Source organism: Flavobacterium sp. LC2016-01, from assembly GCF_009711135.1.
Classification (GTDB): domain Bacteria; phylum Bacteroidota; class Bacteroidia; order Flavobacteriales; family Flavobacteriaceae; genus Flavobacterium.
Genome location: NZ_WMIC01000005.1, coordinates 115,344 through 346,029 on the forward strand (window position 1 = coordinate 115,344; position 230,686 = coordinate 346,029).

The 230,686-nt window shown below is 33.6% G+C and carries 182 protein-coding genes and 6 tRNA genes; 96 read left to right on the forward strand and 92 right to left on the reverse strand.

What is annotated here, in order from left to right; translation table 11 throughout:
* Positions 1-50: 50 nt before the first annotated feature.
* On the reverse strand, positions 51-1,241 hold the full coding sequence (locus tag GKZ88_RS11765; protein ID WP_155102574.1) for a pyridoxal phosphate-dependent aminotransferase: 1,191 nt from the start codon (positions 1,239-1,241) through the stop codon (positions 51-53).
* Positions 1,242-1,313: 72 nt separating this feature from the next.
* Positions 1,314-2,411, reverse strand: coding sequence for an acyl-CoA desaturase (locus tag GKZ88_RS11770; protein ID WP_155102575.1), 1,098 nt, complete (start codon positions 2,409-2,411; stop codon positions 1,314-1,316).
* Between the two features lie 106 nt (positions 2,412-2,517).
* Here GKZ88_RS11770 and rsmG point away from each other — a divergent pair, with 106 nt between their 5' ends.
* Entirely contained in the window at positions 2,518-3,147 is a 630-nt protein-coding gene (gene rsmG, locus GKZ88_RS11775) for a 16S rRNA (guanine(527)-N(7))-methyltransferase RsmG (protein ID WP_155102576.1), read from the forward strand.
* An 80-nt stretch (positions 3,148-3,227) separates the two neighbouring features.
* On the opposite strand, the gene GKZ88_RS11780 is transcribed toward rsmG, so the two are convergent.
* Positions 3,228-3,959 carry a hypothetical protein gene (locus GKZ88_RS11780; RefSeq protein ID WP_155102577.1) on the reverse strand — a complete coding sequence of 244 codons (732 nt, stop codon included), beginning with the start codon at positions 3,957-3,959 and terminating at the stop codon, positions 3,228-3,230.
* Between the two features lie 336 nt (positions 3,960-4,295).
* Between GKZ88_RS11780 and GKZ88_RS11785 the strand changes: the two genes are divergently transcribed.
* The 3 genes from GKZ88_RS11785 (at position 4,296) to GKZ88_RS11795 (ending at position 7,969) form a co-directional block, all read left to right on the forward strand.
* On the forward strand, positions 4,296-5,357 hold the full coding sequence (locus GKZ88_RS11785; RefSeq protein ID WP_155102578.1) for a histidine kinase: 1,062 nt from the start codon (positions 4,296-4,298) through the stop codon (positions 5,355-5,357).
* Positions 5,354-6,067, forward strand: a complete 714-nt coding sequence (locus GKZ88_RS11790; protein ID WP_155102579.1) for a LytTR family DNA-binding domain-containing protein — start codon at positions 5,354-5,356, stop codon at positions 6,065-6,067. Before GKZ88_RS11785 ends, GKZ88_RS11790 begins: the two co-directional genes overlap by 4 nt.
* A gap of 162 nt (positions 6,068-6,229) precedes the next feature.
* Positions 6,230-7,969, forward strand: coding sequence for a CocE/NonD family hydrolase (locus GKZ88_RS11795; protein WP_230392513.1), 1,740 nt, complete (start codon positions 6,230-6,232; stop codon positions 7,967-7,969).
* Between the two features lie 104 nt (positions 7,970-8,073).
* Here the strand turns inward: GKZ88_RS11795 and pruA are convergent, their stop codons facing one another.
* The 6 genes from pruA to map form a co-directional block, all read right to left on the reverse strand.
* Positions 8,074-9,699: an L-glutamate gamma-semialdehyde dehydrogenase gene (gene pruA, locus GKZ88_RS11800; protein WP_155102581.1), complete on the reverse strand. Its 1,626-nt coding sequence runs from the start codon at positions 9,697-9,699 to the stop codon at positions 8,074-8,076.
* A 153-nt stretch (positions 9,700-9,852) separates the two neighbouring features.
* Positions 9,853-10,239, reverse strand: a complete 387-nt coding sequence (gene apaG / locus GKZ88_RS11805) for a Co2+/Mg2+ efflux protein ApaG (RefSeq protein ID WP_012023834.1) — start codon at positions 10,237-10,239, stop codon at positions 9,853-9,855.
* Between the two features lie 79 nt (positions 10,240-10,318).
* Entirely contained in the window at positions 10,319-11,578 is a 1,260-nt protein-coding gene (locus tag GKZ88_RS11810; protein WP_155102582.1) for a DUF5103 domain-containing protein, read from the reverse strand.
* 243 nt (positions 11,579-11,821) lie between these two features.
* Entirely contained in the window at positions 11,822-14,722 is a 2,901-nt protein-coding gene (locus GKZ88_RS11815) for a DEAD/DEAH box helicase (RefSeq protein ID WP_155102583.1), read from the reverse strand.
* A gap of 120 nt (positions 14,723-14,842) precedes the next feature.
* On the reverse strand, positions 14,843-15,616 hold the full coding sequence (locus GKZ88_RS11820) for a methyltransferase domain-containing protein (protein WP_347343873.1): 774 nt from the start codon (positions 15,614-15,616) through the stop codon (positions 14,843-14,845).
* 22 nt (positions 15,617-15,638) lie between these two features.
* Positions 15,639-16,457 carry a type I methionyl aminopeptidase gene (gene map, locus GKZ88_RS11825; RefSeq protein WP_155102584.1) on the reverse strand — a complete coding sequence of 273 codons (819 nt, stop codon included), beginning with the start codon at positions 16,455-16,457 and terminating at the stop codon, positions 15,639-15,641.
* A gap of 206 nt (positions 16,458-16,663) precedes the next feature.
* Here map and GKZ88_RS11830 point away from each other — a divergent pair, with 206 nt between their 5' ends.
* On the forward strand, positions 16,664-17,926 hold the full coding sequence (locus GKZ88_RS11830) for a DUF445 domain-containing protein (RefSeq protein WP_230392514.1): 1,263 nt from the start codon (positions 16,664-16,666) through the stop codon (positions 17,924-17,926).
* A 235-nt stretch (positions 17,927-18,161) separates the two neighbouring features.
* On the opposite strand, the gene gpmI is transcribed toward GKZ88_RS11830, so the two are convergent.
* Both gpmI and GKZ88_RS11840 read right to left on the reverse strand, forming a co-directional pair.
* Positions 18,162-19,679, reverse strand: coding sequence for a 2,3-bisphosphoglycerate-independent phosphoglycerate mutase (gene gpmI, locus GKZ88_RS11835; protein WP_155102585.1), 1,518 nt, complete (start codon positions 19,677-19,679; stop codon positions 18,162-18,164).
* Positions 19,680-19,818: 139 nt separating this feature from the next.
* Positions 19,819-22,248: a DUF5916 domain-containing protein gene (locus GKZ88_RS11840; protein WP_155102586.1), complete on the reverse strand. Its 2,430-nt coding sequence runs from the start codon at positions 22,246-22,248 to the stop codon at positions 19,819-19,821.
* Between the two features lie 322 nt (positions 22,249-22,570).
* Between GKZ88_RS11840 and GKZ88_RS11845 the strand changes: the two genes are divergently transcribed.
* Positions 22,571-23,293: a murein L,D-transpeptidase catalytic domain family protein gene (locus GKZ88_RS11845; RefSeq protein WP_155102587.1), complete on the forward strand. Its 723-nt coding sequence runs from the start codon at positions 22,571-22,573 to the stop codon at positions 23,291-23,293.
* On the opposite strand, the gene GKZ88_RS11850 is transcribed toward GKZ88_RS11845, so the two are convergent.
* Together GKZ88_RS11850 and GKZ88_RS11855 are read right to left on the reverse strand one after the other, a co-directional pair.
* Positions 23,282-24,874 carry a L,D-transpeptidase family protein gene (locus GKZ88_RS11850; RefSeq protein WP_155102588.1) on the reverse strand — a complete coding sequence of 531 codons (1,593 nt, stop codon included), beginning with the start codon at positions 24,872-24,874 and terminating at the stop codon, positions 23,282-23,284. The genes GKZ88_RS11845 and GKZ88_RS11850 overlap by 12 nt on opposite strands.
* 1 nt (position 24,875) lies before the next feature.
* Entirely contained in the window at positions 24,876-25,313 is a 438-nt protein-coding gene (locus GKZ88_RS11855) for a GNAT family N-acetyltransferase (protein ID WP_155102589.1), read from the reverse strand.
* A 134-nt stretch (positions 25,314-25,447) separates the two neighbouring features.
* Here GKZ88_RS11855 and GKZ88_RS11860 point away from each other — a divergent pair.
* A tRNA-Gly gene (locus tag GKZ88_RS11860) sits at positions 25,448-25,520 on the forward strand.
* A gap of 70 nt (positions 25,521-25,590) precedes the next feature.
* Positions 25,591-25,663 (forward strand) — tRNA-Gly (locus GKZ88_RS11865).
* A gap of 135 nt (positions 25,664-25,798) precedes the next feature.
* Here the strand turns inward: GKZ88_RS11865 and pepE are convergent.
* Positions 25,799-26,506, reverse strand: coding sequence for a dipeptidase PepE (gene pepE / locus GKZ88_RS11870; protein WP_155102590.1), 708 nt, complete (start codon positions 26,504-26,506; stop codon positions 25,799-25,801).
* A 165-nt stretch (positions 26,507-26,671) separates the two neighbouring features.
* Here pepE and GKZ88_RS11875 point away from each other — a divergent pair, with 165 nt between their 5' ends.
* The 7 genes from GKZ88_RS11875 to GKZ88_RS11905 all read left to right on the forward strand — a co-directional run bounded on the left by GKZ88_RS11875 (position 26,672) and on the right by GKZ88_RS11905 (position 32,737).
* Entirely contained in the window at positions 26,672-27,442 is a 771-nt protein-coding gene (locus tag GKZ88_RS11875; RefSeq protein ID WP_155102591.1) for a carboxypeptidase-like regulatory domain-containing protein, read from the forward strand.
* A 55-nt stretch (positions 27,443-27,497) separates the two neighbouring features.
* Positions 27,498-28,157: a carboxypeptidase-like regulatory domain-containing protein gene (locus GKZ88_RS11880; protein ID WP_230392515.1), complete on the forward strand. Its 660-nt coding sequence runs from the start codon at positions 27,498-27,500 to the stop codon at positions 28,155-28,157.
* Positions 28,147-28,902: a hypothetical protein gene (locus tag GKZ88_RS11885; RefSeq protein ID WP_155102592.1), complete on the forward strand. Its 756-nt coding sequence runs from the start codon at positions 28,147-28,149 to the stop codon at positions 28,900-28,902. The genes GKZ88_RS11880 and GKZ88_RS11885 overlap by 11 nt, the downstream gene beginning before the upstream one ends.
* Positions 28,899-29,405 (forward strand): DUF6702 family protein, encoded by a 507-nt coding sequence (locus GKZ88_RS11890; RefSeq protein ID WP_155102593.1) that lies wholly within the window; start codon positions 28,899-28,901, stop codon positions 29,403-29,405. Before GKZ88_RS11885 ends, GKZ88_RS11890 begins: the two co-directional genes overlap by 4 nt.
* Positions 29,406-29,471: 66 nt before the next feature.
* Positions 29,472-31,718 (forward strand): M1 family metallopeptidase, encoded by a 2,247-nt coding sequence (locus tag GKZ88_RS11895; RefSeq protein WP_155102594.1) that lies wholly within the window; start codon positions 29,472-29,474, stop codon positions 31,716-31,718.
* Between the two features lie 106 nt (positions 31,719-31,824).
* The gene (locus tag GKZ88_RS11900) at positions 31,825-32,172 is read left to right on the forward strand and encodes a twin-arginine translocase TatA/TatE family subunit (protein ID WP_155102595.1); all 348 of its coding nucleotides are present in this window, start codon (positions 31,825-31,827) and stop codon (positions 32,170-32,172) included.
* Position 32,173: 1 nt separating this feature from the next.
* On the forward strand, positions 32,174-32,737 hold the full coding sequence (locus GKZ88_RS11905) for a phosphatase PAP2 family protein (protein WP_155102596.1): 564 nt from the start codon (positions 32,174-32,176) through the stop codon (positions 32,735-32,737).
* Between the two features lie 199 nt (positions 32,738-32,936).
* On the opposite strand, the gene GKZ88_RS11910 is transcribed toward GKZ88_RS11905, so the two are convergent.
* The 8 genes from GKZ88_RS11910 to GKZ88_RS11945 all read right to left on the reverse strand — a co-directional run bounded on the left by GKZ88_RS11910 (position 32,937) and on the right by GKZ88_RS11945 (position 38,884).
* Positions 32,937-33,404 carry a hypothetical protein gene (locus tag GKZ88_RS11910; protein ID WP_155102597.1) on the reverse strand — a complete coding sequence of 156 codons (468 nt, stop codon included), beginning with the start codon at positions 33,402-33,404 and terminating at the stop codon, positions 32,937-32,939.
* A gap of 31 nt (positions 33,405-33,435) precedes the next feature.
* Positions 33,436-34,161, reverse strand: coding sequence for a phytanoyl-CoA dioxygenase family protein (locus GKZ88_RS11915; RefSeq protein WP_155102598.1), 726 nt, complete (start codon positions 34,159-34,161; stop codon positions 33,436-33,438).
* Positions 34,162-34,228: 67 nt separating this feature from the next.
* The gene (locus tag GKZ88_RS11920) at positions 34,229-34,870 is read right to left on the reverse strand and encodes an O-methyltransferase (protein ID WP_155102599.1); all 642 of its coding nucleotides are present in this window, start codon (positions 34,868-34,870) and stop codon (positions 34,229-34,231) included.
* 113 nt (positions 34,871-34,983) lie between these two features.
* Complete coding sequence (locus tag GKZ88_RS11925; RefSeq protein WP_155102600.1) at positions 34,984-35,316, reverse strand: hypothetical protein; 333 nt, start codon at positions 35,314-35,316, stop codon at positions 34,984-34,986.
* Positions 35,317-35,549: 233 nt separating this feature from the next.
* Positions 35,550-36,143 (reverse strand): YceI family protein, encoded by a 594-nt coding sequence (locus GKZ88_RS11930; RefSeq protein WP_155102601.1) that lies wholly within the window; start codon positions 36,141-36,143, stop codon positions 35,550-35,552.
* Between the two features lie 217 nt (positions 36,144-36,360).
* Positions 36,361-36,912: a hypothetical protein gene (locus GKZ88_RS11935; RefSeq protein WP_155102602.1), complete on the reverse strand. Its 552-nt coding sequence runs from the start codon at positions 36,910-36,912 to the stop codon at positions 36,361-36,363.
* A 5-nt stretch (positions 36,913-36,917) separates the two neighbouring features.
* Positions 36,918-38,309, reverse strand: a complete 1,392-nt coding sequence (locus GKZ88_RS11940; protein ID WP_155102603.1) for a hypothetical protein — start codon at positions 38,307-38,309, stop codon at positions 36,918-36,920.
* Positions 38,310-38,314: 5 nt separating this feature from the next.
* The gene (locus tag GKZ88_RS11945; RefSeq protein ID WP_155102604.1) at positions 38,315-38,884 is read right to left on the reverse strand and encodes a YceI family protein; all 570 of its coding nucleotides are present in this window, start codon (positions 38,882-38,884) and stop codon (positions 38,315-38,317) included.
* 287 nt (positions 38,885-39,171) lie between these two features.
* Between GKZ88_RS11945 and rlmN the strand changes: the two genes are divergently transcribed.
* On the forward strand, positions 39,172-40,221 hold the full coding sequence (rlmN, locus tag GKZ88_RS11950) for a 23S rRNA (adenine(2503)-C(2))-methyltransferase RlmN (protein ID WP_155102605.1): 1,050 nt from the start codon (positions 39,172-39,174) through the stop codon (positions 40,219-40,221).
* Positions 40,222-40,434: 213 nt separating this feature from the next.
* On the opposite strand, the gene GKZ88_RS11955 is transcribed toward rlmN, so the two are convergent.
* Positions 40,435-41,295: a hypothetical protein gene (locus tag GKZ88_RS11955; RefSeq protein ID WP_155102606.1), complete on the reverse strand. Its 861-nt coding sequence runs from the start codon at positions 41,293-41,295 to the stop codon at positions 40,435-40,437.
* A gap of 157 nt (positions 41,296-41,452) precedes the next feature.
* Between GKZ88_RS11955 and GKZ88_RS11960 the strand changes: the two genes are divergently transcribed.
* Complete coding sequence (locus tag GKZ88_RS11960; RefSeq protein WP_155102607.1) at positions 41,453-42,430, forward strand: polyprenyl synthetase family protein; 978 nt, start codon at positions 41,453-41,455, stop codon at positions 42,428-42,430.
* A 2-nt stretch (positions 42,431-42,432) separates the two neighbouring features.
* Here GKZ88_RS11960 and GKZ88_RS11965 read toward each other — a convergent pair whose 3' ends face one another.
* Entirely contained in the window at positions 42,433-43,236 is an 804-nt protein-coding gene (locus GKZ88_RS11965) for a hypothetical protein (RefSeq protein ID WP_155102608.1), read from the reverse strand.
* Positions 43,237-43,369: 133 nt separating this feature from the next.
* Positions 43,370-43,873 carry a hypothetical protein gene (locus GKZ88_RS11970; RefSeq protein WP_155102609.1) on the reverse strand — a complete coding sequence of 168 codons (504 nt, stop codon included), beginning with the start codon at positions 43,871-43,873 and terminating at the stop codon, positions 43,370-43,372.
* Between the two features lie 277 nt (positions 43,874-44,150).
* Between GKZ88_RS11970 and GKZ88_RS11975 the strand changes: the two genes are divergently transcribed.
* The 4 genes from GKZ88_RS11975 (at position 44,151) to dnaG (ending at position 48,773) form a co-directional block, all read left to right on the forward strand.
* Positions 44,151-44,711: an RNA polymerase sigma factor gene (locus GKZ88_RS11975; protein WP_155102610.1), complete on the forward strand. Its 561-nt coding sequence runs from the start codon at positions 44,151-44,153 to the stop codon at positions 44,709-44,711.
* The gene (locus GKZ88_RS11980) at positions 44,698-45,426 is read left to right on the forward strand and encodes a hypothetical protein (protein WP_155102611.1); all 729 of its coding nucleotides are present in this window, start codon (positions 44,698-44,700) and stop codon (positions 45,424-45,426) included. Before GKZ88_RS11975 ends, GKZ88_RS11980 begins: the two co-directional genes overlap by 14 nt.
* Positions 45,427-45,524: 98 nt before the next feature.
* On the forward strand, positions 45,525-46,574 hold the full coding sequence (locus GKZ88_RS11985; RefSeq protein ID WP_155102612.1) for a hypothetical protein: 1,050 nt from the start codon (positions 45,525-45,527) through the stop codon (positions 46,572-46,574).
* A 129-nt stretch (positions 46,575-46,703) separates the two neighbouring features.
* Positions 46,704-48,773 carry a DNA primase gene (dnaG, locus tag GKZ88_RS11990; RefSeq protein WP_155102613.1) on the forward strand — a complete coding sequence of 690 codons (2,070 nt, stop codon included), beginning with the start codon at positions 46,704-46,706 and terminating at the stop codon, positions 48,771-48,773.
* An 84-nt stretch (positions 48,774-48,857) separates the two neighbouring features.
* On the opposite strand, the gene GKZ88_RS11995 is transcribed toward dnaG, so the two are convergent.
* Together GKZ88_RS11995 and nadE are read right to left on the reverse strand one after the other, a co-directional pair.
* The gene (locus GKZ88_RS11995) at positions 48,858-49,487 is read right to left on the reverse strand and encodes a response regulator transcription factor (RefSeq protein ID WP_026730588.1); all 630 of its coding nucleotides are present in this window, start codon (positions 49,485-49,487) and stop codon (positions 48,858-48,860) included.
* Positions 49,488-49,581: 94 nt separating this feature from the next.
* Positions 49,582-50,388, reverse strand: a complete 807-nt coding sequence (gene nadE / locus GKZ88_RS12000) for an NAD(+) synthase (RefSeq protein WP_155102614.1) — start codon at positions 50,386-50,388, stop codon at positions 49,582-49,584.
* A 99-nt stretch (positions 50,389-50,487) separates the two neighbouring features.
* Between nadE and gldB the strand changes: the two genes are divergently transcribed.
* Together gldB and gldC are read left to right on the forward strand one after the other, a co-directional pair.
* The gene (gene gldB / locus GKZ88_RS12005) at positions 50,488-51,444 is read left to right on the forward strand and encodes a gliding motility lipoprotein GldB (RefSeq protein ID WP_155102615.1); all 957 of its coding nucleotides are present in this window, start codon (positions 50,488-50,490) and stop codon (positions 51,442-51,444) included.
* Complete coding sequence (gene gldC, locus GKZ88_RS12010) at positions 51,444-51,779, forward strand: gliding motility protein GldC (protein WP_155102616.1); 336 nt, start codon at positions 51,444-51,446, stop codon at positions 51,777-51,779. Before gldB ends, gldC begins: the two co-directional genes overlap by 1 nt.
* Before the next feature lie 100 nt (positions 51,780-51,879).
* Here gldC and yihA read toward each other — a convergent pair whose 3' ends face one another.
* Together yihA and GKZ88_RS12020 are read right to left on the reverse strand one after the other, a co-directional pair.
* Positions 51,880-52,500 (reverse strand): ribosome biogenesis GTP-binding protein YihA/YsxC, encoded by a 621-nt coding sequence (gene yihA / locus GKZ88_RS12015; protein ID WP_155102617.1) that lies wholly within the window; start codon positions 52,498-52,500, stop codon positions 51,880-51,882.
* Positions 52,501-52,543: 43 nt separating this feature from the next.
* Positions 52,544-53,308, reverse strand: coding sequence for an alpha/beta hydrolase (locus GKZ88_RS12020; RefSeq protein ID WP_035651753.1), 765 nt, complete (start codon positions 53,306-53,308; stop codon positions 52,544-52,546).
* A gap of 377 nt (positions 53,309-53,685) precedes the next feature.
* Here GKZ88_RS12020 and GKZ88_RS12025 point away from each other — a divergent pair, with 377 nt between their 5' ends.
* The 15 genes from GKZ88_RS12025 (at position 53,686) to GKZ88_RS12095 (ending at position 70,587) form a co-directional block, all read left to right on the forward strand.
* Positions 53,686-54,159 carry a division/cell wall cluster transcriptional repressor MraZ gene (locus GKZ88_RS12025; RefSeq protein WP_155102618.1) on the forward strand — a complete coding sequence of 158 codons (474 nt, stop codon included), beginning with the start codon at positions 53,686-53,688 and terminating at the stop codon, positions 54,157-54,159.
* Positions 54,134-55,042: a 16S rRNA (cytosine(1402)-N(4))-methyltransferase RsmH gene (rsmH, locus tag GKZ88_RS12030; protein ID WP_196216475.1), complete on the forward strand. Its 909-nt coding sequence runs from the start codon at positions 54,134-54,136 to the stop codon at positions 55,040-55,042. Before GKZ88_RS12025 ends, rsmH begins: the two co-directional genes overlap by 26 nt.
* Before the next feature lie 15 nt (positions 55,043-55,057).
* Entirely contained in the window at positions 55,058-55,405 is a 348-nt protein-coding gene (locus GKZ88_RS12035; RefSeq protein WP_155102620.1) for an FtsL-like putative cell division protein, read from the forward strand.
* The gene (locus tag GKZ88_RS12040) at positions 55,396-57,408 is read left to right on the forward strand and encodes a penicillin-binding protein (protein ID WP_155102621.1); all 2,013 of its coding nucleotides are present in this window, start codon (positions 55,396-55,398) and stop codon (positions 57,406-57,408) included. Before GKZ88_RS12035 ends, GKZ88_RS12040 begins: the two co-directional genes overlap by 10 nt.
* The gene (locus GKZ88_RS12045; RefSeq protein WP_347343874.1) at positions 57,405-58,868 is read left to right on the forward strand and encodes a UDP-N-acetylmuramoyl-L-alanyl-D-glutamate--2,6-diaminopimelate ligase; all 1,464 of its coding nucleotides are present in this window, start codon (positions 57,405-57,407) and stop codon (positions 58,866-58,868) included. The genes GKZ88_RS12040 and GKZ88_RS12045 overlap by 4 nt, the downstream gene beginning before the upstream one ends.
* 101 nt (positions 58,869-58,969) lie before the next feature.
* Positions 58,970-60,202, forward strand: coding sequence for a phospho-N-acetylmuramoyl-pentapeptide-transferase (gene mraY, locus GKZ88_RS12050; protein WP_155102622.1), 1,233 nt, complete (start codon positions 58,970-58,972; stop codon positions 60,200-60,202).
* Entirely contained in the window at positions 60,203-61,534 is a 1,332-nt protein-coding gene (murD, locus tag GKZ88_RS12055) for a UDP-N-acetylmuramoyl-L-alanine--D-glutamate ligase (RefSeq protein ID WP_155102623.1), read from the forward strand. It abuts the gene before it with no gap.
* 77 nt (positions 61,535-61,611) lie between these two features.
* A complete protein-coding gene (locus GKZ88_RS12060; RefSeq protein ID WP_155102624.1) occupies positions 61,612-62,922 on the forward strand; it encodes an FtsW/RodA/SpoVE family cell cycle protein in 1,311 nt (436 codons plus the stop codon).
* 16 nt (positions 62,923-62,938) lie between these two features.
* Positions 62,939-64,027, forward strand: a complete 1,089-nt coding sequence (gene murG / locus GKZ88_RS12065; protein WP_155102625.1) for an undecaprenyldiphospho-muramoylpentapeptide beta-N-acetylglucosaminyltransferase — start codon at positions 62,939-62,941, stop codon at positions 64,025-64,027.
* Positions 64,028-64,221: 194 nt separating this feature from the next.
* Complete coding sequence (gene murC, locus GKZ88_RS12070; protein WP_155102626.1) at positions 64,222-65,571, forward strand: UDP-N-acetylmuramate--L-alanine ligase; 1,350 nt, start codon at positions 64,222-64,224, stop codon at positions 65,569-65,571.
* Positions 65,558-66,280 carry a cell division protein FtsQ gene (locus GKZ88_RS12075; RefSeq protein WP_155102627.1) on the forward strand — a complete coding sequence of 241 codons (723 nt, stop codon included), beginning with the start codon at positions 65,558-65,560 and terminating at the stop codon, positions 66,278-66,280. The genes murC and GKZ88_RS12075 overlap by 14 nt, the downstream gene beginning before the upstream one ends.
* A gap of 6 nt (positions 66,281-66,286) precedes the next feature.
* Entirely contained in the window at positions 66,287-67,705 is a 1,419-nt protein-coding gene (ftsA, locus tag GKZ88_RS12080; protein ID WP_155102628.1) for a cell division protein FtsA, read from the forward strand.
* A 97-nt stretch (positions 67,706-67,802) separates the two neighbouring features.
* Positions 67,803-69,785 (forward strand): cell division protein FtsZ, encoded by a 1,983-nt coding sequence (ftsZ, locus tag GKZ88_RS12085; protein ID WP_155102629.1) that lies wholly within the window; start codon positions 67,803-67,805, stop codon positions 69,783-69,785.
* 204 nt (positions 69,786-69,989) lie between these two features.
* Positions 69,990-70,439, forward strand: a complete 450-nt coding sequence (locus tag GKZ88_RS12090) for a GatB/YqeY domain-containing protein (protein ID WP_155102630.1) — start codon at positions 69,990-69,992, stop codon at positions 70,437-70,439.
* A gap of 74 nt (positions 70,440-70,513) precedes the next feature.
* Positions 70,514-70,587 (forward strand) — tRNA-Arg (locus GKZ88_RS12095).
* Positions 70,588-70,804: 217 nt separating this feature from the next.
* Here GKZ88_RS12095 and GKZ88_RS12100 read toward each other — a convergent pair.
* Positions 70,805-71,470, reverse strand: coding sequence for a hypothetical protein (locus GKZ88_RS12100; RefSeq protein ID WP_155102631.1), 666 nt, complete (start codon positions 71,468-71,470; stop codon positions 70,805-70,807).
* A gap of 438 nt (positions 71,471-71,908) precedes the next feature.
* Between GKZ88_RS12100 and GKZ88_RS12105 the strand changes: the two genes are divergently transcribed.
* Positions 71,909-72,109, forward strand: a complete 201-nt coding sequence (locus GKZ88_RS12105; RefSeq protein WP_230392516.1) for a YqaE/Pmp3 family membrane protein — start codon at positions 71,909-71,911, stop codon at positions 72,107-72,109.
* 56 nt (positions 72,110-72,165) lie between these two features.
* On the opposite strand, the gene GKZ88_RS12110 is transcribed toward GKZ88_RS12105, so the two are convergent.
* The 13 genes from GKZ88_RS12110 to GKZ88_RS12170 all read right to left on the reverse strand — a co-directional run bounded on the left by GKZ88_RS12110 (position 72,166) and on the right by GKZ88_RS12170 (position 90,913).
* Positions 72,166-72,357: a hypothetical protein gene (locus tag GKZ88_RS12110; protein ID WP_155102632.1), complete on the reverse strand. Its 192-nt coding sequence runs from the start codon at positions 72,355-72,357 to the stop codon at positions 72,166-72,168.
* A 201-nt stretch (positions 72,358-72,558) separates the two neighbouring features.
* On the reverse strand, positions 72,559-73,410 hold the full coding sequence (locus GKZ88_RS12115; protein ID WP_155102633.1) for an alpha/beta hydrolase: 852 nt from the start codon (positions 73,408-73,410) through the stop codon (positions 72,559-72,561).
* Positions 73,411-73,605: 195 nt separating this feature from the next.
* The gene (locus GKZ88_RS12120; RefSeq protein ID WP_155102634.1) at positions 73,606-74,286 is read right to left on the reverse strand and encodes a metal-dependent hydrolase; all 681 of its coding nucleotides are present in this window, start codon (positions 74,284-74,286) and stop codon (positions 73,606-73,608) included.
* A 114-nt stretch (positions 74,287-74,400) separates the two neighbouring features.
* Positions 74,401-76,242 (reverse strand): redoxin domain-containing protein, encoded by a 1,842-nt coding sequence (locus GKZ88_RS12125; RefSeq protein ID WP_155102635.1) that lies wholly within the window; start codon positions 76,240-76,242, stop codon positions 74,401-74,403.
* A gap of 184 nt (positions 76,243-76,426) precedes the next feature.
* Positions 76,427-77,173: a DUF998 domain-containing protein gene (locus GKZ88_RS12130; protein ID WP_155102636.1), complete on the reverse strand. Its 747-nt coding sequence runs from the start codon at positions 77,171-77,173 to the stop codon at positions 76,427-76,429.
* Between the two features lie 132 nt (positions 77,174-77,305).
* Positions 77,306-77,770 carry an Mpo1-like protein gene (locus tag GKZ88_RS12135; protein ID WP_155102637.1) on the reverse strand — a complete coding sequence of 155 codons (465 nt, stop codon included), beginning with the start codon at positions 77,768-77,770 and terminating at the stop codon, positions 77,306-77,308.
* Between the two features lie 76 nt (positions 77,771-77,846).
* Positions 77,847-78,560 carry a tetratricopeptide repeat protein gene (locus GKZ88_RS12140; protein WP_155102638.1) on the reverse strand — a complete coding sequence of 238 codons (714 nt, stop codon included), beginning with the start codon at positions 78,558-78,560 and terminating at the stop codon, positions 77,847-77,849.
* 59 nt (positions 78,561-78,619) lie between these two features.
* Complete coding sequence (locus tag GKZ88_RS12145) at positions 78,620-79,849, reverse strand: TMEM143 family protein (RefSeq protein ID WP_155102639.1); 1,230 nt, start codon at positions 79,847-79,849, stop codon at positions 78,620-78,622.
* 331 nt (positions 79,850-80,180) lie between these two features.
* Positions 80,181-80,672, reverse strand: coding sequence for a hypothetical protein (locus GKZ88_RS12150; protein WP_155102640.1), 492 nt, complete (start codon positions 80,670-80,672; stop codon positions 80,181-80,183).
* 28 nt (positions 80,673-80,700) lie between these two features.
* The gene (locus tag GKZ88_RS12155; protein ID WP_155102641.1) at positions 80,701-81,213 is read right to left on the reverse strand and encodes a hypothetical protein; all 513 of its coding nucleotides are present in this window, start codon (positions 81,211-81,213) and stop codon (positions 80,701-80,703) included.
* 130 nt (positions 81,214-81,343) lie between these two features.
* Positions 81,344-83,446, reverse strand: coding sequence for a hypothetical protein (locus tag GKZ88_RS12160; protein WP_155102642.1), 2,103 nt, complete (start codon positions 83,444-83,446; stop codon positions 81,344-81,346).
* 423 nt (positions 83,447-83,869) lie between these two features.
* Positions 83,870-88,297, reverse strand: coding sequence for a collagen-like protein (locus GKZ88_RS22640; RefSeq protein ID WP_155102643.1), 4,428 nt, complete (start codon positions 88,295-88,297; stop codon positions 83,870-83,872).
* 459 nt (positions 88,298-88,756) lie between these two features.
* A complete protein-coding gene (locus GKZ88_RS12170; RefSeq protein ID WP_155102644.1) occupies positions 88,757-90,913 on the reverse strand; it encodes a hypothetical protein in 2,157 nt (718 codons plus the stop codon).
* A 782-nt stretch (positions 90,914-91,695) separates the two neighbouring features.
* Between GKZ88_RS12170 and GKZ88_RS12175 the strand changes: the two genes are divergently transcribed.
* Positions 91,696-91,908 (forward strand): hypothetical protein, encoded by a 213-nt coding sequence (locus tag GKZ88_RS12175; protein ID WP_155102645.1) that lies wholly within the window; start codon positions 91,696-91,698, stop codon positions 91,906-91,908.
* A gap of 63 nt (positions 91,909-91,971) precedes the next feature.
* Complete coding sequence (locus GKZ88_RS12180; RefSeq protein ID WP_155102646.1) at positions 91,972-93,501, forward strand: SulP family inorganic anion transporter; 1,530 nt, start codon at positions 91,972-91,974, stop codon at positions 93,499-93,501.
* Positions 93,502-93,747: 246 nt separating this feature from the next.
* On the opposite strand, the gene GKZ88_RS12185 is transcribed toward GKZ88_RS12180, so the two are convergent.
* From GKZ88_RS12185 to miaB, 9 genes are all read right to left on the reverse strand, one after another.
* Complete coding sequence (locus GKZ88_RS12185; RefSeq protein ID WP_155102647.1) at positions 93,748-94,950, reverse strand: ectonucleotide pyrophosphatase/phosphodiesterase; 1,203 nt, start codon at positions 94,948-94,950, stop codon at positions 93,748-93,750.
* Positions 94,951-95,367: 417 nt separating this feature from the next.
* Entirely contained in the window at positions 95,368-96,996 is a 1,629-nt protein-coding gene (groL, locus tag GKZ88_RS12190) for a chaperonin GroEL (RefSeq protein ID WP_155102648.1), read from the reverse strand.
* 86 nt (positions 96,997-97,082) lie between these two features.
* Entirely contained in the window at positions 97,083-97,358 is a 276-nt protein-coding gene (locus tag GKZ88_RS12195) for a co-chaperone GroES (protein WP_012023920.1), read from the reverse strand.
* Between the two features lie 143 nt (positions 97,359-97,501).
* On the reverse strand, positions 97,502-97,837 hold the full coding sequence (gene secG, locus GKZ88_RS12200; protein WP_155102649.1) for a preprotein translocase subunit SecG: 336 nt from the start codon (positions 97,835-97,837) through the stop codon (positions 97,502-97,504).
* 3 nt (positions 97,838-97,840) lie between these two features.
* Entirely contained in the window at positions 97,841-99,250 is a 1,410-nt protein-coding gene (locus GKZ88_RS12205; protein WP_155102650.1) for a tetratricopeptide repeat protein, read from the reverse strand.
* 101 nt (positions 99,251-99,351) lie between these two features.
* Positions 99,352-99,873 carry an LptE family protein gene (locus GKZ88_RS12210; RefSeq protein ID WP_155102651.1) on the reverse strand — a complete coding sequence of 174 codons (522 nt, stop codon included), beginning with the start codon at positions 99,871-99,873 and terminating at the stop codon, positions 99,352-99,354.
* Between the two features lie 172 nt (positions 99,874-100,045).
* Complete coding sequence (locus tag GKZ88_RS12215) at positions 100,046-101,302, reverse strand: sigma-54 dependent transcriptional regulator (RefSeq protein ID WP_155102652.1); 1,257 nt, start codon at positions 101,300-101,302, stop codon at positions 100,046-100,048.
* 57 nt (positions 101,303-101,359) lie between these two features.
* On the reverse strand, positions 101,360-101,881 hold the full coding sequence (locus GKZ88_RS12220) for a YcxB family protein (protein WP_155102653.1): 522 nt from the start codon (positions 101,879-101,881) through the stop codon (positions 101,360-101,362).
* Between the two features lie 91 nt (positions 101,882-101,972).
* Entirely contained in the window at positions 101,973-103,418 is a 1,446-nt protein-coding gene (gene miaB / locus GKZ88_RS12225; protein ID WP_155102654.1) for a tRNA (N6-isopentenyl adenosine(37)-C2)-methylthiotransferase MiaB, read from the reverse strand.
* A 561-nt stretch (positions 103,419-103,979) separates the two neighbouring features.
* On the opposite strand from miaB, the gene topA reads away from it, so the two are divergent.
* The 8 genes from topA to GKZ88_RS12265 all read left to right on the forward strand — a co-directional run bounded on the left by topA (position 103,980) and on the right by GKZ88_RS12265 (position 114,979).
* A complete protein-coding gene (topA, locus tag GKZ88_RS12230; RefSeq protein WP_155102655.1) occupies positions 103,980-106,496 on the forward strand; it encodes a type I DNA topoisomerase in 2,517 nt (838 codons plus the stop codon).
* A 14-nt stretch (positions 106,497-106,510) separates the two neighbouring features.
* Positions 106,511-107,662 carry a formimidoylglutamase gene (locus GKZ88_RS12235; RefSeq protein WP_155102656.1) on the forward strand — a complete coding sequence of 384 codons (1,152 nt, stop codon included), beginning with the start codon at positions 106,511-106,513 and terminating at the stop codon, positions 107,660-107,662.
* A 262-nt stretch (positions 107,663-107,924) separates the two neighbouring features.
* Positions 107,925-109,325 carry a gliding motility lipoprotein GldK gene (gene gldK, locus GKZ88_RS12240; protein WP_155102657.1) on the forward strand — a complete coding sequence of 467 codons (1,401 nt, stop codon included), beginning with the start codon at positions 107,925-107,927 and terminating at the stop codon, positions 109,323-109,325.
* 57 nt (positions 109,326-109,382) lie between these two features.
* Complete coding sequence (gldL, locus tag GKZ88_RS12245; RefSeq protein WP_155102658.1) at positions 109,383-110,030, forward strand: gliding motility protein GldL; 648 nt, start codon at positions 109,383-109,385, stop codon at positions 110,028-110,030.
* 52 nt (positions 110,031-110,082) lie between these two features.
* Positions 110,083-111,621, forward strand: a complete 1,539-nt coding sequence (gene gldM / locus GKZ88_RS12250; RefSeq protein WP_155102659.1) for a gliding motility protein GldM — start codon at positions 110,083-110,085, stop codon at positions 111,619-111,621.
* A gap of 45 nt (positions 111,622-111,666) precedes the next feature.
* On the forward strand, positions 111,667-112,656 hold the full coding sequence (gene gldN, locus GKZ88_RS12255; RefSeq protein ID WP_155102830.1) for a gliding motility protein GldN: 990 nt from the start codon (positions 111,667-111,669) through the stop codon (positions 112,654-112,656).
* A 167-nt stretch (positions 112,657-112,823) separates the two neighbouring features.
* Positions 112,824-113,816: a gliding motility protein GldN gene (gene gldN, locus GKZ88_RS12260; RefSeq protein ID WP_155102660.1), complete on the forward strand. Its 993-nt coding sequence runs from the start codon at positions 112,824-112,826 to the stop codon at positions 113,814-113,816.
* Between the two features lie 74 nt (positions 113,817-113,890).
* On the forward strand, positions 113,891-114,979 hold the full coding sequence (locus tag GKZ88_RS12265) for an FAD-dependent oxidoreductase (protein WP_155102661.1): 1,089 nt from the start codon (positions 113,891-113,893) through the stop codon (positions 114,977-114,979).
* Here the strand turns inward: GKZ88_RS12265 and GKZ88_RS12270 are convergent.
* A complete protein-coding gene (locus tag GKZ88_RS12270) occupies positions 114,945-115,328 on the reverse strand; it encodes a DUF983 domain-containing protein (protein WP_155102662.1) in 384 nt (127 codons plus the stop codon). The two genes, GKZ88_RS12265 and GKZ88_RS12270, sit on opposite strands and share 35 nt — an antisense overlap.
* 317 nt (positions 115,329-115,645) lie before the next feature.
* On the opposite strand from GKZ88_RS12270, the gene GKZ88_RS12275 reads away from it, so the two are divergent.
* Positions 115,646-117,559 carry an ABC-F family ATP-binding cassette domain-containing protein gene (locus tag GKZ88_RS12275; RefSeq protein WP_155102663.1) on the forward strand — a complete coding sequence of 638 codons (1,914 nt, stop codon included), beginning with the start codon at positions 115,646-115,648 and terminating at the stop codon, positions 117,557-117,559.
* Positions 117,560-118,098: 539 nt separating this feature from the next.
* Here the strand turns inward: GKZ88_RS12275 and GKZ88_RS12280 are convergent.
* Positions 118,099-119,058 carry an App1 family protein gene (locus GKZ88_RS12280; protein ID WP_155102664.1) on the reverse strand — a complete coding sequence of 320 codons (960 nt, stop codon included), beginning with the start codon at positions 119,056-119,058 and terminating at the stop codon, positions 118,099-118,101.
* A 61-nt stretch (positions 119,059-119,119) separates the two neighbouring features.
* Here GKZ88_RS12280 and GKZ88_RS12285 point away from each other — a divergent pair, with 61 nt between their 5' ends.
* Positions 119,120-119,989, forward strand: coding sequence for a diacylglycerol kinase family protein (locus GKZ88_RS12285; protein WP_155102665.1), 870 nt, complete (start codon positions 119,120-119,122; stop codon positions 119,987-119,989).
* Between the two features lie 11 nt (positions 119,990-120,000).
* On the opposite strand, the gene GKZ88_RS12290 is transcribed toward GKZ88_RS12285, so the two are convergent.
* The gene (locus GKZ88_RS12290) at positions 120,001-121,146 is read right to left on the reverse strand and encodes a GNAT family N-acetyltransferase (protein ID WP_155102666.1); all 1,146 of its coding nucleotides are present in this window, start codon (positions 121,144-121,146) and stop codon (positions 120,001-120,003) included.
* A gap of 118 nt (positions 121,147-121,264) precedes the next feature.
* Entirely contained in the window at positions 121,265-121,753 is a 489-nt protein-coding gene (locus GKZ88_RS12295; RefSeq protein ID WP_155102667.1) for a DUF1761 domain-containing protein, read from the reverse strand.
* Between the two features lie 179 nt (positions 121,754-121,932).
* Here GKZ88_RS12295 and GKZ88_RS12300 point away from each other — a divergent pair, with 179 nt between their 5' ends.
* Positions 121,933-122,787 carry a Two component regulator three Y domain protein gene (locus tag GKZ88_RS12300; protein ID WP_155102668.1) on the forward strand — a complete coding sequence of 285 codons (855 nt, stop codon included), beginning with the start codon at positions 121,933-121,935 and terminating at the stop codon, positions 122,785-122,787.
* Positions 122,788-123,020: 233 nt separating this feature from the next.
* The gene (locus tag GKZ88_RS12305; RefSeq protein WP_155102669.1) at positions 123,021-123,326 is read left to right on the forward strand and encodes a hypothetical protein; all 306 of its coding nucleotides are present in this window, start codon (positions 123,021-123,023) and stop codon (positions 123,324-123,326) included.
* Positions 123,327-123,417: 91 nt separating this feature from the next.
* On the opposite strand, the gene GKZ88_RS12310 is transcribed toward GKZ88_RS12305, so the two are convergent.
* Both GKZ88_RS12310 and GKZ88_RS12315 read right to left on the reverse strand, forming a co-directional pair.
* Entirely contained in the window at positions 123,418-123,951 is a 534-nt protein-coding gene (locus tag GKZ88_RS12310; RefSeq protein WP_155102670.1) for a hypothetical protein, read from the reverse strand.
* A gap of 26 nt (positions 123,952-123,977) precedes the next feature.
* A complete protein-coding gene (locus tag GKZ88_RS12315; RefSeq protein WP_155102671.1) occupies positions 123,978-124,742 on the reverse strand; it encodes a ThuA domain-containing protein in 765 nt (254 codons plus the stop codon).
* 279 nt (positions 124,743-125,021) lie between these two features.
* Here GKZ88_RS12315 and GKZ88_RS12320 point away from each other — a divergent pair, with 279 nt between their 5' ends.
* Positions 125,022-126,638: a T9SS type A sorting domain-containing protein gene (locus GKZ88_RS12320; protein ID WP_155102672.1), complete on the forward strand. Its 1,617-nt coding sequence runs from the start codon at positions 125,022-125,024 to the stop codon at positions 126,636-126,638.
* Positions 126,639-126,640: 2 nt separating this feature from the next.
* Positions 126,641-127,237, forward strand: coding sequence for a hypothetical protein (locus GKZ88_RS12325; protein WP_155102673.1), 597 nt, complete (start codon positions 126,641-126,643; stop codon positions 127,235-127,237).
* A gap of 88 nt (positions 127,238-127,325) precedes the next feature.
* On the opposite strand, the gene GKZ88_RS12330 is transcribed toward GKZ88_RS12325, so the two are convergent.
* Positions 127,326-128,678: a TlpA disulfide reductase family protein gene (locus GKZ88_RS12330; protein ID WP_155102674.1), complete on the reverse strand. Its 1,353-nt coding sequence runs from the start codon at positions 128,676-128,678 to the stop codon at positions 127,326-127,328.
* A 488-nt stretch (positions 128,679-129,166) separates the two neighbouring features.
* Here GKZ88_RS12330 and GKZ88_RS12335 point away from each other — a divergent pair, with 488 nt between their 5' ends.
* Positions 129,167-129,691 (forward strand): hypothetical protein, encoded by a 525-nt coding sequence (locus GKZ88_RS12335; RefSeq protein WP_155102675.1) that lies wholly within the window; start codon positions 129,167-129,169, stop codon positions 129,689-129,691.
* Between the two features lie 14 nt (positions 129,692-129,705).
* Entirely contained in the window at positions 129,706-130,191 is a 486-nt protein-coding gene (locus GKZ88_RS12340; RefSeq protein WP_155102676.1) for a hypothetical protein, read from the forward strand.
* A gap of 313 nt (positions 130,192-130,504) precedes the next feature.
* Here the strand turns inward: GKZ88_RS12340 and GKZ88_RS12345 are convergent, their stop codons facing one another.
* The 5 genes from GKZ88_RS12345 to GKZ88_RS12365 form a co-directional block, all read right to left on the reverse strand.
* A complete protein-coding gene (locus GKZ88_RS12345) occupies positions 130,505-131,473 on the reverse strand; it encodes a hypothetical protein (RefSeq protein WP_155102677.1) in 969 nt (322 codons plus the stop codon).
* A gap of 6 nt (positions 131,474-131,479) precedes the next feature.
* The gene (locus GKZ88_RS22330) at positions 131,480-133,237 is read right to left on the reverse strand and encodes a hypothetical protein (protein WP_196216476.1); all 1,758 of its coding nucleotides are present in this window, start codon (positions 133,235-133,237) and stop codon (positions 131,480-131,482) included.
* A gap of 616 nt (positions 133,238-133,853) precedes the next feature.
* Positions 133,854-133,926, reverse strand: a tRNA-Met gene (locus tag GKZ88_RS12355).
* Between the two features lie 126 nt (positions 133,927-134,052).
* Entirely contained in the window at positions 134,053-134,577 is a 525-nt protein-coding gene (locus GKZ88_RS12360) for a DUF4269 domain-containing protein (protein WP_155102678.1), read from the reverse strand.
* A 3-nt stretch (positions 134,578-134,580) separates the two neighbouring features.
* Positions 134,581-136,107, reverse strand: a complete 1,527-nt coding sequence (locus GKZ88_RS12365; RefSeq protein ID WP_155102679.1) for a glycosyltransferase family 39 protein — start codon at positions 136,105-136,107, stop codon at positions 134,581-134,583.
* A gap of 429 nt (positions 136,108-136,536) precedes the next feature.
* On the opposite strand from GKZ88_RS12365, the gene GKZ88_RS12370 reads away from it, so the two are divergent.
* Positions 136,537-136,956 (forward strand): hypothetical protein, encoded by a 420-nt coding sequence (locus tag GKZ88_RS12370; protein ID WP_155102680.1) that lies wholly within the window; start codon positions 136,537-136,539, stop codon positions 136,954-136,956.
* 80 nt (positions 136,957-137,036) lie between these two features.
* Here GKZ88_RS12370 and GKZ88_RS12375 read toward each other — a convergent pair whose 3' ends face one another.
* Positions 137,037-137,588 (reverse strand): DUF4494 domain-containing protein, encoded by a 552-nt coding sequence (locus tag GKZ88_RS12375; RefSeq protein WP_155102681.1) that lies wholly within the window; start codon positions 137,586-137,588, stop codon positions 137,037-137,039.
* Positions 137,589-137,932: 344 nt separating this feature from the next.
* Here GKZ88_RS12375 and GKZ88_RS12380 point away from each other — a divergent pair, with 344 nt between their 5' ends.
* Entirely contained in the window at positions 137,933-139,195 is a 1,263-nt protein-coding gene (locus tag GKZ88_RS12380) for a hypothetical protein (protein WP_155102682.1), read from the forward strand.
* A gap of 77 nt (positions 139,196-139,272) precedes the next feature.
* On the opposite strand, the gene GKZ88_RS12385 is transcribed toward GKZ88_RS12380, so the two are convergent.
* The 8 genes from GKZ88_RS12385 to GKZ88_RS12420 form a co-directional block, all read right to left on the reverse strand.
* A complete protein-coding gene (locus tag GKZ88_RS12385) occupies positions 139,273-139,917 on the reverse strand; it encodes a hypothetical protein (RefSeq protein WP_155102683.1) in 645 nt (214 codons plus the stop codon).
* Positions 139,918-140,224: 307 nt separating this feature from the next.
* A complete protein-coding gene (locus GKZ88_RS12390; RefSeq protein ID WP_155102684.1) occupies positions 140,225-141,496 on the reverse strand; it encodes a DUF5009 domain-containing protein in 1,272 nt (423 codons plus the stop codon).
* Positions 141,497-141,572: 76 nt separating this feature from the next.
* Entirely contained in the window at positions 141,573-144,566 is a 2,994-nt protein-coding gene (locus GKZ88_RS12395; protein ID WP_155102685.1) for a glycoside hydrolase family 3 N-terminal domain-containing protein, read from the reverse strand.
* 78 nt (positions 144,567-144,644) lie between these two features.
* On the reverse strand, positions 144,645-146,150 hold the full coding sequence (locus GKZ88_RS12400; protein WP_155102686.1) for a sodium:solute symporter: 1,506 nt from the start codon (positions 146,148-146,150) through the stop codon (positions 144,645-144,647).
* 173 nt (positions 146,151-146,323) lie between these two features.
* Positions 146,324-147,151, reverse strand: a complete 828-nt coding sequence (gene murQ / locus GKZ88_RS12405; protein WP_155102687.1) for an N-acetylmuramic acid 6-phosphate etherase — start codon at positions 147,149-147,151, stop codon at positions 146,324-146,326.
* Positions 147,152-147,276: 125 nt separating this feature from the next.
* The gene (locus GKZ88_RS12410; RefSeq protein WP_155102688.1) at positions 147,277-148,476 is read right to left on the reverse strand and encodes a DUF1343 domain-containing protein; all 1,200 of its coding nucleotides are present in this window, start codon (positions 148,474-148,476) and stop codon (positions 147,277-147,279) included.
* A 252-nt stretch (positions 148,477-148,728) separates the two neighbouring features.
* A complete protein-coding gene (locus GKZ88_RS12415; RefSeq protein ID WP_155102689.1) occupies positions 148,729-150,462 on the reverse strand; it encodes a RagB/SusD family nutrient uptake outer membrane protein in 1,734 nt (577 codons plus the stop codon).
* Positions 150,463-150,494: 32 nt separating this feature from the next.
* Positions 150,495-153,767 carry a TonB-dependent receptor gene (locus GKZ88_RS12420; RefSeq protein WP_155102690.1) on the reverse strand — a complete coding sequence of 1,091 codons (3,273 nt, stop codon included), beginning with the start codon at positions 153,765-153,767 and terminating at the stop codon, positions 150,495-150,497.
* Positions 153,768-154,010: 243 nt separating this feature from the next.
* On the opposite strand from GKZ88_RS12420, the gene GKZ88_RS12425 reads away from it, so the two are divergent.
* The 8 genes from GKZ88_RS12425 to nagA all read left to right on the forward strand — a co-directional run bounded on the left by GKZ88_RS12425 (position 154,011) and on the right by nagA (position 168,795).
* A complete protein-coding gene (locus tag GKZ88_RS12425; protein WP_155102691.1) occupies positions 154,011-154,760 on the forward strand; it encodes a DeoR/GlpR family DNA-binding transcription regulator in 750 nt (249 codons plus the stop codon).
* 141 nt (positions 154,761-154,901) lie between these two features.
* A complete protein-coding gene (gene nagB / locus GKZ88_RS12430) occupies positions 154,902-156,830 on the forward strand; it encodes a glucosamine-6-phosphate deaminase (RefSeq protein ID WP_155102692.1) in 1,929 nt (642 codons plus the stop codon).
* A gap of 115 nt (positions 156,831-156,945) precedes the next feature.
* A complete protein-coding gene (locus GKZ88_RS12435; protein WP_155102693.1) occupies positions 156,946-159,858 on the forward strand; it encodes an FAD-binding and (Fe-S)-binding domain-containing protein in 2,913 nt (970 codons plus the stop codon).
* 295 nt (positions 159,859-160,153) lie between these two features.
* On the forward strand, positions 160,154-161,989 hold the full coding sequence (locus tag GKZ88_RS12440) for a PQQ-binding-like beta-propeller repeat protein (RefSeq protein WP_155102694.1): 1,836 nt from the start codon (positions 160,154-160,156) through the stop codon (positions 161,987-161,989).
* Between the two features lie 232 nt (positions 161,990-162,221).
* Entirely contained in the window at positions 162,222-163,703 is a 1,482-nt protein-coding gene (locus GKZ88_RS12445; protein WP_155102695.1) for a family 10 glycosylhydrolase, read from the forward strand.
* 10 nt (positions 163,704-163,713) lie between these two features.
* The gene (locus GKZ88_RS12450) at positions 163,714-166,218 is read left to right on the forward strand and encodes a family 20 glycosylhydrolase (protein ID WP_155102696.1); all 2,505 of its coding nucleotides are present in this window, start codon (positions 163,714-163,716) and stop codon (positions 166,216-166,218) included.
* A 4-nt stretch (positions 166,219-166,222) separates the two neighbouring features.
* Entirely contained in the window at positions 166,223-167,527 is a 1,305-nt protein-coding gene (locus GKZ88_RS12455; RefSeq protein ID WP_155102697.1) for a serine hydrolase, read from the forward strand.
* 149 nt (positions 167,528-167,676) lie between these two features.
* Positions 167,677-168,795 (forward strand): N-acetylglucosamine-6-phosphate deacetylase, encoded by a 1,119-nt coding sequence (gene nagA / locus GKZ88_RS12460; RefSeq protein WP_155102698.1) that lies wholly within the window; start codon positions 167,677-167,679, stop codon positions 168,793-168,795.
* A 79-nt stretch (positions 168,796-168,874) separates the two neighbouring features.
* On the opposite strand, the gene GKZ88_RS12465 is transcribed toward nagA, so the two are convergent.
* Entirely contained in the window at positions 168,875-169,969 is a 1,095-nt protein-coding gene (locus tag GKZ88_RS12465) for an exopolyphosphatase (protein WP_155102699.1), read from the reverse strand.
* A gap of 402 nt (positions 169,970-170,371) precedes the next feature.
* Positions 170,372-170,443, reverse strand: a tRNA-Glu gene (locus tag GKZ88_RS12470).
* A gap of 400 nt (positions 170,444-170,843) precedes the next feature.
* On the opposite strand from GKZ88_RS12470, the gene GKZ88_RS12475 reads away from it, so the two are divergent.
* From GKZ88_RS12475 to GKZ88_RS12515, 9 genes are all read left to right on the forward strand, one after another.
* Positions 170,844-171,443 (forward strand): hypothetical protein, encoded by a 600-nt coding sequence (locus GKZ88_RS12475; RefSeq protein WP_155102700.1) that lies wholly within the window; start codon positions 170,844-170,846, stop codon positions 171,441-171,443.
* Positions 171,444-171,450: 7 nt separating this feature from the next.
* The gene (locus tag GKZ88_RS12480; RefSeq protein WP_155102701.1) at positions 171,451-171,942 is read left to right on the forward strand and encodes a hypothetical protein; all 492 of its coding nucleotides are present in this window, start codon (positions 171,451-171,453) and stop codon (positions 171,940-171,942) included.
* An 88-nt stretch (positions 171,943-172,030) separates the two neighbouring features.
* Complete coding sequence (locus GKZ88_RS12485; RefSeq protein WP_155102702.1) at positions 172,031-172,489, forward strand: SRPBCC domain-containing protein; 459 nt, start codon at positions 172,031-172,033, stop codon at positions 172,487-172,489.
* A 38-nt stretch (positions 172,490-172,527) separates the two neighbouring features.
* Positions 172,528-173,175 (forward strand): hypothetical protein, encoded by a 648-nt coding sequence (locus GKZ88_RS12490; RefSeq protein WP_155102703.1) that lies wholly within the window; start codon positions 172,528-172,530, stop codon positions 173,173-173,175.
* A gap of 85 nt (positions 173,176-173,260) precedes the next feature.
* Entirely contained in the window at positions 173,261-173,875 is a 615-nt protein-coding gene (locus tag GKZ88_RS12495) for a hypothetical protein (protein ID WP_155102704.1), read from the forward strand.
* A gap of 209 nt (positions 173,876-174,084) precedes the next feature.
* Positions 174,085-176,097, forward strand: a complete 2,013-nt coding sequence (locus GKZ88_RS12500; RefSeq protein WP_155102705.1) for a M13 family metallopeptidase — start codon at positions 174,085-174,087, stop codon at positions 176,095-176,097.
* Between the two features lie 306 nt (positions 176,098-176,403).
* A complete protein-coding gene (locus tag GKZ88_RS12505; RefSeq protein WP_155102706.1) occupies positions 176,404-177,216 on the forward strand; it encodes an AraC family transcriptional regulator in 813 nt (270 codons plus the stop codon).
* A 12-nt stretch (positions 177,217-177,228) separates the two neighbouring features.
* Complete coding sequence (locus tag GKZ88_RS12510) at positions 177,229-178,026, forward strand: SDR family NAD(P)-dependent oxidoreductase (RefSeq protein WP_155102707.1); 798 nt, start codon at positions 177,229-177,231, stop codon at positions 178,024-178,026.
* Positions 178,027-178,424: 398 nt separating this feature from the next.
* On the forward strand, positions 178,425-179,240 hold the full coding sequence (locus tag GKZ88_RS12515; RefSeq protein ID WP_155102708.1) for a DUF5694 domain-containing protein: 816 nt from the start codon (positions 178,425-178,427) through the stop codon (positions 179,238-179,240).
* A gap of 525 nt (positions 179,241-179,765) precedes the next feature.
* Here the strand turns inward: GKZ88_RS12515 and GKZ88_RS12520 are convergent.
* From GKZ88_RS12520 to GKZ88_RS12530, 3 genes are read right to left on the reverse strand one after another with little or no spacing between them, the layout of a single operon-like run.
* Positions 179,766-180,335, reverse strand: coding sequence for a hypothetical protein (locus tag GKZ88_RS12520; protein ID WP_155102709.1), 570 nt, complete (start codon positions 180,333-180,335; stop codon positions 179,766-179,768).
* A complete protein-coding gene (locus tag GKZ88_RS12525; protein WP_347343875.1) occupies positions 180,322-180,816 on the reverse strand; it encodes an RNA polymerase sigma factor in 495 nt (164 codons plus the stop codon). Before GKZ88_RS12525 ends, GKZ88_RS12520 begins: the two co-directional genes overlap by 14 nt.
* A 1-nt stretch (position 180,817) precedes the next feature.
* Positions 180,818-181,654 carry an alpha/beta hydrolase gene (locus GKZ88_RS12530; protein WP_155102710.1) on the reverse strand — a complete coding sequence of 279 codons (837 nt, stop codon included), beginning with the start codon at positions 181,652-181,654 and terminating at the stop codon, positions 180,818-180,820.
* A gap of 339 nt (positions 181,655-181,993) precedes the next feature.
* Between GKZ88_RS12530 and GKZ88_RS12535 the strand changes: the two genes are divergently transcribed.
* From GKZ88_RS12535 to GKZ88_RS12565, 7 genes are all read left to right on the forward strand, one after another.
* On the forward strand, positions 181,994-182,563 hold the full coding sequence (locus tag GKZ88_RS12535; protein ID WP_155102711.1) for a hypothetical protein: 570 nt from the start codon (positions 181,994-181,996) through the stop codon (positions 182,561-182,563).
* A gap of 58 nt (positions 182,564-182,621) precedes the next feature.
* The gene (locus GKZ88_RS12540) at positions 182,622-183,065 is read left to right on the forward strand and encodes a hypothetical protein (RefSeq protein WP_155102712.1); all 444 of its coding nucleotides are present in this window, start codon (positions 182,622-182,624) and stop codon (positions 183,063-183,065) included.
* A gap of 124 nt (positions 183,066-183,189) precedes the next feature.
* Complete coding sequence (locus GKZ88_RS12545) at positions 183,190-183,465, forward strand: hypothetical protein (protein WP_155102713.1); 276 nt, start codon at positions 183,190-183,192, stop codon at positions 183,463-183,465.
* Between the two features lie 484 nt (positions 183,466-183,949).
* Complete coding sequence (locus GKZ88_RS12550; RefSeq protein ID WP_155102714.1) at positions 183,950-184,804, forward strand: hypothetical protein; 855 nt, start codon at positions 183,950-183,952, stop codon at positions 184,802-184,804.
* 366 nt (positions 184,805-185,170) lie between these two features.
* On the forward strand, positions 185,171-185,767 hold the full coding sequence (locus tag GKZ88_RS12555) for a hypothetical protein (protein WP_155102715.1): 597 nt from the start codon (positions 185,171-185,173) through the stop codon (positions 185,765-185,767).
* A gap of 61 nt (positions 185,768-185,828) precedes the next feature.
* Positions 185,829-186,188 (forward strand): hypothetical protein, encoded by a 360-nt coding sequence (locus tag GKZ88_RS12560; protein ID WP_155102716.1) that lies wholly within the window; start codon positions 185,829-185,831, stop codon positions 186,186-186,188.
* 516 nt (positions 186,189-186,704) lie between these two features.
* A complete protein-coding gene (locus GKZ88_RS12565) occupies positions 186,705-187,340 on the forward strand; it encodes a hypothetical protein (protein WP_155102717.1) in 636 nt (211 codons plus the stop codon).
* A gap of 1,140 nt (positions 187,341-188,480) precedes the next feature.
* Here GKZ88_RS12565 and GKZ88_RS12570 read toward each other — a convergent pair.
* The 5 genes from GKZ88_RS12570 to GKZ88_RS12590 all read right to left on the reverse strand — a co-directional run bounded on the left by GKZ88_RS12570 (position 188,481) and on the right by GKZ88_RS12590 (position 197,762).
* Positions 188,481-189,155 carry a hypothetical protein gene (locus GKZ88_RS12570; protein ID WP_155102718.1) on the reverse strand — a complete coding sequence of 225 codons (675 nt, stop codon included), beginning with the start codon at positions 189,153-189,155 and terminating at the stop codon, positions 188,481-188,483.
* A 299-nt stretch (positions 189,156-189,454) separates the two neighbouring features.
* The gene (locus GKZ88_RS12575) at positions 189,455-190,069 is read right to left on the reverse strand and encodes a hypothetical protein (protein ID WP_155102719.1); all 615 of its coding nucleotides are present in this window, start codon (positions 190,067-190,069) and stop codon (positions 189,455-189,457) included.
* Position 190,070: 1 nt separating this feature from the next.
* Positions 190,071-196,769, reverse strand: coding sequence for an FG-GAP-like repeat-containing protein (locus GKZ88_RS12580; protein WP_155102720.1), 6,699 nt, complete (start codon positions 196,767-196,769; stop codon positions 190,071-190,073).
* A gap of 3 nt (positions 196,770-196,772) precedes the next feature.
* Positions 196,773-197,225: a T9SS type A sorting domain-containing protein gene (locus GKZ88_RS12585; RefSeq protein WP_155102721.1), complete on the reverse strand. Its 453-nt coding sequence runs from the start codon at positions 197,223-197,225 to the stop codon at positions 196,773-196,775.
* Between the two features lie 464 nt (positions 197,226-197,689).
* Positions 197,690-197,762, reverse strand: a tRNA-Met gene (locus GKZ88_RS12590).
* Between the two features lie 116 nt (positions 197,763-197,878).
* Between GKZ88_RS12590 and era the strand changes: the two genes are divergently transcribed.
* The 4 genes from era to GKZ88_RS12610 all read left to right on the forward strand — a co-directional run bounded on the left by era (position 197,879) and on the right by GKZ88_RS12610 (position 203,968).
* Positions 197,879-198,760 carry a GTPase Era gene (gene era, locus GKZ88_RS12595; RefSeq protein WP_133526670.1) on the forward strand — a complete coding sequence of 294 codons (882 nt, stop codon included), beginning with the start codon at positions 197,879-197,881 and terminating at the stop codon, positions 198,758-198,760.
* A gap of 133 nt (positions 198,761-198,893) precedes the next feature.
* Entirely contained in the window at positions 198,894-199,487 is a 594-nt protein-coding gene (locus GKZ88_RS12600) for a CHAP domain-containing protein (protein ID WP_155102722.1), read from the forward strand.
* Positions 199,488-199,777: 290 nt separating this feature from the next.
* The gene (gene der, locus GKZ88_RS12605) at positions 199,778-201,088 is read left to right on the forward strand and encodes a ribosome biogenesis GTPase Der (protein ID WP_155102723.1); all 1,311 of its coding nucleotides are present in this window, start codon (positions 199,778-199,780) and stop codon (positions 201,086-201,088) included.
* Between the two features lie 123 nt (positions 201,089-201,211).
* A complete protein-coding gene (locus GKZ88_RS12610; protein WP_155102724.1) occupies positions 201,212-203,968 on the forward strand; it encodes an outer membrane beta-barrel protein in 2,757 nt (918 codons plus the stop codon).
* Positions 203,969-204,210: 242 nt separating this feature from the next.
* Here GKZ88_RS12610 and GKZ88_RS12615 read toward each other — a convergent pair whose 3' ends face one another.
* The 7 genes from GKZ88_RS12615 to GKZ88_RS12645 form a co-directional block, all read right to left on the reverse strand.
* Entirely contained in the window at positions 204,211-206,757 is a 2,547-nt protein-coding gene (locus tag GKZ88_RS12615; protein WP_155102725.1) for a TonB-dependent receptor, read from the reverse strand.
* Between the two features lie 251 nt (positions 206,758-207,008).
* Positions 207,009-207,422, reverse strand: coding sequence for an Rrf2 family transcriptional regulator (locus GKZ88_RS12620; RefSeq protein ID WP_053470541.1), 414 nt, complete (start codon positions 207,420-207,422; stop codon positions 207,009-207,011).
* A 91-nt stretch (positions 207,423-207,513) separates the two neighbouring features.
* Positions 207,514-208,350 carry a TPM domain-containing protein gene (locus GKZ88_RS12625; RefSeq protein WP_155102726.1) on the reverse strand — a complete coding sequence of 279 codons (837 nt, stop codon included), beginning with the start codon at positions 208,348-208,350 and terminating at the stop codon, positions 207,514-207,516.
* A 3-nt stretch (positions 208,351-208,353) separates the two neighbouring features.
* Positions 208,354-208,791: a TPM domain-containing protein gene (locus GKZ88_RS12630; RefSeq protein WP_155102727.1), complete on the reverse strand. Its 438-nt coding sequence runs from the start codon at positions 208,789-208,791 to the stop codon at positions 208,354-208,356.
* An 86-nt stretch (positions 208,792-208,877) separates the two neighbouring features.
* A complete protein-coding gene (locus GKZ88_RS12635) occupies positions 208,878-209,462 on the reverse strand; it encodes a LemA family protein (RefSeq protein WP_155102728.1) in 585 nt (194 codons plus the stop codon).
* Between the two features lie 34 nt (positions 209,463-209,496).
* Positions 209,497-209,829: a MerR family transcriptional regulator gene (locus tag GKZ88_RS12640; protein WP_053470537.1), complete on the reverse strand. Its 333-nt coding sequence runs from the start codon at positions 209,827-209,829 to the stop codon at positions 209,497-209,499.
* A gap of 46 nt (positions 209,830-209,875) precedes the next feature.
* Positions 209,876-210,853 carry a peptidoglycan DD-metalloendopeptidase family protein gene (locus GKZ88_RS12645; protein ID WP_155102729.1) on the reverse strand — a complete coding sequence of 326 codons (978 nt, stop codon included), beginning with the start codon at positions 210,851-210,853 and terminating at the stop codon, positions 209,876-209,878.
* A 278-nt stretch (positions 210,854-211,131) separates the two neighbouring features.
* Here GKZ88_RS12645 and alaS point away from each other — a divergent pair, with 278 nt between their 5' ends.
* Together alaS and GKZ88_RS12655 are read left to right on the forward strand one after the other, a co-directional pair.
* On the forward strand, positions 211,132-213,762 hold the full coding sequence (gene alaS, locus GKZ88_RS12650) for an alanine--tRNA ligase (RefSeq protein WP_155102730.1): 2,631 nt from the start codon (positions 211,132-211,134) through the stop codon (positions 213,760-213,762).
* A gap of 49 nt (positions 213,763-213,811) precedes the next feature.
* Entirely contained in the window at positions 213,812-214,390 is a 579-nt protein-coding gene (locus tag GKZ88_RS12655; RefSeq protein ID WP_155102731.1) for a hypothetical protein, read from the forward strand.
* A 319-nt stretch (positions 214,391-214,709) separates the two neighbouring features.
* On the opposite strand, the gene GKZ88_RS12660 is transcribed toward GKZ88_RS12655, so the two are convergent.
* Positions 214,710-216,455 (reverse strand): ABC transporter ATP-binding protein, encoded by a 1,746-nt coding sequence (locus GKZ88_RS12660; protein ID WP_155102732.1) that lies wholly within the window; start codon positions 216,453-216,455, stop codon positions 214,710-214,712.
* Between the two features lie 377 nt (positions 216,456-216,832).
* Between GKZ88_RS12660 and GKZ88_RS12665 the strand changes: the two genes are divergently transcribed.
* Entirely contained in the window at positions 216,833-217,567 is a 735-nt protein-coding gene (locus tag GKZ88_RS12665; protein WP_155102733.1) for a hypothetical protein, read from the forward strand.
* A gap of 420 nt (positions 217,568-217,987) precedes the next feature.
* Positions 217,988-218,734 (forward strand): membrane lipoprotein lipid attachment site-containing protein, encoded by a 747-nt coding sequence (locus GKZ88_RS12670; protein WP_155102734.1) that lies wholly within the window; start codon positions 217,988-217,990, stop codon positions 218,732-218,734.
* A 55-nt stretch (positions 218,735-218,789) separates the two neighbouring features.
* On the opposite strand, the gene GKZ88_RS12675 is transcribed toward GKZ88_RS12670, so the two are convergent.
* The gene (locus GKZ88_RS12675; protein ID WP_196216477.1) at positions 218,790-219,947 is read right to left on the reverse strand and encodes a matrixin family metalloprotease; all 1,158 of its coding nucleotides are present in this window, start codon (positions 219,945-219,947) and stop codon (positions 218,790-218,792) included.
* Positions 219,948-220,324: 377 nt separating this feature from the next.
* Between GKZ88_RS12675 and GKZ88_RS12680 the strand changes: the two genes are divergently transcribed.
* From GKZ88_RS12680 to GKZ88_RS12700, 5 genes are all read left to right on the forward strand, one after another.
* Positions 220,325-221,095 (forward strand): hypothetical protein, encoded by a 771-nt coding sequence (locus tag GKZ88_RS12680; RefSeq protein ID WP_155102736.1) that lies wholly within the window; start codon positions 220,325-220,327, stop codon positions 221,093-221,095.
* A gap of 108 nt (positions 221,096-221,203) precedes the next feature.
* Positions 221,204-222,154: a GSCFA domain-containing protein gene (locus GKZ88_RS12685; RefSeq protein ID WP_155102737.1), complete on the forward strand. Its 951-nt coding sequence runs from the start codon at positions 221,204-221,206 to the stop codon at positions 222,152-222,154.
* 174 nt (positions 222,155-222,328) lie between these two features.
* Positions 222,329-227,428 (forward strand): translocation/assembly module TamB, encoded by a 5,100-nt coding sequence (locus GKZ88_RS12690; RefSeq protein ID WP_155102738.1) that lies wholly within the window; start codon positions 222,329-222,331, stop codon positions 227,426-227,428.
* Positions 227,429-227,432: 4 nt separating this feature from the next.
* On the forward strand, positions 227,433-229,727 hold the full coding sequence (locus tag GKZ88_RS12695; protein ID WP_155102739.1) for a BamA/TamA family outer membrane protein: 2,295 nt from the start codon (positions 227,433-227,435) through the stop codon (positions 229,725-229,727).
* 205 nt (positions 229,728-229,932) lie between these two features.
* Positions 229,933-230,568, forward strand: a complete 636-nt coding sequence (locus GKZ88_RS12700) for a DUF4230 domain-containing protein (RefSeq protein WP_155102740.1) — start codon at positions 229,933-229,935, stop codon at positions 230,566-230,568.
* The last annotated feature ends 118 nt before the right edge of the window (positions 230,569-230,686 follow it).

Genomic DNA, 230,686 nt, shown 5'->3' on the forward strand with positions numbered 1-230,686 from the left:
GTGATGAAACTTTTGAACCTTAAGCCGTTTTAATAAAACTTGTGATATTGTTATGCAGTCAAAGCTTCTTTGATTCTGCGTAATGCTTCTGTTAAGATATCGTTGCTTGTTGCGTAAGAGAAACGAATACAATTTGGATTTCCGAAAGCGTCTCCAGTTACTGTTGCAACATTTGCCTCAGCTAAAAGATACATTGAAACATCGTTTGCATCTTTAATTTCAGTTCCTCTTAAAGTTTTTCCGAAGAAAGAAGAAACGTCTGGGAAAACATAAAATGCACCTTCTGGAACGTTGATTTTTACTCCTGGGATTTCTTTTAATAATCCAACCACTAAATCTCTACGTCCGTGGAAAGCCTGAACCATTTCGTTTAATACGCTTGGATCAGCATCTACAGCGGTAATTGTAGCTCTTTGAGCAACTGAATTTGCTCCAGATGTTACTTGTCCTTGAATTTTTGTACACGCTTTTGCGATGAATTCTGGTGCTCCAATATAACCAATTCTGTATCCTGTCATTGCAAATGCTTTTGCAACTCCGTTAACTGTGATTGTTTTTTCGAACATTCCTGGGATAGAACCGATGCTGCAGAAAGTTCCTGAGAAATTAATGTGCTCATAAATTTCGTCAGCAACTACGTAAATATTTGGGTGTTTTTCTAACACTTTTGCAAGTGCTGTTAATTCTTCTCTGCTGTACACAGATCCTGATGGATTACATGGAGAAGAAAACCACATCATTTTTGTTTTTGGTGTGATTGCAGCTTCTAATTGTTCTGGAGTGATTTTGAAATCTGTTTCAACAGAAGTTGGAACTTCAACTGGAACTCCGCCAGAAAGTTTTACGATTTCAAAATAAGAAACCCAATATGGTGCTGGTAAAATTACTTCGTCACCGTCGTTTAACATTACTTGTGCAATGTTGTATAATGATTGTTTTGCTCCTGTAGAAACTACAATTTGAGATGGTTTGTACTCTAAATTATTGTCTCTTTTGAATTTTCTGCAGATTGCTTCTCTCAATTCAAGGTAACCTTCTACTGGAGAATAAGTGCTATAATTTTCGTTTACTGCTTTTATTACTGCTTCTTTAATGAAGTCTGGCGTATTGAAATCAGGTTCGCCTAAACTTAAACTGATAATGTCTTTTCCTTGTGCTTTTAATTCGCGTGCCAATGCAGCCATTGCTAATGTCTGTGAAGTAGCAAGATTGTTGATTCTGTCCGAAAGAATATGATTCATTATAAAAATTTTGATGTCCTTAATTTGATGCGCTTATTAAGGAAGGTTAATTATTAATAGATTTTTTTTAGTTTAAACGGATAATTCTGGCTTCATACCCAAATCACGTAAATGTTTGAAGTGAGCAATAATAGCACTTCCCATTGTTTTGTATTCGTAATATGGCAAGTTGCACTCTTTTGCAGTTTCTTTTACGATTTTTGCAATTTTGCCATAATGGATGTGACTGATATTTGGGAAAATATGATGTTCGATTTGGTGATTCAATCCGCCTGTGTACCAATTTACAATTGCATTTTTTGGTGCAAAGTTAGTTGTCGTGTACAATTGGTGAACTGCCCATGTATTGTCCATTTCGCCTAATTCATTTGGTTCTGGATTAGTCGTATGATCGACAACGTGTGCTAATTGAAATACAATACTTAAAATTAATCCTGTAGTATAATGCATAACAAAAAATCCAAGAAGCACTTTCCACCATGTAATTCCAATTACCATTGGTAAAACAATCCAGATTGATACGTAAATGATTTTTGTGATGATTAAAGTAGTCCAAAGAATTTTAGGACTTTTTGGTTCGCCGTAAGACAATTTTCTTCTCAAATAATTACGCATTTGCTTGAAATCGGTTGTAATTGCCCAATTGAAAGTCAGTAATCCGTATAAGAAAACAGAGTAATAATGTTGAAAACGGTGAAAACTATGCCATTCTGCATGTTCTGTAAAACGGATAATTCGTCCTGCATCCAAATCCTCATCGTGTCCTGGAATATTGGTGTAAGTATGGTGCAATACATTGTGCTGTACTTGCCAGTTGTATACATTTCCGGCCAAAACATAAATTGTTCCGCCCATTAATTTATTAATCCAGCTTTTATTTGAGTAAGAGCCATGGTTTCCGTCGTGCATTACGTTCATACCAACGCCGGCCATACCTATACCCATTACTATTGATAACAATAACATTACCCAAAAAGGCATATTAAGCGTAAGGATTAAAAAGTAAGGTGTTAAAAACACAGCGAAAAGAATAACGGCTTTTAAATGCAGTTTCCAATTTCCAGTTTTCTGGATGTTATTTTCCTTGAAGTAATTGTTTACGCGAGAGTTAAGCGTTCTGAAAAACTTCAGACTGTCTTGTCTTGCAAATGTAGGCGCAGGGTTATTCATAATTATTTTAAATAGTTTTCAAAGGTAATTATTATAAATTCTCAATTTGCAAAATTGAGTTAAATATTTCAATCGTAAAGTAGTACTTTTGTTAAAAATTTGAGCAATGGATGAGATATTGAAATATTTTCCTGATTTGACCGATATTCAAATCAAACAATTTCAACAATTAGACTTTTTATACCACGATTGGAATGAAAAAATCAATGTTATTTCGCGTAAAGACATTGATTCCTTATATACAAAACACATTTTGCATTCGTTAGGAATTGCCAGAATCATGAAATTTGAACCTGGAACAACGGTTTTAGATGTTGGAACCGGAGGTGGTTTTCCTGGAATTCCCTTAGCGATTCTTTTTCCTGAAACCCGATTTTATTTAATTGATGTTATTGCCAAAAAAATAAAAGTGGTGCAGGGCGTTGCCGATGCATTAGAATTAAAAAATGTAAAAGCAGAACAGAAACGTGCCGAACTGGTTAAAGGTGATTTTGATTTTATTGTAAGCCGTGCCGTAACTAATATGCCTGATTTTGTTTCATGGGTGCATGATAAAATTAAGAAACAGCACAAGCATACTTTGAAAAATGGAATTCTATATTTGAAAGGCGGTGATTTGAGCGAAGAATTGAAAGATTTTCCAAGTGCCACTTTATATGATTTGGCTGATCATTTTGATGATGAATTTTTTGAAACTAAAAAAGTGGTGCATCTGCCATTAAAGTTTAAACCATAAATCAAAAATTTAAAATATATAACCCGGATAGAATTGATAAAATTCGTCCGGGTTATTTTTTGAATTAATAGTAAGTAAAATCAAGATGCTTTTTTTGATACATGCAAAAACGGATTCGCTTTATGATCTAAATTGTTGATGAAATTATGCAGTGCTATTTCGCAGGCTGCAGGCGTGTAATGAAATTTTGAATCAAAGAAAAATTCTCGGCATATAACAATTTCGGAAGATGAATTATAAACACTTTCGTCGCTTTGGTCAGCATCATGATAATTATAAGAGCAACGGTATGAATTGAGTAAAGCAGCAATTGTTTCATTAAACCATTTGTCAAAAAACTTTTTCTTTGGAGTAATATAACGTGCAAGCAAAACTAATCCTATGAGTTCACTTTGAAGGAAATAAGAACCTTTTCTATATCTTACATCTATCATTCTCACATTCATAAGCGCAACCCATAGAGGTCCGTTTATCGAGCCAGTATCTGAAATATTCAAATCAGTATCAAAAACTAAAGGATCTGTTTCATGCAAATTATGAATGGAACACCAAAGTGCTTCTATACGTTTTTGAATGTCATTTGTTGCTGTTGAATATCCAGTAAAACGCCATGAAACCCATTCTAATAAAGACGCTGTAAGTCCCATGCACGCCTTATGGCTAATTTGTGACAATACGTTTTCTAATTCTTCATTTCCTTCTAATGGATCTAAAAACAGTTCCATTTTTTTATTATTCCATTTAAAATCGATAGGGTATCCAACACTTTTTGATTTTAAGATTACTTCAGGTACATTGTTTAAGTTTCTCATAATGTTGTTGTTTATGTTTTTGATAATGCTATTTTTTTTGAGCAAATTTATAAGGGGATCATTTTTTAAAATGGAATAAGAAGTTTTAAAAATGATAGAATAGGCTTTTTTGGTTTCTTTAACCAGCTGATTTTTAATTAAATAAGAAAAGGATTACAAATAATGTTTCGGTAAAATATAAGTCCCATTTTGCTGTTTTCGCCCAATTAGATTCGCATCATTTATTTCAATTAAGAATAAATTGCATTCATCACCTTTTATTTTTCTTTCATGTACTTTTATTTGTTCAGTCTGTATTAGAGAAATACTTTTACTACAATACAAATAGCATTTACTTTGAAAATAACTAAGACATTATCGGCTTACTGGAAAATTCAGCTCATAGGATGGATTACAGCTTCTTTGTATTGGGGGTTTCAGGCTTTTTTTACTGGAATTTTTATCTGGAAAATTGGTTTAGCTGATTTACTATTTGATGTATCTATTGGTATTGCATTAACACATCTATACAGAAATTTTGCTTTAAAAAAGGAATGGATAAAATTAAATTTAAAACAATTGGTGCCCAAAATAGTTCTGGCTGTTTTAATACTTTCCATGCTTTATATGGTTTTGATTGTTGCTAAACTTTATATAATTCGCTTGGTTGTCTTGCAAAACGATTCAGTTTCATTTATAATTTTCTTTAAATCTTCTTATTTAAACATTTTTATTACAGGCACCAGATTAATGTCAATTTGGATTTTGGCGTATCATCTTTATCATTATTCAAGACTAGAATTGCAAACCGTAAAGGAAAATGCCCGATTGTCGCTTATAATAAAAGAAGCGCAGCTTAACAATCTGAGTGCACAGCTTAATCCGCATTTCTTTTTTAATTCCTTAAATAATATAAAATTTCTGGTATTAGAAAATCCGAATGTAGCTAGAAGAGCAATTGACCTTTTGTCTGAGTTATTAAGGAGTTCCCTAAACAGCAATATTGAAAAAGTTATTCCTTTAAGTGACGAAATTAATTTGGTAAAGGATTATCTCGAATTAGAAAAAATACGTTTTGAAGAACGCCTGCAAATCAAAATTGAAACAAATGAAGAAGAATTAGCCTATTTAATTCTGCCTTTTAGTATTCAGACTTTGGTTGAAAATGGCATAAAGCACGGAATTGAAAAAAGAAAAAACGGTGGATTTATTACTGTAAAAGTGGAGGCCGAAAACAATTTCATGAAAATTACGGTTCAAAATTCAGGTAAACTCACGGAAGCGGTAAAAGATTCAGGTATTGGATTAAAAAATCTGAAAGAGCGATTGCTGTTGCAATACAACGGAAATGCCTCTTTTGAAATCAAGGAAATGGCTAATGAAACAGTTTTGGCAACGATTTTAATACCATCGAAATGAAAAAGATAAAAGTTATAATAATAGATGACGAACGTTTATCTAGAGAAGAGATCAAACAAGCTTTAAAGTCCTATGAAGATTTTATTCTTATTGGTGAGGCTGAAAATGCAGATGACGCCAAGGTTTTAATTGAAGAAAAAGAGCCTGATTTGATTTTTTTAGATATTTCGATGCCTGAGAAATCCGGATTCGATTTATTAGAATCCTTAGAGAATGTTCCGGAAGTATTGTTTATTACCGCCCACAACCAATTTGCTGTACAAGCGTTTGAAGTAAATGCTTTAGATTATTTAATGAAACCTATTAGAGAAGAGCGTTTTTTTAAAGCAATTGAAAAAATAAGAAATACAATAAAATCTAAATCGACTCTGAATGTATCAGGAGACAGAAAAATTTTTATTAAAGATGGAGAAAAAAGATTCTTTATTCAATTAGATGAAATTTATTTGATTGAATCTCTGGAAAATTATACCCGACTATTTTTTCAAGACAAAAAAGCGATGCAAAGACGATCTCTTCGTCAGTGGGAAGAAATGCTGGATGAGAATGTCTTTTTTAGAATTAACAGAACCGAAATTGTAAATATTAAATATATTCAGGATTTAAACAAAACAATAGATGGCGGACTGGAAATAAAGTTAAAAACCGGAGAAATACTAAAGGTTTCAAAACGTCAATCCGTAAAATTTAAAAACAGCAACGGGATTTAATTTTTTTAAAATACTTACAGCCAAAATATTTTCGCTGATTACTGCAATCTAAATTACTAAAACAAATGGAATTGAATAAAATCAAAAGGCAGCGCTTGCATGTCCTTAGTTGATTGTTTTCTGCTATTCAAAAATTTAAATAAACTCCTTAATATGACAACTATGAAATCAATTTTAAATTTTGTGTTTTTTATCGTGACGGTCTCCTATACATTTTCACAGCAGAAAAGCACAACAAAATCAGAAGATCTAAAAAGTGCTTACGATATTCAGGACAGTGTAATGATCAAAACCCGAGATGGTGCTTTTATATCGGCAATAGTGGTACGAAAAAAAGGAATTGCCGCTCCCAAACCCGTCATACTTCAATTTACTATTTATGTTTCAGAAGGAAGAGATTTAAAATCTTTAAAAGCAGCAGCCGACAATGATTATGTTGGTGTAATTGCGTACACAAGGGGAAAACGCTTTAGTCCTGGCGAAATATTTCCATATGAAAATGATGGTAATGATGCCTATGATGTTATCGACTGGATCAGTAAACAAAAATGGTGTGATGGCAGGGTGGGTATGTATGGCGGGAGCTATAATGGATTAACACAATGGGCAGCATGCAAAAAAATGCATCCCGCTCTTAAAACTATAGTTCCTTATGTAGCCAACCGAGCAGGAATGGGTTTGCCAATGGAAAACAATGTTTTTATAAATCCCAATTATGAATGGTCGTTTTATGTTGGAAATAACAAATACCTGGATACAGTTGCGGGAAATGACAGGCAGCGTTTTAGAAAAATGCAGTTTAAATGGTGGGAAACAGGAGTGGCTTATAAAAGAATGGACAGCATCGACGGTACACCAAACAGACTTTTTCAAAGATGGATAAAACATCCCTCATTCGACGAATATTGGCAAAAAATGTCCCCATACAAAAAAGATTTTGCTCAAATAAATATTCCAATTTTAGTTATTGACGGCTATTACAACGATTCTCAAAATTCGAGTTTGTATTATGTAAGAGAACTTCAAAAGTACAATCCTAAAAACAATTTATATTTAATAATTGGTCCATACAGCCATTTTGGGGCTCAAAAAGGAGGTACGACGGAATTGAATGGTTATAAAGTTGATGCGGATGCTTTAATTAATACAAACAAAATAACCTATCAATGGTTTGACTATATTTTTAAAAATAAACCCAAACCGGAAATTTTAAAAGATAAAATTAATTATCAAGTAATGGGAGCTAATGAATGGAGAAGCGTTGCGTCTATTGATAAAATGCACAACGGTTTTCTAACATTTTATCTGACCAATACTAAATCGGGCGATTTTTATTCATTGAATAACAAGAAACTAAGTAAAAAAGGGTATTTGCCACAAGAAGTTGATTTTGCTGATAGAGTGAATAGTAACAACTTTTATTACCCAGATCCAATTATTAACGAACAAATTGATACCACAAACGGATATGTTTTTATAAGCGATCCAATAAAAGAACCTCTGCTGGTTAATGGTTCATTTTTAGGAGAAATTAAAGCCAGCATCAATAAAAAAGATATGGATATTGGAGTGACTTTGTACGAAGTAAGGCCTGACGGAACTTATTTTCATTTGGCTTATTTTATCGGACGTGCCAGTTATGCTAAAGATATTACCCAAAGAAATTTGTTGAAACCAGATACAATAGAATCAATTCCTTTTTCGAACACGCATTTAGTAAGCAAACAATTAAGCAAAGGAAGCAGGCTATTAATTACATTGAATGTAAATAAAAATCCGTTTTCAGAATTAAATTACGGAACCGGAAAAATAGTCACCGAAGAAAGTATCAAAGATGCCAAAGAACCATTAAAAATAAAATGGTACAATGACAGTTTTGTGAAAATTCCAATTTGGAAATAAAGACTGCCATAAAACAAAAGCCGAATCTTGTTAAGGATTCGGCTTTTTTATAGATTAAGTTTCTAACTTGAAACTTGAAACATTTCTAAACTTGAAACTAAAAATTAACCCAAAAACGGATATCTGTAATCTTCTGGAGTTACAAAAGTTTCTTTAATTGTTCTTGGAGAAGCCCAACGCAATAAGTTCAAGGCAGAACCTGCTTTATCGTTAGTTCCAGAAGCTCTTGCTCCACCAAAAGGCTGCATTCCAACAACTGCTCCAGTTGGTTTGTCATTAATGTAGAAGTTACCAGCAGCGTTTTGTAATTTAGTAGTTGCTACTTCAATAGCGTAACGATCTTGGCTGAAAACTGCTCCAGTTAAAGCATATTCAGAAGTAGTATCAACTAATTCTAAAGCCTCTTCCCATTTAGCATCTTCGTAAACATAAATCGTGATAACTGGTCCAAATAACTCAGTTTCCATTGTAGTATATTTTGGGTTTGTAGTTACAATAACCGTTGGCTCAATAAAGTATCCAACAGATTTATCGTAGTTACCACCAACAATAATTTCAGCATCAGCATCTTTTTTAGCTTGGTCGATATAACTCGCTAATTTATCAAAAGAACCTTCGTGAATAACTGCAGTGATAAAGTTTCCAAAATCTTCTGGAGAACCCATTTTCATTGATTTTACATCAGCAATCAATTGTTCTTTTACAGCTGGCCATAAACTTTGCGGAATATAAGCTCTAGATGCAGCAGAACATTTTTGACCTTGGAATTCAAAAGCACCACGCGTAATTCCTGTAACCACTTGTTTTACATTTGCGCTTGGGTGAGCAATGATAAAATCTTTACCTCCAGTTTCACCAACAATTCTTGGGTATGTTTTATAATTGTGGATGTTTGCTCCAATTTTAGCCCAGATATCTTTAAATACGTGAGTTGAACCTGTAAAGTGAACACCAGCAAAATCACGGCTTGCTAAAATAGTATCCGTAATCATTAAAGCGTCTCCAAAAACTACGTTGATAACGCCATCAGGAACTCCAGCTTCTTTGAAAACATCAAGAATGATTTTTGTAGAAAATACTTGGCTGTCACTTGGTTTCCAAACCACAACATTCCCCATCATTGCAGCACTTGCAGGCAAGTTTGCAGCGATAGCAGTAAAGTTGAAAGGTGTAATTGCGTAAACAAAACCTTCAAGAGGTCTATATTCTAAACGGTTCCAAACAGAAGAATCTGATTTTGGCTGATCGTTATAAATTTGAGTCATGAATTCTACGTTGTAACGTAAAAAGTCAATTAATTCACAAGAAGCATCGATTTCTGCTTGGTGAATATTTTTAGATTGACCAATCATAGTTGCAGCATTAATACGAGCTCTGTAAGGACCAGCGATTAATTCAGCAGCTTTTAAGAAAATAGCAGCACGCTGTTCCCATGCCATATTTGCCCATGCTTTTCTTGATTCAAGAGCATTTGCAATTGCTTTTTCGATATGTTGTTTTTCAGCTAAATGATATTTTCCAACAATATGTTTATGATCATGTGGTGCTGTAATGTTTCTTGTGTTTCCAGTTCTGATTTCTTCGTTTCCAATATATAAAGGAACGTCAATTTGAGAATTCCACAACGTAGTATAAGCTGCCTGAACAGCTGCTCTTTCTGGTGAGTTCGGTGCGTATCCTTTTACAGGCTCGTTTACCGCTTTTGGTACATGAAAAAATCCTTTAAGCATGTTATTTAAAATTAGATTATTAGATAATTTAAAGTTAGAAAATTTGATTTGTTACGAATAATCTAACGTTGCACAAAAGTACAAAGGATAAATTAATAAATTGACAATTTTATGATTAAGATAACGATAAAAAAGACCGTTGTAAACGATGTCTTAATTTAAAGCAAAAGGAGCACACATTCTAAAAGTAGGAACAATTACTTTGAATGTTTTAGTTGTTGTGAAATTGATCATATTAAAATGACCTTTCATAGCACCATAAGGAGATGATAATAAACAGCCAGAGCTATAAGTGTGGTTTTCGCCCGGTTTTAAAACTGGTTTTTTGCCAATCACGCCTTCACCGTCAACAATATCTAAGTCGTTAAGCGAGTCAAAAATTTCCCAGTGACGAGAAGTTAACTGAACTGAATCTTTACTGTGATTTTCAATCGTAACTACGTAACTAAAAGCAAAGTGAATCTTGTAGTTCTTGAAGTAAGTACCTTCAAAACTAGTCAAAACCGATATTTTTATGCCTCTTGTAATCTGAGAAACCATACTAAAGTAGTATATACGTGTGCGTTATAGTTGCAAATCTACGAAAAAAAATGATTGAAGTGAAAACGTTAACATTGTTTTAATTAACGATGTTTATTGAGTTTCCGTTTCCTTTTCCGATGACTCTTTGATAGCGGTCAGAACTTTCTTTGTAATAAACTAAGATGGTATATTCATTTTCAGTTTGATAGAAATTTCCATCAACTGCATTTTCATAATCAATTACTCCTTTTTTGTCAGCAACTCTGTATTGAAAATTGGTAAAACCTTGCTTGATCATAACGGCTTTTTCAAACAATCCTTTGTCGGAGTTATAATCCATTTTATATTCTGGCGAAAGGCTGTAATTGTTGAACATTCCAACAATGTAAATGTCTTTATTTAATTGAAAAGCAGGTGCCGAAAGACTAAAATAAACCCACGCGTAATCGGCCTCAATTTCTTGGTTAGAGCCATTGATGTTTTTAACTACAAAATTGCCATTTACATCTTCATACAAAGTGTAAATTTGATTTCCTCTTGCATGATTGGTATATAAAAAAGAGCTGTAAACATCATTGTTGGTTCCAATTCTTGCTACATTATTGCTCGCCGCTCGAATGTCTTTATTCTCAAAATACAAAAATTCATTGCCGCCCCAAAACTGCGTTTCTTTATCGTATTTATAAACCATTTGATTTCCAATGGTATATTGCGGTTTAATGTTTTTAATACTTGTATTGAAATCGCCGTTTTGCATTAAAAGTACCTTTATATTTTCAAGAGGTGTCTGAAAAACAATGTCATTGGAAAGTATTGTAAATTCCAAATTTTGCTTAAAATCAATATTGCTGAGGTTTCGGCTTCGTTTTACCAGACATGCAACTGTTGAATGATTTTCGTACAGAACAAATTTTCTTGAAAAAACAACTTCTCTGTCTTCATTCAAAATTTTCAGCATGTAATTGCCTGAAATTCGGAGCTGAGTAGTAAATTGATTTGGGAAAGAAAGTTTATAATGTGAATATCCTTGAAGCGTATTAAATGAATTCGAGTAATCTGTAATTCTTTGATTGTCAAAACCACGAATATAATCCGTTTTCGGAATATCGGTTGGAATCCAGTTGTAATCGCAATGAACAACTTCAAAATAATAATTAGCTTCATTGCCAAATAAATCATCAAATTGAAATGAAAATACGGATCCTAATTCAAAAATAGGAACTACATTATTGTCATTTTGAACAAAAGAAACAGTTTTAATATTATAAGGAGGAGCTATTTCAGTTTGAACTTCTTGGGCTTTCGCCGAAGTAAAAATTAAAAAGAAAAGAAAGCTTTGAAATAAAAATTTTGGCATCTTATTACGTTGTAAGATTGTAAATATAACAATTTATACAACGAAAAAAAGACAGTTTTATTGGATTAAAATAATTTAGTATATGACTATTTATTAATTGTGCTAATTTTGAAAATAGCACGCGGATGACACAGATTTAAACCGATAAAAACGGATTTTTAAATTAAATCATTGAAAATCCGTTTAATCCGCGTTATCTGTGTGCTTTTTTTAGTGGTACGCTAAGCGGACAGTCATAATTTATTAAGAACCCAAAATATATTCCAGATTGGTTTCGATTTCATCGTTTACAAAACTTTCTTCTAAAAGGGAATCAGACAACAGTTTTTTATTTTCCTGCAGTTTGATGATTTTTTCTTCGACCGTATTTTTAGAAATAAACCGAATCACGTTTACTTTATTCAACTGCCCAATTCGGTGCGCTCGTCCAACGCCTTGTTTTTCTGCGAAAGGATTCCACCACGGATCTAAAAACAAAACATAAGAAGCTTTGGTAATGTTCAAACCAACTCCCCCCGCTTTTAGCGAAATAAAAAACAATAATGGTTCTTCTTTTTCCTGAAACAATTTTACCTGCTGTTCTCTTTTACTTGCCGGAGTTTCGCCGGTAATTTCGCAAAATGTTATTTTATTTTCTTTACACCAATCCGTATAAAAACTCAAATTGGTAACAAACGAACTGAAAATGATTACTTTTTGTTTCGCTTTGACTAAGTTTTCAAGATAATGGGTAACGGCAATATATTTTCCTGAATCAATTTCAGATTCCTGATCCACCATTTTTGGGTGGTTACTCAATTGTCTCAACTTCATTAAAGTATTGATAATACTGATTTTATCGGGATTTGATCCGTCAGTTTTCAATAAAAAGTTACGGGCTTTCGACTTTTCTTTTTCGTATAATTTCTCCTGTTCAGGATCCATGTCGCAATAGAAAATCTGCTCTGATAATTCAGGCAAATCTTTTAAAACCTGTTCTTTGGTTCGTCGCAAAATATAAGGCTGAACCATATTTTTTAATTCGGCTAAACTATTTTCATCCTGCTTTTTCTCAATCGGAATTTTAAAATTTTCTGCGAAAAAATTATAAGTACCCAAAATATCCGGATTGATAAATTGCATTTGCGACCATAAATCGTCAAGCGAATTTTCAATCGGCGTACCGCTCAATGCAATTTTGTGACTCGTACTTATTTTGTTGATAGCTTTAAAAATCTTAGAATTTTTGTTTTTGATGTATTGACTTTCGTCCAAAATCAAATAACGAAAATCGTATTTCTCTAAAATTGAAATATCGCGATGAATGACACTGTAACTCGTAAAAATCAAATCCGTTGAAGCTAATCGGCTTGCTAATTGCTTTCTGTCGTTGCCCACATATTGCATTCTTGAAAAATGCGGAGTAAACTTTCCAGATTCATTAAACCAGTTAAAAACCAATGAAGAAGGCAACACAATCAAAGCTTTAAGCGGTTCTCTTTCAATTGTGGTTTCGTTGGCAAACAAATCAAAATTGGTGGTTTTCTTCGTAAAACCTAATTGTTCTTGAACGGCAACCAAAACAGCCAAAGTTTGCAATGTTTTTCCAAGTCCCATATCATCAGCCAGACACGCGCCTAAATTGGAATTAAAATGTCCCAAAAGCCATTTTACGCCATCAATTTGATACGGTCTTAAAGTAGCTTTCAATAAATCAGAAGCCACATATTCTGCCTTATACGTTACGTCATCCTTAATTTCCGGAATGGCATCCAAAGCAGTAAAATTACTTTTGCGTAAAAGTAGATTTCCGGTTTCTGTTTTGGCTAATTTTGCTAAAGAACCATATTTACTGAACCATTCCAGCGGAATCAGGAAATAGTTTCCGTCTGGCAAAGGAAAAAGTCTTTCTTTACTTTTTATATTCGGAATAATTTCGCTGAAGTTGATTGTATAATTTCCAATTGTAATGATGATTTTAATATCAAACCAATCTCCATTTGTATCTTTTGATGTAGAAACAGTATGGTTTTGGGTGATGATCTCTTTGCTTTCCAGTTTTAGATTCTGAATCGTAAATCCAAGTTTTTCCAGCTCTTCTTTATGATCAATAACGAATTGAATATTGACAAAAGGGTCCGGATTTTCAACTTCCGAATGCAATCCGTAGAATTCATTTTTGATTATGGTTAAACCAAGTTCGGATAATTTGTCTGTAAATAAAGTCTCGTCTGAATTTCTTTTAAACTGAATAATTTTAGGCTGATTGGCAATGCTAAAATCAACAAACGAATGCGTTTTTTTTGTTTTGGAAGCATCAAATGCATAACCATCATAATCAAAATAAAGATTGAGATAATAACAGTTTTTGAAAAAATCATGAACAGGCTGAATCGTGCATGAAATAATTTTATCGCGAAGCTCAATTTCAAAACCAGTTGCTTCAATATCAATTTTTTTAGCGATTTCAGGAATAAAGCTCTTGAAATAATCGTCAACCAATTTTGAAGGAATTTCAATGGAATTTTTCTTTAAAAAAGGCATTAATTTTTTAGCATTAAGCGCTGTTAATTGTCCTAATTTTTTATTGATAATTAACCAGCCCGGTTCATCTAAAAGAATATCAACGTTGCTGTTCATTGGTAAAAATGAAGCTTCGTTTTCTTTTAAAGAAAGGGTATACGTAATGCCTTCAGCGTGTTTGTCAAATTGAATTTGAGGCTCAAAATAAAGCGGATTGACATCAACTCGCGAACGATAAAAATCTTTTTCAGGACCAAGATTAATGGACAACGGAAATTGTTCCTGAACAATTAAACTATAAAATGAACTCAGATGAAATTTTAAATGCTGACGAATGGCAAAATCAATTTTAGAATCTTTTTGAAGATCCATAATCGTTTTTGCCGATTTGATTTTGGCACTGAATTTCTTGAAAATAAAGTCAGGTTTTAAAGATTCGCAGGCGTTGAGTATTTTTTTGGTATTGGAATCTAAATTTTCTAAAGCAATACCAAAACTTTCCAGTACGCCGTGAGTTGCTTTTTTGTCCAGATATTTGATTTCGGTAGTATTCTCAACAATATAAGCAGTTGGGATAAAGGCATTCAGATTTTTTTCAAAACTGATGTCAAAACAAAATTGAAATGGTTTCGTAGGTTGCAAGATTGTAGGGATTTGGTTAGGCTTGTAATTTAGGAATTGGGCTAAAAAAAAGAGTTTTCAAAATATCAATAATTTGAAAACTCTTTGTAAATGAACTTATATCGCTTATATGGTGAAAAACTAATTTTCTGGTTTAAAGCAAAGCGGAATAATTTCGCCTTTTGCTAAACAATATTTTTCTACCAATTCTGGTGTGATTTTATTCGTATAATCTTCTTCGATTACAATAAAACCGATGCTTCTTAATTTGTCGAAATAATCGCGCCCGTAAATACGAACGTGATCGTATTGTCCGAATATTTTAGCACGTTCTTTTTGATCTGTAATAGAATCATCTGCGAAAGTAACTTCACGATTTAAATCCTGTGGAATTTGCAAAATCGCCATTCCGCCCGGTTTTAAAACTCTGAATAACTCCTGCATCGCTTTTGTATCGTCTGGAATATGTTCTAAAACGTGATTACATAAAATCACATCGTATTCGTTGTCTTTAAAAGGTAAATTACAGATATCTGCTTTTACATCTGCCAAAGGCGAAAATAAATCGGTTGTCGTGTAATCCAGGTTTTTTTGCTTGCGAAAAAGTTTGTAAAAAGCTTGTTCCGGAGCAAAGTGTAATACTTTTTTTGGAGCTGTAAAAAAATCAGTCTGATCGTTTAAATACAACCAAAGCAAACGGTGTCTTTCTAACGAAAGCGTACTTGGCGAAAGGACATTATTTCTTTGTTTCCCGTATCCGTAAGGAAGAAAAGAGCGAAAACTTTTTCCGTCAATCGGATCAGTAAATCGGCTTCCTCTTAAAGATAAAGCTAAAATTGGTCGCGCCACATAACTCAAACGAATTAATAATGGTCTTGGAATAGTATTTAAAACTAATTTGAAAAGTTTTTTCACAGGTTTAGATTCGGGATTGTATTTATAGTACTAAAGGCACTTGTCTGAATTCGTCTTCTTCATTGCTTTCGATTCCTAAAGCTTTGTAGATGTATTGGAAAGTTGATAATAATTCTGGTTTTCCATCAATTAGGGCAACATCATGTTCGAAATGCGCACTTGGTTTTCCGTCAGCAGTCAAAATTGTCCAGCCGTCTTTTAATTGTTTGATGTTTTTTGTTCCCATGTTGATCATTGGCTCAATCGCAACGACCATTCCTTCAACAAAAAGTTTTCCGCGTCCACGTTTTCCGTAGTTTGGCATTTCAGGTTCTTCGTGCATTTTTTGCCCAACACCGTGTCCAACCAATTCACGAACAACTCCGTAACCGTGAGCTTCTGTATATTTCTGAATCGCATTTCCAACATCTTCCACGCGATTTCCAGCTTTAAATTCTCTGATTCCAACGTACAATGATTCCTTAGTAACTCTCAAAAGTTTTTTAACTTCCGGAGCAACTTCACCAATTTCGAAACTGTAAGCGTGATCACCGTGATATCCATTTTTGAACGCACCGCAATCAACCGAAATAACATCTCCGCTTTTTAAAGGCGTATTATTCGGAATTCCATGCACAACTTGCGCATTCGGACTCATACAAAGTGAATTCGGGAAATCATACAAACCTAAAAAGCTTGGAACTGCTCCATGATCACGGATAAATTCTTCGGCTAATTTGTCAAGATATAATGTAGTAACTCCTTCTTTAATTTCAGAAGCAATCATTCCTAATGTTTTAGATACGATCAAAGCACTTTCGCGCATCAATTCGATTTCCTCTCTAGTTTTTTGGATAATCATATTTTTCAGATTTTCAGTTTGCAAAAGTACAATTTTTAATTAAAATTTTTCGCCACGAATTCACGAATTATCTCAAAACTAAATTTAAAAAAAACATATTGCACGAATCAATTAATTAATTTTTAAAAGAAATTCGTGAATTCGTGGCTATTTAAAGAGCAAGAACGAGCAATTGTCTCAGAAAAAAGCCATAAATTAGTAGTAAAATGTCAACAATTATGGAAATTTCGACTGATCAGGATATAGCTAAAGTAAAGGCATTAAAGAAAATGAAAGCAACGGCTCTGTCGCTTTTGGGTTTTGCAGTACTTCTTTTTATAATTGCGATTTACTTTAAAATTCCAATGTTGCAGGCTTTTAGCGAAGCTGCGATGGTGGGTGGAATTGCCGATTGGTTTGCGGTTGTGGCTTTGTTTCGTCATCCTCTCGGCATTCCCATTTGGCATACAGCTATTATTCCAACCAAGAAAAATGAAATTGGAGAAAACCTTGGAAATTTTGTTTCGGAGGAATTTCTAGATAGGGAAAAATTAGAAATAAAACTGGATGAATTCAATTTTGCGACTAAAGCTTCAGATTGGCTTTCGCAGAAAGAAAGCGCCGATAAAATTGCCAATGTAGTTTCATTAAATATCATTCCGGGAATTTTAAAAGCGATTAAAGATGAAGATATAAAACGATTTATTCAGGTTCAGTTTAAAGAAAAATTAGAAGGAATAAATTTTGGAGATTGGGTGGCATTGGCATTAGAACCTTTACAGAAAGGAAATGTAAAAAATGAATTGTTGACGAATCTTTTAGAGGTTATGAGTTCAGAATTGACGAATAACAAAGATTTGATTCGGAAAAAAGTAAAAGCTTCGACGCCGCTTTTGAGTTTTGGTCTAGCCGATAAAAGTATTACAGAAGGCGTTTTTAATGGTTTGCAGGATTTTCTGAACGAAGCCAAAAATCCAGAAAGTGCTGTAAGAGTTAAAATTGATCAATACGTTTATGATTTTCTGGAAAAAATAAAAAACTCGGAAGAAATGCGAATTAAAATCAACAACATGATTTTAAGTTTTGCCGGAAAAAAAGAAGTTCAAGATTATATCAACGGAATTTGGGACGAAATAAAATTATCCATTACAAATGATTTAGAAAAAGGAGATGACTCATCAATTAAAAACAGTATTTCGAACTTAATTCAAACTTTCGGAAACGGAATCAAAGAAGATGCTGTAATGATTGACAAAATCAATAATTTCATTAAAAACGATGCGCTTTCGGTTCTTTTAAATAATAAAAAAGTAATTGGAGATTTAATTTCGTCAACCGTAAAAAGCTGGGATGGAAAAGAGGTTTCTGAAAAATTAGAATTGGAAATAGGAAAAGATCTTCAATACATCAGAATCAATGGAACCTTAGTCGGGGGACTTATCGGGCTTGTGATTTATGGTGTTGAACAGCTTTATCATTTTGTTTTTTAAACCATATAAGTGATATAAGTAAATATAAATTTGTGCTGTTTTCTTTGAAAAAAGAAAGACCATATAAGAAAAACAAGTTAAATTAAGTTTTTTCAAGCTTTACACTCTGGTATGAAAAAGTTCTCGCAAAGACGGAGAAACGCAAAGTTTATTATCCTTTGCGGCTTAGCGTCTTTGCGAGATTTTTTTAAGTTCAATTTAAATGAACTTATATCACTTATATGGTTTTAAAAAACTACAAAAGCGAATGACAAGTCATTGCATTTGGCTGAGGCACTCCCATTAATTCTAAAATTGTTGGGGCAATGTCACCTAAAACACCATTTTGAATATTTTTTAATTCTTTGTCCACTAAAATAATCGGCACTGGATTTGTTGTGTGGGCTGTATTTGGGCTTCCGTCAGGATTGATCATTGTTTCGCAGTTTCCGTGATCAGCAATTACAATCGTAGTGTAATTGTTGGCAAGAGCAGCGTCAATTACTTTTTTGGCGCAAGCATCAACAGCTTCACAAGCTTTAATTGCTGCTTCCATAATTCCGGTATGTCCAACCATGTCTCCGTTTGCAAAATTCAAGCAAACGAAATCAACTTCACTTTTATTTAATTCAGGAACAAGAGCATCAGCAAGTTCGTAAGCACTCATTTCTGGCTGTAAATCATAAGTAGCCACTTTTGGAGAGTTTCTTAAAATTCTTGATTCTCCTTCAAAAGGAGTTTCTCTTCCGCCAGAAAAGAAAAATGTCACGTGCGGATATTTCTCAGTTTCAGCAATTCTGATTTGTTTTTTGCCTGCTTTTTCTAAAACTTCACCAAGTGTTTCAGTGATATTATCTTTATTGTAAACTACTTTTACGTTTTGGTACGTTTCGTCGTAGTTTGTCAATGTTACATAATATAGGTTTAGTTTGTGCATATTTTGTTCGTGGAAATCTTGCTGAGAAAGTGCCTCAGTAAGTTCACGGCCTCTGTCTGTTCTAAAATTGAAGAAGATAACAACATCGTCTTCAACAATAGTTGCTAATGGTTTTTCGTTTTCACCAACTATAACAACAGGCTCGATAAATTCATCTGTAACGTCTTTTTCATAACTGGCAAGAACACTTGCAACAGCATTTTTTGATGGCGTTCCAACTCCGTTAACCAATAAATCGTAAGCTAATTTTACACGTTCCCAGCGTTTGTCACGATCCATTGCATAATAACGGCCAACAATTGAAGCGATTTTTACAGGAGTATCTTTAATATATTCGTCTAAATCGTGAATGTATTTTGCTCCAGATTTAGGATCAACGTCACGTCCGTCTGTAAAAGCGTGAACATAAACCTGATCTAGACCATATTCCTGTGAAGCATCAATTAAACCGCGAAGGTGAGAAGTATGAGAGTGAACACCTCCGTCAGAAACTAATCCTAAAAAGTGTACTTTTTTATTGTTTTCTTTTGCGTAAGTAAAAGCATCAATCAAAACTTGTTCTTTTGCAAGTGTTTTGTGTGCTACAGCCAAGTTTATTTTGGCTAAATCCTGATATACAATTCTTCCGGCACCCAGATTCATGTGACCAACTTCGCTGTTTCCCATTTGTCCTTCAGGTAAACCAACATTTAATCCGTCGGTTCTAAGCTGTGCGCTTGGGTAATTTTTGTAAAGACTGTTTATAAAAGGAACATTTGCATTGTCTATTGCAGATACTTTAGGGTCAGGAGATTTTCCCCAACCATCTAAAATCATAAGGATAACTTTCTTGTTCATTACTTTTTGTTTTCTACAAAGATAAATCATTTCTATACTTTGCAAGAAGACCGCGATACATTTATGTTTAATAAAATGAAGCGTATTAAAAAATAATAATTTAATTGAAGAAGGACTTATTTTTTAAAATTAATTCACGCTAAGCTCTCTTTCTGAGTTTATTTTTGACAGCATTATAGTCAATAAAATATTTAACACTGATTGAAAAAACATGTTTTAATGCATCATTGTTAAGCAAAGCCGTTACGTTATCTTTAAATTGTTTGTCAATAACGCGTTCAAAATTGTCGGCACTATTTCGGTATAATATAGAAACCTGGCTTCCGGGCGCGAACCACCAAGAGTAGGATAAATCAGCATTCCAGGAATAAAAACTTGAATTTTTATTATCTGTATATTCTGGATAAGGAGTTAGTGTGCCGTCTTGCTCCAATTGCAAAATATCTAAATTTTCGGCATACGACCAATATTGTCTAATCGATAAATTAAAAGTCATCGTACTGTTTAAGGCATATTTTCCGCCAAGCGTATTGGAGTAAGTAACTACATTTCGATTAGCAAAAACAATGTTATCTGGCGTACTTTCATTATCATCACCATCTACATGGTCGATATAACCTTTGTTGTTGTTTTTTCTGAAAAAGCTGAAATAATAAGTCAAAAGTAATTTATCATTAAAACGATATCTTGGTCCAACATCAACTCCATAAGCCATTCTTCCCGGTTCGTCTGCAAATGCGATTGAAGGATTAAGATCTAGCGCAAATTTATGATTGTAATTGGTTGAAACACTTCCCCAAGCTTCAAATCTTCTTGGGACAGTAACATACCTGTTTTCTGCTCTAGGTTCATAATAGTCATGAGATTCAAGAGGATAAACGGTAAAACCTGCTCCGTAATAATTATTTTTTACGGTAGAGAGATTTACATTTGCATTAATGCTGTTGTCTTGAATTAGTCCAGATTCTTTATTGAATTCGGCATACATATTATAGTTGACTCTAAAACTATTGAAAAGCTTCGTCGGATTTAGAATTCTATAATTTGCATTTCCATAAAAGTTGTAATAGTTGGTGTAAAAGTTGATACCAAGATCATTTGGATCATAACCTTTAGTCACAAAATCAGAACCAACGCTGTAACGATATTTTCCACTAGTTTCGGCAAAACCAACCGTGGTAAAAACACCATTTTTATCTTCTTCTTGATTAATATGACTGTATTTTGCATTTCCGTATAAGCTGTAAGTGTTCGCTTTTGTGTTTAAATCCCAAGCCAGGCCTGTTACGTTTGCATCTCTATAATGAGTGTTTCTGGTGACATTGGTATTAATAAAAGTTACTGAAGAGTTTTTGCGAAAACGCTGATCCAGTACTAAAACATTATAATTAGTTAAAGGTTCAACAATTACACTTCTTGTTTCGTTAGAAATAGTATCTTTTATTGTAGCATATGTTTTTTCGGTAACGGCATTTAAAACTCCAATTCCTAATCCTCCTTTAGTTCTTCCTGAAACTTTTAAAGCATTAATAAGATTAACGTTTTGAACATTTTCAATGATTTTTTCATTATCATTTAAGTCAGGATCAATTGACGGACTTCCTCCAATTCGTCTTGAATAAAAGATATTTCCTTTTTTAAACAAGTCGGTTCCTTCTGTAAAAAAAGCACGATTTTCATTAAACTGCTGTTCAAACGGACTAAGATTTAAAATTCGATCGTCATATTTTGTCTGCCCAAAATCTGGAATCAAAATAGCATCAAGCGTAAAAGCATCATTGATTCCGTATTTAATATCCATACCGCCTTTCATTTGACCATATGTTTTTTGGCCATCAGCAGCATTTAAATAATAAGAAGCATACGGCAAAAAGAATAATCGAGTAGGAGGTTTGATATTTTCGATCCCGGCTAGTTCACCATTTTGCTGTGTAAAAGTTCCTATTTTAGTATCAATTAAGTTCCAAGTGTATTTTTTGCGTTCGCGTTTTACTTCTCTGAAAAAATTAATTCCCCAAGTTTGTTTGTTTTCTGCCGAAAAACGTAATGCAGCATAAGGAAGTTTAATTTCTACCATCCAGCCTTTGTCTGTAATTCTGGCTTTGCTGATCCAAACGGCATCCCACGAATAGTCTTCTCCAATGGCATCGGTCATGATACAATCTCCCTGAACATCCGCAGCAGAAACAAAAAACTCAAAATTTTGCTGACCATCGTTAAAACCATTTACAAAAACGCCAAAAATATCGGCAGTACCAAAATTATCGCGCTGTGATATTTCTTTTAAAATTTTATTTGGTTCATCGTCATACATTATTGCGCCAATATAAATGGCGTCATTATTATATAGAACCTTGATTTCTGTTTTTTTTCCGTCAGGAATTGCCTTGCCGTTATCAGGTTCAAACATGACAAAATTAGAAGCAATCGGTGCGTTTTCCCAAGCCGCTTCGTCTAGCTTTCCGTCGATCGAAATAGTTTCCACAGTGGATTGTGCCTGAAGGATTTTCTTCTGGCTATACGTCCAAAAAGTAGATAAAAGAAGGCTTAAGAAAACTAATTTTTTCATGAAATTTTAAAAGAAAATGGCGAATTAAAATGATATTACTGCATTAATAGACTTCGATTTGTTCTAATTGTTACAGTTTTGAGGAGCAAAAATAATGTTTAATTGTATTTTCTTTAAGAAAATGCGTAAAAACGTTTAGATTTTAACCATAGGTAAATATCTTACAAAAAGAATGATTTTTTCTTCAAAATGCAAATTTTTTACTGTTATTCTGTTAAAGTTTAAACAAAAACGCACTGATTCAGTGCGCTGAGTTTCAATCGCTATAAAATTTTTATATTTTTGCCTTACCCAAATTTTATTTTTAACCTAAAGAAATTCAATGATTTACAAAACTTTCCCCTTGCTGGTGTTTTTCCTATTATCTTTTGGTAAAGATTCAAAAAACACTCCCGTTATTAAAAATGAGAATGTAAAAAGTATCGCTAAAGTTGAGAAACTTACAGTTGATGCAAAAATTGAAAGTGTTTACAGCTCTTTAAATTCGAACCATTTTCAGTTGCCGGAACTTAAAACCTTTACTGAAGCTTTAAAAGGTTTTTATATTTTAAAAGAAAGAGGAGTTGTTCAAAAAGACATTTTAACGCTTATTGACTTCAGTTTGTCTTCAAACAGCAAACGTCTGTGGGTGATTGATTTAGCAACTAATACTGTTTTGTATCAGTCGCTAGTGGCGCACGGCAGAAATACAGGTGAAGAATTTGCTTCATCATTTTCAAATAACAATTCATCTTTTAAAAGTAGTCTTGGTTTTTATGCCACAGGCGAAATTTATCAAGGAAAACACGGAGCTTCACTTCGTTTAGATGGCTTAGAAAGAGGATTCAACAGCAATGCCCGCGAAAGAGGTGTGGTAATGCATGGCGCTGATTACGTGTCAGAATCTTTTATAAGAGATCACAAAAGATTAGGCAGAAGCCAAGGTTGTCCTGCAATTCCTTTTGAATTGAGAGATGAAATAATTGAAACAATAAAAGGTAAATCGTGTTTGTTTATTTATCATCCATCAAGAAGTTTTTCGATGGAAGAAAAGCTAATCTCTTAATTTAGCATACAAATCCGAATCCAGATTATAAATATCAGCTCTAAAAATGAGCTGATTTTTTTTGCTCCAAGCGGTCCAATACCATTGATATAAAGCGTATTTTTTTGTGATTTTGAAACTCATTGTTTTTTTAGAAGCAATTATTGTATCAATTTTCACTTTTGAAAATCGTACTGTATCGTTTAAAATATGTTCAGCCAGTTCCAAAGGATTTTCGATACGAACACAGCCAGAACTTAAAGAACGGTTGCTTCTGCCAAAATAGTTTCGGTGATTCGTATCATGCAAATAAACACTATGATGGTTTGGAAATAAAATTTTCATAACACCAAGCGAATTCGTGTACCCTGGACTCTGTACATATCTATAATTGTTAGGTTTATTTTCGTTCCATGCAGTTGGTTCAACAACATGCCCGGCAGTATCATATATAGTGATGCTTTTATTAGCTAAATAATTTCTGTTTTTTTTCATTGCCGGAACAACATCTTCCTTTAAAATAGTAGGAGGAACGGTCCAAGTTGGGTTAAAAACAACCGTTTTTAAAGTTGAGGTTATAATTGGCGTTTTTCTTTTGCTGGTTCCTACTACAATATTTCTAACTAAAGTCGTGTCTTGTTCTTCAACAACATTCAAGCTGTAATCTGGAATGTTTATGATGAAATAATTTTCGGCAAAATCGGCAGTAAACCATCTCCAGCGTTCTAAGTTGGCTATAATTTGCTGTTTTCTTTTTTCTTTAGAATAATTGAGTTCTCTGATGGTTCCTTGACCAATAACTCCGTCAGCAGCCAAGCCGTGTCGTTCTTGGAATTTCTTGATTGACTCAAATGTTTTTCCGTTGTAAGTTGTAGATAAGCTGTCTTTTCCAGTCATGTCTCCCCAAAACAGCAGTCTTTTTTTGATGTTGATTAGCGCAGCATTACTCTCGTTTAAACTTATTTTTTTTGTCAAAGAATCAGTAGTTATCTTTTCGATATTTTCATCGGGAAAAGTATCAATAATTTCTAGTGCTTTAAGCAATTCTTTATAAGTTTCTGATTTTGGCTGAATGTTATAGACAATACTATCTAATTTATTTTTATTGAAAGCTTTAATAAGAACATCATTCACGTCAAGAGTTTTTTCGTCCAAATCCCAATCCGTGTATAATTTTTTAGGATCTAACTTTCCTTTAAAAAGGTGACTTAAATATTTTTCGAAATTATAAGTCAGTAAAATATCATAAGCTGCTAATTCAGTATCACTAAGCGAGCTGATTCTTTTTTCGAATTTCTGCAGCTGCGAAACTTTGTAATCTTCCGGTTCTAAGCCTAGTTTGTCTGAATTTTGTAATTGTGATAAAACGTAAGTTCTTTTCTTTAGATTTCCCCAAACGGTTTTGTTTTCAGATGAATTATAAAACTGTTTAAGCGTTTCACTTTTATAAGCACCTATTGCTGCGGTGTCAATTTCGACTGATCTTTCATTTGTAAGGATAATTGCCGGTGCCTTTTTTTTGACAACAGGAATGATTTTCGGCTCGTCTTTTTTACAGCCGATAAAGATGCATATTGCCAAAAAAAAGTAAAGTTTTCTCATGTTATAATTTTTTATACATCAAATAATGTTCGCCGACATCTTTAATATCAAATGCTTCACCTAGAGTCTGGTAGTTCATTTTTTTATAAAATCCTACGGCAGCAGTTCGTGCATTAAACCAAATTAATTCGACCTTGTTTTCATCGCAGTAGGTTTCGCAATGTTTAACTAAAGCTTCGCCAAATCCTTTTTTCTGATGTGTAAGCAAAACCGCCATTCCGCGGATCTGCGCTTGATTTTTTTCGGCAAATATAGGGTTGATTTGAGAAAATAATGAAATAATTCCTGTTAAATTATTATTTTCAAATAAACCAAAATGATGTGTTGTCTCTAAATCATCTCCTTCAAAGATGCAGCTTTCTATAGGTTTTCCTTCTCTTAGAACAGGCTGCCGAACGATATAAGTTTCTTTTGAAGGGATTTCTTTGATAATATTCATAAATTTTAAAAAATAATTGATTTTATAACTTTTTAATTTTAAATGGGTTATAATTTTTTGTTGATTTTTATTGATTTTTTTTGCCCAAAAGCTTGTTTTGAACTTAACTTTCTTTTTATATTTGCACCACCAATGCGAAAGTAGCTCAGTTGGTAGAGCTCCAGCCTTCCAAGCTGGTTGTCGCGAGTTCGAGCCTCGTCTTTCGCTCTAAAATAAATATTTTTTAATTTTTATTTTGTTAAAAGTTTAAAATTATTTATATTTGCACCCTGTTAATGCGAAAGTAGCTCAGTTGGTAGAGCTCCAGCCTTCCAAGCTGGTTGTCGCGAGTTCGAGCCTCGTCTTTCGCTCTTCAAAAGCCTCAAACATTGTTTGAGGCTTTTTTGTTTTTGTTCTAATGCAAAGCCTAATATTTCAAATTCCAAATCCCAAAATTAAAACAGATTAAGGCAAAATTGGAATTTGGAATTTAAAACATTGGAATTTTATTTTAAATTGCTCAAATCGCTTTCTGTTTCTAATTCTGTCGGAGTTTCATTTTGCTTGAACAAGCGTGCCGTCAAATCTCCTTTCAGAGTGATTTTGTCTCCTTTTACTTCCAGCCAGCTTCCTTCTCTTAAACCTAAAACCGGAATAGAATTGAAAGCATGAAATTCTTTAATTCTAGTCTCACGGGTTTCTCCCATGTGTTTTGACTGTAAATCTGGATCTAAATAATGCGGATTTAAGTTGAACGGAATTAAACCTAAAGTCTGAAAACTTGGAGGGTAAATTATAGGCATATCGTTTGTAGTCTGCATCGATAGTCCACAAATGTTGCTTCCGGCACTAGTTCCTAAATATGGCGTTCCGTTTTTTACAGTTTCGGCAAGAAGCTGCATGATGTTGTGTCTGTATAATTGTGTTACCAGTAAAAAAGTATTTCCTCCGCCTGTAAAAATTCCTTCTGCATTTTTAATGGCTTCTTGTGCATCTTCAAACTCGTGAATTCCTTTCACTGAAATGTTGATTGATGCAAAAGCCTCAGAGACTTTTTGAGTATAATCATCATGCGAAATACCGCCAGGGCGTGCATAAGGTATAAATAGAAGATTTTTGCAATTTTTAAAATGAGATTGTAAAGTAGGTAATAAGTACTCTAAATAACTGCCTTCGTGAAGAGTAGAAGTGCTCGCAATGATAACGCTTTTCATAGTTTTTTAAAATCAGATTCTGTATGTTAAAGATATTAAAAACTCTCAGTTTGATGACGATTGTCCAAGTTTAATTAACATATTTTTACCAAGTCCTTAATATTAAATTTGGAACACATTAAGATATTTTTACGGCTTTAAGAATAATTTTAAATATTTATCATTTTGATTAATAAAATTGCTTGCTTTTTGTTTGTGGTTTGGGGGCAAAACGTTTGCTCACAGGTTCAGGAACGAACTTTAATTAACGGTAGAATAGCTTCTAGCACTTCAGATCTAGAAGGTGTTTACGTAATTAATGCTCAAACTGAAGCGATGACGGTGACAAATGCTTCAGGAGCCTTTTCGATTATGGCGAATGTTGGCGATACGCTTGTTTTCTCGTCGATACAATTCAAGGAAAAAAGAGTTTTATTAACAGCTGATAATTTTTCAGATATTAATTTTACTGTAAAGTTGAGCATGGTTATGAATCAATTACAGGAAGTTGTGGTTAGGAGTTATAATGGGATAAATGCTGAATCATTAGGAATTGTTCCGCACGGACAAAAAACGTATACCCAAGCCGAAAGAAGATTGCGTACAGCAACGGCTTTAGATCCTGAAGCGGCTAGCGAAAATGGAATGGCTGGAGGATCATTTTTTATAGATCCGTTGTTGAATTTTTTTTCAGGAAGAACGGCAATGCTTAAAAAAGAAGCGGAAGTAGAGAAAAAAGAAGCTTTTATAAAGCTTTTGGAACGAATGTTTACTTTGGATCATTTTGTTAACCGGTTAAAAATCCCTTCAGAATATGTAAAAGGCTTTGAATATTATGCAGTCGAAAATGATAAGTTTACAGTAATTTTGAACTCAAAAAACAAAACTTCTACAGAGTTTTTGCTGGCAGAACTGGCGACCAAATACAAAGAAATAATTGCAAGTGAAATCAAATAATACGTTATATATAATCCTCTTTTTGTTGCTCGCGCAATTTGGTTTTGGGCAAAATTTGGTCCGAAAAGAAATTCTTGGACAAATTCTTGAACAGTCAACTTCTGTCGACGGCGTAAATATTATCAATAATACAACGCAGGTTTCGACAATTTCAGATGTAAACGGAATGTTTTCGATTGCAGTTAAAGAAGGAGATGTTCTTGTTTTTTCATCTGTAAATCTGGATCCGCTTAAGCATAGAATTACTGCCGAAGATTTGAATTTGGATAAAATTCAGATCAAAATGACAGCAAAAGAAATTGAATTGAAGGAAGTTGTTGTGAATGAAAATCCGCAGATTACAACTCAAAATCTTGGCATTGTGCCTTATGGGCAAAAAACATACACTCCGGCAGAAAGGAAAGTATATACGGCCACTTCGACCTCAATAGATAAAATACTGAATAAAATTTCTGGGCGTACAGCAATGCTGAAAAAGGAAGTGGTTGTGGAGAAAAAAGAGATGCTTTTTAGAAAATTGGAGTATCTTTTTGAAGAGAATTATTATACAGATCGGTTAAAAATTCCTATCGATGACATTAAAGGATTTCAATTATTTTGTGTGGATGATGCTCAATTTGCCGTATCTTTGAATACAAAGAACAAAACAATGAGTATGTTTTTAATCACAGATTTAGCCAGAAAATATTTAATTATCCTCGAAAATGAAAAATAGTTTAGCAGTATTCGTTGTTTGCTTGTTTTGTCAAATTGCACTAGGGCAAAATACAGCCAGAATACCACTTCACGGACAAGTGGTAAATACATCATTATCAATTGAAAGCGGTCATGTAATGAACATTAATGCAAACGCCAGAACTTTTATAGGTGCTGGAGGATTGTTTGACATCTTGGCAAAACCAAAAGACACTTTAGTATTTACGGGAATGGCATTTCAATCAAAAAAAATTGTGCTGACTGAAAAAGATTGTGCCGAAATTCTTTTTACTGTACCATTAGAATTGGTAAACAATCAATTAAAAGAAGTTGTTGTTCATAAAGATTTAAAAGTAAAAACGCTGGGAGTAGGTTCTCAGGCAATTGTAGATATGCAGTTTGAAGATGATAAACAGTCAACGGCAAAAAACAGTGCAATGTACTCTGATCAAACGATTAAATATGGAACTGATTTTGTTAGAATTTTTAAAGATATCAAAAAGCTTTTAAGAAAAAAAGACGATGTGAAAGAAGAAGAAATATCAGATATTGCTTTTGTTGCTTATACAAAAGACAATTTCAAACCTGATTTTTTTACTAAGACATTAGGGTTAAAAGAAGATGAAATAGATTTATTTTTAATGTATTGTTCTAATGATCCAGAATCTAAAAGACACGTTGATCCTGATCAAAAATTTGAATTGATTGACTTTCTAATCAATAAAAATAAAGAATTTAAAAAATCGAACGTTGTTCAAAAATGAAAAATAGATTAATTTATCCTTTAATCGGGATATTGTTTTTATCGCTTTCCGCATTTGCATTTCATAAATTTTATATGGGTGTTTTTCAGGTGAATTATGCCTCTGAAAAAAAAATGATTCAGATCACTTCCCGCATATTCGTAGACGATTTGAATAAAGGATTGGAGAAAAAATACCATAAAAAAACATTCATTGGTACAGAAAAAGAAACTCCAGAAGATGTTGAGTTGCTGAAAAAATATCTGGCTGAAAATTTCACTATTAAAGTAAATGGCCAGTCAAAAGCGATCACTTTTTTGTCTAAAGAAGTGGAATCAGACGATGTTTTAGTATGTTATTCCCGAATAAAAGACATTGAAAAGTTTAAAACACTCGAAATTTTAAACTCTATTTTAGTTGATTGGAATGCTGAGCAGCAAAACATTACACATATTTCAGCGTTTGGTACCAAAAAGAGTGTGCTTTTTACAGAATCTTCAAGGAAAGAAGTGTTAAAGTATTAATGGGGGTGTGAAATTATCATTTTAATTGTTATTTTCACACCCTGATAAAATTACCATTAAGCTTTTATGAAAAAACTTTCATTATTATTACTTTTTCCTGCAATGCTAGTTGCTCAGGAAAAAGCAAATACACCAGCGGTTCCAAGGCAACAAGGAAAGTACGACACGAACAAATTCAGCCAAATGTATGATTTGCTGGCAACTCCAAATATGTTCCGTACGGCATCTGGAGCACCAGGACCAGCTTATTACCAACAGCAGGCAGATTATAAAATCGATATCGAGCTAGACGATAAAAATTCGAAACTTACAGGTTCTGAGGTTATTACTTATTCTAATAATTCGCCAGACAGTTTAGAATATTTATGGATTCAGCTAGATCAAAATCAAGCAAAAGCCAATACACAAAGTACTTTAGCGGAAAGCGAAAAAATCAATCAGGTTTTACCTCTTGATGGTTTTTCTAGCAAATACCTTAAAAAAGATTTAGAACGTGGTTTTAATATCGAGCAGGTAAAAGACGCAAAAGGAAGCCCAATGTCATACACAATCAACGAAACTATGATGCGTGTTAACTTGGCGACTCCTCTAAAACCAGGTGAAAAAATTTCTTTAGCTATAAAATGGTGGTACAACATTAATAATTACAGAAAAGAAGGAGGACGTTCTGGTTATGAATTGTTCGAAAAAGATGGTAATAAACTATATGTAATTGCGCAATTCTACCCAAGAATGGCAGTTTATAACGATGTTGAAGGATGGCAGAACATGCAGTTCTGGGGAAGTGGAGAGTTTGCTCTTCCTTTCGGAAACTTCGATGTAAATATTACAGTTCCTGCTGATCACGTAATTGATGCAACAGGAGAATTGATGAACAGAAGTGAAGTTTTCACTGCTGAACAAGTAAAACGTTACGAACTAGCCCAAAAATCTTTTGACAAACCTGTTGTAATTGTAACTCAGGCTGAAGCTGAAGCAACTGAAAAAGGTTTTTCTGAAAAGAAAAAAACATGGAAATTCAGCGCTAAAAACGTACGTGATTTCGGAATTGCATCTTCAAGAAAATTCATCTACGATGCAATGGCTGTAAAATTAGGCGGTAAAGTTGTTATGGCAGAATCGGTTTATCCAAAAGAAGCAAATCCGCTTTGGGGAGAAACTTCTACAATGACAGTTGCGCATACTTTAAAAAGCTATTCATCTCATACTTTTGATTATCCTTATCCAAAAGCAGTTTCTGTTTCTGCAGAAGATCAAGGTATGGAATATCCAATGATTTGCTGGAATTTTGGTCGTCCTGATGAAAATGGAGTAACAAGCAAAGAAGTTAAAAACGGAATGATTGGTGTTGTTATTCACGAAGTAGGACACACTTTCTTCCCAATGATTGTAAACTCAGATGAGCGTCAATGGACTTGGATGGATGAAGGTTTGAATTCATTCTTAGAATATTTAGCAGAACAAGAATTAGATCCAACTTTCCCTTCAAGACGCGGACCAGCTAAAAATATCGTTCCTTACATGAGCGGTGACCAGAAGTTTTTAGAGCCAATTATGTCAAACTCTGAAACAATTGCTCAATTTGGAAATAACGCTTACGGAAAACCAGCTACAGGACTTAATATTTTGAGAGAAGTAGTAATGGGAAGAGAATTATTTGATTATGCTTTCAGAACCTATGCAAACAGATGGAAGTTCAAGCACCCAACTCCTGAAGATTTCTTTAGAACTATGGAAGATGCCTCTGCGGTTGATTTAGATTGGTTTTTCAGAGGATGGTTTTACTCAACTGATTTTGTAGACATCGGAATTAAAGATGTTAAACAATATTATGTTTCTGAAACTCCGACAGCTGATTTAAAAGATGTAAAAGTTAAAAAAGGACGTTTTGGAACAGATAAAGGACCTTTCGTTTATTTGGTTTCTGGAGATAATGCCGAAGTAAATGCTTCAAGCAAAAAAGCTTTGAAAATTGAAGACGTAAAAACGTTATCATCATACGTAGATCAAACTTTTACTGCAGAAGAGAAAGCAGCAATAAAATCACCAAAGTATTTTTATGAAGTTGAGTTTAATAAACCAGGCGGCATGATTATGCCAATCTTAGTTGAGATTACTTACGAAGATGGTTCAAAACAAAACTTCCAATATCCGGCACAAATTTGGAGAAAGAATAATGATACAGCTAAAAAAGTTTATGCAACTTCAAAAGCGATCAAAAGTATTCAAATTGACCCAAAATTAATGACTGCTGATATTGATGTAACCAACAACGCTTGGCCAAAAGCTGAAGAAAAATCAAAATTTGACTAAGAATAAAATTTAAAAGACTCTGAAAAGAGTCTTTTTTTTTTAAGTAAATTTTAAAACTCTACGCAGCAAAATTTAATATCTTTGTGACCACACAAAAATTAAAGATATGTTCGGTATAGGAGGAGGAGAATTAGTTTTCATACTGTTTATAGTATTAATGCTTTTTGGTTCAGATAAAGTGCCAGAGATTGCCCGTACAATGGGAAAAGCGATGGCGCAGTTAAAAAATGCAACCAATGATATTAAAAGCGAGATTCAAAAAGGAGCTGAAGCAAATGGCCTTGACACCAAATCGCTTACTGATATAACAGGCAATATCAATGCTCAGATTACTGAAGCAAAAACGAATCTGCTGGGAGATTCGGGAAATCTTTTAGGAGATACTGCAACAGAAATTGATAAAGTAAAAGAAGATATTGATTCGCTTTCAGGACCTATAAAACGCCAAATGTAATATGCTTGAAAAAATAAAGGAATTAGATACAAACCTCTTTGTGTATCTGAATGGTTTAGGTTCTGAGACATATGATAAACTTTGGCTGATTATTACAAATCAGTTGTACTGGACACCTTTTTTCCTGTTGTTGTTCTATCTTATTTTTAAAAAAATTGGAGGAAAACAAACCTTGTATGTACTGCTTTTCATAGCAGTTTTAATAGCTTTTACAGATCAGACTTGTAATTTATTCAAACATACTTTCGAACGTTTGCGTCCATGTAATAATCCAGATTTAAAATCGATTATTCGTATTGTTCAGGTTAGGATATCTTATAGTTTTTTCTCTGGGCATGCAGCAAATACTATGGCGGTAGCAACCTTTTTATATTTGGTTTTAAAAAGCCGTATTAAGTATTTAGGCTTCCTATTTTTGTGGCCTTTAATTTTTGCTTACAGCCGTATTTACTTAGGATTGCATTATCCAGGCGATATTTTGGCTGGATATTTCTTCGGAGCGCTTTTCGGGTCTTTGATTTATTTAGTTTACCGAAAATTAAAACCGCAATATTTTCCGGGATAATTTTTAGAAGCCATTTCCAGCTTTCCGTTTCAAGTCCTCACTAAACAAAATATTTTTCTAAACCATAAAACGAGCTTCCGCTGGTCGCTGTTTTTTGGCAAGAAAAATTATTTTTTTTAGCTCCGGGCTTTTCACTTCAATCTGGGCTAGAGCATTCATTTTCAATAGAAATTTTTAGAAATAGTTTACTTCAATTAAATTAGAACTTAAAATTTTCTAATTCTATAGCTTCCTCAAAATAAGTTTTAAATTTTTTAGATAATTCTGCATCTTTAAATTTTACGATAGTATACGAACTATCCCAAGCAGTAATTTCAAAAAATGAATTTTCAACTTGAAATTTATCATTATCCCAAACATTGTCATTACCTTCTGCAAACGGAAAGTTTTTTTTATCAAATATTGGATTTTCTGTTTTTTTAACAGCAGATATTACGCCCCAGATAATTTGAAAATCCGTTTCAACTAATTTTTTAAAATCTTCCGACTTAACTAATGAATAATTTTTCGTTAAATCAATTGACAGCTCTTGTTTCGAAAAATTCACAATATCTAAATCAGACACTACCCAATTAAATTCGGAAATGTCTATCCATAATGAATTTAAAAGATTGTTTAGGTTTGTATGATAATCTAATTTCTTTGAGTTTTTTATTATCCAATTCAAAATTTGTCGATTTTATAATTTGTGTAATATCTTAATTATTTTGAATAATCATTTTTTCACTCCATTCTAATCCTTCAGGAAGTAGTTGTTTGCTGAATTCAATATGAATAACTCTTCTTCTTTCGTTATTTGTAGTTTTGTTTGAAGCATGGAATAATAGCGGTTTCATAATCATAATACCGCCTTGTTCAACTTCGCATATTGTTTCTTTTTCATTTTCAAAATCAAGATTTTCGATTCTCAAAATTCCTTTTGAATGAGAATTATTGATGACTTTTAAAGCACCATTGTCTTTTGTAGTTTTGTCAATATGAATTCTGATGGTGAAATTGTTTTCCAAAATTTCTACGGGTGGCTGTACCGCAAATTGATTTTGCTTTACAGTCCAATTATCGAAGTTTTCAGCTTCAATTTTTTTATCTACTGAAATTGTTAAATCTTGATGATAAGCGACAAACCAATTTGATTTTTCGGCCTTGTCAAAATAAATTGATTTAGTTATGAAATACCCTTTTCCAAAATTAGAATCAATAATTTCTTTTAAATTTTGATTAAAAATAAAGCTTAAAGTCTCAGGTATTTCTTTATGGAATTGTCTGATAGCAAATAAATCTTGAGATTTTCTGAAAGTCGAGTTATCAGAATCATTTTCGGTTTTGTTTTCAATTAATGAAATCAGTTTTTCGATTTCATTTTCTGTATAAACATTGTTTATAATAGAGAAACCTTCAATATTTATTTCGTTCAAAAAAATCATCTTTGAAATCAATTTTTATAATTACCAATATAAAAAAACTCAGAACCTTAGCATCTTAGAACCTTTTTTAAAGTACTCTGCTCACCGTCAATCCATCACGAATGGGTAATAAAATAGTTTCCACTCTCGGATCATCTTTTAAAAGCTGATTATATTCTAAAAGTACTTTTGTACTCACATCGTTTGGATGAACTGGTTCCAGAATTTTCCCGCTCCACAAAACATTGTCAGATAAAATAATCCCGCCTTTATTCATCTTTGGAACAATCATTTCCCAATAGTTCAAGTAGTTTTCTTTGTCTGCATCAATAAAAACCAAATCAAATTTCACATCAATTGCCGGAATAATATCTACGGCTTCGCCTAAATGCTGAAAAATTTGATTTCCCCAAGGTGAGGCATCAAAATATTTTCTTTGAAAATCAACCAATTCTTCTTTTATATCAATAGTATGCAATTGGCCATTTTCCTGCATTCCTTCGCATAAACACAAAGCAGCATAACCGGTATAAGTTCCTATTTCAAGAATATTTACAGGACGAATCAATTTAGAAAGCATGCTCAAAACACGTCCTTGAAAGTGACCGCTGAGCATTCTCGGTAAAAGAATTTTTTGATACGTTTCTTTATTAAGTTTTGCTAATAAGGCTGGTTCGTTTTCAGAATGCTGTTCGATGTAATCTTCAAGTTCTTGTGAAATAAAATGCATTTGTAGAGTCTTATAAATTTGAAGCAAAAATACAAAAATAAAAGCTCAATTTTTGAAGCATAAAAAAACCATTCGGGTAGGCGAATGGTTTCTAATTCAATTTTTAAATGAAATTATTTTTTCAAAGCTTCATTTACTTCTTTTGCTGTTTTAACAGTTCCGTCTTTTGCTGCTTTCGCCGCATTTTCTACTTTTTGGGCTCCTTTTTTAGTGGCGTCTTTTACGTCTTCAGCTGCTTTTTTAGTTGCATCTTTCACATCTTCTGCCGCTTTTTCTGTTTTGCTTACTGCAGTATCTTTAACTTCTTCAATATCTGTTGTCAATGAATCAACTTTGTTTCCAAGAGTTAACTCTTCTTCTGCAGGTTTTGGTTCTTTTTTCTCGCATGATTGTACAGCGAACGCTAATAAAGCAACAACAGCTAAGCTTAAAATTTGTTTTTTCATAATGAATTTTCTTTTTAGGTTTATTAAAAAATAAAAGGTTATATCGTTGAACAATAAAAATACAAATTTTAAAATTATTGCGCGCTTTGTAAGATTATTTTTCTTTTAAGAGCTAGACAATTCTTGTGCCAAACTTTTTAGTTTTAGAATAGAAACTTCTTTTTTTGATAAATTTATTTTTAAGAAAAATTATCTGCTGTTCTAATTCAATCGAACTCGCTGCCACAAGTGAGCTATTTAATAACTAAAACATTTTCATTTTTTGCAAAATCAGTTAAAGTAATATTGAAAAGTATCGTTAATTCTTTGCCCGCTCTAACTACACCAAGTGCAGCTGACGGAGGCGTCATTTCAAAATCAGTAAAAGTAATTCGGTTAGAGCCTTGAAAAACAAAAGTACTGTTGTCATACGCTGTTACTTTTATTTGGGTTTTATAATCTTTACTTGCACCAGCGATCGTGAAAGTTCCAGTTAGTATCCATGTTGTTTCGTTTACTTTTTCTGCAGATTTTAAAACGTATTTAATGTATTTGTATGTTTTAGTATCTAAAGTTTCATATGCTACATCGTCCATGCTGGTTTTACTGCTTTTTATGCTTTCTGCTGGCAATGTAATGGTTAAGTTTTTAATATCTGTAAGTTTTGAATCTGTAATGGTCAAAAAAGCACTGCCAGTTCCTTCAGAAGATTTCATTACCCAATCATGTATGTTAGAAGTTCCAGCAACCTCAAAAATTGATTTTGCTAAACTGAATCTCTTTTGTGCATTTACTTGAATTGAGAATGTAATTACTGCGGCTAATAAAATTAATTTGATCGGTCTCATTTGTATGTGGTATTTAGTTAAACCTAGATAACTTATAATTCGAATTTGATTTTAAATTATAAATCCTATCTTTTTCTTGAGTCAAATTTATTGTGAAGGAATAGTAAAAGAGCTGATAAAAATCATGGTTAGGGTTTTATTAAAGACGTATACTGGAGTAAAACATTTGCCTCCTCGCTTGTATAAGTTTTTGTATAGAAAATATTATTTGTGGTTTTTAATTTTTGTAAAGGCTGAAATTGATTACGATATCATCTTTTACTTTTATTAAACCAGCCATTTTTACGGGAGGTTCTAATTCTATATCAGAGAATTTTAAACCAAGTGTTCCTTGAATTTTATCGTCTGTATTGTATAAAATAAAGTCTTTGTATTTTAATGTTTTGTCTGTAATGTAAAAGTTTAATTTGGATTTATAGTTTTTTCCGCATGGCCTTACATCTGAAATTGAAACAGTACTGTTTGGAAATTGTTTCACTTTTACGGTTCCCTGTAAATCTTTGGTCATTATTTTATTGCCACAATCAAAGTTGGACATTTTGATTTCGGTATTGAAAGCGTTTCTTTTAACTGAATTTACGTAGACAGTATCTTTTATAGAAAACGTATTTGAGCAATTGTATTTGCCAACAGTTGATGCTCCGGTGATTTCTATTTTTATTTTATTTATTATCACGGCTGTATCCTCTGAAAAAAAAGTGGGTTTAGCACTTCCTAAAAAAAAGAAAACTGCTAAACCCGTAATTAAAACATAAAATTTATTTAACATTTGTGTTAGAATGAAATTACTGCTTCGAACATTAATCCTTTAAAGCTTCCGCCAAAAAGATCGTTTGGTGTTGCACCATTAAATTGAGAGAAGTTTTTATAATTTTGATCTACATATTCTAATTTAGCCAAAACATTTTTTGTCATAAACCATCCAGCGGCAGCTTCAAATCTGTTTATTTGAATCGCTTCTGCATTTGCATTAGCGAGTTTTCCATCAACTAAATTGTATTTTCCGCCCACATAAAATCTTTCATTTTCCCCAAAACGATAAACCAAATCTCCAACATATTGATTTACTTTTCTGCTGTCATCTGTTCCTTTATAATCACCTCCAGAAGTAAATTCTAAAGTTCCAAAGAATTCAAGACCTTTATATTTGATAAAAGGGTTTACCATGTATGATGTTGCCCAGTTTCCATAATTAGGGTTAAATCTTCCAGTATCTTTATTTGCTGTTGGATCAAAATTATTGGCAACAGTGCTTACAATTGCTCCAGTTGCTGGATTTATAATAGTATAGTCAGAATGGCTCATTACACCGTAAAAACGGCTTCCAGCTCTATCAGATGCATATAAATTTCCACTAGAATTTGCGGTATGATAATAAGATCCTGTTAATCTAATTCTTAAATCTTCGTTGATTTGTTTGTCCCAGCCTAATTTTGCAAGGATAGAAGGACTTATTGTAGAGTTATTCTCCGGTTTTGATACAGTAGGAGCTGCAGCAACAATTTCCTGAACGTTTTGGTTCAGTTTAGAGTTCGTAACCCCAATCATACTTACAAATCCAGATCTGTTGTAATAAACTTCGGCTCCCATTTCGGTAATAAAGGCGTCCATTATGTTGTTCCCTACGAACGGATTCATAAAGGCGTTCCCGTTATCAGATCTTCTAAAGTGAGCGTCACCATAGTTGTTCTCCATCTGACCAATTTTGATCGTGGTGTACTTCATGAAATCAGCAAGGAAATCTTTTTTAATGAAGTCTAATTTGTCAATTTGCAGATACCCTCCTTTAACCCAAGTTTCGTTATGGTGTCTAGATGCTAAATAAGCATCTAAATTTACGCGAACACCATCATATAATTGCGCTCCAATCGTAAAGTTGGCATTTGGCAAATTGAAATTATTCTCTAGATTGTTTAATCTGTAGTTTGGTGCTGTGGCAAGGTTTTGCTGGTCGTTGAACGAATTTACAGCTTGAAATTGAAGTGCAAACGCGGCACCCATATCAACACTTAATCCTTTGTAAGTGACTGTATCTTTTTTAACATCAAATTGATTAATTCCTTTTTGGCCTCTCGGAATTTGATTTTGAATATGACCAAAACTAACCTGTGCGTTAATAGCAAATGTACTTGCTAACGTAATAAATGCGGCATAAATCTTCTTCATGGCAGTTATAAATTAAAGTTTAAATTGAATTTTATAGTTAAATCTTGTCCGGTTTTGATAGTGCCGAGCAATGCGGTTGGAGCTTTCATTCCAAAATCAGCAAAAGTAATTTTGTTTGTTCCCTGCAGATTTAACCCGTCTTTTGTAACAGTTGTTTTTGCTGTGGTTTTATAGACTTTGCTAACTCCGGCAATTGTATAAGTTCCTGTTAGTTCCCAAGTTGTTTCGTTTACTTTTTCGGCAGATTTTAAAACATATTTAATGTTTTTGTTTTTGTCTGTTTTCAAAGTTTCATACGCTACTTTGTCCATGCTTTTTTTCTCGCTTTTTAGATTTTCTGCTAAAAGCGTAACAGACAGCGATTCGATTTCAGTGAGCTTTGAATTGGCTATTGTTAAGTTTGCTAATCCGGTTCCAGAACCTGATTTCATTTCCCAATCATGCAGCGTTGAGGTACCTGAAACCGAAAAAGCAGATTTAGAGTCTAAATTGTATGATTTTTGTGCAACCACAAATGATGTAATTCCTAAGAATGTTATCAGTGATAGTATTAATTTTAATTTTACTGTTTTCATTTTGTATTGATTTTATGTTTGTAGTGTAGTACTATGCGCATTTACTAATCTTGGGTCAAATGTATCTTAGTTGTTGTAGTTTTTTTATGACAAAAATCATTGTTAAAATTTTATTAAAACAGTATTTATAACTACAACGTTTTCATTGCTTATGTTTTCGGGAAATCCTATAACTGTTTAGACAGAATCATTGTTTTTAACTTGTTTAGGTATGTTAATTTTTTCATTTTTACAGATTGGTTCTTTCTTTATTCTTTTAGAAATGAACAAATACTTAACTTTGCAGCATGCAAATGGAGAAAAAAGATATAAGAGCCTTATCAAAAGAGCAGTTGCGAGATTTTTTTGTCGCAAATAATGACAAAGCTTTTCGTGGAAATCAAGTATATGAATGGCTGTGGAGCAAAGGGGCACATAGTTTTGAAGACATGACCAATGTTGCCAAAACAACACGTTCAATGCTTGAAGATAATTTTGTTATCAATCATATAAAAGTTGATACCATGCAGCGCAGCACTGACGGAACGGTAAAAAATGCCGTACGGCTGCACGATGGTTTAGTAGTTGAATCTGTTTTGATTCCAACAGATACTAGAACAACGGCTTGTGTTTCAAGTCAGGTAGGATGCAGTTTAGATTGTAATTTTTGTGCTACGGCTAGATTAAAGCGTATGCGTAACTTAGAACCAGGTGAAATTTACGATCAGATTTTGGCAATTGACAAAGAAAGCCGTTTGTATTACAATCATCCGCTTTCTAATATTGTTTTTATGGGAATGGGAGAACCTTTAATGAATTACAATAATGTCATTAAAGCAATCGATATGGTTACCTCTCCAGAAGGTTTAGGAATGTCGCCAAAACGTATTATGGTTTCGACTTCGGGAATTCCGAAAATGATCAAAAAAATGGCCGATGACGATGTGAAATTCAAATTGGCAGTTTCACTACATTCGGCGATTGATGAAACGCGTGCGAAGATCATGCCTTTCAGTAAAAATTTTCCTTTAAAGGATTTGCGTGAGGCATTGGAATATTGGTACAGAAAAACAAAAAGTAAAATCTCATACGAATACGTAGTCTGGAAAGGAATCAACGACGATAAAGCTTCTATTGATGCTTTGGTCAAATTCTGTAAATATGTGCCTTGCAAAGTCAATTTAATAGAATATAACCCAATTGATGATGGAGAATTTCAACAGGCTTCAGAAGAATCGATTTTAGCTTATATAAAAGCTTTAGAGAATATTGGAGTAGTTGTAAAAGTAAGACGCAGCCGCGGAAAAGATATTGATGCCGCTTGCGGACAATTGGCCAATAAAGAAGCTGATGCATAATCCGTAAAAGAGGAAAGAACAAAGAGGAAAGAACAAAGAAGAAAGAAAATTTTTCGAAGATTTGTATACTCCGCTAGGAGTTGAATATTGGTAGCAAGATATTCGAAAATCATAGCAATAATGTCCCCGTTGGGACTTAATTAAATAAACAAAAAAAGCATTAAGAATCAGGAATATCCTCGATCTTAATGCTTTTTTTTAGGCAAAAAGGATTTATTTTTTCAAATCAACTTCTTCTGTTACTCCGTCTTTTGTAATTGTTGCAAGCGTATCGCAGTCTCCATTGCCATAATCAATAACTGCTGTAGCTCCATTTTTAGTTACAGAGAGAACTCCTTTTACAGGAAATGCTTTTTTGCATGATGCTTTAAATTGTAAAGGGGTAGTAATTTCAGCAGAGAAAGTATCTCCATTTGGGAAAGTTGTTGTACCGCTTCCAGTTACCAGATAAGCATTGTCATCCCAATTGAACCAAGTATCAAAACCTTCAACTTGTTCTTTAACCAGTGTACCTTTTCGAGTATAAACGCCTCCATCATCAAAAGTAATAGTCAAGTCGATTGCAGCGGTGAAAACAGGATGTGCTGTTGCAAGCAAATCGGTTGTTTTTACAGTTCGAACTATGCTTTTGCTTCCTTGAAGTTTTTTGCCATTGTGATAAAATCCATCAAAAGTATAACTAATCGTTTGTGTAGAAGATGCAAAATCATTAGAAAAAGAAATAATCATTTTTCCTTTTACAGTGTTTCCGTTTCCAAGTGTACAGCCTTCAGCACCAAAATCGACAGTTCTTGTCCAGGTGTTGTTAGTTAATACTGTTGTAATAGTAGCACAGCTCGGAAGGAAATTTTTTACCACGCCGCTTGGTTTTGCGGTTACGTTTTGCTGTGCACTAAATTGATCTTCAGCAATATTCGTTACATCATCAATTGAGGCATCAATTTTAGAATTTGTAATGATCTCATCTTTCGTAATTGCTGCAGATGATCCGTCATTTGTTTTTTCATCAGAGTTACAGCTGATAAAAAAAGATAAAGCTGCTAATGTTCCAATAAAGAAAATTTTTGTTTTCATAATAAATTAGTTTTACGTGATTTTAATTAATGAACTCAAATTAGGCTTTAACTAGAATGTGTTTTCGTGGTGAATTTATATTAGTATGCAAATTATTGATATACTAACATAAAATAGACAACGTTTTTTTATTTAAAATAGTATATTTGAAATCGAAATGAATATTACTTCTCAAATAAAACAGCCCATTTTTAACGAAATGGAACTTTTTGAAAAAAAGTTTCATGAATCGATGACTTCAAAGGTCGCGCTGCTGAACCGAATTACTTATTATATAGTGAATCGAAAAGGAAAGCAAATGCGCCCAATGTTTGTTTTTTTAACTGCAAAAATGGTTTCTGGAGGTATTGTAAACGAAAGAACGTATCGTGGAGCTTCTGTAATCGAATTAATTCACACGGCCACTTTAGTTCATGATGATGTTGTTGACGACAGTAATCGCCGACGCGGATTTTTCTCTATCAACGCGCTTTGGAAAAACAAAATTGCGGTTCTTGTTGGAGATTATTTACTTTCAAAAGGATTGCTGCTTTCTATTGATAACGGTGATTTTGATTTGCTTCGAATTATTTCTGTTGCCGTTCGCGAAATGAGCGAAGGCGAACTGCTTCAAATTGAAAAAGCCCGAAGACTCGATATTACCGAAGATATTTATTACGAAATCATCCGAAAGAAAACCGCGACACTTATCGCCGCATGTTGTGCGCTTGGTGCAAAAGCAGTAATTGAAGATGATATTCAGGTTGAGAATATGCGCAAATTTGGAGAACTTATCGGAATGGCTTTTCAAATTAAAGATGACTTATTTGATTACAGCGAAGAAGCAATCGGAAAACCAACCGGAATCGATATTAAAGAGCAAAAAATGACTTTGCCTTTAATTCATGTTTTGAATACTTGTACGCCACAGGAAAAAAAGTGGCTGATAAACTCTATTAAAAATCACAACAAAGACAAAAAACGCGTAAAAGAAGTGATTGCTTTTGTAAAAGATAATAATGGTTTGGCTTACGCCGAAAACAAAATGGTGGAATTTCAACAAGAAGCACTTTCTCTGCTTCAAAACTTCGATGATTCTGAATATAAATCGGCACTTATTTTAATGGTGAATTACGTTATTGAAAGGAAGAAATAGTTTTACATTGAATCTACTATTAAAATATTAGTATTAATTTCTTCGATTTCTCTTTTCATTCTAATACAATTTTCAAGAAAACCTTCAGCACAAAAAACAGTATAGTAATCAGGATTTCTGGATCTGTAGTTTTCTTCTAAATTTTCTTTTTCTTTCTCTTTAAAAAAGTTTCTTTTTAATGAGATAAATTCATTCTCTATGATTTCGAATAATAATTTATTCTCTTGATTTAAATTTTCAATTTTGGATATTTCTTCAACTTCTTCGTTAAAAGGTTCATATTTATATTCATTTTCATTTAAATCTGCTTCTGAAACTTTTTTCATTAAAAGAATCATATAATCTAAAAAACGTGTAAACTTTTTAGCATTTACATTTCTGCCTCCATCATATGGTTCGTCAGTCTCATCTATTTCAAAATAATCTGTAAAATTTCCATATTGAAACATAAAACCATATGCATTTATGCTTTGTATTTCATAAAGCGATTCTATGCCATTATTAGTATATAATTCGGTATAAACTTTTTCGTAATTTTCTCCTTGTCCCGTTCTCTCATATTTGTTTTCATCAAGCCAATATGTTAATTCCCATAATTCATTTGGACGAATAGTATTAATATTAGAACTGACTTTTTGAATTACATCATTGAATGTTACATCAAAGTCATCTCCAAATTCGGCTTTTCTTTCGTTAATAAAATCTTCAAAAGACTTTTTAAATTTTGTTCGAGAATGTAAATCTAAAATTAAATTACTTTTTGCCTTTTCAGCATTCAATTTATAAAACCATGTTGTTCTTCCCATTTCTATTAAACTATTAATCAAATATAATTTAGATATTTTTATTTACCAATTCATCTTCTTTTTAGTTAACATTCTATAAAAAAACCTCCTTTAAATTTTAAAAGAGGTTTGTAATTATATTGTCGCTTTAATTTTATTCAGCGGGTTCAGCTATTTCTGCTGGTTTTTTTCTTAATTCACTAATAAGGCCATAAAGCATCATTAAACCAAGTATTCCCCATCCTATTGCCCAATATAAACTGCTGTTTGATGAGTTTTTCTCTTTTTCTGCGTCTAATTTGGTTTGAGGATCTTGAGTGTTAAAATTCGGATCGTCTTTTAAATAATAGACTTTCAGCTGATTTGATTTTGGTAAATCAGTACTAAAAGTATGCTGGCCTTCATATTTATTTCCGTTTACATCAAAGTGATATCTAAATTCATACGTTTTAATTGGTACGTGAGCAATTTTGACTGTAGTTTCTTTGTATTCAGGATACAATTCGGCTACTGCAGTTGAATTGTCAAAAATCATTTTTTCATAATTAGAGATTGCTTTGTTGTCGCCGCCTTTAATGTATTCACTTGAACACTGTTTACAGCACGAAAAGGCGATAATTACTAAGACAACACCCCAGATTTTTTCAGATAATTTCATAATTTAAAATAAGGTTTTTTTATGTTTTGGATATAATTCGGTAAAGTAAATATAAGTGTTTTAGCGTTAAATCAAATTTTATTTTTAAAAGAAGTAAATTTTAAAAGGCTCCAGATTCTGAGGAATTTTAAGGCATTATGCCAAAAGTTTCTATAAGTTTACAGTTGTGAAATAATTTTTTATTGGATTTTTTTTCACCCTCATGCAACCATTTTAAATCGACAATCGTCTATGCTAATAGAAGTCTGTTTCTAAAACCAAAACCGAAAGCTTATTAATGAAAATTATTCCGTTACATCAAGAAGAAACCAAAATCATAAAGCTGGCTGTCGAAAATAATCGTCAGGCACAACAGCAGATTTATGGCAAGTTTTCTTCGAAAATGTTAAGCGTATGCCGACAATATATAAAGGATATTCAGCTGGCAGAAGATGTAATGATAACGGCTTTTATGAAAGTGTTTACCAACTTAAGCAAGTTTAAACACAAGGGAAGTTTTGAAGGATGGATTCGCCGAATTATGGTTAACGAATGCATATCCTACTTAAGAGTTCAGAAAAAGGTAAAATTTGCCGAAGATGAATTTTTTGTTGAAGAAAGTTTCAACGAAATCGACAGCCGGTTTACAGTTGAACAGATTCAGTTTTTAATTGACGCTTTGCCGGACGGCTATAAAATGGTTTTCAATTTATATGCGATCGAAGGTTACAAACACAATGAAATTGCCAAGATGTTAGGAATTAATGAGGGAACATCAAAATCGCAATTATCGCACGCTAGAAAAATGCTACAAACACAAATTACTATTTTAAAAAAACAAGATAATGGAACCGAATAATTTTGAAAAGGATTTCCGTAAAAAACTAAATCAGCGCAAAATTGAACCAAGCGATAAAGCCTGGGATCGATTAGATGCAATGTTGAGTGTTGCCGAAGAAAAAAAACAGCCTAAAAGGAAAAATAAAAAATGGCTGTACATCGCAGCAAGTCTTATCGGATTTTTATTGGTTGGAACTTTCTTTTTCAATCAAAAGGAAAGCACAATTGAAACGCCAAAAAATTCAGTAGTTGAAAAAGAAGCTGAAAAAGATTCTGTTGCAAAACCAATTTTAAATAGCGTTGACACAGTTAAAAGTGAAATCGCTGTTTCTGAAAATCCTTCAAAAGAAACTTTAAATAAGGAAGAAAAAAATAATCACAATTCTTCGGAACAAAAATCAAATAAAATCAGTAAAAATGAATCAAATCAAATAGCGGAGTCTTCAATCATCATCAAAAACAATCAAGAAAAACAATCAGTTAATAATCAAACAGAAATTCCCGAAGTGCCTAAAAAAGATAATGTAGATCAATTACTGAATTCGGCAGAAAAAACAATTGTAGCAGAAAATTCGGCTAAGCCAAAATCAAAAATTAAAGTCAATGCCAATGATCTACTAAATCAGGTTGACGGCGAATTAGAACAGTCGTTCAGAGAAAAAGTAATCACAAAAGTCAATAAAAATTATCAGACGGTAAAAGTGGCTTTGGCAAACAGAAATCAGCAGGAGTAGAGAATAAAGAACAAAGAACAAAGAAGCAAGAGTAAAGAGTTAACAATTCACAATTAAATAAATCATCATCAATCACAATCAAATTTAAAAAATCAATCATGAAAAATTTTACCATTTATCTCGTAATTCTAATTTTCTTATTTGTCAGCAAGGTTTTGGGGCAAGAAACTTTTGAATCAAAAGCGAAGAAAATTGCCAATAAAATCGAGAAAGTTACGAAAGAAGAAAAAGAAACTTTAAAACAAGAAGTTGAAGCCGTAAACGTGCAATTATCAGAAGGAAAAATTACGCAGGAACAAGCAGATAAACGCAAAAAAGAATTGGCCGAAGCCAGAGCCGTAATTATTGAAGAAAAAGTGACTTTGGCACAAAATGAACTGAACGATCTTGTACAGCAAAAAGTAGACGGAAAACTGAAAGAACAGGATTCAACAAAAAAAGGCAAAATCGTAATCTACTGGGATAAAAATGACTGGAATGATAAAAAACGTAAGGATTCGATTCGAGGTGAAAGAAGAACGACATCGCAGTTTGTTTTTGCACTTGGTTTAAACAATACGATGGTCGATGGGAAATATCAGGATTCAAATTACAGTTTTATAGGTTCGCATTTTTACGAATGGGGTTTTACTTATAATTCAAGATTAATGAAAAACGATAATTTACTGCATGCTAAATACGGACTTTCGTTAATGTATAATAATATTCGTCCAACAGACAACCGCACTTTTGTAGTGAATGGCGATCAGACAAATTTGGAAACGAATGCTGTAAATCTAACGGAATCACGTTTTAGAAATGTATACTTAGTACTTCCAGCCCATTTAGAATTTGATTTTACAAGACCAACAGTAAAAGATGGAAAAACCTATTTCAAAACGCATAAAAGTTTCCGTTTTGGAGTGGGAGGTTACGCCGGAATCAATGTAAAATCAAAACAGATTTTAAAATTCGAAGAAGACGATTTAAAATATAAAAGTACCATAAAAGGCGAGTACAATGTAAATAATTTCATTTACGGAGTAAGTTCTTATATTGGTTACAGAGAATTAAGCTTATATGTAAAATACGATTTGAATCCGTTGTTTCAAGACAATTTAGTTAAGGAAAACAATATTTCAATGGGACTTCGATTTGATTTTAATTAAGTTTAAAGTTTAAGTTTAGTTAGTAGGAAAGTGCTTCGCGAGAGGCACTTTTTTTAGTTTAAAAATAAATTTCAGGAAGGATTTATGTACTTTTACAGGCTTTCAACTTTTAAAAAATAAATTTACGTTTTGATTTCACAAAATACAATTGATACTGTTTTTGAAACTGCTCGAGTAGAGGAGGTTATTGGCGATTTCGTGAATTTGAAGCGTGCGGGAAGTAACTTTAAAGGTTTGAGTCCGTTCTCAGATGAACGTTCTCCTTCGTTCATGGTTTCGCCTGCAAAAGGAATCTGGAAAGATTTTAGTACAGGAAAAGGCGGAAACTCGGTTAAATTCTTGATGGAACATTCGCAGTTTACGTATCCTGAAGCGATTCGGTATTTAGCCAAAAAATACAATATCGAAATTGAAGAAACAGAACAGTCCGAAGCTGAAAAAGCAAATACAGATATTCGAGAAAGCATGTATTTGGTTTCTGAATTTGCAGCCAAATATTTTCAGGATGTTTTATTGAATTCTGAAGAAGGAAAAGCCATCGGTTTGTCCTATTTTAAAGAAAGAGGATTTACGAATGAAACCATTAAGAAATTCAATTTAGGATATTCTCCAGAAACTTGGGATGCTTTGACCAAAGAAGCTTTAGGAAAAGGATATAAATTAGAATTTTTAGAAAGCACAGGTTTAACCATCGCAAGAGAAGATCGTCCGTTTGACCGATTTAAAGGCCGTGTGATGTTCCCAATTCAAAGTATGTCGGGCCGTGTATTAGGTTTTGGAGGACGTATTTTAACGAATGACAAAAAAGCAGCAAAATATCTGAATTCGCCAGAAAGTGATATTTACCATAAAAGTAAAGTGCTTTACGGAATTTATCATGCTAAACAATCCATCGCTAAACAAAACAATTGTTATTTGGTTGAAGGATATACAGATGTAATTCAGTTTAGCCAAGCCGGAATTGAAAATGTTGTGGCTTCATCTGGAACCGCTTTAACGCCAGATCAGATTCGTTTGATTAATCGTTTGACCAGAAATATTACCGTTCTTTTTGATGGTGATGCGGCAGGTTTACGCGCGTCTATCCGAGGAATCGATTTGATTTTGGAAGAAGGTATGAACGTTAGAGTTTGTTCTTTTCCTGACGGAGAAGATCCAGACAGTTTTGCACGAAAAAATTCTCATGACGAATTAGTTGCTTATTTAGAAAATAACAGTAAAGATTTTATACAGTTTAAAGCTTCGATTTTAATGAACGAAGCTAAAAACGACCCAATAAAAAAAGCCGATTTGATTCGGGATATGGTTGTCAGTATTTCAAAAATCCCAGACCGCATTCAGCGTGAAGTATATGTTCAGGAATGTGCCCGAATAATGGATATTTCGGAGCAGGTTTTGGTGAGTACTTTAGCACAGCTGATTCAAAAAGATATTGCCGAAGCGAATAAAAAGCAAAAGCAGGAACAGAAACCTTTTGAAGTTCATAGAAATCAGTCTCCACAGAATGCAGGATTTTCAGGAGGAGATCCAGAAGATCCAAGAACAGGACCGCCAGAGGGTTATGATTATCCGGGAGATCCGGGTTATGCAGCAGTGCAGGAACAAAAAGTAGATATTTTATATGAATTCGAAAGAAAAGTCATTGAAATTCTTCTTTTGTATGGAAGTGTTGTTGAAAATTTCGAAGATGTTTTCTTAAAAGCAGATGAAGAAGGAAATATAAAAGAAGTTTCTGAAAAAAGAGAATATAAAGTATTTGAAAAAGTATATTTAAGCCTTCAGGAAGATGAGATTGAATTATCAAATACATTATTTCAGAGTATCTTCAGTGGTTTAATTGATTTTTACAATCAAAACGAAACATTCAGCTTAGATAAATACTTAATGCATCTGCCTCCAGAATTTGCGCAGGAAGTAACAAATATTTTAATGGAAGATGAAAAAGTAGTTATCCACGACTGGGAAGGGCAGAATATTTTTCCGAAACATAAAAATGTAACGATCGAACAAAATGTTTCAGATACTATATTTTCACTGCGCTGGTATTTGGTTTCAAAAATTATTCATGATTTGAAGAATTCATTGATGACAGATCCGCAGGAAGATAATTCAGAAGTATTGTCGATGGTGGTAGATTATTCGAAACTGCTCAATAATTTTTCGAAGAAATTGGGCCGAGTCGTAGTTCCATATCACTAAAAATTCAAAAAGCTCTATATCGATAAACAATATAGAGCTTTTTTTTATGACTGATGGTTTTGCCGGAGCAAATCAACCATTAATTTAAATAATTTCTAAAGTCTTAGCTTTGTTTACTAAGTCAACTAAATTAGTAACATTTAATTTAGTCAATAATCTTAATTTGTAAGTACTGATCGTTTTTTCGTTCAGATTTAAGATTTTAGAAATTTCATTGTTTTTCTTTCCGTCACTTAAGTAACGCAGAACTTCAATCTCGCGATTAGAAAGTTTTCTGTACAAACGTTCGCTTTTGCTTTGTTTAGCAATAAGGGCCATGTTTTTGCGAACTGTTTCATTGATAATAATTTTTCCTTCATGTACTTTAATAATAGAAAGACCTAATGTTTCAAGTTTTTCTGTTTTGTGTACATACCCTGAAACTCCTGCTTTAATTGCATTTGGAGCATACATTTGTTCAGCGAGGTCACTAAAAATTACAATTTTTGTTTTTGGGAAGTTTTTCAGGATCGATTTAACTTCAAAGATGCTCGAAAGACCTTCTAACTCTAAATCTAGAATTAGGATGTCGATCTCCTTCGTCTGAAGAATGTCTCTAACCATTGAAAAATTGCCTACGTTGGCAACAATTGAAATTTGATCGTGGTCTTTGAAATAAGACTTAACGCCAAAGTGCGTCACAGGATGATTGTCTGCTAGACATACTTTAATCATAATTTTTACCTTTTTAGAATTGTTATCATGTTTTTGGAACGGTAAAATTAATAAATAAATTCTGTAGTTTATAGCTGACAAATGTTAAAAAGTTTTATTTTAACGTTTTTGGTATCAAACATACCGGAATTGCATCCATTTTGTGCTTGTTGCTGGTGTTTAATCGTTTATAAATTTCGAAGACAGATTTTTCTCTCCCATCAAAGTCATCTGCCGTTTTTCCTGACTCCGCGGCTAACATTGCCCATTCAAGTTCGTCATAACTTGCGCCCAATTGATCTTCATCTGTACGATTATCGCCAAATAATCCGTCTGTTGGTGCGGCAGTTAAAATTGATTGCGGAATTGCTAAAAATTCGCCTAAAGCATAAACATCCGATTTCATTAAATCAGCAATCGGACTTAAATCGACGCCGCCGTCGCCATATTTTGTATAAAATCCTACGCCAAAATCTTCAACTTTATTTCCGGTTCCGGCAACAAGTAGACCATGAATTCCTGCTAAATAATATAAAGAAGTCATTCGAATACGAGCGCGTGTATTGGCCAAAGATAAATTAACCTTTGCTTCGTCATCAGTTTTTGGAACAGAAGCCTTAAAAGCTTCAAAAGTGGCCGTTAAATCGGTTTCTGTGCTTGAAACATTAGGGAAACGTTTTTTTAATTGGTCAATATGTTCTCTTCCTCTTGAAACTTGACTTTCGGCTTGATGAATCGGCATTTCAACACATAAAACCTTTAAACCTGTCTGAGCACATAAAGTTGAGGTAACAGCAGAATCAACTCCGCCAGAAATTCCAATTACAAAACCGTTTACTTTTGCGCGTTCAGCATAATTTTTTAGCCACTCTACAATGTGGATATTTACTTTTTCTGTTTGAATAGTACTTTTTTTAGCCATAATAGTTCAAGTTTTAAGATACAGGGATGTATATTTGCACAAATATTTTTAAGTATGGATTTATTTAAATTTATGCAACACAAATCTAATTAAAATAAAATGAAATTATATCGCTTTACGTTGCTTCTGTGCGTGTTTTTTTTGTCCTGTGAACAAAAAAGCAAGGTCGAAAAAGAAGTTGAAGAAATTCCGGTTGACATTAAAGTAGAACGTTTTGACAAAGCGTTTTTTGAGGCAAAACCTGAAGATCTAGGAAAATTAAAAAAGCAATATCCTTACTTTTTTCCGGCAGGAAATGATGATGCAGTCTGGCTGCAGAAAATGCAGGAACCAATTTGGCGAGAAGTGTACAGCGAAGTGCAAAAAAAATACAGCAATTTTGAACCAGTTCGTCAGGAATTCAATTCGCTTTTTCAGCATGTAAAATATTATTTTCCAAAAACCAAAACGCCAAAAGTAATTACCGTTATTGGAGAAATGGATTATACTGCTAAAGCAATATATGCCGACAGTTTGGTAATTGTAGCATTAGAATTGTATTTAGGAAAAGAACATAAATTTTATGAGTTTCCAAATTATGTGAAGCAAAATTTTGAAGAGAAACAAATCATGCCAGATGTAGTTTCGAGTTTTGCTTACAGAAACATTCCTGCTTACGGCGAAAGAAATCTGATTTCTCAGATGATTTTTGAAGGAAAGCAATTGTATGCAAAAGATTTGCTTCTGCCTGAATATTCAGATGCTGATAAAATGGGATATACGCCAGAACAAATAAAATGGTGCGAGGAAAATGAAGCTTATATGTGGCGCTATTTTCTAGAAAAAGAAATGTTGTACAGCGATGATCCAAAACTTACAACAAGATTTATTGCTCCAGCTCCGTTTTCTAAATTTTATTTAGAGATCGACAACGATTCGCCAGGAAGAGTAGGCGCTTGGATTGGCTGGCAGATGGTGCGTTCGTATATGAAAAATAACAACGTAACTTTGCCGGAATTATTAAAAGTTAATGCGAAAGAAATTTTCGAAAAGTCAAAATATAAACCTAAGAAATAATGTCAAATACAATAAATTCAGAAATTAAATTCAATATAGAATTAGACGAAAACCGCGTTCCAGAAAAATTAACATGGAGTGCGCAGGACGGTGGTGTGCAGGCCGAAGAAGCAAAAGCAATTATGCTTTCTATCTGGGACAGCAAAGCTAAAGAAACCATGCGTATCGATTTATGGACAAAAGATATGCCGGTTGATGAAATGAAAATCTTTTTTCACCAGACTTTAGTAGCAATGGCGGATACTTTTAAGCGTGCAACAGACGACGAAAAAATGTCAGACACAATGAAAGATTTCTGTGATTATTTTGCAGAAAAACTGGAACTTACGAAGTAATTAAAATTCCAATATTAAAAATCCCAAATTCCAAGCATTACAATTGGAATTTGGGATTTTTTTATTGAGTATTTCTTTTCTTTCGATTAAAATTTGGAATCTAAAATTGGCTGTTGTTTTTAAAAACTTCCTGATTTACTTCATCGATATAAGTCAAAAGATCTTCTTTTCCAATTGATTCGGTCGATGAGGTAACAAAATAATGAGGCATTTCGGCCCAATTGTTAGCGTACATTTGTTTTTTGTAGGCGGCAATATGAGAGTCAATTTTTACTTTGCTGATTTTGTCGGCTTTGGTAAAAATAATGCAAAACGGAATTTCGCTTTCTCCCATGTACGACATAAATTCAATGTCAATTTTTTGAGCTTCGTGGCGAATATCAATTAAAACAAAAGCGCACACAAGCTGTTCTCTGTTTTCAAAATAATCAGTAATAAACTGTTGGAAAACCGATTTCGTTTTTTTAGAAACTTTAGCATAACCATAACCTGGCAAATCGACTAAAAACCAATTGTTATTGATTTTAAAGTGATTTATTAATTGTGTTTTTCCAGGTCTTCCTGATGTTTTTGCTAAATTTTTATGATTAGTAATCATGTTGATCAACGAAGATTTACCAACGTTAGATCGGCCGATAAATGCGTATTCCGGTAAAAATTCAGCCGGGCATTTAGAAGCATCAGAATTACTGATAATAAATTCGGCAGAAGTAATTTTCATGTTTTTTTGTTTTTAAACTTTCTTAAAAGGCGAAAGTCGTATGCTAAAATTTCTGCTCAGTAAGCCATTTTTCAAGAATCTCGTTGAATTCATCGGGATGTTCCATCATAGCGGCATGTCCACATTTGTCAATCCAATACAAAGTTGAATTAGGCAATAATTTATCAAATTCTTCGGCAACATTTGGAGGTGTTACAGAATCGTTTTTACCCCAAATAATACAGGTTTCCACTGTCATTTTTGGTAAATCTTTAGCCATATTATGACGAATTGCACTTTTAGCAATCGTTAAAGTTTTAATCAGCTTAATACGGTCATTGGCAGTTGCATACACTTCATCAATAAGTTCAGGAGTTGCAATTTTTGGGTCGTAAAATACATCTTCAGCTTTCTTTTTGATATATTCATAATCGCCTCTTCTTGGGTAACTGTCGCCCATTGCACTTTCATAAAGTCCAGAGCTTCCAGTGATTACAAGTCCGGCAACTTTTTCAGGATATAACTTTGTGTGGTACAATGCGATGTGCCCGCCCAATGAATTTCCTAATAAAATAACCTTGTCAAAACCTTTAAAAGTGATAAAGTCTTTTACGTATTTAGCAAAACTTTTTACATTAGTTTTTAAAATACTTTGTGTGTAGATTGGCAAATCCGGGATAACAACTTTGTATCCTTTCGATGGGAAATATTGCGCTACACCATCAAAATTACTAAGGCCTCCCATTAACCCGTGTAAAATTACGATAGGAGTTCCTTCTCCAGCTTCAAAATAGCTGTATTTGCCTTCTTTTTTGTAGTGTTTGTCCATTTAATCTTATGCCAATTTCAATTTCGACAAATATAGGGTTTAATAAATAAAAATGAATTTTTGCTGCTGTTTTTTAACTAGATAATTTTTGTAGAATTTCTAAGTGGTTAAAAATCAGTTTTTAAGGTGTTTTTTAAGTAAAATAGCAAATGTTAAGAAATCGATACAATAAGCATTTTTTTAAGAAAATTGGTGGTTATTTTTTTTGAATGATTAGCGTTATTAAGAAAACGCTAATAATAAGTTAAGGTATTGATTGTCTATTGTTTAGTTGAGGTGGTAGAAAAGTGGTTAAACTTATTAACAAAGTGGTATATTGTGGTAAAATGTGGTAATATTTTTTATATTTTTGTCCTATAACATCTTAATTGATTTTTTTGAACACAATTGTTGGAACATATGAGTGCAAAGTCGATGCTAAAGGAAGGCTAATGATGCCGGCTCCTTTGAAAAAGCAATTGGCTCCCTCTCTTCAGGACGGTTTCGTTTTGAAGCGTTCTGTTTTCCAGCCGTGTTTAGAATTATATCCAATGGAAGAATGGAACTTGATGATGCAAAAAATCAACAAGCTGAATCGTTTTGTAAAAAAGAACAATGATTTCATTCGAAGATTTACTGCTGGTGTTAAAATGGTAGAGATTGATGCATTAGGAAGATTGCTGGTTCCAAAAGATTTAGTAGCTTTTTCAAGTATTTCTAAAGATGTTGTTTTTTCTTCTGCGGTTAATATTGTGGAAATTTGGGATAAAGATTTATACGAAAAATCAATAAGCGGCGAAGATATGGATTTTGCTGATTTAGCCGAGGAGGTAATGGGAAATATTAATGACGACGACAATGGAATATCATAATCCGGTTTTGCTTCATCCAACAGTTGATGGTTTAAATATTAAACCAGATGGTGTGTATGTGGATGTAACCTTTGGAGGCGGCGGCCATTCAAAAGAAATTTTGAGACGCTTGGGGCCAAATGGAAAATTATTTGCTTTTGATCAAGATGAAGATGCACTCGCAAATGCACTGCCAGATGAAAGGTTTACCTTAATTAATGAGAACTTCAGATTTATAAAAAGATTTCTTCGTTTTCATGGTGTAAAAAGTGTTGACGGAATTTTAGCTGATTTGGGTGTTTCATCACATCAGTTTGATGTTCCAGAGAGAGGTTTCTCAACAAGATTTGATGCCGAACTGGATATGCGGATGAGTCAGAAAAATGATTTAAATGCTTATCGGGTGGTTAACGAATATGAAGAACAGGATTTACGTCGTGTTTTTTTTGATTATGGGGAGTTGAAAAACGCGCCGGTTTTAGCCAGAACAATTGTTGAAGCAAGACAAGGTTATCCAATCAAAACGACAGATGAGTTAAAAGAGGTTTTGGCGAAATATTTACCAGAAAGAGTTAAAAATAAAATATTGGCTCAAATTTATCAGGCGATTCGAATTGAGGTAAATCAGGAAATGGACGTTCTAAAAGAATTTATTGAGCAGTCATTGGAAATTTTAAACCCAGGCGGAAGATTCTCAGTAATCTCGTATCATTCTTTAGAAGATCGTTTGGTAAAAAGATTTATTAAAAATGGAATGTTTGAAGGAGAGCCGGAACGCGATTTTTTTGGAAATTTTTCAGTTCCATTTAAAACCATCGGAAAACTGATTGTTCCTGATGAAGCTGAAATCAAAATCAACAATAGAGCAAGAAGTGCAAAATTGAGAATTGCTGAAAAGATATAATATAATAGGTAAGAAATGAAAAGTGGAGTATTTGGCATATTAAAAGCAAGATTTCTAATCAACGATGACGCGCTGAAAAACTGGCGATTCATAGTTTTTATCATTTTGCTTGCCATAATAATGATTGCCAATACACAGCGATACGAACAAAAGGTTTTTGAAATTGCAAAACTGAACAATGAAGTAAAAGAATTGCGATCTGAGTTTGTAGACCGACGTTCAGAATTAATGAAATTAAAAATGGAATCAACGATTTCGGATAAAATGCTTGAAAAACAGATTTTTCCATCAACGGTTCCTCCAATAAAAATAGAAGTTAAAAAAGAAGAAGAAAAAAGTTTCTTTAAAAGAATATGGCAGTAGACGATAAACATATATCCTACAGAATTTACCTCGTAGCAGTTTTCATCTTCGTGATGGCAATTGCTATTGTCGTTAAATTAACCAATATTCAGTGGGTTGAAGGGGATCATTATAGACAACTGGCAAAACAGCGTACGGTCAGAAATTTTATTATTCCAGCAAACAAAGGAAATATTTATTCGGCTGACGGAAGTTTATTGGCAACGTCAATTCCAAATTACGAGATTCGTTTTGATGCAAAAGCGCCAAAACAGGAAACTTTTGAAAAATATGTAAAAGTATTATCAGATTCATTGGCTACAGTTTTGGACAGACCTGCTGGTTATTACGAACAGGAATTAAGAAAAGCCAGAGCAAATAAAAATCGTTATTATTTGATTGCCCGTAAATTAAGCTATACGGAATACGTTAAAATTAAAGGTTTTCCGTTATTTAATTTAGGTGCTTTTAAAGGCGGAATCATAATTGAACAAGAAACGGTTAGAAAACATCCGATAGGAAAAATTGCAGAAAGAACAATTGGTTACGACAAAATTGATCCAGCAACAGGAGTAGAAGTTGGAAAAGGAATCGAATGGGCTTTTAAAAGTTATTTGAACGGAAAAGACGGTAAAATTCTAAAACAAAAAATTGCAAAAGGCCAATGGAAACCAATTCGTGACGTAAACGAAGTAGATCCAATTGATGGTTATGATGTAATTTCTACGATAGATGTTTTTATTCAGGATATTGCACATCATGCTTTATTAAAACAGTTGGAAGAATATGAAGCAGATCATGGCTGTGTGGTTGTAATGGAAACCGAAACAGGTCATGTAAAAGCAATTTCGAATTTAGGAAGACAGGAAGACGGATCTTACATTGAGACTACAAACTATGCGGTAGCAGAATCTCACGAACCAGGATCAACTTTTAAATTGGTTGATTTAATGGCGATTTTAGAAGATAAAGTTGCGGACACAAGCACGGTATATGATAGTCATAACGGTATAATTAAATATTACGGGCGCTCGGTTCGCGATTCGCACAACGGAGGTTACGGAAAAGTTTCTTTGGCTCGTGGATTTGAACTTTCGTCAAATACAGTTATGGTTCAGGCGGTTTATGATAATTACAAAAATAACCCATCAAAATTTGTTGATCACATAAAGAATTTTGGACTGGATAAGACTTTAGGATTGCATTTTAAAGGAGAAGGAAGAGCAATTATTCCTCATCCAAAAGATAAAAACTGGTCAGGAGTTTCGCTTCCGTGGATGGCTTTTGGTTATGGAGTTTCGGTTACGCCAATGCAGACTTTGACATTATATAATGCAGTTGCAAATAATGGTGTAATGGTGAAACCGCAATTTGTATCGGAAATTAAAGAATGGAATAAAACCATTAAAACGTTTGATACAGAAGTAATCAATCCAAAGATTTGTTCACCGGAAACGCTTAAAAAGGTTAGAGCAGTTTTGCAAAATGTGGTAAAAAAAGGAACGGGTTCTAAGTTGTATTCGAAAGATTTTTCGATGGCAGGAAAAACAGGAACAGCTATGGTAAATTATGGTAAGGCAGGAAGAGAAGGAATGTATTATGCTTCTTCTTTCGCTGGATATTTTCCGGCAGATCATCCTAAATATTCTTGTATTGTAGTGGTTCATAAGCCAAATACCGCTAATAATAATTATTACGGAGCAGATGTTGCGGGACCGGTTTTTAAAAGAATTGCCCAAAAAATATTTACAGATGCACCTTCGACAAATAAAATAAAACAGCTGGATTCTAAAATTCCGAAACAAGAAATCAGTTATGAAAAATATGATTTGGAATCAAGAAAAAAAACAAATCAGATTCCAAATTTAAAAGGAATGCCAGGAATGGATGCGGTGGCTTTATTGGAAAATCTTAATGCTAAGATAAAAGTAAAAGTTATTGGTGTTGGAAAGGTGAAAAAGCAATCTATTCAGGCAGGAGAAACTATAATTAAAAACACAACTATAGTATTAGAATTATCGTGAAAATACTGAAAGACATATTATATAAAGTAGCAATCGAGTCAGTAACTGGTTCGACAGAAGCTGGTATTCAAAAAATTGAATTTGATTCTCGAAAAGTAGAAGCAAATGATATTTTTGTTGCCATTCGCGGTTCACTTTCTGATGGGCATGATTACATTCAGAAAGCAATTGAACTTGGCGCTGTTGCGGTTATTTGTGATACTTTGCCTTCAACTATTGAAAAAGGGATTACTTATATTCAGGTACAAGATACAAACGCAGCTTTGGCTTTTATGGCTGCAAATTATTTCGGAAATCCATCTGAAAAATTAAAATTAGTTGGAGTAACGGGAACAAACGGTAAAACTACAATTGCATCATTGTTGTTTCAATTGTTTAAAAAAGCAGGTTTTAAAGTGGGGTTATTGTCAACTGTGAAAATCATGGTTGATGAAACAGAATATCCTGCAACGCATACAACACCAGATTCTATAACGATTAATCATTATTTAAATGAAATGATAGAAGCTGGCGTAACACATTGTTTTATGGAAGTGAGTTCACACGGAATTCATCAAAAGAGAACAGAGGCATTACATTTTGTTGGCGGAATTTTCACGAATCTTTCGCACGATCATTTAGATTATCATCCAACGTTTGCAGAATATAGAGATGTAAAAAAATCATTCTTTGATTCATTGCCAAAAACGGCTTTCGCTTTATCAAACATTGATGATAAAAACGGAACAGTAATGCTGCAGAATACGGTGGCGAGAAAGTTTACATACGCTTTAAAATCGTATGCTGATTTTAAAGCAACAATTTTAGAAAGTCAATTGTCTGGTTTATTGTTAAAAGTAAATGATAATGAAGTTTGGGTGAAATTAATCGGAACTTTTAACGCATACAATGTTTTAGCAATTTATGGAACTGCCATTGAATTAGGAATGGATAGTCTTGAAGCGTTACGATTACTGTCTGATTTAGAGAGTGTTTCGGGGCGTTTTCAATATATTGTTTCAGAAGGAAACATTACAGCTATTGTTGATTATGCGCACACGCCAGACGCTTTAGACAATGTGCTGAAAACGATTAACGATATCCGTACAAAAAATGAGCAATTGATTACAGTTGTAGGTTGTGGCGGAAACAGAGATAAAACAAAAAGGCCAATTATGGCAAAAATTGCTTCGGACTTAAGTGACAAGGCAATTTTAACTTCAGATAATCCGAGAAACGAAGATCCAGAAGTGATTTTAGACGAAATGGAAAAAGGAGTTGAAGCGCATAATTACAAAAGAATATTAAGAATTACAGACAGAAAACAAGCTATTAAAACAGCTTGTCAATTGGCTCAGCCAAATGATATTATTCTTATTGCAGGAAAAGGACATGAGACATATCAAGAAATAAATGGTGTTCGCCATCATTTTGATGATATGGAAACTGTAAAAGAAATTTTAGAACAATTAAATAAATAACAAAATAGAAATTCCAAATTTCAAAATCCAGTTTAATGTTGGAATTTGGGATTTAAAAATTGGAATTTAATTCGAAATTGGAATTTAAAAAATAGAAAAATATGCTATACTATTTATTTGAATATTTAGACAAAACATTAGATGTACCGGGAACAGGAGTTTTTCAGTACATCACTTTTAGATCAGCTTTAGCATTAATGCTTTCGTTGCTTTTGTCAACGATTTACGGAAAGCGAATCATTAACTTTTTGCGCAATCAGCAAGTTGGTGAAACTGTTCGTGAGCTTGGTCTTCAAGGTCAAAATGAAAAAGCAGGAACACCGACAATGGGTGGACTGATTATCATTTTTGCAACGCTTGTGCCTGTTTTGTTATTTGCTCGTTTGCATAATATTTACATCGTATTGCTTATTGTGACCACACTTTGGATGGGAACAATTGGTTTTATTGATGATTATATTAAAATATTCAAAAAAGATAAAGAAGGGCTTAAAGGAATTTTTAAAGTTATTGGTCAAGTTGGTTTAGGACTTATTGTTGGAACTGTACTTTATTTTAATCCTGCGGTTACGGTTAGAACGGATACTGGAAAAACGGATGCTTTTAAAGCATCGGCAAATACAACAGTAGTTTTGCCAGCTCCAGTTGAAGAGAAATCAACAGCAACGACTATTCCTTTTGTAAAAAATAATGAATTTGATTATGCCGAATTATTGGCTTGGACAGGCGATGGATATGAAAAATGGGCTTGGTTAATTTTTATCCCAGTTGTAATTTTTATTATCACAGCGGTTTCTAACGGCGCTAATTTAACTGATGGAATTGATGGCCTCGCTGCCGGAACCTCCGCGGTATCGGTCCTCGCGCTCGGAATATTTACATTCGTTTCGGGAAATATTATATTTTCTAATTATCTGAATATTATGTACATCCCGAATTCGGGAGAAATGACCGTTTTTATATCTGCTTTTGTTGGTGCTTTGATCGGATTTCTTTGGTACAATTCTTACCCGGCATCTGTTTTTATGGGAGATACAGGAAGTTTGACAATTGGAGGAATCATTGCAGTTCTGGCAATTGCCGTTCGTAAAGAATTATTGATTCCGTTATTATGTGGAATCTTTTTAGTAGAGAATTTTTCAGTGGTGCTTCAGGTGAGTTATTTCAAATTCACTAAAAAGAGATACGGTGAAGGGCGAAGAATTTTCTTGATGTCTCCGTTACACCATCACTACCAGAAAAAAGGATATCATGAAAGTAAAATTGTGACCAGATTCTGGATTGTTGCCATCATGTTAGCCATATTGTCAATCGTTACTTTAAAATTAAGATAGATGAGACTGGTGGTTCTAGGAGGAGGAGAAAGTGGTGTAGGTACTGCTATCCTTGGAAAGAAAAAAGGATACGAGGTTTTTGTATCTGATTTTGGAAAGATTAAAGAGAGTTACAAAGAAGTTCTTATCATTAATAAAATTGCCTGGGAAGAAGAACAGCATACTGAAGATCTTATTTTGAATGCCGATGTGGTGATGAAAAGCCCTGGTATTCCTGAAAAATCTCCGATTGTTAAGAAACTGATTGCGGCTGGAGTAAAGGTGATTTCGGAAATTGAATTTGCAAAACCTTTTACTGAAGCATTGACAATTGGAATTACGGGAAGCAACGGTAAAACTACCACAACAATGCTGACCTATCATTTGCTTAAATCGGCTGGTTTAAATGTTGGATTGGGAGGTAATATTGGAAAAAGCTTTGCTTGGCAGGTGGCCGAAAATAAGTTTGATGCATATGTTCTTGAATTAAGCAGTTTTCAGTTAGACGGAATTATAGATTACAGGCCAGATATTGCTATAATTACAAATATCAGTCCGGATCATTTGGATCGTTACGAATATAAATATCAAAATTATATCGATTCGAAGTTCAGGATAACAATGAATCAGACAGAAAGTGATTACTTGATTTATGACGCCGACGATGAAGCGAGTGCAGAATGGTTAAAAAACAATACAACAAAAGCAAAATTAATTCCTTTCTCGCTAACTAAGAGTTTTAAAGAAGGGGCTTCTATAAATAACAACAAAATGGAAATAAAGATCAACCAAGAAGAGTTTACAATGGACACGGAACACATTGCGTTAGAAGGAAAACATAATATGAAAAACGCAATGGCAGCAAGCTCTGTAGCGAAATTGATGCAAATTAGAAATGCAACAATTCGCGAAAGTTTATCTAATTTTCAAGGTGTTGAACACCGTTTAGAGAAAGTATTAAAAATACAAAACGTACAATATATCAATGATTCAAAAGCAACAAATGTAAACGCTACATTCTTTGCTTTAGACAGTATGAATGTTCCAACTGTTTGGATCGTAGGTGGTGTTGATAAAGGAAATGATTACAACGAATTGATGTCGTTAGTTCGTGAAAAAGTAAAAGCAATTATCTGTTTAGGAATCGATAATCGCAAAATCATCGATGCTTTTGGAAACGTTGTTGATATTATGGTTGAAGTTAATAACATGAACGATGCAGTAAAAACTGCTCAAAGATTAACAGAAAAAGGTGATGCCGTTTTATTGTCTCCAGCTTGCGCAAGTTTCGATTTGTTCGAAAACTACGAAGATAGAGGAAAGCAGTTTAAGCAAGCAGTACACAATCTTTAAAAATGGTTTCAAGTTTCAAGTTTCACGTTAGGAGAAATTTGAAACTTAAAACAAAGAAAACCTGAAACAAAATTAAAATGAAAGAACTGGTAAATAAACTAAAAGGAGATAGAGTAATATGGTCATTCGTGGCTTTATTAGCGCTGTTTTCGTTTATGCCTGTTTTTAGTGCAAGTAGTAATCTGGCATACATAGGTCATGGAACCGGGAATACTCTTGGGTATTTGGTAAAACATTTGGCTCATATTTGTATCGGATTTTTGATTATTTATTGGGTGCATAAAGTGCCGTATCATTATTTCAGAGCGATTTCAAAAATTGCTTTGCCAATAGTTTGGTTCTTACTGCTTTATACATTGCTGAAAGGAACTGTTATCGCTGGAGCAAATGCAAGCCGTTGGATTCAGGTGCCGTTTATCGGGATTACATTTCAGACTTCGACTTTGGCTTCGATTGTTTTGTTCATATTTGTGGCGCGTTATTTGTCAAAAACCAAAGAAGAAAATGAACCTTTTCAAGTGTCATTTGTACAGCTTTGGATTCCGGTATTTATTACATTGGCGCTTATTCTGCCTGCGAATTTCTCGACTACTGCATTAATTTTTGCAATGGTTTTAATGCTGACGTTCATTGGCAAATATCCATTAAAATATATTGGAATTATTATAGGTTCAGGAATTGTTATGCTGACGTTCTTCCTTTTGGTTGCGAAAGCTTTTCCGGATTCACGATTTTTCAGCAGGGTTTCAACTTGGGAAAGTCGTATTATGAATTTTACCACTGATAAACCTGATGAAGATGATTATCAGATTGAAAAAGCAAAAATTGCAATCGCATCAGGTAGACTTGGAGGACTTGGGCCAGGAAAAAGTGTTCAGAAAAACTTTTTACCGCAATCTTCTTCCGATTTTATTTATGCCATTGTAGTCGAAGAATATGGTTTGGTAGGCGGTGTAGCAATTTTGATTTTGTATTTATTGCTTTTATTCCGATTTGTTATCGCTTCACATAAAGCCAATACATTATTCGGGAAATTAGTCGTCGTCGGACTCGGATTTCCAATGATATTTCAGGCGATGATTAATATGGCAGTTGCTGTTGAATTATTGCCGGTAACCGGGCAGACGCTTCCACTGATAAGTTCTGGGGGAAGTTCAATCTGGATGACTTGTTTAGGACTTGGAATTATCATCAGCGTGACTAAAAAAGAAGAAGAAATTGCTGAAGAAAAAATAGAGAAAGAGAGACGAAAAGAAGCGCTTCAAAGATTAATTGATAAAGAATTAGCCGAAGAAGATTTGCCGGCTGATGAAGTTTACGAAGAAGAGGCAATGTATTCAATCGAAGACAATTCTAGAAATCCGATGAATGCAGTTTTAAATAAATAAAAGGGACAGAATAGTTATGTCAAAGTATAAATTCATACTAAGCGGAGGAGGAACAGGAGGGCATATTTATCCTGCAATTGCTATTGCAAATGAATTAAAATTACAATTTCCTGATGCTGAATTTCTTTTTGTAGGTGCCAAAGATAAAATGGAAATGCAAAAAGTGCCTCAGGCAGGTTATGAGATAAAAGGACTTTGGATCGCAGGTTTACAGCGAAAATTGACTTTACAGAATATGATGTTTCCTCTCAAGCTCGCAAGCAGTTTGTTGGAGTCAAGACGAATTATTAAAAAGTTCAAACCAAATGTTGTAATTGGAACTGGAGGTTTTGCCAGCGGACCATTATTACAGGCCGCAGGCGGAGCGGGAATTCCAACTGTTATTCAGGAACAGAATTCTTTTCCGGGTATAACAAATAAATTATTGAGCAAAAAGGCAAATGCAATTTGTGTTGCTTATCAAAATTTAGAACGCTTTTTTCCAAAAGAGAAAATTGTGTTGACAGGAAATCCAGTTCGTCAGGATTTAATTGATATTGAAAGTAAACGTGATGAAGCAATAGCTTTTTACAATTTGGATCCTAATAAAAAGACTCTTTTGGTTTTAGGCGGAAGTTTAGGTGCCAGAAGAATCAATCAGTTAATTGAAAAGGAATTGCAAAATTTTCTTTCGCAGGATGTTCAGGTAATCTGGCAATGCGGAAAATTATATTTTGAAGATTATAAAAAATACAATCAGCCAAATGTAAAAGTGGTTGATTTTATTGAAAGAATGGATTTTGTTTATGCAGCTGCAGATGTGATTATTTCAAGAGCAGGAGCGTCATCAGTTTCGGAATTATGTATTGTGGGGAAACCAGTGATTTTTATTCCGTCACCAAATGTTGCTGAAGATCATCAAACTAAAAATGCGCAGGCAATTGTTGATGCTAAAGGAGCTATTTTATTGAAAGAATCAGAATTAGAAAATGAATTTAGTATTGTTTTTGAAGCGCTTCTGAAAGATGAGGGAAAGCAAAAGCAATTAAGCTCAAACATAAAAAAACTGGCAATGCCAAAAGCTACACAAGATATTGTAGCAGAAATTGTGAAGTTAATTAAGTAAAGCATGGATGACAATGATTTTTATCGAGGTATAATTTTTATTTTGATAGGTATTGTAATTGTTTGTTATGTTTTTTACAAAAGAAAAAGAAAAAAGGATTATAACGATTTGAAAGGCTATATAGGAGGGTTTGGATCAATTATTTTAGGATTGTATTTAATCGTTGAGTCATTCACTAATCAATTTTAATTAAAATGAATTTAAATCAAATACAAAACGTTTATTTTATCGGCATCGGAGGAATCGGAATGAGTGCCTTGGCCCGCTATTTTAAATATATCGGGAAACAGGTTTCAGGTTACGATAAAACGCCGTCAATGCTGACAAGTGAATTAATTGAAAGTGGTATTGATATTCATTTTGAAGATAATATCAATTTGATTCCGACTGATTATCATGTTGAGAATACGCTGGTGATTTTTACGCCAGCTGTTCCAAAATCACATTCAGAATGGAATTATTTTATAGAAAGAAACTACGAAATTAAAAAGCGTGCCGAGGTTTTAGGGATTATCACCAAAGACACTTTTAGTTTCGCAGTTGCTGGAACACACGGCAAAACAACGACGTCAAGTATTTTAGGTCATATTTTATATGAAAGTGGTGCTGATGTTACGGCATTTGTGGGCGGAATTGTAGAAAACTATAATTCCAATTTAATTGGAACCGGCAAAACCGTTACAGTTGTAGAAGCAGATGAATTTGATCGTTCATTTTTGCATTTGCATCCAAACATTGCCTGTATCACTTCTATGGATGCAGACCATTTGGATATTTACGGAACAAGTGATGCAATTGAAGCTTCGTTTGTTGAATTTGCTTCAAAAGTAGAAGACAAAAACAATCTTTTTATAACCAAAGAATTGCCTTTAGAAGGAGTTCAATGCGCTATAAATGAAGATGCTGTATATAAGGCTTATAATGTTCGAATTGAAGACGGAAGTTATGTTTTTGATGTGCAGACGCCGTCAGAAATCATGAAAGATCTTCGTTTTGGATTGCCTGGAAAACACAATTTAATGAATGGATTGATGGCTATTGCGATGGCAAAAACTTTCGGCACCCCGACCGAGTCTATTGCAAAAGCCATTGCTTCATTCAGAGGGATCAGAAGACGTTTTTCTTATCAGATTAAATCAGATAAGTTGGTTTATATAGATGATTATGCACATCATCCGACAGAAATAAATGCTGTTCATCAAGCAGTTAGAGAGTTGTATCCAGGACAAAAAGTACTGGCTATTTTTCAGCCTCATTTGTTCAGCCGAACAAAAGATTTTGTGGATGGATTTGCAGAAAGCCTTTCGCAGTTTGATGAAGTGTTTTTAATGGATATTTACCCAGCCAGAGAGCTTCCTATGGAAGGAGTTACATCAGAATGGCTGTTGGGAAAAATGACAAATTCGAACAAAAAAATTGTTGCAAAAAATGATTTATTAGCGCAAATCAAAGCCAGTGATGCGCCAATAATTGTGACAATTGGAGCTGGAGATATTGGAGAAATGGTTCCGTCAATCAAAAAAATGCTGAATGAAAATATTTAATTGGACAAATATTCGATTAGTACTCATTTTAGGGCTTGTAATTTTTTTATATTCTTTCGCGCAGCATCGAAATGGAGATAGAAAATTGAAGAAATCTATGGTCGTTTTTGTAGGAGAAAATGCTCTTTTTGTAAAGGCAGAAACGGTTAATAAATTGTTGATAGAAAATAAAAGAGACGCTTCCAGTATTAGAAAAGATGAACTAGATTTGAATAAGATAGAAAAAACCCTTGATACGCAAGACATGATTGAAAAGTCAGACGTTTTTGTAAGTATCGATGGAGTTCTAAAAGCGGTAGTAAAACAGAAGACACCAATAGCGCGAGTTTATAATGGTGATCGATCTTTTTATATTGACTACGAGGGAAATAAAATGCCTTTGTCGGACAATTTTACGGCGCGAGTTCCTCTTGTTTCGGGGGCGATAAATGAAAAAAATAACGAAGATTTAGCTGCTTTATTTCGCACAATTTATGACGATGCGTTTTTGAAAAAAAACATCATTGCAATACAAATTATGCCTAATGGCAGCCTAAAAATGTTTAATCGAAACTATGATTACTTCATAGATTTTGGCAGAACGATGAATGTTGATAAAAAATTTAGAAACTATAAAGCGTTTTTTCAAAAAGCAGTTTTAGATAGTTCGTTATATAAATACAGCAAGATTGACCTTAGGTTTACGGAACAAGTAGTTTGCACAAAATAATAGAAAATGGAAAAAGATAACATTGCAGTAGGTCTAGATATTGGAACGACAAAGATAGTTGCCATGATAGGCAAGAAAAATGAGTATGGCAAATTAGAAATTTTGGGTATTGGGAAATCCAAAAGTCTGGGTGTTGCGAGAGGAGTTGTAAATAACATTACGCAAACTATTCAGTCAATTCAGCAAGCAATACTTGAAGCAGAAAACAATTCAGGTTATAAAATAAAAGATGTTGTCGTGGGTATCGCAGGACAACACATCAGAAGTATACAGCATACAGATTACATAAGCCGTAATAATCCGGAAGAGGTTATTGGCGAAAAAGATATTCAGCTTTTAATTGATCAGGTAAATAAATTGGCCATGTTGCCGGGTGAAGAAATTATTCACGTTTTACCGCAGGAATTTAAAATTGACGGACAATCTGAAATTAAAGAGCCAATCGGAATGTATGGCGGAAGATTAGAATCTAGTTTTCACGTTGTAGTGGGACAGGCATCTTCAATCAGAAACGTTGGAAGATGTATTCAGAGTTCTGGAATTGAACTTTCAGGATTGACTTTGGAACCATTGGCTTCGGCAGATGCAGTTTTAAGTCAGGAAGAAAAAGAAGCTGGAGTTGCGCTTATCGATATCGGAGGTGGAACAACAGATTTGGCCATTTTTAAAGACGGAATTATTCGCCATACAGCAGTTATTCCTTTTGGTGGAAATGTAATTACAGATGATATCAAAGAAGGCTGTTCGATAATTGAAAAACAAGCAGAGCTTTTAAAAATAAAATTCGGATCAGCTTGGCCGGGAGAAAATAAAGACAACGAAATTGTTTCTATTCCTGGTTTAAGAGGAAGAGAGCCAAAAGAAATTTCGCTTAAAAATTTATCAAAAATCATCCATGCACGTGTAGTGGAAATTATTGAGCAGGTTTTTGCCGAAATTAAGGCTTATGGACACGAAGATCCTCGCAAAAAATTAATTGCAGGAATTGTTCTTACAGGTGGTGGTGCACAGCTAAAACATATTAAACAATTAGTTGAATATATTACTGGTATGGATACCAGAATTGGATATCCAAATGAGCATTTAGCTGGAAATTCAAGCGAAGAAATTTCGAGCCCATTGTTTGCAACAGCTGTAGGTTTAGTAATGAACAGTATCGAAAACAGTACTCAGAGTGCTGTGAGAATGGAAATTGTAAATGAGCAGCCAAAAGTAGTTTACAGAAACGCACCGCAGCCAGTTCAGCAGCGATACGAAGTTGAAGAAAACTACGTTGAAAGAGTAGAAACTATTGAAGAACCTAGAGAAATAAGAGAAACAAGAACAAACAAAGTAGAAGCAGAATCTACAGAAACCAAAATTAGGAGATCATTTTTTGACAGATACGTCGATAAAATCAAAGATTTTTTAGACAACGCTGAATAAATATAAGCCGAATAGAGATAATAAAGAGAAGGATTACTTTCTGGCCCCAAGTCACGAAGTAAAAAATGTACTAAATAAGAATTAAAAAACCAAAAAGATGATGAGCAACTCAGAATTTGGAAGCATTTCATTTGATCTACCAAAAAACCAATCAAATGTAATAAAAGTAATAGGTGTAGGCGGAGGAGGCAGTAATGCTATCAACCATATGTTTAAACAAGGTATTAAAGGCGTTGATTTCATCGTTTGTAATACCGATTCACAAGCATTGCAGAACAGTTCGGTTCCTAACAAAATTCAGTTAGGTATGAATTTGACAGAAGGTCTTGGAGCAGGAGCAAACCCTGACGTAGGTCAGCAGTCTGCTATTGAAAGTATTGCCGATATTGAAAAAATGTTAGACCGTGGTACTAAGATGGTATTTATTACCGCTGGTATGGGTGGTGGTACTGGTACAGGTGCTGCTCCGGTTATCGCGCAATTAGCAAAAGAAAGAGAAATTTTAACAGTAGGTATCGTGACGATTCCGTTTCAGTTTGAAGGGAAAGTACGTCAGGAACAAGCACTTTTAGGAATCGAAAAATTACGTAAACAAGTTGACTCGTTAATCGTAATTAATAATAATAAATTAAGAGAAGTTTACGGAAATTTGGGTTTCAAAGCCGGATTCTCTAAAGCAGATGAAGTTTTGGCAACTGCCTCTAGAGGTATTGCTGAAGTAATTACGCACCACTATACTCAAAATATCGATTTACGCGATGCTAAAACAGTTTTAGCAAACAGCGGAACAGCTATTATGGGGTCTGCGGTGTCAGAAGGAGAAAACAGAGCTAAAGATGCGATTGTTTCTGCATTGGATTCTCCGTTGTTGAATGACAATAAAATTACAGGTGCCAAAAACGTATTGTTGCTTATCGTTTCTGGATCTAATGAAATAACACTTGACGAAATCGGAGAAATCAACGATCACATTCAGGCAGAAGCAGGTTACAACGCAAATATTATCATGGGAGTTGGTGAAGACGAAACTCTTGGTGAGGCTATTGCAGTGACTATTATTGCTACTGGTTTTGATGTTGAACAACAAAACGAAATCGTTAATACGGAGCCAAAGAAAATTATTCATACGTTAGAAGATGAGCAAAGAAGTGTTCACAATTTAACGAATAAACCACTTACTTCTTTTGATTTAAATGCTGAAACACCTACTGCAAAATCTGAGGATAAAGTTGTTTTTGAATTAATGGAAGATACGGTTGCTCCCGTAGCTCAAACTCCGGTTGCTCCTGTAACACCTCCAACAATCAATCAAGAAGAGTTGGTAGTGATGTCTGAGTTTATTAAAAACCTTGATGTGACTTTTGAAATCGTTTCTCCAATAACAGATATCGATTTTAAAATTTCAACTCCAGAAGTGCAGGCTTTTCAAGAAGTAAAACCGGTACAGCAAAGAACTTTTGAGAAAGAAGAACAAACTACTTTTTCATTTGATTTGCCGCTTTTCAGATCAGAGCCAGAGGTTAAAAAAGAGCCAATTGCTGAGCAGGAAACTAAAATCATGTTTGAGTTAACAAACGAAACACGCAATATTAAAGTAAACGATCCGGTTTCATTTGTTCCAGTAACAGAACTTTCTGATAATGGAATTATCAAATATTCGTTAGAAGAATATATGGAAGTTGAAAACGATTTAATGGCTTCAAAACCAGTTGAAAAAGTGGTTGAAGATGTTGTTCCTGAAGAATTAAACATTACGTTAAAACCAAGAGTTGATTTTGCAAGACAGCCTGATCTTTCAACTACTGCAGAAGTTTCTCCAATGGAATTGACAATTGAAGAAACATTGCGTTTAAGAGCTGAAGAAAGAAGAAAGAAACTAAAAGAATTTAATTACAAATTCCATAATAATGTTTCGAGAATTGATGAGCTGGAAAAAGAACCGGCTTACAAAAGATTAGGAATCGATTTGTCGAATTCTCAGTCAAACAATACCAATTCAAGAATTTCAGTTGGAACAGACAGTAATAATGATTTGCAATTGCGTTCAAATAATTCATTTTTGCACGACAACGTAGATTAATTTTAAAATCATAATATTAGGATAGCCCGAAAATTGGATTTAATTTTCGGGTTATTTTTTTTATCTTCGCACTGAAATTATAAATTTGACTTCTTTAACTGACTTTTGGAGTTAATTTTATTGTTAGTTCGGGCGAAGTCCAGAACACTTTCAATGCAAATATCAATTTATAAGCATCTAGCTTATTCAAATAAAAAATAAAAGATGAGTTTACAAACACAAATCATGGAAGAGATTAAAACTGCCATGAAAGCAAAAGATACTGTAGCGTTAGAATCTTTAAGAGCAATTAAATCTGAATTATTATTAGCTTCAACAGCTTCAGGATCTAAAGAAGAATTGTCAGAAGATGATGAAATTAAATTATTGCAGCGATTAGTAAAAACACGTAAAGAAAGCGCAAGAATTTTTACAGAACAAAATCGTCCTGATTTAGCTGAACCGGAATTGGCTCAGGTAGCGGTAATCGAGAAGTTTTTACCAGCTCAATTAAGCGAAGAAGAAGTAGAAGCTGTAGTTGCAAAAATCATTGCAGAAACAGGAGCTTCAGGAATTGCTTCAATGGGTAAAGTTATGGGATTAGCATCTGCTCAATTAGGCGGAACTGCTGAAGGAAAAACCATTTCAGCTATTGTAAAGAAACTTTTAGTTTAAATTCCAATATCAGAAATTCCAAATTCCAATACGACTTGGAATTTGGAATTTAAAAATTGAATTTTAATATTTTTGACCTCGTAGTTCAACTGGATAGAATATCAGATTTCGGCTCTGAGGGTTGGGGGTTCGAACCCCTCCGGGGTCACTTTAAAAAAGGAAAAGCCTGAGGATCTAGATTCTCAGGCTTTTTTATGGTTCGAAAATTTTTAAGATTTTCTTCTAGTTTTGAAAATACCTATGTTTAAAGGAGATTTTGATTCGAACCCCATCATGGATTCGGATTTGCCAAATCATACCAAATACAAAGCTAACTTTCCATTAAGCCTATCTCCCAAATCCGTTGTAGTAGCTTTTACAAACTGCTATTCTTTTTTGTCCCACAATACAAGCATTGAAGTCAAATCTTTATATTCTTCCGCAAACGCACCGTCAAGCGTTCCAAATTTAGTTTCAAATTCTTTAAAATATTGTAAGGCCTTTTTGTTGCCTGAAATTGAAGCAATAAATAGCTTGTTTGCTATTTCCATACTAATGCCATCAAGTTCAGGTTTTGCAATTTTGTATGATTTTAAAACTGTTTGAATTTCGTTTTGGTTATATTTTCTGATTTGTCTATTGACTACAAGTTTTCTAACGACCTTTTGTCCGCTGAAATATATTTTCTCTGTTGTCCAAACTGTTTCTTGATATTTAAAATTCTTTCCTGTTGGTAAGTTTTGAATTTCGTCAATAAACAATGTGTCTTTATTAACTTTCAGTCTGTAGGTCATTACTTCACTCCAAAAGTCAATAATTTTGTTTTGTCCACATACAGAAAGAATAAATCCCGAATAAGTTGTCGGTTTACTGTCTGAATCTTTATAGCCACTTAAAACAACAGTCTGACCGTTGGAAAGATTAAATGTATCTTCTGCTTTCGTTCCTGCATATCTTGATTTTGGACAGTCACACGAAATCTTTTTTGTCTGTCCGTAAATGGAAGTCAAAAGTGAAAAGGTAAATATTAATATTAAACAGTGTCGTGTCATTTATAGTTGCTTGTAACTCATATATATGTCTGACAAATGTCAGTATTTAGTTGTTTTCAAAAATAGGATTTTTATTTCATAAATCATCAAACGACCTTTTGTTTATTGAATACTTTTCGGACTAATAGAAGTGTAAATTCCGTTAGTCTTGCTACTTTGATGAATGGGAATGAGACTCTAAATAATGACGTTAAATTCAAATAGCAAAATTACACATCATTTAAATTCTTTAAATTTTGCATTAAATGGTTCGACTTCTGCACCCCTCCGGGGTCACTATAAAAAAGCGAAAGCCTGCAAAATATAAATTTTTGCAGGCTTTTTTTATTGGTTTGAGAAAACTTTGTTAAATTGAAATTTTTTATGGATAGCTTCGATAATCAGAAAGATCAATTAAGATGGAGTTATGAATTAATAAAAAAACAATAAATAAATAGTATGATGACAATAATTGCAATATTTTTTCCATCCCTTTCTTTTTTGCTAAGAGGTAAAATTTTCACGGCTATCATCTGTTTAATTTTGCAGATCACTTTAATTGGCTGGATTCCTGCAGCAATTTGGGCAGTGATCTCTTTGCAAAATTCAAGAGCAGATAAACGTAATGAGAAATTGATAAAAGCTATGAAAGCTAGATAAACTTCTATACTGTCAAAGTTTTTGTCTTGAGTAGTTACAGAATTCTCAGAACTTATTTATTTTTCAGAGCTTTTCTTTGGTCTTTTTATCAAAAAGTAAAGTGATACTGCAAAAACAATTATGTAAAGAATTGCAAGCGCCGGTTTTTCAAATTTTAGCGTTTCAAAATCGAATTGTTTGTATAATGTTGTGCCTAAAATGATTACTACAACTAGTAAAGTAAATGATATTGGTTTTTTATTTTCCATGTTTTTAGGTTTTATAGATGGGTCAATAATAGTTGCTGTTGAGAAACCCTAATTTCTTTATAATTCTGATTAACTAATATAATGAATGTTTTATAATAAATGGATTAATGTTTCTCTATTGAAAAGAGAAATGGCTTTATAAAAAAAGGACAAAGAAGAATGAATCTTTTTTGCCCTATCTTGATTTTATTCTTCCTAAAATTACTTCGTACTCTCCAAAAAAAGATTAATATAATTTACAACCAGATCGACATGTTCGTGCTGTGGTCCATGCCCTGTTTGAGGCAATAAGATTAATTGTGCAGTAGGTAATTGTCGTGTAAGCGGATACCAATTTTCAACAGCAAAACTAGTGTCATGATCTCCAGAAATGATTAAAATTGGTGTTTTTGTGGTTTTCAGTTTGTCTCTGTAATTGTCTTTGTCCTCTGCCGCGTTTTCTCCTCCTGCAAAATACAATTGAAAAACATCCATAGTCGACGGAATCTTAGAAACATCAATCCTTTGGGAAATTCGGTCATGAGAAGCTTTTGCCGCTTTTCTGCTTTCTTCAGATTCCGGTTCGAAGAAGAGTACAACTTCATCGTTAAGGTCATTTATAGGTTTTAAAGCATGATCCAGAAAAGATTGTTCAAGCGGTACAACGCGTTTTCCTATTGGCCCAGTTCCTAATAATACGGTATGCGTAACTAGTTCAGGATATTGGTGCATTGCGGCTTGCGTAACCAGTCCGCCGTAGGACCAGCCTATAAAAATGGCTTTCTCAATTTTTAAATAATCTGCCAGATCTTTTATGTCTTTGGCAACTTCTTTTACATCTGTCGGCAAAGTTCCGCTTGAATAGCCAATTCCCGTATAATCAAAGGTAATTACGCTGTATTTCTCGGCAAGCAGATCCAGAAATAACGGGTCCCAAGTGTCAATTGTTCCTCTAAATCGGTTTATTAAAATAAGGGGAGTTCCGCTGCCAATTGATCTATAAGCAATCTTTCTGCCTGGCAAATCAGCAAATTCTGTTTCTGAATTATAAGCAGTTGTTTTGTGTGCATTCATAATCTATATATTTATTGCAAACATCAGCAGAATAGTAAAATTCTGTCTTTGAGTTTTGGTTAATAATGAATAAAATGAAAACAATTTTAATGCCTTTCGTAAATTATTTCAGCAATCGGCACTCACAAGATTTGAGGGGTATTTATTTATTTTATTTCGTTAGAAAAAAAAGAAATTTAGCGGTATTTAGAGAAATCATATTTCAATTGTACTTCCTATTTTAGGCAGAAACAAATTAAGATTTGCATTTGTAAAAGCGTCAGTTGCTTTTTGATGATCCATTATAATAAAACCAAAAGTATCATAGTGAACACCTAATATTTTTGTTACTTCAACAAGTTTTGAAGCCTCAATCGCTTCTTCAACTCCCATTGTTAAGCCATCGCCAATTGGGAAAACGGCAAAATCTAATTTGGTGAATTTCGGAATCAATTTCATATCCAAAGTGAGCGCTGTATCACCGCTGTAGTAAAAATTTCCATCAACAGTTGTTAGAACAAAACCAGTTGCAATTCCGCCATAACTTCCGTCCATAAAACTGCTTGGATGCTGGGCAATAACACATTTTACTCGTCCAAAATCAAAATCAAATTTACCGCCGGGATTAATTGGGTGTGCATTTTCGATTCCGTTTTTTAAGAGCCAGTTGTAAATTTCAAAATTGCCCAGCACTTTGGCTCCGGTATTTTTTGCAATTCTTTCAACATCGAGTATATGATCATAATGTGCGTGCGAAATAAAAATATAATCGGCTTTTATTTCGTCAACATTAATGTCTTTTGCTAATTCATTTGGTGTGATAAAAGGGTCGAAGAGAAGATGTTTTCCATTAGCCAAAACCGAAAAACAAGAATGCCCGTAATACGTTAGTTTCATAAGATATACTTTTTTAAATTAATAATCTATTGATTTTGAGTACAATAAAGATACCAATAAAAATGCGCAGTTGTTTTAACTGCGCATTTGAAACTTTAATATTTTGGAGAGAATCTATTTTAACTGTTCATCAATTAGATCTCCTAAGTTTGCGTTAGAATGGCCTGAAAATAAAATATTTCCATCTTTTCCTATAAGAATTGATGTTGGTATTGCTTCTATTTTGTAATTTTTCACAACTTCTGCTTTCGAGTCAAATACGACATTAAAATCGTATTTTTTTTCCGTAATATAATCTGTAACGTTTTTTAAGACTTCATCTTCTTTTTTATTTTCCCATGTATTTACAAACAAAAAAGTGACATTCTTGTCTTTGTATTTTGTGACTAAGTCCTGCATTTTAGGAAAAGAAGCTTTGCAGGGACCGCACCATGTTGCCCAAAAATCGAGTACTACAACTTTACCTTTATAATCTGAAAGTTTGACCTCTTTTCCGTCTAAATTTTTTAAAGTAAAATCAGTTGCTGTGGCACTTCCAAAAGCATCAACAACATTTTTCGCTCTGGCCGCTTTAGTTGCCTCATCTGCTTTTTCTTTCAATTTTTCATATTGGTCAATCGGAAGGTTTTGTGCAACATATATCTCTTTTAGTTTAGAAATGAAAGCAGGAGGAAGAACCGCATTGCTGTTGATTTCATTCTCAATGTATTCTTTAACTTCTTTTTTGCCTTTTACTTTTTCAAGTATCGCCAAATAACATTCCTTACCGTTACCATCTAATCCACCAGCTTTTTTCAGTTCATCCTGATACTTAAATGCTTCTTCGTATTTGCCTTGTTTGTAAAGTATATGTGCATAGGTGTCTGCATACATATTGTACAAGCTTTGATATTCCGGATAATAATTTTCTTTTTTCTTTTCCTCCAAAAGATCCAATGATCTTTTAGAAATTGTTGCAGCAAACTCAAGATCTTTTCCAGGAGTGGTTAAAGATTCTCCGGATAATTTCCAAGCAACGTCGTTATAGGTACTTGATGGACTATATAAATAAGACTCAATTGATTTTGTTTTTTCAAGATCTTTATTTTTTAAATATATATAGGCTAGACTCCCATAAAAAAAGTTCAAAGATCTGTTCGAATTATCTTTAAATCGTGTTTTTAAAGTATTTATTGATTCTAGAACATAAGCTTCGTTTTTATCAGGATGATCTATAAAGTCGTGTAAAAAAGTCGCTTTTTGCATCTCTCCATCAGGATATCTGCTCAAAATTTCCTTTTTGATTTTTTCTGACTCCGCATTCATGCTATATTTTTCATATATATAATAGGCAGAAGCTAGACTGCTTTCAGTGTTTTTCTTAACACATCTTTCGGCGAAAGCTATTGTTTCATCTCTGACTTGGGTTTTTTTAACATTTTCTAATCGGTACAGATAATTCAAATAAGTGTTGTCATTTTTTAAATTCGGATATTTTTTGAATAAAACTTCATACTCCGAAATCAGATTTTCTGGTTTTTCATCCAGATCTAGTTTTAACAAAGCTTTGCCATAATATCGTGTGAAAATTTCATTTGCCAGCGATTTACCTAATTCAGATTCATTTTGTGTTTTAAGATATACGAGATATCCTTTTTTATTATTGTTATCGGCGATTTTTTGTAAATCGCTTATGACTACTCGAATTGTTCTTGCAGAATCAGGAACCTTTGCAGTAAATTCATAAGCTTTACCGCTCTTTTTTAATGGACTTAAATTGACACCAAAATCAGTGTCAAATGCATACAGAATATTGGCCTTAGAATTAGTTTCTATTGGTACACCTTTTGGAGGTTCGTAAACATAAGTGTTTTCAGCACCCACTTTAAATTTTGAGTTTTTTAAATAGATTTTTCCGGCTTGAGAAAATGCACTGTTAACAAGGAGAAAGAATAATAAAATGGTGATTTTTTTCATTCGTTTTTGGTTTTTAGTTAGGTAATTTCTTAAATAGTTAACGAAAGATAAAATTAGATAGTATAGAGCGCCTTGTATTTTTATTAAGAAAATATTGGTAAAAATTGTTAATTGAAGATATTCTAGTTTAGAAATTAATAAATAGTCTAAGTTCGACACTTTAATTATCCAAATGATATGCCGTTCATTCTTCCAATATTTTTTCAGTATCAACAGTATTATTTTCCTGATATAATTTTTGACCAATTTTTCCCTGATCGCCCAAAGCACGTCCTTTAATGAGCCACGCAATTCCGAAAGCAAAAAGGGCAATGGTTTCAAAAACCAAGGTTGAATAAGCAAACAGTTTGAATTTTCCAGAAATGGGAACTAGAATCAAGGAAACCAAAATGGTGTAACCGCAAAATCTATAAATGTTATTTTCATTTAAAATGCTTTTGGGAGTTCTGGTTTCGTCTGCCTGGCCAATCGTAAAAACGTTGATAGCAAGCAAAGCCAAGATCAAAAAGAAGACGCCAGCAAAACCATAATGAAGCCAGCCAAGCCAAGTTTTTGCCGAAGGAATAAAAGTGTATATTTTTTGAGAAAAATCAGCTGGATTTGTTGGAATCAGGGCAACGCCAATTGCCATGATTCCAGCAATATTGGTCAATAAATTATCATTTTTCAAGATCGAAGTATTTCCATGACCTTTGTATCTGATTAAAAATAAGCCGACAGCACACAAAGTTCCGGTGAAAATTTCTCTCAGATTGGTATAATAATAATCGCTGATAGAAGGCTGCATCTGAGTCTGGAAAAAAGAAATCATAGAAAAACCCACCAAAAGAATCGGCAGACTTATTCCTAAATACCCAATCGCGCGTCGAATTCTGCGGTAAGTAAAAATATCAAAGCTTTCAATTTTAACTTCTTTGTTATTTATCTTCATAGCCAAATCATTTTGGTTTTTATGAAGATAAAGTTAAAAGATTATTTTGTAAGTGTTTGATAATTAATGTGTAAAACAGAAAAATTAGAAAAAAATCCGCTTTAATCTGCGTCATCCGTGTGCCATTAAAACCTATTTTTTAGAAAATAAATTCTCTACAACCCAAGCCGGGCCAATCAATAAAAACTGAAGATCTTTTAAGAAAGAGGGTTTTTTGCCTTCAATATTATGACCATAAAATTGACCGATCCACGCAATCACAAAAACGCCAATTGAGAACATCCATAGCGGTACAAACTGACTGATATAATAATTTACAACCAAGCAAATTGCTGAAAAAATCGCAATTTTAATGGCCATTGCAATAGATAATCTAATGTAAAAAACTAAAACAAAAAGCAGGACAACAAAAGCCCAATTTTCAATTATTGGGGCATTCAGTTTTAAAGTATTGGCGATAATACCACTCGGAATACTCATTAATAATCCTACGATTGAAAAGAAGATGGCCGGTACACAAATGTAATGTATGGCTTTGTTTTTTGGGTTTTGGTGACTTACTGCATATTCTGCAAACCATTGATCTAATGTTCTCATTTTTTGTGGTTTAAGGTTAGATGATAAATCTAATGAAAATTTTGCTTGGTTGCTGATCAGTATTTTGAAAATAGGATTATTTACAGTACTTTTTTATAGCTTCCAGAACTTTAGGTTTATCTTCATCCCAATGACTTGCACTGCTCAAATCGTTGCAACCGTCTTCTTTTTGGTTTAAAGCAATTTTGCAAATACCTCTATCGTAATAGATTAAATCGACATTGCCTCTCATTCGCACAAATTTGGAATAATCGTTGAGTGCTCCTTCATAATCTTTTAAATTCTGTTTGGACTTTGCTCTTAATAAATAAGGTTCTTTTTCATCGGGATGAATTGCCTGAGCTCGAGTAAAATCTTCAATAGCACTATTGTAATCTTTTATTAGATCTTTTGCCGTTCCTCTTGACAGATAAGCATAATAGTATTCGGGATTAATCGCAATGGCTTTATCAAAATCTTCAATTGCGCCTTCGTAGTTTTTCTGCTTGCATTTTGCCGACCCTCTAAGGTGATAAACAAAATCTTTGTTATAAGAAATTTTCAAGGCTTTGTTGTAATCTTCAATTGCCGCACTATAATTTTCCAGACAAAACTTAGCCATCCCTCTGCTGTAGATGTACATATCGACATTGGGATCAAGGACAATAGCTTTGTCATAATCTTCAATCTCTCCTTTATAATCTTTGGCACTATGTTTTGTACCCCCACTAAGAAAATATTCTTTAGCTGTCTGACTATAGCCGTTTAAACTAATTAAAAACAATACTAAAGCAGTAATAATTCTGTTCATAAATTCTATTTTAAGCAATTTAGAAAAAATATCAAGATTTCTTTAAATTAAAAAACTTGCTATGCCAGATTATATTCAAAAACACTGTCCCACAATTCATCAATTTTAATTAATGCATCGTTTAGCGGAATTACGCTCCATTTTCCGTTGATCTCAATTCCAAGACCAATGCTTTTTAATTTCAATAAAGCATCGTTTACATCAAAATCTAACTCGGTTTTTAATTTTGTTTCAAACCAAGATTCTATTTGTGTATCCAGTTCTTCTGCTGTCAGTGGATGATTGCTTCGGTTTAAAAAAGAATACGCTAGGATGGTTTCTTTTAAAACTTCTTCTTCAGATGAATTTAAAAGCGAATAAAAAGCACCGCTGTTGTTTCCAAGGTTTTTGAAATACAAACTGTCTGAAAGAATTTTAGAATACCTTATTTTTTTGTTTACAAAGTTGTTGTATTGGCGGAAACAATAAATGGATAAAATTCCTAAAGCTATTAAACCCTGGTTTAGTGAAGTTTTGCTGTTTAACAGATTAATAGCTTCTCCAGTTTCATAAGCATTATACATATTAATTAAGGCCGGAATTACTTTGGCGCTCAACAATGAAATTCCACCAAAAATTCCAGGAACCCAAAGCAATAATTTATCTTTCAAAGACATTCTTGGAACTGCATTTGGGAAAATCGTTTCAAGATCATTTTTAGGAACGCGCTTAAAGATTTTCAGTGCAATAGAACCCGGGTCGATTGGCATTTTTCCTAATTTGACTTTCTTTTTAGCCAAATAATCGACATCGCTGTAATTTAGGTAAATTAAAACACGGTCGTAATATTCGATTTCGATTTCTTTTTTCCAGAAAATAAATTTTGAAACCTTTTCTTTTGCGGTATGATGACCGCGAACGTAAAGTTCATAATCTTTGAAAGCATTAAAATCAATCGATAAATTTAAGCCAATCAAGTCTGATTCTTGAAAAGCTTCATCTAAAGTTTCCTTTTCTATTCGATGATAGTTGCCTCGATCTAAAACGGTAAGGAGCGTTTCCTTAAAAACCGAAAAATCGCTTTTACCAATAAAACTTTTGCGTTCTTTTTCGCTTAAATCAGGATCGAATAGGGCGTAGTGCTGTTTGAGATTTCGGTTTAGATTAAAGGCTTCGTAATGATAATAATGTTCGATTATATCGAATAATTTTTTAAAATCATCTATTTTCTTTTGATCTTCAGAAAAAGCTGCAATTTGCTGTTCGAGTAAGAATTCCTTATTGAAGGGAATGTAATGTTCTCGTATCATATTGATTTGGGCATTAATTTTCGTGGCGTTTAGAGAACGCAAAAATACGACCAGAAATTTGATTTTTGGTAAAATAACAAAGAGAGATTTCAAATCGGTTAAATCGATTAAAAATCTCTCTTTGTAAGTTCAAAAAAAATGACATTATTTAAAATATTCCACTATCAGTAATATAATATCAAATAAAAATTATTAGAAGCAATAATACTGCTAATTAAAAAATAGAGAACACGTATTTATACCTGTTTTTGCCGAAAAAATGTTTTAAAATAAAATTGCCCTCAAAAAGTTAAATACTTTTTTGAGGGCAGTTCAAAAATAAAAAAAAAAATTATGGTGTCGTCACAGTTTTGTCTATGTCTGCTTGTTGCTGCATTTGAATTTGCTGAAGCTTATTTAGATTGTCTTTCGCAATAGCTCTTTGTTTACGAATGTTTTCATCCTTTGGCGATGTACCATTTTTTTTAAACTCAGCATCTTGATCTGCCTGAAGTTTGTTTATTTTATCATTCGTTGCATTTAAGCTATTTTCCTGTTCGGCCAATTTTCTGTTTTTTGTGTCGATATCCAACTGTTCTTTTTTAAGTTGAGAAATTCTATCATCCCACGCTTTCTGATCTTTTACAGAAGACTGGTTTTGCGATTTTTTAAATTCGATAGCTTTTTGTTCCTCTCTCAGTGCCGAAGCTCGGTCATCAATTCTTCTATGATTTTCTCTTGATCTTCTTTGACCTTCTCGATTATTATCTGCCTGTTGGGCAAAAAAGAACTGAGAACTCATCATAAAAAATAATAGTGCTAGTGTTTTTAACGTTTTATTCATCTTTTCTAGAATTTTAATTGTGTGGTATTTATTTCCAAAATGTCCATTCAGAACCATTATAGATGCATACCATTTTTTTTACGGTATCATAACAAATGGTTCCTGCCATAGGTTTTACAATGTTAAGATGTGGTGAAACTACTTTAGGAAGAATCAAAGCTTTGTTTGACGATTCTAAAACAAGTACACCATCTACACTGCTGCTCTGCGCTCCAATAACAGTTCCTTTAATTGGAGTTTCAGGCACTGAGGCCTGAATCGATAAATCAACAGCTCCAGTATGATTTGATAAATCGATCCAGCTTGTGCCATTATAATACATTACTTTTTTTAGGTTGGCATCGTATATCATAACACCGCCTGTCAGAGCTGTTCCGGTTGGTAATGTAGTTACCCATGGAAGGACAATACCTGCTTTTCCTCCAGCATTAAAATCAAGGATACCTGAACCATCCGGAGGCATATTTTTTCCGATACTTGATTGTGCATTTGCTGTTAATCCTGCAAAAACTACACAAATTGCTATAAGTATTTTTTTCATAATTATTCGTTTTTGTTTGATATTGATGAAATTATAATCAGCAATGCAATCATCAATGTTAATGTCAATATCAAAATCTGTTTTTTATATTTTATTCTTCCTTTTAATTCCGACGATTATCGGTTAAAATTTAAAAATCAGGACAGCCTTGTTGCGTCATGGCATGCCATGTTGCGCCGTTGTATAGTTTTATTACATTATTTACGGTGTCGTAAACAATCATTCCTTCAATAGGATTTGTAATAGCAGTTTCTGGCGAAGCTATTCTTGTCAATACCATACCTTTTGTTTTTGACTCTAAGATAAGGCTTCCTGCTCTTGGGTCTGATAGGTTTCGAGGTACAGCTACTCGGTCTAATGTTGATATAATGGTTTTTGTAGGTTCTGTTGTACCTGTTGTAACGGCAGGTTTGTAACAGATTGCACATGTATTATCATCAGTAACTGTTAGCGTAGCACCTGGAGATGAACAAGCATAACTTCCAGAATAATAAGTTACAGTATATACTCCTGCAACACTTACATTAGCAGGATCTGCAACCACTGTATTAGAGGCATCTTTCCACTGTATTAATGCACCTGCAGGCGGTGAAGAAGTTAAATAACTGTTCAAATTAATATTAGTTCCTGTACACTTTTTCGCTGTTGCACTGCTTAAAGTTGGTGCATTATCTCCGGCAGCACACTGAAATATAACCGCATTATTACTCTCAAAAGTACCTGGAGTAGAACCAAAATCCATTGAAATACCTATACCATTATCGACATTAGTTCCATCAACAGTATTATTAAAAACCATCCAAGGTTTCGGAGAAGATGAACCCAAGTCACTATTAGTACTGTTGTAGAAAGCAGAATAATAACCAGACCATGCAACACCTCCTTTATACTGGAAAGCTTCATATGCAGGTGCTCGTGCTACTCCCACAATTAAGTTAGGTGCAGTTCCCTTTACAAATCCTGGCCCAAAATCATCTCCATCTAAGTAAGTATCCCACCCATGTGCCAGTTGCACTTTCTCTGTATTGCCTGCTGGTATCGTTACTTTGTAATCAATAAGGAAATTGGTATCAGGAAAAGTGTAGGTGTATTTTACTTCTAAATAATAAGTTAAACCATTTTTGACTGCAGCCATTTTGATCACATCTACATAATTATTTCCGTTTTGAATATCAGACTGCTTAGTACTGCTTATAACTGTAAGTCTCTGATCAAGACTGTTTGGATACATAGTTCCACCAGCATAGGTTGTATTTCCTATAGAAAGCACTAAACCGTGTGTAGTACCGGGCACATCATAAGGCCGGGTAGTACCATTTGTTATATCTTGGCTAGGAGCATAAATCTGAAATCTACCAACACCGGGTGCATTCCATCTTCTGCGTATTTGCATATTACCTGCTCCAGATAAATTAATCCTAAGTCCGTCGGAACCATTTGCAAGCATACCACCAGCGGCATTAATTATGGTTTGTCCATAATATTCGCAGGTGCGGTTAGTCATAGTGAAACGATACAACTGTCCACTTGTAGGGCGTGCAGTAATTGGGGTTGCCAAAGTTGTAGAAGTTCCAGGGTTTGTACCAGAATTAGTAAGCCATGCCTCTACTTCAGTCGGAGTACCGTCATAATAATAAATACCAATGGCAGCGTTTGAACCTGCACTAACAGGATTTGCTGCTTGATTGTAAATATATTCGACCGTATTAGTGCTTTCGTAAATTTTCACCTGAAAACTAATTACTGGCCCTGTTGCACTATAATTCCATTTCCAGTTTTTCCATTCTGCCGTTAATACTCGGTTAGGTGCTGTACCGCTGGTTTGGTATGAGAATGCTCCTCCAACACCGCTTAAATCAGCCCACAAAGGAGATAATACTGTTGCTCCCGATGTCACAGAAGCACTTGTAGCTGAAATAGCTTGGCCAAAAGATAAAGTTCCATTAGAACTGGCGTAAAATGTGGTATAATCTGTACAACCGGCTGAAAAGGTAAACCCAATAGGCAATGCAGTACTTACTGCATCATCTACATTAATAGCAGTTACGGATGTACCACCAACGAGCGGTGTATAAGTACTGCTTTGTGACTGAAGGGTGTATGCAGCCGTGGGATTCAATTGTGTACCCTGCGCTTCCTGCGCCCTAATCTTTGCCGGAAGCCACATCATCATCGCAAAGAGAATAGAAAAATAAAATCTCGTTTTTCTAGATTTGTTAAAATTCTGTATCATTTAAAAAATATTTGAAATAGTTAATTCATTTATGTTTAAAAAAAAGAACTGCTTAGTTTGCTTGTTCTTTTAAGCGATTTGAAACGTTGTTTCTAATTGTTTTTCATTTTGATATAATTTTAAATTCTTAATGAAACTTTTGTAACTATTAGCTATGCATTCAATTGAAATCAGTAGATGTATTTTACTGTTCAAAGTGTGTATTAGTCTTATGTTTAATACAAGAGTCTGATTTAGAGTGCAAAATTAATATCGCAACAGTGATGTTTTTGCCTCTAAAAGTTTTGCTTATGGCAGAATGAGGTTAAAATTTTTTGTGTGCTTCAATAAAAATCTTTGTTCTCCTGAACCTTCGTCTCCTAAAAAAAAACAGCAGCAAATATTTTTGCTGCTGTTTATGTTTATAGAATCTTGAAATGCGGCTTATTTAATATTGTCTTTTATTAATTTTTCAAGAGAACTTATACGATCGTTCATTTCTTTCATCTCTTTTTTGTTTGCTTCAAGCTCTTTTTGCTGCTCGATAGTGTGCAGATAAAGCTCTTCAATTTTTTCAAGTGACTGTATAGAAAGATCAGTCATATTAAAGATGTATTCGCCTTTTTCGTTTCTCTTAAGATCTTTAATACTTGTTACACCTGGCAAGTGTTTGTTCTCGGTAATAAATTTCTCTACTTCATCTAAAGATTTGAATGCGTATGAAGATTTAATATCTGATTTGCCATCTAAATAATCTTCAAAAACGTAATCGGCATAGTATGAAGTAGGAGTGATGATAGAACCGTTTACAGCAAGCTTAACATTGGGGTTTGAGCTTCCAAGCATATTGTTGGTTCCAATACCTACTGTACCCATTTGATAAATGTTATCTGTATTCGCAGTTGCTTTGTTAGTACCACCTTGTACTTGCCATGGTTCAATTGCCATTGATGCGCTTGATACAGTTTTTAGAATTCCAGTTGCATCTGCTACTACTATATTATCTGTAGCCGGTGTAGCACTTGTTTGTAAACCTTCAAAACGAACTGGGTTTGCAGTACTGGTTACATGTAAAGTGTTTGTAGGAGCGGTATTGCCAATTCCAACTTTTACAGCATCTGCTCCTGTACCACCCAGTATAATACTATTGCTTTGTCCTACTTTAGCATTATAACCTATAGCGGTTGCGTTGGTCAGTGCGGCTGAAGTTGCATCTGCAGAAGCCCCAATAAAGATATTATTATTTCCTGTGGTATTTGTGTTACCTGAACTGTCTCCCAAAAATATATTATACGAACCAGTTGAATTATTGAATCCGGCATTGATACCAAAGGCATTATTGTTGGTTCCAGTAGTTGTTTTATTTAAGGCACTTGAACCGAAAGCATTATTATAGGCACCTGTAGTGGCTGATGCTAATGCTAAATAACCTGCAGCCGTATTCCAGCCACCGCCTGATCCTGTAAAACTCATCAAAGCCTTGCTGCCTATTGCTGTATTAGCATTTGATTTTGCATTAGCTAAAGCCATGTAGCCAATGGCTGTATTATCCCAATTGCTGCCTCCTGCTGTCAATGTATTTGCACCTATAGCTGTATTATCGCCTCCTGTAGCAGTAGTATTAAAAGCTGTATAACCCAAAGCCATATTAGTTGTAGTTAAACTACCAGCATTTGTATTGTTTATACGGAAGTATAGTGGAGCACTATCTGTAGTACCTATAAAATTTGCTGTAGTTGTGCCTGAATTACCAATAGTACGCCAGTTGTTTAAAAGAGAAGGATCAATTTTCTTTAAAACACCTGTTGTTGCATCAGAAACTAATATGTTATCGGCGGCGCCACCAGTTTGTAAACCCGAAAATGTTAACGTATTCGTACCGTTTGTCGTTAGCGTAGTTGGTTGTGTTAACGTACCACCTAATTGCACATTATTTGAAACTGCGGTTAAACCGTTATTTGCAGTTGTTGGAGGAACAATTGATGATGCATCCACCCATGTTGGAATTGTTCCTACAGTTTGCAATACTTGTTTGTCTGTACCGGCTGTTAAGCCAATATTTGTGTTTTTAAATGAATTGTTTACCCCATCAGAAATAGTAATTAGATTTGTACCTGTCATTGTTCCTGCACCGGTTGTTGGAGCCGGCAGACTGTTTGCTGCTACTTTATGTACATTACCACTTGCATCAGCAGTCAAAATTGATTCAGAACCTGCTCCTGCAGGCAGGTTATCTATACGTACGGTGCCATTTACTTCCAGTGTAGCCGCTGGTGTTGTAGTACCAATACCCACATTACCGTTAGGAAGAATGTTGAAACGCTTATAGTATGATCCCCCATTTGAATAACCTATATAGAAATTCATATCATGAGCTGAGGTAGAGTTATTGATTGCTCCTATACCCCAATCAGCGCCTGATCCATTGTAAGGATTAAAACTCAAAAGAGCGGTATTGCTTGTCGCATTACTAGAAGTATTTACTAATCGAAGAATACTAGTTTCAGAGGTTCCTACTGAAGCTGCAATATCGTTAGCAGAATTACTCAACATATTGATCGGATTTACGTCTCGTGCAGCGATAAGGCTTCCACCTAACACATGCAGACGGGCTGAAGCATTGGGAGTGGATGTTCCTATACCTAAGGTTCCACCACTCATAAGGCGCATTTTTTCTGTATTGTTTGTTTTTACAACCAAATCCTGAGCGTCTGTAGTACCTAAAAAGTTAGTAGAAGGAGTAGTTCCGCCATTACCAAGCAGTGTCCAAGCTTGTGTTCCTACTACAGTAGATGCATTTACCCAAGTTGGAGTTGTCCCTACAGTTTGCAATACTTGTTTGTCTGTACCAGCTGTTAAGCCAATATTTGTATTTTTAAATGAATTGTTTACTCCGTCAGAAATAGTAATTAAGTTTGTACCTGTCATTGTTCCCGCACCAGTTGTTGGAGGTGCTCCAGCAGGACCGGTTGCACCGGTTGCTCCAGTCAGTCCGATTGGTCCCTGAGCTCCAGTTGCACCAACGGCCCCAGTAAGTCCAATTGGTCCCTGCGCACCAGTTGCGCCAACAGCACCAGTAAGTCCAATTGGTCCCTGCGCACCAGTTGCTCCAACAGCACCAGTAAGTCCGATTGGTCCTTGTGCTCCGGTTGCACCAACGGCCCCAGTAAGTCCGATTGGTCCCTGCGCTCCGGTTGCACCAACAGCTCCAGTTAAACCAGTCGGCCCAATATCACCTTTTGGTCCTTGAGCTCCCGTTGCTCCAACAGCACCAGTAAGTCCAATTGGTCCCTGAGCTCCGGTTGCACCAACAGCTCCAGTTAAACCAGTCAGTCCAATGTCACCTTTTGGTCCTTGCGCACCAGTTGCTCCAACAGCACCAGTCAATCCGATTGGTCCTTGTGCTCCGGTTGCTCCAACAGCTCCAGTCAATCCGATTGGTCCTTGCGCACCAGTTGCTCCAACTGCACCAGTAAGTCCGATTGGTCCCTGAGCTCCGGTTGCCCCAACGGCTCCAGTTAAACCAGTCGGCCCAATATCACCTTTTGGCCCCTGCGCACCAGTTGCTCCAACAGTCCCAGTCAATCCGATTGGTCCTTGCGCTCCAGTTGCTCCCGTTTGACCGTCTACTCCGTTTTTTCCATCAATTCCATTTTTTCCGTCAATTCCGTTTCTTCCGTCAATTCCGTTAGCTCCAGCTGTTCCGGTTTCACCTTTGTCACCTTTGTCACCAGCTACACCAGCAATCCCTTGAGGTCCTTGCGCTCCAGTTTCACCTTTAGCACCGTCATTACCTGCGATACCTTGTGGTCCAGTTGCACCAGTTTCACCTTTGTCTCCTTTGTCTCCTTTTTCACCGGCTACACCAGCAATCCCTTGAGGTCCTTGCGCTCCAGTTTCACCTTTGGCACCGTCATTACCTGCGATACCTTGAGGCCCTTGCGCTCCAGTTTCTCCTGTTAATCCTTGAAGACCTTGAGGTCCTTGTGCTCCAGTTTCACCTTTGGCTCCGTCATTACCTGTAATACCTTGAGGTCCTTGCGCTCCAGTTTCACCTTTAGCTCCGTCAGCACCTGCAATACCTTGAGGTCCTTGCGCTCCGGTTTCACCTTTGGCACCGTCAGCACCTGCAATACCTTGAGGCCCTTGCGCTCCAGTTTCACCTTTGGCACCGTCATTACCTGCGATGCCTTGAATACCTTGAGGTCCTGTTAATTCTGTAATTGAAGTTGGATTTTTCCATACTACATTACCAGAAGCATCAACTGCTGTTGCTATATATCCTGCAGCTGGTGCTACACCATCTGTTCCTTTAGAAATAGCTAATGATGCTAAAGTAGTTTTGTCTGTTGTTTCGTCAATTGTAAAAGGAGCAGTATTTTTAAAACTGTTCCAGATTGTAAATAATCCATTGTTTTTATACAAACCAAAGTAATTTGTATTTGAACTGGATTTATCAAAAAGCTGTAAATCATTTTTAACATAGGCATTAAAAATGTTTGAGATATTTTTTTTGCTCATGTCCAAATCCATAGTAGCAATATGGTTCCCTAAATTATCTCCTAAATTAGTTCTAGGTATAATTTTCAGAACACCATTTTCATCGACAACAACGATGTCATTCGTATTTGATCCTGTCTGAAGTCCTTTTAAAGCTAATGTAAAATCTGCAGTTGTGGTTAAAACAGAAGGCTTTGTTAAAGAACCTCCTAACTGAACATTTCCGCCAAAAGCAGTTAAACCATTATCCGCCGTATTCAAGCTGTTGGGGTTAATGGTCACTTTCTTCCCATTTATAGTGACTAGCGTCTCTGTCTGGGCCATCACAAATGTTCCTTGAATTAATAATAGTATGCAAACTATCTTTTTCATCTTTTTGTTTTTTAATTTCCTTTACACTTTAACACTTCAAAGTTTTTTATAAACATTTGTAAGTGTGTCTTTAGTGGTTTGTTCTAAAAGACGTGCAAAATTAGTTCAGCATGACAGATGCTTTTTGCCCTTAAAAGTTTTCGTTATATTGAATTAGGGTAAAATGCAGTGTTAGAAGAGATGTATTGCATTGATTGTCAGTATTTAACATTTATTTTGTAGTCATTGTAGTATAAAACTTATGTTTTTAAACATGCAATACAAGGCTTCTATTGAGGGTTTTAAAAAAAAATCTTCAAATTTGTAAGAATTATAATTTTAGAAAATTAAGAACAACTTACTCCCTGTTTATTGTTCAGTTTAAGCAACAGGAAATAGAAGCAGTACAAAACAAAAACAGCAGCAAAATATTTTGCTGCTGTTTTTTATAAATAATTAAACTTTTTTAAAGAGATAAATTTATTTGCTCATTCCTTTTATTAACTTTTCAAGACTGTCAATACGATTGTTCATTTCTTTCATTGTTTTTTCATTTGCCTCAAGCTGTTTTTTCTGCTCTGTAATATTTTTGTCATTTGCTTCCAGCTGTTTTTGCTGCTCTATGGTGTGCAGATACAACTCTTCGATTTTTTCAAGCGACTGAATAGAAAGATCAGTAATATTAAAAATGTATTCGCCTTTTTCGTTTCTTTTAAGGTCTTTAATACTTGTTACACCTGGTAAGTGTTTATTTTCAGTGATGAATTTCGATACTTCATCTAAAGATTTGAAAGCATACTCTGATTTGATTTCTGATTTTCCATCTAAATAATCTTCAAAAACATAATCGGCGTAGTAGGAAGTAGGAGTGATAATCGCACCGTTTACGGCTAGCTTAACATTTGGATCTGTATTGCCTAACATATTGTTGGTACCAATGCCTACCTGACCCATTTGAAAGATATTATCTGTATTTGCAGTAGCTTTATTTGTAGTAGCTTTTATTTGCCATGGTTCAATTTGCATAGTCGAACCTGCAACTGTTTTTAAAACTCCATTTGTATCTGATACTACAACATTATCTGTTGCTGCGCCTGATTGTAATCCTGTAATGGCTAACGTATTTGAAGCAGAAGTTGAAATAGTCGTAGCTTTATTTAGATCTCCTCCAAGCTGTACTTTACTTGAAGTTACTGTTAATCCGTTATCAGCAGTAACTGGAGCAGTAGTAATTGTAGCAGGATCTGTCCATGTCACATTACCCGATGCATCTGAAACGGCTATTTTACCAGCTCCAGCACCTGTAGTAATTTGTGCTGCAGGCGTAGTTGTTTTTGTCGTAGCTGTGATATTTGCACCCGTAATTGTACCGCTTGCTGTAACGTTTGCCGCTCCGGAAATATTTTTAGAACTCATTACTAAGTCTTGTGTAGCGGTATGATTTCCTAAGTTGTCACCAAAACTTCCGGCAGCTAATTTATGCACATTTCCGCTTGCATCAGTTGTTAAAAGAGATTCAGTTGCGACACCTGCAGGTAGGTCTCCAATTTTTAAAGCTCCAGTAAAATTAAGGTTTCCGTTAGGATCCAATGTCATTTTTTTCGACCATGCACCGCCTACTGCAGTATACCATGCGTGAAATCCGCTATTTACAGAAAGAGGATTATTATTAACATCAGTTATGGCACCAGCGTAATATCCGTTACCCATATTTCCTTCTTCGGTAATTTTATTAGCTCCCGTCATTCCTAACAATAAGAATTTATCTCCATTAGCCCAGTCATCTTGTGAAAGAGGCCCGCCAGAAACACTGAATTTGTTTTTAGGACTAATAGTACCAATTCCAACATTTCCAGCCTTTTCAATTCTCATTCTTTCGATATTGTTGGTTTTTACAACCATATCTTGATTGTCTGATGTGCCTAAGAAATTAGTTCCAGGTGTAGTACCCGTATTGCCAAGTAATGCCCATGCTTGTGCCCCTACAACAGCATTCGGACTTTTCCATATTAAGTTACCTGTATTATCAGCAGCTGTTGCAATAGATCCGACTGCTGGTATTGATCCATCTGTACCTCTGAAAATGGACAAATTATTTACACCGGTTTTTCTTGTGGTTTCGTCAATCTGAAAATCATTACCACTTTTTGAATTATTCCAGATACCCAATATTCCAGCATTTTTATAGATGCTGAAATAATTAGAGTTATTTGTATCTCTGTCAGCAATTTGAAGGTCATTTTTAACATACGCATTAAAAATATTCAAGATATTCTTTTTACTCATATCTAAATCCATGGTCGCAATATGATTTCCTAAATTATCTCCGAAACTTGAATGAGATATACTTTTTAAAATTCCGTTTGCATCTACTACTAGTACATTATCAGAATTAGCTCCTGCTTGCAGTCCTTTTATTGCTAGTGTAAAAGCTGAGGTGGTGGTTAAAATGGAAGGTTGTGTTAAAGCGCCTCCAAATTGAATATTCCCGCCTGAAGCAGTTAAACCGTTATTAGCTGTAGTAAGGCTGTTTGGATTAAATGTTATTTTTTTTCCGTTTACAGTTGCAACGGTCTCAGTTTGAGCCATCAAAAATCCTGTCTGAATTAATAACAGCATACATAGTATTTTTTTCATCATCTTATAATTTAATTTAACATTCCTTTTGGTCGTTTGTAATAAAAGGTTTACAAAAGTAAAAGCATAATGAAGGCTTCTTTTGTCCCTAAAAGTTTTCGTTGTATCTAAATAGGGCAAAAATGTATATAATTACTTAAGATGCTGAATATGAAATTATACTGATGTTGGCACAAAAAAAAGCCCAAACATAAAGTTGAGCTTTTGCACTGTTGCTTTTTTAAAATTGCATTACGGATTAGTTACCTTACGGAAATTAAATTCTACAGTAAAAATTATTTGGTCGCAATATTACTATTAATTAAAATTGAGGTAATACGTATTTATAGGTGTTTTTTTGAAGGGTAAAGGCTCAGAGAGGCTAAGGAGTATAGGTTTCAAATTTTGGTCTGGAGCTAACTTTAGCGTGAGATTAAGAAGAGCAAACATCACTGCTGTCTGCTCTTCTTTTTTAAAGAAAACTATTTGGAAGTGGGTAATAACATAAAAATAAAAGTGAGATTCATAATCGCTGCCGATATGTTATCTCACTTTATGCCCCAAAATTTAGTATAAACATTCAAAGATTTTCAACCTACAGAAAAGCGATGGTGTTATTTACAATTTATTATGACACAAGTATAGTGATTAATAGGTACTTAGCACTACGTATTTATACGGGAATTTTTTGTTAATAGTTTTGAGGTTTATTATCTATTTGTGAAATTTTCTAATTGCCACATTTTCTAATTGTTTGGATAAAAGTTTTTTATTAACTTTAAGATACTCAAATCTAGATGGTTATGGTAGTGGAAGTTTTTAAAACAAATGTCCAGAAAGAGGCAGATAAAAATTATGTTATTGCTGTTATCCAGACTCAGTTTCCAGATTACAAAATTAATTTTGATCTGGAAGACTGTGATAAAATATTAAGGGTTGAAGGTATTGATCTGGAATGTGATAATATTATTGATTATGTGCATTGTCTGGGCTATACTTGTGTGAGACTGGAATAATTTATTTTTTCGTTTAAAATGCTTTGTCCTCTTTTCGGTCAATATTTTCTACATTTGCGGTCTATGAAAAAAGCATTCCAACTCTTCGATTTTACTCAAAAAGTCAATTATAAAAATGAAATTTTAGCCGGTTTAACTGTCGCGATGACCATGATTCCGGAGTCGCTGTCGTTTGCTATTTTGGCTGGATTTCCGCCTTTGGTTGGTTTGTATGCCGCTTTTATTGCTGGATTGGTAACGGCTATTTTTGGCGGAAGACCCGGAATGATTTCGGGCGGGGCAGGGGCAACGGTTATTGTTTTGATCGCCTTGATGAAATCGCACGGAATAGAATATGTTTTTGCTGCCGTAGCGCTTGGCGGAGTGGTTCAAATCTGTATCGGACTTTTTAAACTCGGGAAATTTATTCGGCTAGTGCCACAGCCCGTGATGTTTGGTTTTGTAAACGGACTGGCGGTTGTGATTTTTATGTCACAGCTGGAACAGTTTAAAACCATTGTCAACGGTCAGGTTTCTTGGCTTCAGGGAACGCCGCTGTATATTATGTTGGGATTGGTTGCACTGACAATTGCTATTGTTTTGGTTTTTCCTAAAATTACAAAAGCAGTTCCGGCTTCTTTAGTGGCCATTATGGTGGTTTTTGCTTTGGTTATTATCTTTAATATCGAAACCAAAACGGTTGAAGACATTGCTTCTGTTCAAGGCGGATTTCCTCCTTTTCATATTCCGAATATTCCTCTTTCGTTTGATACTTTTAAAATCATATTTCCGTATTCAGTAATTGTTGCAGCGGTTGGTTTGACCGAGGGTTTGCTGACACTGAATTTAGTTGATGAGATTACAGGAACACGCGGAAACAGCAATCGCGAATGTATTGCGCAGGGAAGTTCGAACATTTTAAACGGTTTTTTCTACGGAATGGGAGGGTGCCCGATGATTGCGCAGACTTTAGTAAATCTTGGAGCAGGTTCTCGTGCACGACTTTCAGGGATAATTGCTTCTTTGACCATTTTAATGATTATTCTTTTTGGAGCTCCTGTTATTGGAAAATTACCAATGGCAGCTTTGGTCGGCGTCATGATGATGGTGGCAATTACTACTTTTGAATGGGCAAGTTTCAGGATTATAAACAAAATGCCGAAACATGATATTTTTGTTGGGATTTTGGTTGCCGTGATTACAATTGTACTGCACAATCTGGCTTTGGCGGTTTTAATTGGTGTGATTATTTCGGCTTTGGTTTTTGCTTGGGAAAGCGCCAAAAGAATTCGTGCCAGACATTTTATTGATGAAAATGGTATAAAGTATTATGAGATTTACGGACCGTTATTTTTTGGGTCGGTTAGTGCTTTTATGGACAAATTTGACATTCAAAATGATCCGAATCACGTAATTATTGATTTTAAAGAAAGCCGTGTTTCTGATATGTCGGCAATTGAAGCTTTAAATAATCTGACAAAAAAATACAATCAGGAAAATAAAACCGTTGAGCTAAAACATTTAAGCGAAGACTGCAGGCAATTGCTAAAAAATGCCGATGCTGTTATTAAAGTAAATGTAATTGAAGATCCTACTTATAAAGTGGTTAGTTAATAATTGTTAATTGTTAATTGTGAATTATTAATTGTGAATTAAATTAATATACGCAAAGATTATAAAGCAACAAATCCGACGGTTTTTAAAACCTGTCGGATTTGTTGCTTTTATCTATATAGTTTGTCAGGCTGAGCGGAGTCGAAGCCCACGTTCCAATTGGAGCGCCCTTCGACTCCGCTCAGGGTGACAGTCGAGTACATTATCTAATTATCTAATTGGCACATTTTCTAATTGACAAATTATCTAATTAGCTAAAGCCGATTTTACATCGCTCAATTTTCCGTCAATGTCGCCAATTTGCAATCCTAGAATATGTGCTATTAAAGGATAAACGGAAACATTCTGAAATGTTTTGACCTTTTTATCTACTTTAAAATTTGGACCTTTTGCATAAAAAATGGCGTGCATATCTTTTTCATTGTTATCATAACCATGTGTTCCGCCTTTTACATTTTGAGATTTTTTGGTTACTAAACTCCAGCCTTTATCAGCTTCAATAACAAAATCATGCACACGGGGATTGGTTCCGTAATGCAGTCTTTTTGGGACTTCAGTTGATTTCCAAAAATGAATATGAGGCACTTTTTTCAAAGCAACTGCAATAGAATCCTGATAACCTGATTTTGCCTGAAGGCTCATAATTGGGTTAATTACATCTTTGTAACCCAGCCATTCTGGTTTTAAATAATCTAAAACCGCAACTTTTTTATCATCGCTTATGTCTGCCATTCCGTGATCTGAAACAATAATCAAATTGATTTTTTTCCCGATAGAAAGCTGATCCAATTTTCGTGATAATTCACCCATAATCGAATCCATTTTGATGACCATTTTTTTGTTTTCTGACGAAAGCGGACCAAAATTATGTCCCGTATGATCAGGTTCGTCAAAATATAAAGTAATCAAATGCGGACGCTGTTTTTCTGGAAGCTGGAGCCATTTTAAAACGGTATCAATTCGTACTTCGTACGGAATTTTATTGTCGTATTTTTTGAAGTAACTTGGATTTCTTTTATCAATATCAGAACCGGGCCAGAAGAACGAAGCTGTTTTTACACCTTGCTGTTCGGCTAAATTCCAAATTGGATTTCCGCCATAAAATCTCGAATCATTTTTTGCATCGCTTGACAATGAAAAGGATTCATTTAAAGCAGCATCATAAAAAACATTATTGATAATTCCGTGATGATCTGGATAAAGTCCGGTGACGATTGAATAGTGGTTTGGAAAAGTTTTTGTTGGGTAAGAAGGTTTCATGGATTTAGCATGAACGCCTTCTTTTTCAATCTGCTTTAGATTAGGAAGATTAAATTGTTTTTGAAAATCCCAGCGAAATCCATCCATAGAAACTAAAACGACGTAATTATCTTTATTGGTTTGGGCTTGTATAGTGAAAGAAAGTAAAAGAAAAGTGAAAGATAAAAGGCGAGTTGTGAATTTTCTCATTTTGTAATTTTAAATAGAACTGCAAAGGTAGAGATAACAGATTTTTTAAAGAAAAAGAGAATGTTAAATAAAAAAGATAGCCACGAATTCAATAGAAAGGAGAATAGCCACGAATTCACGAATTTTTACAAATGCGTTGCTTGAAAAAAGGTTTGCTATAAATTACACAGATTAAAAAGATTCCTATTTCATGTAGATTTAAGCAAATTAAGATTAATATAGATTGTAAAATTTAAATCAATCTGTCTGTGTGAAAAAATTTTGCGGTATGTAAATAAAGAAATCCTTTTAATCTGTGTAATCTAAGGCTAATAAAATTATACACAAAGATTTGAAAAAATAATTCGTGAATTCGTGGCTATCAAAAAAAAACGCCAGATTAATATCCGGCGTTTTAAGTTTTAAGAAGAGAATGAATTACATCATTCCTGGCATACCGCCACCCATTGGCATTCCGCCAGCGCTATCTTCTTTAATATCAATTAATGCACATTCTGTAGTTAAGATCATTCCGGCAACAGAAGCAGCGTTTTCAAGAGCCACACGAGTTACTTTTTTAGGATCGATAATTCCAGCTTTAAGCATATCTACATATTCGTCGGTTTTTGCATTGTATCCAAAATCGCCAGAACCTTCAGCAACTTTAGCTACAACAACAGAACCTTCAAGACCAGCATTTTCAACGATAGTTCTTAATGGAGATTCAACTGCGCGAGAAACAATCTGGATTCCAGTTGCTTCGTCAGCGTTGTCCGCTTTTAAGTCAGCTAAAGCAAGTTTAGCTCTTAATAGCGCCACACCACCACCAGCAACAATTCCTTCTTCAACAGCAGCACGAGTTGCGTGTAAAGCATCATCAACTCTGTCTTTTTTCTCTTTCATTTCAACTTCAGAAGCAGCACCAACGTAAAGAACAGCAACACCACCAGCTAATTTAGCCAAACGTTCTTGCAATTTTTCTTTATCATAATCAGATGTAGTAGTTTCCATCTGACCTTTAATTTGGTTTACTCTGTTTTTGATAATGTCAGCTTCACCAGCACCACTTACGATAGTTGTGTTGTCTTTATCGATAGAAACTCTTTTTGCAGTTCCTAACATTTCGATAGTTGTATTTTCTAGTGTATAACCTCTTTCTTCAGAAATTACAGTTCCACCAGTTAAGATTGCGATATCTTCTAACATTGCTTTTCTTCTGTCACCAAAACCTGGCGCTTTTACAGCAGCAATTTTAAGAGCTCCTCTTAATTTGTTTACTACTAAAGTAGAAAGAGCTTCTCCGTCAACATCTTCAGCAATAATCAATAATGGTTTTCCTGATTGAGCAACTGGCTCTAAAACTGGAAGTAATTCTTTTAAAGAAGATACTTTTTTGTCGTATAATAAGATGTATGGAGAGTCTAATTCAACTTCCATTTTTTCTGGATTTGTAACGAAGTAAGGAGAAAGGTATCCTCTGTCAAACTGCATTCCTTCTACAACATCCACGAAAGTATCAGTTCCTTTAGCTTCTTCAACAGTGATTACACCTTCTTTTCCAACTTTAGCGAAAGCAGTAGCAATCAACTCACCAATAACGTCGTCATTGTTTGCAGAGATAGAAGCAATTTGTTTGATTTTATCAGAATCACTTCCAACCACTTTAGCTTGTTTAGCCAAGTCAGCAACAATAGCTTCAACTGCTTTGTCGATCCCACGTTTCAAGTCCATTGGATTTGCACCTGCAGCAACGTTTTTAAGGCCTTCTTTTACGATTGCCTGAGCTAAAACTGTAGCAGTTGTAGTTCCGTCACCCGCTAAATCATTGGTTTTAGAAGCAACTTCTTTCACCATTTGCGCACCCATATTTTCTAATGGGTCTTTTAATTCGATTTCTTTTGCAACAGAAACACCATCTTTAGTAACAGTTGGTCCACCAAATGATTTCCCGATAATTACGTTACGACCTTTTGGTCCAAGAGTCACTTTTACAGCATTTGCTAATGCATCAACACCACGTTTTAAACCGTCACGTGCTTCAATATCAAATTTTATATCTTTTGCCATTTTTTTATTTTGTTTAAAGTTTGATTTGTTTCAAGTTATTGAAGTTCTCGATTTTTAATACTTCTAACTTAATACAATATGTTTTTTTAGATAATTGCAAGGATATCATCCTCACGCATAATCAAATAATCAGTTCCTTCTAATTTTAATTCTGTTCCTGCATATTTGCCATATAGAACAGTATCGCCAACTTTTACAGTCATAGTATGATCTTTAGATCCGTTTCCTACTGCAACTACAGTTCCTTTTTGTGGTTTTTCTTTGGCAGTATCTGGAATAAAAATACCTGAGGCAGTTTTCGTTTCAGCTGCAACAGGCTCAATAAGTACGCGGTCTGAAAGGGGTTTAATGTTTAATGCCATGATTTTATATTATTATTAGTTATACGTTTTTTAATGTTCAATAAACTTTCAGAAATTGTGCCATGCTCAGTAAACTGACATTTTTTCTTAAAAAAAATGCCAGCTTTGACAGGCTGGCATTAGATCTTATATCAAGCTTATAATTATTTTGCTGGTGCTGCAGGTGCAGGAGTTCCTTGTGCAGGAGCTGCAGGCGTATTTGCAGGAGCTTCTGTCTTCTCAATAATTTTAGATCCAGTATCGTTTAATGAACCTGTAAAGCTTAAGCTTGAAAGTAAAATTAAAACGATCAGAATAGTAGCTAATGTCCAAGTACTTTTATCTAAAAAGTCAGTTGTTTTTTGTACACCGCCTAACATTTGAGTTCCGCTGATAGTAGAAGATAATCCTCCTCCTTTAGGGTTCTGTACCATAATTACTACGATCAATAGAAAACAAACTATTGTGATTAAAACTAAAAAAATTGAAAATGTGCTCATTACTTAATTATTGTTATTGTTATTTTGTTGTAAAATCTTTATATCCGATATGCGGTCTGCAAAGAAAGTAATTTTTTCTGGATATTTCAAAATTAATATTTCATATGCTTGAATTGCTTTTGTATATTTTTTTTGCTCCAAATATACTCTGGCTAAAGTCTCTGTCATTAAATAAGAAGTCTCGTCTTTATTGATCTCAAGCTGAACCGATGCTGTTATCGCAGTCTGTTTTATGGGAGAAATTTTTGGATTTGCTTCTATAAAACGGTCGATTATTTCGGCTTTTTTCTTTTTTTCTTCCTCCGTTTTTTCTTCTTCTATAACGGTTCCGAATGTTTGTTCTGCTTTTTCAATTGTGTTTTCTGGCAGATTTTCTTCCATTGGCGCTTCTTTAGTTCTGTCAATAGGTTCTGTTCTTGCTAATTGCAGCCATTCTTGAAAAGAATGTTTCTCTTTTGCAGAAAAATCTAATGGTTTCCCAATTTCGAGATTTTCTTCTGCAGTTTTTACAGCCTCAGAAATTTGAGTTTTTTCAGTTTCCTGAAGTGTTTCAGTTTCTGGAATTACAGTTATTTCTGGTTCGGCAACAGTTATAGTTTGTTCAACGGCTATTACTGTTTCTGGAGTTTCGATTTCTAATGGTTCTACAGACGCAAAAGTTTCTTCAGTAATAATTGTAACTTCTGGAATTTCAGCAGCAATTGATTCTTCAGGCGTTTTAACTTCTTCAAAAACTACAGTTCCTGATTCTTTAATAGCCTCAAATACTGATTTTTCAATAGGATCTACTCTGATATCAGGAATTTCATCGTCTAATCTGTCCTCTAGAAAAGTTCGGCTTGGTTCCTTAATAATAGGTGTGTCTTCTATAACAGAAAGTACAGCTGGTTCTTCAACTGCTGGTTCTATTGGCGTTTCTTCTACAATAGAAAGAGCAACTGGTTCTTCACTGAAAGATCCAATTGGTGTTTTTTCTACAACAGAAAGCACAACAGGTTCTTCAAAAGTTACAGCTGTTGCTTCTTTGATAGAATCTAAAATTGATTTTTCTATTGGATCGATTCGAATTTCAGCAAGTTTCTTTTTTTCTTCTGCCGTAACAATTTCAACATCAAAAACAGTAATATTTAAAAGTTCCCTCAGTTTACGATTATAATATTTGCCTTGAATAGGAGTAAATTCTTCTGAAGTAATAAAATCAAACAAAACCGAACGATCTGTAGTATGTGCGGCTGTAACTTTTAAGGCATAATTATACTTAAAGCTGTTTTGTTTGTAAAGTCCTTTTAGTCGCAATGCGCGTGCACTTTGAAAATATGGAAATTCATTCAAAACACTTCCTAATGTTTCGGCCTGTTTTTCTGTAACGGTATCAGGTTTGTTTATTAGGTATGTATAATCGGTTACGTTCATGTTTGTTGTTTAATCGTTTTTTATTGTTTAATCGTTTATTTGTTTCACTGTTTAATCGGAAATTTGTTTAATCGATTCGACGATTCAACAAATAAACATTACTACCATTTAGCCAATGACTCATTGAAAATATCCTGAGTAATTCTTTCGAAAATAGTTTTAATTGCATTATTTAAAACTGTTCCAGTTGGTAAATCTCCTCCTGGGAAATCATTATAGAATTCAAATTGTTTCTCAAAATCGTCAGTTTCTTTTTTCTTGTTTGTGAATCTTACATTTACACGAATTGTCAAACGGTTTTGTGCTGCGCCGACCTCTCCATTTGCACCCACAGCCGTTGCTGTCATCGGACTTATTCTGTAATCTACAATTTCTCCTTCATAAACTAAATCACCGCTGTTGCTTACTAAGTTTAAGTTGGTTTGATTCATGATGATATCCTGCAAAGCCAATGTAAATTGTCTGTCGATTCCTGGTTCAATCAAATCGGCGTTGTTCTGGAAAAAGTTAACTTGGAAGGTTTTTGCATCAATTTGTCCCGTTCTTCCGGTAAAATTGTAAACGCCGCAACCGCTGAATGTTGTTGCTATAAAAAGAACTAAAATATATTTTAAGTATTTCATTTTTTATTTTAAGAATTGTTTGGCCAGTTTAATGACACTGTGTTTAAATCCCAAATTCTAAATTCCAATCTTTTGAATTGTGAATTTATTTTCAAATATAGTAATTTCGATTTTGGAATTTTAGTTTCTCCAAATTGGAATTTGGAATTTAAATTATTGGAATTTATTTGTTTTATAAATCGAATTGTTTGATTTTTCGATATAACGTTCTTTCAGAAATACCCAGTTCATCAGCAGCAGCTTTACGTTTTCCTTTATTTTTTTCTAATGATTTTTTGATCATTTCGATTTCTTTCTGTTCTAAACGTAAAATTTCTTCTTCCTCGATCGTTTCGGCAAACAAATAATTGTCGTCCTGCATCTGATAGTTCTCTTCTCGGCTTGCCGGAGTCATAACAGCAGTTCTTGGCTCTTCTTCAAAATCAATTTCGCTGTCGTTTTCTTGATTTCCGTATATTTTCTGAATTAAATTCGGATTGATGTCTTGTACTTTTGATGAACCATTTTTCATCAATTCCAAAGTCAGTTTTTTCAAATCGTTCAGGTCGCTTTTCATATCAAAAAGGACCTTATATAATATGTCTCTTTCGGTACTAAAATCGCTTTCTTTTTTCTTGTCGCTGATTACCGAAGGCAAATTGCTTCCTTCAGCAGGCAAATACGACTGAAGTGTTGCCAATGTAATATCTCGGGTTGTTTCTAAAACAGAGATTTGTTCGGCCACATTTCGAAGCTGACGAATATTTCCGCTCCATCTAAATTTCTGAAGAAGCTGCACAGCATCATCATCTAATCTTAAAGGAGGCATTTTATACTTATGAGCAAAATCGGCTACAAACTTTCTGAACAATAAATGAATGTCTTCGTTTCTTTCGCGCAATGGAGGCAATGTAATTTCGACTGTTGTTAAACGGTAATACAAATCCTCACGGAATTTCCCTTTTTCAATAGCGTTGAATAAATTAACATTGGTTGCAGCAACAATTCGAACATTGGTTTTTTGAACCTGAGAGGAACCTACTTTTATAAACTCGCCATTTTCTAAAACACGAAGCAAACGAACCTGCGTTGTTAAAGGCAGTTCTCCAACTTCATCAAGGAAAATAGTTCCGCCATCCGCTACTTCAAAATAGCCTTCACGTGTACTTGTCGCACCTGTAAAAGCTCCTTTTTCGTGTCCAAAAAGCTCACTGTCGATTGTTCCTTCCGGAATCGCTCCACAGTTTACGGCAATATATTTTCCGTGCTTTCTGTGCGAAAGTGAATGAATAATTCTAGGAATATTTTCTTTACCAACACCACTTTCCCCAGTTACCATAACCGAAATATCAGTTGGAGCAACCTGAATGGCTTTTTCAATGGCGCGATTTAATTTTGGATCATTTCCAATAATCTCAAATCGTTGTTTTATTGCTTGAACTGTTTCCATTTGTTTTTTGTTTCAAGTTTTTTATTTGTTTCAGGTTTCAGGTTTTATGCTTTGACCTTAACTTTTTAAACTCTTTTTTATGTCGATCGAATTAAAAAGTTGCTTTAATTCGGTATATTGATTGTCTTTGAGATCTTGTTTAATAATTGGTAGCGCAGAAGTTTTGTTTAAATAAATCAGAAACCAATTATTTGTTTCTTTAATTTGAAAAATATCTTGCCAAAAATTTTCAACTTTAAAACTTTCTCCTTCTTGTGTAAAGGAGTTTTTTGTAAAAGTTATTTTTTGAGACTCTAGATTTTTTTTATTTTTTTGAATATTCTTTTTGATATTAAACATGGTTAGAAAATATACTCCAGCCCAGACTAAAAGAACCATTCCAAAAGGTATAAGGTCGATAAAACTCCATTGTAAATGAGTTTCAGCTTGCGTAGCTGATAAAACGGCATTTTGAAAGACAACAAAAAAGAAAACAAAAATAAGCACCTTTACAAAAGGCATTCTCGAAAGCAGGTATTTAGAAACTTTAACTAATATATCTGTCTTTGGCTTGTATTCAATAATGATTTCTTTTTCCATTTTTTACAACTTGAGGGTTTGATTATTTTATTGATTTATATTATAAGTTTCAAGTTACAAAGAAAACCTGAAACTTGAAACCTGAAATAATTTAATTCATTTCGCTCAATCCAACAGCTTCACCTTTTAAAGTTCCGCTAGTACAGCTTGTGATTTTTACGTTTACAAAATCTCCAATTTTATAATTCTCTTTAGGGAAAACTACTGTTATACTTTGAGAATTTCTTCCAGAAAATTCGTCTTTTGATTTTTTAGATACTTTTTCGACTAAAACTTCAACTGTTTTTCCGACAAACTCTTCGCTTCTAAACCAAGCGTGTTTTTGCTGTAAATCGACAATTTCTTGTAATCTTCTGGCTTTGGTTTCTTCTTCAACATCATCTTTCATTTTTCTTCCTGCCAAAGTTCCCGGACGTTCAGAATACGAATACATATAACCGAAATTATATTTCACATATTCCATCAAACTCATTGTATCTTGATGATCTTCTTCCGTTTCAGTTGGGAAACCGGCAATCATATCCTGAGAAATCGAAGCATCTGGAACAATTGTTCTGATTTTATCAATCAAAGCCATATATTCTTCGCGAGTATGCAGACGATTCATTTCTTTCAAAATTCTATTGCTTCCAGATTGAACCGGCAAATGAATGTGTTTACAGATATTTGGATATTTCGCAATAACATGCAAAATGCTTTCGTGCATATCTTGCGGATTTGAAGTAGAAAATCGGATACGCATTTTAGGAAAACCAACAGCAACCATTTCTAATAATTGGTCAAAATCAACTGCAGTTGCTTTTTGCATTTCAGAAGCGTTTACGAAATCTTTTTTCAATCCGCCACCGTACCAAAGGTAACTGTCGACGTTTTGTCCTAAAAGTGTAATCTCTTTAAAACCTTTATCCCACAAATCCTGAATTTCATTCATGATACTTTGCGGTTCGCGGCTGCGCTCGCGTCCGCGTGTAAAAGGCACAACGCAAAACGTACACATATTATCACATCCACGAGTTATTGAAACTAAAGCTGTAATTCCGTTGCTCATCAAACGAACTGGCGAAATATCTCCGTACGTTTCTTCTTTCGATAAAATTACATTGATGGCGTCACGTCCTTCTTCAACTTCCGCCAATAAATTCGGAAGATCTTTATAAGCATCAGGGCCAACAACAAGGTCAACTATTTTTTCTTCTTCTAAAAATTGACTTTTCAAACGTTCCGCCATACAGCCCAAAACACCCACTTTCATTTTCGGATTAATACGTTTTACTGCATTATATTTCTCCAAACGTTTACGAATAGTTTGTTCGGCTTTGTCACGAATAGAACAAGTGTTCACCAAAACCAGATCGGCTTCTTCTAAAACCGAAGTTGTGTTATATCCTCCGTCAGACAAAATGGAAGCTACAACTTCACTGTCCGAAAAATTCATCGCACAGCCGTAACTTTCTATAAATAGTTTTTTAGTATTCTCAGGTTTATTTTCTAAAACAAGACTTTCGCCCTGTTTGCTTTCTTCAATAATCTTTTCCATTGTAAAATTTCAAAGTGCAAAGATAGCGCAAATACCATCAATATGACAAGATGGCAGGGAAAGAATTAACAATGTTTTCATAAATTTTGATAGATTACTCAATTGCAGACTTTAATCTAGAAAATAGTTAAGTGAAAATTTACAACTCACAATTTACAATTAATAATTATAAGAAGCTATTCCAGCTTTCCGCTACATCCCGATAGCTATCGGGACATAAAAAAGCAAAGTTTCTAATGTTTTAAAAAGAGCTTCCTTTGGTCGCTTTTTTAAAACAAGAAACTTTTGCTTTTTTTACTCCGGGCTTTTCGCTTCAAATGAAATTTACTGAACTCCGATTAAAAATAAAATTATAGTGAAGTAATCTGAGCTAAGGCATTCGGTTTCAAAAAGCACATTTCGCTAACATAATCAACTAAAAGTTATACCTATATATATTATAGGTAGGATTACAGATAAATCTGCAATTTTGTGAAACATAATATTAAAATAACTCAAAAATTCATTCATAAGGTTAATATTTAAAAAAAATAAATACTTTTGTTGCAGAAAATAAGAGCAATGGCAAAGAATTTAGTAATAGTGGAATCACCTGCAAAGGCGAAAACGATCGAGAAATTTCTTGGGAGCGATTTTCAGGTGGAGTCAAGTTATGGTCACATAGCCGACTTACCATCAAAGGAAATAGGGGTAGATGTAGAGAATGGTTTTAAACCTAAATATGAAGTTTCTCCGGATAAAAAAGCCTTGGTAAGCAAACTTAAGACACTATCTAAAAATGCCGAAATGGTTTGGCTAGCAAGCGATGAGGACCGCGAGGGAGAGGCAATTTCTTGGCACTTGGCGGAAGAACTAAAACTAGATATAAAAAAAACAAAAAGAATCGTTTTTCACGAGATTACAAAATCTGCGATTCTTAAAGCAATAGACAATCCCAGAGAAATTGATTATAATTTAGTTAATGCACAACAGGCACGTCGTGTTCTGGATCGTTTAGTAGGTTACGAATTATCTCCGGTTTTATGGAGAAAAATCAAAGGCGGACTTTCTGCTGGCCGTGTACAATCTGTTTCAGTTCGTTTGATTGTTGAAAGAGAACGTGAAATTCAGAACTTTAATGCAGTTGCTTCATATTCAATTGTTGCAGAGTTTGTAAATGAAGCTGGAAAAGTTTTCAAAGCAAAACTTCCAAAAAACTTCAATACTAAAAAAGAAGCCGAAGATTTTTTAAATAAAAACATCGGTTCTAAATATAAGGTAGCCGATTTAGAAACTAAACCTACCAAAAAATCTCCAACAGCACCTTTTACAACTTCGACGCTTCAACAGGAAGCAGCAAGAAAATTGTATTTGCCAGTTGGAATCACAATGCAGTTAGCACAGCGTTTATACGAAGCTGGACTTATTACTTATATGAGAACGGATTCTGTGAATCTTTCAAAAGATGCAATGGACGCTGCTGAAGCCGAAATCATAAAATCTTACGGAAAAGAATTCTCTAAACCGAGAACTTTTGCAAACAAAAGCAAAGGAGCGCAAGAAGCGCACGAAGCAATTCGTCCGACCGATATGTCGCGTCATAGCGTAAATATTGACCGTGACCAAGCTCGTTTATATGATTTGATCTGGAAACGAACTTTAGCTTCGCAAATGAGCGACGCTCAGTTAGAAAGAACAAACGTAAAAATTGAAGCAGATAATCACAGCGAAATTTTTACAGCTTCTGGTGAAGTATTGCTTTTTGAAGGTTTCTTAAAAGTTTACTTGGAAGGACATGACGATGATGAGGAAGAACAAGAAGGAATGTTGCCGGCTTTAAAAGTAAATGAAAAACTGGCTAATAACTATATTACAGCCACAGAACGATATTCAAGACCGCCTGCTCGTTATACAGAGGCTTCTTTAGTGAAAAAATTAGAAGAATTAGGAATTGGCCGTCCGTCTACGTATGCGCCAACTATTTCAACTATCATCAACAGAAATTATGTTGAAAAAGGAACTCTTGAAGGTCAAGAACGTAATTATACACAATTAACTTTACAGGCTGATAAAGTAGGTGAGAAGTTGTTGAAAGAAAATACAGGTTCTGATAAAGGAAAATTAGTTCCAACAGATATCGGGACAATCGTAACTGATTTCTTGGTTAAAAACTTCGGAAACATTCTGGATTATAATTTTACTGCAAAAGTAGAACAGGATTTTGACGAAATTGCCGAAGGAAATATTGACTGGGCAATAATGATGCAGGATTTCTATAATCAATTTCATCCAAATGTAAAAGAAGTTGAGGCAAATGCTGAACGTGAAAGCGGTGAAAGAATTCTTGGTAAAGATGCTGACGGAAGACAGGTTTCGGTTCGTTTAGGAAAATTTGGACCAATGGCTCAAATTGGAGAAGCCGACGATGAAGATAAAAAGTTTGCCAGCTTAATGGCTGATCAAAACATTGGAAATATCACGCTTGAAGAAGCTTTGAATTTATTTTTGCTTCCGAAGAGTTTAGGTGAATATAAAGGAGAAGAAGTTGAAGTAAGCAATGGTCGTTATGGACCTTATGTACGTCATGGAAGTGTCTTTATTTCATTGCCGAGAGGAGAAGATCCTTTAGGTGTTTCAAAAGAAAGAGCCCAAGAGCTAATTGACGAAAAGGCTTTGGCTGATGCACCAATTGCTATATATAAAGGAGAAGCTGTTCAAAAAGGTGTGGGACGTTTTGGTCCGTTCATCAAATGGAATGGTCTTTTTGTTAATGTGAGCAAAAAATACAATTTTGATAATTTATCGCAGGCTGATGTTGAGGAATTGATTGAAGATAAATTGCAGAAGAACATTGATAAAGTGCTTCATAATTGGGAAGACGAAGGGATTTTGGTTGAAAAAGCACGCTGGGGCCGATCTGTAATTACAAAAGGTAAAATCAAAATCGAATTAAGTAAAGATGTTGATGCAACAAAATTGACATTGGCACAGGTTCAGGATATGATTGCGGCAAAAACACCGGCTAAAAAGACTCCGGCTAAAAAAACAACAACAGCAAAGAAAGCTCCAGCTAAAAAAGCTCCAGCTAAAAAGAAATAATTTAAGTACAATAAATGGAATTTGATTTTCTAGAACCAGTTAACGACGGAATTGTAAATTTTATCAATTCGTTGTCTTCTCAAGAATTGGGCAGTAAAATAGTATTGCATACCCATGATCAATTTCCGGATATAAGTAAAGTAAATATTGCTATTATTGGTGTTTTAGAAGACAGACGAAATATCAATATGGTGAATGAAGTCAATCTGACCGCAGTTCGTAAGAAGCTTTACGGTATGTTTCCAGGCAACTGGGATGCGTCTATTGCTGATCTTGGAGATATACTGGCTGGCGACTCTGTAGATGATACTTATTTTGCACTTAAAAAGGTTGTGGCTTCTTTAATTAAAAATAAAGTCATTCCTATAGTTCTAGGAGGTTCTCAGGATTTGACCTATGCTTTGTATCGCGCTTATGACGATCTGGAGCAAATGGTAAACTTGGTTTCAGTAGATAACCGATTTGATTTTGGCAAAGAAAATGAATCAGTTTCGGCTAATTCGTATCTGACAAAAATCATTATTGATGAGCCAAATAACCTTTTTAATTATTGTAATATTGGTTATCAGACCTATTATAATAGTCAAGAAGAAATTGATTTGATCGAAAAATTATTTTTTGATTCCTATAGATTAGGAGAGATTTCAAACAATATTGCATTGGCAGAACCTGTTTTTAGAGATGCTGATTTGGTTAGTGTTGATTTGAATTCTGTAAAGTCTTCTGCCTCAGGAAATTTAGTTTCGTTTGAGCCTAATGGTTTCAATGGAAAGGAGATTTGTTCACTTGCTCGATATTCTGGAATCAGTGATAAAGTTTCAGCATTTGGGATATTTAATCACAATAGCACTGTTCACGAAGCGGCGCTGATTGCTCAGATTGTCTGGTATTTTATAGAAGGGTACCATTATCGATCTAAAGAATATCCATTTGGAAGCAGAACGAACTATTTAAAATACATTGTTCCTCTAGAAGAAGAGGAGCTTATCTTTTACAAAAGTGATAAAACAGATCGCTGGTGGATCGAAATTCCATTTGTTTCTGATGGCAGCAATAAATTGAAAAGAAATACGTTATTACCGTGTTCATACGACGAATATTTATGCGCCTGCAACCAAGAATTGCCAGAAAGATGGTGGAAAGCACAGCGAAAAAATGCTTTGTAAAGGAAAATTTTAATGAAAATCTTAATTTTTTAAAAATTTAAAAAATTAATTAATAAAAATTAGTAAGATACAGATTACAAGTTATAAAATTTTATGTTTTACGTCGATTTTTTATGCTAGTTTGTCGATAAAATATTTTTTTTTTATTTTATTTAACATTATTTTTGAACGGTAAAATAAATTTCGCAACTAGTATTGTTTTTTAGATAAATAATAAATACGTTTACGAACTATAATAATGAATAGATAATCCCAAATTTATATGAAGAAGTTTATTGCATTTACAGCAATTTTAACACTGGTAATTGGCTGTGGTAAATCAGGTGACAAAGGTGAGTTAGTTGGTGTTACAGGAGGGAAATGGCATCCTGAAAAGCCATACGGAATGACTTTGGTTCCTGGTGGATCTTTTATTATGGGTAAAGCAGATGCTGACTTAGCTAATGTAGAAGACGCTCCAACTAAAACAGTAACTGTTCGTTCGTTTTATATGGATGAAACTGAGATCACAAACAGTGAGTATCGTCAGTTTGTAGAGTGGGTAAAAGACTCTACAATGAGAGTTCGCTTAGCGATCTTGGCTGATGAAACAGGTCAAAAAGCTACTGGTGACGGTAAAGGAAAAAAAGGCGGCAGTATTGCTGATTATGCATTTAATGATTCTGAGCCAGACAAAATGACGGCTTATGATAAATATATGTATGATAACTACTATAGTGTAGGAACTAAAGATGATCCTTATGCTGGTAGAAAACTTAACAAAAAAGTGAAGTTGATTAAAGATACAAAAGCTTATCCAGACGAGTATTATACTGAAGTTATGGATTCTATGTATTTGCCAATCGAAGAATCATACAATGGTTTAAGAACTATTGATGTAAATAAATTGAAATTCCGTTATTCTTGGATGGATATTCAGGCTGCAGCAAAAGCTAAAGTTGGAAAAAGAAAAGACTTCGTTAAAACAGAACAAGTAAGTGTTTATCCTGATACTACAGTTTGGATTAAAGATTTCGCTTATTCATATAATGAGCCAATGCACAATGATTATTTTTGGCACAAAGCTTATGGAGATTATCCTGTAGTTGGTGTTACTTGGAAACAAGCAAAAGCTTTCTGTGCTTGGAGAACTTTAAACAAAAACAGTTATATTAAATCTAAGAAAAAAGGACGTGACTTAGTAAATGCTTTCAGATTGCCGACAGAAGCAGAATGGGAGTATGCTGCAAGAGGAGGTCTAGAGTCTGCAACTTACCCTTGGGGAGGTCCTTACACTAAGAGTGATAGAGGTTGTTTCATGGCAAACTTCAAACCAAGCAGAGGAGATTATGCTGCTGATGAAGCTTTATATACTGTTGAAGCTAAGTCTTATGAAGTAAACGGTTACGGTCTATACAATATGGCAGGAAACGTTTCAGAGTGGACAGATTCGGCTTATAACCCAAATGCTTACGAGTATGTTTCTACAATGAACCCTAACGTAATTGACGGAAACAACCAAAGAAAAGTGGTTCGCGGAGGATCTTGGAAAGATGTTGCTTACTTCCTACAAGTAAGTACTCGTGATCACGAATATGCTGATTCAGCAAGAAGTTACATTGGTTTCAGAACTGTACAAGATTACATGGGAACTCAAGTGACTGGAAGCAGCAAAAAGAAATAATTTTATAATTAAATTCAATAACCAACAAATCTATTTTAAAACCTAAAAAAAAGTATTATGGCATTATTAAGTAAAAAAGCAATGAATTTCGCTTATGGTATGGGAGCGGCAGTGGTAATCGTTGGAGCATTATTCAAAATTACTCACTTTGAATTGGGACCATTAACAGGAACTGTTATGCTTTCAGTAGGATTATTAACTGAAGCGTTAATCTTTGCCCTTTCTGCTTTCGAACCAGTTGATGATGAGTTAGATTGGACTCTTGTTTACCCAGAACTAGCAAACGGACAAGCTAGAAAAAAAGAGGATAAAGCTGAAACTCCAAGTGATGCTCAAGGATTGCTTTCTCAAAAATTAGACTCATTATTGAAAGAGGCTAAAATTGACGGAGAATTAATGTCAAGCTTAGGAAATTCAATCAAAAACTTTGAAGGAGCTGCAAAAGCAATTTCTCCAACAGTTGATTCAATCGCAGGACAAAAGAAATATGCTGAAGAAATGTCTATGGCAGCTGCACAAATGGAATCATTAAATAGTTTATACAAAGTTCAATTAGAAAGTGCTTCAAGAAATGCACAAGCTAATAGCGAAATCGCTGACAATGCTGCTAAATTGAAAGAGCAAATGCAATCTATGACTGCTAATATTGCTTCTTTAAACAGCGTTTACGGTGGTATGCTTTCTGCAATGAGTAACAAAGGATAATTAGTTTTTAACTATTATATTAAAATTATTAATAAGAACTAATTAGAAAAAAATGGCAGGAGGAAAATTAACCCCTAGACAGAAGATGATTAACCTGATGTATCTGGTTTTCATCGCAATGTTAGCAATGAACATGTCCAAAGAAGTTTTATCTGCTTTTGGATTAATGAATGAAAAATTTGAAAGCGCTAACACGTCATCAGAAACATCAAATGCAAATTTATTAACGTCCTTAGACCAGAAAGCTTCTGAAGCAAAAGGAGAATTCACAACTGCTGCAGAAACAGCTCATAAAGTTGAAGCTACTTCGAAAGAATTTTATGCATACATCAGTTCTTTAAAAGGTGATGTTTTACACGGATTCGAAACAGATAAAGAGACTGGTAAACTACCTTACGAGTCTATGGACAAAGGTGATAACATTGATAACTGGTTTACAGGTGAAGGTTACACTAAAAAAGGTAATGAAGTTATTGCTAAAATTGAAAAATATAAAGCAGACATGAAGGCTGCTTTGTCAGACAAAAAATACGCTTCAATCTTAGCTGAGGTTGAAAAGAAATTTGATGTTTCTGATGTTAAAAACAAAGAAGGTTTAAAAGATAAGTATTTAGCTTACCACTTTAAAGGTTTCCCTGCAGTTGCTTCATTAGCTAAACTTTCTGCTTGGCAAAATGACGTTCAAAAAGCTGAAACTGATGTTTATAACAGTGCTTTAGGAAAAGCAGCGGTTGCTGCAGCATCTTACAGTAACTACCAAGCAATTGTAGTTTTAGATAAAAATGCTTATTTCCAAGGTGAAAAAGTTACTGGTAAAGTAGTTTTAGGACGTTACGACGAAAACACTAAACCAACTTCTTTCCAAGGTCCTGGACAAATCGTAAACGGACAAGCTGTTATCTCATTAACTGCTGGTGGAGTTGGAGAGCAAAATATTAACGGACAATTTTCTTTCTTAGAAGATGGAAAAAACATTCCGCTTAAATTCGCTGGAAAGTATGTTGTAGTTCCTAGACCAAATTCTGCTACAATTTCTGCAGACAAAATGAATGTAGTATATAGAGGAGTTGTTAACCCAATCTCTGTATCATTCGCTGGTGTTGCTGACAACAAAGTAGTTGCTAGTGCTCCTGGATTAAGTTCAGCTGGTAAAGCAGGTAAATATAACATGAGCCCTGGTGCTGGTACTGAGACAACAATTTCAGTTACAGGTACATTGCCAAACGGTGATAAAGTTTCAGATAAGAAAACATTCAGAATTAAAGGTATTCCTGGGCCAACTGGTACAATTAGAGGTGATTATGGTGTTGTTAAAGGACCTAAATCTAACTTAGAAGTTGCTACAATTGGTGCGAAATTAATGGATTTTGATTTCGAAGTTGGTTTAGATGTTGTTGGATTTAACTTAAAAATTGCTGGACAGCCTACAGTTGTTGTTACTGGTAATAAATTAAATGCACAATGTAAACAAGTACTTGCAAGAGCTGGTAGAGGAGATCAAGTTACTATTTCTGAAATTAAAACTAAACTTGTTGGAGCTGGAAGCTATTTATTGCCAAGAACTGCTCCAGTAATTTTCGAAATACAATAATAAATGTAGATAAAACTACGTTCAATATCTTATAATGATATCATGATGAAAGTAAGAAATTTTTTAATAGCTATTGTTTCTATCGCTGGAGGTTTTGCGTCTCACGCACAATCTAATTTGCTTAATGCGAAAACACCTGCTCAAATAGGACTTAAAACTCCTGCGCAACTTATCTCAGATAATGATAAGCCTTTAGCTTACGGTTATGTTGATGATAGAGATATTTTGATGGGAAAAACAACTTGGGAGATTATTGATTTGAATGAAAAGATCAATTTTCCATTGTATTTTCCTATAGATACAGCTAACATTGGTGCTGATAGACGTTCTCTTTACGACGTTTTGACCAAAGCTATCAAAAAAGGTAAAATAACTGAAGTTTACACTGACAGTTATTTTAATACTAAAAAATCTATGAAAGACATCGAAGGATCATTATCTCGTATTGATACAACTGATGCTGGTAGAGAACTTATCAACCAAAATCCAGACGACTACAAAACACGTATTGTGAAGAAAAAAGTGGTTACTGGAACTGGTAAAAAGAAATCAGTTAGTTACGTTGATGAGACGGTACCTCCTTCAAGAACTGTACCTGCAGAGTATATCTTAAAACAAGATTTAACTGCTCAGGATGTTACACAATACAAAATCAAAGGATATTGGTATTTTGACAAACGTCAGAGTGAATTGAAATATCGTTTACTTGGAATTTGTCCTGTAACTCCGGACGTTTATACGATGAACAGTGACGAAAAGGATTATATTGAGTTGTTTTGGGTTTTCTTCCCAAATTCAAGAGAGTCTTTGCACGAAGCAAAAGCATTTAATGATAACAACTCTGCATTACCGATCTCATTTGATCAAATCTTAAACTCTAGACGCTTTAATGCTGTTGTTTACAAAGAGGAAAACCTTTATGGAGACAGAGCGATCAGCGACTATATGAAAGATAATGCTCAAAATCAGTTGTTAGAATCTGAAAGAGTAAAAGAGAAGATTCGTAACTTCGAACAAGATATGTGGAACTACTAAGTACCAATATAACATTATAAGAAAAACTCTTACTACCTTTGTAGTAAGAGTTTTTTTTTGCAGAGAACTCTTATGACGGATCAATAAATCTTTATGATTTTATTTTTGTAAGAAAAAATATACAATATATTTAAGAATGTTTCGTTTGGTTTCTTATACTATTTATTATGAAGAAAGTAAGAAATTTTTTTATCGTTATGTTTTCTGTTGCAGGAAGTTTTATTTCTAATGCACAGTCTAACTTGCTTAACGCTAAAACTGTTCAGCAGATTGGCGTTAAAACACCTGCCCAGCTTATCTCAGACAATGATAAACCTTTAGAATATGGTTATGTTGAAGATAGGGATATTTTAATGGGAAAAACTACATGGGAAATTATTGATTTGAATGAAAAAATCAATTTTCCGCTTTACTATCCTGTAGATACTGCTAACATTGGACCTGAAAGGCGTTCTCTTTATGATGTTTTGACAAAGGCTATCAGGAGCGGTAGAATAACTGAAGTGTACACAGACAGTTATTTCAATACTAAGAAGACTATGAAAGATATTGAAGCTTCATTGTCTCGTGTTGATACTACCGATGCTGGGAGGGAACTTATCAATCAGAATCCAGACGACTATAGAGAACATGTTGTGAAGAAAAAGGTTGTGACTGGTACTGGTAAAAAGAAATCCGTCAGTTATGTTAATCAGACAGTTGGACCAACGAGAACTGTTCCTGCAGAGTATATTCTAAAGCAAGATTTAACGGCTCAAGATGTTACACAATATAAAATCAAAGGGTATTGGTATTTTGATAAACGTCAGGGCGAATTAAAATATCGTTTAATTGGAATTTGTCCTGTAACTCCAGATGTTTATACGATGAACAGCGACGAAAAGGATTATATCGAATTGTTTTGGGTTTTCTTCCCGAATGCGCGAATCGTTCTTCATGAAGCAAAAGCTTTTAATGATATAAATTCTGTTGCTTCAATTTCATTTGATCAAATATTGAATTCGCGGCGTTTTAATGCAATTATTTATAAAGAAGAAAATATGTATGGCGATCGTGAAATCAAAGATTATATTAAAGATGATGCACAGAGTCAATTACTAGAATCGGAAAGGGTAAAAGAGAAGATTCGAAATTTCGAAGAGGATATGTGGAATTACTAAGTTTTCAAATTAAGTTATACGATAAACTCTTACTATCTTTGTAAGAGTTTTTTATTTTACCTATACACTGCACAATGCTTGACTATTTAATTGTCGGATCTGGATTGGCCGGAATTTCTTTCGCCGAAGTGGCCCTTAAGAACAATAAATCTATTTTGTTAATCGATAATAAATCCCAGCATTCCTCTAAAGTGGCGGGTGGTTTGTACAACCCGGTAATTTTGAAGCGTTTCAGCGAAGTATGGAATGCGAAGGAACAATTGGTTTTGATGAATGATTTTTATGATCGGGTAGAAGATAAATTACAGGAAAAATTCAACTTTAAAATGCCAATTTTGAGGAAGTTTTTCTCAATCGAAGAACAAAACAACTGGTTTGCAGCTTCGGATAAAATAAATCTGGCACCATTTTTATCTACTAAATTAATTACGAAGAAATATACAAGTATTGATTCCCCGCATGATTATGGAGAAGTATTGCATACTGGATACGTCAATACCGCATTATTGTTAGATAAATATCAGCAGTATTTGCGTGAGAATAATTTGCTCCTTGAAGAATCTTTTAACAGCAGCGATATTGAGTTTTTAGATTTTGGAATTCAATATAAAAATATTCAGGCTCGTCATATCATTTTTGCCGAGGGCTTTGGAATGCATAAAAACCCGTTTTTTAATTATTTGCCTTTAGATGGAACAAAGGGCGAATTGTTTATTATAAAAGCGCCCGATTTAAATCTGGATTTGATTGTAAATACAAGTGTCTTTATTTTACCGATGGGAGAGAATCTATTCAAAGTTGGTGCAACTTATAATTGGCACGATAAAACTGACGCACCTACAGAGGAAGGCAAGCAAGAACTTTTAGACCGAATTAAAGAAATTATTACCTGCGATTTTGAGATTGTAAAGCACTTTGGTGGTGTTCGTCCTACGGTGGCAGATAGAAGACCTTTACTTGGAACTCATGAAGTTCACAAATCATTGCATATTCTTAACGGACTTGGAACACGTGGCGTTATGCTAGGTCCAGCTTTGGCACTAGCTTTATATGATCATATTGAAAATGAAATTCCGATACCTCAAGAAGCCGACATTAAGCGATTCCACAAAAGATACTTGAAAAGCCTTATTTCTGACCAGCCTTCGGATCGTAAGAAATAAACATATTGATGTATAAATTTCTGGAAAGTCTTAAAACAAACGGAAATAAAAGGATTAAAGTAACTACAATCGCAATAAACGACTGCTCGATTGTTGCTTTAAAAAACACGAACGAAACAATAAAAGCAGCAATTCCAACTGCGACATTCAGTCCGTAGCTCACATACATTGCACCATAAAAAAAGGAAGGTTCAATTTGATATTTTAGACCGCAGTGACTGCAATTTTCGTTCATTTTTAAAACTTTTGTCAAGTGAAGCGGGTTCTTGTCTGAATACATGCTTTCATTTTGACATCTTGGACAGCTTCCGGTGAAAATACTGTTTATTTTAGATCCTTTTTTAAACATTTTAAAGCGTAGTTTTTAATTCTGAAATCAAAGAAATTGATTTGTAAAAGAACTGTCTGATAGAAGAAGTTCTTATGCAAATATAAGATTTTACTGTTGAAAAAGTCTGGAATTAAAGGTTTATATCTATTCTGTTTTTTTAAACCCGATTTTCATTGGCGGAAGCCAAAATGACTGAAATTCAGAAATATTGCTTAAGCAGTTCCTTTCAGTTCCAAAACTTTCAATTAAAAGTTATACTTTTGCACTTTCAAAATTGTAAGCGGCGACAAGGCTGTTTACAGCGTTTTTAATTTCTAGATTTTCAGCAATACATTATGCTTAACATACACAATCTTTCAGTTTCTTTTGGTGGAACATATTTATTTGAAGAAGTTACTTTTCGTTTAGGTGCCGGTGACCGCGTAGGTCTTGTAGGTAAAAACGGAGCAGGTAAATCGACAATGCTTAAAATGCTTGCAAGAGATTTTGCTCCAGATTCTGGCGTGATTTCTCAGGAGAAAGATATTAAAATGGGCTTTTTGCGTCAGGATATTGATTTTGAACGCGGAAGAACTGTTCTGGAAGAAGCTTATGAAGCTTTTACTGAAATTAAAATTGTAGAGAAAAAATTAGAAGAAATCAACCATCAATTGGTTACCAGAACCGATTATGAAAGTGAAGAATACGGGAAAATCATTGAAGATTTATCTGATTACACACATCGTTTTGATCTTCTTGGAGGTTATAATTATGTGGGAGATACCGAGAAAATTCTTTTAGGTCTTGGTTTCAAAAGAGAAGTATTCAATAATCAAACGGAAACATTTTCAGGAGGTTGGAGAATGCGTATCGAGTTAGCGAAACTATTATTACAGTCAAACGATGTTTTGCTTCTGGATGAGCCAACGAATCACTTGGATATTGAGAGTATTATTTGGTTAGAAAGTTTCCTTCGTAATTATCCTGGAGTTGTCGTAATCGTTTCGCACGATAAAATGTTCCTTGATAATGTGACGAACCGTACTATTGAGATTTCTTTAGGAAAAGCATACGACTTTAATAAACCGTATTCTCAATATTTAGAACTGCGTCATGAAATTCGCGAAAAGCAGTTAGCTACGCAAAAAAATCAGGCGAAGAAAATTGAAGAAACCGAAAAACTAATCGAGAAATTCCGTGCAAAAGCTTCTAAAGCTTCAATGGCGCAATCGTTGATTAAAAAATTAGATAAAGTAGAGAGAATTGAAGTTGATGAAGACGACAATTCCGTAATGAATATTTCATTTCCAGTTTCAAAAGAACCAGGAAAAGTAGTTGTTGAAGCTGAAGATGTAACAAAAGCTTACGGCGATAAAACGATCTTGAAAGACATTAGTCTGCTTGTTGAAAGAGGCAGTAAAATTGCTTTTGTCGGTCAAAACGGACAAGGGAAATCTACTTTTATCAAAGCACTTGTAAATGAGTTTGAATACGAAGGAAATATCAAATTAGGACACAATGTTCAGTTAGGATATTTTGCTCAAAATCAGGCTGAATATTTAGATGGAGAAATCACTTTGCTTCAGACTATGGAAGATGCTGCAACAGACACTAATCGTATGAAAGTACGAGATATGCTGGGGTCATTTTTGTTCCGTGGCGACGATGTGGAGAAAAAAGTAAAAGTACTTTCTGGAGGTGAGCGTAACCGTTTGGCACTTTGTAAATTGTTGTTACAGCCCATCAACGTTTTGCTGATGGATGAGCCTACGAATCACTTAGATATTAAATCTAAAAACGTATTGAAAGCGGCGCTTCAAAAATTCGGCGGAACTTTATTATTGGTTTCTCACGACAGGGATTTTCTTCAGGGAATGTCGAATATCGTTTACGAATTCAAAGATCAAAAAATCAAAGAATATCTTGGAGACATTAATTACTTCTTAGAACAGCGCAATCTTGAAAATATGCGTGAAGTCGAGAAAAAAGATGTTGCTAAAGCTGCAGCTCCAAAAGAAAGCAATAAAACTTCCTACGAAGATCAGAAAAAAGGAAAAGCACTTCAAAACAGATTGAGCAAAGTTGAAAGTCAAATCAAACAATTAGAAAAAGACATTCAGCACGACGACAAAATGCTGGCTTCGAATTATGATAAACATATTGAAGACGCTTCTTTTTTCACCGCATACAACAAAAAGAAAGAAGACCTTGAACAACTCCTTTTAGACTGGGAAATCGTTCAGGAAGAAATTGACAATTTTAATGCTTAAGATTTTTTTCAGGAGCTAATCCAGCTTTCCGTTTCAAGTCCTCACTAAAAAACCTTATTTTCTAAGCCATAAAACGAGCTTCCGTTGGTCGCTGTTTTCTGGCAAGAAAATAAGGTTTTTTAGTTCCGGGCTTTCTACTTCAATCTGGGCTAAAAGAGTTTCAAGTTCTTTTTTGTTTCAAGTTTAAGGTTTCAGGTTTTGAAGTTTTCCATGAAGTTTGTCATTCCGAGGAACGAGGAATCTCCGTAAGAAACTCCATCTGCAAAATCACCAATCTTTGTCGAGCTACTTGCGGAGATTCCTCGTTCCTCGGAATGACATATAGCACAATTGTGTCTTTATGGTTAATTTGTAATCTTAATTTTCTTTTGAAAACCGTTGCCCGCGAGAGGGTTGGGAGTACGCTACCGAAGTAGCGCGGACAGCCCGACAGCATTAGGAAAAGTGGGCGAATGAAGACAAAGTATGATGGCCCACTTTTTCTAATGTTGTCTCGCCCAAATAATTAATACTTTAAATTACATTTCACAAAAAAAACTTCAAATAATCCCAATAGATTTTGAATGTTCAATCGCTTTGCTACTTTCTTTAAAATAGCAGACAGCAACATCAAGGGACTCTAAATTTTTCATGATTTTTTTTACTTCTTGTTTCTGAGTTTTGCCAGTTTGCCTAATGTAAACTGCAATTACAGTAACCGGAAATATTTTGCAGATTCGCTCATATAAAACAGGATCATGCTGTGAATCATCTCCTAAAAGAATATATTTCAGGTTGGGATAAAACTCTAAAACATGTTTTATTTTTTCAAATTTATGGTCGTGATTCCCGCGTCCGCTCATGAAAAAATCAGTAATGCCTCTTTTGATATCTTTCAGCAAAATTACCGCTCTCGGCAAATGGTGCAGTTTGGTAAATTGGACTATAAATCGGTATAAATTCCATTCACTGCTCGAAATATAGAAAAACGCATTTACCTCTTCTTTGTTTTTTCTTCCAGCCGAACTCAACGCTTGATAATGCGCTACAACATCTTTAAAAACTTTTCTGTCATTTACATTTTTAAAAAGCAAAATGTATATTTTTTTGAAAATATTTTGTGTGTGCGAAATTAAAAAAGTGTCATCAATGTCAGAAATGATTCCTAATTTTCCGGTATGCGGATGTATGAAACTGCCTTTTGAAGTAATAATTTCCGAATTGTGTTTAAAGCTGACTTCGTAATTTATCCATCCAAAATGAGTTTCTTTTTCAAATGGAATACAAAATTTAAAGTGACCGTCGTCTAATGTTTTGGTGTGAATTTCCTGATTGCCATATTTCAAATAAACATCAAAATTTTTGATTGTTTTTATCCGAAACTGATTGATTATGGAAGTGGCGTTTTTTAGATTTTTCTTCTGAAAGTCGTATTCGTATGTTCTTTTAAAAACATGTCCCATTACAATTAATTCTTCTTCGTTGGCGTAACCTCGATATAATTGTAAGATTGGTTTCATTTATTACGTACATTTATAGAACTGTAAATTACTTAATTTAATTGATTTTAAAGGGAAAATTTTGAAAAAGAACATCTTATTTGTTGTAAATCCTATTTCGGGCGATCTTGATAAAAGCGAGCTAATTGAGATTGTAGAAGAATTTGCAGCTGTAAATCATATCAATCTGGAAGTGTATGAAACGACAGGAAAAAATGATTTAGATGAAATCAAGTCGCTTTATAACAAATTTCTTCCGGAGAGAATTATTGTTGCCGGCGGTGACGGGACCATTAAAATGGTGGCCGAAGCAATGGAAGAATACGATATTATCATTGGTATTTTGCCCGCAGGATCAGCAAATGGTTTGTCGGTTGATTTGAATTTGCCTGCTGGAATAGAAGAAAACCTGAAAGTTGCTTTTTTGAATCATTATGTGGAAATCGATATGATCTGCATCAATGGCAAAAAAAGCATTCATTTGAGTGATCTCGGCTTAAATGCTAATTTGGTAAAAAACTACGAGCAAAGTGATGTGCGCGGTTTTTGGGGATATGCATTGCAGGCTTTTACAACTTTAACAGAATCTGAAGAGCCATTTACAGCCACAATTTCGGCCAATAATAAAACAGTTGAACATGCTGCGCGAATGATTGTGATTGCCAATTCGCAGAAATACGGAACAGGCGTAGTCATTAACCCAAATGGCGCTATGAATGATGGGAAATTTGAATTAGTGATTTTAAAAAGTCTTGATTTATTGCTGATTGGAAAAATCATTACCGGAAACATGCCGATTGACTCAGATGATGTTGTCATTATTTCGACAGATAAAGCGACTATAAAAACAGATTATCCCGTGAATTTTCAGATTGATGGCGAATATTGCGGCGCACAAACCGATTTGGAAATCCACATTCTGCACAAACAAATGAAAATGGCGGTTCCTTAAGAAAACATTTTTTATTTAAAAGGATTCCGTTCTTGCCATTCTGTTTTTGGCTCTAAATACTGAAATAATTTGGCAATATTATGATTGATCAAAGTGTTGCTGTGCGTTATCAAACCATACATTTTTAATGGTTTTGCACCAACAGAACTTTTAATTTCGAGGGCAGTTCTGGCAAATACAATTGTTGAAAAGCCTTGATTAATAGAATACGCAATCATATCATACAGCATATTGAGATAAAGCATTTTTTCGCGCTGAAGATTTTCATCATAACCCAAAAAATAAGTATCCATTATGGATCCATTTTTAATCAGCGTATTGAAACCAATAAGTTTTTCATCTAAAAAATAACCATAAAACAAGAAGTTATCTTTCATGACTTCTTTGAAAAAGCTAAAATGATTCCGCGCTAGAAAAAAGGTATTAAAAGGTGCATTTTTTGCCACATGAAAATACAAATCATATATAACATCTTCATACTGCTTAATATCAGACAAAGACATTTTTCGTTTTACAATTCCTTCCGATTTTTTTCTTGCACGTTTGTATTGATCTCTGTATTTTTTTGATAAAGCATCAATATAATCTTGGTCGGTTTTCCAATTTTTATTGATTTCAAAAATCATATTAGGCTGCGTAGAGAAAGTATAGTTGTTTTTGAATTCGGCCTGAAGCGGTTTAATTTCTTCCGGAGTAAAATCTTTTATACTTGTGATATGAACTTTTTTACCAGAAGCTTTTAAATCTTTTTTAAGCTGATTAATTGCTTTATGAAGTGTTTTAACTGCTTTTGACAGCTGAACGTTTTTTGCGAAAGAAAAAGCATTTTGACCTGTAAGCATATTATTTCCAACGAATAATACATGAGAAGCAAAATTTTTGAAAGCAAAATTACGAACTGAAGTTTTTAAGCACTGATCGCGCTCGCCAAAAGATTCCAGTTTTTCGGCAAATAAAAATTGAGTCAAAGCAATTCCTGAAAGCTTTTCTTCTTCAAAAATTCCAATAAAATGACAAATCATATTTACAGGACAAGAATTTTCCAGCACTTCGAGATATTCCCGTGTCAAAAAGATATTTTCTGCAGCAAGCGAATTCCATTCTAAAGGAAGCGACGCTGTACTATTGTAGATTTTAAAAGAATAAGTTGTATTCAAAGGAGTGCGCTAATTTCTTCAAAATTAGATAATATTTGTAATAACTGACTTTCTTTAAGTTATTATTAAGAAAAACCCGTTTGAGTTTTGGTTTCAAACGGGTTTTGTAAATTTTGATTTATGCGAAAGCGCAAACAATGCCGCCCATCAACATAAGTGTGAGCATCCAGTAGCCCGCGTGAATAAAAATATATTTCCAAGATTTTCTTTCGAATAAACCATTGATTCCAACAATTGGAAAAGCAAAAAACAATCCCGACATGAATCCATGAAGTGCGCCGTGTTTAAAAGTTCTGTAAGCAGTTCCATAATCGGCCATAAAAGCAGCAAAAGATGGTTTTGCCTCAGCTAGCTTCGGTGGTCCGCCCACCATTCCAACAGCACCAGACTGATGAATTGTCAAAGCCATTAAAATAACAGTAATCATCAAAGAAAAAACATAAGTTAATCCGAAGATTTTGAGCATATTTCCTGTTTTGAGCTGCTCTTCTGTGAAATTGTTTTCTTTCATCCAGATTGTTCCAAAAACTTTTGGATGATACCAAATGAAACCAGTAAGCAATGTCACAACAGCGGCTAAAAATAGCGCAATAAAGTTAATTTCCATAATATGAGGTTTTTATGTTAGATGAGTCAAATTTAAACAAAAAAATCGCTTATTTAACATTTTTTAAAAAGTACTATTAAGACTATTAATAATTGAGTTATTAACACTTTATCGACAATAGGTGCATTATGTCTAGATAATTCATACTTTTGCGGTCATAACAAACGCCCAAATCTGTTATGAAAAGCTTGTTTACTTTTTTTTTAGCATTAGCTTTTTCTCTGAATTCTTTTGCAGATACTGTTTCAGATAAAGAGAAGGAAGCTTTGATTAAATTATATCATGCCACAAATGGTCCGCAATGGAATGTAAAGTGGGATTTGACCCTTTCTGTGTCAACATGGTATGGAGTTCGCGCTGAAAACGGAAAAGTAATAGCTCTTGATTTATCAAATAATAATCTGCAGGGAGAATTGCCTTCTGAATTTTTTGACTTGGTAAATTTAGTTGAAGTGAATTTTCAGAAGAATAAACTGGAAGGGAATTTGTCAAATAACATCCAGAACCTAAAAGAAATTGAAGTTTTGAATGTTTCTGATAATAAGTTCTCAGGAACAATTCCGATAGGAATCTGCGAATTGCATAAACTGAAAGATTTGGAGCTTTTTAAAAATAAAATATCAGGTGAATTGCCATCTGATCTTGGAAAATTAAAGCAATTAGAAGTTCTTGCATTGTCGGATAATGAGATTGGCGGTTCACTGCCGAGCTCAATTTACAAGATCACAGCCTTGAAAATATTGCTTTTAAACGGCAATAAATTATCGGGCAGTTTGAGCCGAGAAATTGTAAATTTTAAAGCTTTGCAAAACTTGAGTTTATTTGATAACAGTTTTGAAGGAGAAGTACCGGAAGGACTTGGAAAGCTTTATAATTTATCTGAAATGAATCTTTCTTACAATAAATTTAAAGGAGGAGTTTCAAGAAAAATGGCATTATTAGATGCCTTAAATATGACAATGTTTGATGAAAATGGGAATCCGTTTTTATTAGAAATAAATACTGAAAGACAAAAGAATATTACCGAAAATTAATCGTGCTTATGGAATGAATTTTACTCTGAAAAAAGTTGATTAAATATATTTAGTTAATTGTTGAAAACCGTAACTCGTTACGGTTTTTTTTATTTCTGATTTTGTGATTTATTATTTTAAATTTGTCAAATATTTTTGAAAATTTTTGTTTTTTTTCTTTAACTTTAAAATTAGATTCGGTCTTTTGGTTGAAGTCGGATAGAGAAAAGAAATTAACCTTTTAATGTAAAATTATGACACTGCAATATCAAGGCGAAGAATACGGAAAGCCAACAACATTTACACTAAGAATCATTGGTAATAACTTATCAAAAAGCAGTTCAAATTATCAAATTGATCTTTTAGTAGGCGACAAAAGATTGCCAACTTTTACGACTGAAATTCATCAAAGTCTTTCAAATTGTTTAAAAGAAATTTATTTGTTTAGAAAACATCACGGAATCACATTCAATGAGTCTTCAGAGAAAGTTGTTTCGCTTTATGTTCCTTACGACAGAGTTTTATTCAATCACAATAAATTTGCTTTGTTCAGAGCCTAAATTTTGAGTCAAAACAAAAAAAGACCGTTCAAAAAGAACGGTCTTTTTTTGTTTTGATATTTATAAGAAGTATTCAGAAACACTCCGTAAATTATTTTGGCTGTTTGTTTGGTTCTTTCTTTTTCATTGTTTCCATTATCAGGAATACTTTTTTTAAATCAGCTGCCGAATTTGCATTTGCAAAGGCATGAATGTATTGGTTCCAGCCTTCATTGCTGCCGCTCTCAACAATAGACTGAATAGAATAAATGTCTTTGCAGTTATAAACGGTCCAGTCGGCGGTTTTGTTTAGGATTTTGCGCTTTATTTTTTCTGTTTTACAGCTGTCACTAGAAGGCCCAAACTGACTTGGATGATTGCCAAAATAAAAGCCGCCTGAAAAAGCTGCTGTTGCTGTTGTATCTGTAGGGTAAAAGTAATAAACAGAAAAATCAGGTCCTCTATTTTCCTTAATTGTATATTTTTTTGGGATAGAAATATAGTAATTGGTTTCGCCAATTTGCTTCTCTGTTAATTCCTTTAAATAAGGATTTTCTGGAATAGGTTTTGTTTTTTTATCGGAACAACCTAAAATGATTACTATTAAAATTAAAGATAGAAATGGAATTTTCAGATTTGAGCTCATGTTTATTTAAATAAAGGTTAGTCAATTTATTTGCCCATTGCATAAGTAATACCTCCAAGCAGATGTTGTGTGAAAAGAGGATCGTTGTAGCTTTCAGGGCTATGGCCTAAAGCAGTATAAAACGCTCTGCCGCCATCATACTCATGATACCAGGCCAAAGGATGATTGTCGCCATGTTTACCGCCTTTATAGGAAGACTCATCAATTTTTATAAGCACATTTACATCTGGATTTAAATATTTGAAATTGTACCATTCATCTTTTCGTTCCCAAGTTGCAGGAAGATGTTTTGTAGACGGATGTTCATGATTGACAATTATAAGTTTTGCATCTTGCGGTTCCGGATGCCCTTCAAAAATACCACCGATCATTTGTGTGTACCAAGACCAGTCTGGCTCGCAATTTGTAGCCGAATGAATGCCAACAAAACCATTTCCTTTTTGTATAAATTTCTGCAAAGCTAATTTTTGATCTTCGCCTAAAACGTGGCCAGAAGCGCTTAAAAATATAACAGCTTGATATTGCTTCAAGTTTTTTGAATTAATAGCAAGAGAATCTTCAGTGGCATCTACCAGAAAATGATTTTCCTGTCCCAGTTTTTTTATAGCAGCAATTCCGGCAGTGATGCTTTCGTGTCTGAAGCCATTGGTTTTAGAAAAAAGCAGCACTTTTTTGGTTTTAGCGGGAGTTATTTCTTCTGTATTTTTTTGATAGAAAGAAACTAGAAAAAAGCTCGTCAGCAGAATCGAGGTAAATAAAAAAGATTTTTTTATTGAAGATAGTAGGTTCATTTTGCAAAATTTTATTTTTGGAAGATAGAAAAAAATATTTTTTGAAAGTGTGTTTGTTGAATTTAAATCCTCATTCTAAATTTTATTACGCGACATCGTGTTGAATGAATGTTTGGTGGTTTTTGATCCTAGTTTGAAATAAAAATGACGTGTAATGTTAGGATATATTTAATTAAAAGCTTCAAGTTGCTAATAAATTAAAAAAAGCATTTATTTAAAACTACTTTTTTATTGTATGTTTGAGATGAAAATTAATGTAACTCTAAACAGCAAAATAAAATGATTAAAAAGGGGATGTTATCTTTTTTGATAGCTATACTAACAATTACAATTGGTTCCGCCCAAAATTGCCTGCCATCAGGTATAACAATCACTAGTCAGTCCCAAATTGATAATTTCTCAATAAACTATCCCGGCTGTACTAATATTGGCGGAAATGTATCAATAGAAAATGTTTCCAATCTTTCTGGTTTGTCACAAATCAAATCCATCTCAGGAAATCTTACTCTTAAATTATTAATAAAAGATTTAAACGGATTACATAATTTGGTTTCTATTGGTGGCGATTTGACTATAAGCGGCAATTTTTTGATAAATAACTTTACAGGACTTAGTAGTTTAAGTACTATTGGAGGAAATTTTGTAATTGAAAATAATAACATATTACAGAATGTTGATGGACTTGAAAAACTTACTTCTATTGGAGGTAATTTGTTGATAAATAGTAATTATGAACTTGCCAATATTAATGGAATTAAAAACTTAAAAGACATTGGAAAAGATTTAGTTATTTACGCAAATAACAAGCTTGAAACGATTAGTGGATTAATAAGTGTTACCAATATCAATAATGATTTGGTAATTCATGGAAATCCACTTTTGCTGTCATTAGATGGTTTAAATAATTTAAAAAGCGTAACAAGAGATTTAAAAATTAAAACAAATGATAAATTAAATAATCTTCAAGGTTTAAATGGTTTATTGTCGACTGGTAGATTTTTTGAAATTGAGACGAATAAGAATCTTTCTAATTTAATTGGTTTAGAAAAGCTTAATAATGTATATCGACTTTTTATATCTAGTAATGAAAGTCTTGCTGATTTAAAAGGTTTGGAAAATCTTAAAATTGTAAAAGAGAATTTGCACTTATTTGCAAATTATAATTTACTTTCATTAAATGGACTGGAAAACGTTAGCTCTGTTGATGGAATGTTACAAATTCAAAGCTGTAATTCTTTAAAGAATTTAACTGGATTAGGTAGTTTAACAAAAGTGGGGAATGCATTTGAAATTTACAATAATATTGGTATGATTAGTTTAGATGGAGTGAAAAATCTAAATTCGGTTGGAAATACCTTGTATATTTCTGGATGTAGAAGTATCCAAAACTTAACTGGTTTAGAAAGTATTAAAAATTTAAATAATACTTCTTTAACAGTAAGTTATTGCGATAATTTAAAAAGTCTAAAAGGTATCGAGAATGTTGATCCTAAGACAATAAGTTATATTACTATAGAGCTAAATCCGTTATTAACGATCTGCGCAATAGAAAATATATGCAATTATCTAAGAGATGTTGAAACAAGCGCTGCGATTCGCTCAAATAATTCAGATTGTAACAATAGAGATGAAGTTGTTTCTAAATGTGGAGTTCTTTCTATTGAGGAAAATCACATTTCATCATTAATCTCTTTTTATCCTAATCCAACAAGTGGGAAAATAAACATCAATGTGCAATCTGAGTGCAAAATGTATATTTATAATACTGTTGGAGAACAAATAAAAGAACTAAAGATTAAAACAGGATTGAATGAAGTAAATGTTGATTTTTTGCCTTCAGGAGTGTATTTTTTCAAACCTGAAAAAGAGAACGCTTTTAAAATAATAAAAAACTAAAAATGAAAAATAACCCAAAATCACTTTTGATTTCTATTCTATTAATGGCAATTGGCTGTAAAAATGAAACACAAAACGATACTCCTGTTGCTGATGGAAATAATGCTTCTGCAGAAATTTCAGTTGTTGCAGAGCCAAAATCAAGGCCAAAGTCATTAAATCAAATTACTGCCGCAGAAGCTTTTGAATTAAAACCAAACGAAATCTACAGCAAAGATTCTCTTCCAAAAAATAAAGAAGTGTATGCTGTTATCGTTGATTGGGCTTTAAATAGCAATAAAACTTCAATTGTTGCTTTTAAAACTGGTGAGGCCAGCTTTCTTCTTAATGGTATTGATATGCAATTTGAAAAAAATCCGCAATCTTTTAATTCTTTTTCGGTTTCATTGATAGATAAAGCTGAAAAAGTATTGTCTTCATTTACGCCTACAACCGAAAGAACTGCGCCAGAACAAAATCAGATGAAAATATATGTTTTAACCGGAGATGGGAAATACTTGTACGAAAACAAAATCACTGAATTTAAAAATAATAAAGAGATTCATGATGTTTTTGAAGCGGCTTCAAGACTTTTGCTGGAATCTAGAAAAGCATTGTAATTCTATTTTTCAAAATAATCAAATAAAAAACTGCGTAATCCTAAAGTTTTTCGGGATTGCGCAGTTTTTTATTGCTGTGAAACTTAGATTATATTTTTAAGTTGTTCAATAAATCAATAAGTTTAGGATCAGATGGTTTTGGTGCGCGAGCAGTAACAATATTGCCATTAGGATCAAGAAGAATAAATGTTGGAACTCCTTGAACACTATAATCTTTTATGATTTTTGATTCCCATTCATTTTCTGCCAATAATTGAATGCCACCTAATTGTTTATCTGTAACAAATTTGCTCCATTTCGGCTGGTCTTTTAACGCATCAATTGAAATACTGACAAACTCAATATTTTTGCCTTTATATTGCTCTTCCACTTTCTGAAGAAATGGAATTTGTTCACGACAAGGACTGCACCATGTTGCCCAAAGATCAATGTAAATATATTTTCCTTTCAGATTGTCTAAACTAGTTTTTCCTCCTTTTTGATTTTCGTAATCAAATTTTGGAGATGGTTTTCCGGGTTGTAATGCATTTGTTGCGTTATAATTGGCAGTAAGTGTTTGCTTAATATTAGGATCATTTGTGATCGATAAAAATTCTTGATATGTTTTTTCATATTCTGGATTTTCCATACTAATATCGTATTTTGAATTTTCGATTAAACTGTTTTTCATGCTTTGACTTTTTAAAGCTTTAATTTCCGGAATTGTATTTTTAGCAGAAATGAACAATGAGTTATCATCTCCTTTGATATTTTCATAGAATTTGACTAACACAATTTCTTGGTATTCTTTTGAAAATAAAAAATCAGAATTATTGTCTAAATCCATTGTTTCGTCAAACTTTGGGTATTTTTCAGAAACTTTAAAATCATATTGTTTTACTAGATAATAATGTTGTTTTATATAATAAAGCAAATGTTTCTGCTCCAGATAATGAATACTTCTGGATTCTTTTGCTTTAAATTCAGCATCAGTAAATTTTGTTTTGAGGTACAAAGTATTAACTGATTTTTTAATTTCTTGAAGTTTTTTCAGGAATTCATTTTCGTCAAGTTTATAAAATTCTTCGCCTGCAACTGCTGAAGTTATAAGCTGTTTTTTAGCAAGATATTGATTCTCTACACTTCCTTTGCCTGTAAATTTTAAAGTTGAAGCCAAGTTTGCATCATCAGCAGACAGTACTAATTTAGAATCTTTAGCTAAATATATAGGGAAACTATTTTTAGTGGTTTCAATTTTATAAATGCCATCAGATTCTAATTTCAGATTTTCTGAAAAACTCCCGTCTGGTTTTAGTTTGATTTCTTTATCTAGTAAATCTCCTTTAATTTTAATTATTCCATTTTCGGTATTCGTGATTTTGCCTGAAACAATTATCGTTTCTTCAGAAGTTGTGAACGAATACAAAACTGCAATTAGTAATAAAAAAAATATTTTTTTCATTTTTTGGTGGTTAGAGAGTTTGATTTTAGACTAAGTTATCTTGTTAAAAATAAGGATTATTTTTTAAGAATGGATGTGTAATATGAGATTATGTTGTTTTCTGAAATCTTTTCATGCTGAATATCTTTGACTTGTCATCGCTAATCTAAATCAAGTTTTTGGTAGATAGAAACAAATAAAAACTTCAGATTTCTCCAAAGCTTTTGTCTTATCAGCGAGAAACATTCAGATGTTTAGCCAGATTATTGAAGATTTTAATGAAATATTTATGTTAGCTGTTATAGGAAAGCATTATGATTTTAAAGTGATTAATCAGATATGTTAAATGAGTTTTTTGCGTACTGTGAAAAACCGTAATGTTTCTAATTTTAATTTATATATATTAGCTTTAATAATACTCTTTTCTGTACGAACAAATAATAGTTTGTTATTGCAAAAAGAAACAATTTACAGCCATTTAATTCTCAGTAAAAGACAAAAATTATTTAATGGAAAAAGAACTCGGATATCAGCAAATCAAAGAAATTAAAGAAGCATATTTAAAAGATAATTTATCTGTTGAGAATCAAATTATAAAATTAATTGTTGCAGGATATGACGAAAAAACTGCAGAAGAACTTATTAATAAAGTAATTAGAGAGTATAAAAGAGAACTTTTGGAAGCGGCTCAGGACGAAAGTGAAAATAGAGATATCCAGAAAATTACAGGAAGCGTCATATTTGGAGCGGCTATCTTAGGCCCGGTTTTAAGTATTAAAGGATCTGAATGGTATATATTGGCATCTATTGTTGCGGGAGCTGCAGGGTATTTTGACTTAAGAAAACAACCAATAGCAGGAGTAGTAAGATCAATAGTTTTGGTTATTTTGTTTCCGTTAGCTTTTGAATTGTATATAAATACTAGAAGTTCTTATTATATCGTCGAATTATTAATTCCCTTTTTAATTTGTTTCCTTATTGCATATTTATTCCAGCTCTTAATTTCTAAGATATTTTATCCTGAAGAAATTTAAATTTTAACCTATAAATGATGTTATCCAAGTACAATTTTAATGAAAGTTTAAAACGCTTTGAACCAAAAGAAAAAAGATGTGGTTATTGTTTTCAAAACGAAAGTGAGAATATTAATAATTACGATTTTATCAAACTTTATAAAGTACAAGACAGAACTAATTTTGTTATCTACAGAACTCTAAAGTATGAAGAAATGGAGATAGGAATTTCAAGATGTAATGATTGTGTTGAATTTCATGAAGAAGCTTCCCGTAAATCTCCAATATTAAAATATGCAATTTATCTGTTAATTCTAATTTTTGTATTGCCTGTTTTTGGTCTAAAAGTCTTTGTAGTTGGTATTGCATTGAGTTTAGCCTTGTTTTTTTTCTTGCATAAATATGGAAAAAAAAGTACTGTTTCAAACGAGAGATTAACATTAAAACAAGGAATTGCATCAAATGAAACCATTCAGGATCTTGTCCTTTCAGGATGGATATTTGATAAACCCTCGGCATAATTAAAGAAAGACACCGTAGCATAATCGTGTGCTTGAAAATTCTATTTATAGACCCGATGGAGCAAGCGTCCCGCTCGTGAACGTAAAAATAAAAAATAGCTCCAGATTTCTCTGAAGCTTTTGTTTTAGTAGCCTAACCGGACAATTCTCGAACCATTTTGAAGATGATTTAAAAAGAATAAATATAATTCAGTCAAGAGATAAATTTAATTTTTAAGTTATTGAATTAATCAACTGCAGGTTTGAAATCACTAAAAGGTTTTTTAGACGCTTTTGTGGCGTGTATTGTTAGGCACGCTGCAGATTAATTTTTTTATTTCCAATCAGTTTGTAGTGCTATATTTTTCATCTTATTATATACTGCATTTAGCCCATAAGTTCCTTGATAACCGTAATCTTTAATTTTTTTAACGGTGCCATTCTTAAATTTAATTTCGAGCCAAACTGTTGAAAAATCATAGCCATCTATTGAAAATTCGTTTGGTAAATCTGAAACATTAATATAGTCAAGTAATTCACTTATATCTTTAAATATAACTTTGTCAATTTTTTCACTTGATTCTCCCTTGTAAAAATTATCTTTCAAGCTTGATACATTATAGATATTCAAGCAAGTATAATGAGCATTTTGATTGTTGTCGATCTCGATTTCAAAAAAGTTTTCTGAAATAAATTTGATATACTGTATGTCATAGTTTGCAGGCTTATTATTCTTTTCTATAAAGGAATCGAACTTATAAGTCAAAGTATCTACAAAATGGATTATTTTCTCGGTTAATACAGTTTCTGGATCTGTTTTGTAACTATTGACCAGTAATTCATTTTTATTACCTATAACGATAGGTTTTAAGATTTTGCAGGCATAATCTATATTATCTGACAAATTGAATAGTTCATATTGATTGGATTCTGATCCTGTTATGATATATTGATGATAAGTGCTGTACCAATAACCCGTAAAAAGCAAATCGGTTTTGCCATCATTATTGAGATCAACTTTTTGCCAATTTTGGATATTCCAAGTTTTATATAAACTGCAATCACTTAATTCATTGATAATTAAATCGGTTGATTTTATCTGTAATTGTCCGAAATTATCTTTGTCAAAATCTGGATTTATCAATTTTGCAAATTTGATTACATCTTCAGTTGTCTTCAAATTATCTATTTTGTTTAGGCCGGTAGTTAAGACATCCTTTGAAGTGTCTAAATTCTTTTTTTTGCTGAAAGCGCAACTGCAAAGCAATTGTGATACAATGATTATATATAATATTTTTTTCATATCTGTTTAATTACAAGGGGTTCCAATTGCTGTTTGATTTCCTGATGTTCCACCATTTGATTCTGCAGCATATCGTGCTTCAATTCTATTGTAATCTGCACTTCCTGCAGGAAAAGTTTGATTATAGATCGGGGTTCCACGTAATCCGCCCCAAGCTAAATCCATATAGATCTGATCTGGAATCCCATTAGTAAAAGGTACTCCAGTTTGAAATTCTTGTAAGGCTGCAGCGATTGTATTTACATACATGTTTGCCATTTCAGCATGATGTAAATCTGGATTAGCTGGCAAAGGATATTTTTTGTCACAAAAAGCTTGGAAAAGTGTTGGAGTATCAGCAAAAATGCCAAGATTACCATCAGAATTATATTGATCTATTAGACTCATAAAATAAGCATGTAAAGTCTCATGCAAAATATTTGATGCCCTAAAGAGTCTTGTTGAAGATGTGTAATCTGGACTAATTCTTATTGTATAGCCAAATCTTTTTTGAGCATCCGTCCTAACTGTTTGAGCTGGTTTACCATCAGTAGGTGTTTCTGTTTTTATTTGTAAGTATATTAATTTATTTACGCCTAATTTTTTTAATATTTGCGCTATATCATTATTGGTAGTTTTCTTTAATTTATCCAGAATTGCTTTTGGACATGGGTTAAGCTCAGAATCATCAATCTTTTCTTCAATTGCTTCACTAAGTAATATATCCGTTGCCGGTACTCCAATCCAAGAATCTGAACCTTGTTCATAAGTATATAGCAAATTAGTAGTCGGATCGAATACTTTTAAATTGTTTACGGGCCATTGGTATTCTAAAATACCATAATTGTCCCTGTTGTTGGGGATTATCATGTTAGGAAGGATTACCTGCAAAATTTGCCATGAGTTTGATGCAGCATCGAAAATATATTCAGTACAAACTCCATCAGGATCGGTAAACCTAGAAGTCTGTTTGTCTAGAGGATATGCTGGAAGATTAGGTTTGTAAGAAGTAGAAGATGACGCGCCTGATCCACCCATAAATAATGCTGCACCAGCACAGTCGCTTTTCTTAGAGAGTTCTTCTCCGCCACCGCCACCGCCACCGCCGCTACCGCCACCGCTGCAATCACATATTGTAAATAAATAAACTCGACTAACGATTTCGCCTCCCATTCTTGTTATCCACCAATATTCTACACAACTTCCTTGGGTTTTGCCGGCCATTTTATCCTTATGCATTCCATTTAAAGTTGCATTTTCAATTAATGTGCCTTGCTCATATTTATTATACAGCATTTTTATTTTTGAGAGGCTCAAGAAAGTAACTTCCCCAGAATAGTTAAGACTTTTTTTATCTGCATTTAATATAGATTGTATAACTTTATTATGATTAGTGTTGGATATATTAGTTTTTAACATTACAATGCTTGAACGTACCACTTTATCTTCGTTCAAATAAAAAATGATCTTGGTAATTCCGGAAAGCCCTTCCAATGGTTTAGCATCTGCAATTAGCAATTTTTCTGTGGTTCTTAAATCAAATATTTCTAAACTGGATGTGTCAATTGCAGTCGATAGTTCCTCGATTTTAGATAATTCTCCTAAACTATTACTACTCTTTAGTTGATTCCAATAATCATTTATTTTATCTTTATAAATTGCAGGAGCGGCATGGTTATCTTCATGTAGAACGTCATCTTTATCTTCACAATTGGATAAAAATAGTACTAAAAGAAATAGAGTCAAATTTGTTAAAAACGATTTTAAGAATACATTTTTCTTCATAATTGAAACCTTCAAAAGGGGTTAAGATATATTGTAATTTTTATAGTGTACTTGGGATTGAAAACTGAGGCATATAAGCTGAAAGATTTTTTTACTCTTTGTCATTATCTTTTGTGCATATTGTTGTAAATTTTTTTTTGATGTTTTTTCTGTACAAAAAATCTTAAATAATCACAAATATATAAGTTATTACTTTGAAATTGTTATAGATTTATTAAAAAAAAAATGTTTTGATTTATAAAGTTATTATTAGAAATCATTTTATGTCGAATGGGTAATGTTTCTGAGTTAGTGATTATATCAATTATTCAAGATGTGAAGAGAAAAGAGTTGCTAAAAATTGGAGAACGAAAAACAATAAACAAGCAGTATTATTGTAAAATATGCTGTCATTATTTTATAGAAAATTATACTCAATAAAGATTATAAGTCAGGTATAAGCCAAATATCATTCAATTAACCAAAGAAGGCTTAGGGATGAAAATTATAGCAATAATCTTCAAAATGTCCTAGTGTTGGCACTAGAGTAATGCTCGTGAAAGTAACAAATAAAAAAGTTGAAAGGAAATGTTTAGAAAACAAAAAAGCTCCAGATTTCTCTGAAGCTTTGTCCTAGTAGCGGGAACAGGACTCGAACCTGTGACCTTCGGGTTATGAGCCCGACGAGCTGCCTACTGCTCTATCCCGCGATGTTTCGGGTGCAAAGATAAGCACTAAATACAGTTTATCAAAGGAATTAGTGAAATATTTTTATTTAAATAAATTTAGTTCTAACTAATTGTTGTACAGTGAAATATGGTTTTGTGATTTTGAAATTAGATCTCATAATCAAGTAATTCGGAATAGGGATCATTTTTTAAACCTAATAATTTAGCAAAAGCAGGCTCGGTTTTGAGACCGTTTTGTTTGAGTTTTATGATTTCCTGCCGAAAATTTTCGTCTCGTGATTCCAGAATTTGGTGTTCTATAATCATGTGCCTGTAGCCATTTTGATTTTTGGTTGGAAGATTTTGCCCGAAAATTTCAATTTCAAAATCATCTAATTTGAAACTCCCAACTACTGATTCTTGCTGATTTAGTATAGTTTCTCTGATTTTAAAATCGGAGTTGTTTTTAAAAAGAGAAGTGATTTTTTCAATGAAATAACTTTTGTTCTGCCAATAACAAATAATATCAAGATCACTGTGTTCAATGTTAATATTTATTGGAATTGTACCAACAAGAATTGAGTCAAATTCCGCAAGAACTTCTAAAATCCTGTTTTTAGTCAAAGTTCCATAAGCCAGAATTTGTCTTTCATTTCCAGATTTTAAATAGTCAATTGTACTGAAATCAATCATTATTTACTTGTCGTAATTTTTCTCTTCTTTAATTTCCTGAGCTAATCTTTTATTAATATTGATTTTGGCTTTGGTAAAAACAAAAATTGTCGTTTTGTATTCGCGGGCAAATTTGTTTGTTATTTCGCCGCCAATCGCCGCCTTTTGAAAAAACGGACTTGTTTCTGCAAATTCGGTACTGTTTTCTTCAAATTCTTTTACCCGAATAAGATTTGTATAGTCAATATTCAAATTAAACCAATTGACATAATCGGCATTAAAAGAAACAGCTTTGATGCCTTTTTTAGTGTAATAATTAATAGCTCCGGCCTGACCGTAATTATCACAAAGCACCAATGTGTTTTCAGATTTTGGAAACAAAGCATAAACCGAATCTGTTTTGCGGGCAAGTTCTTTCCATCCCAGCATGTCGGCAAAATCCTGAGGCAGTTCGTGATCTTTTCCATCTTCCCAGCGCAGCATTCCCAGCTTTTTATATCGCTCAGGTTTTGCTGTTATTTCCTCTGGCGTTTTATTCGGAAAAGCTACTTTGTAAATTGGAATAAAAAGTAAAAGCGGAATCAAAATTAAAACGGGCTGTAAAAATCGTTTCCATCCAGTTTTTGAAATTTCGCCTAAAAATACGGCGCCAAATGCAATGTAAATAGGATAAAGGCCAATGGCATAATACGCTTTGGCTTTGAAATAAATAAAAACCAACAGTGTAAAAATAATCGAAGCAAAAAAGAATCTATAATTTGTAAAAGGCTTATAAAAAAGCAAGGCATAAAACGAGGAAAGAATAACGATAAAGCCGCCAATAAAAAACAGCAACTGTTCTTTTAAAAATCCTGCGCGATCAACATTTACCAACTGTGTTTCGGCCAATTCTTTCATATGATGAACAATCGGGAAATGATTATTGTATTGCCATAAAAGATTCGGAAAAATTAAAATTAATCCCAGAATCAAAGCGAAATAAAGATTTTTATCCCCAACTATTTTTCTTTGTTTTGAAAGCAAAAGCACCGGCAAAAGCCCGATTAAAAGAAAAAGAATATTGTATTTATTCAGAAAACCGAAAGCGAAAATTATAGCGCCCGTGTAAAGCCATTTTACTTTTTCGGTATTGATGTATTGAATAACTGCAAAATAAAAAGCTGTCCAGCATAAAATGTCTAAAGAATTGGGCTGAAAAAGCATATTTAATCGTAAAAGGGATGACAGTAAAATGCAAGTTGCGCCTAAAATCAATGCAAATAAATTCCCTTTAAGAACTTCAATAGTTTTCCAGACAACTAAAAGTGTCAAAACGCCAAAAAGGGCAGGGAAGAACTTAACCCAAAAAACAGAATTTCCGAGCAAATAAATGATGTACGAAAACCAAGAAGTTACGGGCGGAACTGATAGATACCCCCAAGCCAAATGATGTGCCTGATCCAGATGCAGATATTCATCGCGCTGCAGATCATATTCTGGACTCAATAAAATATATTGAAGTGCAAATTTTAAAATGATAAACCCAATTAAAATAAATGTTTTCTTAGTCATGTAGATTTTGGTTTCTTAGGTTTGTTTGGCTTTTGCATTATAAGTAGTTTTAAATCAACGCGTAATTCTGTAGCTAAGATAGGATTTATTTTGATTTTTGAATATTCGGAATATTTCTTAATATAACCCGTTGGGTGCAATTAATTCAAACACATAGAAACATAGGTTTAGGAGGTGCAAAAAAGGCGTTTCACTTGTTTTAAACAAACATAGTTGGCTATGTGTTAGAAACTAGTTTTTTTTTAAGTTCTTTTCGACAAATAAAATCTATGTTTCTATGTGTTCAATAAAATAAAATAAATTACACACAATGGGTATGGTGTGATAATGTAAAGTGCAGATTTTTAGATATTTATGGTCTTTAGGTATTAGTTGGATTGACATTTTTATTATCTTTAATGTCCAGCAATAACTTTAAAAGAAAATACCATGAAAAAGAAATTATTGATTGCGGCTGTCCTTTTAGGGGCAATTTCATTTGCAAATGCGCAAAGTGTAGGAGATATTACAAAAGCGGCCAGTAAGGCGTCAACAACGGCAGTTCCCGCTTTTGATGTTGCAAGTATCTCAAATCAAGTTATGGGTGTATTATCTCCAAAATTAAAATTAACCGAGGCTCAAAAACCGGTGGTAAATTCATTGGTAAATGAAACTCTAAATAAAAAGAAGAATATTTTGCCTACAATGGCTACTGACAAGGCAGGTTATACTTCTAAAATGACTGCCAGCAGAGAGTCTTTTATAGCCAAAATGAAAAAAAATATAAGTCCGACACAATTTGATGCACTTACATCTTTACTGCCAAAATCAGCTTCGGCAGTAACGCCATTGGCAAAAATGCTTTATTAAGATAGTATAAAATAAAAAAAGCAAAATAGAAGTCTATTTTGCTTTTTTTATTTTCAGTTTTATTAGAAAATGTTTTGGATTTAAAGGTTCTCCTCTAAATAAGCAGGATCAAATTCGTTTGTATCCTGAACTTCGGCAGTTACAGGTTTAGAAGCTTTCAGTGTATTGAATCTTTCCAGCATTTCTGTTTCACCTTCTTCACCGCTAAAATAAGGGAAAACATCCATAATTGCTGTTTCTGTGATAGCTGGAATAGAATATTCGCCCATTGTATTTTTCATTACGTGAAGTGTGTTGTCAAAAGCTTCACGAACATCATTTGCCTGAATTAGCATATACATGCTTGTTTTTCTTTCTTTTCCGCTTTCTTCATCATAAGCAATTAAAGTGATTTTAGATTTAAACCATCTGTCTGTATTTTCAAACGGATGAATTTCGGCATAATTTGCCACTTTGATAGCTGTGATTTTAAATTCTTCACTAGTGTAAGCGGCCATTTCTTCGGTCATTCTTTTTTCAGCTTCTGTATAAGATAAAGCATCAACCAAATAGGGCTCTGTTAAAACTTTCTGTCCGCCCGTTTCATCAGTTTTTCTATATTTTACTTTGCATTCGTACCAAGTTGCGCTCATTTTCTTGTAATTTTTAAGGATGCCAAAGATAGATTTTATGGAGAAAATACGATTCAAATTCGCAAATAGATATTCACAATTTTAAATTACTATGTAATTTATTAGGTTTTGTTTAATGTTTGATTTGAAATAATTTGTAAATGAATTTTAGACAATAATATCTTAAAATGTGTAATTGGTCGTTTTTTAGTGAAGATGGTGTGTTTTATTTGTTAAAATGATATTATTTTTTAATTTTTGTAATTGTAAGTTCTTTAGAATTAGATATAATTTTCTTACTTTAGCTTAAACAAGTATTAAATACCGGCCTAAAACTTATTAAGGATAACTCGAACATATTAAGTATGAATAATATTCAAGATTTAAATATAAAAGATGAAGTGCTGCCTATTTTTGATTTTTCTTTGAATAGCTTCACGAAGAAAAAAATCCTTACTATTTTAGAAACGCCTTTAAAAGCGAAAAATCAAATTATTGAAAGACAAAATATTCTGAAAGGATTTGTTTTAAATAAAGAGATTTTAAAAAACTACTCTTATACTGTTTTGTATTTAAATGAAGTTCACTATTTCCTGAACAATTTTAAAGAAGAAAATATCAACTGGAAACGCTTTTTGTTTTTTGGACCAACTGCCGATGAAATTCTTACGCATAATAAAATTCATCAGCTTATATTGTTTTTTCATCGATTAGAGTCGACTTGTTTTTCACGACTTAATTTGATACACTTTCCTGAGCCATACAGGAAAGATTTGAACAGAATATTGTCTTTTCTTTCTGTTTTTGGACTGAGAAAATATGAATATATTATTAGAGAAAAACAGTTGAAAAGCAAGCATCTAAAAAAAATAGTGGCTAAAATTTCAACTTTACAAGAGGAAGGTAAAATTGAACCATTTTGGGATGATTTATTTTTGTTTGAATCTTATTTGTCGATAAGCAAAACCATTATTGATCGCGAATTTATTTTCCCAGTTATTACAGATAAAAGTTTTGTTATAAATGATTTCTATCATCCTTTAATTGGCAGTCCAATTAAGAACAGTTTTACGGCATTTAATAATGTAATCGTATTAAATGGTCCCAATATGTCTGGAAAATCGACTTTTCTTAAATCAGTCAGTTTGTGTATTTATTTAGGAAATCTTGGATTGGGAATTCCGGCTTCTGCGGCTGAAATTCCTTTTTGCACTGATTTTTCAATCGGAATCAATAAACGTGATGACATTTTAAACGGTTACAGTCATTTTATGACCGAAGTCGTGAACCTCAGAGATGTGGTTTTAAAAGCAGCTGATGGGAAAAGATGTTTTGTTGTTTTTGATGAGCTTTTTAGCGGAACAAATGTTGAAGATGCTTTAGAAATTTGCACAAGAACCATTAATGGCGTTGGTGCTTATTCGAATTCTTATTTTTTAATTTCGACACATATCCAAGAATTAAAGGAATTAACAAACGAAACGGTTTCAACTTATTATTTAGATTGCGAACTGATCGACAATATCCCGACATTTACTTATAAGTTAAAGAAAGGATGGTCTGATATTAAAGTCGGCAGAATTTTATTTGAAAAAGAAGGACTGAATAAACTTTTGCAGTTTAATTAGTTTTAGATAATTAGAAAAAAACGCACTTCAGATCGTTCTGAAGTGCGTTTTTTGATTTTTCAAAACTCAAACTTAATTTAATATTCAACATCCATTATAAAATGACTATGCTCAGGAAGCCAAATGTTGCACTTTTCGGGATAGTTGCATTGACGGTAGATATATGATTTTCTGATATAAGTTTTGCTGTATCTATAGGCTTTTAAAGCTGGAACGACAGCTATTAAGCCTTTCTTTGAATAGATGAAATCCGTAGGGTAGTTTTCTTTCTCTAAAAGTATAAAAACAACAAAAATGCCCTCGTCTGGAATTGTTATTTTAGATTTTGAAATATCAACTTTTGTCCAATATTCATTATCGTCTTTTTTTACTAGAATATCTTGTTCTAAAATGGGTTTGCCCGGCATTCTTAAACTGTCAACAGTGTATAAATTTACTTTGAAAGGCAGGTATTTTAAATTTGTAATGCCACCATAATCCGAAACGCTAAATAAGAGATTTTTTATTTCTTTATTTTCACTGCTTTTTGGAATATAGGTTGCAGCTTTATCAGTCCAAGAAAAGTTAGTTTCAAAACTATTGAGTTTCTCAAAAAAGGAAAGCTCTTGCTTGCTTTTAAAATTTGAATTAACAATTACGGCGTCCAGTTTTTCTTGAGAAAAAACACTCTGAAAAGTCAATAATAAAATGATAAACAATTTAGAGAAGTTTTTTGTTTTCATATTAAAATAAGTCTCATTTGTTAGCTCTTTGATTGCAGAATGTTTCTGTCTAAGAATTATAATGATTGAAGAACATATGAAACGCGTATTTTATTTTAACAATGGATTTACACAAGTATGAATTATTCCAGCGTATTTGTAGAGGCGCACAGCAGTGCGTCTGTGCACTGCATAAAAGTTTTCGCCACGACCCGAACGACAGCGAACTGGCGAAGCAATTCCACTAATTTTCACTAATTAATTTTATAACTAACAAAAAAACATTCGTGAAAATTCGTGTAATTCGTGGCGAAAAAAAACATGAATACTAAACTTTAAAGATCAATTTCTTTTTATAGAAAATCCAAAGTATAATGGACCAGAAAGCCGCATAAGCCAAGGCAAATGCCAATGACGCATTCAATGGATTCTCAAAACAAGGCGCAATTCCATGTTTATAAATTGAAGTTTGAAGACTGATTTCTTCTCCGCCAATTTCTGGATTTTGAACTTTAATAGAACTAAGTACTCTCGGAATTACACCCGAAAAGAAAAACACAATCATTGGATTTACCCCCCAGATTAAAAAGAATTTAGTCCATTTTTTATAACCTTGCATATCAACTATGTAATACAAAATCGTTAAACATATCGTTGCGATTCCGGCAGTGTATAAAACATAAGAACTTGTCCAAAGTGATTTATTTATTGGGAAGATTATATTCCAAAGCAAACCTCCAATTACTAAAGCTACTCCAGTAATTGCTGTCTTTTTTAGGATTTCGGTTTTGCTTACTTGCAAGTTTAATAACTGGCCAATATACATTCCAAGAATTCCTGTACCAATAGCCGGCAAGGTGCTTAAAATTCCTTCTGGATCCCAAGTTTTAGAAGCAATCCATAAATGTCCGTTTAAAAGTGTATCGTCTAACCAAGCGGCTAGATTAGTGCCTTTGTCAAAATTGGCTGGACCAAATCCAGGAACGGGAACAAAAGCCATTAAAAGCCAATATCCAATTAAAAGTGTTGCTAAAACAATAAGCTGTGTTTTTAAATTTGTTTTTAGATATAAAATAGCACTAAAGAAATAGACGATTGCAATTCGCTGTAAAACACCTGGGATTCTGGTATCTTCAAAATGTTCCAAACCGCTAAAGGCTAAAGAAAGCAGTATTAAAAAGATTCCTACTGCAAGAATGGTTTTGACTTTCATTGAAAAATTTCCTAAAAGGGCATAAGCGACTGCAAAGGCAATAACCAATCTCACTCCTAATAACGGAATTCCTTCCAGACCAAATAAATGGATTCTGCTGAAAACGCTCAAAAACAATCCTAAACAGAAAATTCGCAGTGAACGAACCAAAATTTTATTAAAAACCGCTCCGTCAAAATGTTTTACCGGCATTGCAAAAGGTATTGCGGTTCCCATTATAAAAACAAAAAAAGGAAATACTAAATCAGTTGGTGTACAGCCGTGCCATTCGGCGTGTTCTAATGGCGGATAAATGGAAGACCAGCTTCCAGGATTATTTACTATCGTCATTAATAAAATAGTAAATCCTCTAAATACATCCAGCGAGGTTAAACGTTCTTTTGTCATTGGTTTGTTTTTTTTAGATAATAGATTTTTTAGAAGAAAGAGTCAAGAAGAAAGATTTTCTTTGAAAGCTCTTGAATTATTTTATAATGGCTTCTTGAATTATTTGCTGAATTTCTTCGCGAATTTTTCCTTTGGCTAATTTATTTTCGTCATTCGTAACTCCCGGGTAGGTTCTGTTGGATAGAAAAACATACACAATTTCTGTTTTTGGGTCGACCCAAGCCATGTTTCCGGTAAATCCGGTATGACCAAAACTGGCTTCCGAAACACATTCGCAAGTTGGACCGCCTTTACCAATTCTTTTATCAAAACCTAAGCCTCTTAAAACGCCTTTGTCTTTGTAATAACAGGTATTAAAAGCATCAAAAGTTTGTGGTGAAAAATATTGAATGCCGCCGTAATTTCCTTTTTGCAAAAACAGCTGCATCATTTTGGCAACGTCCATTGCATTAGAAAAAATTCCGGCATGTCCTGCAACACCGCCTTCCATCGCCGCCGCCATATCGTGAACGTAACCTTGAATAGGCTGATGTCTGAAATAATTGTCAATTTCAGTAGGAGCGATATTGCTTTTTTCGAATTTGTCCAACGGATTATAAAGCGTATAATTCATTCCCAGTGTGCTGTAGAAATTCTCTTTGCTCAGATCTTCCAGTTTTTGATGCGTTTTTCTTTCTAAATATTCTTTTAGAATGATGAACGTAAAATCGCTGTATCGATATTCTTTTTTTGCTAATAAAGGAGTATCAGCAATAATTTTCATAATCGTATCATGATAGTCATTTCTCAAGTAAAGACTGTCAGCTACTTTGGTTGTAAAACCATTTTCGGCAATTTTTCGATAGTATTTTTCAGAAGGATTTTTATTCTTGTCTAATGTCGCAGTGTAAAACGGAATCCACGCCTGTAATCCTGCGTAATGGTTTAGCAAATCTTTGAAAATGATGTTTTCTTTGTTTGTTTTCGCAAAAAAGGGCATCATATCTTTCAATTTGGTATCTAAGGTAACTTTGTTTTTATCATACAATTGCATCACATTTGGCAGTGTCGAAATCATTTTTGAAATCGAAGCTACGTCATATAAATCTGAGTTAGTTACTTTTTTTCCGTTATCGTAGGTTTGTGATCCGTATGATTTCTGGAAAATTACGTTTCCTTTTCTCGCCACTAAAACCTGTATTCCCGGTGCCATTTTTCCGTCAATTGCTTTTTGCGCTACGGCATCAATTTTTGATAGAATCGCCGGATTCATATTGACATTTTCAGGAGCATTAAAAGCCAGACGGTTTAATTTTTCGGTCGTTAGTCCGTCATTTACTTTGAAGAAATTATTAATCGAAACCGGCAGTTTTCCTTTTGCAGCAACGGCTCCAAAAAGTAATTCGGCAGAAACCACTTGACTTATATCTGAATTTTGATAAGAAACTACTAATCCTTCAATATCTTCAAAATCAGTGATCGATAATAAGGAATATGGTTTGGCAAAAACATCCAGAATTACTTTGTTGTGTTTCGCAACTTCTTTCAGCCAAAGCATTTCTGTTAAAGTAAATTCTTGTTTTTCCCAAGGTTTATTTACTTTATGAAAGCTGATGATAACCTTATCAAATTTTTTCAATTCCTGATTCAGACTGTCAAGATTATTGTCTTTAACTTCTGTGATTTCAGTATATTTTTTTAAAGTAGAAACAAAAGCACTATTGGTGTCATCGCCTAATTTTATGTAAGCAATTTTCTGATTCAGTTCTTTTATTGGAAGAATTTCTTTCTCATTTTTTAAAACGGTAACGGCATTTTCATACAATTGATAATGCAAAGCATCATTTTGCGACGGGTTAAGATCATTGTAAATATTAGCCATTTCAATTGGCTTGTAATGATTTAATCCTGCTTTAAATTTATAATGCAGAATTTTTTTAACCGAATGTGCTAAACGTTCTTCGGTTATAGTACTGTTTGTGTAAGCTTCTTCTAATTTTACAACCGCTACAGGAACATTTTCAGGACAAAGTAAAATGTCATTTCCAGCCAGAAATGCTGCAATTTCAAGATCTCCCGGACCTTTAAAATTACTTGCGCCTTTCATGGCCAAACCATCAGTAAAAATTAAACCGTCGAAACCTAATTCTTTTTGAAGCAGATTCGTAACTACATTATACGAAGTAGAAGAAGGCAGATTTGGAATTGGTTCTAAACTTGGAATATTAAGGTGTCCAACCATCACTGAAACTAAACCTTCATCAAATAAACGTTTGTAAGGATATAATTCGACTAAATCGATTCTTTCTTTTGAAAAATTTACCAAAGGCAGTGCGTAATGCGAATCGGTTGCGGTATCGCCATGTCCAGGAAAATGTTTTCCGGTACTGAAAACGCCTTGACTCTGCACGCCTTTGATTAAAGCAGTTGCTTTGTTGGCTACATTAACTTTGTCTTCGCCAAAAGAACGGTTTCCGATAATTGGGTTTTTAGGATTGGTGTTGATGTCCAAAACAGGAGCAAAATTGAAATGAATCCCAATTCGCTTGTTTTCATTGGCCATATTTCTTCCTACTTTTTCAATTAAATTTAAATCCTGAATCGCGCCTAAAGTCATATTCCAAGGATAACGATAAGTAGAATCTAAACGCATTGCTAATCCCCATTCAGCATCAATTCCGATGAACAAAGGCACTTTTGCTTTTGACTGATATAAATTGGTCAATTTTGCCTGACGAACGGGACCGCCCTGAAAAAAGATAACACTTCCAACTTTATATTCTTCAATTAAATTTTTGATTTGATTGACATGAACAGAGTCTTTATTTGAATAAGCTGAAACCATGAACAACTGACCCACTTTTTCACGAAGCGTCATTTTGCTGTAAATGCTGTCAACCCAAGCTGACTCTTTATCTGAATCTTTGAAAAAGGTTTTTTTCGCTGATTTGTCTGTTTTGTAAACAACCGTATCTTTTACTGTAATATCTTTTTTTGAATCTGTAATTGCATTGTTTTTTTTGACAGCGCAATTGGTGATTAAAAATAAAAATGAAGCACAAAGGCTGATCTTTATGATGTAATCTTTCATAGTAATATGTTTTAAATCAATTGAAGATTAATTTTTAACCTTCAATTGATTAATAAGTTATTTGTGTTTTTAAGCAGGTTAAAAACTTATTTTTTCGCTTGTGCGGGAACTTGTAAGGTATAATCCTAAATAGGTTATTAATCCGTTTAGCACGATTAATTCATTATCGAAAACGTATCCTGAAAGCAACAGTTTCGAATTTTCATTTATTAAATAGGTTAGGAAAGGAGCGGCCAAACACATTAACGGCACCAGTTTATCATTAACATTTCTTGATTTTTGGAACAATCCAAAAGCGTATAATCCTAACAACGGTCCGTAAGTATAAGAAGCGACTTTGAAAATCATTCCAACAACAGAACTGTCATTGATGGTATTGAAAATAATAATTACAAAGAAAATTAATACCGAAAAACTGATGTGTACCAAATGTCTGGTTCTAACGGTGTTTTTTCGGGTACTATCACTTTTATCCATTCCTAAAAAATCAACGCAAAAAGAAGTTGTTAAAGCCGTCAAAGCCGAATCTGTGGTAGCAAAAGTGGCCGCGATAATTCCAAGTAAAAATACAATTGCAGGAACAACAGCTAAATGATTTAAGGCAATTTCAGGGAAAAGTAAATCGGTTCTTGGTTTGCCTGTAATCAAATCAGTTGGAACTGCAATTCCGTTTTTATTTGCATAAATGTATAATAAGGCTCCAACGCTTAAAAAGAAAATATTGATAATCACAAAGATTCCCGTAAAAGTGAACATGTTTTTTTGTGCTTCGCCAATGTTTTTACAGCTCAGGTTTTTTTGCATTAAATCCTGATCGAGACCTGTCATGGCAATAGTAACAAACATTCCGCCTAAAATTTGTTTGATGAAATGGAATTTACTTCCGAAGAAATCATCAAAGAAAAATATTTTAGAATAATTACTGTTTTTTACTTCTTCGAATGCGCCAATAGCACTTAAATCCATACGATCGCAAATGAAATAAATAGTAAGGAAAACCGATGTTACAAGGAAAAACGTCTGCAAAGTATCAGTGATAATAATCGTTTTTAGTCCGCCTCTGTAGGTATAAGAGAAAATTAAAATCAGAGAAATTAATACAGTAAACGCGAATGGAATATGATAGAAATCAAATACAAAACGCTGCAATACAATAACCACTAAATAAAGTCTGAATGCTGAACTTATGGTTCTGCTGATTAAGAAAATCGAAGCAGCAGTTTTGTAGCTGTAAAGTCCCATTCTTTGTTCAATATAACCATAAATTGAAGTCAAATTCATTCGGTAATACAATGGCAGCAATAGTTTTGTGATTACAATAAATCCAAGAGCATTTCCTAATACAAACTGAAAATATTTAAATTGTTCACCGCTTGGTGCGCCAACTTCTCCGGGAACGGATATAAAGGTTACTCCAGAAAGAGCTGTTCCAATCATACCAAAAGCAACTAAATACCATTTAGAATTTTTATTGGCTGTAAAAAAAGCATCATTTCCGCTGTCTTTTCTGCTTACTCTGTGAGAGATATAGAATAGTGTTCCGAAATAAACGATAATAAGTAGAAGGATGGTACTTGGTGTCATTTTATAGTTTTGATGGGTTGTTTTTTTTTATAAATTACTCAAAAAATACGTTTCTTTTTAATTAGGCCTAACAAGTTTTTGAAACCTGCTAGGCCGCCGTTAAAACTCAAAAATTGAAAAAAATGCAGTTTTTGATTTGTATAAATCTATAAAAAGATTTTAATGTGTGGTTTCTAGTTTTCTAGATTTTTGTTTTGAGCCTGCAAAACAGCTCTTACGCTTTTGTGTTTATGAAGCAATTCTTCGGCTAAATCATGTTCAATTCCAAGTTCTTCGATAATCATTTTGATCGCTCGTTTTACCAGTTTTTCGTTAGACAGCTGCATGTCGACCATTTTGTTGCCTTTTACTTTTCCAAGCTTAATCATTACCGAAGTAGAGATCATGTTTAGAGTTAGTTTTTGTGCAGTTCCCGCTTTCATTCTCGTGCTTCCGGTTAAGAATTCTGGTCCTACGATTAATTCAATTGGATGATCTGCTTCCTGAGCAATAAGTCCGTTGCTGATGCAGGAAATACTTCCAGTTTTAATATTGTGTTCTTTGGCTTTTTTCAAAGCGCCCAAAACATAAGGTGTGTTTCCAGAAGCTGCAATTCCGATGATAAAATCTAAGCTTGAAATTTCAAACTTAGCTAAATCTTTCCATGCTTGTTCTGTATCATCTTCAGCATTTTCAACTGCTTTTCTGATGGCAGTATCGCCGCCGGCAATAATTCCGATAATCATATCATGCGGAACGCCAAAAGTAGGAGGGCATTCAGATGCATCTAAAATTCCAATTCTTCCAGAAGTTCCGGCTCCAATATAAAATAATCGGCCACCCAGCTGCATTTTTTTCACAATCGCTTTAACCAGTTTTTCGATTTTAGGAATCTGCCCTTCGATAATACTCGGTACTTTTTTGTCTTCTGTATTAATGTTGATAAGAAGTTCTTTCACGCTCATTTGATCCAAATCTTTGTACAAAGATTCTTGTTCAGTTTCAGGATTTTTATTGTTCATTTTTCTTTTCTTTTTTTTGATTTTTAAAACAGCAGATTTTGATATTTTTTGCTTTCGATAATTTGTATAAGGGGTCTCTATTTTGATAAAAAATAGTCAATTTTGGAATTAAGAAACAGTTTTGTTTAATAAATCAAGTAGGGCTTTCTCATGATTTGAAAAGCTTCTAAATCTTTTTTCCAGCTTTCTCGAATGTCTTTTTCTGAAACTCCAGATTCAATTTGCTGCTGCAATTTTTTTGTTCCGGCAAGTTTGGTAAAAAAAGCATTAAAGAATTTCGTTTTGTCGCTGGTATTTTGATAGGCTTTTATGAGCCATTTTAATTCGAATTTTTCTAGTTTAGGATAAGAAGTTAAATCTTCTCCAAAACATTCTTTTCCGTTATAAAGCGGATCTTTGGCTCCAAAATTTGGCTTCGGAGTAAAACTGAAATTTGTTTTTGTCAAGTACGGAGAGCCATAAATTTGAAATTGTTTTTCGGTTCCTCGTCCAACGCTAACATTCGTTCCTTCAAAAAGGCATAAACTTGCGTATAGATTTATGGATTGATCGTTTGGCAAATTTGGAGATGGTTTTACCAATAAACTGTATTTCATTTTTCGATTATAATTTACGCATGGAATAACAGTCAGTTTGCATTGTGCGGCATTTTTTAGCCATTTTTCTCCATTTACCATTTGTGCATATTCTCCAATTGTCATTCCGTGAAGAAGCGGAACTGGGTGCATGCCCACAAAACTGGTAAATTCTTTTTCTAAAAGCGGACCGTCAACAATACTTCCGTTAGGATTTGGGCGGTCAAGAATTATAAGCGGGACATTGTTTTCTGCACAAGCTTCCATTACGTAATGCAGTGAAGAAATGTAGGTATAAAAACGAGCGCCAACATCCTGCAGATCGAAAATCATAATGTCGATTCCTGCTAATTGCTCCGGTTTTGGCTTTTTATTGTCTCCATAAAGTGAAATTATTGATAAACCGGTTTTAGGATCTTTTCCGTCAACGACATGTTCACCTGCATCTGCAGTTCCTCTAAATCCATGTTCAGGAGCAAAAATGGTTTGTATGGCAACTTTCTTCTCTAATAAAAAATCTACCAAATGAGTTTTGTCAGACAAAATTCCGGTTTGATTGGTAACGATTCCTATTTTTTTATCCTTTAAAAGCGGTAAATATTTCTCGTAATTATCAGCTCCTGTTTTAATTGCAGGAGGATTAATGGCTGAGGTACTGCCTTTTGTCACCGCTGAAAGTGAATTAGAATAAGAAGACGTAACAATGAAAGAAGTTACAATAAGAACACTTTTTGCTATGAATTTTATCATTGTAATTACAGTTAATAGTTAAGGCAAAAATGCACTAATAAAATTAGGTTATTATTTGATTGCTATTGATGTTTTTTGATTGTAGTAGTGCGGATATTGTAGAAATGGGTATCTGAGTTTTTCAGATTTAGGATTGTATTTTGTCTGTTACGATATGTGTGTAAAAAGACTTTTTAAATACTGCCTCTGGTTAGATTTAGGTTCCAGAGGCAGTTTTTTATAAGGGCAAATAATTTATTTATGAATTTGGAATTACCAACCAGGGTTTTGTTTTAAAGTCACACCTTCTGCGGCATATAAGCTGATATCATTTGTTGGAATTGCGCTTAAGTAATTTTTTGGTGATACAAATAATCTTGACACACCTGCTGCATAAGGAATTACATATCCGTCTGAATTTACTTTTGTTTTAGAGTTAGTTCCTATCAAAGCAATTATTCTTGCTCCTAAAACAACATCTGGATTAGCATTTGAATCTAAATAATCTCCTTTTTTCCAACGCATAAGATCTTCTTTTCTCATAGTAGTCCAACTCATAAACTCAATTCTGCGTTCACGACGAATCTCCCATGTAATTGGATTAACAACTCCTGCTTTTTGCTCTAATGCTGTTGTTCTTTGTGGATCATCTATTTGTACTCCGTTAGCCGATGCATTTGTTCCATCTGTAGTCAAAGTAGCTATTCCTGCACGTGTACGAACTTTGTTGATTGATAAATTAAGATCAGCGTTAGTGACTGTACCTAACTCTGCACAAGCTTCAGCATAATTCAAATAAACTTCACTTAGTGTAAAAACGGGAGCGTCAATTTGGTTTTGTCCACCAGTTGTAACCTCTGTACCAGTTGTAGCAGGATTGTTATATAACTGAAATACGTAACCTGTTATAGATGTCAAACCATTAAAAGGCTTATCAGAATAAGCATAATCTGCTGTACTAAAAGCTTTAGCAAATCTTGGATCTCTGTTAGCAAAAGTATTGGCAATATTGTTATCGCCTAAATACTGAGCATTACCAGTTTGTTTGATAGGAAGTCCGTTAGTAGTCACATAACTTTCTGCAGCAAATTTTGTCAATCCGTTTTGAACAGTAGAGGTATTAGTGTACGATTGTACTGAATTTCCTAAAACACCTTTGATGTATCTTTTTGTCAAAATTACTTCAGTATTTCCTAATAACTCAACAGAGTTGTAAAGTGCTTTCCAATCTGTGTTTAGTTTGTATGAATTATTGTTCATTACAGCTAAAGAAGCATCTTTTGCTTTCTGAAGATACGTATTTCCATTCTGACCTAAATTGTATTTTCTGTAAGTACCTTCACCCAAACATACTCGGCTTAATAATGCATAAGCAGTATATTTATTTACAGTAACATTGCTGTCATCAACGTTTAATAACATTGGAATTGCTTCTTCCAAATCTTTAATAACATTGTCTATTACTTCTGCTCTAGATAAAGCAGGTTTATACACATTAGCATCACTTTGAGCTAAATATTTGTCTGTATATGGCACATCACCAAATTGCTGTGCTAAACGAAAATAAGTATGAGCTCTAAAAAACTTTGCAACACCTATGTAGTGATTTTTCTTCGCCTGATCCATAGGTACATTAGGAACTCTTTCTAACATAAGATTACAACGACGAATTAAAGTATAATATTCGTTCCAGTTTGCGTTAGTAGAGTTTGCAGCCGTTGGAAAGTTAGTAAAAACGTTATTAGCCAGGTTGTCATCTATTAATCCTGTAGCTGCATGAAAGTAAAAATCAGCTGTAACACCAGTATTGTTTCCGTAACCGTTAAAGGTATTATAGTTCAACCAAGAATATGTTTTTACGTTATTTTCTGAAGTCCAAAAATTGTCGTCTGAAAACACATCTTCAGGAGGTGTATCCAAAAAATCTGAACAGCTAACAGCTAAACTTGCAAAAGTAAGCAAGGCAACTGATAGTTTTATCTTAGAGTTTGTTATTAATTTTCTCATTTTGATTACTTTTTAATTTTTAAATACCTTTTTTAGAACGCAAGTTGTATACCAACTGACCATGTTTTAGAATAAGGGAAAGTTCTTCCCCATACAGCTTCAGTTTCATTAATTTCAGGGTCTACTGGCAATTTACTGCTTTTCCAAGTAGCCAAGTTTAAGCCTGAAATGTACGGTCTGATTTTATCGATACCCACTTTTTGTGTAATACTTTTAGGGAAAGTATATCCAATAGTCATCGATTTTAAACGTAAATAAGACATGTCTAATAAATAACGTGTTTGCGCAACAAAATTGTTTGATCCAGGTGCATAAGTTCCAAAAGCATCACCAGAATGTCCAGGGTATGGATTAGGGAAATATGCATCTGTATTTTGCGGTGTCCAGTAGTCATTCTGGTTTTCATACATCGCATCTGTTCTGTTATAGAAAGGTAATACTAAGTCAGAAGTTGTCCAGAATTGACGTTTACCAACTCCTTGGAAGAAAGCATCAATATCAAATCCGTATAAAGCACCTCCTAAACGAACTCCATATTGATAACGAGGAGTTGTATTACCAATAACTTTTAAATCTCCAGGATTTGTAGCTGTTCCATCTCCTCTTGAGATTATTCCGTCTCCGTTGATGTCTTTATACATTACATCTCCAGCACCATATTTAAAAGTACCAGTTCTTACGTTTTTATAATCAACACCATTTACAATTAATCCTGTTGCGTCAATTTGATCTGTAGATTGAATTAATCGGTCTGTTTCTAATCCCCAGATTTCACCTAATTTTTGACCTGCATAGAATGAAGTAGTACTAATTAATTTAGCAGAGTTATTCCATTCTGTTACTTCTGTAGTATTATCAGAAAGAGAAAGATCAGCATAAACATTTATGTCTTTGTTTATTTGTTTATTAAAGTTAAGAGCTAGTTCCCAACCAGTTGTTCTTAAATTTCCTGAGTTTGTATTGGCAGCTGCCTGACCAAATGAACCTGGAAGTGTTTTACCTGGAGCTAACATTCCTTTTGTATCACGTTGATAATAATCAAAAGTCAAACCTAACATATTGAATATTCTAATATCAATACCTACATCTTGAGTAGTTACTTTTTCCCAAGTTAAATTTGGGTCAACATTGGTTGGCTGATTAACAGAAGGCGGTACAGTTGCACCACTTCCTACCCAAAGCGGGTTCTGGTTAGTCATAGTCGGTAAAAAGGCATTAGCAGCAATGTTTTGATTTCCGATTGAACCAACAGATCCGCGAATTTTCAAATCATTTAACCAGCTTTTTGTGCTTTCCATGAAACCTTCTTCAGAAATTCTATATCCAACAGAAGCAGAAGGAAAGAATCCCCATTGTTCATCAGTTGGGAATTTTGACGAACCGTCATAACGTCCGTTTATTTCCAATAGATATTTTCCTTTGTAATCATAATTTACACGTGCAAAAAATCCGGCAATTGCATATTTTGATAGACCTGGATTTAGAATTGCATTAGAAGTAAGAGGTGAAGTAAATTGATCACCAATGGCTAAATTAAACTCTGGTTTGTTTTTATCCAAAAGTGTATTTCTACGAGCATACGTTCTTTCAAAATCATACCATTCTGAGTTCAAACCGCCTAATACTTTAAAGTTATGGTTTTCACCTAATGTTTTAGTGTAATTTGCATAGATATTTGCTACATTTCTTGTATAAGATGATTTGGCTTGTGCAACAAAATCGTTTGCACTTTCCATCATTGTAGGTTTTCCAGCAACTAAGTCAGCAGCACTTGTCCACCAGTCCCACATAGGGATCTGACCACCGTTCATTTTTAAACTTGAAAAGTTATTATTGATACTATATTCTCCAATAATATTGAAGTCTTTTGTAATTTGAGCAGTAAGTTTTCCACTGATCCTCATATCATTTGACTTGTTTTCATTTTGAGATGCATTTGCCATATAACCAGGCGCATGTCTAAAGTAAGTACCATTATAAGTACCATATGGGAAATAAGATCCCCAACGCATGTAGTATCCAAAATATCCGTTACCAGCAGTATCAAGACCACTGTTATAGTAGTTGAAAGGAGAATCATATTCTTGGAAAGTTCCTAATACTTTGAAATCTCCAGTAAGCCAGCTAGCTAACTGTGTCGTCATACCCATGTTGATATTGAATCTTTGGTTGGTTTCGTTATTGATTTTCATTACACCTTCTTGGTTAGCAAGACCTAATGAAACAATAAACGAACTTTTTTCACCCAAAGAACCTTGAGCTGATAAATTGTGAAGTGTTTGCACCGCATTCTTTTTTAACATTTCATCATGCGGATTCCAAATTCTGTAAAAATATTCTTTTCCACCAATTACGTCAAAATCTTCTCCTAAGATCATATTTTTGTCATTAGGGTTTCTTGTTGCGGCATATTTTTCCTTCCAGTTAATGATACCTGGCAATAATGTTTTGTAGTTCATACCAAAAGATTCTGGATTTGCATTACCAGCTCTGGCTTGCGCATCTATCATCACTGGAAGCTCTACTGTAGGGTCATTAAATTGAACCAAAGAAATTGGATTGCTCCATCCTGTATTGTTGCTGTAAGCGAATCTTACTTTTCCTTTAGCATTTTTACCGCTTTTAGTCGTAATTAATATAACACCAAATGCAGCACGTGCACCATAAATAGAAGCAGAAGCGGCATCTTTAAGTACAGACATCGTTTCTACATCTTCTGAATTTAACATTGACAGATCGCCTGGAACACCGTCAACTAAGATAAGTGGTGATCCCGTAGCCACACCATTTACGATAGTTCCAGCTCCACGAATATTAACGTTTGATTGTTTACCTATACTACCTGAATTATAAGTAATATTAAGTCCCGGAGTAGTTCCTTGTAGACCTTTTGTGATATCTGTAATAGGAATACTTCCTAAAGCTTTTTTAACATCTACTTTAGCAACTGCTCCAGTAAGATTTGCTTTTTTCTGAGAAGAGAATCCTACTACAACTACTTCGTCTAATTTTGCAGTGGCTGATGCAAGAGTAATAGTAAGTTTTTGTTGTCCTTCAATTTTTACTACCTGAGTTTCAGATCCCATGTAGCTAAAGACTAAACTGCGTCCTGGTGCAACGCTGATGCTAAAATTTCCATCGAAATCAGTAGTTGTTCCATTGGAAGTTCCCTCAATAGTTACGCTGACTCCTGGTATGGGGAATCCATCAGCTTTGTTTTTTACAGTTCCAGTGATTGTTTTTGTTTGCCCAAAAGTTGCTTGAATGAACAAAACCAACAATGAAATAAGAAATAGTTTTTTCATAATTATCTGGTTTTTTTATGGTTGTTGAGCAAATATATTTATTTATTGCATACAAATGCATTATTTTGTATTTTTTTTCAAAAATTAACTAAAATAACGCAAAATAACGCATTTTATGAATATTTATTTTTTCTGTTTTTCGTTTTTAAAGCGAAAAACGCAAACTATTGCAGTTTTTGCTTAATTCTACGCTTCCAATAGAATTATTTGATATATTTGCTCTGAATTTTAACTTTTTAAAAAATGCTGAAAGCCGAAAGACAAAAATATATAATGACTAAGCTTGTTGAAGAACAGAAAGTTGTGACAACTGATTTGGCTTTGGCTCTGGATTTGTCAGAAGATACAATTAGAAGGGATTTAAACGAACTTGACAGCAAGAAACTCCTGGAGAAAGTGTATGGCGGGGCAGTGCAGGTTAAAGAAAAATCGGCTAATGTTTTTGATATACATATTTCGGATGAAGAAGAAAAAAAACAGATCGTAACAAAAGCATTGTCGTTATTGCATGATGACCAAGTTATTATAATGAGTGGAGGAAGTACAAATTTGGTATTTGCAAAGCTTATTCCTTCCGATTTAAAAGCTACAATATATACGTATAGTCTTCCAATCGCAATGCAGCTGTCTCAGCATCCTAATATAGATTTAATATTTATTGGTGGAAAAATGCAAAAAAACGCAATGGTAACTATTGGTATAGATGTGATGCAGGTTGTATCTAAAATTAAGGCAGATATTTGTTTTATAGGCGCGAGCAGTATTAATATAAAACAAGGACTTACAGAAGTTGGCTATGAGGTCTCAATGGTTAAAAAGGCAATGATAGAAGCTTCTGATAGAGTGGTTTCGATGTTTTCTTCAGAAAAACTAAATACAAAAATGCCTCATGTTGTCTGTGATTTAAACCAGTTGGATACCATTGTTACCAATTTAAATCCTGAAGATGCAAGGCTGGAAGAATATCGAAAATCAGGCGTTTTTATATTGTAATTTAAAAAGCTCATTTAAACATTTATGCGTTTTTTTGCGTTATTATAATTTTATTTTGTTAAATAACGCAAAATAATGTAACTGTTTTGTTTTTTGTATCTATATTTGTTAAAACTAAATTTTAACTACAATAGATATATTATGAAAACCACTACTTCTTTGGCTTACGACATACCTGGAAAATTTGAAGAAACGCGATTTGAAAAAAATCATAATGTAATCTTTGAAAATTCTGTGGAAGCTTCAAAAAATGTCGCTCAAGAAATAGCTGAATTAATACGTTCCAAACAATCAAATAACGAATCATGTGTACTTGGACTGGCAACAGGATCTTCACCTATAAAAGTATACGAAGAATTGGTTCGAATGCATAAAGAAGAAGACCTAAGCTTTAGCAACGTAATCTCTTTCAATCTGGATGAATATTATCCAATGAATAAAGAGAACCGCCAAAGTTATCATTACTTCATGCATCAACATCTTTTTAACCACATTGATATTAAGCCTGAAAATGTTAATATTCCTGACGGAACAATTGCTTTAGACGATTTAAATCAATACTGCATTGATTATGAATCAAAAATCAAACAAGCTGGCGGACTTGATTTCCAATTATTAGGAATCGGCCGTACAGGACACGTTGGTTTCAATGAGCCTGGATCACACATTAATTCAGGAACAAGAATCATCACATTGGATCATATTACAAGAGTCGATGCATCATCAGACTTCAACGGAATTGACAATGTGCCAAAGCGTGCCATTACAATGGGAGTTTCGACGATTCTTAGATCGAAAAGAATTGTTTTAATGGCATGGGGGCAAAATAAAGCGTCTATTATTAAGAGAACAATTCAAGGCGAAATAAGTTCTGATGTTCCTGCTACATTTTTACAGAATCATCCAAATGCAACTTTCGTTTTAGATCAGTCTGCGGCTTCAGAATTGACGCGTTTCAAAACGCCTTGGCTGGTTGGAGAATGCATCTGGACAGAAGAATTAAAAAGCAAAGCAATTGTTTGGCTTTGTAAAAAAACAAAACAATCCATTTTAAAATTAACAGACCGTGATTACAACAACAACGGAATGTCTGATTTATTAGCACTTGGAGGTTCTGCTTATGATTTGAATATTAATATGTTCAATATTCTGCAGCATACGATTACAGGATGGCCGGGCGGAAAGCCTAATACCGATGATTCTCATCGTCCGGAAAGAGCTAATCCTGCAAAAAAACGAGTGATCCTTTTCAGCCCGCATCCAGATGATGATGTGATTTCGATGGGAGGAACTTTCTCAAAATTAATCAAACAAGGACATGATGTACATGTAGTATATCAAACTTCAGGAAATATTGCGGTTACAGATGATGAAGCATTAAAATTTGCTGAGGTTTGCAACGATTTTGCGGGAGAAAATCTTCCAAAAGACATCAACTTTAAATCAGTTATTGAGTTTTTAAACAATAAATCTGAAAACCAGATTGATTCTCTTGAAGTTCGAAAATTAAAAGGATTAATCAGAAGAAGAGAATCTTACGCTGCAACAAGATACATCGGACTTAAAGATGAAAATACACACTTTTTAGATCTTCCATTTTATGAAACTGGACAAGTTAAAAAGAATCCACTAGGCTCAGAAGATATTGAAATTGTTAAAGATATTATTGCCAAAATAAAACCGCATCAAGTATTTGCAGCAGGAGATTTAGCAGATCCGCACGGAACGCATGAAGTGTGTCTGAACGCGATTTTTGCAGCAATGGCAGCATTGAAACCAGAAAAATACATGGACGACTGCTGGTTATGGCTTTACAGAGGCGCTTGGCACGAATGGGATATTCATGAAATTGACATGGCAGTGCCACTTTCTCCATCAGAAGTATTGTTGAAACGCCACGCAATCTTGTATCATCAGTCTCAAAAAGACCGAGTTATGTTCCAAGGAAATGATTCTCGTGAATTTTGGGTTAGAGCCGAAGACCGAAATAAAAATACCGCAATTCTTTACGATGAATTAGGTTTAGCAGAATATGAAGCTATCGAAGCTTTCAAACGTTTTGATTATTAGTTAGTTTTAAACCTGACAGGTTTTTAATCCCGAGGCTTCGGGACTGTCAGGTTTATATAATATAATCGAAATCCACTATAAAATTACCAACCAAAAGCAATACAATCCATTTACAATGTCAAGCTTACAATTACAACAATTATCAGATTCCTTAGAAGGAACTCTTTTTTATGATGATCTTCATAAAAAACTGTACGCTACAGATGCTTCAGCCTATAGAATTATGCCGGAAGCCGTTGCGATTCCTAAAACCGAAGAAGATATTGTAAAAATCATTCGCTTTGCTTCAGAAAATAATATCTCCATAACGCCCAGAACGGCAGGAACTTCTCTGGCGGGTCAAACTGTTGGAAACGGAATTATTGTAGATGTTTCGAAACATTTTACTAAGATTGTTGCTTTTGATGCCGAAAAGAAAACCATTACCGTACAGCCGGGAGTAATTCGTGATGAACTGAATTTGTTTTTAAAACCACACGGATTATTTTTCAGTCCAACCACTTCAACTACAAATCGTTGCATGATTGGCGGAATGGTAGGGAACAATTCATCGGGAACAACTTCGATACGTTACGGCGTTACCCGAGATAAAATTGTGGAGATAAAAGCCGTTTTAAGTGACGGAAGTATTGCGGTATTTAAGGATTTGACATCTGAAGAATTTATTGAGAAGACAAAAGGCGATTCTTTAGAAAGTAAAATTTATAAAACGATTTACGAGGAACTTTCGAATAAAGAAAATCAGGAAGAAATTACGAGAGAATTTCCAAAACCCGAAATTCACAGACGAAATACAGGTTATGCGATTGACATCTTATTAAAATCAGAACTTTTTTCGGGAACTGAAAATACAATTAATTTAGGAAAATTGCTTTGCGGAAGTGAAGGAACGTTGGCTTTTACAACCGAAATTACATTGAAAGTAGATGATTTGCCGCCAACAAACAATATTATGGTGGTGGCGCATTTTCATACCATTCACGAAAGTTTAGAAGCTGTAGTAACGGCAATGAAACATCATTTGTACACTTGCGAAATGATGGACGATACGATTTTAGATTGTACCAAAACCAACAGGGAACAATCTAAAAACCGATTTTTTATTGTGGGCGAACCAAAAGCAGTTATTATGCTTGAAGTTGGATCACATATTAGTATGGAAGATGCCGAATTACAAGCGGATGCTTTAATTAAAGACCTTCAGGATAATAATTTTGGCTATGCCTTGCCTAAAATTTACGGAGCTGATATTGACAAAGTAAATGAGGTAAGAAAAGCAGGTCTGGGGCTTTTAGGAAGTATTGTAGGGGATGATAAAGCCGCCGATTCTATTGAAGATACGGCAGTTGAACTCAGTGATCTTCCCAATTATATTGCCGATTTTGCTACGATGATGGAAAGACACGGGCAAAGTGCTATTTATTATGCACATGCCGGAGCCGGAGAATTGCATTTGCGTCCGAAGATCAATTTAAAAACAAAAGAAGGATTACACCAGTTTAGAAATATATCCACAGAAGTGGCTCATTTGGTGAAAAGATATAAAGGTTCGTTAAGCGGTGAACATGGCGACGGAATTTTAAGAGGAGAGTTTCTGCCTTTTATGATTGGTGATAAAAACTATGAACTGCTCAAGCGAATAAAAAAAGCATTTGATCCCAACACTATTTTGAATGTCGGGAAAATTGTAAATGCTTCCAAAATGGATGAAAATCTTCGTTTTGAAGCGGGAAGAGTAGAACCAGAAATTAAAACGATTCAGGATTTCTCTGATAGTTTGGGAATTTTACGTGCCGCCGAAAAGTGTAATGGTTCAGGCGATTGCCGAAAATTACCTTCGGCGGGAGGAACTTTATGTCCGAGTTATCGCGCCACCCGAAATGAAAAAGATACGACTCGTGCGAGAGCCAATGCGCTGAGAGAATATTTAACCAATTCTGAAAAAGACAATAAATTCGATCACGAAGAATTATATAAAGTATTTGAGTTGTGTGTGAGCTGTAAAGCCTGCGCCAGCGAATGCCCAAGTAATGTGGATGTCGCAACTTTAAAAGCAGAATTTCTATACCAATATCAAAAAGCAAATGGATTTTCTGTTCGAAATAAAATATTTGCTTTTAATGCCAAACTCAACAAATTAGGAAGTATAACGCCTTCTATAACCAATTTTGTAGCCAATTTGCCTTTGGTTAAAAAATCAATGGGAATTGCCCCAGAAAGACAAGTACCACTTTTGGCGCCAAAAACCTTCAAAAAATGGTACGAAAAAAATAAAAAGTCGGCAGAAAATAATTCTTTTAAAAACGGAAAAGTATATCTTTTTTGTGATGAGTTTACCAATTATTATGATGTTTCTGTTGGAATTGATGCATACGAATTGCTGACGGCTTTAGGTTATGAAGTCATTATCACAGATCACGAAGAAAGTGGAAGAGCTTTTATATCAAAAGGTTTTCTAGAAGAAGCGCAGGAAATTGCCAATAAAAATGTCACTATTTTCAAAGATTTAATTTCTGAAGATATTCCATTAATCGGAATCGAGCCATCGGCAATATTGACTTTCAGAGACGAATATCTGCGATTGGCAAAAGACAAAGAAAGCGCTGAAAAGCTCTCAAAAAATGTTTTCACTGTCGAAGAGTTTTTCAAAAAAGAAATTACAACGGGGAAAATTCATTCCGGACAATTTTCTGATGTGGAGAAAACGATAAAAATTCATGGACATTGTCATCAAAAATCATTGAGCACTGTTGAAGCTTCTTTTGCAATGCTGAATGTACCCAAAAACAGTACCGTTACGATTTATAATTCGGGCTGTTGCGGTATGGCGGGTTCGTTTGGTTATGAAAAAGAGCATTACGAAATCAGTATGCAAATGGGCGAAGATACTTTGTTTCCAAAAATTCGTGCAACAGAACCTACAACAGCAATTGCTGCTGCAGGAACAAGCTGTCGCCACCAGATTTTTGACGGGACAAACAGAAAAGCAATGCATCCGGTTACCATTTTAAGAGATTGTCTGAGATAAGTTTCTCCAGGAGAACAGAAAATAAATAAGAAATTGTGTGTTGCGATTTACAATTAAGTAATGCATAAAATTAGGTTGGTTACCTATCCTAACAGGTTTTTAAAACCTGTTAGGTATTTTTTTAGCCACAGATTAAAATTATTAAAATGATTTTCGCCACAACCCGAGCGATAGCGAACTGGCGAAGCAATTGCACGAATTAACACAAATTAAATCTGCTAAATCTTCGGGAAAAAAAATACAACATAATCAAAATATAATTTAAAAGAAGGTTCAATACATAAAAACAACAACAATGAAAAATCTATTTTTAAGAATATTATTGCTTTTTATAGTCGTTTCCGGATTTTCTCAAAATGCAGAAAAATCAGGGAATATCAAGTTTGTACAGCTTACTGACCTGCATGTTTCAGTAGGAAATGATAATGACTTTTTATTACAGAATATCGTAAAAGAAATCAATAATTCAGATTTTGAATTTGTGGTTGTAACCGGAGATTTAACCAATCGTGGTGCCGATGACGAACTAAAACAAGTTCATGCGATACTTTCTAAGCTGAAAATTCCATTTTATGTAGTTTCAGGAAATCATGAAACCAATTGGAGCGAAAGTGCTGGTTTGACTTATAAAAAAATATTTGGCGAAGATCGGTTTGTGTTTTCAAAAGGAGATTATGTTTTCATCGGATTTCCTTGTGGACCTTATATGAAAATGGGAGATGGTTTTGTAAAACACGAAGATGTACTTTGGTTGGATAAAACCTTAAAAGAGAATCTCAAAAATACCAATAAAAAAGTCTTGAATTTTGCTCATTACCCGTTAGATAACAGCGTCAGCAATTATAAAGAAGTACTTTCTGTTTTAGAAAAATACCCAACGGTTGCTACTTTTTGTGGTCACGGACATACTTTAAGAAAATATGATTTCTCTGGTTTAAGCGGTTTGATGGGAACTTCGATTATTTCGCTTGACGGAAAAACAAAAAGTTATAATCAGGTAATTATCGGTAAAGACAGTATTAGTATTTATCAGAAAGAAATTGATAAACCGGGAGTTTTTAAATTTTCAGTTCCGTCAAAACCTTCGAAAATTACAATTCCGAAAGATAGTGTTACATTCCAATCTCCTTTCTTAAAAGATATTGCTTCGATTTATAGTCTTCCAGCATTTGATAAAAAGAATCTTTATTTCACGAATTCTATAGGTGAAATAAAATCTATAAATCTGAAAAATAAAGCTCAGAATTGGAAAACCGAAACAGGAAATTCAATTTATTTTTCACCCATAATTGTAAAAAATAATTTAGTTATTGCTACTATAGAAGGAAATCTGCAAGGTTTTGATACCCAATCTGGAAAACAAAAATGGACAATTCCTGTTGGCGGTGTTTTGGTAGGTTCGCCAATTGCAGAAAATAATAAAGTATATACAGCGAGTTCGACAGCATTTATTTGTGCAGATGCTGTAACCGGCAAAGTAATTTGGCAAAATAATTTACCAACGTCGTATTCACAGGGAACTCCGTTAATACAAGGCGATAAAATCATTTTTGGAGTTTGGGATTCGTATGTTTATTGTTTGGACAAAAACACAGGAAAACTGATTTGGAAATGGAATAATGGAAATGATAAACAAATTTTATATTCAGCTGGAAATGTCAATATGGTTTCGACAAAAAACCGACTTTATTTTGTTACACCTCAGCGTTTCTTAACCGTTTTAGATATTGAAACAGGTAAAACGCTTTTAAGAACTCAGAAATGGAAAATTAGAGAATCAATGGGTAAAAGCCAGGACGGAAAATGGTTTTATGGCAAAACAATGGATGGCGAACTTATAAGAGTACCACTTAACGATGATATTGAATTGACTGAAGAAAGTTTTGTAAATCAAACTAAAGTTTTGGATTTAAAATGGGGATATGAACACAATCCTGCGGGAATATTGGAAAAAAACAATAAAATATATGTAGGAAGCCGAAAAGGAGAAGTAATGATTGTTGATGCTTCTAAATTTGAAATTATAAAACAAATTAACTTAGGAAGTTCAAGCATTAATGGTTTTACAGTTGATGATAAAGGACAAGTTTGGGCATCACTGATTGAGGGCGGAATTTATTTGTTGGAATAGTTTTTAGCCACTCCCGATAGCTATCGGGATAAAGGATTAAAATGATTTTTTTTCGCCACGACCCGAGCGATAGCGAACTGGCAAAGCAATTGTACAAATTTCCACGAATTAAATCTGCTGAATCTGCAAAATCTGCGAGAGAAAAATAAAACTTAGCGAACCTTGCGTAAATCTTAGCGAACTTTGCAGTTAAATTATTCTACAACAATTAGCTAACTAAAAATACAACCTTATGAAAAGTCTAAAATTCCTAATTCTAATATTGCTGTTTCAAACGAAACTTTTCAGTCAGGAATCACCAAAAAGAGAAATGCGTGCGGCGTGGATATCTACGGTAGACAATATCGACTGGCCATCAAAACCAGGATTGTCAGACAAACAGATGAAAGCTGAAATGATTATGATTTTAGATAATCTAAGATCAAATAATTTGAACACCGTAATTTTTCAAATTCGTCCAACTGCTGATGCTTATTATAAATCAACAAAAGAACCAGCATCGCATTGGATCACCGGAACTCAAGGCGTTGCTCCCGGATTTGATCCTTTACAGATGATGATTGATGAAGCCGGAAAAAGAGGAATGAACGTTCATGTTTGGCTGAATCCATATCGTGTACAAAAAGATACCGTAAAAGATGTCTTGACTAAAACACATTTATTTTTTAAGAAACCAGAACTCTTTCTGACGTACGGAAAAACAAGATATTTTAATCCGGGTTACAAAGAAACCAGAGATTTTGTTGCTTCTGTAGTAGGTGAAATAGTTCGAAATTATGACATTCAGGCGGTTCACATGGACGATTATTTCTATCCCTATAAAATCGCCGGACAAGAATTTCCGGATGAAAAAGCATTCGCCAAAGAACCGCGTCAATTTAAAGACAAAGACGATTGGAGAAGAGACAATGTCGATTTAATCATCAAACAAATCAGAGATACAATTATCGCGAATAAACCGGAAGTTGAATTCGGAATTTCACCTTTTGGGGTATGGCGAAATATCGCCAAAGATTCAGAAGGTTCAAAAACTGTTGCAGGAGCGACAAATTATGACGATTTGTATGCCAATATTTTAAAATGGCAGAAAGAAAATTGGATCGATTACGTAACACCGCAAATTTATTGGCACATTGGTTTTGACAGAGCTAATTTTGAAGTTTTGGCAAAATGGTGGGCCGAACACAAATACGGAGCTAATGTGTATGTTGGCCACGGCGATTACAAAATTTCGAATACGGCGAAAGAACCAGAGTGGAGAAGTCCGGATCAAATTGTTAAGCAGATTGAAATGATTCGAAAAATACCGCAAATAGACGGTTCGATGCATTTTACAGCCAATTCATTCTTTAAAAAAGGGGATACTATTCGAAATCCGCTTATTCAAAAACCTTATAAATATATTGCCTTAACACCAGAAGCGAACAGAATTACAAGAATAAAACCGCAAGTGCCTACAAATGCTGTGATTGCTAAAAAAGGCAATGATGCAGTATTGACCTGGAAAGCCGGAATTAACGATAAGAAATATGTGATTTATAAATTCCTAAAAGGGAAAATAACTGATTTCTCTAATTCGGCGAATATTTATTACGTGACAACTGCAACAAAATTAGAAGTTCCAAACGCTGATTTGGAGCATTATATCTACGCCGTTTCTGCTTTAAGTCAGACCCAGACAGAAAGCAGGCCTATAGAATTTACAACAAAATAAAAATACAGAAATGAAAAAAAGCATTCTATTAATTGCCATTTTTCTTAGTTCATTAAGTACAATACAAGCTCAGCAATTAGATATAATTCCGAAGCCAGTAAAAGTAGAACAAAAAGAAGGCACATTTATTATCCCTTCATCGGTACAAATTATTGTAGACAAAAAAGCAGAAAAAAGTGTTGATTATATAAAAGCTTCTTTTTCAAAATATACAGGAATTAATCCGGTTGTTTCTATCGGAAAAAAATATAAAAAAAACACGATTGCTTTTTTGGTGGATGAAAAAATGAATCTTCCAAATGATGGTTATAAATTAACTATCAATAAAAAAGGAATTCTGATAAAAGGAAAATCTTCAAACGGAGTTTTAAACGGTCTTCAGACTTTATTACAAATTTGTTCTGCAAAAGACGTTAAAAAAGGAAGTATCCCGTTTGTGAAAATAGAAGATTATCCACGTTTTGAATGGCGTGGCATGATGCTCGATTGCTCCAGACAGTTTTTTGACAAACAAACCGTTCTGAATTATATCGATTGGCTGGCAGCGCATAAAATGAATATTTTTCATTGGCACTTAACCGATGATAATGGTTGGAGAGCCGAAATCAAATCAATGCCAGATTTAACTTTAAAAGGTGCCTGGAGAGGACCGGGAGAAGTTTTACTGCCATCTTATGGATCCGGAGACAAACGTTACGGTGGTTTTTATACGCAGGCTGATATGAAAGAAGTGGTGGCCTATGCTTCAGCCCGAGGTATTTCTGTAATGCCCGAAATTGAAATTCCGGGACATTCGCGTGCGGTAACGGCTTCGTATCCAGAAATTGGATGTGCTATAAGTCAGGAACTCAAAAGTGTTCTGGGAGAAGTAAAAAACGTTTGGTGTGTGGGACGTGAAGAAAATTACCAAATTTTAGATTCGATTATTAGGGAATTTTCAGAAATGTTTCCTTTTGAATATATTCACGTTGCAGGAGACGAAGTGAATCGTGCCAATTGGGAGCATTGCCCAAAATGTCAGGCCTTGATGGCGAAAGAAGGTTTTACAGACAGTTTTCAGCTTCAGAATTATTTCTTTAAAAGAGTTCAAGCAATTGTAGATAAATATCATAAAAAAACAGATGGCTGGAATGAAATTTTAAAAGGCGGAGAAATAAATCCGAATACTTTAATTTCTGCATGGCAAGGCATTAGTTACGGAATTGAATCGGCTAAAAAAGGATATGAAACCATTATGATGCCGGGACAATATCTATATTTTGATATGGCACAATCTGAAACTGAAAGAGGTCATCGCTGGGCTGCTATTACCGATACTAAAAGAGCGTATTCGTTTGAGCCAATTCCAAATGATGATTTGACGCCAGAACAGCAGAAACTGATAAAGGGAGTTCAGGGCGCTTTGTGGAGTGAATATTTAGATCGCCCAACACGATTTGTTGAATATCAAAGTTATCCGCGAATCAGTGCTTTATCTGAAATTGGCTGGTCTAAAAAAGAAGACAAAAACTGGGAGGATTTTTACGGAAGATTAACGCACAGTCATTTACAGCGTTTGGCAAATATGGGAATTGCTTTTAGGGACTTTCCACCGACCGCAATTTATCAAAACGGTACAATTACGGTAACTCCGCCTTATGAAGGTGCGGTGGTACGTTATGATGCGCAGGGAAATGAGCCTACAAGACAATCGGCTTTATATACAAAACCAATTCAGACAAAGGATTACGAACACTATATGTTCCGCACTTTCTTTAATGAAGATGTGGCAAGTCCGGCGGTGAAAGTAGAAAAGTTGCCTGTTGCCAATTGGAATACTTCGAAAGTGGAAGTTTTGAATATTTCAGAAAATATCTCGGACCATGTTGATAAAAACGGTATTTGGTATTTAACTTTTAATCCAACAACGGATGGAAGTGCCAATGGCGTTGTGCGAACAGTTTCACTTTTTGAAAATGACAAATTGATTCAAAGTTTCCCGGAAGAAAAAACGTTGAGGTCAAAACCGCGTCTGCGATTTGTAATTGAGAATTATAATGAGAAAAACACTTATCGTTTGGATTTTACGGTTGAAAATAAAGAAGCTAAAGAATCTTCGGCAAAAGTAAATTTCAACTGTTCGCCGTATTTGGAGCCGGAAGTAAAAGTGACGTCGTCGATGGCTGAAAATCCGAAATTTCCAATTGCAACTTTAGAAGATTATAATATCGAAAGTTATTTGCGTACTGATGTTCCGTGTGCCAATGGCGACTGGATTTTGTATACTTTTACGAATCCTGTTACTTCTTCAAAAATTGATGTTTTAACCGGAATTCCGCATCACCCAAGATTTATTGTGAATAACGGTTATGTTGAATATTCATATAACGGAATTGATTTTATAAAAGGAGATGCTTTCGATTACGGAAATGCGTCAGTTTATCCAAAACAACCTGTAAAAGCAGTGAAAATTGTTATTACAGGAACAAACAATGAGCCTCTTATGGCAAGTCAGGACTTAAGAATTAATCCATAGAAATATGAAAAATAATGGTTTTAAAATTATACTTGTTTCCTTTATTTTTTTAGGAATAAAGAGTTATTCGCAGAAAAACTCAAAACAATCTTTTGATGTAAAACGGAATGAAGTTTACATCGATTCGATGATGACAAATGCGCTCGAAAAAGGATTTTTTCCCGGAGCTGAAATTATTGTGGGAAGTAAAGACGCTGTTTTTATTTCGAAAAATTATGGCTTTCACGATTACTCGAAAAAACAGCCGGTAAAATCAGATGATGTTTACGATCTGGCTTCCATGTCTAAAGTTTTGGGTGCGACACTTGTGACGATGCGTTTGGTTGGAGAAGATAAAATAAAGCTTACAGACAAATTGGGATACGTTGTACCAATCTACAAAGATTCCGCAATCTCAGATTTGACTGTTTTTGAATTGTTAACACATACTTCAGGATTAAAAGCGAGCATAACTTTTTATCAAAGCCTGCTTTCAACGGCTGATGGTTCGCCTTTATTAAGCAAAGATAAGTCGGATAATTATCCTGATTTGTTTGACACGATGTATGTGAACAAGAATATTGTTTACGATGCCAATTATCTTTCTTTTACACCGAAAGAAAATTGGATTCAGATTTATAAAAACATGTGGTTAAATCCTGAATTTTATAAGACAGTTTATGCTCAAATTTCTGCTGCAAATACTAATACACGAGGAAAATATGTTTACAGCGATCTGAATTTGCTTTTGGTAAAACAAATGATCGAAGCCAAAACAGGAAAGAAATTAGATCAGCTAACAAGCGAAATCTATAGAGAATTAGGAATCTCAAAAATTGGCTATAATCCTTTAAAATGGACTTCGGAAGATAATGTAATGCCAACAGAATTGGATAATTTTTTCAGAAAAGATACCATTAAAGGATATGTTCACGATGAAGCTGCTGCGATTTTTGGCGGAGTTTCTGGAAACGCAGGTTTATTTGCGAATGCACAATCGATCTCGGTGATTTGCCAAATGTTGTTGAATAACGGAAAATATAACGGAAAACAGATTCTGAAAGCAAAAGTGGTAAAAGAGTTCAGAGATTCACCGCTTACGAAAGAAGGAATTTACCGCGGACTTGGTTTCGACAAACGAAAACCAGATGAATTTTTTAAAGCAAATGATTTTGGACATACTGGTTTTACAGGAACTTTTTTCTTCATGAATCCGGATAATAACAGATTTTTAATTATTTTGACCAACCGCGTAAATCCAACACGAACAAACAGATTAATGTATAAAGATGATTTTAGTGCCAAAATTTGGAGGCAAATTAATAAGTAAATTTTGCCACAGATTTAAGAGATTAAAATGATTTTGTTTCACGCAGATTTTGCAGATTTAAGCAGATCACACAGATTAAAAATTTAAATTCAATCTGCTAGAATCTGCAAAATCTGCGTGAAAAACTTAAATGCAAAAAAATATAAAAAATGAAGCAAGCAATTATCAATGGTATTGTACATACGGGTGATGAAATAATTACGGATAATGCCATTATTATTAAAAACGGAAAGGTTCTTTCAATTCAAAAAGAAATCCCAAATGGTATTGAAACAATTGATTTGCAGGGAAAACATATTGCTGCAGGTTTTATAGATATTCAAATAAACGGTGGAGAAAAACTTTATTTTAGTCAGACTCCTACCGAAGAAGCGATTGAAGATATTTATAATTCGAGCCTTAAATACGGCACAACTCACGTGCTTCCTTGTTTAATTTCGTCTTCTCACGAAACAATTCTTCAAGGAATTGAAGCTGTTCGGAATTACAGAGAAATACATGATAACGGCGTAATTGGAATGCATTTGGAAGGTCCTTTTTTAAATCCGCTAAAACGTGGGGCGCATAGTATCACTGAGGTTAGAAAGCCAACTAATGTTGAGCTTGAAGAAATTATTCGCCTAGGAAAAGATGTTATAAAAGTAATTACAATTGCACCTGAATGTTTTACTGATGATCAATTGAATATGTTGTTGGAAAGCGGTATTGTTATATCGGCAGGGCATTCGACAATGACACATAAAGAAGCACAGTATTATTTTTCTAAAGGAATAAAATTAGTTACGCACTTGTTTAATGCGATGACACAATTTGGGCATCGTGAACCCGGTTTGGTTGGCGCTGTTTTTGAAGATGAAAATGTTTATGCTCCGGTTATTCTTGACGGAGCGCATTGTGATTATGCAGCAGCAAAAGTGGCGTACAAATTAAAACAGGATAAATTGTTTTTAATTAGTGATGCTGCCTTTTTAGGACGCAAAGTCGAAAGCTTTAAATGGGACAATTTTGATGCGCATTTACAAGATGGTTTTTACAGAAATAATGAAGGTAATTTAGCGGGTGCAGCGATATCAATGCAGGAAGCAGTTCAAAATGCGTATAGATATTTGAATGTTTCAACAGATGAAGCCATAAAAATGGCAACTTCGCGAGTAGCAAGCGCAATAGGTTTACAAGATCAATTAGGGAAAATAAAAGAAGGATTTCCGGCAAGTTTTGTCACATTCGACATTGATTTGTCTGAAATTGAAACATTAAATTTTCTATAAGACAAAATCATTTCAATAAATAAAAAAAGCTTCAGAGGAATCTGAAGCTTTTTTTTTAATTATTTCTAGAGTAAAATACTTAGAAGTTAGTATTTACTTTTTTAGAACGATCGGCAATGTAAGAGATCAGCCAGATGGTTTGTCCGTCTTTTACAAAGTATACTTTTTTGGTTGCTAAATTTGGAATACTTTCCAGACAGCCTACCAATATGTTATTTGCCGAAATTAAATATTGCTGGTCATACGTGCTTAAAACTCTCGCTGCTTCTTTATTCGTTTTCGCAAGTGTTGTAAATTTGATAAAATTATTTTTCAGGATGGCATCGTAATTAAGAACGTCTTCCATCGTTAAAGTAACATAGTGCTCTTTTACGTTTTCATTATAATATAATGTTGCAAACGCCCAAACCGCTCCACCTGACAAATACACTTTATCTTTTTTTACTAAAAGAGGATTTTTGTCCAGTAAATCTTTGATCTTTTTACGTAAAACGGTGTTGAAATCAAACGATTTTTCCTGATATACGGCCATGTCATTAGCCTGATTTTGATTGGTAACAGTCTTTTTTACCGCATCAGTAAGTGTCATGGTACCGAAATCAAGTTCCAAAGGTATAAACTCTAATTTGTCATCTTTAAGTTCGTCGATGTAGCCGCCTCTGGTAGTTTGAGCACCAATATCAAGAAGGAAAGCGTTAGCATAATCAACTGGTGGAATTGCACCTTTAACCAGTGTTTTAGGTTCTTCGTTAACATTAAGGATATCAAGTTCTTTATTTGTTAAGGTCTTGATTTTACTTTTTAAAACGTCTATGTTTTTGGCAGAGGAAAAAACTGGGGCAGCTACAATAAATATATTTTGCTCGGTAAGTTTAAAATCAGTTTTTATTTTCTTCAATTGATCGGCAACTGTAGCGCTCGCTTTGTCAATATCTTCCTGTGTAAGTTCACCAGTAGCCGTTATATGGTCAGCAAAACTAAATCGCTCATTTGCGAAATACAAAATATCATAATCAGCTTTTCGGATATTATTTACATCCAAAACCGAAACTTTTATAGCGCGGCGCCCGATTTCAATTCCGGCGTAAAGACTTTTTTGAGAAAATGAATTAATGGAAAAAAATAAACTTAAAAGAATAAAAAATAAAATTTGGGTTTTGTTTTTTTTAATCATTGGATTTAATTGTTGTTGTAATATAGTTGTGAATAATGATGTACGATAGTGATTTGACTGTGTAAATTGTGTAGAAAATGTAGTCTATATTTTTTGAAGTAGGTTACATTTAAAAACCGAACAAGTTTATTGTGGGCTATTAGGATTGGTATTTGGGTTTTAATTAATTTTTGCAAAAATCCGACAATTTGTTTGAAGAAAAAAGAACTTAGATGTTTTTTTAATGTTATTATTTGAAGGATTATTGAGTTTGATGAATTTTTTTAGAGAATGTCATAAATATCCTGTTTTTTTTGGTCAATTTTTGATATAATAGTTAACGGATAAAATCGGCAAATATTTTTCAAACCATAATAAAACAAAAAAAGCTCCAGATTTCTCTGAAGCTTTTGTCTTGCGAAGTAGTCCGTGGGGGAATCGAACCCCCCTTACCAGGATGAAAACCTGGCGTCCTAACCGATAGACGAACGGACCTGTTTTGCTAATGCGGGTGCAAAAGTGCAAATAATTTTGGAATACACAAACTGATTTCAAAAAAAACTTTTTTCAATTATTCTCGAAACATCAAATTTTGAAACAGTAATTCTTAAATAATTTTAGCTAATTAAATTGTATTTGTTTGATTCGTAATTGATTGTTTTATGTGAAGAAAGAGATGAGGAAGTTCTTTTTCTTAAAATAAAAATTTCAAAAAAATGAAATATTTAAACATGATTTTTTGTTTTGAAAGAATATTCTTTTGATTTTTAGTCTTCTTGTATTGCCGGGAAACTATTCTAGGATTTTTAAGCTTATCAAGAAAAAACACTATTTTAGTCAAATAAAGTTTATAATAATTTACTCAAAGCCTTTTTACTATAAAAACCAAAGCAAAATGATAACAAAATTATTTCAGTTACTATCTGTCAAAAATATCACCTCTTATGTAGTCTGTCTAAATACGGAAAAATTTTCCGGCAAAATAAAAAATAATGGAGTGACCTATAAAATTCCTGTAATTAAATTAGAAAGTGATAAAAATGATGTCGTTATAAACAACTTTATCGAACAGAACAATATAAGTAAAGGTGAGATCTTACTTAGTGCATCTAATTTGGTGTATATGCCGAAATTAAATATTGTTGGTATTGGCTTTAAAATTGAAAAGAAAAAACATCTGAACATTGTATTTAATTTAAGTGATCAACTGCATATTGTATATCTTGCAGGTTTGCTAATGTCAAAATCCCTTTTAGTAGTGAATAATAAAGACTTGGAATCAACAATGAATATAAATTTCAAAGATGAGGAAAATGAATTCACCAATAAAGCAAACGAATTATTGCCAATCATAATAGAAAAAATTGGGCTTAAATATCTAAAAGAAGATCCAAGATTTAAAGATTTTAATAAAAATCAGGTTGCTCAGTTTTTTGAAGAAAATCCAAATTATTTAGCTGCGATTTTAAAGGAGACAACTAGTACTTGGATATAAACAGAAAATGAACAAAGAACTTACAATTAAAAACTTCACCTTTAAAAATATTTTCAATTTAGGCGGGCCTTTAATGTTTGTGTTTTTTGTAGGCTGGTGTGCTTTTAATGTTGGATTAGGAGAAGGTGTATTAAGGAATTTGTTGGTTTTTTTATATACGTCAGGCACTATTTTAGCGATGGGTTTAATGAATTACTTTTCAACGGTAGTCACAGTAAATCAAAGAGGCATATTGAAAAACAGTTTGTACTTTTCTCACTATATAGAATGGAAAAACATCAAATCCCTGAATGTTCAATTAGTAACAAAAGACAAGTATGTAAAGACATTGGACAAAAAAGAATATTTTGACGAGTTTTACATTGGAAAAAAAGAGATTTTAATAAGTGATATAGAAAACCAGCTCGATCAATCTAAATTGACAAGGTGGAGAAAAATTATACGATTGCCCTTTAATCACAGTACAATTGAAATATTAAAGCATAATAAATTGTTATAAATTAGTGTTGCAGAAAATGTTGTGCATTCTCAAAATGTTCATGCCAACAGATATCAACTGATTTATAACTTTTAAAACAAAGAAAGCCATGCAAAAATTACAATTTAAAAAAGAAATTAAAGCATCAGCTCAAAAGGTATATGAAACGATGCTTGGCCTAAAAAACAAAGCCACTTATGAATATTGGACAGCAGCTTTTAATCCTACATCCACTTACGAAGGAAGTTGGGACAAAGGAAGCAAAATCCTTTTTGTAGGAGTAGATGAAAACGGTAAAAAAGGAGGAATGGTTTCGGAAATTGCAGAACACAATCCGGCCAATTTTATTTCCATTCGTCATTACGGATTTTTGGACGGTGATACCGAAGTAACCACAGGCGAGCAGGTAGAAAAATGGGCAGGCGGACATGAAAATTATACCTTTCAGGAAAATAACGGTATTACAACCGTAATTGTTGATATCGATGTTATTGATGAATATTTGCACTACTTTAATGACAATTATCCAAAAGCAATGGATAAATTAAAAGAAGTTTCAGAACAATAATAAACGAACAGGTGAAACAGATTTAAGCAATTAACTTAATGGAAAGTTTAACAATTAAGCAAATCGTTCAGAAACATTTGGTTTTGATATGTTTGGTCATTTCCATGATTTTGATCGTAATAGCAACTTTATTCTATCCAGGCGGATCATTGCTTGACAAAAAATCTATTGGATTTGGCTGGTCAAAAAATTTCATCAGTAATTTGTTTGCTGCAAAAGCCTTAAATGGTTCAGAAAACCCCGGCAGGATTTGGGCCATTATCGGAATGGCATTCCAATCGGTTGGTTATGGTGTTTTTTTTATCCATATGTCAAAAAAAATATCCTTAAAGCATTGGGCTAAAATTTTAAAATTTATAGGCGTTGCCAACATATTATTCATTTTTTTAATTGCAACACCCTTACACGATCTGGGAACAATATCGATCGTTTTAACATTAATCGGTTTATTTATTATTACGGTATTGATCCTAAAGTCAAAACTTCATTTACTTAAATTTTGCTGTATTATTTGCTTGTTAACTTTTTACTGCTTCTTTTTTCTGTTTGGTTTTGGTTATTTGAGTGCAGCCATCATAATGCAGAAAGTATATAATGCAAGTTCGATATTATTAGTTTTGGGACTAGAGTATTTTACACAATATGATGATTTTATAGCAATTAAATCGGGAGAACAAAAAAAGTAAAAAAACGAACTGCTATAAGTTTCAACAGCCTATTCGATCAATGTTAGCAGTCAGTTTATGAAAACGAACGAAAAACTATAAAGTTATGAATATCGAAAGAAAGCAGTTAATAGAATTATGCGACAAATTTCTGATTGGAGAAATACAAAAAAGTAACTTGTCAAATTTTGCGTGGAATTGTATTTCTTCTGATGAAATTGAATGGGATGAAAATGACGAAATTATCTCCGAAACAATTTTCGATTGGGATAATGAAGAAATGAACTTTCCAATCAATAAAATTAATATCAAACTTTGGAAAAACAGACTTGAAAATGATGTTGATGAATTAATGATTTACAACAATTGGAATATTCATATTGAAAAGCAGAAAGAAATTTGCGAAAAATATGGCTCCATTTGGAAGCCTATAAACAAAACTCTCAACATTGGCATTTCAGAAAATTTAGATTTAGAGACATTAAATGGATTAAGACACGGAACCAAAAAAGGTGAAATTTGTTGGTTTATTTGGAGCGGAGAATATTCCGAAGACGACAATTTTTTCCAACCAATTTGTGCTGAACATTTAATGCAAAGAAAGCCAAAGCTTATTGACTATTTAGGACTTGACGAAGGATTCAGATTTCTAATAACCGAAAAAGGTTATGAAGATGTTTGGTTTGACGAAAAATTATTAGAAAGAGAAAACCCGCAATAGCCTCAAGGCGTTATATTGAATTACTTCATTAACAATAAATAACTGCCTATAATTCTGATTTTTATAAGTAGTAATTCTCACAAAAACTTTAAAATTAAAAACGGAATTCTTATATTGTTCTGCTAAAATTAAGTATGCCAAGCATATCTATTTTTAAATACCTGCTTTCAAACGTTTTTCAGTTCATTTTAATAGAAATCATTTAGATTATGAAAAAAACCTTAGTGCTCTTCAGTGCATTCTTAGCTTTTGCATCATGTTCAAAACATGAAGGAAAAAAAAATGTTGCCATCACCGGAATAGATTCCACGTTGACGCCTGGCAATGACTTTTTTAAATATGTAAATGGTAAATGGTACGATTCTGTATCAATACCTGCATCTCAATCCGGAGTTGGTGCTTACATGTTTATGAATTTCCCACAACGAATGCGTCTGCAAGGGATATTGGACAGTATTTCAAAAAGCACAAATCCGGCAGAAAGTGTAGCGCAGAAGGTAGGAGACTTTTATGCATCAGGTATGGATACTGTAACCATTGACAAACGCGGTTATGCGCCTATCAAACCTTTACTTGCCAAAATTGATGCAATTAGCGATTTACCGTCCTTAATGAACTTTGTAGTTAATGAAGTAAAAGTGTACAATCCTTCGATTATAAGTTTTGGAGTCTCACCTGATGATAAAAACAGCAAAATGAATATTGCCCAAATCTATCAAACGGGTATAGGTTTGCCAGACAGGGATTATTATTTCAAATCAGACTCGTCGACTGTTGCCATACAGGAAGCATACAAAAAATACCTTATTACATTATTTCAGCAAACTGGCAGCAATGCTGAAGAAGCTAAAAAGAATGCTGATTTGGTTTACGGTATTGACAAGCAACTCGCGACTTCACATAAAACAAAAGTTGAACTTCGAGATGTACAAGCAAATTATAATAAAATAGCGGTGACAGATCTTGTAAAAAGACACCCTAATATCGATTGGACTGCTTTTTTAAATAATTTAGGTGCTAAAACCGATTCTATTAATGTATGCCAGCCTGCTTATTATGATGCTCTTAATAAGCTATTAAAAACCATTCCGCTTAATAATTGGAAAATTTACTTGAAAGCCAACTCTATAGAAAGATATGCTGATGATTTAAGTAAACCTTTTGTCGATGCTTCATTTGAATATACCAAAGTGCTTTCTGGTCAAGCTGTTCAAAAATCACGTGGCGAAAAAATGGCTAATGTCATTGATAGTTATTTGGGCGAAGCGTTGGGTGAATTGTATGTAAAGAAATATTTTTCAGAAGATGCCAAAAAACGTATGTTGGTCCTAGTGAATAATTTGCAAAAAGCGTACGGCAAAAGAATTGATAAATTGGAATGGATGAGTCCAATCACGAAACAAAAAGCTAAAGAAAAATTGTTCGCCATTACTAAGAAAATAGGATATCCAGATAAATGGAGAGACTATAGCAATGTGAATGTAGCTAGAAACACCTATTTTGAGAATATTATTTCGGCTTCTAAAGCTGCGTATCAATTTCAATTAGCAAAATTGGGCAAACCAGTCGATAAATCAGAATGGTTTACTACAGTTCCGACAGTTACGGCATATAATAATCCTACTGCAAATGAAATTGTTTTTCCTGCAGGTATTTTACAAGCTCCATATTTTGATAATAATGCAGATGATGCACTTAATTATGGAGGTATTGGAATGGTTATAGGTCATGAAATAACGCATACTTTTGACGATCAAGGTGCTCAATATGACAGGGATGGTAACTTAAAAAACTGGTGGACAAAAGAGGATTATGCACAGTTTAAATCAAGAATACAACAAGTTATCAATTTGTACAGTACCTATACCGTTTTAGGGGATTTACACATTAATGGCGCAATGACAGTTGGCGAAAATACGGCAGATATTGCTGGAATAGCAGTTGCCTATGATGCTTTTAAAATGACCGAACAAGGAAAAGGAAATACAAAAATCGACGGTTTTACTCCAGACCAGCGCTTCTTTATTTCTATAGCTAAAATATGGAGAGTAAAAATGAAAGACGAGTTCCTGCGTTTGTGGATTAACAATAATCCACATTCTCCACCAAATTGGCGTGTTAACGGTCCTCTAATGAATACAACACCTTTTTACGACGCATTTAATGTAAAACCGGGAGATAAAATGTTTTTACCGAAGAAGGATAGAATAACGATTTGGTAATACCTTCGCTCTCCGAAGTGTTCCTATGAAAAGCTGCGCAAATGTCTCTGACTTTGCGCATTTTTTTTGTTCTTTAAATTAGAAAAAGGATAAAAGTTTCTGACTTTTTACGTTTTGATATAAATAAACAAAGCTCCAGATTTCGCTGAAGCTTTTACTTAGTAGCGGGAAGCAATCAAATATTTTGCTCTTTATTAAGGATTATTTTGCGATATTTTTTTAGCATAACAAATAAGTTTGGACGTTTGAACAAACTCGTGGATTGATTTATTTGAGAAATTTGTATCAGATAAAAATGCGAAGAAAATGGAATCAAAAAAAGTTCAAACTCTTTCAGAACCAAAGCTAATACAAAACCTCTATTTTGGAGATAATGTTGAAGGCGAAGCCTTTGTGTCCGATCACATCTTTAGTTATATCATAAGCGGGAGGCATGATGTATGGATAGGGTGCAAGAAATATACTTTTACCGCTGGTGATTACCGCTTCTTTAGAAGAAATCAATTAACAAAATCTATTAAACATACTGAATCTGATGGCTTCAAGTCTATAGCGGTTCATTTTGACCAAAATACTCTTATGGAGATTTCGAAGGAATTCGGTTTCAAGTCAGAGCGGTTTCACGGTGAGAGTGTTAAGGCTATCACGGCTAATAGTGAGTTGACAAAAGCTGTAGAAGCATTTAATGAATATGCTCAGAGAAGGGATGCTGATGCTGAAATTTTACGAATTAAAATCAAGGAGCTAGTTTTAATACTTGCAGCTATTGATCCGGAAATTAAGGAAATGCTATTTGAATTCAGCGATCCTGGAAAGCTGGATTTGGAGGGATTTATGAATGGTCATTATAGGTATAATGTTCCATTGGAAAAATTTGCTTTTCTCACAGGACGCAGTTTGTCAGGTTTCAAAAGAGATTTTGCGAGGTTGTTTAGGAGTACTCCAAGCAGATGGCTTACTAAAAAACGGCTTTATGAAGCGAAATATTTGATAGAAAATTGTAGGCAGCGCCCAAGTGACATTTATTTAGAAATAGGTTTTGCGAACATGTCTCATTTTTCTTATGCGTATAAAAAAGAATTTGGTACATCCCCTTTACAAAAAAATAAGAACAACTAATTATAGCTAAAAATGGATTTAAAATTAAAAGGAAAACGAGCGCTTGTAACCGGTTCGAGTTCGGGATTGGGAGAGTCAATAGTTAAAATGCTGGCAAATGAAGGTGCGACCGTTATAGTTCATGGCAGAAATGAAGATCGTGCCAAAGTGGTGTGCCAGGAAATTATCAGTAATGGTGGAATGGCGGAAATAGCTTTAGGTGATCTCAGCACAGATAACGGAGCTGATGAGGTAGCTTTTGCTGCGCTTAAAAATGGTCAGATCGATATTTTAATTAATAATGCGGGTATGACATCGCATAAATCTTGGGGAGAAGCAACTGCAATTGATTGGGCTGAAATTTATAACAACAATGTCGTTTCATATGTAAGAATGATTCAGCGTATAGTGCCACAAATGAAAACATTAGGTTGGGGACGCGTTATTCATATAGGCGGAGGTCTTGCCATACAGCCTATTAAAGAGCAACCGCATTATAATGCGACCCTTGCTGCAAGACATAATCTTTCAATCTCACTTGCGAGAACACTGCAAGAAACCGGAATAACTTCAAATGTAGTATCTCCCGGAGCAATCATAAATCCTATGGTTGAAGATTGGCTTGTGAATGCTGCACCTAAATTTAACTGGGGGACCGATTTAGAGGAGATAAAATCCAAGGCTGTTCAGCAGCTAATTCCAAATGATACAGGAAGGTTTGGAGAGCCTGAGGAAATTGCTGGAGCAGTTGCATATCTTTGTAGTACTTATGCTAATTACATTAGTGGAGCTACTATTAGGGTAGATGGCGGTACAATTAAATGTATGTAGAATATTCTTCTAAAATCTTATAATAAAACAGAGAACTCCGATATCCGAAGTGTTCCCATAAAAACTGCGCAAATGTCTATGATTTTGCGCAGTTTTTTGTTTTAAATTGTACGTTTCCTGAAAAGTCAGAGACATTTATACAACGTGTTTGCGTTATTTAAAGAATATTCCACGGAGCGAGGATAAATGAAAAAACAACTTGTTTTCAATAATGAGGAAAGGCGTAAAGAATAATAATCTTAATAATTTATTTTTATAACCAAATTCCAATAGTATGCGAAAAATTGGGCTATTTGTATATCTGCCTAATTTGGGTCGCTGTGCGTGATTTTTTCACACGTACAAGTAAGTTGGAGACAATTTGGGAAAACAACAACGATAAAAAATAAACTAAAAAAATGACTTTCATTAAAACAATTTCTGCATTTTTAATTACGCTTTTATTAGTAACAACAGCTTTTGGGCAAGAATCTAAACATAAAACTAAAATCTTATTAATTGGGACAATTCATTTTGAAACCCCGCATACAGATAATTTTGAATTAAAAACAGATGATTTTTTAAGTGCTAAGCGACAAAGTGAATTAGAAGATTTAACTAATGTTTTATCTCAAACAAAAGCGACTAAAGTCATGATCGAAAGTTCAATTGAAAATCAACATTCTGCCGATAGTTTGTATAATTTATATTTAACAGGCCATTATAAACTTACAGTTTCAGAGAGACAACAAATTGGCTTTAGGTTAGGTAAAAAATTAAAATTAAATCAAATAAACTGTATAGATAAATTCTATGGAATGCGCGATAGCTTAGTGGCTGTAACCGCAAAAGAAAATAATCAACTTTATTTACTAAAAGATTTAGGGACCCAGGCAAATGTAATGATAAATGATTATGATAATAAATTGAAAAATGGTACAATAACCGAAGTTTTAAAATACATAAATAAACCCGAAGAATTAAAAAGAAATTTATCAATCTATCTAAAATTTATAGCAAAAATTGGAGCAGGTAAAAATTTTGCAGGAGCAGAATCGGTATCAGATTGGTATTTAAGAAATCTTGCTATTTATTCAAATATTATAAATCAAGTAAATGCAAATGACAAATACGTTATACTACTATTTGGACAAGGACATATTCCTATATTAAAACACTTACTGCAAAATAACGATGATTTTGAAATTGTTGAATTAAGTAGCGTACTAAAATAAAACTGCTATCATTCGTAGCCTAGCGTGTAATAACATAACAATGATATAATCAAAAATGAAAATAAATCAGAATAGCATTAATTTAAAATCCGACCGAATATTTTTATTTTTAAAACGAGTTGCCAGAATTGTTTTGACAACGTCTTCCATATTGCTAATTCTTTCAATAATTTCACTATTAGTTTATGGAGGAGAATGCTATAGTGTTTACTCAAATGCGGGCTTTATCATTTGGCCAGCTGTAATAGTTTCAATTTATTCAATTGTTTATTCGTTACTTATAATTATAACTTTTTTAATATACAAAGCTTATAAGCGTCATTTAATTTGGTCGACAATTAAAAACGAAATTTTGTTTTTAATTCTGACAGGACTATTAATGACTATTTTTTATTTTGTAAATCGTTATATTATTGAAAATTATTGGAGGTAATATCTGAAAATAAAAACAAAAAAAGCTCCAGATTTCTCTGAAGCTTAAAAAATGCTATATAAATCCTGGTAGATATCTGCCAGAGTTTTCTTTTAAGAAATGTCCTTTAAGAAATTTAAAAGCTTTATTTCTTTTTTGATTATTCTGATCATAAATAATCCGAAGATTAATAAAAATATATAACCGCTTGAGAGGATGTAAAGATAAAAACCTCTTGAGAAATGGTCTTTAAAAACAGGCAGAAGCATTGTAAAACCAACGATATAAGTCAGGTAAATGACAGGTGTAAAAATGTAATGTATTTTTTTTCTCCATTCATAAAACTGATGAGCCAGTTTGCTGTATTCAATTAAGTTAACATCGGTTTTTAAGCTCTCTAATTTTTTCGTGCTGATCCATTCTAAGGCTATACGCACAAGAAGCATTGTAATCATGATGCATAATCCAAAACCAAACAGTGTTTGTTTATAAGCGCCTACCCAAATAAAATAAGCAATTAATATTAATGAGGTCAGGCTTAAAATTGCTTTGGTCCAAAAATGGCTTCGCTTAATTTTCTTGGTATGTGCCTCGGCTTTTTTAATAATTTCAGTGGCTGTTGGTTTTGTATCAGATTCTGTCTGCTGATCCCAAATATTTTGTAAATCTTCAAATGTTTTCATTTTGTACACATTGCGTTAAACTTTTTTTGATTCGGTGAATTCTAACACGAAGCGTTTCTTCGGTTATTCCTATTACTTCTGATATTTCCCGATATTCTAGTCCGTCTAAAGTCATCAGGATTATCATTTTATTTGTTTCTTCGAGCTTTTGTATGCATTGATACATTTGGTGAAGCTGCTCGTCTTTTTCGCCCGAATAAGTTTCTGAAACCGTCTGAGGCAGGATATCGGTCCTAATTTCTTTTCTGGAAGATGATTTTCTTAAATAAAGAAGACAAGTGTTTACTGCAATTCTGTATATCCAGGTGCTGATACTGGAGTCATTTCGGAAGGTATCTAACTTCTCCCAGACTTTGATAAAGATTTCCTGAGTTGCATCAGAGGCCAATGCAGTATCTCCACAAAAATAACCTTTGCATAAGCGAAAGACTTTATTGTAATGCTTGGAGTATATCTCGTTGAATTGTTCTTTTTCGGCCACTTTATTTTAATTCTGATTTTACATTTTCTATAAACCACTCCGGCTGATCGTACATTACAAAATGCGCTGCTTTTGGTGCATAAAGAATTTTAGCGGATGGCAGATTTTCATACTGGACTTTATAGGTGTTTTGTACGGTAGCAAGATCTGGATTCGTTGCAGCTAAAATTACTACTGGAATTTTAATTTTAGAAATTTCTTTTCTCAAGTCTAAATTAAGCATATCAATATAACCATAAACATAGGTTTTTCTATCGGCAATATTCATCCATTCATTGATTGTTTTTTGTTTTTCTTTGTTCAGGCACATGTAAGAAGTCATTTGTGAATTCATTGCTTCAAAGCCCTTTTGATCCATCGCCAGCATCATTTTACTCTGAGGATTATCATAAGAAAGAGTTTCGCCTTTATAATTCGGAATCATTAAAGCTGCAGTTGAAGGTAAAGCATCAACGAGAATTAACTTTTTGAATAAAGTAGTTTCTTCAGATGCCAGCCACAAACTTAAAGTTCCTCCCAGACTATGACCAATCAATACCGCATTTTTTAATTTTTTGGTTTTTACATAAGAAATAACCTGATTATTTATAGTAGACAGCCAAGGCCCTTCAATTGGAGGAACATTGCCAAATCCTGCAAAAGTAAAAATGTGGCATTCGTAATTTTTAGAAAGTTCGGCCACTGTTTCATTCCATACTTCTCCTGTACAACCAAAACCTGGGAATAACAATACGGGATTTCCTTTTCCTTTTACCTCTACCTTGAAGGCAGTTTGAGCAAAAACAGATTTTGAGACAAGAAGGATAAATGCGATAATTAAAATAGATTTCGTTTTCATAAGATTTAATTTTTTAAAGTTTACCTTTTGATACAGCACTAGTTTAATTGTTACCTCAAAAAAGCATTTTTTTTAAAAATATTTTTATTGGTTTTAGAATTTAGGTTTTGAAACCCTGCAATTTAGCGTAAATACAAAGCTTCAGAAAGTTTTTATCTTAATAGCAGGAAGCATCCAAGTATTTAGTCGGGTAATTGCAGATTATTATAGTATAATGAAATACGCATCTTAATAATATTTAATACTTTATCACATTAAGCTACCTAAATTTGGGTAGATTTGTGTAGATTGTCACTCATATAAACAAGTTAGCAAACAGTTTTAGAACGTATCGTATAAATGAAAAATACAGTCTTCTTACTATCCCTTTTATTGCTTGGTTTTAATTCCAAGACTAATCAAAAAAATACACCGATCGGAGAATTAGTAACGTATGAAAAACCAAGAATAACTAGCAAGAAATATTTTGATTACGACGAAATAATTCATTACAAAAACGATTTTAAAGAAAATAAAATTAAAGAACTTTATAATAATTATAAAAAATCCGAAAAGGATGCATTTCGCTTTGATGTCATTGTTGGCTACACTCCGAGAAGTATAAATGAAGTCGGATTTTTAGATAAATTGGAAACCATTGGTTATACAAAAACTAATGTGGACTCAAAAAAATTTAAACAAATAGACGAGATTTTTACTGAAAAGAAACACGGCGACGTTCTCGAATCCAGTTGTATTTACGTTTATAGAGATATCCTGATTTTCAGGAAAAAATCAAAAATTGTTGGTATAGCAAAAATTTGTTTTGGTTGCGGAGCCAGTATAATTTTAGGAACAAAACCGAACACAGAAGAATTTGGACAAAGTGGTGATTATGAGAAACTGGAAAAGTTACTTGATAATAAATAAGAAAACATTTGTTTCCACTTGTATGAAGCAATAGTTAATATGAAATAAAATGATGATTATGATAAAGAAAAGATATTCAATTAATTTAAATTTTATTATAGTATTATTTTCTCTACCCTTATTTTTTGTTTTTAGTTGTAATCAAAGTATTGAAAAAAATAACTATAACGGAAATTGGGTTTTAAAAGAACCTAATTATACTGAAAAAATTATTTTGCAGGACGGGAATTATAAAAAAGAATATAGCAGTGATGATCTTAGAATAAACTCAAGAGGAAAGTTCTATCTCAATAGAAATGAAAATCGATTGGGAGTTACATTATCATTAATTCCGGATAAAATAATTAGTGAAAATGATACTATTTTTCAAGAATGTGAAAACTTAGACATTGTTGAAATTAATGATCGCAATCTAATAATTCAAAAATCAACTCAATGGATTAGAGATGCAAAAAATAGATTCATTAGAGTAAATGAAACTCTAATTTATAAAAAGCAATAAAAATGGAGATCGATGAGGTGCCGCTCGTGTGCACAAAGTTGCTTCAAAGTATTTGAACTTTGTGAAAACAATCAGCATAGTATAATGGTCATATTAAATCCCCTTACCAATTAAATCAATTACAATGTATTCAACTAAGATATTTTCCGGTTTATGTTTTTTTTTGGGTCTCATACTTTTTGCAGTTGGTATTTATATGAAGTTAAATAATATTTTGTCAACGGGTCAACCCTACAAAACTCGTTTAGGGACTAATATGAATGCGGAATCAATTGATGGAAATGGGGCTTTGCTTTTTGGAATACTCCTTTTAATCATATCGTTAATCAGTAATCGAATTTATATTTCTCAAAAGAAAGAGAGAAATAAAAGATTGGAAGAAGAGAATGCAGGTAATTGACAAATCGTGACCGCAAATAGCTGCTATAACTGATTTAGGCAATTGGTTTTACAGGAAGTTGGTTTTGCATTTTGAATAATTTGGGAATCCAAAAATAGAGTACCTATAAGCACAGCATAAACCCGCTCTCCGAAGAGTTTCTTATGAAAAGCTCCGCAAATGTCTCTGACTTTGCGCATTTTTTTGTGTCTTAGAAATTGTGAACGTCTCAAAAGTCTCCCGACTTTTTTATATTTATGCTCGAATAGAAAATAAACAAGATATTTGTTTTAAAGTCGGTGCCGAAAGCTTTCGGGATTGAGAAGTTTTAGTTTTTTGATGACGGTTTGAAAGTTGGCGTAAAGTCGGAGACATTTGCGCAGCGTAATTGATGAATACTTCGTAGAGCGGGGTTATTTGGCAAATCCGAAGAATGGGCTTAATTTAGTTCCAAACCTGCTGTAACAGCAAGACATTGACAGAGATTTTATAAAAACCGAAAATAATGAAGATAAAATCAATTTTTGCACTTATTTTTTTATTGCTTATCTGCACTTTTTGCGGAAAAGATTCACAGAATAAAAAACTAAAAAAACAGCATAGCCTTACAATAGAAGTTCAAAATGCTGTAGATAGTTTGTCTTTAATTGATGAAATTCGATTACGTGGTACAAAAAGATTTGATGACTTACTAAAAGTTGCTTCCAATCAAGATCTTGTTTTCTTAACAAAGAATAAAAATCCAAATATTAGATGTTATGCTTTTAACGGTCTGATAATAAATAAATATCCAGAACTTAAGAATGTGTTTTTTGAACATTTAAAAGACACTTCTGTCATACAAACAAGATATGAATGTACTGGTGAAAGAACAACCGTTATGAATTTTATGCTAAACTATTTTCATCCAAAAAACATAGGAGTTAAAAACAAGTTTAGTGAAGTTGAATACAATAAATACAACAAAATAGCTGAATCATATAAAAAGAATATAAAACCAGAGAAGATTGAAAATTATGAAGAAGAAATTAAAAAACTTCAGAATAATGATTTAGAGTATTTTCAAGATTATTATTGGGCAGATTCTAAAGATGAAGATTTTGAAGTAAAAAGAAAACTCATAAAAAAGAATATTGAATTTGTCAAATATGAAGAAATGGTTTTAGCTACTGCATACTTTGAAGTAAATGGATGTAATTCACATTTTCCAAACATAGAAAGAAGAAACGATACAATTATTTTAAAATATCAAATGCGAAGGAAATATCCTTGCGATGAAAAACATAGAATAATTGAAAAAATTAATTTTGTAATTTTTGATCCATATGTAACCAAAATAAAAGCAGTTATTGCAGAATAAAATCTCCTGCTGGCGCGAGCGTCCCGTTCGTGAACGCAACGAGATGTTGACAAAGAGGGGGGTAAAGATAGTTAAAACAAAAAAGCCTCAGATTTCTCTGAAGCTTTTGTTTTAGTAGCCCTAACGGGACAATTCTCGAACCATTTTATGGAAGATTTGATAAAGTTCAACAATGGATAGTAAATGGAAACTAAATTGATAGATAAGATATTATAGCAGATAAAAACCTATTTGATAATTTACAATCAAATAAATATATTGCGTGTTGTCTATTACATGTATTATTCTAATTTTGGTAGCTTCGTGAGATTTATTATAAATAACTTAGCTGTCAGTTGGCGGAAAAAGAAAAGCAAATTTCTAAATATGAAAAAAATATTTATTTTAAGTCTGTTATTAATTAAAATCGGTGTGTATTCACAAAATAGAAATTTAAAAGACATTTTTAATAAAAAAATAATACAAGTTACCGGAGATTTAAATAAAGATAACCTACTAGATAAAGTTGTTGTAACTCAAGATACAATAAATGAAAAATCACCATATAAATTAGAAATATTTTTTGCTAAACCAAACGGAAGTTTTGAATTAATTGTTTCTTCAACCAAAATAATTGAAGCCCAATATCCAGATGGAAGAGATGGATTTAAAACTGGTAATGGGTTTTCAGATATTACAATAAAAAAAGGTGTAGTAAGCATAAACTTTGAATTGTTAAGAGGACATTTTGAACATAAGTTTAGGTTTCAAAACGGAAATTTTGAATTAATTGGATTTTCAGAAGTTAATTCTGGTGGAGGTACAATGACAACAATAGATTTTAATCTTTCTACAGGAGTTAGAATTGAAAAAGAAGAAAGATATGATATTGATAAATTAATTAGTTATAATAAAAAGAAAATATTAATTAGACCTTTACCAAAACTTCAAGACGTAGAACCATTTGAGAATGAGTTATATTGAAAATCTAAGTTAATATCAACTAGAATGGATTTGTGTAATTTAACCGACACATTAAGTACGAATGAAAAACATTAAACACATTAATCTTGACAAGTATAGTAATCCAGATTACGAACTTATAGAAACTAATATTTACAGAAATAAGCAGGAAGACATTCACGTTTTTGCATTGAACTTTGATCTAGAAGAAAACGAAAGCTCTCAATATCCACTGGAAGATATACTGGATAAGTTTTATTTACATGTTTCTGATTTTATAGATGAAGATGCATTTTATACAGAAAAAAATGTGAGTTTAGAATTAGGAGGAGATTTAGAGGATGTTCAGAAAGCTGTTAAATCAATTATTGGGAAACGAATATTTAACTCTGAATACATTGGTGAAGACGGAAACACATATGTGAGTTTGGTAATAGAATAAAAAACTAGCTATTACAGCTACTACAACATATTTGGCTAATTGGCATAATGAAATGGTGGTTTTGCCGTTGGGATGATCAAATCCTTAACGAGATTCGAACCAAATTCCCTTGAAAATACAGGAGTTTAAAATTTCAAGAAATTGAAACAAGATTTTCGAACCAGAAAAAAAGCCGAGAAATCTAGATTTCTCGGCTTTTTGTATTTACTAGTAGCGGGCGGGAAGCATTCAATTATCTAACCAGATTATCTTGGATTATTACAGTATTGTATCATGCGTATCTTAATTTTTTTTCTGCCTTTTGTTTTTATAGCCAATCATATAAGTGCCAAAAAGCATCGATAAAATTAAAAGTCCTTTTGATAGTTTATAGTGAAAAAAATATATATTTGAAAAGAAATAATGTGTGAAATTTATCACACATATCTACCTAAATGTGGATGCGTTTGTGTGGTTTTGTGACACATATAAATAAGTTGTGCGTCATTTTGGCTGAACGAAACGAAAAGATAAAAAATGAAATTAAGATATTTAGCTTTAATCTTTATTAATGCATTGATATTGTTCGTGTTTCTTAATATTTCAGTTGACAAACTTGAAACTATTCTTGATGATTCTATCTTTGAAATAGAAATTTTTAAAATTATAGGCTTTACTATTTTATCTCTAATAGGAATAAGAATTCTTGTCTCATATTTTAGGAGGAAAAAAATAAATTCTAAATCTGCAAAACAAAAAATATCTGCTTTATTAATATTTGCAATATGCTCTGTTTTATATATTAACTATTCTCAAAAAATTATTGAAAATAGAATTGTAAATCAAACTTTAAGAAGACAAATATCACAAAAGATAAAATTTATAAATGGTAGTGAAAGCGAAACCAAAGCAGAAAATTTAACATTTGAAGAATATGAAGAAATTATAAAAATAAAATGGTTTCCGAAAATATCAAAAAAAGCAAAAAACATATCTTATTACTATTGGTATGATGGTTTTCTACCTGATCATAGTTTTATATTAAAGTACAATGTCCCAAAAAACATAAAAATAAAAACTTTTGACATTATTGATGGAGATTTTACTCAAAGCCAAAAAGTAGAAATGCTAAAAACTTCAAAGAAAGTAGAATATTTAGAAAGTGAACAATAACTAAAAGAGAAAAACCAACGCATAACAGCCACTACAACGCATTTGGGTTTTAGGTTTAATGGAAAAATAGTCTCCGGCCCCCCGAAGAGTTTCTTATAAAAAGCTGCGCAAATGTCTCTGACTTTGCGCATTTCTTTGTTTATTAGAAATCGAAAGGCCTTAAAAGGCTCTGACTTTTCAGTTAGTTTTTAATATTATTTTGATTATTTATTTTGGAAATTACTTCTAAGAAATTTAGTTTTAAAGTAGAGACTTTATGACTTATTCGTTTTAAATTGCATATTTATAAAATGGCACAAAGTCGGAGACATTTGCGCAGCGTTGTGAATAATACTTTGCGGAGCGGAGCGGGGCAATGGCTGATGTGAAAGAGTTTGATTATAATGATCTAACAAATAAAGTAGGTTCAGAAGAAAAAGATGAATCTTTTAAACAAGATTTTTTAAGTGAATTTCCAAAAGGAAATTAAAATATATCTATTAATTAACCTAGAATATATAAAGACTTTTATATATTGTGATCAATAAAAAATATGAATTCAATTTTTAAAAAGTGTTTAATAGTTACAATAATTGTATTCCTAGTTAGTGCAGTCACATTGCGAGTAAATACTTATTTGGATACTTATTATAAGGGAATTGGAGCGATGATAAATATTTGGGCATATTGTTTGCTAATTATTTCTTCGTATGTTCTTTTAGGTTTAATACTTTATATATTGTTAAAAATAATTCGCAACTTATTTAAAAAATAAATTATTAAATATGCTGGTAATGAGTTGCTAAAAATGATTTTTTATAATAACAACTTCTATTGTAAAAGAATACCCATAAGTTGGAATAAAAAACACATGCTTTTTACTAATTAAAACCAGTAAAGTTAGCTTTGCTGGTTTTTAAATACCCTGCTTGCAAGCGTCTCGCTCGTGAACGCAACGGATGTTGAAAAGATGGTAAAAACAAAAAAGCCTCAGATTTCTCTGAAGCTTTTGTCTAAGTAGCCCTAACGGGACAATTCTCGAACCATTTTACAGATGATTTAAAAAACTTAAATCCAATTTAGATTCGCGTCTTGCTGAAGCTTTTCATAATAGAACTAGTCATTCTCGAACTATTTAGAATTAATTAGAAATTAGATCTTTTATTTTAATAAATTATTTCCAAAAAGATGATCGTACAATTTATTTTTATCTATAGGAGCGTTTTTCTTCAGAGGTGTCATGATGAAGATATATAGCTTATCTTCATTATTATAAAGTACTATGTTAGCATTTATGTTTTTTAATCCATAATATTCTATTTTGCTATAAATTACCTTTGAATCTTGATTGTTAATTTTGATGACATAGTTACTGAAATTTAGATTAAAGCTTTTTATAGTGTCATTATTTATTTGGTAATTTATCTCATTATCTGAAAAAAAATCTATGCGATTAATTTTATAGTCATCTTTAAATATTTCGGGACTCAAATTAACTTCGAATAAACCTTCGTTAATAGTAGAAAAATAACCTGGTGTTGGATAATTAGTTGATTGGTGATTATTGAAAGTACAATTCTGAGAAATATTTTTAAGTTTTATGACCATTAATGAGTACTTTGATTCAATTTCATATTGTGAGATAATTGAATCATTCTTTAATACATAAGTACCAATACAATCATTTTGGTTTTTAAAAGGTAACAAATTTTTTATTTTTATGCTTTTGGTCGGAACGAAATTCATTTCGTTCATTGCATTCATTTCTTTTTCTATTAGATTTTTTTTGCAACCCAAAAAGATAAAAAGCAATAATATGACACAGATAATTTTCATGTTACTTTTGTTTAAAGCGAAGTTATTTAATTTCCTGTAATTAAAAACCCGATCGCTCGAATATGTAGACAACGATAGCGCAGATTTGGAATCTTTGCCCGCAAAGAAAATTAGAAAGGTAAAAACAAAAAAAGCTCCAGATTTCTCTGAAGCTTTGTCTTAGTAGCCCTAACCGGACAATTCTCGAACCATTTTACAGATGATTTGAAAAGGTTTTGAGTTTTGAATACGCGGCCTGTGAATTATATTTAAAAACGTTTCTATTGATCCTGTTTTTATAAAAATCAATGTTATTTATACTATTCGAAACATTTTTGTCCCTTACAGTACAAACCGAGGCTTTTTGTTTGAATATTGCCTTTTTGATTAATCTTAATTTCAACAGACTCCTTTCGTGGTGGATTTTCATGAAATTTCATAAGATGAAGTTCATAAGAATCATCTTTTATTCTGTAAGAACTTCCTCTAAAATCATTATCTAAAAGATATCCATAAGTCATAGCTAGCAAGACAGCTTCTTCTAAATTATCAATCTTGCCAAGGAAATTTATAAAATCTTGTTTTGATTTTAAATATTTTACTTTTCCATTATTGATTGTAATAATATAATTACAACAATAATTAGGATAACACCCTTCAAAAAAACCCTTAACATTAGTCTCTGTTTTTATAAATTGTTTTTGAAGAGTATCTCCTCCTTGGCTTAAAATTTTATGTTTTTCTTTTCCAAAATTATAAGAGTAAATCATATAAGCCCAATATTGATGATTTCCATTTGGTACAATCTTAGTGCCTAAGCTATCTTTGTAATTATCACTTAGTTTATATGGTATTTTCTGGAATTTTGAATCTTCTTTCTTCCAACAAGAATTTAGTACAATTAAACTGAACAAGCCGAATAAAATGTGTCTCATATTAATTTTTTGAATCTTTTAAAATTTTATTTGTCTGATACCAAGCATTGTTTTTATATGGCACACCGCCATATTTGTATGCAAATTCAAAAGCATAAACTTCTGTATAAGCTTGTGGTTTTTTACTATAAATACCATACCTACGCATAAGAGGCGCCATTTGGCCTGTATAATTAAAATAAGAATGCCCATATTCATGAAGCATATTATACGCTAATGTTCTGTAGGAGTCAAAAGATGAATTAAAAAAAGTAATTGTTGAAATTTTATAATTATCAGTATCATATGCAAATGTTTTCGCTTCAGAAATTCCATCAGTTGGTGCATACCTATAATTTGGTTCCGAATACATTACAGGTTTTCCGGATTTATTGGACCAATTTTTTAACGTGGCGATTTTATCTCTCATATTGGTTAATGTTTTGTCAGTAGCGACAGCAATTTTATCTGCATTCGCGCCATACGCATTTTCTATCTCTATATCAAAATTATGTTTTAAATATGATGCTTCAGCAGCTGAATAATTATTGCTATTAATGTAAATATAACTACTATTATTAGGAGACGGTGGAGGAGGAGATGAATTTTTATTGCCTCCAAAAAATGATTTTATATTTCTGACAGCAAAATTAACCCCATCCCTCACAGCTTTTCCTACTGCAGTACCTGCTTCATCAAAATTTCTGGCGCTGGCCCATCCACCTACCCAATCTTTAATAGCGTCTGCTAGAGGCTTATTATAATTCATGTTGTTTGGATCGTAGCCCGGATAATTATTTCCACAATTTACACAATCTAAGCCATCTCCGTATTTATTTCCGCTAGGGTCACTATATAACAAAGGATTATTCAATACGTAACCGTATTGATTATAATTTTGTGTATTAGTTGGATCCTGTATGTAATTGTCGACTTGAAGAAACCTACGTATGATAGGATCATACAAGCGAGCATTCATGTTGATAAGCCCCACGCTTTGCAAGTGTTCGTGGCCAGTATAGCCACGATCCAAAACTGTCAAACCAGCCAAGATGTTTCCAGCACCGTCCTGAACCTTTATAATACTACCCCATGCATCAAAAAGGCGCTTCTCCAATACTGATCCATTGAAATCTGTTATCGCTAAAATACTGCCCTGAAAGTCCCTGTGTAGATATAGAAAACTTGCGGAAGTTATAGGATTAACTCCATCGCTTTTTACTGCTATCGGAGCAGTATATCCATCCCCATTAATATATGTTACAAATTCAATATTTCCTGTAAAGGTATTCTGCTTGACTTCCATGCTGCCGTCAGCAGAATAGTACTTGCGAAACTGCCTGTCATTTTTTTCAGTCTGCAGTCCTCCATAGTACATCATGCTTCGCTGGTTATCATCATTGTATAGAAAACTTATTTTATCAACACCAGTTTCCTCAATCTGTATAGGGCTTTTAAAAGCATTATAGCTAGTTATTAATTGTCGTTCCGATGTCGGTGAATTACTTGTTTTACGAATTGAAACATCATCAAACCAAGTATTTCCAGTTCCCAAATTATCTAATCTTAAACTTATATTTCGAATGTTCGCCGGAACTAAAAATGTTTCATTTATATAATACCATTGATTAGTAACATTAGTACTAGATGATTTAACATTAGTATAATAGAAAGTTTCACCTTCTTTTAACATAAATAGTGTTATTTGCGCTCCAGGTCCATCACTGTAAACCCATCCTGAAAAAGTATATTCTGTATCAATCGAGTTATTGATCGCAACTGAGACATCGGATTGGACATAACTAACAGATGTATTATTTGTATTTATTCTTAAGGAGTTAGTTCCTGTGTAAGCTTTTGTATTATCAAATGACAAACACTCAGGACGGTAAGCTTGTCTTGACCATCCTGTTCTACTTTCCATACTATCATTATAAAGACCTGCTCGACTTGCATAATATCCTGTAGCTTCAGACGTAAGATTAATAGAAGTATTTTGATAAGGTTTGGAAGGATTATAATCATAAGTACCCAAATTGTTGCTGGTTATTTTTCCAGATGAATCATAATTTTGTGTTTCTACAACCCCTAGCTTATTTGTGAATGTTTTCAAGCGTCCCAAATCATCATAGCCGAAGGCTTCGGTATAGTTTCCAAAAGCACTATTGCTTCGGCCGTCCAAATAATCTGTGTTTTTATTGAATTGGGTTGTGAGTGTGATGATATTTGCTGTGGGAGTGGTTGTTTTGTCATGCTGTATTTTTTTCAAATACCCATCCGCATCGTACTCATTTGTCATTTTTATTCCATTGCCGAAAATGCTTTCCAATAGTTGCCCCTTCGCATTCAAACTGTTCGCCTGCCATAATACATTATTGTTTGTATCATAGATTTTATACAGACTGCCATTTTTATATTCATTTTTGGTTTTGACACTGCTTGTCTTTCCGCCAACCCAGGCAGTCTTGGTTTCAGTTGAAATACGCCCTAGTCCATCATATTCAAATGCACGTGTAAATTTTGATATGCCGATCTTTTCTTCAGTGATTTCAGTCGGACGCTTAAATGTATCGTCATAAGTTATAGTTGTTGTCGTTTTATTAGCGCCTGCCGGCTCATTATTGTCCTGGTAGCTTATGGTCAAAGGCAATTTTGAAGAATCATAGGTATATGTAGTCTCGCTATTTGATCCTCCGCCATTGATTTTTTTGTTGATGGGCCTCCCGCTTGGATCACGGGTTATAGTGGTGGTCACATTTCCATTCTGTGATTTTTCTTCAGTGATCTCGTCAAAATCATTGCTCTTATAATTGAAAATACCTGCAGATGGGTCGGTAAGTTTTGATTTCCGTCCCCAGCCATCCTGTTCCATTACTATATCGACGGCATTATAATTTGTCTGGCGCAGATTCCCATTTGCAAAATACGAGTATAATATAGTTCCTCCTGACGGCTCGTAGGAAGAAATTATATTGCCTATGGCATTTTTAGTCAATTTTTTGGATTTTGCCCCGTCGGTGTATGTAATAAAAAGCCCTTCGTACAATGCACTGGTTGTCCTGCCGTTGAATAATTTGTTTTCTGTCGGCCTGCCGTAAACATCATATTTGGTTTCATTCCATTGCGATGGACTGGCGCCGAAATATGGCTCGCTTATTTTATAGTTTCGGTCATAAATATCATAAAGGAAAGAGATGTAGGAAAACGTTCCGTTGATGTCCTTTGTGCCTGATCGCGTCCTTCTTCCCAAATCATCGTATCTTTCTTCTAAAACGCTGCCGTCCAATATATCGGTGATAGTTGTAACAACTGTTTCAGAGCCGTTTTGTGCGCTGTAAGTTTGAGCATATGAACTGGTTGCTGTTTTATTCAGTTTGTCATCAGTAGTTGTCAATAACTTGAGCCATGAATCATAGGTATAGGAAGTCTGAGTGTATGGAGTTGTTTCCTTTTTCAGCATCCCGGTATCGAAGTATTCATAAGTAGTGATCAAAGCATCATTGTCTGTCTTTTTGGTCAAGAAACGGCCTGAAGCATTATATTCAAACGATGTGTTTCTTGCCGATAAAGGAGTGATTGTTGATCTTTTTGTGATATTTCCAAAAGAGTCATATTCAAGACGTTCCGTTATAGTTGATGTCCCGGAAGCGCTTCTGTCGGCTTCCGACCAAAGAAAGTTTGTATCATATCGATATGCCTCATTGATTGTCATTGTAGGGCTTCCCGGAACCGTACTGCTTTGGGTTTTAGTGGAAAGCCTGCCCAATATATAACGTGGATTTGTTATAGGAGTTTCATAGGTCAGATTTGATGTATTTGTTTGGATAACAGTGCTTCCTTCCTTGGTGATTGTTTGAGAGTATGTAATATTGTTATATGAGTCAAATGTATTTGCAGTTTCGACACTTGAATTTTCCAAAGTGTTTTCCACGGTAGAGCCTGTATTCTGCAATTTGAAAACTTTGTTTGCCTGCAAGGCGAAATCTCCAGTTGTCGGAGTGTAGGTTGAATTAGATTTTATAGTGTAGCTTGAAGGTACAAAGTTGCGGTACGGATAAGCCAAGTATGTCAAAAAGTAAGAATCAGTTTCTGCTCCTCTCAAATTGATATTTCTGTTAGTGATCGTGCAGGTTATCGGATTGTTGCTGTTATGCCAGTTTGTTTCCATAATCGACCTGAATCCCTGAAAACCGAGGCCTTCCACGTTTGTTATCGCTCCGTAATAGCCGTAGCGTTTTATCTTCGACACAGAAGCGCTTTTCTTTTCCAATGATGCCACAATCTGGAAATCAGGAGAAGAAACAATATCAAAAAAAGGATATTTTTCTGTTGTCAGGCTCGAGTTGTAAATGCTGTAGTAGCTGTATTCGTAAATTGGATCCAAAGGCTGGTAATTGATAAACTGTTGGACGCCGTTTCCATAGGTTACGGTTTTCAGCAAGCGGTCTTTATTTGTATCCTTTGGGGAATTAAAAAAGTGAAGCTTATTGTTGTTGATGAATGCAATTTCAAAGTGCGGGCGCTGTTTGTCTGTTGAAGGAAGATATATAGGCAATGCATAAATATCTATATTTGACTGAGCTGAAGTTGTTGCATTTTGTACAGTATAATTGTTCGTTGAGGTTTCAGAGATGGCAGTTATTTTTATGGTACCTGTTCCGCTACTGCTGTTTCTGTTGTTTTGTATTATTGTCAGATCTGATTTTCCATCATTATCATAATCAGATGCAAAATAATTATAGGAATTGTATGGGTCGTTTGGCGTCAAATAACCAATGTTCTTAAATTCTTTGATGAATGCCGATCCAGTCGAAGTATATTTATACCAGCCATTTCCTGATTCAATAGGGATCATGAAGTCAGACTTCCCGTCCCCGTTATAGTCCCCTATTAGGATCGGTTTACTTATGTTGATGCTCGAATCGTAAAGGGACTGCGTCAATAAAACAAAGTGATTATTGTTGTCGAGTGTAAATACGCTCAATGACCCGCTATCGAAAACGTAAAGATCTGATTTTCCATCTCCATTAAAATCGGCAACGAAAATTTTGCCAGTGGAACTAAGGTAAACGTTGCCTGCATCATTTACATAGTTGCTGGTCAGTCTTCTGTCCAGGTTTACAAAGAAAGTCTGTCCCCCAGAATAAGTACGTTCAGAAGTGGAACAGCCGGAAGTGAAAGGGTAGGTGAATGATTTTTCCACTGCAATCATATCGGTCAGACCGTCTCCGTTGAAATCGCCGCTGATAAAGGCATGCTGGATATCGCTTTCGTAATGATAATGTATCGATCCTTCGCCGGTTGTTGTTGCATTTTTGGTTGTCATGCGTGCAGTAGGGTTGGTGATTACATCTGGGGATTCCCCTCCACATTCATTGTTGTAATCCAGAACAAATCTTGGAAACGTGTAAGATTTCTGATCTTGCTGTACAACTGCGCCTGAAGGCGTGTAGGCATAAGTTGTAAAAATATTTCCCTGTACCACAGTCCAGCCTTGAAGAGGCATCAAATAATTTTGGTAATTGATGTAGTTTACAGGGAAAATTTCGTCAAATACGTTTGCGAATTCTGTAGCATTGGCTAAACTTGGAATGGTTTGGGCACTTGCATTAGGGCTGATGCCGCTGAACATCCAGATTTTTTTTTTGGCTTTTGTGCCCGTCAGCGGATATAAAATGAAATCCATGAATCCGTCGCCGTCAAAATCTCCAGCAATTGTTGATGCATTTAGTGAAGATACATTGTCAACGCCTAAAATTGTGGGATTTGGGATGTAGTTAATATTGTTGTCTGTATTATCATATGAAAAAACTGTCGGATTGAGGCTTTTGCTTTCATCCCCGTTTTTTTCCGTTATTTTCCAAACTCGGTCATAACGTTGCCCAGTTGGAGTATATTCCAGTATGTAATTCCTGAATCCTACATTATTGCTCAATGAGCTTATTTTTGCCAGTCTTTTGCTTCTGATTATATTTTGTCCGCCGACATAGTAATTTTCTTGGCGGGAGCTGGCTTCATAAATAAATTTTATCTCATTTATGGGAGATGCCGCTCCAAGCGACCCGTATTTGATTGAAGCAATTTCAAGGAGATTGTAAGAAGAATTGTAGCTGTACAAGATCTTTACGCCCTGTGCGTTTTCCCATGATGTGATCGACCATTCGACAATAGATCTCGAATCAGTTGAATTGCCATAGTAGGCCTTTGATCCGTCAGGATATTCTACAGTAAAAAAGGCTGGACCATAATTAGCTCCGTTTGGATGGATTCCGTAGGATTTTATTTTTAGATTGGAGTATATTTCTGTTTCATACTCAATATTATCACCTCCATAAGCTTGCAATGGGTTTTTCAAGACAAGACGCTGGCCGTCTATGGCAAAGCGGTCTAATGAATTGAAATCAACAGCGTCTATTACTCCGTCATGGAATTTGGTCGCAGGGATTCGGGATATGGAAGATATGCCAGAAATGTTCCATCCGTATCCAGCAATGCCGACACTGCCCTGGCTGTTGTATGTCAGGCTTATCTCTGGCTGGACGTTGTTGATTCCTAGAGGCACTGCAATTGGAGTAGAGTAGGAAGCCCCTCCGGAAAGAGTCACGGAAAGATCGCCTTCAGTATTGCCAACTTCGGAAGATGCGCCGGTTTGATTTGTCTGGGCTGAAATAAAGGTGCTTAAGCTGATAAAAATTAAAATTGAAAAGTAAAACTGTTTCATATGTTATTGTTTGATAATTTTTATTGTTTTCTGTTCTCCGTTATTGTATGCAAGTGATACTATGTAAACCCCTGCAGGCAGGCTTTGAAAAGGTATATTCTGTGAATTGATTTCCTTTTTGCAGCTATATGACGTCAATATTTGTCCGTTGATGCCGATTACCTGTATTGATGATACAAAGTTTTCATCAACAAGATCCCATTTAAGGAACAGTTCCTCTTTAACTGGATTTGGGTAATAGGAAATAACATCGGTAGGAGAAAATTTTAATAAATCCTCTTCGCTGACGGCTTGAATCTCATTATTGTCTTTCGATGGTTTTGCAGATGCACAGTTAATACATAGAATTCGGTTAATTTGATTACCGGTTAAGTTGTCATAAGTGAATTTTAATTTATTCTGTGCTGTCGAAAAAGTGATGGAGCATAAAAAGAGAAAAATAAGGACATTCTTCATGTTGTCTATCTTTTGTTAAACATTTGTTAATTCATTACAAATAAAGAAAAAATATAAATGTAATATTATACTTATATTATTTTTATGGAATCTTTAATTTTATCGATAAAATATCATATTTCATCGATAAAATGATTTTTTTATAATTGCATAAATCAAAAAATAATAAAATATTAACATATCTATTCGAGAGAGTTCACTGTTTTTGAGGTACTTACATATTTCTAAGTAAGGAAAAAATATCCACTGACATTTTCTGCAAATTATTTGAAATATAAAATTTGTATAAGATCAATTAATTTACTTTTTGTAATGTATTATGCCTATGATTATAACTAAACAGGACTCGAACTAAGTTTTATTAAAATTACTAGTGTGAAGTATTTTCGATAAATAAAAGTTAAATTTATCGAACCAAAAAAAGCCTGAGAAATCTAGATTTCTCAGGCTTTTAAATTTATTAGTAGCGGGAACAGGACTCGAACCTGTGACCTTCGGGTTATGAGCCCGACGAGCTGCCTACTGCTCTATCCCGCGATGTTTCGGGTGCAAAGATACAGCGATTTTTGAGAAATCCAACGAAAATATTAAAAAATGTTTTATTTTCTCTATTGAGTTGATATGACTACCTTTGCAAATTAAATATTATGCAAATGTCACATAAAGCAGGTTTTGTAAACATCATCGGGAATCCAAATGTTGGGAAATCGACACTAATGAATGCCTTTGTTGGAGAAAGATTATCCATCATTACATCAAAAGCACAAACAACACGTCATAGAATCTTAGGAATCGTAAATGGCGAAGATTTTCAACTTGTATTATCAGATACTCCGGGAATTATAAAACCGGCTTATGAAATGCAGGAATCGATGATGAACTTTGTAAAATCGGCTTTTGAAGATGCTGATATTTTAATTTACATGGTCGAAATAGGCGAGCAGGACTTAAAAGATGAAGCTTTCTTTAATAAAATCATTCATGCTAAGATTCCGGTTTTGCTTCTTTTAAACAAAATCGACAATTCAAATCAGGAACAATTAGAAGAGCAAGTTGCTTTTTGGAAAGAAAAAGTGCCGAATGCTGAAATTTTCCCAATCTCAGCTTTGCAGAATTTCAATGTTCCAGAAGTTTTTGGAAGAATTATCGAATTACTTCCAGAATCTCCAGCGTATTACCCAAAAGATCAATTAACAGATAAACCGGAACGTTTCTTTGTAAACGAAACAATCCGTGAAAAAATCTTGCTGAATTACAGTAAAGAAATTCCGTATGCCGTTGAAATCGTAACAGAAGAATTCTTTGAAGACGAAAAAATTATCAGAATCCGTTCGGTAATTATGGTAGAGCGTGAAACTCAAAAAGGTATTATTATTGGGCATAAAGGTGCCGCTTTGAAAAAAGTAGGAACTGATGCTCGCGCCGATTTGGAGAAATTCTTCGGAAAACAAATTCACATTGAACTTTACGTAAAAGTGAATAAAAACTGGAGAAGCAATGCGAATATGCTGAAACGATTTGGATATAATCAGTAAAATGATTTGGGCGTGTCCCTTCGGGTCGGGCTTTCGGCTATATCTTTTGCTCCGTTCCACTTCACAAAAGGATACCGCCTCAATCCCTCACGCAAGCAAAACTAAAAAGAACATTGATTTTTTAGATAGATAAATGAATATTAAAAAGATTACGATTCTAATTATTTTGGTTTTAGCTTTGGGCTATGCAGGATTAAAAGTTGTAAAGAAAATAAATTTAAATTCAGATTTTAAGATAGGGCAGGCGCTGGACAGCTTAAATGGAGTAAAAGTTTATTATAACGGAGGAGTAGATCATATCTCAGGAAGAAACGTTACAAAAGACAATTACAATTTAGGGCTTAAATATCAATGTGTTGAATTTGTAAAACGATATTATTACGAACATGACAAGCATAAAATGCCAGATGCTTACGGACATGCAAAAGATTTTTTTGATCCAAGAATAAAAGATGGAGAGCTGAATTTGAAACGAAATTTAACTCAATATACAAATCCAAGTAAAGAGAAACCGGAAGCTGGAGATTTAGTGATTTTTTCAGGATCGTTGTTGAATAGATTTGGACATGTAGCTATAATTTCTAGAGTTTCTGAAAATGAGATTGAAATTATTCAGCAAAATCCTGGACCGTTTGGCAGTTCAAGAGAAAGTTTTGCATTAAAAATTCAAAAAGGAAATTATAAAATAGATAATAAAAGATTATTGGGTTGGTTAAGAAAAGAGTAGTAAATATAACTAAATATTCTTTTAACCTTTAAGGCCTAGCCCCGATGGGAGGGAAAATCCTTTTGTGCCGGGGTTCGGCATAAAAGATTGGAAGGAACAGCGGGAAATAGCTCCTGAAAATTATACAAATTAGAATAAAAACTTAGGTACTTAGAAACTTAGCATCTTAGCAACTTTTTTTAACTACCTTTGCAAAAAATTTAAATAAAGCATTTTTGGTTTATAATTTATTGTGATTTAGTCAAAAACGAAATCTGAAATTGTGAATCTGAGATCTAAAATTCAAAAAAATGAATAACATTGTTGCGATAGTAGGAAGACCTAATGTGGGGAAATCGACCCTTTTTAATAGGCTGATACAAAGAAGAGAAGCTATTGTAGATTCAGTATCTGGGGTTACCCGTGATAGAAACTATGGTAAAAGCGAGTGGAACGGAAAAGAGTTTTCTGTAATTGATACCGGAGGATACATCCGCGGAAGTGATGACGTATTTGAAGGTGAAATTCGTAAACAAGTAGAGCTTGCTATCGACGAAGCCGATGTTATTATTTTTGTGGTTGATGTTGAAGAAGGAATTACGCCAATGGATGAAACCGTTGCTAAATTGCTTCGTAAAGTAACAAAACCTGTGTTGTTAGCTGTAAATAAGGTTGATAACGCAATGCGTGAAAAAGATGCTGTTGAGTTTTATAACCTTGGTTTAGGTGAATATTTCACATTTGCAAGTATTTCAGGAAGTGGAACAGGAGATTTATTAGATGCTTTGATTGACTCTTTCCCAGAGAAACCAGAACCAGTTCAGGAAGAAGTGGTTTTACCACGTTTTGCTGTTGTAGGTCGTCCAAATGCAGGTAAATCAAGTTTTATCAATGCATTAATTGGTAAAGAACGTTTCATGGTAACGGATATTGCAGGAACTACTCGTGATGCAATTGATACAAAATTTGACCGTTTTGGTTTTGAATTCAACTTGGTGGATACTGCGGGAATCCGTCGTAAAGCTAAAGTGAAGGAAGATTTAGAATTTTATTCTGTAATGCGTTCGGTAAGAGCGATTGAGCATGCTGATATTTGTATTTTGGTTATCGATGCAACCCGTGGATTTGAAGGTCAAGATCAGAGTATTTTCTGGCTGGCTGAGAAAAACCGTAAAGGTGTTGTGATCTTAGTAAACAAATGGGATTTGGTTGAAAAAGATACTATGTCAACCCGTGATTACGAAGAGAAAATCAAAAAAGAATTAATGCCTTTTACAGATGTGCCAATTTTGTTCGTTTCGGCGTTAACAAAACAACGTTTGTTGAAAGCATTAGAAGCTACAGTTAAAGTTTTTGAAAACAGACAGCAAAGAATTGCAACTTCAAAGTTCAATGAATATATGTTGAAAGTAATTGAAGCGTATCCGCCACCGGCAACAAAAGGTAAATATGTGAAAATTAAATATTGTATGCAATTGCCAACGCCAACGCCTCAGTTTGTGTTTTTTGCAAACATGCCACAATACGTTAAAGAACCATATAAAAGATATCTTGAAAATAAAATCAGAGAAAATTGGGACTTCGCAGGAGTGCCGATCGATATTTATATCAGAGAAAAATAAAATTAAAATCCCCTGTAAAAAGGGGATTTTTTTTTGCTTTTAAACAAAATGCGCTGTAAATGTTACATATATAATTAAACCTTTAAGTTGTTTCTTGGTCTTAATAGCTCTAACCAACCCATTATGACCAAATATTTTTCTTATTTACTGTTTTTTCTTTTTTGTGTCGCTGCCAATGCGCAAAATGATATTATCATTAAAGGAACTGTTGTTGATCTTAACACACAGGTTCCGCTTGAAATGGCGACTGTATATTTTACAACCGTAAAGGATTCTGCTGTAATTGAATACGCTACTACTGATAAAAATGGTGTTTTCAGAATAAATACAAAAAAAATCAACAAGCCTGTTTTCTTGAAAGTCAACTATATGGGCTATCAGACTTTGGTTGAAGAACAAAAAGAACTTATTGAAAGCAAAGATTTTGGAAAACTGTATTTAACCGAAAATATAAACGCTTTAGAAAATGTTATTATTAAAACTGAAGCGCCTCCAGTTGCCATTAAAAAAGATACTTTAGAATTTAATGCTTCGGCTTTTAAAGTAAGGCCTGATGCCAATGTCGAAAATTTATTAAAACAATTGCCCGGCGTTGATGTTGATAATGACGGAAAAGTGACCGTAAATGGGCGAGAAGTTACTCAGTTTTTAGTCAACGGAAAAGCATTTTTTGATAAAGACGGACAGATGTTATTGAAAAACATGCCGGCCGAAATAATTAAAAAAGTTCAGGTTTCAGATTTTAAAACCAAAAAAGAAGAACTGGCAAAACAGGAATCAAGTTCAGACAATTCATCTATTAATTTCACGATTGACGAAAAGAAAAATAAAGGTTTCTTCGGAAAAGCACTTGCCGGTTATGGTTCTGATGATCGTTACGAAAGCAGTTTAATTATGAATTTCTTTAATAACAGTCAGAAGATTAGTGTTTTGGCTTCATCAAATAATATTAATTCGACAGGTTTTTCGATGGATGATGTTTTTGATAACATGGGAGGTGGAAGAAATAATAGTGCGAATCAGGCCAGTACTACAAGTGGCAAGGGAATTACACAATCTAATTTGGCCGGAATTAATTACTCTGATGATTGGTTTAAAAAATTGGCAGCTACTGGCAGTTATAATTTTTCGAATACAATTACGAATAATGACAGTAAAGCAAATCAGTTAAGTTTTTTACCAACTGGAAATATCATCACGACTTCTGATGCTAAAACCAGAAACGAAAATACTGGAAATAAAGCCAATTTTGAGTTCGAATACAAACTAGATCCTAGTACCCGAATTGTTTTTACACCAAAATTCAATCAAACGCGAGTTGTCAGTGATTCGGATTCTTCTAGTTCTTCTGAAGATGAAAACGGTCAACCTTTGAATAAAAGTACCGCGGTTTCTAGTCGAGAAAATACTTCAACTAATTTTGCAAACACACTTAATTTCAATAAAGCTTTTGAGAAAAAGAACCGTAATTTGAGTTTTGTTTTTGATAACAATAACACTGATGCAATTACCGATGGAATCAATGTTTCGGAAACTATTTTTTATCAGGACGGCAAGCCAACCGATTCGCGAAATCAGAAAAGCAGAAATGACAATGTGAACGATGCCTATTCGTTAGATATTGAATATACAGAGCCAATTACAGATTCATTGCGTATTAGATTTGGTTCTGATTTTGATTGGCAAAATGAAATAAAAGATCAAAAAACATACGATTTTGATGATGCTTCACAATCGTATTCTCAAATAAATCAATCGCTGACAACCTATACAACTTCTAAGCAAAACTCAGTTAGCCCAAAAGTGGGAATTACACTGCAGAAGAATAAATTCACGGTAAATCTGGATACAAAAACGTCGATTATTGATTATGATAATCATGCTTTTTATTTAGGAAAAGCTACTGATTTGAATCAGAAATATGCATTGCCTTATGCTACAGCGCAGTTTAGATATAAATTTAGCCGTTCAAAGAATATGACTTTTAAATACGATTATTCAAATACGCTTCCGGCTTCGAGTTTTTTACTGCCGGTTGCTAATTTGAGCAATCCTTTAAATACGATTATTGGAAACCCGAATTTGACGCCAATAGAGAAAAGTTCGGCTAATTTCAGTTTCAGAAATTTTGATTTCCGCACACGTTCTGGTTATAGCGTGTATGCAAGAGGAGATTATTATAGTAATGATATTTCTTCTACTTCATTTTATGATGACAGCGGAAAAAGAACAACAACATATGTGAATATATCAGATACGTACACCTTGACTGTTGGAGGAAACTGGAATCAATCGATCAAGAAAGATGCAAATACTTTTCGATACGGTTTGCAGTTGAACGGAACTTATAGTTTTGATAAAGGCTTCACAAATGCAGTTTTATACAATGCAAAAGGTACTGCAGTTACACCAAAAGTTTATTTGTCATATGAATATGGTGATTTGTTGGTTATTGCGCCTTCGTACAGTTTGTCATATAATGAAACAAAATATGAAAACTATACACGCGATGCGACTTCAAATGTGGTACACCGAATTAATTTGCAGACAACGAGTTATTGGCCAGATAAATTGATTTTCGGAAACGATTTTGGATACACATACAATTCTAATATTTCAAGTGATTTCAAAAAAGATTTTTACTTGTGGAATACAAGTTTGTCTTACGGATTTTTGGACAAAAAACTTTATGCGAAAGTAAAAGTGTATGATGTTTTAAATCAAAATTTAAGTGCTACTAGAACTATTTCGGCAACATCAATCCGTGATGAAGAAAATACAGTTTTAAAACGATATATAATGTTTTCATTAGCCTACAAAATTGGAAATTTTGCAGGAAATGAAAAAGGCAAGAGAAGAGGCCGAGAAAGAGAGGAGTAGGTTTTGTCTTTCTTTAGAGACGTGCAAATGTGCGTCTCTTTAAGGCTTTCAGAAGGTTTTAAGATTTTGAGAATCTAAGGTTCTGAGATACTAAGATGCTTAAAGGCGCATAAATCAAAATTTGATTTATGCGCCTTTTTAAGTAAGAACTCATTTTTGTGATTTCAGAATATATAAAAAAACGAGGCAAGCTTTTAAACTTACCTCGTTTTAATGATTTTAAACAAACTGACTTTATTGTTTTATAAAGAATATTTTAGAGTAACTCCGTAAGTTCTTTGGTCGCCAAGTACACCAGCATATTGTCCTGCGTTACCACCAGCTGGCAATAACTGCTCGTAATAATCTTTATTGAATAAGTTGCGTCCCCAGAAGTGAACAGATAAGCCTTGAGAAGCACGGAAACCTAAACGTGCATTAAAAATTGCATAACCTGGAACAACTAAATATTTTGATGCTGAAGGGCTTGAAGAAAATTCAGAACGTGCATAAGAATCTGCTGCAACAAATATTTTTCCTCTGTTTCCAAAGAATGTCGCATTGTCAGAAAGTTCACCGCCTAATGATCCTGCCCATCTTGAAGCTCCTGGCAAAGCACTTCCTGAGACATCTTTGAAAGATACAGCAGCCCCAGTTTCTTCTAATGGAAGCGGTGCATTTGTAAATTTCACGTATTTTCCATCAGTATAAGTTGCAGCCGCGTTTACTGTTAAGTGTGAACTAAATACGAAACTAGCATCTAATTCTGCACCTTTTACACGTACTTTGTCAGCATTGGCAAGGTATCCACGGTTTACACCTAATTCAGCAGCCTGAACGTTTGTTTGGAAATCTTTGATATCAGTATTAAAGAATGTTAAGTTGAAAATCGAATTTTTAAAAGGAGAAGTTTTTACTCCAATTTCATAATGATTTACTTTTTCAGGTCTGATTACTGCAAGATCAAGTAACGGATTTCCTTTTGAATCTGTTGGAAGTCCGGCAACGTTTACACCAACTGGTTTGTAGCTTTTTGCATAAGTTGCATAAGCGTTGATTTTGTCTGTAACTTTATAAGTCAATGTCAAGTTTCCTGAGAAATCTGTATTGTCTGTACTTGAATCAAATGCCTGGTCAGAGTAAACTGATTTTTTCAAAGCAATCAACGCGGGATCATTAGTTTGTAAACCTCCGTAAGTTAAACGGCTGTAATGCGCATCTTTTTTATCAAAGTTGTATCTTAAACCTGGTAAAACATGCAAGCGTTCTGTGATTGCCCAGTCAATCTGTCCAAATACTGCTGCGCTTGACGCTCTGATTCTTGCATCAGTTTTAATTCCGTATCCTTCAAAAAGACCTGGAGTTTTCCATAATGGACTAGTTGAACTTTGTGAGAATCTCCATTGTGCATTTCCAGATTCTTCTGTACCGTCAGTTTGAGAAGTTTGATCAATAAAGAATACTCCCGCAACACCACTTACTTTAGAAGTTAATTGACCTGCATAACGTACTTCTTGAGTAATTTGAGTTTGTCTTGTTGGGTTTTGAGATTTAGCCAATACTTGCAATCCTGTAAAATCTCTGTCATTTGACGGATCCCAGTTCCAGAATCTCCAAGCTGTAGTTGAAGTTAATGTTCCTGGTCCAACTTTTGTGTCAATGTTAAGGGAAATACCTCCCATGTCCTGATTTGAACGCCATGGTGTATCTTGGTCAATTTTACGGTCAAAAGCATTTAAGCTTGGTAATTGATAATTTAAATCTTTGATAATAGCATCAAATTGACGGTAAGCCGCTCTTTGAGTAGGAGCAACACCTGCTACAACCTGAGCATATCCATCAGGACGCTGTGTTGTAATATCTGCTGCTAAAATAATGTTAGTATTTACAGAAGGAGTCCAAAGCAATTGACCTCTAATTCCTTGATTGTTTAGTGTATTTGTTGGTCTTCCAGTTGCAATATTGTCAATTAAACCATCTCTTTGTGTTCCTGAAAAAGAGATTCTTCCAGCAACTTTTTTACCTAGAGCTCCAGTAACAGATGCTTTAGCTTGTAAAAAGTTGTAGTTTCCATAACTAACTTCAAAATCTGCTCCGGTAGAAAAACTTGGTTTTCTAGTAGTGATATTGAAAGCACCAGAAGTAGTATTTTTTCCAAATAATGAACCTTGTGGTCCACGTAAAACTTCAATTTGCTCTACATCAATAAAGTCTAAAGTTGTTGCTGCAGGACGAGCATAGTAAACACCGTCAACATAAAAACCAACTCCAGGATCGATTCCGTCATTTGTTAATCCGAAAGGAGAACCTAGACTACGAATGTTGATTCCAGTATTTCTTGGATTTGAAGAATAAAGCTGTACTGAAGGAACAAGTTCTTTGATACGGTTAACGTTAAAAGCTCCCGTTTGCTCTGCTTGTTTTCCTGTAATTACAGAAATTGCAATTGGCACATCCTGAACTTTTTCGATTCTTCTTCTTGAAGAAACTACCACTTCAACAAGAGCGTTTTCTTCATTTAAAACAACTTGTAATGGAGTTGCAGGCAAATCATCAATTTCTAATTCGGTTGTTTTATAGCCAACATATTGAATTAAAAGTGTAACAGGAAGCTTTCCTTTAGTATCGATAGTGAATTTTCCTGAAGCGTCTGTGATTGTGTTTATAGTAGTTCCCTTAACTACAACATTTGCAGCTTCTAATGGAGTATTTTCAGTGGTTTTAACTACACCTTCAATTTTTTGTGCAAATGAGATTGAAAAAGTTAAAACTGATAATATTGTAAGTATATTTTTAATCGAATTTTTCATTTTTATATTAAGTATATATGATTAGTAGAGTTTATAATAAAATTTTTTTTTATCAACACATACACATCATACAGGAAATGCTTTTTGCAGTTCTGAATTGACTATTAAATTTTGGTTGCAAAAGACTTTTTGTTACGCCTAATAAACTGAAATGTTCTTTCATGAGTTAAGAATTTGTAAATGGTTTGTTAATTATTTTTGGCAAATATATACAAATTCTATTAAATCGATAGGGTTTAGGGAATATTTTTTTATTTATTTACTAATGAGGCAATTGTAATGCCTTCCATAGCCTTTAAAGTTTTGTCTCTGATCAGCATTAAACCGTGACGCAGACTGCATTCAGACTCGGTTTTGCAATCAGAACAAGGCTCATAAAAATTTAAAGAAGCACATGGCAAAAGCGCAATTGCACCGTCAAATAATCGGTGAATTTCTGCCAAAGTGATGTCGTTTTTTGATTTTATCAGATAATATCCGCCAAATTTTCCTTGCTTGCTGCTCACAAAACGTCCTCGTTTTAGATCCAATAAAATCTGTTCTAAAAACTTTTTAGGAATGTTAGCGCCATCAGCAATTTCTATCGTTCTAGAAATGTGATTTTCGTCTTGTTCAGCTAAATAAAGTAAGGCCTTAAGGGCGTATTTTGCTTTATGTGATAACATCTATATTGAATTATGAATTGTAAATTTAACTAAAATAATTTAGTAAAACCTGAAACTTGAAACTTGAAACAAAAAATTGGAAAAATTAGTTTTACCAGCCTCCGCTAGAACCACCGCCAGAGAATCCGCCTCCGCCAAATCCACCGCCGAAGCCACCGCCTCCGCCGCCAAAACCACCTCCAGATGATCCGCCAAATCCACCGAAACCGCCTCCGCTGCTTCTTCCAAGACTGCTTAAAAGAATGATATCCATAAGGCTAGGACCGCCTCCGCCATTATTGCCAGAATTTCCTCCGCCACCTCTTTTATTTCGAGAAAGCAAGATTAAAACAATCACAACAATTACAATAAAGGGCAGTATTGGGAAATCTTTTCCTTTGCTTTGTTTTCTTTCGCCTTTAAATTTTCCTTTAAAAACGTCAATTATGGCATCAGTTCCTTTGTCAAGACCATTATAAAAACTACCGGCCTTAAATTCAGGAATAATTATATTTCGAATTATAGTTCCGCCAATTCCAGCTGTTAAACGATCTTCAACACCGTAACCAGGATTGATTGCGATTTTCTTTTCGTTTTTAGCTAATAATATGATTACACCATTATCATCTTTGGCTGTTCCTCCAATTCCCCATGTTTGTCCCCATTTTGTAGCTAACTGACTTACATCTTCGCCTTTTAAGCTTTCAATGGTAATCACTACAATTTGTGTTGTGGTAGAATCTGAATAACGAATCAGTTTTTCTTCTAATTGTGCTTTTTCAGAAGCACTTAGAATATTGGCATAGTCATAAACCGAAGTTTGCTTTTCAGGAACTTTAGGAATCTCAAATTGCGCAAAACTACTAGTATAAGTAAAAAGTGTTATTAGCAAAAAGGTAAATAGAAAGAATCCTTTTGAATTTGAAGTTTTGTTTTTGGACATTTTCATTATTTATCCTTTTGAGATTTCGTTAGATAATTCGTTGGTGTCACCTTCAGACCAAGGAAAGTATTTTTTTAATTGTTCTCCGGCATTTAAAATACCGTCAACGATTCCTTTTCTAAAATTTCCGGCCTTAAATTGTTCTACCATTTTGTCTTTGGTACAGTCCCAAAAATCAGCAGCTACAAGATCATTTATGCCTTTGTCTCCACAGATGGCAAAATTTTTATCGGCTACGGCAAAGTAAAATAAAACACCATTTTGAAGCTGTGTCTCATTCATTTTTAATTCATGAAAAACTTCTAAAGCTCGGTCATAAGGAGCTTTAGAAGTTGTCTGTTCTATATGTACTCTAATTTCGCCAGAAGTATTTTTCTCGGCTACGCGAATAGCTTCAACAATTTCTTGTTCATCTTCTTTGGATAAAAAATCTTCTACTTGTGACATTTGACTAATTTTAGAGTTTAGGTTAACGATTTTAAATTTCAGATTTAATCTGCAATCTAAAATCGTTAATCAAAAATATTAAATCTTTAGAATTTTACTTCAACTGGTTTATCAGCACCTGCAACAGCTTGAAAGTACGGTTTTTCTTTGTATTCACTCAAGAACCAATTGTTTGGAATTTTTAAAACATAACCATTGTAATCTTGTACCGATTCGTTAAAACGAGTTCTAGCTGTTAAAATTTGATTTTCAGTACTTGCCAATTCGTCTTGTAATTTCAAGAAATTCTCATTAGCTTTTAAAGTTGGATACTGCTCAACAGAAACTAATAATCTAGACAAAGATGAAGATACACCACTTTGTGCCTGGTTATATTGTGCTAATTGTTCAGGAGTTACATTACTAGGATCGATTGTTACTGAAGTAGCTTTTGCACGAGCTTCAATAACGGCAGTTAAAGTCGATTTTTCGAAATCTGCAGCACCTTTTACTGTGTTTACCAAGTTTCCAATAAGGTCATTTCTTCTTTGGTACGTTGTACTAACATTTCCCCATTCTTTATTTACGGCCTGGCTTTTTTGTAAAGCACTATTTTTTATTCCGATTGACCAAAATAAGACAATAGCAATAAATGCGATAAGAATTCCTACAGGGATTAACCACTTTTTCATATTTGTTTTGATTTAAGTTTATTTCTATTTTTAATTACAATTCGTTTTTGATGTCGTTTAATTGTGTTTTTATGGTCTCTAATTTACGTATTATTTCGAATTTATCTAATGTTTTCTTCTGACCTTCTTTTAAATGCGTTTTAGCACCTTCGAGCGTAAAACCTCTTTCTTTTACTAAGTGATAAATCAATTGCAGATTGGTTACGTCTTCGGGCGTAAACATTCGGTTGCCTTTGGCGTTCTTTTTTGGTTTCAGAATATCAAATTCGCTGTCCCAAAATCGTATCAAGGATGCATTGACATTAAAAGCTTTGGCAACTTCGCCTATACTGTAATATCTTTTATCTTTTGAAAGCTCAATATGCATGTTTTTTTATTTCTAATTTATTTCAAAAATAACACTTTTTATAGTATTAATCTAATGACTGATTTTCTTGGTTGGCCATATGCGAAATTGCGACATATTCTACAGCCGAAATATTTCCGTAATAAAAATTAAGCGGATTTACGACTTTTCCGTCTTTATGGACTTCATAATGACAATGCGGACCTTCAGATCTTCCTGTGCTTCCCACATATCCAATCACATCGCCGCGTTTAACATGCTGTCCCGGTCTGCAGTTGTATTTGCTTAAATGCGCATATAAACTTTCGTAGCCAAAACCATGCCTGATTACGACATGATTTCCAAATCCAGAAGCGGAGTTGTCAGCTCTTGCGACTACACCATCGCCGGTAGCATATACTGGAGAACCTGTGTTTGCGGTGAAATCCATTCCGTTATGCATTTTTCTTACTTTTGTGAAAGGGTCAATTCTGTATCCAAAACCTGAAGCTACTCGTTTTAAATTTTCATTTTGAACGGGCTGAATTGCCGGAATCGCTAATAGTAAATTACCCTTTACACTGGCTAATTTCAATATTTCATCTAATGATTTGGATTGAATTGCTAATGCTTTCGAAAGTTTGTCAATACGTTTTGTGGTATTTAAAACCAATTGCGAATTGTTATAACCTTCCAAATTTTTATATCTTTTCGGATCTCTAAAACCTTCTTTTCGAATCGAATCTGGAATTTCGGCTTTATTAAAATAAACACGATAAATATTATTGTCTCGCTCTTCTAATGCGTCAGCGACATCATCAATTTCATCCATTTTTTTGTTTAAAATCGCATATTGCAGTTTTAAATTCTCAATTTCACGTGTTTGTAAACGATCTTTTGGGGTTTCAAAATAAGGGGTGTTGATTAAAAGTACAAAAACTAAAAATCCGAATAAAGCTGAGGCCAGCAAAAACAGCAGCGCATACCCGATTTTGATTCTTTTTCTGGTTTTTATTTTTGTATAAGCCAGATTTTCTGAGTCGTAATAATATTTTACTTTCGCCATATTTTAAAATACGCTATTTTTGCACCTTGTAAAATAGGTTAGTCGAATAAAACTGCTAAATGTTTCAGTTATCCGACACTTTTTTTTTGCAAGGATTAATGATTAGATATTGGGGCTATTTTATCATTAGATAATGCGCAAAATAGACAATTTATTGTTTAAATTATTAAGTTTTTTAATTTCATTTTAAAAACTTAACGCATCATCAAATGAATTAATTATCTAATTATCTAGTTATCAAATTGACACATTAAATTGACACATTTTCTAATTTTAATATGAAATCACAAGACGTACGTAAACAATTTTTAGATTTTTTTGAGAGTAAAGGACATACAATTGTTCCTTCAGCTCCTATTGTGCTTAAAGACGACCCAACCTTAATGTTCAATAACTCGGGAATGGCCCAGTTTAAAGAATTTTTCTTAGGGAACGGAACTCCAAAAAGTCCTAGAATAGCCGATACGCAAAAATGTCTTCGTGTTTCAGGAAAACATAACGATCTTGAAGAAGTAGGTATCGATACGTATCACCACACGATGTTTGAGATGCTTGGAAACTGGTCTTTTGGAGATTATTTCAAAAAAGAAGCCATCAACTGGGCTTGGGAATTATTGACAGAAGTTTATAAAATTCCGAAAGAAAATCTATATGTTTCTGTTTTTGAAGGAAGCAAAGAAGATAATGTTCCTTTTGATCAGGAAGCTTGGGATATCTGGAAAACATTAATCGACGAAGACCGAATTATTCTTGGAAATAAAAAAGATAATTTTTGGGAGATGGGAGATCAGGGGCCATGCGGACCTTGTTCTGAAATTCACGTTGATTTACGTACTCCGGAAGAAAAAGCTGAAGTTTCTGGAAAAAGTTTGGTAAACAACGATCACCCGCAAGTAGTTGAAATCTGGAATAATGTATTCATGGAATTCAATCGTAAAGCGGACGGTTCTCTTGAAAAACTTCCTGCACAACACGTTGATACCGGAATGGGATTTGAGCGTTTGTGTATGGCTTTACAAGGAAAAACATCAAATTATGATACCGATGTTTTCATGCCTTTGATTCGAGAAATTGAAACCATTACTGGAGCAAATTATACTGTAAAAGCTTCAAACGAAGCAGAAGATAAAGTAAATATCGCCATTCGTGTTGTGGCAGATCACGTTCGTGCTGTAGCTTTTGCTATTGCAGACGGGCAATTGCCATCTAACACTGGAGCAGGTTATGTAATTCGTAGAATTTTGCGTCGTGCAATTCGTTACGGATTTACTTTCTTAGGAACAAAAGAACCTTTTATTTATAAATTGGTGGAGACTTTAAGCGAGCAGATGGGAGATTCTTTCCCTGAAATCAGAACGCAGAAAGCACTTTGTTCGAATGTTATCCGTGAAGAAGAAAACTCTTTCTTGCGTACGCTTGATCAAGGATTAATTCTTTTAGATGCTGTAATTTTAAATAATTCAGGAGACACAATCGACGGTAAAAAAGCATTTGAATTGTATGATACTTACGGATTTCCAATCGATTTAACGGCTTTGATTCTTTCTGAAAAAGGATTGAAATTAGACGAAGCTGGATTCCAGGAACAATTACAGTTACAAAAAGAAAGATCTCGTGCTGCATCAAAAGTAACGGCTGGAGACTGGAACGTAATTGTAGAAGATGATATTCAGGAATTTGTTGGATATGACAGATTATCACAACAGGTGAAAATCACAAAATACCGTAGAGTTGACAGCGTAAAAGATGGAGAAATCTATCAATTGGTTTTCAATGCAACGCCATTTTACGGAGAAAGTGGAGGTCAGACAGGTGACAAAGGATATTTAGAATCTCAAAACGGAGATATCACTTATATCATTGATACTAAGAAAGAAAACAACCAAACGATACATTTAACACAATCGTTGCCAGAAAATATTACAGCAACTTTTAATGCAGTTGTTGATGCAAATCAAAGAGCTAAAACTTCTTCAAACCACTCGGCTACGCACTTATTGCACCAAGGTTTGCGTAAGATTTTAGGAACGCATATTGAACAAAAAGGTTCGATGGTTCGTAATGCTTCATTGCGTTTTGACTTTTCTCACTTCTCTAAAGTTTCTGATGAAGAATTATTAGAGGTTGAAAACTTTGTAAATGCAAGAATCCGTGAGAGTTTGCCATTGATCGAAAAAAGAGCAATTCCGAAAGAACAGGCTCTTGAAGATGGAGCAATTGCTTTGTTTGGAGAGAAATACGGTGATTTAGTTCGTACCATTAAATTTGGTGATTCTGTTGAGTTATGCGGAGGAACACACGTTGCAAACACATCTGATATCTGGCATTTCAAAATTGTTTCAGAAGGCGCTGTTGCAGCTGGAATCAGAAGAATTGAAGCGATTACAAGTGAAGCTGCAAAAGAATATTTTGAGTCTCAGGCTGTTTCTTTAAGCGAAATTAAAGAAGCACTTAAAAATGCTCAGGATCCTGTAAAATCGATTTTGGCTTTACAAGATGAAAATGCACAGCTGAAAAAGCAATTGGAAGTTTTATTGAAAGATAAAGCGAAAAACATGAAAGCTGATTTGGCTAAAGAATTACAAGAAATCAACGGAGTTCAATTCTTAGCAAAACAAGTAGATTTAAATCCGGAAGGAGCAAAAGATTTAGCTTACGAATTAGGGAATTCATCTAAAAATCTGTTTGTAGTTTTTGCTACTGTAAACGATGGAAAACCAATGTTGACTTGTTACATTTCTAAAGAAATTGTAGCAGAGAAAAACCTAAACGCAGGACAAGTGGTTCGCGAATTAGGAAAATATATCCAAGGTGGAGGAGGAGGTCAGCCTTTCTTCGCAACTGCAGGAGGAAAAAATGTTGATGGAATTGCTGAGGCTTTGGCTAAGGCAGTTGATTTTGTGAAATAAAGATCAGTCGAAAGGTTTTCAGGTATATTAGACAACAAATTTAAATATTATGTATAGAAAACTGAAACTTATAATTATTGTTTCAATTGTTTTTACATCATTTAGTTATTCCCAAAGGTATAAGATTTATGAAGGATCATTTGAAAATTTAAATGATATTAAGTTGTTTAAAGTAGAGTTTAATTATGAAAATATTCAGGTGCACGGTTTTGACTCTGAAGAAGATTTTTTAAAAGAAAAAATGGAGAAGAGAAAATCTGATCCAGAAAAAGCTGCAAATTTCAGACGAGATTGGTTTCTAAATAGAGAGAAATATTATAATCCGGCATTTGTAAATTATTTTAATAATTATTTTAAAAAAGGAGAGCGTAAAATTGTTGCTGATTCTGATTCTCAGTATTTAATGAAAGTAAACTTAACTTGGATTTACCCGGGCTATGCAATAGAACCAGCTAAATTATCTGCAACAATTGATTTTATTGACACAAGTAATTCGAAAAAACTACTTGTAATTCATTTTGAGAAAGTGATTGGAATAGAGAAAAAAGCAATAGAAATTAACGAATATGAAAGAGTTATTGGTGCATTTGAAAAATTAGCCAAAAATTTAGTTATTCAATTAAAGTAATAGCCTAAGAAGACTTTTAGTAGACGAGAAAAACAAATAATAGTTAGCAAACCCGACAAGTTGTAAAAAACCTGTCGGGTTTTGTATTTAATAAAAATCTGATCATTAAGTTATAAGATATCAGTTTAATATTTTTTAATTCAATAGCGTCCAGCTTTAGCTGGATGAAAAAGGGAAGAATTAGAAAAGGGCTTTAGCCAAACTTGGTAGTTTGGCTAAAGCCCTTCGATTTTAATTTATCATCCATCCAGCTAAAGCTGGACGCTATTCAAAAAACTTAGTCCCTTAGTATCTTAGAACCTTAGAATCTTAAAAAAAATTACTTACGCTCGCCAATTTGCTGGCGCCACATTGCGTAATACAATCCTTTCTCCACAATCAAATCTTCGTGTTTACCTTGCTCAATGATTTTACCTTGTTCCAGAACAAATATTCTGTCAGCATGCATAACAGTCGATAAACGGTGAGCGATTAAAACCGTAATTCTGTTTTTATCTGAAATATTTCGGATTGTAGCATTAATTTCTTCTTCGGTAATAGAATCCAAAGCAGAAGTTGCTTCATCAAAAATCAATAAATTCGGATTTCTTAAAATAGCTCTGGCAATAGATAAACGTTGTTTTTCACCGCCAGAAACTTTAATTCCGCCTTCGCCGATTGTAGTATTTAGACCATCTTCGGCACGTTTTAAAAGTTTGTCACAGCTTGCACGTTTTAAAGCATCGTATAAATCTTCATCGGTTGCATTTGGTTTTACAAACAAAAGGTTTTCACGAATTGTTCCGGAGAATAATTGTGCATCCTGTGTTACAAAACCTAATTGTTTTCTTAAACCTAATAAATCGATTTCTGTAGAATCAATGTCGTTATAAAAAACCTGACCTTCCGCAGGAGTATATAATCCAACTAATAATTTTACCAAAGTGGTTTTTCCGGAACCCGAGGGGCCAACAAATGCGACAGTCTGCCCTTGTTTAATTTCAAAATTAATATTCTCAACCGCTTTGAATTTTGCTGTTTTATGTTTGAAACTTACGTTTGAAAACAATAGCGACTGAATTGCGCCAACATGTTTTGGATTTTTTGGACGAAATTCTTTTGGAGCATTTAATAATGTTCTGAAATTTTCCATAGAAACTTTAGTTTCATTAACGGCAATAATAAAATTTCCAAGCTCCTGCAGTGGACCAAAAATGAAGAAAGTAAAAAAGACCATTGTCAATAAGTCACCAACAATAATTTTTCCTCCAAATAGGAAATAATACAAAGTGAAAACGACACAAGTTCTTAAAAAGTGAACGGTTGTTCCCTGTATAAAACTCAAACTTCTGATATAACGGACTTTTTCTAATTCAAGATGTAAAATTTTGAAAGTATTTAAGTTCAGACGTTTTTCTTCCTGATACGTTAAACCAAGACTTTTTACCAATTCAATATTTCGCAAACTTTCTGTTGTTGAACCTGCCAAAGCATTTGTCTGATTCACAATTTTTTTCGAAACGACTTTGATCTTTTTGCCTAGATAAGAACTTACTAAAGCAATAATTGGGGCTGTTACCAAAAAGATAAGTGAGATACGAAAATCAATTCGGGCAACGTATACAATTACAAATATGAACCCAATAATAGTCTGAAAAATTAAAGAAATTGAAAGCGTAATCAATTTCTCTGAATCAGAACGTACTTTGGTTAATTTGCTTAAAGTTTCACCGCTTCGCTGATCTTCAAATTCGGCATAAGGCAAGTCTAGTGATTTTTTAATTCCGTCGGTATACATTTGAGCGCCAGTTCGCTGAATCACTATATTAGTGAAATAATCCTGAAAGTTTTTGGTAATTCTGGAAATCATGGCAGCACCAAGCGATAGACCAAGCCAGAAGGATAAAGATTTAATAAAACCAGCGGCGTTTCCTTCATATTTATGCAAGCCAACACCGCAATCCTGCATTAATTTACCGGTAATAATAGAATCTGATAAACTGAAACAAATGTTTATTGAAGCCATAATCAAAGCAAAAAACAAAAGCATTTTGTGTCTGATTATATAAGAATATAATAATTTCATATGATTTTTTAGAAAAGTGGAAGATGCAAAAGTAAGCAATTGTTTGGGTTTGTAAAGTTGATTTATGTTATTTAAAATGTAATTTTTTTATGCTTGAAATTATTTGTGCTTTTTTGAAGACTTATAGGTTTGAAATTTTCAAGAAACTTTTTTTTAAACTTTTGAATGATAATTAAAAGTAAGAAAATGATTATTTTTTTTAGCACTGTATTTTGCTTTGGCTAAATTTTTACGCATTTAATTTTTTAAATATGTTGCTTGTTTTTAGAGTGTTAAAAAGGGATCAATTGTATTCTGCGTTTTGATTATGGAAACCCGTAAGGCTTTAATTTTTGATTGTGCTAGGTTTGCGTATTAACAAATTTATCCAAATCAAAATGAAAAAAATTCTATGTCTTTTCGGAGCTTTGACTCTATTATTAAATTCGTGTTCTAGCGATGATTCCCCTTCTTCTGATCTTGTTTTACTAAAGAAAACTGTTGTTACAAATTCTGATGGAGAAAAACTTACAATTAATTACAAATATGACGGCAATAAAATAGTAAGCGCCATAGATGATTCAGGAGATACAAATCTATATTACACTTACACAGGAGATTTAATTACTAAAATAGAGTTTAAATATCCTGATGGGAAAATCGATCAGATCAATACCTTTTCTTATAATGCAGAAGGAAAATTAACAACTTTTGTGAGAGTAGAACCAAATATTGATTGGGGACATAAAGAAGTTTATACATACAATACCGATGGTACAATTTCGGTTAAGTCCTATAGTGGAGATAGTAAAACTCAAACAGGTGGTAGTGTTACATCAACAATTAAATTCGTTGATGGTGAAGTAAGTGAGATCATAGCAATTACTGCAAATCAACCAGATCATAAATATACATACGACAATAAAAACAATCCGACCAAAAATATTTTAGGAATGGATAAAATTGCATTTGTTGATGGTGAAGGAAATGGAGTAAAATTTAACATTTTAACAGATACAGCAGATGGTGATTTGTGGACAAAAAGCACTTTTACCTATAATGACCAAGGATATCCAACAAAAGAAGTTGATAAAGGATCTGACAGTTTAGGTACGTCGGAGTACTTCTATTAATAACCAGATTGTTTCAATTATAAAAGCCAGATTTTATCTGGCTTTTTTTAGTTCTAAAAATAATTGAAATCTTTGGAAGACGCTTAGCAATGCAATAAGGAACCCAAACCCCAATTTCAAAAAGTAACACCGCAATCAATTATAATGAAAAAGTATTTGCTTCTGTTTTTTTTAGAAAAATTTTTGAGAAAAAACTTGTTTATTTTTTATCACACATAATTATGGTAAGACTTTTTTTAAAAAAGGCCGAAATATTTAAGTGCTGTCTACTAGTGAGTTATGTTTTTGTTTCTTGTTTTTTCCTTTAAGTTTATACCAACATAAGTTTTTTTACTATTAAAATAAGTCAAATTTTTAACATCGTTTAGGTCATTTTTTATTTAAGTTTAAGTCACCACTAACAAATTGACCTAGACGAAAATGAAAAAGATAGTATACCTTTTCGGTATTTTAGCTTTGTTGGCTTCCTGTTCAAACGAAGAGTCATACCCTAATTCAACGGAACCTATTTTACTTAAAAAACAAGTTATAACCAATTCAGAAGGAAAGCTTGTAATAAACTATCAGTACGAAGCAAATAAAATTGTAAGCGTGATTGATGATTCTGGAGAACTAAATCTTTTTTATACTTATACTGGGGATCAAATTGCTCAAATAGATTTTAAGACACTAAACGGAACAGTCCAGCAAGTGAATACTTTTATTTATAATGATGATGGAAAATTGGCGTCATTTTTAAAAATACAATCTGAAATTGTTAACGGATCAGTTATAAAAACAGGATACAGAGAAGTTTATACTTATACTGCAAATGATGAAATTTCGGTACAATCTTACCGTGGAGATGCTGTTTCTCAAGTTTTGGATGCTGGAACTTTTGTGATAAAATTTACTGACGGAAATGTGAGCGAAATTGTTGGTGTAAACGCATCAAATCATAAATATGTTTTTGATAATAAAAAGAATTTTTCTAAAAACATTTTAGGAATGGATAAAATTGCATTTGCGGACGGTGAAAGCAATGGAGTTTATAACAATGAAATTTCGGATATTATAGCTGGCGCTAAAGCATCTTCACATTCTTATGTTTATAATAGTGAAGGTTATCCAATAAGCAGTACCGATAATGAAAATGGAGAAAGCTATTCTTCAGAGTATTTCTACTAAGAATAAGGATCAGAGTTCCAAACGTAATAAAAATGGAGTTTTTGCACTTGCTAAATTAGACTTCCCCAAATTTTGATGACCATTTTTGGGTTTCATTATGAAATAAAACTAAATTTCCATCGTCTTGTAATTCTAATCTGCAGTTGCCTAAAAAAGTAAAATTACTGCTTCTCCAGATCGTATATGATGAAGTTGCTAAGTTGCTGATTTTGCTTTTAATGATTAAATTCCCTTGTTCTAATGAACAACTGGTTAATCGCTGTGATGTGGTACCAGCTGTCCAAATAACGCTTTGACTTTTGGTGTCGATAATGCTTAATACCCCTTTTTTGAAGTCAAGCATATATAATCCGTTTGAAGATTTGACTCTTCGGGTAAAAGGAATCAAATCAATGCGTTCTCCAAAATTTACTGCGGATTTTAAAGGATATGGATACCAAATAGCTATTGATCTCATGTCTGTTTCTGATAATTCTTTGGCTTCTGCTACGCCAATTCCGTTTGTAGTAAGTGCGGGATCGACATAATAATGCATTATCGATAAAGGATCATAGACACTATAGTTGGTTTCGTTTGACTCATATTTAAAAAGGACATAATTGTCTACTTCTTCTTTAGACCATCCCATAAGATTGCTGTAATAGGAATAGACCTTTGGCAGATCCCAAGATATTGTAGAGGCAGGACTGGATTGTTCATGTACAAGTCCCAGTGCATGACCAAATTCATGTAATACTTCTCTTTTTGTGGTTGACGCATTGCCGAGCGATGTCCATCCAAAATTCATTGATGGTTCATTCTGATAATTTGCAGAAGAACTGGTAGAATTTCTTCCTAGTACAGACCAGCTGCTGCCGTCGTTTTTCCATCTGAAACTTATTCTGATATCTGCATATTCATCACTAGAAACATATTCAAATTTTAGATTTGCATATAACAGCCATTCTTGTGCACATTCTTTTACTCTTTCCTGAAGAGAAATATCGCCGTTTAGAAATTTAATTTTTATGGTTTGGCCTGTTTCCCATCTGGGCCAATTTATAATTGCAGCACTAGGTTTTGAAGCAAAATCATTACGTGAACCAATTAAATCAAAAGTACACATATGTATAGCTTTAAAAGGATCAGGTTCTGTTTTGTTTTTATCTTTTATTTGGGAATACGAGGATAAGGTTATGATCAGGCAGGCAATTAAAAATCTTATTTTTTTCATATAAATCATTCTGAATCAAGATTCGGCGGGCAAATTAGTAAATAAATAATTTTATTTTTTGAACCAAATTCAATTATGTCTTATAATGATATAAATAAAACTTTTAGTGGAGTATTATGATAACTGTGTTTGAGTTTTCATACTAACGGAAATGTATTTAAAATCTATTTATTGCCAAATACTTTCTATAATTGATTTTTTATTGCTGAAAATTCCTGAAATTGGTGTTCAAATAAAATCTCATGCAATTCAGATTTTTAATTCAGATTTAAAAAGCATCAATTAGGTTTTTTAGTATTAAAATTAGGTTTTTTTATTTGATTACTATTTTTTATTTGCCTTTATTTGTAAGAAATAGCAATCAAAATAATAAATAAATGAAGAAATTTTTACCTTTTTTTTCGGCTTTAGTTCTTATCCTGAACTCTTGTTCATCTGATGATTCAAAGGAATCTTCAGTATTTGTCAAAAAAATTATTGAAGTAGACAAGAATGGAACTTCATACACTACAGATTTCACTTATGATGGAACTAAAAAGAACAGAGAAACTGTAACAAATAATGAAACAAAGGAAGTTTATTACATGGATTATTCTTACTATAGTGATGGTTTGATATCTTCAGTTCTTAAATCAAACACCAAAGGGTATCCTTTAATTTTGACTGAACTTACTTATAATGGAGATTTTTTAAAAACAGTTTTAGTTACAGAGTTTGCAGGCACTAAAAAGATTATAAAAAAGACTTATTATGCAGCAGTTTTAACCAATTCCTACACTTATAAAACAGTAGATGTTGATGAAAATAACAATGCTGAAAGTAATGCTATAATAGGCAAATTGAGTATTGAGGACGGAAAAATAGTGAAAGACGAAGCGACTGGATTCAAAACTTCAACAACTCTTTACGAATATGATTCAAATAATAATCCTTTTAAAAATGTAAAGGGAGTAAATTCATTGTTGGGTAACTTTGATTTAGGTTATTCTACTTATAATGTGATAAAGCAAACTGCAACCTCTTCTGTGTCAAATTCACCTGTAATTTACAGTACTACATATACTTATAATGGTAAAAATTTTCCAACTGAGGCAAAGCAATTTGATAAAGATGGAAATGTAGAAAGCTCTACGCAATACTTTTATTAAAAGATTTATTAAAAACGAAATCATTTTAACCTAAATACATCTCAATTAAGCGATGTATTTGGGTTTTTTCTTTGAAAAAAATAACCGAAATTTACACAAAACAATCTCATGCAATTCAGAACCCAAATTCCAATTTCAAAAAGTAATAATCCAATTGATTATAATTCGAAAGTGCTTTCAATTGGTTCTTGTTTTGCAGAAAATATTGCCGAGAAATTCGATTATTTTAAGTTCCAGAATGAAACCAATCCATTCGGGATAATCTTTAATCCGGTTTCGATTGAGAAATTATTTCGAAGAGTTTGTGAATTAGATTTCTATCAGGAAAAAGATGTTTTTTTTCATAACGAACGCTGGCATTCTTATGAAGTGCATTCTGATTTAAGTAATTCCGATCGACAAGAATTGCTTGAAACTTTAAACAAAGCAATTACTGAAACCAATAAACAATTAAAAGAAGCTTCGCATATCATCATTACCTATGGAACTTCATGGATTTACAGAAATCTTGAAAGCGAAGAAATTGTGGCCAATTGTCATAAAGTTCCTCAAAAACAATTCTCAAAAGAGTTATTGACTGTTGATGTAATTCAGAAAAGCATTCAAAACACAATTGATTTAATTCAGACATTAAATCCAGATATAAACTTCATTTTCACCGTTTCACCAGTTCGTCATATAAAAGACGGATTTGTAGAAAATCAATTAAGTAAATCCCACTTATTTACAGCGCTTCATCAGACTTTTGACTTTCGACTTTCGACTTTCGACTACTTTCCATCGTACGAAATCATGATGGATGAACTTCGGGATTATCGTTTTTATACTGAAGATATGCTGCATCCCAATCAAATTGCGATTGATTATATCTGGAAACTTTTCAGTGAAAATTATATTGCACAGGAAAGTATTTCGGTAATGCAGGAAGTCGATGAAATCCAAAAAAGTCTGCGTCACAGAAACTTCAATCCAGAATCTGAACAGCATCAAAAATTCCTAGCAAAACTTCAGCAAAAAATAAATTTTTTAGGTGAAAAATTGCCACATATTAAATTCTGATTTCCCGAATCTTTTGTTTGTATAAAGTAAGAAATTAACTATTTCACAGTGAAATTTTAGAATAATTGCAGATAATTGTGTAAATTGTTAAGATTTAAAATCCACAATTTTGTAGACTGTATAATTACAGCCTTATAAAACTGCAACTTTAATCTAATTGTGTTTTGCTGACGTATGAATAAGAAATCAATTCATTTTCTAAAAAAAACACTTCGTGTACTGCTTTGGTGCATGACTTCAATAGTTGCACTTTTATTGCTCTTAATTATTTTAATTCAAGTTCCATCCGTTCAGAATTTTGTTAAGGACAAAGCGGTTTCTTACCTCCATAAAAAAATTAAAACCAAAGTTTCTTTAGATCATATTTCCATTAAATTTCCAAAAGATGTAGTGCTGGAAGGTTTTTATTTTGAAGATCAAAAAAAAGACACTTTACTAGCAGGAAAGCGTTTGGAACTCGATGTTGATCTTTTTAAACTGGTCAGCAGTGAACTCGAAATCAATTCGGTTTCACTTGAAAATGTGAAAGCAAATATTTCCCGAAATAAAGACGGCGTTTTCAATTTCGATTATATCATAAAAGCATTCGAATCAAAAGAACCAAAAGTCGAAGATCCGAACAGCAAACCTTTTAAAATATCAGTCGTAAAAGTCAATTTAGATAATGTCAAATTCAATTTTAAAGATGATTTCTCTAAAAATGATATTCGCGTAAAGCTGACTCATTTTGATACTAAATTCAAGGAATTTGATTTGGATAAAATGAATTTCGATATTCCGAACATTGATCTTAACGGATTAAAATTAATTTTAAATCAAGATGTTGTAGAGAAAATTGCTGAGGTTTCGGTAAAAACTGTCGATACAATCTCCAAGCGACCAGATTTCAAATTAAAACTCGGAAAAATCAGTTTATCAAAAATTGATATTACTTACGATAATAAAGATTCAAAATTAGATTCGGGAATAAAACTCGGAAATCTAAATTTGTCTTTCAATGAAATTGATTTGAATAAACAGCTTTTGGATTTCGATACTTTCGAACTAAAAAATCTTAGCGGAAATTTAAGATTAGGAGCAAAAGACAAACAAATTGATGCGCCAGATTTAGATACAACAGCAATAAAACAAGCGGGTTGGAAAGCAAAATTAAATAAAGTTGATATTAAAAATGTCGCGTTCAAATTTGATGATATGCAATCAAAACCCGTTGCAAAAGGTTTAGATTACAGTCATTTGGATTTGGATAAATTCAACTTTCAAGCTGAAAAATTGTATTATGCCAATGATACTATTTCGGGAAATATAAAATCTCTGGCAGTTGTAGAAAAAAGCGGTTTGAATATTCAAGCCTTAAAAACTGACTTTTTCTACGGACCAAAAAATGCGTATCTGAATAAATTATATCTAAAAACACCGCAAACGCTTCTTCAGGATAAAATTAAAGTCGAATATAAATCGCTCAAAGCGCTTCAAAAAGATCTTGGAAACCTTTCGATTGAAGCAAATGTAAAGAATTCAAAAATTGGTTTCAAAGACATTTTGCTTTTTGCACCCGATTTACAAAAAACAAATCCGTTTAAAAGTAGTCCAAATGCTGTTTTGGCGATCAACACACGTTTGAGCGGAAAAGTAAAAGATTTGGATATTCCGTTATTCGAAATGAGCGGAATCGGAACAACAAAAGTTTCCCTTTCGGGGAAGATAAAAGGATTGCCTGATGCTCAAAAAGCCTATTACGATTTGAATATCAAAAAACTTTCGAGCACTTCAAAAGACATTTACTCGTTTGTACCTAAAGGAACAATTCCGAAGAATATTCAGATTCCGCAACAATTAAGTTTACAGGGAAAATTCAAAGGTTCTGTGCAGAATTTCAAAACAAATCTGGCTTTGAACAGCAGTTTCGGGAATGCAAAAGTCGATGCGTTATTTGATCAGCGTGTCAAAAAAAGAGAAAAATACGACGCTACAGTTTATTTATTGGATTTCGATTTAGGAAGATTAATCAAAAATGATTCGATCGGAAAAATTACGCTTAAAGCGAAAGTCAAAGGAACTGGTTTAGACCCAAAAACGGCAAATGCAGTAGTGGACGGATTGGTTCAAAAAGCAGTTTTCAATAAATATACGTACAGAGATTTGGCATTGAAAGGAAATATTGAAAATGGATCTTTTGCTGTAAAATCAGGAATGAAAGATCCAAATTTGAATTTTGATTTGGTCGCCAGCGGTAATACAAAAGAGAAATATCCGGCCATAAAATTAAAATTAAATTTAGATATAGCCGATTTAGAAAAACTGCATCTTCACGCAGGCCCAATGAAACTTCGCGGAAATGTTGATGCCGATATTGCCAACAGCAATCCTGATTTCCTGAACGGAAAAGTTTTTCTCTCAAACATTCAGATTTTGCAGGACAAGGAACCAATTGTTTTGGATTCGGTTCGTGTCATTGCTTTTTCAGATAATACCCGAAATAATATCAAAATTTCGTCGCAGTTTTTAAAAGCAGAAGTTGATGGAAAATATAAATTGACGACATTGACTTCGGCAATAAAAAAATCATTGTCAAAATATATTGATTTAAAAAATCCGAAAGCAAATGGAGAATCTGGTGAACAAAGATTGGCTTTTACTTTAACGGTTGATAACGATCCAATTTTGTTTCAATTAATTCCGAAACTTACGGGTTTAGAGCCAATTAAAATTACCGGGAAATACAATAATATAACCGATTCTTTAGAAATAAAAGGAACAATCCCAAGAATTGTTTATGCGGATAATACCATTTCTGAGGGAAAAATAAATATTGAAGCCAAAGACAATGCTTTAGAATATGCTGTTTCTTTTGCTACAATTGAAAGCGGTTCATTGAAAATTCCGTTTACGAGTCTATCGGGCAAAGTGGAGAATAACATTCTGGATTATGCGCTCGAAATAAAAGATGCAAAAGACAAACAGCAGTATTTTGTTGGCGGTCAATTTAAAGCCGAAGATTCTAAAAACATCTTCAAAATTGATGCTGAAAACTTCGTCTTAAATTATGATAAATGGAAAATCGATCCGGAAAATGCCATTGAATTTGGAAAAAATCAGCTTTATATCAATAAATTTTTCCTTGAAAATGATGGAGATGAATTGAAAATTCAATCACAAGGAACTCAAAATAACGCACCAATTCAGGTTGATTTTGTGAATTTCAAAATTGAAACCATCATGAACATTGTCAAAAAAGACAAACTGCTCATGCAAGGTTTGATTAATGGAAATGCGGTTGTCGAAAACGTAATGACAAAACCCACTTTTACATCAGATTTAAAAATTGACGATTTTACTTTTAAAGGCGATAAAGTTGGCGATTTAGAAGTAAAAGTTGACAATAAAACGGCCAATATTCTTAGCGCAAATGTACAGCTGAGCGATGAAGGAAACGATGTAAATCTGACAGGAGATTATGCAATTGAGGGCGGAACTTTTGATTTTAATTTGGTAATAAACAAACTGAATATAAAAAGTATTCAAGGCTTCAGCATGGATAATATTTCTGAAGGAACTGGTTATTTATCGGGGAATTTTAAAATTCAAGGTACGGCTGATGCACCTAAAATTAATGGAGAGCTTAATTTTAATGACTCGGCTTTTAGAGTTACACAGCTGAATTCCTATTTTAAAATAGATCAAGAAAAAATCGCTTTTAATGAGGGTATTATCACTTTTGACAAGTTTACGCTTCATGACGAAAATGACAACGAATTAACGGTTGACGGTACCATTCAGTCGCCTGATTTCAAGAAATATAATTTCGGTTTAACGATTGTTGCTGATGATTTTAGAGCGATTCATTCTAAAGCTCCCGACAATGATTTGTTCTACGGAGATTTGTTTTTGGACACAAAACTAAACGTAAAAGGAACGCTTGAAAATCCAGTTATTGGCGGAAATATTAAAGTAAATAAAGAAACGAAGTTTACGGTGGTTTTGCCACAATCGGATCCTTCGATTGCTGACAGAGAAGGAATTGTAGAGTTTGTTGATGAGGATAATCAATATTTGAGACAGACCGCCGCGATGGAGAAAAAGCTGAATCAGTCAGAATTAATCGGAATGGATGTGAGCGTTGATATTTCGATCGATAAAGAAGCGGAATTAACTTTAATTATCGACAAAGGAAACGGAGATTATTTGAATTTGAAAGGCGAAGCGCAGTTAACGGGCGGAATTGATCCTTCGGGAAAAACAACTTTAACGGGCAAATATGAATTTACAGATGGAGCATATGAAATGAATTTCAACATGATCCGAAGAAAATTCAATATTCAAAAAGGAAGTTCAATTATATGGAATGGAGAGCCGACAATGGCAAGTTTGAATATTACGGCGATTTATAAAGTAGAAACAGCGCCTATTGATTTGCTTGGAAATCAGTTAGGAGATAAAACTCAGGCTGAAAAAAACACTTACAAACAAAAAATACCTTTTGAGACACATTTAAAAATGAATGGCGAATTGTTAAAGCCAGAAATCACTTTTGACATTGTACTTCCAGAGGGGAATTATGGAGTTTCTTCTAATATTGTAGAGTTATCCCGTACAAAATTGGAGCAGTTGCGCCAAGAACCAGCTGAAATGAACAAACAGGTTTTTGCTCTTTTATTATTAAACAGATTTATTGGCGAAAATCCGTTTGCGAGTGAAAGTGGCGGTACAAGTGCTGAATCGTTGGCAAGGCAAAGTGTGAGCAAGATTTTGTCACAACAATTAAATGATTTTGCAGGAGAATTGATCAGCGGTGTTCAATTGGAGTTTGATTTGGAATCAACCGAAGATTACACAACAGGAACAATGGAAAACAGAACCGATTTGAATGTTGGCGTTTCTAAAAAACTTTTGGACGACCGATTAAAAGTTACTGTTGGAAGCAGTTTTGCAGTCGAAGGACAAGAGCGCGCCAACGAGCAAAGTACCAATATTGCGGGCGACGTTGCTTTAGATTATCAACTAACAAAAGATGGTCGTTATATGCTTCGTGCATATCGAAAAAACGAATATCAGGTTGCGGTTGAAGGTCAGGTAATCGAAACCGGAATTGCTTTTATTATTACCATGAGTTACAATAAATTCCGCGAACTTTTTCATCGCAGCGAAGCAGAAAAAGAAATGATTAGAGAGGAAAAACTGCGTAAAGAACGACAAAAACAAAAGGATAAAGAAGCGAAAGAAAAAGAGAAGAAGGAAGAAGATCAAATTAAAGGCACGGATATAAAAACATAATAAGATGAAAAACAGATATATAAAATATTTTATTACGCTGTCCATTTTTTTTGTTTTTGGATGCAGCAACACTAAATATTTACCCGAAGGCGATTTGCTTTATACCGGCGCTTCAGTAAAAGTGAAAGATTCGATTATTAAAAAGAAAGACCGAAAAGCTTTAGAAAACCAGCTTGAAGATTTGCTTCGCCCAAAACCAAACAAACAATTTTTGGGTCTTCGCCCGAAATTATGGTTTTATAATATTGCGGGCCAGCCAAAAAAAGACAAAGGGTTTCGATATTGGCTTCGAACAAAAGTGGGCGAGGAACCGGTACTTTTCAGTAAAGTTGATTTAGATTATAATGCATCGGTTTTGCGAAATTTTACAGAAAACAAAGGGTATTTTAAAACTCGCGTAAGTGCCGATTCGACTGTTCGAAATAAAAGAGTAACAGCGGAATATATTGTTGTGCCAAAAGAACGGTACATCATTAAAAGCGTGACTTTTCCTGATGATTCATTGGCAATGTCAAGAATTATTGGAAGGTCAAGCCGAAGAAGTTTGTTGAAAGTTGGAAATCCGTATGATTTGGATGTTATAAAGGCTGAAAGAGAAAGGATAGACGCTAGATTAAAAGAAAAAGGCTATTACTATTTTAATCCCGATTATATTTTGGCTAAAGTAGACAGCAGTAAAGGCGATCATGAAGTAAAAATCAGATTGGTCATAAAAGACGACGCTCCTCCGAAAGCGCTGACGGCTTATAAAATTGATAAAATCATTGTTTATCCAAATTTCTCCATTTCTAAAGACAGTGTAAAATATAAACCTGAAGACGTTGTTCAGTACAAAGATTTTACAATCATAGATACAGCAGATACTTTTAATCCAAGAGTTTTTGACCGAACGATATATTTTAAAAAAGGCGATTTATACAACAGAAAAGATCACAATTTGACTTTAAACCGATTTGTAAATTTGGGTACTTTCAGTTTTGTGAAAAATGAATTTAGAACTTCAGACAGTATAAAAAATGCACTGGATTCCTATTATTATTTGACGCTTTTGCCAAAGAAATTCATTCGTGTTGAGGTTTTGGGAAAAACAAATTCAGCGAGTTATACGGGTACAGAAATCAATGTAAACTGGAACAATCGAAATTTATTTCGCGGAGCCGAATTGCTGACTGTTTCTGTTTTTGGAGGTGCCGATTTTCAGCTTTCAGGAACGAATAATGGCAAAAATATCTACAAATTAGGAACAGAAACCAGTTTAACCTGGCCTAGATTTATTTCGCCTTTTCATATTGAAGGTTCGAGCGAATATGTTCCAAGAACAAAAGCCACACTTCGTTATGAATATCAAAACAGAACTCAATTGTATGCTTTGAATTCGTTTAAAACTTCTTTTGGTTATTTATGGAAAGAAAATGCGCGAAAAGAACATCAATTGAATGTAATGGATATTACTTATGTGAGCCCGAATCACGTGACGGCAGAATATTTAGAAGATGCCAAAGATGATGAAGCCTTAAAAAAGGTAATTGAAAAACAATTAATTTTTGGACCAACTTATACTTACACGTACACTAATACGATGCAAAAACGTAAAAAAAACACCTTTTACTTTAGCGGAGAATTAGATTTGGCTGGAAATGTAACTGGTTTAATTACGGGAGCAAATGCTAAAAAGAATGATACGATTAAAATTTTTGATGTTCCGTTTAGCCAATATGCCAAGATTAGAGGTGATTTCAGACATTATTTAAAATTAGGAAAAGAAAGCGAGTTAGCCAGCCGAATTATTGTTGGGGCTGGTATTCCTTATGGGAATTCGGGTGTTTTGCCAACATCAAAACAGTTTGTAGTGGGAGGAACAAATAGTATTCGTGCTTTTAGAGCAAGGTCAATAGGTCCTGGAAGCTATTTAAATACAGTGACTACTAATGATTATCTGCCAGATCAGTCGGGAGATTTGAAATTAGAATTCAGTACGGAATATAGGGCGAAACTTTTCAGTATTGTGCGAGGCGCAGCGTTTATTGATGCAGGAAATATTTGGCTTGTAAATGCCGATCCAAATAAACCGGGTGCAGAATTTTCTAAAGATTTTATGAAAGAAATCGCAGTAGGCGCGGGCGTAGGTTTACGATTTGACGTGTCTTTCTTTATATTAAGAACCGATTTGGCATTTCCGCTCAGAAAACCCTATTTGCCTGACGGCCAAAGATGGGTAATTAAAGACATCGATTTTGGAAGCGGACCTTGGAGAAAAGAAAACCTGATTCTAAATATTGCTATTGGATATCCGTTTTAAAGATTTTTGCTTGCCACGAATTACACGAATTGCACGAATTTTTTGGAACGCATAAATTTTAATTTTTCGAATTTTTAATTTGTGAAATTGATTCATTTATACAAAGCTGAGATTAGTGGAAATTCGTGTAATTCGTGGCGAAAAAAAAGAATCGTGGCGAAAAAAACTAAAAAAAGAAGTAAATTCGTCTAAACATTTTATTAGAATGCAAAACTTAATGAAAAGAATTATCGGTATTAGTGTCATTGTTTTAGTCATTATTTTGGCTTTTAAATATTGCCAATTCAAAAAAGACGACGATTCCGATATTCAATACAACACCAATTTAATTCAGCAACAGATTCTTAATGTTGGAAAATTGGTTGTCACCGAAGGACATTTTTCAGAAGTCATTACGTATAAAAATCAGCAGAAATATTTCATGGACATGATTTCTTTTGAGAAGAAAGCCCTTGTTGTTGTAAATGCAAATGTTACGGTTGCTTACGATTTGCACAAAATGAAATATGATATTGATGAAAAAAATAAAACGATTACGATTTTAAACATCCCAAAAGAAGAAATTACCATCAATCCCGATATTCAGTTTTATGATGTAGAACAAAGCAAACTGAATCCGTTTACGGGCGATGACTACAATAAAATCAATAAATCGGTAAAAGCGAATCTGGCTAAAAAAATCGAAACATCTTCATTAAAAACAAACGCCGAAAATCGATTAATAAGCGAATTGTCTAAGATCTTAATTATGACCAATTCAATGGGTTGGAAATTGCAATATAATGGAAAAACTATTGAATCTGAGACTGAGTTAAATCAGGATTTGAGTTCAAAGTTGTAAAAAAAGAATCTCGCAAAGACGCAGAGTCGCAAAGCAAACTTGTTAAGTAAAAACTTTGCGACTCTGCGTCTTTGCGAGATTAAAAAAAATCTGTAGAATCTGCTTAAATCTGTAAAAT

Bases quoted from the DNA above. Each gene is read 5' to 3' on its own strand.
- GKZ88_RS11765 (WP_155102574.1), bottom strand. From the start codon at position 1,241: ATGAATCATATTCTTTCGGACAGAATCAACAATCTTGCTACTTCACAG.
- GKZ88_RS11770 (WP_155102575.1), bottom strand. From the start codon at position 2,411: ATGAATAACCCTGCGCCTACATTTGCAAGACAAGACAGTCTGAAGTTT.
- rsmG (WP_155102576.1), top strand. From the start codon at position 2,518: ATGGATGAGATATTGAAATATTTTCCTGATTTGACCGATATTCAAATC.
- GKZ88_RS11780 (WP_155102577.1), bottom strand. From the start codon at position 3,959: ATGAGAAACTTAAACAATGTACCTGAAGTAATCTTAAAATCAAAAAGT.
- GKZ88_RS11790 (WP_155102579.1), top strand. From the start codon at position 5,354: ATGAAAAAGATAAAAGTTATAATAATAGATGACGAACGTTTATCTAGA.
- GKZ88_RS11795 (WP_230392513.1), top strand. From the start codon at position 6,230: ATGAAATCAATTTTAAATTTTGTGTTTTTTATCGTGACGGTCTCCTAT.
- pruA (WP_155102581.1), bottom strand. From the start codon at position 9,699: ATGCTTAAAGGATTTTTTCATGTACCAAAAGCGGTAAACGAGCCTGTA.
- apaG (WP_012023834.1), bottom strand. From the start codon at position 10,239: ATGGTTTCTCAGATTACAAGAGGCATAAAAATATCGGTTTTGACTAGT.
- GKZ88_RS11810 (WP_155102582.1), bottom strand. From the start codon at position 11,578: ATGCCAAAATTTTTATTTCAAAGCTTTCTTTTCTTTTTAATTTTTACT.
- map (WP_155102584.1), bottom strand. From the start codon at position 16,457: ATGATTATCCAAAAAACTAGAGAGGAAATCGAATTGATGCGCGAAAGT.
- GKZ88_RS11830 (WP_230392514.1), top strand. From the start codon at position 16,664: ATGTCAACAATTATGGAAATTTCGACTGATCAGGATATAGCTAAAGTA.
- gpmI (WP_155102585.1), bottom strand. From the start codon at position 19,679: ATGAACAAGAAAGTTATCCTTATGATTTTAGATGGTTGGGGAAAATCT.
- GKZ88_RS11840 (WP_155102586.1), bottom strand. From the start codon at position 22,248: ATGAAAAAATTAGTTTTCTTAAGCCTTCTTTTATCTACTTTTTGGACG.
- GKZ88_RS11845 (WP_155102587.1), top strand. From the start codon at position 22,571: ATGATTTACAAAACTTTCCCCTTGCTGGTGTTTTTCCTATTATCTTTT.
- GKZ88_RS11850 (WP_155102588.1), bottom strand. From the start codon at position 24,874: ATGAGAAAACTTTACTTTTTTTTGGCAATATGCATCTTTATCGGCTGT.
- GKZ88_RS11855 (WP_155102589.1), bottom strand. From the start codon at position 25,313: ATGAATATTATCAAAGAAATCCCTTCAAAAGAAACTTATATCGTTCGG.
- pepE (WP_155102590.1), bottom strand. From the start codon at position 26,506: ATGAAAAGCGTTATCATTGCGAGCACTTCTACTCTTCACGAAGGCAGT.
- GKZ88_RS11885 (WP_155102592.1), top strand. From the start codon at position 28,147: ATGAAAAATAGTTTAGCAGTATTCGTTGTTTGCTTGTTTTGTCAAATT.
- GKZ88_RS11890 (WP_155102593.1), top strand. From the start codon at position 28,899: ATGAAAAATAGATTAATTTATCCTTTAATCGGGATATTGTTTTTATCG.
- GKZ88_RS11895 (WP_155102594.1), top strand. From the start codon at position 29,472: ATGAAAAAACTTTCATTATTATTACTTTTTCCTGCAATGCTAGTTGCT.
- GKZ88_RS11900 (WP_155102595.1), top strand. From the start codon at position 31,825: ATGTTCGGTATAGGAGGAGGAGAATTAGTTTTCATACTGTTTATAGTA.
- GKZ88_RS11905 (WP_155102596.1), top strand. From the start codon at position 32,174: ATGCTTGAAAAAATAAAGGAATTAGATACAAACCTCTTTGTGTATCTG.
- GKZ88_RS11915 (WP_155102598.1), bottom strand. From the start codon at position 34,161: ATGATTTTTTTGAACGAAATAAATATTGAAGGTTTCTCTATTATAAAC.
- GKZ88_RS11920 (WP_155102599.1), bottom strand. From the start codon at position 34,870: ATGCATTTTATTTCACAAGAACTTGAAGATTACATCGAACAGCATTCT.
- GKZ88_RS11925 (WP_155102600.1), bottom strand. From the start codon at position 35,316: ATGAAAAAACAAATTTTAAGCTTAGCTGTTGTTGCTTTATTAGCGTTC.
- GKZ88_RS11930 (WP_155102601.1), bottom strand. From the start codon at position 36,143: ATGAGACCGATCAAATTAATTTTATTAGCCGCAGTAATTACATTCTCA.
- GKZ88_RS11935 (WP_155102602.1), bottom strand. From the start codon at position 36,912: ATGTTAAATAAATTTTATGTTTTAATTACGGGTTTAGCAGTTTTCTTT.
- GKZ88_RS11940 (WP_155102603.1), bottom strand. From the start codon at position 38,309: ATGAAGAAGATTTATGCCGCATTTATTACGTTAGCAAGTACATTTGCT.
- GKZ88_RS11945 (WP_155102604.1), bottom strand. From the start codon at position 38,884: ATGAAAACAGTAAAATTAAAATTAATACTATCACTGATAACATTCTTA.
- rlmN (WP_155102605.1), top strand. From the start codon at position 39,172: ATGCAAATGGAGAAAAAAGATATAAGAGCCTTATCAAAAGAGCAGTTG.
- GKZ88_RS11955 (WP_155102606.1), bottom strand. From the start codon at position 41,295: ATGAAAACAAAAATTTTCTTTATTGGAACATTAGCAGCTTTATCTTTT.
- GKZ88_RS11960 (WP_155102607.1), top strand. From the start codon at position 41,453: ATGAATATTACTTCTCAAATAAAACAGCCCATTTTTAACGAAATGGAA.
- GKZ88_RS11965 (WP_155102608.1), bottom strand. From the start codon at position 43,236: ATGGGAAGAACAACATGGTTTTATAAATTGAATGCTGAAAAGGCAAAA.
- GKZ88_RS11970 (WP_155102609.1), bottom strand. From the start codon at position 43,873: ATGAAATTATCTGAAAAAATCTGGGGTGTTGTCTTAGTAATTATCGCC.
- GKZ88_RS11975 (WP_155102610.1), top strand. From the start codon at position 44,151: ATGAAAATTATTCCGTTACATCAAGAAGAAACCAAAATCATAAAGCTG.
- GKZ88_RS11980 (WP_155102611.1), top strand. From the start codon at position 44,698: ATGGAACCGAATAATTTTGAAAAGGATTTCCGTAAAAAACTAAATCAG.
- GKZ88_RS11985 (WP_155102612.1), top strand. From the start codon at position 45,525: ATGAAAAATTTTACCATTTATCTCGTAATTCTAATTTTCTTATTTGTC.
- GKZ88_RS11995 (WP_026730588.1), bottom strand. From the start codon at position 49,487: ATGATTAAAGTATGTCTAGCAGACAATCATCCTGTGACGCACTTTGGC.
- nadE (WP_155102614.1), bottom strand. From the start codon at position 50,388: ATGGCTAAAAAAAGTACTATTCAAACAGAAAAAGTAAATATCCACATT.
- gldB (WP_155102615.1), top strand. From the start codon at position 50,488: ATGAAATTATATCGCTTTACGTTGCTTCTGTGCGTGTTTTTTTTGTCC.
- gldC (WP_155102616.1), top strand. From the start codon at position 51,444: ATGTCAAATACAATAAATTCAGAAATTAAATTCAATATAGAATTAGAC.
- yihA (WP_155102617.1), bottom strand. From the start codon at position 52,500: ATGAAAATTACTTCTGCCGAATTTATTATCAGTAATTCTGATGCTTCT.
- GKZ88_RS12020 (WP_035651753.1), bottom strand. From the start codon at position 53,308: ATGGACAAACACTACAAAAAAGAAGGCAAATACAGCTATTTTGAAGCT.
- rsmH (WP_196216475.1), top strand. From the start codon at position 54,134: ATGACGACGACAATGGAATATCATAATCCGGTTTTGCTTCATCCAACA.
- GKZ88_RS12035 (WP_155102620.1), top strand. From the start codon at position 55,058: ATGAAAAGTGGAGTATTTGGCATATTAAAAGCAAGATTTCTAATCAAC.
- GKZ88_RS12040 (WP_155102621.1), top strand. From the start codon at position 55,396: ATGGCAGTAGACGATAAACATATATCCTACAGAATTTACCTCGTAGCA.
- mraY (WP_155102622.1), top strand. From the start codon at position 58,970: ATGCTATACTATTTATTTGAATATTTAGACAAAACATTAGATGTACCG.
- murD (WP_155102623.1), top strand. From the start codon at position 60,203: ATGAGACTGGTGGTTCTAGGAGGAGGAGAAAGTGGTGTAGGTACTGCT.
- GKZ88_RS12060 (WP_155102624.1), top strand. From the start codon at position 61,612: ATGAAAGAACTGGTAAATAAACTAAAAGGAGATAGAGTAATATGGTCA.
- murG (WP_155102625.1), top strand. From the start codon at position 62,939: ATGTCAAAGTATAAATTCATACTAAGCGGAGGAGGAACAGGAGGGCAT.
- murC (WP_155102626.1), top strand. From the start codon at position 64,222: ATGAATTTAAATCAAATACAAAACGTTTATTTTATCGGCATCGGAGGA.
- GKZ88_RS12075 (WP_155102627.1), top strand. From the start codon at position 65,558: ATGAAAATATTTAATTGGACAAATATTCGATTAGTACTCATTTTAGGG.
- ftsA (WP_155102628.1), top strand. From the start codon at position 66,287: ATGGAAAAAGATAACATTGCAGTAGGTCTAGATATTGGAACGACAAAG.
- ftsZ (WP_155102629.1), top strand. From the start codon at position 67,803: ATGATGAGCAACTCAGAATTTGGAAGCATTTCATTTGATCTACCAAAA.
- GKZ88_RS12090 (WP_155102630.1), top strand. From the start codon at position 69,990: ATGAGTTTACAAACACAAATCATGGAAGAGATTAAAACTGCCATGAAA.
- GKZ88_RS12100 (WP_155102631.1), bottom strand. From the start codon at position 71,470: ATGACACGACACTGTTTAATATTAATATTTACCTTTTCACTTTTGACT.
- GKZ88_RS12105 (WP_230392516.1), top strand. From the start codon at position 71,909: ATGATGACAATAATTGCAATATTTTTTCCATCCCTTTCTTTTTTGCTA.
- GKZ88_RS12110 (WP_155102632.1), bottom strand. From the start codon at position 72,357: ATGGAAAATAAAAAACCAATATCATTTACTTTACTAGTTGTAGTAATC.
- GKZ88_RS12115 (WP_155102633.1), bottom strand. From the start codon at position 73,410: ATGAATGCACACAAAACAACTGCTTATAATTCAGAAACAGAATTTGCT.
- GKZ88_RS12120 (WP_155102634.1), bottom strand. From the start codon at position 74,286: ATGAAACTAACGTATTACGGGCATTCTTGTTTTTCGGTTTTGGCTAAT.
- GKZ88_RS12125 (WP_155102635.1), bottom strand. From the start codon at position 76,242: ATGAAAAAAATCACCATTTTATTATTCTTTCTCCTTGTTAACAGTGCA.
- GKZ88_RS12130 (WP_155102636.1), bottom strand. From the start codon at position 77,173: ATGAAGATAAATAACAAAGAAGTTAAAATTGAAAGCTTTGATATTTTT.
- GKZ88_RS12135 (WP_155102637.1), bottom strand. From the start codon at position 77,770: ATGAGAACATTAGATCAATGGTTTGCAGAATATGCAGTAAGTCACCAA.
- GKZ88_RS12140 (WP_155102638.1), bottom strand. From the start codon at position 78,560: ATGAACAGAATTATTACTGCTTTAGTATTGTTTTTAATTAGTTTAAAC.
- GKZ88_RS12145 (WP_155102639.1), bottom strand. From the start codon at position 79,849: ATGATACGAGAACATTACATTCCCTTCAATAAGGAATTCTTACTCGAA.
- GKZ88_RS12150 (WP_155102640.1), bottom strand. From the start codon at position 80,672: ATGAATAAAACGTTAAAAACACTAGCACTATTATTTTTTATGATGAGT.
- GKZ88_RS12155 (WP_155102641.1), bottom strand. From the start codon at position 81,213: ATGAAAAAAATACTTATAGCAATTTGTGTAGTTTTTGCAGGATTAACA.
- GKZ88_RS12160 (WP_155102642.1), bottom strand. From the start codon at position 83,446: ATGATACAGAATTTTAACAAATCTAGAAAAACGAGATTTTATTTTTCT.
- GKZ88_RS22640 (WP_155102643.1), bottom strand. From the start codon at position 88,297: ATGAAAAAGATAGTTTGCATACTATTATTAATTCAAGGAACATTTGTG.
- GKZ88_RS12170 (WP_155102644.1), bottom strand. From the start codon at position 90,913: ATGAAAAAAATACTATGTATGCTGTTATTAATTCAGACAGGATTTTTG.
- GKZ88_RS12175 (WP_155102645.1), top strand. From the start codon at position 91,696: ATGGTAGTGGAAGTTTTTAAAACAAATGTCCAGAAAGAGGCAGATAAA.
- GKZ88_RS12180 (WP_155102646.1), top strand. From the start codon at position 91,972: ATGAAAAAAGCATTCCAACTCTTCGATTTTACTCAAAAAGTCAATTAT.
- GKZ88_RS12185 (WP_155102647.1), bottom strand. From the start codon at position 94,950: ATGAGAAAATTCACAACTCGCCTTTTATCTTTCACTTTTCTTTTACTT.
- groL (WP_155102648.1), bottom strand. From the start codon at position 96,996: ATGGCAAAAGATATAAAATTTGATATTGAAGCACGTGACGGTTTAAAA.
- GKZ88_RS12195 (WP_012023920.1), bottom strand. From the start codon at position 97,358: ATGGCATTAAACATTAAACCCCTTTCAGACCGCGTACTTATTGAGCCT.
- secG (WP_155102649.1), bottom strand. From the start codon at position 97,837: ATGAGCACATTTTCAATTTTTTTAGTTTTAATCACAATAGTTTGTTTT.
- GKZ88_RS12205 (WP_155102650.1), bottom strand. From the start codon at position 99,250: ATGAACGTAACCGATTATACATACCTAATAAACAAACCTGATACCGTT.
- GKZ88_RS12210 (WP_155102651.1), bottom strand. From the start codon at position 99,873: ATGAAATACTTAAAATATATTTTAGTTCTTTTTATAGCAACAACATTC.
- GKZ88_RS12215 (WP_155102652.1), bottom strand. From the start codon at position 101,302: ATGGAAACAGTTCAAGCAATAAAACAACGATTTGAGATTATTGGAAAT.
- GKZ88_RS12220 (WP_155102653.1), bottom strand. From the start codon at position 101,881: ATGGAAAAAGAAATCATTATTGAATACAAGCCAAAGACAGATATATTA.
- miaB (WP_155102654.1), bottom strand. From the start codon at position 103,418: ATGGAAAAGATTATTGAAGAAAGCAAACAGGGCGAAAGTCTTGTTTTA.
- topA (WP_155102655.1), top strand. From the start codon at position 103,980: ATGGCAAAGAATTTAGTAATAGTGGAATCACCTGCAAAGGCGAAAACG.
- GKZ88_RS12235 (WP_155102656.1), top strand. From the start codon at position 106,511: ATGGAATTTGATTTTCTAGAACCAGTTAACGACGGAATTGTAAATTTT.
- gldK (WP_155102657.1), top strand. From the start codon at position 107,925: ATGAAGAAGTTTATTGCATTTACAGCAATTTTAACACTGGTAATTGGC.
- gldL (WP_155102658.1), top strand. From the start codon at position 109,383: ATGGCATTATTAAGTAAAAAAGCAATGAATTTCGCTTATGGTATGGGA.
- gldM (WP_155102659.1), top strand. From the start codon at position 110,083: ATGGCAGGAGGAAAATTAACCCCTAGACAGAAGATGATTAACCTGATG.
- gldN (WP_155102830.1), top strand. From the start codon at position 111,667: ATGAAAGTAAGAAATTTTTTAATAGCTATTGTTTCTATCGCTGGAGGT.
- gldN (WP_155102660.1), top strand. From the start codon at position 112,824: ATGAAGAAAGTAAGAAATTTTTTTATCGTTATGTTTTCTGTTGCAGGA.
- GKZ88_RS12265 (WP_155102661.1), top strand. From the start codon at position 113,891: ATGCTTGACTATTTAATTGTCGGATCTGGATTGGCCGGAATTTCTTTC.
- GKZ88_RS12270 (WP_155102662.1), bottom strand. From the start codon at position 115,328: ATGTTTAAAAAAGGATCTAAAATAAACAGTATTTTCACCGGAAGCTGT.
- GKZ88_RS12275 (WP_155102663.1), top strand. From the start codon at position 115,646: ATGCTTAACATACACAATCTTTCAGTTTCTTTTGGTGGAACATATTTA.
- GKZ88_RS12280 (WP_155102664.1), bottom strand. From the start codon at position 119,058: ATGAAACCAATCTTACAATTATATCGAGGTTACGCCAACGAAGAAGAA.
- GKZ88_RS12295 (WP_155102667.1), bottom strand. From the start codon at position 121,753: ATGGAAATTAACTTTATTGCGCTATTTTTAGCCGCTGTTGTGACATTG.
- GKZ88_RS12300 (WP_155102668.1), top strand. From the start codon at position 121,933: ATGAAAAGCTTGTTTACTTTTTTTTTAGCATTAGCTTTTTCTCTGAAT.
- GKZ88_RS12305 (WP_155102669.1), top strand. From the start codon at position 123,021: ATGACACTGCAATATCAAGGCGAAGAATACGGAAAGCCAACAACATTT.
- GKZ88_RS12310 (WP_155102670.1), bottom strand. From the start codon at position 123,951: ATGAGCTCAAATCTGAAAATTCCATTTCTATCTTTAATTTTAATAGTA.
- GKZ88_RS12315 (WP_155102671.1), bottom strand. From the start codon at position 124,742: ATGAACCTACTATCTTCAATAAAAAAATCTTTTTTATTTACCTCGATT.
- GKZ88_RS12320 (WP_155102672.1), top strand. From the start codon at position 125,022: ATGATTAAAAAGGGGATGTTATCTTTTTTGATAGCTATACTAACAATT.
- GKZ88_RS12325 (WP_155102673.1), top strand. From the start codon at position 126,641: ATGAAAAATAACCCAAAATCACTTTTGATTTCTATTCTATTAATGGCA.
- GKZ88_RS12330 (WP_155102674.1), bottom strand. From the start codon at position 128,678: ATGAAAAAAATATTTTTTTTATTACTAATTGCAGTTTTGTATTCGTTC.
- GKZ88_RS12335 (WP_155102675.1), top strand. From the start codon at position 129,167: ATGGAAAAAGAACTCGGATATCAGCAAATCAAAGAAATTAAAGAAGCA.
- GKZ88_RS12340 (WP_155102676.1), top strand. From the start codon at position 129,706: ATGATGTTATCCAAGTACAATTTTAATGAAAGTTTAAAACGCTTTGAA.
- GKZ88_RS12345 (WP_155102677.1), bottom strand. From the start codon at position 131,473: ATGAAAAAAATATTATATATAATCATTGTATCACAATTGCTTTGCAGT.
- GKZ88_RS22330 (WP_196216476.1), bottom strand. From the start codon at position 133,237: ATGAAGAAAAATGTATTCTTAAAATCGTTTTTAACAAATTTGACTCTA.
- GKZ88_RS12360 (WP_155102678.1), bottom strand. From the start codon at position 134,577: ATGATTGATTTCAGTACAATTGACTATTTAAAATCTGGAAATGAAAGA.
- GKZ88_RS12365 (WP_155102679.1), bottom strand. From the start codon at position 136,107: ATGACTAAGAAAACATTTATTTTAATTGGGTTTATCATTTTAAAATTT.
- GKZ88_RS12370 (WP_155102680.1), top strand. From the start codon at position 136,537: ATGAAAAAGAAATTATTGATTGCGGCTGTCCTTTTAGGGGCAATTTCA.
- GKZ88_RS12375 (WP_155102681.1), bottom strand. From the start codon at position 137,588: ATGAGCGCAACTTGGTACGAATGCAAAGTAAAATATAGAAAAACTGAT.
- GKZ88_RS12380 (WP_155102682.1), top strand. From the start codon at position 137,933: ATGAATAATATTCAAGATTTAAATATAAAAGATGAAGTGCTGCCTATT.
- GKZ88_RS12385 (WP_155102683.1), bottom strand. From the start codon at position 139,917: ATGAAAACAAAAAACTTCTCTAAATTGTTTATCATTTTATTATTGACT.
- GKZ88_RS12390 (WP_155102684.1), bottom strand. From the start codon at position 141,496: ATGACAAAAGAACGTTTAACCTCGCTGGATGTATTTAGAGGATTTACT.
- GKZ88_RS12395 (WP_155102685.1), bottom strand. From the start codon at position 144,566: ATGAAAGATTACATCATAAAGATCAGCCTTTGTGCTTCATTTTTATTT.
- GKZ88_RS12400 (WP_155102686.1), bottom strand. From the start codon at position 146,150: ATGACACCAAGTACCATCCTTCTACTTATTATCGTTTATTTCGGAACA.
- murQ (WP_155102687.1), bottom strand. From the start codon at position 147,151: ATGAACAATAAAAATCCTGAAACTGAACAAGAATCTTTGTACAAAGAT.
- GKZ88_RS12410 (WP_155102688.1), bottom strand. From the start codon at position 148,476: ATGATAAAATTCATAGCAAAAAGTGTTCTTATTGTAACTTCTTTCATT.
- GKZ88_RS12415 (WP_155102689.1), bottom strand. From the start codon at position 150,462: ATGAGAAAATTAATAACAAACTCTAAGATAAAACTATCAGTTGCCTTG.
- GKZ88_RS12420 (WP_155102690.1), bottom strand. From the start codon at position 153,767: ATGAAAAAACTATTTCTTATTTCATTGTTGGTTTTGTTCATTCAAGCA.
- GKZ88_RS12425 (WP_155102691.1), top strand. From the start codon at position 154,011: ATGCTGAAAGCCGAAAGACAAAAATATATAATGACTAAGCTTGTTGAA.
- nagB (WP_155102692.1), top strand. From the start codon at position 154,902: ATGAAAACCACTACTTCTTTGGCTTACGACATACCTGGAAAATTTGAA.
- GKZ88_RS12435 (WP_155102693.1), top strand. From the start codon at position 156,946: ATGTCAAGCTTACAATTACAACAATTATCAGATTCCTTAGAAGGAACT.
- GKZ88_RS12440 (WP_155102694.1), top strand. From the start codon at position 160,154: ATGAAAAATCTATTTTTAAGAATATTATTGCTTTTTATAGTCGTTTCC.
- GKZ88_RS12445 (WP_155102695.1), top strand. From the start codon at position 162,222: ATGAAAAGTCTAAAATTCCTAATTCTAATATTGCTGTTTCAAACGAAA.
- GKZ88_RS12450 (WP_155102696.1), top strand. From the start codon at position 163,714: ATGAAAAAAAGCATTCTATTAATTGCCATTTTTCTTAGTTCATTAAGT.
- GKZ88_RS12455 (WP_155102697.1), top strand. From the start codon at position 166,223: ATGAAAAATAATGGTTTTAAAATTATACTTGTTTCCTTTATTTTTTTA.
- nagA (WP_155102698.1), top strand. From the start codon at position 167,677: ATGAAGCAAGCAATTATCAATGGTATTGTACATACGGGTGATGAAATA.
- GKZ88_RS12465 (WP_155102699.1), bottom strand. From the start codon at position 169,969: ATGATTAAAAAAAACAAAACCCAAATTTTATTTTTTATTCTTTTAAGT.
- GKZ88_RS12475 (WP_155102700.1), top strand. From the start codon at position 170,844: ATGATAACAAAATTATTTCAGTTACTATCTGTCAAAAATATCACCTCT.
- GKZ88_RS12480 (WP_155102701.1), top strand. From the start codon at position 171,451: ATGAACAAAGAACTTACAATTAAAAACTTCACCTTTAAAAATATTTTC.
- GKZ88_RS12485 (WP_155102702.1), top strand. From the start codon at position 172,031: ATGCAAAAATTACAATTTAAAAAAGAAATTAAAGCATCAGCTCAAAAG.
- GKZ88_RS12490 (WP_155102703.1), top strand. From the start codon at position 172,528: ATGGAAAGTTTAACAATTAAGCAAATCGTTCAGAAACATTTGGTTTTG.
- GKZ88_RS12495 (WP_155102704.1), top strand. From the start codon at position 173,261: ATGAATATCGAAAGAAAGCAGTTAATAGAATTATGCGACAAATTTCTG.
- GKZ88_RS12500 (WP_155102705.1), top strand. From the start codon at position 174,085: ATGAAAAAAACCTTAGTGCTCTTCAGTGCATTCTTAGCTTTTGCATCA.
- GKZ88_RS12505 (WP_155102706.1), top strand. From the start codon at position 176,404: ATGGAATCAAAAAAAGTTCAAACTCTTTCAGAACCAAAGCTAATACAA.
- GKZ88_RS12510 (WP_155102707.1), top strand. From the start codon at position 177,229: ATGGATTTAAAATTAAAAGGAAAACGAGCGCTTGTAACCGGTTCGAGT.
- GKZ88_RS12515 (WP_155102708.1), top strand. From the start codon at position 178,425: ATGACTTTCATTAAAACAATTTCTGCATTTTTAATTACGCTTTTATTA.
- GKZ88_RS12520 (WP_155102709.1), bottom strand. From the start codon at position 180,335: ATGAAAACATTTGAAGATTTACAAAATATTTGGGATCAGCAGACAGAA.
- GKZ88_RS12530 (WP_155102710.1), bottom strand. From the start codon at position 181,654: ATGAAAACGAAATCTATTTTAATTATCGCATTTATCCTTCTTGTCTCA.
- GKZ88_RS12535 (WP_155102711.1), top strand. From the start codon at position 181,994: ATGAAAAATACAGTCTTCTTACTATCCCTTTTATTGCTTGGTTTTAAT.
- GKZ88_RS12540 (WP_155102712.1), top strand. From the start codon at position 182,622: ATGATAAAGAAAAGATATTCAATTAATTTAAATTTTATTATAGTATTA.
- GKZ88_RS12545 (WP_155102713.1), top strand. From the start codon at position 183,190: ATGTATTCAACTAAGATATTTTCCGGTTTATGTTTTTTTTTGGGTCTC.
- GKZ88_RS12550 (WP_155102714.1), top strand. From the start codon at position 183,950: ATGAAGATAAAATCAATTTTTGCACTTATTTTTTTATTGCTTATCTGC.
- GKZ88_RS12555 (WP_155102715.1), top strand. From the start codon at position 185,171: ATGAAAAAAATATTTATTTTAAGTCTGTTATTAATTAAAATCGGTGTG.
- GKZ88_RS12560 (WP_155102716.1), top strand. From the start codon at position 185,829: ATGAAAAACATTAAACACATTAATCTTGACAAGTATAGTAATCCAGAT.
- GKZ88_RS12565 (WP_155102717.1), top strand. From the start codon at position 186,705: ATGAAATTAAGATATTTAGCTTTAATCTTTATTAATGCATTGATATTG.
- GKZ88_RS12570 (WP_155102718.1), bottom strand. From the start codon at position 189,155: ATGAAAATTATCTGTGTCATATTATTGCTTTTTATCTTTTTGGGTTGC.
- GKZ88_RS12575 (WP_155102719.1), bottom strand. From the start codon at position 190,069: ATGAGACACATTTTATTCGGCTTGTTCAGTTTAATTGTACTAAATTCT.
- GKZ88_RS12580 (WP_155102720.1), bottom strand. From the start codon at position 196,769: ATGAAACAGTTTTACTTTTCAATTTTAATTTTTATCAGCTTAAGCACC.
- GKZ88_RS12585 (WP_155102721.1), bottom strand. From the start codon at position 197,225: ATGAAGAATGTCCTTATTTTTCTCTTTTTATGCTCCATCACTTTTTCG.
- era (WP_133526670.1), top strand. From the start codon at position 197,879: ATGTCACATAAAGCAGGTTTTGTAAACATCATCGGGAATCCAAATGTT.
- GKZ88_RS12600 (WP_155102722.1), top strand. From the start codon at position 198,894: ATGAATATTAAAAAGATTACGATTCTAATTATTTTGGTTTTAGCTTTG.
- der (WP_155102723.1), top strand. From the start codon at position 199,778: ATGAATAACATTGTTGCGATAGTAGGAAGACCTAATGTGGGGAAATCG.
- GKZ88_RS12610 (WP_155102724.1), top strand. From the start codon at position 201,212: ATGACCAAATATTTTTCTTATTTACTGTTTTTTCTTTTTTGTGTCGCT.
- GKZ88_RS12615 (WP_155102725.1), bottom strand. From the start codon at position 206,757: ATGAAAAATTCGATTAAAAATATACTTACAATATTATCAGTTTTAACT.
- GKZ88_RS12620 (WP_053470541.1), bottom strand. From the start codon at position 207,422: ATGTTATCACATAAAGCAAAATACGCCCTTAAGGCCTTACTTTATTTA.
- GKZ88_RS12625 (WP_155102726.1), bottom strand. From the start codon at position 208,350: ATGAAAATGTCCAAAAACAAAACTTCAAATTCAAAAGGATTCTTTCTA.
- GKZ88_RS12630 (WP_155102727.1), bottom strand. From the start codon at position 208,791: ATGTCACAAGTAGAAGATTTTTTATCCAAAGAAGATGAACAAGAAATT.
- GKZ88_RS12635 (WP_155102728.1), bottom strand. From the start codon at position 209,462: ATGAAAAAGTGGTTAATCCCTGTAGGAATTCTTATCGCATTTATTGCT.
- GKZ88_RS12640 (WP_053470537.1), bottom strand. From the start codon at position 209,829: ATGCATATTGAGCTTTCAAAAGATAAAAGATATTACAGTATAGGCGAA.
- GKZ88_RS12645 (WP_155102729.1), bottom strand. From the start codon at position 210,853: ATGGCGAAAGTAAAATATTATTACGACTCAGAAAATCTGGCTTATACA.
- alaS (WP_155102730.1), top strand. From the start codon at position 211,132: ATGAAATCACAAGACGTACGTAAACAATTTTTAGATTTTTTTGAGAGT.
- GKZ88_RS12655 (WP_155102731.1), top strand. From the start codon at position 213,812: ATGTATAGAAAACTGAAACTTATAATTATTGTTTCAATTGTTTTTACA.
- GKZ88_RS12660 (WP_155102732.1), bottom strand. From the start codon at position 216,455: ATGAAATTATTATATTCTTATATAATCAGACACAAAATGCTTTTGTTT.
- GKZ88_RS12665 (WP_155102733.1), top strand. From the start codon at position 216,833: ATGAAAAAAATTCTATGTCTTTTCGGAGCTTTGACTCTATTATTAAAT.
- GKZ88_RS12670 (WP_155102734.1), top strand. From the start codon at position 217,988: ATGAAAAAGATAGTATACCTTTTCGGTATTTTAGCTTTGTTGGCTTCC.
- GKZ88_RS12675 (WP_196216477.1), bottom strand. From the start codon at position 219,947: ATGAAAAAAATAAGATTTTTAATTGCCTGCCTGATCATAACCTTATCC.
- GKZ88_RS12680 (WP_155102736.1), top strand. From the start codon at position 220,325: ATGAAGAAATTTTTACCTTTTTTTTCGGCTTTAGTTCTTATCCTGAAC.
- GKZ88_RS12685 (WP_155102737.1), top strand. From the start codon at position 221,204: ATGCAATTCAGAACCCAAATTCCAATTTCAAAAAGTAATAATCCAATT.
- GKZ88_RS12690 (WP_155102738.1), top strand. From the start codon at position 222,329: ATGAATAAGAAATCAATTCATTTTCTAAAAAAAACACTTCGTGTACTG.
- GKZ88_RS12695 (WP_155102739.1), top strand. From the start codon at position 227,433: ATGAAAAACAGATATATAAAATATTTTATTACGCTGTCCATTTTTTTT.
- GKZ88_RS12700 (WP_155102740.1), top strand. From the start codon at position 229,933: ATGCAAAACTTAATGAAAAGAATTATCGGTATTAGTGTCATTGTTTTA.